General features: G+C 60.8%; 220 protein-coding genes, 2 tRNA genes and 1 pseudogene (1 of these 223 only partly in view). 84 read left to right on the top strand and 139 right to left on the bottom strand.

The window, feature by feature from the left end; translation table 11 throughout:
* The 4 genes from CAG02_RS09505 to pcaR all read right to left on the bottom strand — a co-directional run.
* On the bottom strand, positions 1-331 hold the beginning of the coding sequence (locus CAG02_RS09505; RefSeq protein ID WP_085712969.1) for a CoA-transferase subunit beta. Its footprint begins 449 nt before the window's first position; only the first 331 of its 780 coding nucleotides appear in the window; the start codon lies at positions 329-331; the stop codon falls past the left edge of the window.
* Positions 331-1,188 carry a CoA transferase subunit A gene (locus CAG02_RS09500; RefSeq protein ID WP_003222404.1) on the bottom strand — a complete coding sequence of 286 codons (858 nt, stop codon included), beginning with the start codon at positions 1,186-1,188 and terminating at the stop codon, positions 331-333. Before CAG02_RS09500 ends, CAG02_RS09505 begins: the two co-directional genes overlap by 1 nt.
* Positions 1,189-1,382: 194 nt before the next feature.
* On the bottom strand, positions 1,383-2,729 hold the full coding sequence (locus CAG02_RS09495; RefSeq protein WP_085712968.1) for an MFS transporter: 1,347 nt from the start codon (positions 2,727-2,729) through the stop codon (positions 1,383-1,385).
* 294 nt (positions 2,730-3,023) lie between these two features.
* Positions 3,024-3,866, bottom strand: a complete 843-nt coding sequence (pcaR, locus tag CAG02_RS09490) for a pca regulon transcriptional regulator PcaR (protein ID WP_007963153.1) — start codon at positions 3,864-3,866, stop codon at positions 3,024-3,026.
* 644 nt (positions 3,867-4,510) lie between these two features.
* On the opposite strand from pcaR, the gene CAG02_RS09485 reads away from it, so the two are divergent.
* Together CAG02_RS09485 and CAG02_RS09480 are read left to right on the top strand one after the other, a co-directional pair.
* Positions 4,511-4,711, top strand: coding sequence for a hypothetical protein (locus CAG02_RS09485; RefSeq protein WP_007957826.1), 201 nt, complete (start codon positions 4,511-4,513; stop codon positions 4,709-4,711).
* Between the two features lie 375 nt (positions 4,712-5,086).
* Entirely contained in the window at positions 5,087-6,562 is a 1,476-nt protein-coding gene (locus CAG02_RS09480) for an inorganic phosphate transporter (protein WP_085712967.1), read from the top strand.
* 571 nt (positions 6,563-7,133) lie between these two features.
* Here the strand turns inward: CAG02_RS09480 and ccoM are convergent.
* The 3 genes from ccoM to CAG02_RS09475 all read right to left on the bottom strand — a co-directional run bounded on the left by ccoM (position 7,134) and on the right by CAG02_RS09475 (position 8,041).
* Positions 7,134-7,250, bottom strand: coding sequence for a cytochrome c oxidase subunit CcoM (gene ccoM, locus CAG02_RS30130; RefSeq protein WP_007959205.1), 117 nt, complete (start codon positions 7,248-7,250; stop codon positions 7,134-7,136).
* A gap of 146 nt (positions 7,251-7,396) precedes the next feature.
* On the bottom strand, positions 7,397-7,558 hold the full coding sequence (locus tag CAG02_RS29800; RefSeq protein WP_167443762.1) for a hypothetical protein: 162 nt from the start codon (positions 7,556-7,558) through the stop codon (positions 7,397-7,399).
* Between the two features lie 141 nt (positions 7,559-7,699).
* Positions 7,700-8,041 carry an aspartate-semialdehyde dehydrogenase gene (locus CAG02_RS09475; protein WP_085712966.1) on the bottom strand — a complete coding sequence of 114 codons (342 nt, stop codon included), beginning with the start codon at positions 8,039-8,041 and terminating at the stop codon, positions 7,700-7,702.
* Between the two features lie 241 nt (positions 8,042-8,282).
* Between CAG02_RS09475 and rapA the strand changes: the two genes are divergently transcribed.
* The gene (gene rapA, locus CAG02_RS09470; RefSeq protein WP_085712965.1) at positions 8,283-11,129 is read left to right on the top strand and encodes an RNA polymerase-associated protein RapA; all 2,847 of its coding nucleotides are present in this window, start codon (positions 8,283-8,285) and stop codon (positions 11,127-11,129) included.
* A gap of 180 nt (positions 11,130-11,309) precedes the next feature.
* Here rapA and CAG02_RS09465 read toward each other — a convergent pair whose 3' ends face one another.
* On the bottom strand, positions 11,310-12,659 hold the full coding sequence (locus CAG02_RS09465; protein ID WP_085712964.1) for an MFS transporter: 1,350 nt from the start codon (positions 12,657-12,659) through the stop codon (positions 11,310-11,312).
* A 302-nt stretch (positions 12,660-12,961) separates the two neighbouring features.
* Between CAG02_RS09465 and CAG02_RS09460 the strand changes: the two genes are divergently transcribed.
* Positions 12,962-13,315 carry a YkgJ family cysteine cluster protein gene (locus tag CAG02_RS09460; RefSeq protein WP_085712963.1) on the top strand — a complete coding sequence of 118 codons (354 nt, stop codon included), beginning with the start codon at positions 12,962-12,964 and terminating at the stop codon, positions 13,313-13,315.
* Positions 13,316-13,463: 148 nt separating this feature from the next.
* On the top strand, positions 13,464-15,746 hold the full coding sequence (locus CAG02_RS09455) for a bifunctional diguanylate cyclase/phosphodiesterase (protein WP_085712962.1): 2,283 nt from the start codon (positions 13,464-13,466) through the stop codon (positions 15,744-15,746).
* Here the strand turns inward: CAG02_RS09455 and CAG02_RS09450 are convergent.
* Positions 15,637-16,533 carry an NAD(P)-dependent oxidoreductase gene (locus tag CAG02_RS09450; RefSeq protein ID WP_170931580.1) on the bottom strand — a complete coding sequence of 299 codons (897 nt, stop codon included), beginning with the start codon at positions 16,531-16,533 and terminating at the stop codon, positions 15,637-15,639. The two genes, CAG02_RS09455 and CAG02_RS09450, sit on opposite strands and share 110 nt — an antisense overlap.
* A 197-nt stretch (positions 16,534-16,730) precedes the next feature.
* Here CAG02_RS09450 and CAG02_RS09445 point away from each other — a divergent pair, with 197 nt between their 5' ends.
* A complete protein-coding gene (locus tag CAG02_RS09445; protein ID WP_085712961.1) occupies positions 16,731-18,932 on the top strand; it encodes a hypothetical protein in 2,202 nt (733 codons plus the stop codon).
* Positions 18,933-19,234: 302 nt separating this feature from the next.
* Here CAG02_RS09445 and CAG02_RS09440 read toward each other — a convergent pair whose 3' ends face one another.
* Positions 19,235-19,540 (bottom strand): DUF2288 domain-containing protein, encoded by a 306-nt coding sequence (locus CAG02_RS09440; protein WP_085712960.1) that lies wholly within the window; start codon positions 19,538-19,540, stop codon positions 19,235-19,237.
* Here CAG02_RS09440 and CAG02_RS29795 point away from each other — a divergent pair.
* The 10 genes from CAG02_RS29795 to CAG02_RS09385 all read left to right on the top strand — a co-directional run bounded on the left by CAG02_RS29795 (position 19,539) and on the right by CAG02_RS09385 (position 27,497).
* A complete protein-coding gene (locus CAG02_RS29795) occupies positions 19,539-19,880 on the top strand; it encodes a hypothetical protein (RefSeq protein ID WP_170931579.1) in 342 nt (113 codons plus the stop codon). The two genes, CAG02_RS09440 and CAG02_RS29795, sit on opposite strands and share 2 nt — an antisense overlap.
* A gap of 12 nt (positions 19,881-19,892) precedes the next feature.
* On the top strand, positions 19,893-21,020 hold the full coding sequence (locus CAG02_RS09430; protein ID WP_085712959.1) for a branched-chain amino acid ABC transporter substrate-binding protein: 1,128 nt from the start codon (positions 19,893-19,895) through the stop codon (positions 21,018-21,020).
* Between the two features lie 231 nt (positions 21,021-21,251).
* Positions 21,252-22,175: a high-affinity branched-chain amino acid ABC transporter permease LivH gene (livH, locus tag CAG02_RS09420; RefSeq protein WP_085712958.1), complete on the top strand. Its 924-nt coding sequence runs from the start codon at positions 21,252-21,254 to the stop codon at positions 22,173-22,175.
* Positions 22,172-23,428 carry a high-affinity branched-chain amino acid ABC transporter permease LivM gene (locus tag CAG02_RS09415; RefSeq protein ID WP_085712957.1) on the top strand — a complete coding sequence of 419 codons (1,257 nt, stop codon included), beginning with the start codon at positions 22,172-22,174 and terminating at the stop codon, positions 23,426-23,428. Before livH ends, CAG02_RS09415 begins: the two co-directional genes overlap by 4 nt.
* Positions 23,425-24,192, top strand: a complete 768-nt coding sequence (gene livG, locus CAG02_RS09410) for a high-affinity branched-chain amino acid ABC transporter ATP-binding protein LivG (protein ID WP_085712956.1) — start codon at positions 23,425-23,427, stop codon at positions 24,190-24,192. Before CAG02_RS09415 ends, livG begins: the two co-directional genes overlap by 4 nt.
* Positions 24,193-24,894 (top strand): ABC transporter ATP-binding protein, encoded by a 702-nt coding sequence (locus CAG02_RS09405; protein ID WP_003222380.1) that lies wholly within the window; start codon positions 24,193-24,195, stop codon positions 24,892-24,894.
* Between the two features lie 156 nt (positions 24,895-25,050).
* The gene (locus tag CAG02_RS09400) at positions 25,051-25,359 is read left to right on the top strand and encodes a DUF2282 domain-containing protein (RefSeq protein WP_085712955.1); all 309 of its coding nucleotides are present in this window, start codon (positions 25,051-25,053) and stop codon (positions 25,357-25,359) included.
* A 25-nt stretch (positions 25,360-25,384) separates the two neighbouring features.
* A complete protein-coding gene (locus tag CAG02_RS09395) occupies positions 25,385-26,272 on the top strand; it encodes a DUF692 domain-containing protein (protein WP_085712996.1) in 888 nt (295 codons plus the stop codon).
* Positions 26,269-27,027, top strand: a complete 759-nt coding sequence (locus tag CAG02_RS09390; RefSeq protein ID WP_085712954.1) for a DUF2063 domain-containing protein — start codon at positions 26,269-26,271, stop codon at positions 27,025-27,027. Before CAG02_RS09395 ends, CAG02_RS09390 begins: the two co-directional genes overlap by 4 nt.
* The gene (locus CAG02_RS09385) at positions 27,024-27,497 is read left to right on the top strand and encodes a DoxX family protein (protein WP_085712953.1); all 474 of its coding nucleotides are present in this window, start codon (positions 27,024-27,026) and stop codon (positions 27,495-27,497) included. The genes CAG02_RS09390 and CAG02_RS09385 overlap by 4 nt, the downstream gene beginning before the upstream one ends.
* On the opposite strand, the gene CAG02_RS09380 is transcribed toward CAG02_RS09385, so the two are convergent.
* Entirely contained in the window at positions 27,488-28,402 is a 915-nt protein-coding gene (locus tag CAG02_RS09380; RefSeq protein WP_085712952.1) for a LysR family transcriptional regulator, read from the bottom strand. The genes CAG02_RS09385 and CAG02_RS09380 overlap by 10 nt on opposite strands.
* Before the next feature lie 103 nt (positions 28,403-28,505).
* Between CAG02_RS09380 and CAG02_RS09375 the strand changes: the two genes are divergently transcribed.
* From CAG02_RS09375 to CAG02_RS09365, 3 genes are all read left to right on the top strand, one after another.
* Positions 28,506-29,105, top strand: coding sequence for a short chain dehydrogenase (locus CAG02_RS09375; protein ID WP_085712951.1), 600 nt, complete (start codon positions 28,506-28,508; stop codon positions 29,103-29,105).
* A gap of 59 nt (positions 29,106-29,164) precedes the next feature.
* Positions 29,165-29,818: a COG3650 family protein gene (locus CAG02_RS09370; RefSeq protein ID WP_085712950.1), complete on the top strand. Its 654-nt coding sequence runs from the start codon at positions 29,165-29,167 to the stop codon at positions 29,816-29,818.
* 95 nt (positions 29,819-29,913) lie between these two features.
* Positions 29,914-31,527 carry an NAD(P)/FAD-dependent oxidoreductase gene (locus tag CAG02_RS09365; RefSeq protein WP_085712949.1) on the top strand — a complete coding sequence of 538 codons (1,614 nt, stop codon included), beginning with the start codon at positions 29,914-29,916 and terminating at the stop codon, positions 31,525-31,527.
* Positions 31,528-31,593: 66 nt separating this feature from the next.
* On the opposite strand, the gene CAG02_RS09360 is transcribed toward CAG02_RS09365, so the two are convergent.
* Complete coding sequence (locus tag CAG02_RS09360) at positions 31,594-32,688, bottom strand: PLP-dependent cysteine synthase family protein (RefSeq protein WP_085712948.1); 1,095 nt, start codon at positions 32,686-32,688, stop codon at positions 31,594-31,596.
* A gap of 246 nt (positions 32,689-32,934) precedes the next feature.
* Here CAG02_RS09360 and nhaA point away from each other — a divergent pair, with 246 nt between their 5' ends.
* From nhaA to CAG02_RS09340, 4 genes are all read left to right on the top strand, one after another.
* Positions 32,935-34,122 (top strand): Na+/H+ antiporter NhaA, encoded by a 1,188-nt coding sequence (nhaA, locus tag CAG02_RS09355; RefSeq protein WP_085712947.1) that lies wholly within the window; start codon positions 32,935-32,937, stop codon positions 34,120-34,122.
* Between the two features lie 121 nt (positions 34,123-34,243).
* Positions 34,244-35,467 (top strand): S-type pyocin domain-containing protein, encoded by a 1,224-nt coding sequence (locus tag CAG02_RS09350; RefSeq protein ID WP_085712946.1) that lies wholly within the window; start codon positions 34,244-34,246, stop codon positions 35,465-35,467.
* A 7-nt stretch (positions 35,468-35,474) separates the two neighbouring features.
* On the top strand, positions 35,475-35,720 hold the full coding sequence (locus CAG02_RS09345) for a colicin E3-like toxin immunity protein (protein WP_085712945.1): 246 nt from the start codon (positions 35,475-35,477) through the stop codon (positions 35,718-35,720).
* A 27-nt stretch (positions 35,721-35,747) separates the two neighbouring features.
* A complete protein-coding gene (locus tag CAG02_RS09340) occupies positions 35,748-35,999 on the top strand; it encodes a pyocin S6 family toxin immunity protein (protein ID WP_085712944.1) in 252 nt (83 codons plus the stop codon).
* Between the two features lie 75 nt (positions 36,000-36,074).
* Here the strand turns inward: CAG02_RS09340 and CAG02_RS09335 are convergent, their stop codons facing one another.
* Complete coding sequence (locus CAG02_RS09335) at positions 36,075-36,539, bottom strand: glycine zipper 2TM domain-containing protein (protein WP_024776354.1); 465 nt, start codon at positions 36,537-36,539, stop codon at positions 36,075-36,077.
* A 168-nt stretch (positions 36,540-36,707) separates the two neighbouring features.
* Between CAG02_RS09335 and CAG02_RS09330 the strand changes: the two genes are divergently transcribed.
* Positions 36,708-36,944, top strand: a complete 237-nt coding sequence (locus CAG02_RS09330; protein WP_085712943.1) for a hypothetical protein — start codon at positions 36,708-36,710, stop codon at positions 36,942-36,944.
* Positions 36,945-36,949: 5 nt separating this feature from the next.
* Here CAG02_RS09330 and pdxH read toward each other — a convergent pair whose 3' ends face one another.
* From pdxH to dinG, 5 genes are all read right to left on the bottom strand, one after another.
* Positions 36,950-37,597: a pyridoxamine 5'-phosphate oxidase gene (pdxH, locus tag CAG02_RS09325; protein WP_085712942.1), complete on the bottom strand. Its 648-nt coding sequence runs from the start codon at positions 37,595-37,597 to the stop codon at positions 36,950-36,952.
* Positions 37,598-37,621: 24 nt separating this feature from the next.
* On the bottom strand, positions 37,622-38,719 hold the full coding sequence (locus CAG02_RS09320; protein WP_085712941.1) for an OmpA family protein: 1,098 nt from the start codon (positions 38,717-38,719) through the stop codon (positions 37,622-37,624).
* 113 nt (positions 38,720-38,832) lie between these two features.
* The gene (locus tag CAG02_RS09315) at positions 38,833-39,978 is read right to left on the bottom strand and encodes a serine hydrolase domain-containing protein (RefSeq protein WP_085712940.1); all 1,146 of its coding nucleotides are present in this window, start codon (positions 39,976-39,978) and stop codon (positions 38,833-38,835) included.
* Between the two features lie 94 nt (positions 39,979-40,072).
* Positions 40,073-42,430, bottom strand: coding sequence for a beta-galactosidase (locus CAG02_RS09310; RefSeq protein ID WP_085712939.1), 2,358 nt, complete (start codon positions 42,428-42,430; stop codon positions 40,073-40,075).
* Positions 42,431-42,525: 95 nt separating this feature from the next.
* Positions 42,526-44,670 (bottom strand): ATP-dependent DNA helicase DinG, encoded by a 2,145-nt coding sequence (dinG, locus tag CAG02_RS09305; RefSeq protein ID WP_085712938.1) that lies wholly within the window; start codon positions 44,668-44,670, stop codon positions 42,526-42,528.
* Positions 44,671-44,769: 99 nt separating this feature from the next.
* Here dinG and CAG02_RS09300 point away from each other — a divergent pair, with 99 nt between their 5' ends.
* Positions 44,770-45,234, top strand: a complete 465-nt coding sequence (locus CAG02_RS09300) for a CopD family protein (RefSeq protein WP_085712937.1) — start codon at positions 44,770-44,772, stop codon at positions 45,232-45,234.
* A 50-nt stretch (positions 45,235-45,284) separates the two neighbouring features.
* Here CAG02_RS09300 and CAG02_RS09295 read toward each other — a convergent pair whose 3' ends face one another.
* The 4 genes from CAG02_RS09295 to CAG02_RS09280 form a co-directional block, all read right to left on the bottom strand.
* Positions 45,285-46,043 carry a collagen pro alpha-chain precursor gene (locus CAG02_RS09295; RefSeq protein WP_085712936.1) on the bottom strand — a complete coding sequence of 253 codons (759 nt, stop codon included), beginning with the start codon at positions 46,041-46,043 and terminating at the stop codon, positions 45,285-45,287.
* Positions 46,036-46,314, bottom strand: coding sequence for a DUF1145 domain-containing protein (locus CAG02_RS09290; protein ID WP_085712935.1), 279 nt, complete (start codon positions 46,312-46,314; stop codon positions 46,036-46,038). The genes CAG02_RS09295 and CAG02_RS09290 overlap by 8 nt, the downstream gene beginning before the upstream one ends.
* A 163-nt stretch (positions 46,315-46,477) precedes the next feature.
* Positions 46,478-47,200, bottom strand: coding sequence for an OmpA family protein (locus CAG02_RS09285; protein ID WP_085712934.1), 723 nt, complete (start codon positions 47,198-47,200; stop codon positions 46,478-46,480).
* Between the two features lie 88 nt (positions 47,201-47,288).
* Complete coding sequence (locus tag CAG02_RS09280; RefSeq protein ID WP_085712933.1) at positions 47,289-47,984, bottom strand: OmpA family protein; 696 nt, start codon at positions 47,982-47,984, stop codon at positions 47,289-47,291.
* A gap of 199 nt (positions 47,985-48,183) precedes the next feature.
* Here CAG02_RS09280 and CAG02_RS09275 point away from each other — a divergent pair, with 199 nt between their 5' ends.
* The 4 genes from CAG02_RS09275 to CAG02_RS09260 are packed head-to-tail and all read left to right on the top strand — an operon-like array spanning position 48,184 to position 49,901.
* On the top strand, positions 48,184-48,681 hold the full coding sequence (locus CAG02_RS09275) for a DUF6231 family protein (protein ID WP_065261926.1): 498 nt from the start codon (positions 48,184-48,186) through the stop codon (positions 48,679-48,681).
* 4 nt (positions 48,682-48,685) lie between these two features.
* Positions 48,686-49,162, top strand: coding sequence for a YchJ family protein (locus CAG02_RS09270; RefSeq protein ID WP_085712932.1), 477 nt, complete (start codon positions 48,686-48,688; stop codon positions 49,160-49,162).
* A gap of 41 nt (positions 49,163-49,203) precedes the next feature.
* The gene (locus tag CAG02_RS09265; RefSeq protein ID WP_085712931.1) at positions 49,204-49,689 is read left to right on the top strand and encodes an LEA type 2 family protein; all 486 of its coding nucleotides are present in this window, start codon (positions 49,204-49,206) and stop codon (positions 49,687-49,689) included.
* Between the two features lie 5 nt (positions 49,690-49,694).
* Positions 49,695-49,901 carry an SEC-C metal-binding domain-containing protein gene (locus CAG02_RS09260; RefSeq protein ID WP_007955014.1) on the top strand — a complete coding sequence of 69 codons (207 nt, stop codon included), beginning with the start codon at positions 49,695-49,697 and terminating at the stop codon, positions 49,899-49,901.
* Positions 49,902-50,046: 145 nt separating this feature from the next.
* Here CAG02_RS09260 and CAG02_RS09255 read toward each other — a convergent pair whose 3' ends face one another.
* The gene (locus CAG02_RS09255; RefSeq protein WP_085712930.1) at positions 50,047-50,604 is read right to left on the bottom strand and encodes a cysteine hydrolase family protein; all 558 of its coding nucleotides are present in this window, start codon (positions 50,602-50,604) and stop codon (positions 50,047-50,049) included.
* 139 nt (positions 50,605-50,743) lie between these two features.
* Here CAG02_RS09255 and CAG02_RS09250 point away from each other — a divergent pair, with 139 nt between their 5' ends.
* The 11 genes from CAG02_RS09250 (at position 50,744) to pdeM (ending at position 64,463) form a co-directional block, all read left to right on the top strand.
* Positions 50,744-51,388 carry a glutathione binding-like protein gene (locus CAG02_RS09250; RefSeq protein ID WP_085712929.1) on the top strand — a complete coding sequence of 215 codons (645 nt, stop codon included), beginning with the start codon at positions 50,744-50,746 and terminating at the stop codon, positions 51,386-51,388.
* A gap of 144 nt (positions 51,389-51,532) precedes the next feature.
* Positions 51,533-53,983 (top strand): penicillin acylase family protein, encoded by a 2,451-nt coding sequence (locus tag CAG02_RS09245; protein WP_085712928.1) that lies wholly within the window; start codon positions 51,533-51,535, stop codon positions 53,981-53,983.
* Between the two features lie 126 nt (positions 53,984-54,109).
* Complete coding sequence (locus CAG02_RS09240; protein WP_085712927.1) at positions 54,110-55,144, top strand: ligase-associated DNA damage response exonuclease; 1,035 nt, start codon at positions 54,110-54,112, stop codon at positions 55,142-55,144.
* Complete coding sequence (locus tag CAG02_RS09235; protein ID WP_085712926.1) at positions 55,141-56,826, top strand: ATP-dependent DNA ligase; 1,686 nt, start codon at positions 55,141-55,143, stop codon at positions 56,824-56,826. Before CAG02_RS09240 ends, CAG02_RS09235 begins: the two co-directional genes overlap by 4 nt.
* Positions 56,827-57,076: 250 nt before the next feature.
* The gene (locus CAG02_RS09230) at positions 57,077-57,859 is read left to right on the top strand and encodes a transporter substrate-binding domain-containing protein (RefSeq protein ID WP_065259277.1); all 783 of its coding nucleotides are present in this window, start codon (positions 57,077-57,079) and stop codon (positions 57,857-57,859) included.
* A gap of 57 nt (positions 57,860-57,916) precedes the next feature.
* Positions 57,917-58,645, top strand: a complete 729-nt coding sequence (locus tag CAG02_RS09225) for an ABC transporter permease (RefSeq protein WP_065259276.1) — start codon at positions 57,917-57,919, stop codon at positions 58,643-58,645.
* Positions 58,642-59,352 carry an ABC transporter permease gene (locus CAG02_RS09220; protein WP_085712925.1) on the top strand — a complete coding sequence of 237 codons (711 nt, stop codon included), beginning with the start codon at positions 58,642-58,644 and terminating at the stop codon, positions 59,350-59,352. The genes CAG02_RS09225 and CAG02_RS09220 overlap by 4 nt, the downstream gene beginning before the upstream one ends.
* Before the next feature lie 12 nt (positions 59,353-59,364).
* The gene (locus CAG02_RS09215) at positions 59,365-60,483 is read left to right on the top strand and encodes a succinylglutamate desuccinylase/aspartoacylase family protein (RefSeq protein WP_085712924.1); all 1,119 of its coding nucleotides are present in this window, start codon (positions 59,365-59,367) and stop codon (positions 60,481-60,483) included.
* A 13-nt stretch (positions 60,484-60,496) separates the two neighbouring features.
* Positions 60,497-61,261: an ABC transporter ATP-binding protein gene (locus CAG02_RS09210; RefSeq protein WP_085712923.1), complete on the top strand. Its 765-nt coding sequence runs from the start codon at positions 60,497-60,499 to the stop codon at positions 61,259-61,261.
* Between the two features lie 59 nt (positions 61,262-61,320).
* On the top strand, positions 61,321-63,807 hold the full coding sequence (locus CAG02_RS09205; protein ID WP_085712922.1) for a ligase-associated DNA damage response DEXH box helicase: 2,487 nt from the start codon (positions 61,321-61,323) through the stop codon (positions 63,805-63,807).
* On the top strand, positions 63,807-64,463 hold the full coding sequence (gene pdeM, locus CAG02_RS09200) for a ligase-associated DNA damage response endonuclease PdeM (protein WP_085712921.1): 657 nt from the start codon (positions 63,807-63,809) through the stop codon (positions 64,461-64,463). Before CAG02_RS09205 ends, pdeM begins: the two co-directional genes overlap by 1 nt.
* Before the next feature lie 39 nt (positions 64,464-64,502).
* Here pdeM and CAG02_RS09195 read toward each other — a convergent pair whose 3' ends face one another.
* Both CAG02_RS09195 and dcd read right to left on the bottom strand, forming a co-directional pair.
* Complete coding sequence (locus CAG02_RS09195) at positions 64,503-64,712, bottom strand: hypothetical protein (protein ID WP_065259270.1); 210 nt, start codon at positions 64,710-64,712, stop codon at positions 64,503-64,505.
* A 106-nt stretch (positions 64,713-64,818) separates the two neighbouring features.
* Positions 64,819-65,385: a dCTP deaminase gene (gene dcd / locus CAG02_RS09190; RefSeq protein WP_007954988.1), complete on the bottom strand. Its 567-nt coding sequence runs from the start codon at positions 65,383-65,385 to the stop codon at positions 64,819-64,821.
* Positions 65,386-65,739: 354 nt separating this feature from the next.
* Here dcd and CAG02_RS09185 point away from each other — a divergent pair, with 354 nt between their 5' ends.
* Positions 65,740-65,949: a cold-shock protein gene (locus tag CAG02_RS09185; RefSeq protein WP_002554837.1), complete on the top strand. Its 210-nt coding sequence runs from the start codon at positions 65,740-65,742 to the stop codon at positions 65,947-65,949.
* Positions 65,950-66,068: 119 nt separating this feature from the next.
* On the opposite strand, the gene CAG02_RS09180 is transcribed toward CAG02_RS09185, so the two are convergent.
* Positions 66,069-67,076, bottom strand: a complete 1,008-nt coding sequence (locus CAG02_RS09180; RefSeq protein WP_085712920.1) for a DUF481 domain-containing protein — start codon at positions 67,074-67,076, stop codon at positions 66,069-66,071.
* A 136-nt stretch (positions 67,077-67,212) separates the two neighbouring features.
* Here CAG02_RS09180 and CAG02_RS09175 point away from each other — a divergent pair, with 136 nt between their 5' ends.
* The 4 genes from CAG02_RS09175 (at position 67,213) to CAG02_RS09160 (ending at position 72,001) form a co-directional block, all read left to right on the top strand.
* Positions 67,213-67,596 carry an MGMT family protein gene (locus CAG02_RS09175; RefSeq protein WP_162803463.1) on the top strand — a complete coding sequence of 128 codons (384 nt, stop codon included), beginning with the start codon at positions 67,213-67,215 and terminating at the stop codon, positions 67,594-67,596.
* A gap of 43 nt (positions 67,597-67,639) precedes the next feature.
* Entirely contained in the window at positions 67,640-69,199 is a 1,560-nt protein-coding gene (locus CAG02_RS09170) for an AmpG family muropeptide MFS transporter (protein WP_085712918.1), read from the top strand.
* A gap of 115 nt (positions 69,200-69,314) precedes the next feature.
* A complete protein-coding gene (locus CAG02_RS09165; RefSeq protein ID WP_085712917.1) occupies positions 69,315-71,030 on the top strand; it encodes a proline--tRNA ligase in 1,716 nt (571 codons plus the stop codon).
* Positions 71,031-71,047: 17 nt separating this feature from the next.
* Complete coding sequence (locus CAG02_RS09160; protein WP_085712916.1) at positions 71,048-72,001, top strand: hypothetical protein; 954 nt, start codon at positions 71,048-71,050, stop codon at positions 71,999-72,001.
* Positions 72,002-72,049: 48 nt separating this feature from the next.
* On the opposite strand, the gene dinB is transcribed toward CAG02_RS09160, so the two are convergent.
* Positions 72,050-73,111 (bottom strand): DNA polymerase IV, encoded by a 1,062-nt coding sequence (dinB, locus tag CAG02_RS09155; RefSeq protein ID WP_085712915.1) that lies wholly within the window; start codon positions 73,109-73,111, stop codon positions 72,050-72,052.
* A gap of 280 nt (positions 73,112-73,391) precedes the next feature.
* Between dinB and CAG02_RS09150 the strand changes: the two genes are divergently transcribed.
* From CAG02_RS09150 to CAG02_RS09130, 5 genes are all read left to right on the top strand, one after another.
* Positions 73,392-73,468 (top strand) — tRNA-Met (locus CAG02_RS09150).
* Positions 73,469-73,677: 209 nt separating this feature from the next.
* Positions 73,678-73,754: transfer RNA gene (locus CAG02_RS09145), tRNA-Met, on the top strand.
* Positions 73,755-74,033: 279 nt separating this feature from the next.
* Positions 74,034-76,673 (top strand): bifunctional lysylphosphatidylglycerol flippase/synthetase MprF, encoded by a 2,640-nt coding sequence (mprF, locus tag CAG02_RS09140; RefSeq protein ID WP_085712914.1) that lies wholly within the window; start codon positions 74,034-74,036, stop codon positions 76,671-76,673.
* A complete protein-coding gene (locus CAG02_RS09135; RefSeq protein WP_085712913.1) occupies positions 76,673-77,965 on the top strand; it encodes a virulence factor family protein in 1,293 nt (430 codons plus the stop codon). Before mprF ends, CAG02_RS09135 begins: the two co-directional genes overlap by 1 nt.
* A 735-nt stretch (positions 77,966-78,700) precedes the next feature.
* On the top strand, positions 78,701-79,033 hold the full coding sequence (locus CAG02_RS09130) for a DUF3077 domain-containing protein (RefSeq protein ID WP_085712912.1): 333 nt from the start codon (positions 78,701-78,703) through the stop codon (positions 79,031-79,033).
* Positions 79,034-79,100: 67 nt separating this feature from the next.
* Here the strand turns inward: CAG02_RS09130 and CAG02_RS09125 are convergent, their stop codons facing one another.
* Positions 79,101-80,942, bottom strand: a complete 1,842-nt coding sequence (locus CAG02_RS09125; protein WP_371321039.1) for a potassium transporter Kup — start codon at positions 80,940-80,942, stop codon at positions 79,101-79,103.
* A gap of 350 nt (positions 80,943-81,292) precedes the next feature.
* Here CAG02_RS09125 and rimO point away from each other — a divergent pair, with 350 nt between their 5' ends.
* From rimO to tsaA, 6 genes are all read left to right on the top strand, one after another.
* Positions 81,293-82,630: a 30S ribosomal protein S12 methylthiotransferase RimO gene (gene rimO, locus CAG02_RS09115; protein ID WP_085712910.1), complete on the top strand. Its 1,338-nt coding sequence runs from the start codon at positions 81,293-81,295 to the stop codon at positions 82,628-82,630.
* A gap of 111 nt (positions 82,631-82,741) precedes the next feature.
* Complete coding sequence (locus CAG02_RS09110) at positions 82,742-83,215, top strand: GNAT family N-acetyltransferase (protein WP_085702626.1); 474 nt, start codon at positions 82,742-82,744, stop codon at positions 83,213-83,215.
* Between the two features lie 83 nt (positions 83,216-83,298).
* Positions 83,299-84,009 carry an rRNA pseudouridine synthase gene (locus tag CAG02_RS09105; RefSeq protein ID WP_085712909.1) on the top strand — a complete coding sequence of 237 codons (711 nt, stop codon included), beginning with the start codon at positions 83,299-83,301 and terminating at the stop codon, positions 84,007-84,009.
* Between the two features lie 73 nt (positions 84,010-84,082).
* Positions 84,083-84,550, top strand: a complete 468-nt coding sequence (locus CAG02_RS09100) for a DUF1456 family protein (RefSeq protein ID WP_085712908.1) — start codon at positions 84,083-84,085, stop codon at positions 84,548-84,550.
* Between the two features lie 127 nt (positions 84,551-84,677).
* Positions 84,678-85,448 (top strand): SDR family oxidoreductase, encoded by a 771-nt coding sequence (locus tag CAG02_RS09095; RefSeq protein ID WP_085712907.1) that lies wholly within the window; start codon positions 84,678-84,680, stop codon positions 85,446-85,448.
* Between the two features lie 159 nt (positions 85,449-85,607).
* Entirely contained in the window at positions 85,608-86,306 is a 699-nt protein-coding gene (gene tsaA, locus CAG02_RS09090; RefSeq protein WP_085712906.1) for a tRNA (N6-threonylcarbamoyladenosine(37)-N6)-methyltransferase TrmO, read from the top strand.
* A 157-nt stretch (positions 86,307-86,463) separates the two neighbouring features.
* Here tsaA and fpr read toward each other — a convergent pair whose 3' ends face one another.
* Positions 86,464-87,243, bottom strand: a complete 780-nt coding sequence (gene fpr, locus CAG02_RS09085) for a ferredoxin-NADP reductase (protein ID WP_003222277.1) — start codon at positions 87,241-87,243, stop codon at positions 86,464-86,466.
* 144 nt (positions 87,244-87,387) lie between these two features.
* On the opposite strand from fpr, the gene CAG02_RS09080 reads away from it, so the two are divergent.
* Complete coding sequence (locus CAG02_RS09080) at positions 87,388-88,314, top strand: LysR family transcriptional regulator (protein WP_085712905.1); 927 nt, start codon at positions 87,388-87,390, stop codon at positions 88,312-88,314.
* On the opposite strand, the gene CAG02_RS09075 is transcribed toward CAG02_RS09080, so the two are convergent.
* The 3 genes from CAG02_RS09075 to CAG02_RS09065 form a co-directional block, all read right to left on the bottom strand.
* A complete protein-coding gene (locus CAG02_RS09075; RefSeq protein ID WP_003222276.1) occupies positions 88,311-88,673 on the bottom strand; it encodes a diacylglycerol kinase in 363 nt (120 codons plus the stop codon). The two genes, CAG02_RS09080 and CAG02_RS09075, sit on opposite strands and share 4 nt — an antisense overlap.
* A gap of 75 nt (positions 88,674-88,748) precedes the next feature.
* Complete coding sequence (erdR, locus tag CAG02_RS09070; protein WP_085712904.1) at positions 88,749-89,399, bottom strand: response regulator transcription factor ErdR; 651 nt, start codon at positions 89,397-89,399, stop codon at positions 88,749-88,751.
* A 228-nt stretch (positions 89,400-89,627) separates the two neighbouring features.
* Entirely contained in the window at positions 89,628-90,371 is a 744-nt protein-coding gene (locus CAG02_RS09065; RefSeq protein WP_085712903.1) for a tRNA-uridine aminocarboxypropyltransferase, read from the bottom strand.
* Between the two features lie 189 nt (positions 90,372-90,560).
* On the opposite strand from CAG02_RS09065, the gene CAG02_RS09060 reads away from it, so the two are divergent.
* The gene (locus CAG02_RS09060; RefSeq protein ID WP_085712902.1) at positions 90,561-90,986 is read left to right on the top strand and encodes a PA3611 family quorum-sensing-regulated virulence factor; all 426 of its coding nucleotides are present in this window, start codon (positions 90,561-90,563) and stop codon (positions 90,984-90,986) included.
* Here CAG02_RS09060 and CAG02_RS09055 read toward each other — a convergent pair whose 3' ends face one another.
* The gene (locus CAG02_RS09055; RefSeq protein WP_085712901.1) at positions 90,987-91,181 is read right to left on the bottom strand and encodes a hypothetical protein; all 195 of its coding nucleotides are present in this window, start codon (positions 91,179-91,181) and stop codon (positions 90,987-90,989) included.
* Positions 91,182-91,535: 354 nt separating this feature from the next.
* Here CAG02_RS09055 and CAG02_RS09050 point away from each other — a divergent pair, with 354 nt between their 5' ends.
* On the top strand, positions 91,536-92,654 hold the full coding sequence (locus CAG02_RS09050) for a TIGR00730 family Rossman fold protein (RefSeq protein ID WP_085712900.1): 1,119 nt from the start codon (positions 91,536-91,538) through the stop codon (positions 92,652-92,654).
* Positions 92,655-92,721: 67 nt separating this feature from the next.
* On the opposite strand, the gene recX is transcribed toward CAG02_RS09050, so the two are convergent.
* The 48 genes and pseudogenes from recX to CAG02_RS08815 form a co-directional block, all read right to left on the bottom strand.
* Positions 92,722-93,192: a recombination regulator RecX gene (gene recX, locus CAG02_RS09045; RefSeq protein WP_085712899.1), complete on the bottom strand. Its 471-nt coding sequence runs from the start codon at positions 93,190-93,192 to the stop codon at positions 92,722-92,724.
* Between the two features lie 8 nt (positions 93,193-93,200).
* A complete protein-coding gene (gene recA, locus CAG02_RS09040) occupies positions 93,201-94,259 on the bottom strand; it encodes a recombinase RecA (RefSeq protein WP_085712898.1) in 1,059 nt (352 codons plus the stop codon).
* 83 nt (positions 94,260-94,342) lie between these two features.
* The gene (locus CAG02_RS09035; RefSeq protein ID WP_085712897.1) at positions 94,343-94,843 is read right to left on the bottom strand and encodes a CinA family protein; all 501 of its coding nucleotides are present in this window, start codon (positions 94,841-94,843) and stop codon (positions 94,343-94,345) included.
* Between the two features lie 68 nt (positions 94,844-94,911).
* Positions 94,912-95,430 (bottom strand): lysis system i-spanin subunit Rz, encoded by a 519-nt coding sequence (locus CAG02_RS09030; protein WP_085712896.1) that lies wholly within the window; start codon positions 95,428-95,430, stop codon positions 94,912-94,914.
* Entirely contained in the window at positions 95,409-95,975 is a 567-nt protein-coding gene (locus CAG02_RS09025; protein WP_085712895.1) for a glycoside hydrolase family 19 protein, read from the bottom strand. Before CAG02_RS09025 ends, CAG02_RS09030 begins: the two co-directional genes overlap by 22 nt.
* A 34-nt stretch (positions 95,976-96,009) precedes the next feature.
* The gene (locus CAG02_RS09020) at positions 96,010-96,264 is read right to left on the bottom strand and encodes a hypothetical protein (RefSeq protein ID WP_085712894.1); all 255 of its coding nucleotides are present in this window, start codon (positions 96,262-96,264) and stop codon (positions 96,010-96,012) included.
* Entirely contained in the window at positions 96,264-97,433 is a 1,170-nt protein-coding gene (locus CAG02_RS09015) for a hypothetical protein (RefSeq protein ID WP_085712893.1), read from the bottom strand. The genes CAG02_RS09020 and CAG02_RS09015 overlap by 1 nt, the downstream gene beginning before the upstream one ends.
* An 18-nt stretch (positions 97,434-97,451) precedes the next feature.
* Entirely contained in the window at positions 97,452-97,898 is a 447-nt protein-coding gene (locus CAG02_RS09010) for a hypothetical protein (protein ID WP_085712892.1), read from the bottom strand.
* Positions 97,899-98,795: a phage tail protein gene (locus tag CAG02_RS09005; protein WP_085712891.1), complete on the bottom strand. Its 897-nt coding sequence runs from the start codon at positions 98,793-98,795 to the stop codon at positions 97,899-97,901. It lies immediately after the preceding gene.
* A gap of 41 nt (positions 98,796-98,836) precedes the next feature.
* On the bottom strand, positions 98,837-99,304 hold the full coding sequence (locus tag CAG02_RS09000) for a phage tail assembly chaperone (protein ID WP_085712890.1): 468 nt from the start codon (positions 99,302-99,304) through the stop codon (positions 98,837-98,839).
* Positions 99,304-100,230 carry a hypothetical protein gene (locus CAG02_RS08995; RefSeq protein ID WP_085712889.1) on the bottom strand — a complete coding sequence of 309 codons (927 nt, stop codon included), beginning with the start codon at positions 100,228-100,230 and terminating at the stop codon, positions 99,304-99,306. Before CAG02_RS08995 ends, CAG02_RS09000 begins: the two co-directional genes overlap by 1 nt.
* Positions 100,231-100,252: 22 nt before the next feature.
* Complete coding sequence (locus CAG02_RS08990; protein ID WP_085712888.1) at positions 100,253-100,819, bottom strand: tail fiber assembly protein; 567 nt, start codon at positions 100,817-100,819, stop codon at positions 100,253-100,255.
* A 7-nt stretch (positions 100,820-100,826) separates the two neighbouring features.
* Positions 100,827-101,921, bottom strand: a complete 1,095-nt coding sequence (locus CAG02_RS08985; RefSeq protein WP_085712887.1) for a phage tail protein — start codon at positions 101,919-101,921, stop codon at positions 100,827-100,829.
* Between the two features lie 128 nt (positions 101,922-102,049).
* Positions 102,050-102,565 (bottom strand): phage tail protein, encoded by a 516-nt coding sequence (locus CAG02_RS08980; protein WP_085712886.1) that lies wholly within the window; start codon positions 102,563-102,565, stop codon positions 102,050-102,052.
* Positions 102,562-103,713: a phage tail protein gene (locus CAG02_RS08975; protein WP_085712885.1), complete on the bottom strand. Its 1,152-nt coding sequence runs from the start codon at positions 103,711-103,713 to the stop codon at positions 102,562-102,564. The genes CAG02_RS08980 and CAG02_RS08975 overlap by 4 nt, the downstream gene beginning before the upstream one ends.
* A gap of 11 nt (positions 103,714-103,724) precedes the next feature.
* Positions 103,725-104,324 carry a YmfQ family protein gene (locus tag CAG02_RS08970; protein WP_085712884.1) on the bottom strand — a complete coding sequence of 200 codons (600 nt, stop codon included), beginning with the start codon at positions 104,322-104,324 and terminating at the stop codon, positions 103,725-103,727.
* On the bottom strand, positions 104,312-105,358 hold the full coding sequence (locus tag CAG02_RS08965; protein WP_085712883.1) for a baseplate J/gp47 family protein: 1,047 nt from the start codon (positions 105,356-105,358) through the stop codon (positions 104,312-104,314). The genes CAG02_RS08970 and CAG02_RS08965 overlap by 13 nt, the downstream gene beginning before the upstream one ends.
* A complete protein-coding gene (locus CAG02_RS08960; protein WP_085712882.1) occupies positions 105,348-105,746 on the bottom strand; it encodes a phage GP46 family protein in 399 nt (132 codons plus the stop codon). Before CAG02_RS08960 ends, CAG02_RS08965 begins: the two co-directional genes overlap by 11 nt.
* A complete protein-coding gene (locus tag CAG02_RS08955; protein ID WP_085712881.1) occupies positions 105,746-106,255 on the bottom strand; it encodes a phage baseplate assembly protein V in 510 nt (169 codons plus the stop codon). Before CAG02_RS08955 ends, CAG02_RS08960 begins: the two co-directional genes overlap by 1 nt.
* Positions 106,256-106,284: 29 nt before the next feature.
* Positions 106,285-107,328, bottom strand: a complete 1,044-nt coding sequence (locus tag CAG02_RS08950) for a phage baseplate assembly protein (RefSeq protein WP_085712880.1) — start codon at positions 107,326-107,328, stop codon at positions 106,285-106,287.
* 3 nt (positions 107,329-107,331) lie between these two features.
* Positions 107,332-108,567 carry a DNA circularization protein gene (locus CAG02_RS08945; protein WP_085712879.1) on the bottom strand — a complete coding sequence of 412 codons (1,236 nt, stop codon included), beginning with the start codon at positions 108,565-108,567 and terminating at the stop codon, positions 107,332-107,334.
* Positions 108,554-110,662 (bottom strand): hypothetical protein, encoded by a 2,109-nt coding sequence (locus tag CAG02_RS08940; RefSeq protein WP_085712878.1) that lies wholly within the window; start codon positions 110,660-110,662, stop codon positions 108,554-108,556. The genes CAG02_RS08945 and CAG02_RS08940 overlap by 14 nt, the downstream gene beginning before the upstream one ends.
* 130 nt (positions 110,663-110,792) lie before the next feature.
* On the bottom strand, positions 110,793-111,089 hold the full coding sequence (locus CAG02_RS08935; protein ID WP_003222226.1) for a phage tail assembly protein: 297 nt from the start codon (positions 111,087-111,089) through the stop codon (positions 110,793-110,795).
* Positions 111,086-111,433, bottom strand: a complete 348-nt coding sequence (locus tag CAG02_RS08930; RefSeq protein ID WP_007908779.1) for a phage tail tube protein — start codon at positions 111,431-111,433, stop codon at positions 111,086-111,088. Before CAG02_RS08930 ends, CAG02_RS08935 begins: the two co-directional genes overlap by 4 nt.
* Positions 111,434-111,500: 67 nt before the next feature.
* The gene (locus CAG02_RS08925; RefSeq protein WP_085712877.1) at positions 111,501-112,997 is read right to left on the bottom strand and encodes a phage tail sheath subtilisin-like domain-containing protein; all 1,497 of its coding nucleotides are present in this window, start codon (positions 112,995-112,997) and stop codon (positions 111,501-111,503) included.
* Positions 112,997-113,176: a DUF2635 domain-containing protein gene (locus CAG02_RS08920; protein WP_007954893.1), complete on the bottom strand. Its 180-nt coding sequence runs from the start codon at positions 113,174-113,176 to the stop codon at positions 112,997-112,999. Before CAG02_RS08920 ends, CAG02_RS08925 begins: the two co-directional genes overlap by 1 nt.
* Positions 113,173-113,757: a hypothetical protein gene (locus tag CAG02_RS08915; RefSeq protein WP_085712876.1), complete on the bottom strand. Its 585-nt coding sequence runs from the start codon at positions 113,755-113,757 to the stop codon at positions 113,173-113,175. Before CAG02_RS08915 ends, CAG02_RS08920 begins: the two co-directional genes overlap by 4 nt.
* Before the next feature lie 61 nt (positions 113,758-113,818).
* Complete coding sequence (locus CAG02_RS08910) at positions 113,819-114,847, bottom strand: phage tail protein (protein WP_085712875.1); 1,029 nt, start codon at positions 114,845-114,847, stop codon at positions 113,819-113,821.
* A gap of 9 nt (positions 114,848-114,856) precedes the next feature.
* On the bottom strand, positions 114,857-115,069 hold the full coding sequence (locus CAG02_RS08905; RefSeq protein WP_085712874.1) for a tail protein X: 213 nt from the start codon (positions 115,067-115,069) through the stop codon (positions 114,857-114,859).
* A complete protein-coding gene (locus CAG02_RS08900; protein WP_085712873.1) occupies positions 115,062-115,445 on the bottom strand; it encodes a phage tail protein in 384 nt (127 codons plus the stop codon). The genes CAG02_RS08905 and CAG02_RS08900 overlap by 8 nt, the downstream gene beginning before the upstream one ends.
* Positions 115,442-117,685, bottom strand: a complete 2,244-nt coding sequence (locus tag CAG02_RS08895) for a phage tail tape measure protein (RefSeq protein WP_139831912.1) — start codon at positions 117,683-117,685, stop codon at positions 115,442-115,444. Before CAG02_RS08895 ends, CAG02_RS08900 begins: the two co-directional genes overlap by 4 nt.
* A gap of 128 nt (positions 117,686-117,813) precedes the next feature.
* Positions 117,814-118,395, bottom strand: a complete 582-nt coding sequence (locus CAG02_RS08890; protein WP_085712872.1) for a phage tail assembly protein — start codon at positions 118,393-118,395, stop codon at positions 117,814-117,816.
* A gap of 152 nt (positions 118,396-118,547) precedes the next feature.
* Complete coding sequence (locus CAG02_RS08885; RefSeq protein WP_085712871.1) at positions 118,548-119,054, bottom strand: phage major tail tube protein; 507 nt, start codon at positions 119,052-119,054, stop codon at positions 118,548-118,550.
* Complete coding sequence (locus CAG02_RS08880) at positions 119,054-120,220, bottom strand: phage tail protein (RefSeq protein WP_085712870.1); 1,167 nt, start codon at positions 120,218-120,220, stop codon at positions 119,054-119,056. The genes CAG02_RS08885 and CAG02_RS08880 overlap by 1 nt, the downstream gene beginning before the upstream one ends.
* Positions 120,221-120,222: 2 nt before the next feature.
* Complete coding sequence (locus CAG02_RS08875) at positions 120,223-120,408, bottom strand: hypothetical protein (protein WP_039771239.1); 186 nt, start codon at positions 120,406-120,408, stop codon at positions 120,223-120,225.
* An 89-nt stretch (positions 120,409-120,497) separates the two neighbouring features.
* Positions 120,498-121,007, bottom strand: a complete 510-nt coding sequence (locus CAG02_RS08870; RefSeq protein ID WP_085712869.1) for a DUF4376 domain-containing protein — start codon at positions 121,005-121,007, stop codon at positions 120,498-120,500.
* A 10-nt stretch (positions 121,008-121,017) separates the two neighbouring features.
* Complete coding sequence (locus CAG02_RS30010) at positions 121,018-124,251, bottom strand: phage tail protein (RefSeq protein ID WP_256576943.1); 3,234 nt, start codon at positions 124,249-124,251, stop codon at positions 121,018-121,020.
* Positions 124,252-124,887, bottom strand: a complete 636-nt coding sequence (locus CAG02_RS08860; RefSeq protein WP_085712868.1) for a phage tail protein I — start codon at positions 124,885-124,887, stop codon at positions 124,252-124,254.
* Positions 124,884-125,879 carry a baseplate J/gp47 family protein gene (locus tag CAG02_RS08855; protein WP_085712867.1) on the bottom strand — a complete coding sequence of 332 codons (996 nt, stop codon included), beginning with the start codon at positions 125,877-125,879 and terminating at the stop codon, positions 124,884-124,886. Before CAG02_RS08855 ends, CAG02_RS08860 begins: the two co-directional genes overlap by 4 nt.
* Positions 125,876-126,208, bottom strand: a complete 333-nt coding sequence (locus CAG02_RS08850) for a phage baseplate protein (RefSeq protein ID WP_085712866.1) — start codon at positions 126,206-126,208, stop codon at positions 125,876-125,878. The genes CAG02_RS08855 and CAG02_RS08850 overlap by 4 nt, the downstream gene beginning before the upstream one ends.
* A gap of 14 nt (positions 126,209-126,222) precedes the next feature.
* Complete coding sequence (locus CAG02_RS08845; protein ID WP_085712865.1) at positions 126,223-126,831, bottom strand: phage baseplate assembly protein V; 609 nt, start codon at positions 126,829-126,831, stop codon at positions 126,223-126,225.
* Positions 126,832-126,834: 3 nt separating this feature from the next.
* A complete protein-coding gene (locus CAG02_RS08840) occupies positions 126,835-127,356 on the bottom strand; it encodes a hypothetical protein (protein WP_085712864.1) in 522 nt (173 codons plus the stop codon).
* 72 nt (positions 127,357-127,428) lie between these two features.
* On the bottom strand, positions 127,429-127,767 hold the full coding sequence (locus tag CAG02_RS08835) for a phage holin family protein (RefSeq protein ID WP_085712863.1): 339 nt from the start codon (positions 127,765-127,767) through the stop codon (positions 127,429-127,431).
* 94 nt (positions 127,768-127,861) lie between these two features.
* A complete protein-coding gene (locus tag CAG02_RS08830) occupies positions 127,862-128,443 on the bottom strand; it encodes a DUF642 domain-containing protein (RefSeq protein ID WP_085712862.1) in 582 nt (193 codons plus the stop codon).
* A gap of 53 nt (positions 128,444-128,496) precedes the next feature.
* Positions 128,497-128,622, bottom strand: a pseudogene (locus CAG02_RS08825) (Com family DNA-binding transcriptional regulator); the annotation flags it as partial.
* Positions 128,623-128,752: 130 nt separating this feature from the next.
* Positions 128,753-129,178 carry a tail fiber assembly protein gene (locus CAG02_RS08820; protein WP_256576942.1) on the bottom strand — a complete coding sequence of 142 codons (426 nt, stop codon included), beginning with the start codon at positions 129,176-129,178 and terminating at the stop codon, positions 128,753-128,755.
* Positions 129,179-129,528: 350 nt separating this feature from the next.
* Positions 129,529-129,717, bottom strand: coding sequence for a hypothetical protein (locus tag CAG02_RS29505; RefSeq protein WP_139831911.1), 189 nt, complete (start codon positions 129,715-129,717; stop codon positions 129,529-129,531).
* A gap of 148 nt (positions 129,718-129,865) precedes the next feature.
* Positions 129,866-130,600, bottom strand: coding sequence for an XRE family transcriptional regulator (locus CAG02_RS08815; RefSeq protein WP_085712860.1), 735 nt, complete (start codon positions 130,598-130,600; stop codon positions 129,866-129,868).
* A 210-nt stretch (positions 130,601-130,810) separates the two neighbouring features.
* On the opposite strand from CAG02_RS08815, the gene mutS reads away from it, so the two are divergent.
* Both mutS and fdxA read left to right on the top strand, forming a co-directional pair.
* Positions 130,811-133,393 carry a DNA mismatch repair protein MutS gene (mutS, locus tag CAG02_RS08810; RefSeq protein ID WP_085712859.1) on the top strand — a complete coding sequence of 861 codons (2,583 nt, stop codon included), beginning with the start codon at positions 130,811-130,813 and terminating at the stop codon, positions 133,391-133,393.
* 163 nt (positions 133,394-133,556) lie between these two features.
* Entirely contained in the window at positions 133,557-133,880 is a 324-nt protein-coding gene (gene fdxA / locus CAG02_RS08805) for a ferredoxin FdxA (protein WP_007908827.1), read from the top strand.
* Positions 133,881-134,392: 512 nt separating this feature from the next.
* On the opposite strand, the gene rpoS is transcribed toward fdxA, so the two are convergent.
* The 8 genes from rpoS to CAG02_RS08765 all read right to left on the bottom strand — a co-directional run bounded on the left by rpoS (position 134,393) and on the right by CAG02_RS08765 (position 141,599).
* Complete coding sequence (gene rpoS, locus CAG02_RS08800; protein WP_007954831.1) at positions 134,393-135,400, bottom strand: RNA polymerase sigma factor RpoS; 1,008 nt, start codon at positions 135,398-135,400, stop codon at positions 134,393-134,395.
* A gap of 106 nt (positions 135,401-135,506) precedes the next feature.
* Positions 135,507-136,388 carry a peptidoglycan DD-metalloendopeptidase family protein gene (locus tag CAG02_RS08795; protein WP_085712858.1) on the bottom strand — a complete coding sequence of 294 codons (882 nt, stop codon included), beginning with the start codon at positions 136,386-136,388 and terminating at the stop codon, positions 135,507-135,509.
* A gap of 211 nt (positions 136,389-136,599) precedes the next feature.
* Positions 136,600-137,235, bottom strand: a complete 636-nt coding sequence (locus CAG02_RS08790; RefSeq protein ID WP_169432601.1) for a protein-L-isoaspartate(D-aspartate) O-methyltransferase — start codon at positions 137,233-137,235, stop codon at positions 136,600-136,602.
* A gap of 41 nt (positions 137,236-137,276) precedes the next feature.
* Positions 137,277-138,026, bottom strand: a complete 750-nt coding sequence (gene surE, locus CAG02_RS08785; RefSeq protein WP_085712856.1) for a 5'/3'-nucleotidase SurE — start codon at positions 138,024-138,026, stop codon at positions 137,277-137,279.
* Positions 138,014-139,072, bottom strand: coding sequence for a tRNA pseudouridine(13) synthase TruD (truD, locus tag CAG02_RS08780; protein WP_085712855.1), 1,059 nt, complete (start codon positions 139,070-139,072; stop codon positions 138,014-138,016). Before truD ends, surE begins: the two co-directional genes overlap by 13 nt.
* Positions 139,069-139,542, bottom strand: a complete 474-nt coding sequence (gene ispF, locus CAG02_RS08775) for a 2-C-methyl-D-erythritol 2,4-cyclodiphosphate synthase (RefSeq protein WP_007954821.1) — start codon at positions 139,540-139,542, stop codon at positions 139,069-139,071. The genes truD and ispF overlap by 4 nt, the downstream gene beginning before the upstream one ends.
* A 43-nt stretch (positions 139,543-139,585) precedes the next feature.
* Complete coding sequence (fghA, locus tag CAG02_RS08770; protein ID WP_085712854.1) at positions 139,586-140,431, bottom strand: S-formylglutathione hydrolase; 846 nt, start codon at positions 140,429-140,431, stop codon at positions 139,586-139,588.
* 55 nt (positions 140,432-140,486) lie between these two features.
* A complete protein-coding gene (locus CAG02_RS08765) occupies positions 140,487-141,599 on the bottom strand; it encodes an S-(hydroxymethyl)glutathione dehydrogenase/class III alcohol dehydrogenase (protein WP_085712853.1) in 1,113 nt (370 codons plus the stop codon).
* Positions 141,600-141,715: 116 nt separating this feature from the next.
* Between CAG02_RS08765 and CAG02_RS08760 the strand changes: the two genes are divergently transcribed.
* Positions 141,716-142,612 (top strand): LysR substrate-binding domain-containing protein, encoded by an 897-nt coding sequence (locus CAG02_RS08760; RefSeq protein WP_085712852.1) that lies wholly within the window; start codon positions 141,716-141,718, stop codon positions 142,610-142,612.
* On the opposite strand, the gene ispD is transcribed toward CAG02_RS08760, so the two are convergent.
* The 23 genes from ispD to rpsB form a co-directional block, all read right to left on the bottom strand.
* Complete coding sequence (gene ispD, locus CAG02_RS08755; protein WP_085712851.1) at positions 142,609-143,316, bottom strand: 2-C-methyl-D-erythritol 4-phosphate cytidylyltransferase; 708 nt, start codon at positions 143,314-143,316, stop codon at positions 142,609-142,611. The genes CAG02_RS08760 and ispD overlap by 4 nt on opposite strands.
* Positions 143,313-143,591, bottom strand: a complete 279-nt coding sequence (gene ftsB, locus CAG02_RS08750; RefSeq protein WP_003222158.1) for a cell division protein FtsB — start codon at positions 143,589-143,591, stop codon at positions 143,313-143,315. Before ftsB ends, ispD begins: the two co-directional genes overlap by 4 nt.
* A gap of 171 nt (positions 143,592-143,762) precedes the next feature.
* Entirely contained in the window at positions 143,763-145,052 is a 1,290-nt protein-coding gene (gene eno, locus CAG02_RS08745) for a phosphopyruvate hydratase (protein WP_007954808.1), read from the bottom strand.
* Positions 145,053-145,208: 156 nt separating this feature from the next.
* On the bottom strand, positions 145,209-146,054 hold the full coding sequence (gene kdsA, locus CAG02_RS08740; protein ID WP_007954807.1) for a 3-deoxy-8-phosphooctulonate synthase: 846 nt from the start codon (positions 146,052-146,054) through the stop codon (positions 145,209-145,211).
* A gap of 5 nt (positions 146,055-146,059) precedes the next feature.
* The gene (locus tag CAG02_RS08735; RefSeq protein WP_011332696.1) at positions 146,060-147,691 is read right to left on the bottom strand and encodes a CTP synthase; all 1,632 of its coding nucleotides are present in this window, start codon (positions 147,689-147,691) and stop codon (positions 146,060-146,062) included.
* A gap of 274 nt (positions 147,692-147,965) precedes the next feature.
* On the bottom strand, positions 147,966-149,294 hold the full coding sequence (gene tilS, locus CAG02_RS08730; protein WP_085712850.1) for a tRNA lysidine(34) synthetase TilS: 1,329 nt from the start codon (positions 149,292-149,294) through the stop codon (positions 147,966-147,968).
* Between the two features lie 146 nt (positions 149,295-149,440).
* Positions 149,441-150,388 carry an acetyl-CoA carboxylase carboxyltransferase subunit alpha gene (locus CAG02_RS08725; RefSeq protein ID WP_085712849.1) on the bottom strand — a complete coding sequence of 316 codons (948 nt, stop codon included), beginning with the start codon at positions 150,386-150,388 and terminating at the stop codon, positions 149,441-149,443.
* A 140-nt stretch (positions 150,389-150,528) separates the two neighbouring features.
* Positions 150,529-154,050, bottom strand: a complete 3,522-nt coding sequence (dnaE, locus tag CAG02_RS08720; protein WP_085712848.1) for a DNA polymerase III subunit alpha — start codon at positions 154,048-154,050, stop codon at positions 150,529-150,531.
* Between the two features lie 76 nt (positions 154,051-154,126).
* Positions 154,127-154,753, bottom strand: coding sequence for a ribonuclease HII (gene rnhB, locus CAG02_RS08715; protein ID WP_085712847.1), 627 nt, complete (start codon positions 154,751-154,753; stop codon positions 154,127-154,129).
* Positions 154,754-154,764: 11 nt separating this feature from the next.
* Complete coding sequence (lpxB, locus tag CAG02_RS08710) at positions 154,765-155,895, bottom strand: lipid-A-disaccharide synthase (protein ID WP_085712846.1); 1,131 nt, start codon at positions 155,893-155,895, stop codon at positions 154,765-154,767.
* A 2-nt stretch (positions 155,896-155,897) separates the two neighbouring features.
* Positions 155,898-156,674, bottom strand: a complete 777-nt coding sequence (gene lpxA / locus CAG02_RS08705; protein ID WP_085712845.1) for an acyl-ACP--UDP-N-acetylglucosamine O-acyltransferase — start codon at positions 156,672-156,674, stop codon at positions 155,898-155,900.
* Positions 156,671-157,111, bottom strand: coding sequence for a 3-hydroxyacyl-ACP dehydratase FabZ (fabZ, locus tag CAG02_RS08700; protein WP_003222142.1), 441 nt, complete (start codon positions 157,109-157,111; stop codon positions 156,671-156,673). Before fabZ ends, lpxA begins: the two co-directional genes overlap by 4 nt.
* 106 nt (positions 157,112-157,217) lie before the next feature.
* A complete protein-coding gene (gene lpxD / locus CAG02_RS08695) occupies positions 157,218-158,273 on the bottom strand; it encodes a UDP-3-O-(3-hydroxymyristoyl)glucosamine N-acyltransferase (protein ID WP_085712844.1) in 1,056 nt (351 codons plus the stop codon).
* Positions 158,274-158,276: 3 nt separating this feature from the next.
* The gene (locus CAG02_RS08690; protein WP_003222140.1) at positions 158,277-158,780 is read right to left on the bottom strand and encodes an OmpH family outer membrane protein; all 504 of its coding nucleotides are present in this window, start codon (positions 158,778-158,780) and stop codon (positions 158,277-158,279) included.
* A 45-nt stretch (positions 158,781-158,825) separates the two neighbouring features.
* Positions 158,826-161,201, bottom strand: a complete 2,376-nt coding sequence (gene bamA, locus CAG02_RS08685; RefSeq protein WP_085712843.1) for an outer membrane protein assembly factor BamA — start codon at positions 161,199-161,201, stop codon at positions 158,826-158,828.
* Between the two features lie 74 nt (positions 161,202-161,275).
* On the bottom strand, positions 161,276-162,628 hold the full coding sequence (gene rseP / locus CAG02_RS08680; RefSeq protein ID WP_085712842.1) for a sigma E protease regulator RseP: 1,353 nt from the start codon (positions 162,626-162,628) through the stop codon (positions 161,276-161,278).
* 53 nt (positions 162,629-162,681) lie between these two features.
* Positions 162,682-163,872, bottom strand: a complete 1,191-nt coding sequence (gene ispC, locus CAG02_RS08675) for a 1-deoxy-D-xylulose-5-phosphate reductoisomerase (protein WP_085712841.1) — start codon at positions 163,870-163,872, stop codon at positions 162,682-162,684.
* Entirely contained in the window at positions 163,869-164,675 is an 807-nt protein-coding gene (locus tag CAG02_RS08670; RefSeq protein ID WP_085712840.1) for a phosphatidate cytidylyltransferase, read from the bottom strand. The genes ispC and CAG02_RS08670 overlap by 4 nt, the downstream gene beginning before the upstream one ends.
* The gene (gene uppS / locus CAG02_RS08665) at positions 164,675-165,430 is read right to left on the bottom strand and encodes a polyprenyl diphosphate synthase (protein ID WP_085712839.1); all 756 of its coding nucleotides are present in this window, start codon (positions 165,428-165,430) and stop codon (positions 164,675-164,677) included. The genes CAG02_RS08670 and uppS overlap by 1 nt, the downstream gene beginning before the upstream one ends.
* A gap of 14 nt (positions 165,431-165,444) precedes the next feature.
* Positions 165,445-166,002, bottom strand: a complete 558-nt coding sequence (gene frr, locus CAG02_RS08660) for a ribosome recycling factor (protein ID WP_085688727.1) — start codon at positions 166,000-166,002, stop codon at positions 165,445-165,447.
* Positions 165,999-166,742, bottom strand: a complete 744-nt coding sequence (gene pyrH / locus CAG02_RS08655; RefSeq protein ID WP_011332683.1) for a UMP kinase — start codon at positions 166,740-166,742, stop codon at positions 165,999-166,001. The genes frr and pyrH overlap by 4 nt, the downstream gene beginning before the upstream one ends.
* A gap of 209 nt (positions 166,743-166,951) precedes the next feature.
* The gene (tsf, locus tag CAG02_RS08650; RefSeq protein ID WP_085712838.1) at positions 166,952-167,815 is read right to left on the bottom strand and encodes a translation elongation factor Ts; all 864 of its coding nucleotides are present in this window, start codon (positions 167,813-167,815) and stop codon (positions 166,952-166,954) included.
* 203 nt (positions 167,816-168,018) lie between these two features.
* Positions 168,019-168,756, bottom strand: coding sequence for a 30S ribosomal protein S2 (gene rpsB, locus CAG02_RS08645; RefSeq protein ID WP_003222119.1), 738 nt, complete (start codon positions 168,754-168,756; stop codon positions 168,019-168,021).
* A 373-nt stretch (positions 168,757-169,129) separates the two neighbouring features.
* Between rpsB and map the strand changes: the two genes are divergently transcribed.
* The 5 genes from map (at position 169,130) to CAG02_RS08620 (ending at position 175,752) form a co-directional block, all read left to right on the top strand.
* A complete protein-coding gene (gene map, locus CAG02_RS08640) occupies positions 169,130-169,912 on the top strand; it encodes a type I methionyl aminopeptidase (RefSeq protein ID WP_039769663.1) in 783 nt (260 codons plus the stop codon).
* Between the two features lie 40 nt (positions 169,913-169,952).
* Positions 169,953-172,655: a [protein-PII] uridylyltransferase gene (locus CAG02_RS08635; protein WP_085712837.1), complete on the top strand. Its 2,703-nt coding sequence runs from the start codon at positions 169,953-169,955 to the stop codon at positions 172,653-172,655.
* Between the two features lie 43 nt (positions 172,656-172,698).
* Complete coding sequence (gene dapC / locus CAG02_RS08630) at positions 172,699-173,898, top strand: succinyldiaminopimelate transaminase (RefSeq protein ID WP_085712836.1); 1,200 nt, start codon at positions 172,699-172,701, stop codon at positions 173,896-173,898.
* A 167-nt stretch (positions 173,899-174,065) separates the two neighbouring features.
* On the top strand, positions 174,066-174,794 hold the full coding sequence (locus CAG02_RS08625) for a M12 family metallopeptidase (protein ID WP_085712835.1): 729 nt from the start codon (positions 174,066-174,068) through the stop codon (positions 174,792-174,794).
* Positions 174,795-174,999: 205 nt separating this feature from the next.
* Positions 175,000-175,752, top strand: a complete 753-nt coding sequence (locus tag CAG02_RS08620; RefSeq protein WP_085712834.1) for a M12 family metallopeptidase — start codon at positions 175,000-175,002, stop codon at positions 175,750-175,752.
* A gap of 42 nt (positions 175,753-175,794) precedes the next feature.
* On the opposite strand, the gene CAG02_RS08615 is transcribed toward CAG02_RS08620, so the two are convergent.
* Positions 175,795-177,426: a Na+/H+ antiporter gene (locus CAG02_RS08615; protein WP_085712833.1), complete on the bottom strand. Its 1,632-nt coding sequence runs from the start codon at positions 177,424-177,426 to the stop codon at positions 175,795-175,797.
* A gap of 260 nt (positions 177,427-177,686) precedes the next feature.
* On the opposite strand from CAG02_RS08615, the gene CAG02_RS08610 reads away from it, so the two are divergent.
* From CAG02_RS08610 to CAG02_RS08595, 4 genes are all read left to right on the top strand, one after another.
* On the top strand, positions 177,687-177,995 hold the full coding sequence (locus CAG02_RS08610) for an arsenate reductase (RefSeq protein WP_042607053.1): 309 nt from the start codon (positions 177,687-177,689) through the stop codon (positions 177,993-177,995).
* Between the two features lie 31 nt (positions 177,996-178,026).
* Positions 178,027-179,061 carry a 2,3,4,5-tetrahydropyridine-2,6-dicarboxylate N-succinyltransferase gene (gene dapD / locus CAG02_RS08605; protein ID WP_085712832.1) on the top strand — a complete coding sequence of 345 codons (1,035 nt, stop codon included), beginning with the start codon at positions 178,027-178,029 and terminating at the stop codon, positions 179,059-179,061.
* 108 nt (positions 179,062-179,169) lie between these two features.
* Entirely contained in the window at positions 179,170-180,375 is a 1,206-nt protein-coding gene (locus CAG02_RS08600; RefSeq protein ID WP_085712831.1) for an aminotransferase class V-fold PLP-dependent enzyme, read from the top strand.
* Complete coding sequence (locus tag CAG02_RS08595) at positions 180,372-180,776, top strand: SufE family protein (protein WP_085712830.1); 405 nt, start codon at positions 180,372-180,374, stop codon at positions 180,774-180,776. The genes CAG02_RS08600 and CAG02_RS08595 overlap by 4 nt, the downstream gene beginning before the upstream one ends.
* A gap of 88 nt (positions 180,777-180,864) precedes the next feature.
* On the opposite strand, the gene tcdA is transcribed toward CAG02_RS08595, so the two are convergent.
* Positions 180,865-181,683, bottom strand: a complete 819-nt coding sequence (gene tcdA / locus CAG02_RS08590; protein WP_085702578.1) for a tRNA cyclic N6-threonylcarbamoyladenosine(37) synthase TcdA — start codon at positions 181,681-181,683, stop codon at positions 180,865-180,867.
* A gap of 273 nt (positions 181,684-181,956) precedes the next feature.
* Here tcdA and CAG02_RS08585 point away from each other — a divergent pair, with 273 nt between their 5' ends.
* The 4 genes from CAG02_RS08585 to CAG02_RS08570 all read left to right on the top strand — a co-directional run bounded on the left by CAG02_RS08585 (position 181,957) and on the right by CAG02_RS08570 (position 187,174).
* Complete coding sequence (locus CAG02_RS08585; RefSeq protein WP_085712829.1) at positions 181,957-184,548, top strand: glycosyltransferase; 2,592 nt, start codon at positions 181,957-181,959, stop codon at positions 184,546-184,548.
* A 212-nt stretch (positions 184,549-184,760) separates the two neighbouring features.
* Complete coding sequence (gene dapE / locus CAG02_RS08580) at positions 184,761-185,912, top strand: succinyl-diaminopimelate desuccinylase (protein ID WP_085712828.1); 1,152 nt, start codon at positions 184,761-184,763, stop codon at positions 185,910-185,912.
* Positions 185,912-186,721 (top strand): putative RNA methyltransferase, encoded by an 810-nt coding sequence (locus tag CAG02_RS08575; RefSeq protein ID WP_085712827.1) that lies wholly within the window; start codon positions 185,912-185,914, stop codon positions 186,719-186,721. The genes dapE and CAG02_RS08575 overlap by 1 nt, the downstream gene beginning before the upstream one ends.
* Positions 186,722-186,796: 75 nt before the next feature.
* On the top strand, positions 186,797-187,174 hold the full coding sequence (locus CAG02_RS08570; protein ID WP_007954752.1) for a hypothetical protein: 378 nt from the start codon (positions 186,797-186,799) through the stop codon (positions 187,172-187,174).
* 135 nt (positions 187,175-187,309) lie between these two features.
* On the opposite strand, the gene CAG02_RS08565 is transcribed toward CAG02_RS08570, so the two are convergent.
* Entirely contained in the window at positions 187,310-187,519 is a 210-nt protein-coding gene (locus CAG02_RS08565; RefSeq protein WP_085712826.1) for a cold-shock protein, read from the bottom strand.
* A 237-nt stretch (positions 187,520-187,756) separates the two neighbouring features.
* On the opposite strand from CAG02_RS08565, the gene plsB reads away from it, so the two are divergent.
* The 4 genes from plsB (at position 187,757) to CAG02_RS08545 (ending at position 192,193) form a co-directional block, all read left to right on the top strand.
* On the top strand, positions 187,757-190,255 hold the full coding sequence (plsB, locus tag CAG02_RS08560) for a glycerol-3-phosphate 1-O-acyltransferase PlsB (protein WP_085712825.1): 2,499 nt from the start codon (positions 187,757-187,759) through the stop codon (positions 190,253-190,255).
* Between the two features lie 92 nt (positions 190,256-190,347).
* Complete coding sequence (locus CAG02_RS08555; RefSeq protein WP_085712824.1) at positions 190,348-191,034, top strand: hypothetical protein; 687 nt, start codon at positions 190,348-190,350, stop codon at positions 191,032-191,034.
* Between the two features lie 45 nt (positions 191,035-191,079).
* Entirely contained in the window at positions 191,080-191,478 is a 399-nt protein-coding gene (locus CAG02_RS08550; protein ID WP_085697316.1) for a YbaY family lipoprotein, read from the top strand.
* Between the two features lie 25 nt (positions 191,479-191,503).
* A complete protein-coding gene (locus tag CAG02_RS08545) occupies positions 191,504-192,193 on the top strand; it encodes a DUF4197 domain-containing protein (protein ID WP_085712823.1) in 690 nt (229 codons plus the stop codon).
* Here the strand turns inward: CAG02_RS08545 and CAG02_RS08540 are convergent.
* The 3 genes from CAG02_RS08540 to CAG02_RS08530 form a co-directional block, all read right to left on the bottom strand.
* Positions 192,190-193,581, bottom strand: coding sequence for a Fic family protein (locus CAG02_RS08540; protein WP_085712822.1), 1,392 nt, complete (start codon positions 193,579-193,581; stop codon positions 192,190-192,192). The genes CAG02_RS08545 and CAG02_RS08540 overlap by 4 nt on opposite strands.
* Positions 193,582-194,109: 528 nt before the next feature.
* The gene (locus CAG02_RS08535; protein WP_085712821.1) at positions 194,110-197,178 is read right to left on the bottom strand and encodes an efflux RND transporter permease subunit; all 3,069 of its coding nucleotides are present in this window, start codon (positions 197,176-197,178) and stop codon (positions 194,110-194,112) included.
* Positions 197,179-197,184: 6 nt separating this feature from the next.
* Positions 197,185-198,285 (bottom strand): efflux RND transporter periplasmic adaptor subunit, encoded by a 1,101-nt coding sequence (locus tag CAG02_RS08530; RefSeq protein ID WP_085712820.1) that lies wholly within the window; start codon positions 198,283-198,285, stop codon positions 197,185-197,187.
* A gap of 94 nt (positions 198,286-198,379) precedes the next feature.
* On the opposite strand from CAG02_RS08530, the gene CAG02_RS08525 reads away from it, so the two are divergent.
* Positions 198,380-199,015, top strand: coding sequence for a TetR/AcrR family transcriptional regulator (locus tag CAG02_RS08525; RefSeq protein ID WP_085712819.1), 636 nt, complete (start codon positions 198,380-198,382; stop codon positions 199,013-199,015).
* Between the two features lie 45 nt (positions 199,016-199,060).
* Here CAG02_RS08525 and CAG02_RS08520 read toward each other — a convergent pair whose 3' ends face one another.
* Positions 199,061-199,843 carry a class I SAM-dependent methyltransferase gene (locus tag CAG02_RS08520; protein WP_085712818.1) on the bottom strand — a complete coding sequence of 261 codons (783 nt, stop codon included), beginning with the start codon at positions 199,841-199,843 and terminating at the stop codon, positions 199,061-199,063.
* Positions 199,844-199,936: 93 nt separating this feature from the next.
* On the opposite strand from CAG02_RS08520, the gene CAG02_RS08515 reads away from it, so the two are divergent.
* Positions 199,937-200,551: an energy transducer TonB gene (locus tag CAG02_RS08515; RefSeq protein WP_085712817.1), complete on the top strand. Its 615-nt coding sequence runs from the start codon at positions 199,937-199,939 to the stop codon at positions 200,549-200,551.
* 12 nt (positions 200,552-200,563) lie between these two features.
* On the opposite strand, the gene CAG02_RS08510 is transcribed toward CAG02_RS08515, so the two are convergent.
* From CAG02_RS08510 to ppc, 6 genes are all read right to left on the bottom strand, one after another.
* Positions 200,564-201,400, bottom strand: a complete 837-nt coding sequence (locus CAG02_RS08510) for an oxaloacetate decarboxylase (protein WP_085712816.1) — start codon at positions 201,398-201,400, stop codon at positions 200,564-200,566.
* Between the two features lie 29 nt (positions 201,401-201,429).
* On the bottom strand, positions 201,430-202,290 hold the full coding sequence (locus CAG02_RS08505) for a DUF72 domain-containing protein (protein ID WP_085712815.1): 861 nt from the start codon (positions 202,288-202,290) through the stop codon (positions 201,430-201,432).
* Positions 202,290-202,598 (bottom strand): hypothetical protein, encoded by a 309-nt coding sequence (locus tag CAG02_RS08500; protein ID WP_085712814.1) that lies wholly within the window; start codon positions 202,596-202,598, stop codon positions 202,290-202,292. The genes CAG02_RS08505 and CAG02_RS08500 overlap by 1 nt, the downstream gene beginning before the upstream one ends.
* Positions 202,599-202,771: 173 nt before the next feature.
* Complete coding sequence (gene tsaB, locus CAG02_RS08495) at positions 202,772-203,446, bottom strand: tRNA (adenosine(37)-N6)-threonylcarbamoyltransferase complex dimerization subunit type 1 TsaB (RefSeq protein WP_085712813.1); 675 nt, start codon at positions 203,444-203,446, stop codon at positions 202,772-202,774.
* Positions 203,447-203,539: 93 nt separating this feature from the next.
* Positions 203,540-204,187 (bottom strand): adenylate kinase, encoded by a 648-nt coding sequence (gene adk / locus CAG02_RS08490; protein WP_085712812.1) that lies wholly within the window; start codon positions 204,185-204,187, stop codon positions 203,540-203,542.
* Positions 204,188-204,487: 300 nt separating this feature from the next.
* Positions 204,488-207,118: a phosphoenolpyruvate carboxylase gene (gene ppc, locus CAG02_RS08485; protein WP_085712993.1), complete on the bottom strand. Its 2,631-nt coding sequence runs from the start codon at positions 207,116-207,118 to the stop codon at positions 204,488-204,490.
* 213 nt (positions 207,119-207,331) lie between these two features.
* Here ppc and CAG02_RS08480 point away from each other — a divergent pair, with 213 nt between their 5' ends.
* The 3 genes from CAG02_RS08480 (at position 207,332) to CAG02_RS08470 (ending at position 209,292) form a co-directional block, all read left to right on the top strand.
* On the top strand, positions 207,332-207,676 hold the full coding sequence (locus CAG02_RS08480; RefSeq protein ID WP_085688799.1) for a pilin assembly protein: 345 nt from the start codon (positions 207,332-207,334) through the stop codon (positions 207,674-207,676).
* Positions 207,677-208,043: 367 nt separating this feature from the next.
* Positions 208,044-208,448, top strand: coding sequence for a DUF4398 domain-containing protein (locus CAG02_RS08475; protein ID WP_085697302.1), 405 nt, complete (start codon positions 208,044-208,046; stop codon positions 208,446-208,448).
* Positions 208,449-208,503: 55 nt separating this feature from the next.
* Positions 208,504-209,292 carry an OmpA family protein gene (locus tag CAG02_RS08470; RefSeq protein ID WP_085712811.1) on the top strand — a complete coding sequence of 263 codons (789 nt, stop codon included), beginning with the start codon at positions 208,504-208,506 and terminating at the stop codon, positions 209,290-209,292.
* A gap of 167 nt (positions 209,293-209,459) precedes the next feature.
* Here CAG02_RS08470 and CAG02_RS08465 read toward each other — a convergent pair whose 3' ends face one another.
* The 14 genes from CAG02_RS08465 to CAG02_RS08405 all read right to left on the bottom strand — a co-directional run bounded on the left by CAG02_RS08465 (position 209,460) and on the right by CAG02_RS08405 (position 224,972).
* Positions 209,460-209,789, bottom strand: coding sequence for a hypothetical protein (locus CAG02_RS08465; protein WP_085712810.1), 330 nt, complete (start codon positions 209,787-209,789; stop codon positions 209,460-209,462).
* Positions 209,786-210,691: an alpha/beta hydrolase gene (locus CAG02_RS08460; protein WP_085712809.1), complete on the bottom strand. Its 906-nt coding sequence runs from the start codon at positions 210,689-210,691 to the stop codon at positions 209,786-209,788. Before CAG02_RS08460 ends, CAG02_RS08465 begins: the two co-directional genes overlap by 4 nt.
* A gap of 58 nt (positions 210,692-210,749) precedes the next feature.
* Positions 210,750-212,027 carry a flavohemoglobin expression-modulating QEGLA motif protein gene (locus CAG02_RS08455; RefSeq protein WP_085712808.1) on the bottom strand — a complete coding sequence of 426 codons (1,278 nt, stop codon included), beginning with the start codon at positions 212,025-212,027 and terminating at the stop codon, positions 210,750-210,752.
* A 33-nt stretch (positions 212,028-212,060) separates the two neighbouring features.
* Complete coding sequence (locus CAG02_RS08450; protein WP_085712807.1) at positions 212,061-212,615, bottom strand: hypothetical protein; 555 nt, start codon at positions 212,613-212,615, stop codon at positions 212,061-212,063.
* Positions 212,616-212,784: 169 nt separating this feature from the next.
* Positions 212,785-213,489: a TetR/AcrR family transcriptional regulator gene (locus tag CAG02_RS08445; protein WP_011332647.1), complete on the bottom strand. Its 705-nt coding sequence runs from the start codon at positions 213,487-213,489 to the stop codon at positions 212,785-212,787.
* Between the two features lie 118 nt (positions 213,490-213,607).
* Positions 213,608-215,110 (bottom strand): lysine--tRNA ligase, encoded by a 1,503-nt coding sequence (gene lysS, locus CAG02_RS08440; RefSeq protein ID WP_085712806.1) that lies wholly within the window; start codon positions 215,108-215,110, stop codon positions 213,608-213,610.
* A 69-nt stretch (positions 215,111-215,179) separates the two neighbouring features.
* Positions 215,180-216,275 (bottom strand): peptide chain release factor 2 gene (prfB, locus tag CAG02_RS29490; RefSeq protein WP_114881547.1). Its coding sequence is split into 2 segments (ribosomal slippage): positions 215,180-216,202 and positions 216,204-216,275, totalling 1,095 coding nucleotides; the frame shifts between segments, so codons are not numbered across the junction.
* A 236-nt stretch (positions 216,276-216,511) separates the two neighbouring features.
* Entirely contained in the window at positions 216,512-217,513 is a 1,002-nt protein-coding gene (locus CAG02_RS08435; protein WP_085712805.1) for a PleD family two-component system response regulator, read from the bottom strand.
* Positions 217,514-217,561: 48 nt separating this feature from the next.
* The gene (locus CAG02_RS08430; RefSeq protein ID WP_085712804.1) at positions 217,562-218,572 is read right to left on the bottom strand and encodes a chemotaxis response regulator protein-glutamate methylesterase; all 1,011 of its coding nucleotides are present in this window, start codon (positions 218,570-218,572) and stop codon (positions 217,562-217,564) included.
* A complete protein-coding gene (locus tag CAG02_RS08425; RefSeq protein WP_085712803.1) occupies positions 218,569-220,863 on the bottom strand; it encodes a hybrid sensor histidine kinase/response regulator in 2,295 nt (764 codons plus the stop codon). The genes CAG02_RS08430 and CAG02_RS08425 overlap by 4 nt, the downstream gene beginning before the upstream one ends.
* Positions 220,860-221,543, bottom strand: a complete 684-nt coding sequence (locus CAG02_RS08420; RefSeq protein ID WP_085712802.1) for a chemotaxis protein CheW — start codon at positions 221,541-221,543, stop codon at positions 220,860-220,862. The genes CAG02_RS08425 and CAG02_RS08420 overlap by 4 nt, the downstream gene beginning before the upstream one ends.
* A complete protein-coding gene (locus tag CAG02_RS08415) occupies positions 221,540-222,817 on the bottom strand; it encodes a protein-glutamate O-methyltransferase CheR (protein WP_085712801.1) in 1,278 nt (425 codons plus the stop codon). Before CAG02_RS08415 ends, CAG02_RS08420 begins: the two co-directional genes overlap by 4 nt.
* Positions 222,814-223,350: a chemotaxis protein CheW gene (locus tag CAG02_RS08410; RefSeq protein WP_085712800.1), complete on the bottom strand. Its 537-nt coding sequence runs from the start codon at positions 223,348-223,350 to the stop codon at positions 222,814-222,816. Before CAG02_RS08410 ends, CAG02_RS08415 begins: the two co-directional genes overlap by 4 nt.
* Entirely contained in the window at positions 223,350-224,972 is a 1,623-nt protein-coding gene (locus CAG02_RS08405) for a methyl-accepting chemotaxis protein (protein WP_085712799.1), read from the bottom strand. Before CAG02_RS08405 ends, CAG02_RS08410 begins: the two co-directional genes overlap by 1 nt.
* Between the last annotated feature and the right edge of the window lie 565 nt (positions 224,973-225,537).

The following is a 225,537-nucleotide window of genomic DNA, read 5'->3' as shown; positions in this document are numbered from 1 at the left end:
TGTTGATGTTGCCGAAACGGTCGACCTGCGCCGCGCCGAGAAAACCGACGTCGATGCGCCCGCCCTGCAGCCAGTAGCGAAAAATCTCACCGGTCGGAACTACGGTGTCGGCGGTTTCCGCCAGCTCGCCGTCACCGATCGACAGTGGCAACACACTTGGCTTGGCGCCGATCGGGCCCGACTCGTAGATCAGCACCACGTCCGGTGACGAGGTCAGGCGCGCCAGGTTGGCGGCTTTCGACGGCAGGCCGATGCCGACGAAGCACACCGAGCCGTTCTTCAGGCGACGGGCCGCGGCGACGGTCATCATTTCATTGGTGGTGTAAGTCATTACTTGGCCTCCGAAGCAGCGGCCAACTTGGCCTGGAACTCGCTGAAGTCAGCGCAGCCATGGATGTATTCGTTGATCCACGCGGTAAACGTCTCACGGTCGCGGGCGATCGGATCCCACGCCTGATAGAAACGATTGTCACGCTCGGTGTAACCGTGGGCGTAGGACGGATGCGCGCCACCGGGTACATGGCAGACAGCGCTCAGGGCCCAGGTCGGCAGCACGCAGGCATTCATCGGCGCGTTGAGGTTGTCGACGATTTCTTCGACGGTGACGATGCAGCGCTTGGCCGCCAGTGCGGCTTCTTTCTGCACACCGAGGATGCCCCACAGCAGCACGTTGCCCTGACGGTCGGCCTTCTGGGCGTGGATCACGGTCACGTCCGGACGCACTGACGGCACCGCCGCCAACACTTCACCGGTGAACGGGCACGTCACGGACTTGATCAGCGGGTTGACCTTCGGCAGGTCGGAACCGGCGTAGGCCCGAAGCACCGCGAACGGCAGGCCGGAGGCGCCGGCGACGTAAGCGTTGGCCAGGTCGGCGTGGCTGTGTTCTTCGATTTCCAGCGCGTGGGGCCATTGTTTCTCGACTGCGTCACGCAGGCGGTGCAGCGACCCCACGCCAGGGTTGCCGCCCCAGGAGAAGATCAGCTTGCGTGCACAACCGGCGCCGATCAGTTGGTCGTAGATCAGGTCAGGCGTCATCCGCACCAGGGTCAGATCTTTCTTGCCCTGACGAATGATTTCATGACCCGCCGCCGTAGGGATCAGGTGAGTGAAGCCTTCGAGCGCGACGGTGTCGCCGTCGTTGACGAATTGCTTCACCGCGTCGTGCAGCGAAAGGATCTCAGCCATGGAGCGGGCTCCCGTTTTTGTAGTGGATCGCCAGTGATAAAAAGGCGCGAGGTTGTGCGCCGGAGTCACTGAAGATTAAGCCGCTGATTTTCGCCAAACAATCCGATAATCGACTGAGTGTTCGTTTATCGAACAGATTGTTATCTGCCTAATGATCACTCCCGCACCGCGTGCGGGAGTGAAGGAAGTGGATATCAGGTCGCGTCCGCGTGACTGACCAGGCCCTTGATCACCACCGCTGCCGTGGCCAGCCCCGCCGGGATCACCAGCGCCGTCAGCACCTGTTCGAAATTCCAGCCCAGGCCAAGCAGGGTCGCGCCCATCCACGCCCCGAGAATCGCGCCGAAGCGGCCGATCCCGAGCATCCACGACACCCCCGTCGCCCGGCCCTGAGTCGGATAAAACCGCGCCGCCAGCGACGGCATCGCCGATTGCGCGCCGTTGACGCACATGCCCGCCACCAGCACCAGCGTCGCCAGCAACGTGATGTTGCCCAGGCTCTGCCCGACCGCGTAGGCAAACACCCCGGCCAGCAGGTAGAAAATGCCGATGACCTTGTGCGGATTGAACCGGTCCATCGCCCAGCCTACGCCGACCGCGCTCAACACCCCGCCGAACTGGAACAACGCGCCGATGAAGGCCGCCTGCTCCATGCTCGCGCCACTGTCGCGCATCAGGGTCGGCAGCCAGCTGGTCAGCAGGTACACGATCACCAGGCCCATGAAGTAGGTCAGCCACAGCAGCAATGTGCCGACGCTATAGGTGCCGGAGAAAATCACTGCGAACACGTTGCGGGCTTTTACGGTTTTCTGCTCCGGCACGCTGAAACTTGCTGCCTGGGCGACGGTGGCCGGGTCGATTGGCGCGAGGGTCTTGCGCACTTTGTCGGTGCCGCGATTGCGCACCACCAGATAACGCGCCGATTCCGGCAGCCAGAGCAGCAACACCACGGCGAGGATCAGCGGCAGAATCCCGCCGATCAGCAACAGGCTGTGCCAGCCGAACGCCGGAATCAGCTTGGCCGAGATGAATCCGCCGCCGGCCATGCCGAGGTTGAAGCCGCAGAACATGCTGGTCACCAGCAGCGACTTCTTGCGCTCCGGGGTGTATTCCGACAGCAGCGTGGTGGCGTTCGGCATGCCGGCGCCCAACCCCAGACCGGTGAGGAAGCGCAGCACCAGCAATTGCTCGACGTTGGTGGCGTAGGCCGAGGCCAGGCTGAAAGCGCCGAACAGAAAGACCGCGCCGACCAGTACGACTTTTCGCCCGAAGCGGTCAGCCAACGGCCCGGAGCCCAGTGCGCCGAAGACCATGCCGATCAGCGCGGCGCTCATTACCGGGCCGAGGCTGGCGCGATCGATGCCCCAGTCCTGGGACAGGGCCGGCGCGATGAAACCCATGGCCGCCGTGTCGAGGCCATCGAGGAACACAATCAGGAAACACAGAATCACCACCCGCCACTGATAGCGCGAGATCGGTTGGGCATTGATGAAGGACTGCACGTCGAGGCAGTGACCCACAGCGGACTGAGGCTGGTTCATTATTTTTATTCCACGCAAAAAACGCAGTCGAACGGCGACCGGCCAAAGACTGGCACGGACACAAGCATATAAGGAGGGAATCAGGCGTTGCGCTAAAACCGGCAACAGGAACGGGAGCGGCGACAGTCGGGGAACGTGCGCATGGGAAGTTGCCTCTTGTCATTATTATGGGAGTCGACGATCCGGCGGGCTCATTCACAACAGCGCCGGATGACGCTGCCGCGACATTAATGATCCGGGGGTTTTAGCGTCAATTCGATAAACGCAACTCTGTGCGTTTATCGAACAGCTTCATCAGGCGAACAACTGCGCGCTGAGGTCGCGGCTGGCACTCAGCAGACCCGGCAGAAAGCGTTGTTCCAGTTCGGTACGGCTGACGCGACCGGCGTGGGTGCTGACGTTGAGCGCCGCCACCACCTGGCCGGAAGCGTCATACACCGGCACCGCAATCGAACGCAGGCCTTGTTCCAGTTCCTGATCGACGATGCACCAGCCCTGCTGCCGCACTTCCTGCAGACATTCGAGCAAGGACTCGGGGGTGTGCAGCGTGCGACTGGTCTTGGCCACCAGTTCGGCATGGTCGAGGTATTCACGCAGCGACGTGTCATCCAGTGCCGCCAGCAGGATCCGCCCCATGGACGTGCAATACGCCGGTAGCCGCCCGCCCACCGACAGGTCCACCGAAATCAGGCGCTGGGTGGTGGCCGAGCGCGCGATGTAAAGAATGTCGTCGCCTTCCAGGGTGGCCATGTTGCAGGCTTCGTGCAGTTGCTCGCTCATGCGGTCGAGGTACGGCTGGGCGGAGACCGCCAGCGGCGTCGAAGACAGATAGGCGTGACCGAGGGTCAGCACTTTGGGCAGCAACGAATAAGTACGGCCGTCGGTGGTGGCGTAGCCGAGTTTGATCAGCGTATGCAGGCAACGTCGCACGGCGGCGCGGGGGATTTCCGTACGGTGGCTGATCTGGGCGATGGTCAGGTGGCGCTTGCGCTCCTGAAACGCCTGGACCACGGCCAGGCCTCGGGCCAGGGAAGTCATGAAGTCCGGATCGCCGGTCAGGGCCTGGATGCGTTTGGCCGGCGAGGCGACGATCGGCGGCGCTACCGAGGTGAAGGAATTGCGCATTTGATCGTTCATGTCAGGTCCTTTTTTCTTGTTCGGATCAACGGCTATACAAGCGGCTCGCAGACAGATGCACAAGCGCCAGATCGCCAACACCGGGCGATTATCGAACCGTCGACCGATAATCGCAAACGCGCCCTCCGCCCCGGATGCAGCGACTCTGTAAAGTTTCCAACGCGATATCACTCATGCGCCCGGCCCCCTTAGTTGATCGACTAAATGACGCCAGAAACACAACACCCGGAAACAACGACGCAACTACCGGTAAAAGTTGCGAGTCACAAAACAATCACACATCCGGAACCGTTTTTAACTTGGCAAAGATAGTCAATCCCGAATCGGCCGCTATAATGCACCTCAATGGCGTCGCACTTTTATTGGCCGTCGACGTCATTCGCTGAGGTAATGTCCATTGCCTTCAGCCCCGGCCAGCGCCTGATGATCATCACCCATGCACCGCCAGCGCGCTCGCTGAAACAGGAAACTGATGCTGCGTCAGTTTTAATCTGGTGCCGTAGCCGCCTGTAACATGGAAGTCTTGACCGCCCTGCCGATAACACCGCTGCCTGTTCAGGCCGCGTCTTGTTGGCGAACCGGTTCAATCGATTCGTTGCAGTGCGTTTCACCAGACATTTATCTCAACTCATACAGGTAGCACTGTGACGAAAGACGAACTGCGCGCGGAACTTGAGCGCCAGGAACAACGTTACAAGGAAGTTTACGGCGGGGAAGTCACCACCTACGCCGCTCAACCGGAACCGGAACGCAAAGCCTGGCGTAAACGCCCCACCGTTCAGGATCAGGTCTTCCAGCAAGAACTGAAAAAAATGGAAGAGGAACTCAAAGCCGAAGAGCCTTGATGCCTTCCTTTGAGACTTTCGAGGGTCAGCGTACTCACCGGGTTACAAGCACGGTGGACTGACGACGCCTTGCGCGCCCGCTACCCGCGGGCAGCGGCCGACTCCCCTGTATTGCACAGGTTTGGAGCATGTCAGACACGTTTCTCAGATATTTCATACACGCTTCTGCCCCCTTCCGCCCCCCGGCCGATCCGCCGGCTATTCGCATTTTTATCAATCGAATCAAGGCCTTGCAAAACCCTGCAAAAAGCTCGGGCAATGCACCTTGATACAAATTAATTTGGCGAAGACGGTTACCGATGAGCAGGTAGGGGATCGATTTCCAGTCTTTTCTGGCATAATCGCGCCCCCTTATGACCGGGTCAGAAAACCTTCATGATCGATTTATTCAGCGGACTGGATGCCTGGGTGCTTGTGAGCCTCCTGCTCGCCCTGACATTTGTCCTCGCCTTCGAGTTCATCAATGGATTTCATGACACCGCTAACGCGGTAGCCACTGTTATCTACACCAAAGCGATGCCGCCTCACCTGGCGGTGTTCTTCTCGGGCGTGTTCAACTTCCTCGGCGTATTGCTGGGCGGCGTCGGCGTGGCGTATGCCATCGTCCACCTGCTGCCGGTAGAACTGTTGATCAACGTGAACACCGGCCATGGTCTGGCAATGGTGTTCTCGCTGCTCGCCGCCGCCATCGCCTGGAACCTGGGCACCTGGTACTTCGGTATCCCGGCCTCCAGCTCCCACACCCTGATCGGTTCGATCCTCGGTGTCGGCCTGGCCAACGCCCTGATCAACGACATTCCGCTGGGTGATGGCGTGAACTGGCAGAAAGCGATAGACATCGGTGCTTCGCTGGTGTTCTCGCCGATGGCTGGCTTCCTGGTGGCCGCACTGGTGCTGATCGGCCTCAAGTGGTGGCGCCCGCTGTCGAAAATGCACAAGACCCCGGAACAACGCCGCAAGATCGACGACAAGAAGCATCCACCTTTCTGGAATCGCCTGGTCCTGGTGATGTCCGCCATGGCCATGAGCTTCGTGCACGGCTCCAACGATGGTCAGAAAGGCATCGGCCTGATCATGCTGGTCCTGATCGGTATCGTGCCTGCGCAGTTCGTGCTCGACCTGAACAGCACCACCTATCAGATCGAACGCACCCGCGACGCAACCCTGCACCTGAGCCAGTTCTACCAGCGCAACGCCGCCACCCTTGGCGAATTCCTGGCCCTGGGCAAAAGCGTAGAAGGCGACCTGCCGGAGAAATTCCGCTGCAACCCGCAGCAGACCGAACCGACCATTTCCGCCCTGCTCCACACCCTCAAAGGTGTATCGGACTACCACTCGCTGCCGGCGGAAAGCCGCATCGAAGTGCGCCGCTACCTGCTCTGCCTGGACGACACCGCGAAGAAAGTCGCCAAGCTCCCGGGCCTGGAAGCGCGTGAAAAAGCCGACCTGGACAAACTGCGCAAAGACCTGACCACCACCACCGAATACGCCCCGTTCTGGGTGATTCTGGCGGTCGCCCTGGCCCTGGGCCTCGGCACCATGATCGGCTGGAAACGCGTGGTGCTGACCATCGGCGAGAAAATCGGCAAGCAAGGCATGACCTATGCCCAGGGCATGTCGGCACAGATCACCGCAGCGAGCATGATCGGCCTGGCCAACATCTTCAGCCTGCCGGTGTCCACCACCCACGTCCTGTCCTCGGGCGTGGCCGGCACCATGGTCGCCAACAAAAGCGGCCTGCAAGGCGGCACGGTAAAAACCATCCTGCTGGCCTGGGTCCTGACCCTGCCGGCCACCGTGGCCCTGTCGGCCGGCTTGTTCTGGCTGGCGTCGAAGGCGCTGGGCAGCTGATAGATCGTGGTAATGAAAAAGGCGTGATTCGAGAGGATCACGCCTTTTTTGTTGCCTTCAGAAATGGAACGCGGAGCGTCCCGGGCTGCATTCCCACGCGGAGCGTGGGAACGATCAAAAGCAAAAGCAGCCCCCATTCGCTTCCCGCTTCTCACCACTCAACACAATGAGCGTTAGCTCGAGTACCGCTTTTGACGTGCCGGCCCCATCGGCAGGCTGAGTGGAGGGATTTATCCGGGGGTGGGCGCGTAGCGCCGTTCGACGAAGTCGAACACATCGAGAGGAGGTGCAGCGAAGCAAACCGGAGGCGATGCCCCCGGATGAATCCCGGAACGAAGGAACGCCGAGCCTCAGCGAGGTGCCGAACGCCGGGGCCCAGCCTTTTGGTTCCTTTTTGGCGTCTGAAAAAGGGACTCGCCGTAAGGGCGAAACCGCCAGTGGCAACACCCAAAGAAACGGATATTCACAAAGAACACCCAAAGCATGGTCGGCCCAAAGGCCGCCAAGACACAAAAAAAAGGGCAACCGAAGTTGCCCAAAATGCCTTGCGTGCTCATCAAACCCGGAAGAACTAAGGCTTCTTGCGCTTATTCGCATCCTTCCAGATAAAAAATCCAAACCCTGCAAAAAACAGAACCATGAGCCCCACCGTCAGAACCCCGGCAAACACCACGTTATCGAAAAACATGACTGGCCTCCTGGCCCCTGCTTTGCTGCGATGGAGCTAAGTTAACCAATCAGGCAGGCGCAGGAATTGACCGGGATCAATACCGGTCAAGGTGCGGAGGAAAGGAAGGGAAATAACTGACCTGCATCAACGGATACAGGGGGAGATCAACGCTTTTTCGGTTTGTTTTTCGACTTTTTCTTCGGTTTTCCCAACGGCATGGCCTGTTCGAAGGCCTTGCGCACTTCATTCAGGCGTTTTTCGTTGAGGTCGTGAACCCGCTTGGCGCGTTCGGTGCTGAGGTCGATCAGTTTGTCGTCTTGGCTCATGGCGTTCGATGCATCGCTTGGACTGAATCACAACTGCCGGATCGCCGACAGGACTGCGCCAATAATGCGGCCTCACGCCGGCGCTGACCAGCCATCGACGTACAACAAATCGTGTATTCAAGACGCAGTGGTCGGGCAGCCTCAGATCTCGATGTCGACCCACAAGCCCTGACGCGGCTGGTCTTCCATCAGCGGCACCACTGGCACGGTGTTGTCGGCATTGAGTTCGGTGCCCGGCACGGCGAGGTGTTCTTCCGGATCTTCGTCGGCTTCGCGCTTGCGACGCTCACGCTCCTGCTGGCGCCGCTGCTCTTCGCGCAACAGATAACCGTCCTCTTCAGGATCGCGCTTTTGCAGGTCGATGGTGCTTTCGTTGGAGCTTTCCTGCACCGGCACCACCGGGGGAATGTCCGGCCGCTGGCGGATCGGGTCCTGCTGGGATGTGATCGGCACGGCGCTCAGGGGGAGCATCGGTGGCAGCATATGAAGGGTCTCCTGTCAGCAGGCTATCGGCTGCGGCATCGGGGCCTTGAGCCATCGGTCGAAAACTTGTGACCGGGTTGGCACTCAATCGTGCCGCCAGCGCTCCTGAAACCGACGCATGACCTAATCTTCCCTCAGTCGGCCGTCGGCATTTAATAGCCGTACGCGACGCCTAATCCTTTGGCCTCAGGGCCTCATTCCGTTAAGATAGCCCGCTTTTTCAAGGTGGGAGTCAGGCAGCATGGCGCAGCAGTATCAACCGGGGCAACGCTGGATCAGTGACAGCGAAGCAGAGCTTGGTTTAGGCACCGTTCTGGCACAGGACGGCCGCTTGTTGACCGTGCTTTACCCGGCCACTGGCGAAACCCGCCAGTACGCGCTAAGGAATGCGCCTTTGACCCGCGTGCGATTCTCGCCGGGCGACTCCATCACTCACTTCGAAGGCTGGAAGATGACCGTGCGCGAAGTCGAGGATGCCGATGGCCTGCTCGTCTATCACGGTCTGAACGCCGAGAACGAAGCCGTCACCCTGCCGGAAACCCAGCTGTCGAACTTCATCCAGTTCCGTCTGGCCAGCGACCGTCTGTTTGCCGGGCAGATCGACCCGCTGTCGTGGTTCTCCCTGCGCTACCACACCCTGGAACACACCAGCCGCCAGTTGCAGTCCTCGCTGTGGGGCCTGGGCGGCGTGCGTGCGCAGCCGATCGCGCACCAGTTGCACATTGCCCGTGAAGTCGCTGACCGCATCGCGCCACGGGTATTGCTGGCGGACGAAGTGGGCCTGGGCAAGACCATCGAAGCCGGTCTGGTGATCCATCGCCAACTGCTTTCCGGCCGCGCCAATCGCGTGCTGATCCTGGTACCGGAAAACCTCCAGCACCAATGGCTGGTGGAAATGCGCCGCCGCTTCAACCTGCAGGTCGCGCTGTTCGACGAAGAACGCTTCATCGAAAGCGATGCCTCCAACCCGTTCGAAGACACCCAGCTGGCCCTGGTGGCCCTGGAGTGGCTGGTCGAAGACGAAAAGGCCCAGGATGCGCTGTTCGCCGCCGGCTGGGACCTGATGGTGGTCGACGAAGCGCACCACCTGGTGTGGCACGAAGACAAGGTCAGCCCGGAATACTCCTTGGTCGAGCAGCTTGCCGAGACGATCCCGGGCGTGCTGCTGCTCACCGCCACCCCGGAACAACTCGGCCAGGACAGCCACTTCGCCCGTCTGCGCCTGCTCGACCCGAACCGTTTTCATGACCTGGCCGCCTTCCGTGCGGAAAGCGAGAACTATCGCCCGGTGGCCGAAGCCGTTCAGGAACTGCTGGACAAGGGCCGCCTCTCGGCCGAAGCGCACAAGACCATCCACGGTTTCCTCGGCAACGAAGGTGAAGCCCTGCTGACCGCCGTCAACGATGGCGACAGCGAAGCCAGCGCCCGCCTCGTGCGCGAACTGCTCGACCGCCACGGCACCGGCCGCGTGCTGTTTCGCAACACCCGCGCCGCCGTGCAGGGTTTCCCGGAGCGCAAGCTGCATCCGTACCCGCTGCCGTGCCCCGACGAATACCTCGAACTGCCACTGGGCGATCACGCCGAGCTGTACCCGGAAGTCAGCTTCCAGGCCCAGCCGGACGCCAGCGAAGAAGAACGCTGGTGGAAATTCGACCCGCGCGTCGAGTGGCTGATCGATCAGTTGAAAATGCTCAAGCGCACCAAAGTGCTGGTGATCTGCGCCCACGCCGAAACCGCGATGGACCTGGAAGACGCCCTGCGCGTGCGTTCCGGCATCCCGGCCACGGTGTTCCATGAAGGCATGAACATCCTCGAGCGTGACCGCGCCGCCGCCTACTTCGCCGACGAAGAGTTTGGTGCGCAGGTGCTGATCTGCTCGGAAATCGGCAGTGAAGGTCGCAACTTCCAGTTCGCTCACCACCTGGTGCTGTTCGATCTGCCGTCGCACCCGGACCTGCTGGAGCAGCGGATCGGTCGTCTGGACCGGATCGGCCAGAAACACATCATCGAACTGCACGTGCCGTACCTGGAAACCAGCCCGCAAGAGCGCCTGTTCCAGTGGTATCACGAAGCGCTGAACGCGTTCCTCAATACCTGCCCGACCGGCAACGCCTTGCAGCACCAGTTCGGCCCGCGCCTGCTGCCGCTGCTGGAAGAGGCTGACGACGGCGAGTGGCAAGCGCTGATCGACGAGGCGCGTAGCGAACGCGAGCGTCTGGAAGCCGAGCTGCACACCGGTCGCGACCGTCTGCTGGAACTGAACTCCGGCGGCGCCGGCGAAGGTGACGCGCTGGTCGAGGACATCCTCGAGCAAGACGATCAGTTCGCCCTGCCGATCTACATGGAAACCCTGTTCGACGCGTTCGGCATCGACAGCGAAGACCACTCGGAAAACGCCCTGATCCTCAAGCCGAGCGAGAAGATGCTCGACGCCAGTTTCCCGCTGGGCGACGACGAAGGCGTGACCATCACCTACGACCGCAATCAGGCGCTGTCGCGCGAAGACATGCAGTTCATCACCTGGGAACACCCGATGGTGCAGGGCGGCATGGATCTGGTGCTGTCCGGTTCGATGGGCAACACCGCCGTCGCGCTGATCAAGAACAAGGCGTTGAAGCCAGGCACCGTACTGCTGGAACTGCTCTACGTCAGCGAAGTGGTTGCGCCACGCTCGCTGCAACTGGGCCGTTACCTGCCGCCGGCCGCCCTGCGCTGCCTGCTCGATGCCAACGGCAACGACCTGTCGGCCCGTGTGGCGTTCGAAACCCTGAACGATCAGCTGGAAAGCGTGCCGCGCGCCAGCGCCAACAAGTTCATTCAGGCCCAGCGCGATCAGTTGACGCCACGGATCAACGCCGGTGAAGACAAGGTCACCCCGCGTCACGCCGAGCGCGTGGCCGAGGCCCGCCGTCGTCTGGCAGCCGATACCGACGAAGAACTGGCGCGCCTGACCGCGTTGCAGGCGGTCAACCCGACCGTACGCGACAGCGAACTGGTTGCCCTGCGCAAACAGCGCGAGCAAGGCCTGGCCATGCTCGACAAGGCTGCGCTGCGACTCGAAGCGATCCGGGTGCTGGTCGCAGGCTAAACCGCCCTGCTCCATCGCCAAAAACGAAAGGCCCGCAGCGATGCGGGCCTTTTTGTTTGTCTGATATTTATGCTGCGCGGCTGATTGCCTCTTCGCGGGCAAGCCCGCTCCCACAGTTGGCCGGGTTCCTTCAGGAGGAAATTCGGTCGAATGTGGGAGCGGGCTTGCTCGCGAAGGCGGTTATGCAGTCACCGCTGCGCCATCCGGCTCCACCACCGCCGACAACCCCTCCTTCATTCGCTTCGCATCCCGCACAAAACACCGCGACGCCAGAAACAGAAACACCATCGTAAAGAACAGCGCCACCGGGATCAGGTACATCGCGTCATGCAGGCCGACAGCCTTGAACGCTTCGGTCATCTGTTCGGCCCCCGCCGAAATCATGGCCGACTGGGCAAAGTGATCGGACAAGCCACCGACCACCACCGGCCCCAAGCCTCCGCCCAGCAAGTACAAACCGGCAAAGAACAGCGCCATCGCCGTGGCCCGCAGGCGCGGTTCGACCACGTCCTGGATCGCCGTGTACACGCAGGTGTAGAAGTTATAGGCAAACAGCCAGCCGACACTGAACACCGCGACAAACACACCGATCTCGATCCGTCCGGCATGCAGCGCCCAGGCGGTGCACACCGTCGAGATGATCAGACTGAACGCCGCAAACAAAAGCCGGCCGCTGGCCACGCGCTGGTGAATCTTGTCGGCGATCCAGCCGCCCAGGGTCAGGCCGATCAAGCCGGTCACCCCGACGATCATCCCGGTGGCCACCGCCGCCTCCTGCAACGGCATCAGGAAATAGCGCTGCAGCATCGGCACCAGAAACGAGTTGCAGGCATAGGTCGCAAAGTTGAAGCACAACCCGGCCAGCACCAGCCACAGGAACGTCGGCACCGCCAGCACCCGGCGGATCGGCTTGTCGACTTTCTCTTGCGACACTTGCACGGTTTCCGCCGCGCCGCGCTTGGGTTCCTTGATGAAGAACATGAACACCGCCAGCAGCAACCCCGGCACGGCAGCGATGAAGAACGGCGCACGCCAGCTGTCGAACGCCTTGACCATCGCACCGATGGTGAAGAACGCCAGCAGCAGCCCCAACGGCAGGCCCAGCATGAAAATCCCCATGGCCCGCGCCCGACGGTGGGCCGGGAACAGGTCACCGATCAACGAGTTGGCCGCCGGTGCGTAACTGGCCTCGCCGATGCCGATGCCCATGCGCACCAACAGGAAACTCCAGAAACTGCCGACCAGGCCGTTGACTGCCGTCAGTGCGCTCCAGGTCGCCAGCCCCCAGCCCATCAATTTGCTGCGCGAGCCGGTGTCGGCCATGCGCCCCAGCGGCAGGCCGGCGATGGCATAGACGATAGTGAACGCGGTTCCGACGATCCCCAGCTGAAAGTCGCTGAGGTGCCATTCCATGCGGATCGGCTCGATGATGATGGCCGGGATGGTGCGATCGAAGAAATTGAACAGGTTGGCGAGGAACAACAGGAACAGAATGCGCCAGGCATTCGCCGCTTGGGTCGAGTTCTGCATGGGTCCGTCTCTTTTATTGTTATAGGGCTTCACTGCCGACGCATCCGAGCCCGGAACCTGCAATCTAGTCACGGCCGTCGGGGCTGTCTGTGATCATTCGCCAGCCTGATAGGGAGCCATGGCACTGTAACGAAACGTAAGCCCTTGAAAAGGCTCGAATCCCCCGAAAACCGGGGGTTTTGCGGAAAAATCCGGCAATGAAAAAATACTTTCGCGCCCCCCTTCCCAACGCCGTGGCAAAGCCTAGAATGGCCGCCGGATCCGTCCGGATCCAGCCGATCAATCCCTTTGATGCCCCTCCCATGTCCGATGTCAGTCCGTGTCTGAATTGCGGTGCCTGCTGTTCCCATTTTCGTGTGTCATTTTTCTGGGGTGAATGCGCATCCTCCGGCGGAACCGTGCCTGATGAACTGGTCACCCAGATCACGCCCAGCCGGGTCGCCATGATCGGTACCGACCGCAAGGCGCCGCGCTGCACCGCGCTGGAAGGCGAGGTCGGAAAGGCCGTGAATTGCACGATCTACGACAAGCGCTCCAGCCCCTGCCGCGAGTTCGAGGCGTCGTGGGAAAACGGTGAACAGAACATTGACTGTGACAAGGCCCGTGCCCGCTTCGGCCTGCCACCGTTGCAACCGCACTGGAACGAGGTCGCCTGAGCCTTAGCGCCAATCGCTATGGCGCTCATGCCAAAATCATTAGAACCAATGTGCCACCACGGCTTGCGCCCCGAAATCGGCCTCTATACTGCATTCATTCGCCTGCGTTGATGACGCAGTAAGGAAGCACTCAGAGACGGGGCATGCTATGGAGTGGCTTGGTTTGCAGTTTGTTGCCGAGCTGCCGGAGAGCGGGCAGGTCATCCTCAATTGCACACACAACCCCTTGCTGGTGCTGGTCGCCTATCTGGTGGCGTGTGCCGCGAGTTTCGCCACCCTCGACATGGCGGAACGCGTCGGCCATGCCGAAGACCCCGGATCGCGCAGGCTCTGGCGCTGGATCGGGGCCACTTGCCTGGCCGGCGGCATCTGGGCCATGCATTTCATCAGCATGCTGGCGTTCCAGACACCGATCGACATCCAGTACGACCTGGCAATTACCCTGTTTTCCCTGGTGATCGCCGTGCTGGCCTCCTGGCTGGCGATGCACACCCTCAGCGAACCGCAGCCCAGTCTGCTGCAATACTTCAAGACCGCCATCGTCATCGGCCTGGGCATTGCCGGCATGCATTACGTCGGCATGGCCGCCATGCAGTCCGCCGCCACCGCTTACTACGAACCGACCCTGTTCGGCCTGTCGATCCTGATTGCCATCGGTGCCAGTTTCGCTGCGCTGTGGGTGGCCGGGAACTTGCGTGAAGGCAGCGGCCTGCACAACCAGATGCTCAAATACGTGGCCACCCTGATTCTCGGGGCCGGCATCATCAGCATGCATTTCACCGGCATGGCGGCGCTGCACCTAGTGCTGCCGGAGGGCAACATTCCCACCCTCAGGGCCGAAACCAGTCATCTGCAGCTGGGGCTCACCGTCGCCTTCATCACCCTGCTGATCCTCGGCAGCGCCATCAGCGCCGCACTCGCCGACAAGAAACTGCAGAACAAGGAGCAAGACCTGCGCCGGGTCAACATGTTGCTCAGCCAGCTCGATCAGGCGCGGATGTCGCTGCAACAGGCTGCCAATTACGACGCCCTGACCAACCTGATCAATCGTCGCGGCTTCAACCAGCTCTTTGCCGAAAAACTCAGCCAGAAATCCACCGAGGGCGGCATGCTCGCGGTGATGTTTCTCGACATCGACCACTTCAAGCGCATCAACGACAGCCTCGGTCATGACGCCGGTGACGAATTGCTCAAGGTCATCGCCCAACACATCAAAGGTTCGGTACGTGGCCATGAAGACGTGGTCGCGCGTTTCGGCGGCGATGAGTTCTGCATCCTCATCGGCCTGCGTGACCGCGAAGAAGCCCGCAACCTGGCCCAGCGCATCATGCTCAAAATGAAGGAGCCGATCGAACTGGCCGGGCGGCGCATGGTGATGACCACCAGCATCGGCATCAGCCTGTTTCCCGAAGACGGCACCACCTGCGATGAACTGCTCAAGCACGCGGACCTGGCGCTGTACCAATCCAAGGGTGCCGGGCGCAACGGCGTGCACTTTTTCGATTCCAATCTGAAAAACCGCGCCAGCCTGGAACTGCAACTGGAGGAAGAACTGCGCCATGCCCTGCGCGAAGAGAACGGGTTGATGCTGTATTACCAGCCGATCTTTGAACTGAAGACCGGCAAGGTCACCAAGCTCGAAGCACTGATTCGCTGGCAGCATCCGGTACATGGCCTGCTGACCCCGGATCGCTTTATCGCCATCGCCGAAAACAACGGTCTGATCGCCGAGCTCGACAACTGGGTGCTGCGCAAAGCCTGCGAAGACCTGGGTGAATTGTCGCGCCACGGCTGCGATGACCTGAAGATCGCCTGGAACTGCTCACCCCTGAACCTGGCCCGGGAAGAACTGGCCAATGAAATCGAACGCGCCTTGCGCAGCGCCGGCGTCGCCCCTGAACGCCTTGAGCTGGAGGTGACCGAGAACGCCCTGATGGGCAACATCGCCAATACGCTGGTGCTGTTGCGGCAGATCCGCGCCCTGGGCGTGTCGCTGTCGATCGATGACTTCGGCACCGGCTATTCGTCCCTGGCCTATCTCAAGCGTCTGCCGCTCAACACCTTGAAGGTCGACCGCTCGTTCATCCTCGACATTCCCAAGGCCACCGCCGACATGGAAATCGTCCAGGCGATCATCGTCATGGCCCACACCCTGCACTTGCAGGTGGTCACCGAAGGCGTGGAAAGCCTGGAGCAATACGAATTCCTCGAGCGTTCCGGCTGCGACTTCATTCAGGGATACCTGCTCAGCCGTCCGGTGCCGCTGCACGAACTGCGCCCGGTCCTCGAAGAGATCAATCAGCGCAAACACGCCCACCCGGTCAATCCGCTGACGCTGGCTCGCGGTACATTTTCACCAGTGTCGATGGATCTCTCTCCAAAAAGCCCTGCGCCCCATGCAGGCGCATCAGTTGTGCGGCCAATCCGCTGATCGGCGTGGCCGAGCCGACTTCTCGGGAAAATTTCACCGCCGTATCGAGATCCTTGAGCAGCGTGCGCACGTGCCATTTCACCGGTTCGAAACGGCTTTCGGCCATTTGTGGGGCGAGGATCTGCAGCGGCTTCGAATCGGCAAAACCACCGGCCAGCGCCTCGGCAATCAGGCTGGCGTCGACCCCGGACTGTTCGGCCAGCGCGACCACTTCGGCAATCACCAGCGCATTACAGGCAACGATCATTTGATTGCAGGCCTTGGTCACCTGGCCGGCGCCGATCCCGCCCATGTGCGTGACGCGCTGACCGAGGGTGAGCAGCACCGGGCGCACACGATCAAGATCTGCGGCATCACCACCGACCATGATCGCCAGGCTGCCGGCCTCCGCACCAACGACGCCGCCGGACACCGGTGAGTCGAGCCAGGCCATGCCGGTCTTTTGCGCCAGTTCTGCTGCCATCTCGCGGGTCGCCGTCGGCTCAAGGCTGGAAAAGTCCACCAGCAACTGACCGTTCTTTGCGCCTTCAGCAACACCCGCCGGACCAAACACCACCTCGCGGACCACTGCCGTATCGGCCAGGCAGAGCATCACCACGTCGGCCTGCCCGCACAGTTCGGCCGGGGTCGCGACTTGCCGGGCACCCGCCTCCACCAGCGGCGCGCACTTGGCCGGGTTGCGGTTCCACACGGTCAGCGGATAACCCGCCGCCAGCAGACGCCGGCACATCGGCAGCCCCATCAGTCCGATTCCGGCAAACCCCAACGAAGGTAGCGTTGACATCATTTAGCCTCCTTTTGATTAAAGATCGCCGAATAATGGCCGATCCATCATCAATCAGGAAAGGATTCCCCCGTGCGACACACAGGCAAAGACCCTGACGCACGGGCCAAATACGCGCAGCAAAAAGACGCGAGATTCCCATTCCGTGAGGCTCGACGACAGAGGTCGCCGAGCCAACCAGTCCAGGTAAATGGCGCACAATGACTTCTAAAAACAATCCGGCCACTGCGGTATCCGATCTGACCCTGAGCCCTGCGGCGAACAGCCCTGCCCCGATGAAGCCATTGCCTCCTTCGCGCCCTCTGGGCACCCAGCAATACCTGTACTTCACCGAAACCAACACTGACCGCATCCTCGACAACCTCGACGGCCTGCGTGACCTGGTGTTCCCGCGCCCGCCGCACCTGGAAGGCGACAACGAGCAGCACAACGACCAGGAATTCCCGTCGGTGTGCCTGATCGGCCTCGGTCGCTGCGGCTCCAACATCGCCCTCGACGTGGCGGAGCTGGTGTACAACGCGCGCAAGTTCTACCTCAACGAATTCAACAACGAAGACCGCGTGGCTGATCGCCGCCTGGCCTCCGACAAAGGCTACAGCCCGGCCCAGTGGATCAAGCAGAACCTGCGGATCGGCCCGAACAAGTCGACCAAACCGGTGTTCCTGGTCGAGCCGCTGGTGATGCTCGGCGACCTGGACAAGGACATTGCCGGACGCATCCGCTTCTCGCGCAAGGGCGAAAAGAGCGGCTTCCTGCGCGACTACAGCAAAATGAAGATCATGGACTTGTCCGAAGTCCACGCCGGTGGCGCCGGTAACGCGCCGATCCTCGGCCAGTACCTGGCGAAGATCATCCTGAACAAGGACACCCAGCGCTTCTCCAGCCCCGACTGGAAAATGATCCACTCGTACCTGATCGACAGCTGCGGCATCAAGGCCAACCAGTCGCGCCTGTACTTCTCGATCTTCAGTGCCGGCGGCGGTACCGGTTCGGGCATGGCCTCGGAATTCGGCCTGGCCCAGCAGCACTCGTACATGAACAAAACGTTCGACACCAAGCCGATGGACGAACATGACGGCAAGAGCGGTCATTCGTTTGTGTTCGAGCCGATCTTCACCAGCGGCATCTGCGTGCTGCCGAACATTTCCGACCACCGCAGCGAAATGTCCGAGGCGCTGCACATCAACGCCGGTCGCCTGCTGTGCAAATACCTGTCGGAGGAATGGGATTTCTCGTACAACTTCGCCAATGAAGACAGCAGCGAAGCCAGCGTCATGGGCCGTATCCGCCCATGGAACGCGATGATGCTGATCTCCAACGACATCATGCGTTACGCCGAAGAGAGCGATGACGGCAACATCCAGAACATTGATGTCAATGCGATGGAGAAGCACGCCAACCAGTACATCTCGCAGCAGATCTTCAACATTCTGACGGCCCAGGCCGTCACGACCGACTACGACCAGAACTATTTCCGTCGTGCCGGCATCGACATCGGCGAGACCATTCGCCTGGACGCCAACGACCTGTTCATGAGCCTGGCCGGCCCGGTGGCGATTGCCTACGCCGAATCCGTGGTGCCGGAAACCCCGCCGCCGAGCAGCGACAAGTTCAAGGTGTTCGACAAAGAGCCACAGCGCCTGAACATCGACGACCTGTTCTTCCGCTCGATCGACCTGCCGCACTTCAACAAGGTGACCCAGGCCATCGAAGGCATCAGCCTGCTGCCAATCGAATCCAAGCGTTATCGCGCCTCGCTTGAGCAGTACAAGAATTCCGGCTACGACGCCGCCGCGCTGCACGACCTGCACTTCTTCAAGAACTGCTCGTCGGTGGTCTCGATCGTTTCGCTGCCGAAAGACTACAAGCTGTCGTACATGGACCTGAACCGGTTGAAAACCCACCTCAACAGCCTGTTCCCCAACACCACGCTCAAGCGTTACGCGCTGGTGATCGGTGCTTCGGCCAACCTGTCGCTGACCACCCTGATCGCCAAGAGCCCGTGCCTGTCGGACGATTTCCTGACCCTGATCGTGGCGTTCATCAAGCGTTGCTTTGCGAAGAATCCGTACCGTTTCGACGAGACCCTCGACAACTCGATCCTCGACTTCATCATCAATGAAGAATTCGACGAGGAACGCATCGACGACCTGCTCAACGAGTTCGAGAACCCGGCGAAGATCCTCGATACCAACTGGTACGCGATCAAGCCGATGTACGAGAAGAAGTACCGCGAGCTGATCAACGACAAAGAGAAGTTTGTCTCGATCAACGACATTCGTCTGTCGCGTGATTGCGTGAAGAAGTCGATCAAGTACCTGCGCGAGATCTATCGCCACCGGATCGGCAAGACCAAGGTTATTTCGCTCAATAACCATACTGGCAAGACTTACTCGGTCTGATTCAAGACCGCGTCGCAGCCATTCGCGAGCAAGCTCGCTCCCACAGTGTTCGTGTCGAGCACAAAACCTGTGGGAGCGAGCTTGCTCGCGATGGGGCCGGTGAAAGCGCCACGCAACTCAGCCTTTCCAACATCCAGAAACAATTAAGCAGCCCGAAGGCTGCTCAATAAACTGTGCCCGTTACGTTTACGTCACCGTTATGCCACCCCCGCCTGTGGCATTTCTCTACGGCAACGTGCCATCACGCTACTCGGCTACACACTTTTTTCCGGCGGCCTGTCGCACCAACGAGGTGCAACCCCTCAGGCCGACGCCCTTTCCTGGACCAGAATCCACGGTCGGACCACCACCGCCCACATCTCGGGATCACGTTCGAAAATATCCAGCGCCCGCGTTTCAGACAGCTTGGCGACCTTGTCTTCGGCCAGCCAGGCAGCGACTTTCTCGCCCTGATCCGATGCCACGGCCTCGGCCACGGCGATCAAATCCAGGTCAGCGTCGACCCACAATAGGGCACCCTGGGCGTAGAAGCGCTCCAGCTCTTTCCAGGTAATAGATGCGGTTTCACCAAGCAGCTTGGCATAGAGGGTGCTAGGTTCTTGATTCATGGGACTGTCCGGAAAAGAAATCGGCGCGAATGATAACGTCGGTGGTCCGGCAGAAAAACCCGGTAGCAAAAGGCTGTACCGAACGAAAAGCGCAGGAAAGCCAAGGAATGCTGATGATTGGGGCATAAGCCCTCTGAAAGCCCCGCCGCAATTCTGTCTTTTTCTTTCATTAAAGCGACATCTCCAGAATTTGCCCCTGGGCGCCAGCTTCCCAGGCCAACAACCGGCGCTCTACACTGTACCGGTACAGTTGCCGGGGGCATTTCCGGACGATATCGCGAAGATATCCAGCCCGGTTCTGCTGCTACGGCGTCAGGACTCTAAAAAAATACAACAGTAAGAGTGGAGCACTATGACTAAGGCTACTAAGCAGATTTCCAAACTGTTTGCCGCTATGGTACTGGCCGGGGTTGCCAGCCATTCGTTCGCAGCTGACACCATCAAGATCGGTATCGCCGGCCCTAAAACCGGCCCGGTAGCCCAGTACGGCGACATGCAGTTCAGTGGCGCCAAAATGGCCATCGAACAGATCAACGCCAAGGGCGGCGTCGACGGCAAGAAGCTCGAAGCCGTTGAATACGATGACGCTTGCGATCCGAAACAAGCGGTAGCCGTTGCGAACAAGGTCGTCAACGACGGCGTCAAGTTCGTGGTCGGTCACCTGTGCTCCAGCTCCACCCAGCCTGCTTCGGACGTTTACGAAGACGAAGGCGTGATCATGATCACCCCGGCAGCCACCAGCCCGGACATCACCAGCCGTGGTTACAAAATGGTGTTCCGCACCATCGGTCTGGACAGCGCCCAGGGCCCTGCCGCCGGTAACTACATTGCCGATCACGTGAAACCGAAAATCGTTGCTGTCCTGCACGACAAGCAGCAATACGGTGAAGGCATCGCCACCGCCGTGAAGAAAACCCTGGAAGGCAAAGGCGTCAAGGTTGCCGTGTTCGAAGGCGTCAACGCCGGCGACAAAGACTTCTCCTCGATGATCTCCAAGCTCAAGCAAGCCAACGTCGACTTCGTCTACTACGGCGGCTACCACCCTGAGCTGGGCCTGATCCTGCGTCAGTCCCAGGAAAAAGGCCTGAAAGCCAAGTTCATGGGTCCGGAAGGCGTGGGTAACGACTCCATCTCGCAGATCGCCAAGGACGCGTCCGAAGGCCTGCTGGTGACTCTGCCGAAGTCCTTCGACCAGGATCCGGCCAACCAGAAACTGGCTGAAGACTTCAAGGCGAAGAAAGAAGACCCGAGCGGCCCGTTCGTGTTCCCGTCCTACTCGGCGGTTGAAGTGATTGCCCAGGGTATCACCGCTGCCAAATCCGAAGACCCTGCCAAAGTGGCGGCCGCCATCCACGCAGGCACCTTCAAGACCCCTACCGGCGACCTGAGCTTCGACGCCAAGGGCGACCTGAAGGACTTCAAATTCGTGGTCTACGAGTGGCACTTCGGCAAACCTAAAACCGAAGTTTCGCCTCAGTAAGGCGCTGCCTGACTGACTGCCAATAAAGCCCACGGCGTGCCGTGGGCTTTGTTTTACGAATGTATTGGGCCGCGCTGGCGTGATCCGCCAGTCTCCCCACCTGAAAATCTCAAAACCGTCATCAGCGGTTCGCTGGCAAAACCCGGATTCGAAGTGGATAAAGATCCACGGGGCCGGGCGGGAAAATGACTCCACCAGTGAAATGCGTATCAGGTTTTTAGGAGCGCTGTAATGCCTGACATCTATCACTTCTTCCAACAGCTGGTTAATGGCATGACCATTGGCAGCACGTATGCCCTGATCGCCATCGGCTATACGATGGTCTACGGCATCATTGGAATGATCAACTTCGCCCATGGCGAGGTGTACATGATCGGCTCCTACGTGGCATTCATCGCCATCGCCGGGCTGTCCATGATGGGACTCGACAGCGTTCCGCTGTTGATGACCGCCGCTTTTCTCGCAACCATCGTCGTGACCAGTGCCTACGGTTACAGCATCGAACGGGTCGCCTACCGCCCCTTGCGCGGCAGCAACCGTCTGATCCCGCTGATCTCCGCCATCGGTATGTCGATCTTCCTGCAGAACACGGTTCTGCTGGCGCAAGACTCCAAGGACAAATCCATCCCCAACCTGATCCCCGGCAACTTCTCCATCGGGCCAGGTGGCGCACATGAAGTGCTGATTTCCTACATGCAAATCGTGGTGTTCGTGGTGACCCTGGTCGCCATGCTCGGCCTGACCCTGTTCATCTCCCGCTCTCGCCTGGGCCGCGCCTGCCGCGCCTGTGCCGAAGACATCAAGATGGCCAACCTGCTGGGCATCAACACCAACAACATCATCGCCCTGACCTTCGTCATCGGTGCTGCGCTGGCGGCCGTCGCGGCCGTGCTGCTGAGCATGCAATACGGCGTGATCAACCCGAACGCCGGTTTCCTCGTCGGCCTCAAGGCTTTCACCGCCGCAGTACTGGGCGGCATCGGCAGCATCCCCGGCGCCATGCTCGGCGGGCTGGTGCTCGGTGTGGCGGAAGCCTTCGGTGCCGATATCTTCGGCGACCAGTACAAGGACGTCGTGGCGTTCGGCCTGCTGGTTCTGGTGCTGTTGTTCCGGCCAACCGGCCTGTTGGGTCGTCCGGAGGTTGAGAAAGTATGACTAGGAATCTTAAACAGGCGCTGTTCAGCGCCCTGCTGGTGTGGGCGGTGGCCTACCCGGTACTCGGTCTGAAGCTGACCATCGTCGGCATCAACCTCGAAGTGCATGGCACCAGTACCTCGACACTGATCACCATTGCCGTCTGCTCGGTGTTGATGTTCCTGCGCGTGCTGTTCGACCAGCAGATCGGCGCGGCGTGGAAATCCTCGCCGAGCCTGCCGAAGATGCCGGCCAAGGCCAGCAGCTTCCTGACCCTGCCGACCACCCAGCGCTGGATCATCATTGCGTTGATCATCGGGGCACTGGTCTGGCCGTTCTTCGGTTCTCGCGGCGCGGTGGATATCGCCACGCTGGTGCTGATCTACGTGATGCTCGGCCTCGGCCTGAACATCGTGGTCGGCCTGGCAGGCCTGCTCGACCTCGGTTACGTCGGCTTCTATGCCGTCGGCGCCTACAGTTATGCGCTGCTGTCGCACTACTACGGCCTGAGCTTCTGGATCTGTCTGCCGATTGCCGGACTGATGGCGGCCACCTTCGGCTTCCTGCTCGGTTTCCCGGTACTGCGTCTGCGTGGTGACTATCTGGCGATCGTGACGCTGGGCTTCGGTGAAATCATCCGTCTGTTCCTGCGTAACCTCACCGACATCACCGGCGGCCCGAACGGCATCAGCAACATCGAGAAGCCAACGTTCTTCGGTCTGACCTTCGAACGTAAAGCCGCCGAGGGTTTGCAGACGTTCCACGAATACTTCGGCCTGGAATACAACTCGATCAACAAGGTGATCTTCCTGTATCTGGTGGCGTTGTTCCTGGCGCTGTTCGCGCTGTTCGTCATCAACCGCTTGCTGCGCATGCCTCTGGGCCGTGCCTGGGAAGCGTTGCGCGAGGATGAGATCGCCTGCCGCGCATTGGGCCTGAACCCGACGCTCATCAAGCTTTCGGCATTCACTCTGGGCGCCTGCTTCGCCGGTTTCGCCGGCAGCTTCTTCGCCGCCCGTCAGGGTCTGGTGACGCCGGAGTCCTTCACTTTCATCGAGTCGGCGACCATTCTCGCCATCGTGGTGCTGGGCGGCATGGGCTCGCAGCTGGGCGTGGTACTGGCGGCGGTCGTGATGATCCTGTTGCCGGAAATGATGCGTGAGTTCAGTGAGTACCGCATGCTGATGTTCGGCGCCCTGATGGTGCTGATGATGATCTGGCGACCTCAAGGTCTGCTGCCCATGCAACGTCCTCACATGGAGCTGCGCAAATGAGCCGCGAGATCCTGAAAGTCGAAAATCTGAGCATGCGCTTCGGCGGCCTGCTGGCGGTCAACGGCGTGGCCCTGACCGTGAAAGAGAAACAAGTGGTGGCGCTGATCGGGCCTAACGGCGCGGGCAAGACCACCGTGTTCAACTGTCTGACCGGCTTCTACAAGCCGAGCGGCGGCAGCATCAAGCTCGATGGCGAGCCGATCGAAGGCCTGCCGGGTCACAAGATCGCCCTCAAGGGCGTGGTGCGCACCTTCCAGAACGTGCGATTGTTCAAGGACATGACGGCGGTCGAGAACCTGTTGATCGCCCAGCACCGCCACCTGAACACCAACTTCCTGGCCGGTCTGTTCAAGACCCCGGCGTTCCGCAAAAGCGAGCGCGAGGCCATGGAGTACGCCGAGTACTGGCTGGACAAGGTCAACCTCAAGGAATTCGCCAACCGTCCGGCCGGCACCCTGGCCTACGGTCAGCAGCGTCGTCTGGAAATCGCCCGCTGCATGATGACCCGTCCGCGGATCCTCATGCTCGACGAACCGGCCGCCGGTCTGAACCCGAAGGAAACCGAAGACCTGAAGGCGCTGATCAGCGTGCTGCGTGAAGAGCACAACGTCACCGTGCTGCTGATCGAACACGATATGAAACTGGTCATGAGCATTTCCGACCACATCGTCGTGATCAACCAGGGCACGCCTCTGGCCGACGGTACGCCGGAACAGATCCGCGACAATCCTGAAGTGATCAAAGCCTACCTGGGGGAAGCGTAAATGCTGCAGTTCGAAAACGTTTCCACCTTCTACGGCAAGATCCAGGCCCTGCACAGCGTCAACGTCGAAGTCCGCCAGGGCGAGATCGTGACGCTGATCGGTGCCAACGGTGCCGGCAAATCCACGCTGCTGATGACGCTCTGCGGTTCGCCGCAGGCCCATAGCGGCAGCATCCGTTACATGGGTGAGGAACTGGTCGGCCAGGACTCGTCGCAGATCATGCGCAAGAGCATTGCCGTGGTGCCGGAAGGCCGTCGGGTGTTTGCCCGACTGACCGTCGAAGAGAACCTGTCCATGGGCGGATTCTTCACCGACAAGGGCGACTATCAGGAACAGATGGACAAGGTTCTCGGACTTTTCCCGCGCCTGAAAGAACGCTTCAACCAGCGCGGCGGCACCATGTCCGGCGGCGAACAGCAAATGCTCGCCATCGGCCGGGCGCTGATGAGCAAGCCGAAATTGCTGCTGCTCGACGAGCCGTCGCTGGGCCTGGCACCGATCATCATCCAGCAGATCTTCGACATCATCGAACAGCTGCGCAAGGACGGTGTGACGGTGTTCCTGGTCGAGCAGAACGCCAACCAGGCGCTGAAAATCGCTGACCGTGCGTACGTTCTGGAGAACGGCCGGGTGGTGATGCAAGGCACCGGTGAAGCGCTGCTGACCGACCCGAAAGTACGCGAAGCGTACCTCGGCGGTTGATCGATTGCGTTAAACAGAAAACGGCCTTCGGGCCGTTTTTTTGTATTCGATAAATTATTTTGCCTTTCGCTGTAACGCATCGCCAGGTCGTTTCTCTAGTGGGGTAAGCAAGCGCACATCGCTTGTTCCAACCCAAGTTGAAACCGGAGAAACATCATGACTGCTACCACCCGCACCCTGTCCGCCACCGCCCTGGTTCTGGCCCTTGGCTCTGCCCTGAGCATGGCCGCCGTTTCGACCGTTCAGGCGGCCGACAACAGCAACATGGAAAAATGCTTCGGCGTGGCCATGAAAGGTCATAACGACTGCGCCGCCGGCGCCGGCACCACCTGCGCAGGCACGGCGAAAATGGATTACCAGGCCAACTCCTGGAAGTTCGTTCCGAAAGGCACCTGCACCACCACCGAAAGCAAAACCTCGCCGACCGGTTTCGGTCAGATGGAAGCCTTCAAGGCCAAGTCCTGATCCGGAGGCTGCCCGAGTGTCGATCATGATCACTTCCTGCGACCATGCCTCCCCCCGCACTCGGGCAGCCCTCACCGGGCTCCCGCCCCGTGCCGGGCTGGGGCTCAAGACCGGGCACTTTCGTGAAGTGCTCGGCTCTCTACCGGACATCGGTTTCTTCGAAGTCCACGCCGAAAACTACATGGTGGCCGGCGGCCCGTTTCATCATTTTCTGGGTTTGATTCGTGAAGCGTATCCGTTGTCGTTGCATGGTGTCGGCCTGTCCATCGGTGCCGAAGGCCCGCTGGATGTGCAACACCTCAAACACCTGAGTGCGCTGATCGAGCGCTATCAACACCACTCCTTTTCCGAACACCTGGCCTGGTCGACTCACGGCCCGGTGTTTCTCAATGATCTATTGCCTCTGGCCTACGACACGCCGACGCTGAACCGCGTCTGCGATCACATCGACCAGGTGCAGAACACCCTCAAGCGTCCGATGCTGCTGGAAAACCCGGCGACCTATCTGGCGTTCGAACGCTCGACGATCGACGAAGCGGAGTTCATCGGTGAAGTCATCCGCCGCAGCGGCTGTGGTCTGTTGCTGGACGTTAACAATGTCTACGTCTCGTGCATCAACCATCAGCGCGACCCTCTGGCCTACCTCGACGCACTGCCGCTGCACGCAGTTGGCGAGATTCATCTGGCGGGGTTTGCCGAAGATTCCGACAGCCTCGGTGATCGCTTGCTGATCGACGATCACGGCGCACCGATCGATCAGGCCGTATGGTCGCTATATCGCCAGGCGCTGGAGCGCGTCGGCCCGGTGGCGACGCTGATCGAACGGGACAATCAGGTGCCGGCCTTCGATGTGCTGCTGGCCGAGGCGCAACAGGCCGACGAGCTTCTGCTTTGCGCAGGAGGTCGGCCATGAGCACCCAAGCCGTGTTCAGCGCCGCACTGCTCGATGTCGGCCTGCCCTGCCCCGACGGATTGTGCAGCGCCAACGGGGCCGATCCGGCCAGTCGATTCGCGGTGTACCGCAACAACGTGCAGGGCTCGTTGAGCAATGCACTGGCCGACAGTTATCCCGTAGTGATGCAGTTGGTGGGTGAGGAATTCTTCCGCGCCATGGCCGGCGTTTTCATTCAAAACCACCCACCACACAGTGCGTTGATGAGCGATTACGGCAGTGATCTGGCGGACTTCATCAGCGGATTCGAACCGGCGTCGAGCGTGCCTTATCTGGCCGATGTCGCGCGACTGGAACGCCTGCGCACGCAGGCCTACCACTCCGCCGATATCGCGCCGCTCAGCCAGGACCGGATCGCTGCGGCCTTCGCGGATCAGGAAGGTCTGAGTCGCTTGCAAATCGGCCTGCATCCTTCGCTGCACGTGCTCGATTCAGCTTTTGCCGTGGTGGATATCTGGGCCGCGCACCAGCAAGACGTCACTTTGGCCGGCATCGATCTGGATCAGGCCCAGCACGCGCTGATCCTGCGCAACGGCCTGGAGGTCGAGGTGTTCGCCGTGGATCCCGGCGTCAACCCGTTCATTCGCCAGCTCAAGGCCGGCCTGTCACTGACCGAGGCGCTGGAATCCGCAGAAGCCTTCGATCTCAGCCAGACCCTCGCCCTGTTGATCAGTCGCCACGCCATCACCCACTTACATCACAAGGTTTCGCCATGAACAGCCTCATTGCCCGCGCCATCGCGCTGCTGGAAAAAATCCCGCACAGCCTGATTGCCTTCATCGCGCGTTTTTCCATCGCGGCGGTGTTCTGGAAATCCGGTCAGACCAAGGTCGAGGGACTGGCCATCGACCTGATCGACGGCACGTTCCAGATTGGCTGGCCACATCTGGCGGACTCGACGATTCCGCTGTTCCAGAGCGAATATCACGTGCCGCTGCTGTCACCGGAAATCGCCGCGCACATGGCGGCGTTCGCCGAACACTTTTTTCCGATCCTGATCCTCGTCGGCTTCGCCACTCGGTTTTCGGCGCTGGCGTTGCTGGGCATGACGCTGGTCATCGAGCTGTTCGTGTATCCCGACGCCTATCCGACCCACGGCACCTGGGCGGCAGTGTTGCTGTACCTGATGACCACCGGGCCGGGCAAATTGTCGATCGATCATCTGATCGCACGACGTTATCGCTGAAGCCGGTCCAGGGCCTCGCCGCTGCGCTTGAACCAGTCGATCAGGTAGTCCGCCAGCACCTGAGTGCGCTTCGGCAGCCCGCCCTGATACGGGTGCACCAGGTACATCGGCATGCGCCGGGTCTGAAAATCGCGAAGGAGCCAGCGCAATCGGCCGTCAGCCAATTCCGTCTGCAACAGATAGGACGGCAGGCGAGCGATGCCGGCGCCAGCGAGTGCGGCCTTTTTCAGCAAACTGTAGTGATTGCTGGCGAACGGCCCCGACACCCGCACCCGCAACAGCTCGTGCTGCTGGTGATAGAGCCACTCTTCGCGGCCGCCGTAGTGACTGTTGAGCAAACAACGATGTTCGGCCAGCGCCTGTGGCGTCGCCGGTTCGCCGAAACGTTCAAGGTAGGCCGGACTGGCGCAGGTCATTTCCTGCCAGGCCAGCAAAGGCTTGGCCACCAGACGCTCGTCGTTGGCGACGTCGGTGCGGATCGCCAGATCAAAGCCATCGCGGGAGAGATCGCGATAGCTGTTGTTCAGCTCCAGCTCGATCTGCACTTCGGGGTATTTCTGCGAAAACTCCAGCACCAGGCCGTCGAAGAAGGTTTCCCCCAGCGACACCGGCACCGTCATACGCACGGGGCCTGCCATATCGTCCTTCAAACGCGCCAATGCCTGACGCGCCCTTTCCACCTGGACGACAAGCGCCTGAGCCTGGGGCAACAGCGCCGCACCGGCCGCCGTCAGGCTCAGCCGACGTGTGGTGCGTTGCAGCAGCACCACGGAAAACTGCGCCTCCAGCTGACTGATGCGCTTGGACAGTTGCCCCTTGCTGCACCCCAGCTGCTGCGCCGCCAGGGTAAAACTGCCGGCCTCGATCAACACCGCGAACGCCGCCAGATCATCCATCTCGCTCATGGATTGTTTCCATTTGAAAACCAAAGGTTGCCCATTAGCGCGCTTATCAGCGGAAAAAACCACTCTAGACTGAAAGCTCGTTCAATCACTTGAGGCAAGCACGATGAAAATTCTGTTGATCGGCGCCGGCGGCACCATCGGTTCGGCGGTGGACAAAGAGCTGTCACAGCGTCACGAAGTCATTCGCATCGGCCGCAGCAGCGGCGATTTCCAAGTGGATATCAGCGACAGCGCATCGATCCGCAAGCTGTTCGAAAAGACCGGCAAGTTCGACGCCCTGGTCTGCGCCGCCGGCAACGTGACCTTCGCCCCGCTGGGCGACATGAACGAAGACAGCTTCGCCCTCGGCCTGAAAGACAAGCTGATGGGCCAGGTCAATCTGCTGCTGATCGGCCGTGAATTCGCCAACGACGGCGCATCGTTCACCTTCACCACCGGCGTCCTCAGCCACGACCCGATCCGCAGCGGTGCTTCGGCAGCACTGGTCAACGGCGCGCTGGACAGCTTCGTCCGTGCCGCCGCCATCGAACTGCCACGGGGCCTGCGCGTGAACTCGATCAGCCCCACCGTGCTGGTGGAAGCCATGGGCAGCTACGCCCCGTACTTCCGCGGCTACAAGCCGGTTCCTGCGGCGGATGTGGCGTTGGCCTACGCCAAAAGTGTCGAAGGCTTGCAGACAGGTCAGACATTTCACGTGGGCTAAACCCTTGTGATGAACGGTCAGCCTGCGTAACGTGGCGGCACTTGTCTGGAGAGCCGAAGATGCGTGTTGCCCGTTCCTTGATCGTTGTTGCCCTGCTCCCTCTGTTTGCCGCGTGCCAGTTATTCGACGGTGCGCGGACCAGCGCCTTCCACGTCGGTCAGACGCGGATGCAGGGGCAACTGACCGCTGCCGACGGCAAACTGGTGTTCCAGTCATGCGGCGAGCAGCGCCAGTACGTGGTCAACGACATCGGCGGCACCAGCATTCTGCAAGAGGCCGCCACCCTGGCCGACCAGCAGGGCAAGCTGTTCGCCGACGTGCGCGGCAAGATCGCCGGTGACCGTCTCGACCTGACCCAGCTCTATCGCGTCGAACGCTCCGGCACCGCTTGCGATGATCCGAATTTCAAGCAACTGATCCTGCGCGCCGCCGGCCATGGCCCGGAATGGAACGTCAAGGTCAGTGGCAAAGGCATGGTCATCGACCGCGAAGGCCAGCCACCGCTCGCTGTGCCCTACGTCGAAGAACAGTTGGGCGACGGTCGTTTCAACCTCAGCAGCGAAGCCAACAACCAGCGCATCGAGCTGTGGGTGGCGCCACAGCGATGTGTCGACAGCAACACCGGCAGCGTGCAACACATGAGCGCCGAGCTGCGCATCGACGGCAAGGTACAACGCGGTTGCGGGTATTTCGGCGGTTCGCGCAACGACTGATCGTTTTACCCTCACGGGATCCGGCCGTTGCGGCTTATAATCGCCGCCTTCAAACGCCCTGGCGCAGTTGTGCGCCCCGCGAACCGGATCCTGTCATGTTACGAATCACTGAACTCAAGCTGCCGATCGACCATCCCGACGAAGACCTGCGCGCTGCAATCGTGCAACGCCTGGGCATCGCCAGCGATGACCTGCTCGATTTCACCTTGTTCAAGCGCAGCTACGATGCGCGCAAAAAGTCTTCCGAACTGTGCTTCATCTACACCATCGACCTCGAAGTGCGCGACGAGGCCAAGGTGCTGGGCAAGTTCGCCGATGACCGCAACGTCAACGTGGCGCCGGATGTCAGCTACAAATTCGTCGGCCAGGCGCCAAGCGACCTGAGCCAGCGTCCGATCGTGGTCGGTTTCGGCCCGTGCGGGATCTTCGCCGGCCTGCTGCTGGCGCAGATGGGCTTCAAGCCGATCATCCTCGAACGCGGCACCGAAGTGCGCCAGCGCACCAAGGACACCTGGGGCCTGTGGCGCAAAAGCGTGCTCAACCCCGAGTCCAACGTGCAGTTCGGCGAAGGCGGGGCGGGCACGTTCTCTGACGGCAAGCTGTACAGCCAGATCAAGGATCCGAAATTCCTCGGCCGCAAAGTCCTGCACGAGTTCGTCAAGGCCGGCGCGCCGGAAGAAATCCTCTACGTCAGCAAGCCGCACATCGGCACGTTCCGTCTGACCGGCATGGTCGAAACCATGCGTGAAGAGATCCGCGCCCTGGGCGGCGAAGTGCGCTTCCAGGAACGCGTCACCGACGTGCTGATCGAAGACGGCCAACTGGTCGGCGTCGAGCTGGCCAGCGGCGAAACCCTGCATTCGAAACACGTGATTCTGGCACTGGGCCACAGCGCCCGCGACACCTTCCGCATGCTCCACAGCCGTGGCGTGTTCATGGAAGCCAAGCCGTTCTCGGTGGGTTTCCGCATCGAGCACCCGCAATCGCTGATCGACCGTGCGCGACTGGGCAAATACGCCGGTCACCCGAAACTCGGCGCTGCCGACTACAAACTGGTGCACCACGCCAAGAACGGCCGTTCGGTCTACAGCTTCTGCATGTGCCCGGGCGGCACCGTGGTGGCGGCGACCTCCGAGCCGAACCGCGTGGTCACCAACGGCATGAGCCAGTACTCGCGTAACGAGCGCAACGCCAACTCCGGCATCGTCGTCGGCATCACCCCGGAAGTCGATTATCCGGGCGGCCCGCTGGCCGGGATCGAGTTGCAGGAACGTCTGGAGTCCCACGCCTTCATCCTCGGCGGCAGCGACTACAAGGCCCCGGCGCAACTGGTCGGCGACTTCATCAACGGCACGCCGTCCACCGAGCTGGGCGAGGTTGAGCCTTCGTACAAACCGGGCGTGGCGCTGGGCGACCTGGCCCTGGCGCTGCCGGACTTTGCCATCGAAGCAATTCGCGAAGCGTTGCCGGCGTTCGAGAAGCAGATTCGCGGTTATTCGCTGCACGATGCAGTGCTGACCGGGATCGAGACGCGGACTTCGTCGCCGCTGCGGATCACGCGCAACGAGTCGCTGCAGAGCATGAACGTCAAAGGTCTGTTCCCGGCCGGTGAAGGCGCGGGTTATGCGGGCGGGATTCTGTCGGCGGGTGTTGACGGGATCCGGATTGCCGAAGCTGTAGCGCGTGACATTCTCGGTCTGAAAGACTGATCCGCGCGACCTGAAACACTGCAAAAAACTGTGGGAGCGAATTCGCTCCCACAGTCGTTTTCGGCGTCAGATATTGGCACGCAGAACCGAGGTCGGCAGCGCCTCACCCTTCTCGGCACTGGCTGCCACAGCCGCCATCAATCCTTCCAGCTCATAGCCCTGCGCCTTGAGCCACGCCTGATCGTAATAGGTGTCCGCGTAGCGCTCGCCGCCATCGCACAGGATCGCCACGATCGACCCCGACTCTCCCGCCGCTTTCATCTGCTGCGCCGCCATCAGCGCGCCGATCAGGTTTGTGCCGCTCGACCCTCCCACATGCCGGCCCAGACGCTGCGCCAGGTAATGCATGGCGGCCAGCGACAAGGCATCCGGCACCTTGACCATCGCATCGATCACCTTGGGCAGGAACGACGCCTCCACCCGAGGCCGGCCGATGCCTTCGATCCGCGAGCCGTGGTCCAGACGCAAACTCGCGTCACCGGTCTGGTAGTAGTCGAAAAACACCGAACGCTCGGCATCGGCGCACAGCACGCGGGTGCAGTGCTGGCGATAACGCACGTAACGCCCGAGCGTCGCGGTGGTGCCGCCGGTGCCAGGGCTGGAAATCAGCCACGCCGGGCACGGGTGCTGCTCGTAGCGCATCTGCTGGAAGATCGACTCGGCGATGTTGTTGTTCGCCCGCCAGTCGGTGGCGCGCTCGGCATAGGTAAACTGGTCGATGAAGTGCCCGTCGTGTTCCCGGGCCAGGCGTTCAGACTCGGCGTAGATCTGCGTCGGGTCGTCCACCAGATGGCTCTTGCCGCCATAGAAGGCGATCTGCGCAATCTTCTCCTTGGAGGTGGTTGCCGGCATCACTGCAATGAACGGCAGCCCGAGCATCCGCGCAAAGTACGCTTCGGAAATCGCCGTCGAACCGCTGGACGCCTCGATCACCGGCGCGCCGGGCTTGAGCCAGCCGTTACACAAGGCGTAGAGAAACAGCGAACGGGCCAGCCGATGCTTGAGGCTGCCAGTGGGATGGCTGGATTCGTCCTTGAAGTACAACTCGATGCCCGGAAACCCCGGCAGCGGCAAGGGGATCAGGTGGGTGTCGGCGCTGCGCTGGAAGTCCGCTTCGATGATCCGGATGGCTTCGCGGGCCCACTGTCGGTTGTCGCTCATGGCTGTCGTTCTCGTTGAATCGGGCAGAAGTGCCTTCACAGGCTTAGCCCCCAAGCTTAGGAAAAATCCCACCGCACTGACAGATACAGCTGAACTTCAATACCGTCGGCAACTGCTAGGCTCTGCTGCAGGTCTGGCATGCGCCTTGTAACCATATATAACAAAAAAGAATATAACTTTTGTTTTAACAACTAACAGTACGGGTTAGGGTGTCCCACCTTTTGACTTTATCGATGGAGAGCGACCTTGCCTCTGCGTAGCACTTTCACGCGTTTCTTTCAGTTGGAAGCTGCCAGCGGTCTGTTACTGATCGCCGCGGCCATCCTGGCTTTAATCATCAACAACTCGCCGCTGTCGTGGCTGTACACCGGCCTGCTCGACACGCCGGTGGTCGCGCAGATCGGCGCGTTGAAAATCGCCAAACCCCTGCTGCTGTGGATCAACGACGGCCTGATGGCGCTGTTCTTCCTGCTCATCGGCCTGGAAGTGAAGCGTGAAGTGCTCGACGGCCAGCTGTCGAAGCCGTCGCAGATCGTCCTGCCCGGCGCGGCGGCCATCGGCGGCATGCTGGTGCCGGCGCTGATCTACTGGTTCCTCAACCGCGACAACCCGGCCGCCCTCGATGGCTGGGCGATTCCCACCGCCACCGACATCGCCTTCGCCCTCGGCGTGCTGGCCTTGCTCGGCAAACGGGTGCCGGTGTCGCTGAAGCTGTTCCTGATGACCCTGGCGATCATCGACGACCTTGGCGCGATCGTGATCATCGCGATCTTCTATTCCGGCGAACTCTCGACCCTGTCGCTGGGCCTCGCGGCGGCGTGCATTGCGGCGCTGGTGGCGATGAACCGGCTCGGGGTGGTCAAGCTCGGGCCGTACATGATCATCGGCCTGATCCTGTGGGTCTGCGTGCTCAAGAGCGGTGTCCACGCGACGCTGGCCGGCGTGACTCTCGCATTCTGCATCCCGCTGCGCACGAAAAACGCCGAGCCTTCGCCGCTGCTGACCCTGGAACATGCGCTGCACCCGTGGGTGGCCTACGGCATCCTGCCGTTGTTCGCCTTTGCCAACGCCGGCCTGTCGCTGATCGGTGTGACCGCCGAAAGCTTCACTCACCACGTACCGATGGGCATCGCCGTCGGCCTGCTGCTGGGCAAGACCATCGGCGTGTTCGGCCTGACCTGGCTTGCCGTGAAAACCGGCATCGCCGCCCTGCCCCAGAACGCCAATTGGGGTCAGGTGCTGGGCGTGGCGATTCTCTGCGGGATCGGCTTCACCATGAGCCTGTTTGTCGGCTCGCTGGCCTTCGTGCCGGGTGCCAGTGAATACGCCGGAATGGACCGGATGGGCATTCTCACCGGCTCGGTGTTCGCCGCATTGATCGGTTATGCGGTGACCCTGGCGGCAAGCAGAAAGAACACCGCGCTGCCTTCCTGATGCTGTAGCGAACAATCCCCACGTCTTTAGAGACGCGTCCTACAGCCACGATTTTCCTGCTTCGTTAACGTCGTGCAGCCCCTTTCGAGGGGCTGCCGATGCATGAACGAAAGGAAAATCAGTGGCTGGTCAAAAGGACGTTCCCCGGGTTCCCAACCCACCGGCAGGCGACGGCCATCACGTCACCTACCGCTACCTGACGGCCACCGAGCTGGCCGATCAGGACGAGCGACAAAACAAGTACGACGCCATGCTGGCGCGGCAGGACGCCTTCGAACGCAGCCGTGAGGTCGCGTCGAACAAGCCTGAGCTGGTACGCGCCGGCTGCACGTTTGCCAAGTCCTGCAAGTTGCCGGACGCGATCATCGATTACGCGAATCCTTCGGGGATGGTGCCGACGGACAGCCTGAAGGATTACGGCGATCTGATCCTGCTCGGCGGACGTGAAGCCGATGACAGCGGCGGCGTTGCACTCAAAAAAATCAGCGGCACCGCCATTCCTGCTGGCCTGGGCACCTTTGCTCTCGCCGGTGAGGCGTTCAAGGCTTTGCCCGCGATGGCCTCCGCCGCCGTCGTGGCCCCGCTGGTCGGCCTGGTGGCGATGTTCATGCCATCGAACCTGGGCGACAGCGCCCTCTACACCGAAGACCAGTTGCTCGCCCTCAAACAGGCTCGAACCCGCGTGCGCTTGCACGTCGAACAGCAGGCCGACGGCAGCCTCAAGGGTTACGGCTTCTACACCGGCAAGAACCGCGACTGGGAAATGGTCGATGTCGTGCAGTTCACTGCACGCGGTAACCGATTTGTTGCAGACCTCGGCGAAGGCATCGAACTGATCTGGACGCCCGCCGTGGACGGCTCCGACATCCTCGGCATCCCCGCGCTGGAGGCCGCTCCGCAAGCACCGCATATCTGGGTGTATCCACCGACGAAAGCGGCGGAAGGGATTCTGGTGAATCCGGTTTATCCGCCGGAGTATCGGGATTTCATATTGGTGTTTCCGGCAAGTTCGGGGGTAAAACCGTTATACGTTGTACTGAACACATCACGCAAAGGCTTGGCACCCGCAGGCCATAGCTACCATAAACCGCCGAAGACCGACCAAATCACCGCATTTCCAGACCTGAAAAAAGTTAAAGACATGAATCCGGTTCAGGGTGGAGGAGGACTTCGTAAGCGCTGGACTGATGCTAAAGGAAAGACAATTTACGAATGGGACTCAAGACATGGAGAGTTAGAAATGTACCGAAGCGATGGAACTCACCTCGGAGCCTTCGATCCCTACACAGGTGAGCAGCGCGAAGGGCCTATAAAAAAAAGAAGCATCAAAAAAAGATATCTGTGAGGACGAGATGGGACTGGAACTAAGACTGGAGTGGTACGACACAGCAACCCAGCAATTCCAAGGCGAGGAGTCGTCGAAAGATCTGGGGGATGATGAATCAGTACTAAATGCCTTAGGCATTCCTGTGGAGGGCAACATCAATAATGGCAGCTTCAATGTCGTAGAAGAGTGGGTTGCGACCATTCAGCCGTACTTTCAACATCAAATCGCTCTAAGTGCCAACGACTATCAAATTTCGTTTGACTACAGTTAACACCGACAGACAGGCTGATTGACCTTAATGCGCTACCTTTCGATCACCGGTTTTTTCCCTGATGAAGTTCAAGACGACTCTTTGCAATTCGAGCTGGATATCACGGGTAGTGAGATGAATGAAAAAGTTGCCCAGCTCTCAGAATCCAAACCTCTTAGCGAGGTCGAGCCGGGCGAGTTGTTGTTGAATCAAGATCAGATAGCCGCGCTAGAAAATCTTTTAAACGTCAGTTTCACAAAGGACTTGGAGTACTTTGTGGGCACCCGTGCCGAATATTGATTCGTCAATTCGGAGGCATACAAAAAACCCCGACCAGTCACCTGATCGGGGTTTTTCTTTACCGCTCGTTCCCGCTTAGTGCGAAACGCGGCTGGTCCCGCCGACAGTCGAAATCCGTACGCGCTCACCGACGCGGAACACTTCGTTCTCCTGCACTTGCTGCACGTAGGCGCGCATGCTGCCGTCGTCTTCGCGCACGGTGATTTCAACACCTTGAGTACGGGTCAGGCCTTCTTCGGTGGCGGAACCGATCAGGCCGCCGGCCACGGCACCGATAACGGCTGCCACGATGCTGCCACGACCACCGCCGATGGCGCTGCCGCCGACACCGCCGACCACTGCACCGGCAGCGCCGCCGATCGGGGTCTTGGTGCCTTCGATTTTCACCGGACGCAGGGATTCGATGGTGCCCATGCGAATCGTCTGCACGCGACGCGCTTCGTCACGGGAGTAGGAGTCACCGGTCAGGCTCGATTGGCAGCCGGTGAGCAACATCGCCATCGTGGAAAAGGAAGCAACCAGCAGAACAGACTTACGCATAGGATCAACTCCAAAGGACAGGTATTCATTAAACTCCGCAGCTTGACGCCTGTCACGGCGCCGCCCGGATAAATTTGGTTTCATTCAGGCCCGGTACAGGGCCTCCACGAACTCACCCAACAGTAGCGCCAAAATACAGAGCTTGCGCCGCCGACCCCAAGGATTTTCATGGATTACTTCATCATTGTCGTCACAACCGTCGCCGGTTTGTACTTCCACTGGTGGTTGTACGTGCGGATCAAACGCTGGATGGACCGCGATCTGGCATTGTCGCTGGCCGGCAAGGATGAAGGCAAACGCGCCTACATGCTCGAACGGCTGGCGCAAGCCCGATCGCAGAAGATCAGGCGTCGGGACCTGCCGAAGTGGCTTGAGGCCGCTGCGGCAGGCTATCCCGCTCGGTAGACTGCTTAAGGTGCCAGACGTTCAAGAATCCAGTCGGCGCCCTGCAAACGATAGTTGAGGCGATCGTGCAGACGGCTCGCGCGGCCCTGCCAGAACTCGATGCGCTCCGGCAGCAAACGGTAACCGCCCCAGTGTTCCGGGCAATCGGGCTGGGTGTCGGTGAAGCGTTGTTCGGTAACCTTGAGCAAGTCTTCCAGTTCACCCCGGCCGTTGATCACCCGGCTCTGCGGTGAAGCCCAGGCGCCCAGTCGGCTGCCCAACGGACGCACCTGATAGTAGGCGTTGGATTCTTGCGGCGAGACCTTCACCACCCGCCCTTCGATACGCACCTGGCGCTCCAGGGTCGGCCAGAAGAACGTCATGGCCGCGAACGGATTCGCGGCCAGATGCTGGCCCTTGGCGCTTTCGTAGTTGGTGAAAAAGGTGAAGCCCTGCTCGTCCAGGCCCTTGAGCAGCAGAATGCGGCAGTGCGGACGCCCGTCCGCATCGACCGTGGCCAGGGTCATGGCGTTGGCCTCCACGGGCGCCTGCTCGGTTTTCACCGCGTCGGCAAACCACTGGTGGAACAGCGCAAAAGGCTCGGCCGGGGCTTGCGCCTCGGTCAGGCCGTCCCGGGTGTAATCACGACGCATATCTGCCAGAGCCTGGGTCATGGCGCATTCCTTTTCGTTAGCGGATTACTGTTTTGCCGCGTCGGTCGCCGCGACTTTCTTGTCGCTGGCGGCGGCTTTGGCTGGAGCGGTTTTCTTCGCTGGGGCCTTCTTCACGGGAGCCTTGGCTGCGGCCTTCTTGGCCGGTGCCTTTTTGGTGGCCGGGACAGCAGCTTTCTTCGCCGCAGGTGCCGGAGTCACAGGCTTGGCGACTGGCTTGACGTCCTGGGCCGCGACCATGGTCACCGGCTTCGGTGCCGGCATGTTGTACTTGCTCAGCAGCGCGACCATGGTGTTCTGCGGGGTCACCAGCAGTTCGACACGACGGTTCAGGGCACGGCCTTCAACGCTGTCGTTGGCCGCACGCGGGGCATCGGCGCCCATGCCGCGCAGCATCAGGCGATCACGCTGCAAGCCGCTGAGGCGGAAGATTGCCGCCACCGACTGGGCACGTTCCTGGCTCAGTTTGGTGTTGTCTGCCGCGACACCGGCGTTGTCGCTGTGGCCCAGCACCAGCACCGCGGTTTTCGGGTCGGCTTCGAGGATCTTGGCGATATTGGTGAACGGGCTCAGGGTCACCGGCAGCAGCATGGCCGGGCGTTTCGGGTTGAACGAGCCTTCAACCGGCGCGGTCACCACGAGTACGTTTTCACGGCGCTCGAATTGCAGGTTGCTGCCCTTGATCGCCTCACGCAGGCGCGGCTCGTAGTCGTCGAGCCAGGCCTGGGTGACTTTCGGGTCAGGCATCGGCACGGCTTTGGCGGTGTCCTGAGACTTGCCGCCGAACGGCCACCACCACTTGCTGCCGGTGTCGGCATCAGCCTTGGCGACAACGGCAGGCGCGGCTTGCGGTTTGACTTCGGGCTTCACGTCGGCCTTGGCCTTGTCGGCCGAATCGTCGGAGCCGAACGGCCAGTACCAGTGGCTGCTGCTCTCGGTCTTGGCGACAGGGGCTGTAGCGGCGGGTTTCACCGGTGCAGGTGCCGGAGCCGGCTCCTTGGCCGCAACCTTGTCGGAGGAGCCGAACGGCCACCAGCTGCCGCCATCGGCGTCATTCTTGGGAGTCTGAGCGCAACCGGTGATCGCGAAACACAGGGCCAGAGCGAGAGTTTGTTTGGACGACATTGGAAACCCACAAAAATTAGTAATGGACTATCAGAGGACTTTCGCCCGGATAAACAGACGCTTTGAATCGAAAAGCCGAATGAGGTTCCGGCCCTGGAACCTCCAGTAACGTTTTACAGACAAGTGGCAAGTACCCGCGCCAGCTTCTGCGCGCGCGGATCCATCAAGACGTACGGCCCCAGGGTATTTGTCACAAATCCGAAGGCCACATCGTGCTCCGGATCAGCAAAACCGATGGAACCACCCGCGCCTGGATGACCAAACGCCCGTGGGCCGAGGCCATAGGTGGCGTTCGGCACGTCAGGTTGATCGAGCATGCAACCGAGACCGAAACGGGTGCGGGTCAGCAAGGTCTTGTCCTCGCCGAGGCTGTGTTCCCGGGTCAGCTCGTCGAGCATTTCGCTTTCCAGCAGGCTGCCGTCGAGCAGACCGGCGTAGAACCCGGCCAGGCTGCGCGCATTGCCGTGGCCGTTGGCCGCCGGTTGCTGCATGCGCCGCCATTCCGGTTTGTTGGTGCTGGTGAGCACCGACGGCGGATTGGTGAAGGCACGGGTGGTCATGGCGGTGGGTTCACGCATGGTCACTTGCAGCAGGCGCTGGGCGGCGGCATCGCCGACATTGCCTTTGCCACGGGCGATATGCGCGACGCGGTAGAACTCTTCGTCGGCCAGGCCGACATGGAAATCCAGCCCCAACGGTTTGGCGACTCGCGCCACAATGGATTCACCCGGCCCACGACCGTCGGCCCGGCGCAGTAACTCGCCGATCAGCCAGCCGTAAGTGATCGCGGCATAACCGTGACCGGTGCCCGGCGTCCACCACGGCGCTTCCGCCGCGAGGGCGTCGACCATGGTTTGCCAGTCGTACAGGGCTTCGGGGGCCAACAGTTCGCGCAGCGCCGGCAGGCCGGCCTGATGGCAAAGCAATTGGCGCAGGGTCACGGATTCCTTGCCGGCGGCCGCGAATTCCGGCCAGTAACGGGCGACCGGGGCATCGAGTTGCAGCTTGCCTTCGGCCACCAGTTGCAGCGCGGTGACGGCGGTGAAGGTCTTGGTGCAGGAGAACAGGTTGGCGATGGTGTCGCTGTGCCAGGCTTCGCTGCCGTCCTTGTCGGCGGTGCCGGCCCAGAGGTCGAGGACGGTTTCCCCGCCGACCCGGATGCACAACGCGGCGCCACGTTCCTGGGGATCGTCGAACAGTGCCGCGAAGGCTTCGCGCACCGCTTCGAATTGAAGCTCGTAATGTCCCTGAATCTGCACCCGCAACTCCCCCGCGAAAACGCTCTACAAAGTGGCCCGCATTGTTCCAGCCCTTGAAGGTTTTGGGAACAGCGGCGGGCCGGGCGGTCCTGCCTTAATGACCGTTGCCGGAGTGCCCGCCGGTATGGCCGGCGCCCTGCCCCGGGCCTTTGCCGGCTTCGCCTTTGCGGCCGCCTTCGGTCTCGTGACCGGCCTTGTCTGCCGCCACAGCGGCTTTCTCGGCTTCTTTGCCGAGTTGATCAAGGGTCGCCAGATTGCTCTTGCGCACGGTTTCGACGAAACCCTGATACGGCACGTCAGTCACGCCCACCAGACCGAAGTGACCGTTTTCGCCATCGAGCAGACGCCCGGTCACCGGTTGATCGAGGTACTGGAACCAGTGCACGCCGACAATCGACGGCTCGCTCAGCGCCTGCTTGAGGAAGTTGGCGTAGGCCGGGCCACGATCTTCTTCCTTGTTCAACGGCGTCACGCCGCCCCAGAACGGGCCGCGATCGGTCGAGCCGAAATTGAACTCGGTAATCAGCACCGGTTTGTCGAGGCTGCGCAGCGCGGCGAAGTCATAACCGTCCTGCGGTTTCAGGGTGTACATGTTGAAGCTCAGCACGTCGCAATACTGCGCGCAGGAAGCCACGGCTTCCGGGGTGCTGATGGCGAAGCGACCACCCAGCAGCAGCTGGTTCGGCGCGTGCCATTTCAGCGAATCGGAAATGGTCTTGAAGTAAGTGTCGGCGAAGACCTTCTGGAAGTATTTGAAGTCAGCCTCGATTTCCGGGTGCTCCGGATTCGGCAGCGGTGCCTCGAACCCCGGGTCTTCCATCAATTCCCAGGCCGGCAGATCGATACCCCAGGCCTTCGACAGCCCCGCCTGATTGCGATACTTGTCGCGCAACTGCTTGAGAAACGCACGCTTGGCCGGTACGTCGGTGGTCATTTTCAACGTGCCGTAGGCCAGCGCGTAACGCGACTTCGGATCGTCACCGGGACCGGCCCAGGCCAGTTCGTTGTCGGCGAAGTAGCCGATCAGCCACGGATCATCGCGGTGATCACGGGCGGCAATCGCCACGGCGCGCTCGGTGGCCATGGCGAAACGTGGATCGAACGGGTCAGGCATGCCGCCCCACCAGTCGTTGCCGGTGCTGATGCTGGTGTAATCGCCAACGATCGACAACGGCAAGGTGTACGGCACGCGCTCGGCGTCACCCAGTTGCGGTGCGCTCCAGTTGCCGACAGTGTTGAAGCCCCACGCCTGCAGGCGGTCGAGGGTGTGGCTGGCCCACTTCTGCTCGTCGATGGCGGCCTTGCACGGGGTGGCAGGCGCTTTCTCGGTGGCCGCAGGAGTTGCGCAAGGTTCGCCATAGAGGCGTTGCAGGTTGGCACCATAGAAGTCATACCAGCGTCCGTTGCCGTAGCCACGGCCCTGATCGGCCCCGTTGCCGCCACGGTTGTCGCCTTCACCAAAGTGAATGGCCAGTGGCTCGTCGGGTTTCGGCAGAGACTCAAACATGTACTCGCGCCCGGCCACGTAGGTCTGGTTGACCTCGGGGCTGACGGTGTTCACGCCCAAGGAATAGAACGGATGACCCTCCGGCGTCACCAGATACCAGCGACCGTCGAGTTTTTCGGTGCGGAAGAAGCCACTGGCCTTGAACGTCGGGCCTTTGTTCAAGCCGCCGAACTTGTCCAGCGACGACTTCTCGCGCTCGGCCAGCCAGGTTTTCAGCTGTTGTTGTTCCCGGGTGGCGGCGGATTTCAGCTGTTCGTCGTTGGCGACTTTCTCCGGCCACTTGCTGCGGGTCGACTGACCGTAGGTATCCACCAGATTGCCGTAGGCGGCTTTGATCACCTCGCCCTCGTCCTGCACGCCGAAGCGCTCCAGCAACAGACTTTGCGCGGCTTTCGGCTGGTCCATCGACAGACTGACGGATACCACCTGGCTGCGATCCAGTTCACCGGAACTGCTGGCCAGCAGGATGCGCTGCCCGTCGATGGTCATCGGCATCAACGGCCCGGCCTTCATGCCCTGGCTCAGCGGCGAGGTTGCGGTCAACGGTACGAGCAAGGTCTGCGCCGGTCCGGCCGGCAGATCAACGCGGCTGACCAGGGTCTTGCCGTCGTTGCTCTGGATCTGTACGTAAACGGTCACCGCCCAGTTCATCGCGCTCTGGATGCGCAGGCTCATCATCCCGGACTGCGACCAGTCCCAGGCACCGGTCTGCGGGGTCAGGCGCAGGGTCGGACGCGCCACCGGGTTGAAAGTCACCCGGCGCAACACTTCGCCCTCGGGGGTCTGTTCGGCGTTGGCTTGTGGCAGGTCGGCGTTTTCGGTCGCCACTTTCACCACGTCGGCGGGGCGGACAAAGTTAAACAAGGTCTGCTGCCCGGCAGGTGCCGCCAGCAGAGGCGCAGCGAAAACCAGGGCAAAAAGGGCAGGCAACGAACGACGAATCATGAGAACGGATTTCTCCCTAACGACCAGCAATGGCCAATGGAAAAGCGATGGCGTAGAGATAGACAACGCGGCGGGCAAAACTGCCCACCGATGTCTCAGGATATTTCACGACGGAAAGGAGGCAACGCATTGAGGATCGCCTTGCCGTAGCGCTGGGTGACCAGCCGCCGGTCCAGCAAGGTGATGGTGCCGCGGTCTTCTTCGGTACGCAGCAGGCGGCCACAGGCCTGAACCAGCTTCAGCGAGGCGTCGGGCACCGAAATTTCCATGAACGGATTGCCGCCCCGGGCTTCGATCCATTCCGATAGCGCGGCTTCGACCGGATCGTCCGGCACCGAGAACGGAATCTTGGCGATCACCACGTGCTCGCAATAGGCCCCCGGCAAGTCCACCCCTTCGGCGAAACTGGCCAGACCGAACAGCACGCTGGAATCACCGCCATCGACCCGCGCCTTGTGTTTGTTCAGGGTTTCCTGCTTCGACAGGTTGCCTTGAATGAACACTTGCTTGCGCCAGTCGCGGTCGAGGCCGTCGAACACGTCCTGCATCTGTTTGCGCGAAGAGAACAGCACCAGACTGCCGCGCGAGCCTTCGACCAGCTCCGGCAGATCGCGGATGATCGCGGCGGTGTGGGCGGCGGCATCACGCGGGTCGGCTTTCAGGTCCGGCACCCGCAACACACCGGCATCGGCGTGATGGAACGGGCTCGGCACCACGGCGGTGACGGCTTTTTTCGGCAGCCCGGCACGCATGCGGAAACGGTCGAACGTACCGAGCGCAGTCAACGTCGCCGAGGTCACCAGACAGCCATAAGCCACGTTCCACAGACTGCGGCGCAAGGTTTCGGCGGCCAGGATCGGGCTGGCGTTGACCTCGATATCGAACAGCGAACCGCTTTCGGCCAGGGTCAGCCAGCGGGCCATCGGCGGGCTCTCTTCCGGGTCTTCGGCGGTGAACGCGGTCCACAGCTCCCAGTTGCCGGAGGCACGGGACAACAGGCTGCCGAACAGTGGATACCACTCTTCGGCCTGGTTGCTGGCGATGCCGATGTTGACCTCGCCGTCCATGCCTTCCTTGAGCAGGTCGGTCAGACGGGTAAACAGATCGTTGAGACGTGAGTAGCCTTTCTTCAGCTCGATGCCCATCTCGCGCATGTGCTCGGGAATCACCCCGCCGATGAATCGATGGCGCGGGCGCTCGCGGCCTTCGACATCTTCGCCGGGCTTGAAGTCGGCGATCTGCTCGCACGCAGTGAACATGAACTGCTGCTGGGTCTTGATCTCCCGCGCCAGCTCCGGCACCTGCTCGATCAGCTTGCCGAGATCCCCCGGCAGCGGATGCTGGGCCAGCAGTTTGGTGAGGTTCTTGGCGGTGGTTTCCAGCCAGTCGGCGGTGGAGCGCAGACGTGTGTAGTGGGCGAAGTGGCCGATGGCCTTGTCCGGCAGGTGATGGCCTTCGTCGAACACGTAAATGGTGTCGCGCGGATCGGGCAACACTGCCCCGCCGCCCAGCGCCAGGTCGGCCAGCACCATGTCGTGGTTGGTGACGATCACATCGACCTTGCCCATGCCTTCGCGGGCCTTGTAGAAAGCGCACTGGCCGAAGTTCGGGCAATGACGGTTGGTGCACTGGCTGTGATCGGTGGTCAGGCGCGCCCAGTCGGCGTCTTCCAGCGCGTTGGGCCAGCTGTCGCGGTCGCCGTCCCATTTATTGCCGGCGAGTTTCTCGATCATGCTGGTGAACAGCTTCTGGCTGGCCTCGTCGACCTCGATCTTGAAGCCTTCTTCTTCGAACAACTGCGCCGTGGCAGTCTGCGCGTGGCCTTCCTGCAGCAGCATGTCGAGCTTGGACAGGCACATGTAGCGGCCACGGCCCTTGGCCAGGGCGAAGCTGAAGTTCAGCCCGCTGTTGCGCATCAGGTCGGGCAAGTCCTTGTAGACGATCTGCTCTTGCAGGGCGACGGTGGCGGTGGCAATCACCAGGCGCTTGCCGGCCAGTTTCGCCGTGGGGATCGCGGCCAGGCTGTAGGCCACGGTCTTGCCGGTACCGGTGCCGGCTTCCACCGCGACAATCGCGGGGTCGCCACTGCGCCGGCCTTCGTCGTCGGTGTCGATATCCCCGAGGACCTTGGCGACTTCAGCGATCATCAGGCGCTGGCCGTAACGCGGCTTGAGGCTCTTGGCCTCTAGAAAACGCGAATAGGCGCCCTGGATCGTGGTTTTGAGTTCAGTGCTGATCATTGAGTGTCGGGCGCAAAAAACGCTGGATAAATTTTCAGTGGTTCGGATCGGCCGCTATCATACCCCGCTAATCAATCCTGCGCAGATCGGAGTACCCCAATGACACCTTTTAGCCTCGTTTACCCCCTTCATGTCCTCGCCGCCCTGGTGTGGGTCGGCGGCATGTTTTTCGCCTGGATGGTGCTGCGCCCCGCGGCGGTGAAGGCTCTGGACGGCCCCGGCAGACTGTCCCTGTGGGTGGAAGTGTTTCAAGGTTTTTTCCGCTGGGTGTGGGGCGCGGTGATTTTGCTGCCGGTGACCGGGGTGGGCATGTTGCATCTGCAGCACATCGGCTTCGAGACTGCACCGAAGTACGTGCAGGTGATGATGGGGTTGTACGTGGTGATGACCGCGCTGTTCATCCGGGTTCAGGGTTTGATGCTGCCGGAATTGCGCACGGCGGTTCAAGCGAAGGACTGGCCGACAGGTGCGGCGGTGCTGGGACGGATTCGTCGGGTGGTGGGGATCAATTTGCTGGTCGGCGTGCTGCTGGTGGCTATTGCGGCGGCGAGACCTTCGTTCTGACGTATTGCTGATCGTTCCCGCAGCGCGGGAACGATCAGACAGCGATTCGCTTACAGGCGCTGAACCGTAACCGAACCCGCCGCACCGGCCGGCCCCGGCTGACCGTCGGCCCCCGGCTTGCCGTTCTTGCCGCCATCGGCGCGATACACCAGGCAGCCCTTGGACTTGCCACCGGCGCCCGGTTTGCCACCTGGCCCCGCCGCCCCGCCGGCACCACCGGCCACATCGACCTTGATCAGCTCCGCCGGAAACTCCCGTGGCACTTCCAGCCGCACCAGCGCGCCCGGCGCACCAGGCTGGCCGTTACTGCCGTCACTGCCGTCGAAGCCGTGCCCGGCCTGGCCCCAGGTGCAGCCCGGTTCCTGACCGTTGGCCCCGTCGAGCCCGACAAAACCCGGCGCACCGGTGCCGCCACGGGCATCGACAATCAGCCGTGGAGCCTCCAGCGTCTTGAATTGCAGGTTCAGGTTACGCCCGGCGCGAGCCGCTTTTTCATAAGTGCCCGGTGCGCCGTGAGCCGTGATACGGCTCCCGTCGGCAAACCGGGCGCGGATGACTTTCATGTCCAGTGCCTGTTCGCCCGGCACGATGGCAATACGTGCCTCGTGGCCCAGCTGCAATTCGCCGACGCTCAGCTCGGTCACGTTCGAGGGCACCAGCAAGGTGCCGTAATCGGCGACCACCAGTTTTTCCAGCTGCAACGTGCTGGCCGTGTTGGGCAGTCGCATCAGGGAGTTGGCTTCGACACTGACCACCTGGGCACAGGCCAGTGGACTGATGAATGCAGCGAGCAGGCAGAGTTTACGCATGGGAAGCCTCCGGAGCGGCCGGGGCCGGGATGGTTTGCAGGTGGAAAACGCCGAACAGCAGGACCCGGCCACGATCGCGCCATGGGTGCGGCCGACCTTTGAGGCTGGCGTTGCACAGCATCACTTCAAGGAGGTGGATGGCCAGCAGCAGGACGCCAGCCAGATTGACCAGCAGATGCAACGGATGAACAAACGGCACCAGCTGATTGGCCAGTACCACGCAGCAGAACACCAGGGTCAACAATCGCCCCAGCCCACAGAACACCTTCATACGCTCCCCCGTGTTGCGAATTATTCTTTGGGCGCACAGTAACGGCTTCCGTACGGGATAAGCCAGAGGGGCAAATAAAAAAGTTCCGGGCACTCGTCGGATGGCTGCCGGTTCGACGATGATCGTCGACCGACAGCTCTAGCCTGCGGACTACAGAAGAGTCCTAGCGATTGATGTGCAACTCCACGCGACGGTTTTTCGCGCGCCCTTCTTCGGTCTCGTTGTCGGCGACCGGTTCACGCTCGCCACGCCCTTCACTGGTGAGTTTTTCCGGCGCCAGCCCCTGACTCAACAGATAGGCCGCCACGCTGCTCGCGCGACGTTCCGACAAAGCCTGGTTGTAGGCATCGGTGCCCTTGCTGTCGGTGTGGCCGATCACCTTGATGCTCACCACGTCGGCATTGCGCAACTTGTCCATCAGCGCATCGAGCTGGCTCTTCGCGGCCGGGGTCAGGTCGGACTTGTCGAACGCGAACAGCACGTTGCCGGCATCGCTCAGGGTGATGACTTCGGATTGCGGGGCCGGCTCGGCCGGTTTCTCGGTGACCGGGTATTGCGGCAGCGGACAGCCGCGATGATCGACCGGTGTGTTCGGTGGAGTGTCAGGGCAACGGTCGCGGCGGTCGAACACGCCATCGCCGTCTTCGTCGCCATCCTGGGCATAACAGATCAGCCCGCCGGTGAGGATACCCAGTGCCGCGCCGCCTGCGGCCCAGCCACCGTTTTCAATGGCGCCGAGACCGCCGCCGACCAGTCCGCCAATGACGCTGCAGATCGGCCAGGTACGTTGATTGAGGGGGGCAGTGCCATCGCTGTGGGTAGCGCAGCCGGTCAACAGGCTGCCTGCCAGCAGCACCGGTAAGACGGACCGTGAGAGAACACTCATATGAAAGCTCCTGTGTCACCGGCCCATACCGGTTACACAGGAGTAAAGACCCGCATCCACGACTGCACAAGCCGCGGATGCGAGGGCATCAACGCTCGATTTTGATTTCCGTGCGACGGTTCAGCGCACGGCCATCGGCGGTTTTGTTATCCGCCACTGGCTGGCTTTCACCGGCACCGGTCACCGAAACGAAGCTGGAACGTGGCACACCGTCATGGATCAGGTATTCCACCACCGAGTGCGCCCGACGATCCGACAGTTTCTTGTTGTAGGCATCACTGCCCACGCTGTCGGTATGACCGGTCACGGTCAGCCGCGCCGTGCTCGATTCCTGTTTCAGGCGCGTGGCGACCTTGTCGAGAACCAGCTTGTCGGAAGGCGTCAGGGTGGCCTTGTCGAACTGGAAGTGCACATCGCGGATGACGATGGTTTCTTCCTTGACCACTACAGCTTCTTCAACCACGGGTGCAGGGGCCGGGAATGGGCAGCCGTCTGCGTCGACCTTGGTGCCGCGAGGCGTGTGCGGGCACTTGTCGCGACTGTCCGGCACACCGTCGCCGTCTTCATCGCCATCACCGTGCACCCAGCAATAGGCTGCCGCCGTACCGCCAACGAGTAATGCGCCATAGCCTGCCCATGCAGAGCTTTCCGTCGCGCCAAGACCCGCACCGACGACACCGCCGACTGCCGCACAGGTCGGCCAGTCGGTTTTCTGCAAACCTGCGCAACCAGTCAACACACTGGTTAGCAGAACCAAGGGTAATGCTGTCCGAACTATGCTCATCTAGTTTTCTCCTGAGGGATCGGCTTAGAACCGATTCAGGGAGTAAAGACCGGAGTTTTAATCTCCGCCAGCAATAGGCCACTGCTGTTTGCGCGCGTGTTCACAGGACTTCGAGGCATTTGCCGCAAACCCGCAGAACAGAGATCTAGGCCTCGACGCTCGGGCAGGCTAGTCTTGGCGATCTGATTGAGGAGCTTCGATGAACGTCGCGATTTCTTCCCGCACGCCACAGCAGGCACTGGCCGCTCTGCTCGACCGCTACGCCCCGGCACGTCTGCTGCTGATCGGCGCCAGCGAATTTCCGGCACTGGCCGCTTTCAAGGATGCGCACCCGGACACTTGCGTTGCTCACGCCGCGCCCGGTGCCTTGCCCGCAGACCTCGCTGCACAGCGCTTCGATCTGGCGCTGGTGGTCGATTGCCTGGAGCATTTGCCCAAGCGTGATGGCCTGAATCTGCTCGGCGGGATCCGCAACCTCAACGCCAGCCGCATCGCCGTGCTGGCCGACCTGCCGGCCAGTGGCTGGCAGGAAACCGATTTCTATTCTCTGGCTCTGCAGGCCAGCGAACGCTTCGCCCGGGATGAGCAGGTGCTGACCCTGTTCACCTATGATCTGCTTGACTACAAACAAGTCCCCGACTGGCTCAACTCGCGGTTCTGGGCCAATCCGGAAAACTTCGGGAAATACTGGTGGTAATGCAATGAGTACAGCCATTTGCCCCTGCGGCAGCGGCAACCTGCTGGATGCCTGCTGCGGCCATTATCATGCGGGCCATCCGGCTCCGTGCGCCGAAGCCCTGATGCGTTCGCGCTACAGCGCCTACGTGCTGGGCCTGATCGATTATCTGGTGGCGACTACCCTGCCCGCCCAGCAAGCCGGACTTGATCGGCAGTCGATCAGCAACTGGAGCGCATCGAGCACCTGGCTCGGCCTCAACGTCGAGAGTTCGGAAGTCTTCGGCGGCCAGCCGGAACACGCCTTCGTCACCTTCACCGCGCGCTGGCATGACAGTCAGGGTGAGCACAGTCACCGCGAGCGGTCTTCGTTCGTACAGAACGGCGGGCGCTGGTACTTCATCGACCCGACCGTGCAGCTCAAGCTCGGGCGCAACGACAGCTGCCCTTGCGCCAGCGGGCAGAAGTTCAAGAAGTGTTGCGCGGGCTATTTCGGCGCGTGAGGTGAGTGACAACTAGACTGGGCGCAAAAGGGAGTTCTGCGATGGTCGGTCAATGGCACACATTCAAAGCCTTCACGCTGCTGCTGTTTCTGGGGCTCGGCGGCTGTGCCTCATGGTTTGCCGACGACACCCTCGACCCCGCCGTGCATCTGGTGAAAGTCGAAGTGGTGCGCGCCAAGTTGCTGGAGCAGAAATTCATCCTGCACTTTCGCATCGACAATCCCAATGACAGTGAGCTGACCGTGCGCGGCCTGGAATACCGCGTACATCTGGCGGACATGCTGCTGGCCGAGGGCGAGCATGAGCACTGGATCACCGTCGGGGCCAAAAGCAGTGCTTTCTATAAGGTGCCGATCCGCACCAACCTGTGGCCGAAGGTCAAGGACGTGGTGAAAATGCTGAAAAATCCGCACCAGCAGGTTCCCTACCGGCTGCAAGGCGAGATGGAAACCGGTTTATTCATCGCTCACTACGTGCACCTGGAACGCAATGGCGTGATAATCCCCGCCGATTTGATTACGGAGTGACCCCGATGACCCAGCAACCTCATGTCCATGGCCCAGACTGCAACCACGATCATGACCATCACCACCATGATCACGACCATGGCCATGTCCACGGCCCGAACTGCGGCCACGCCCACCAGGAACCGGTGCGCAACGCCCTGAAAGACGTCGGCCGCAACGACCCTTGCCCGTGCGGCAACGGCAAGAAATTCAAGAAGTGCCACGGCGCTTGATGTTTCAGGTAAATATTTTCTTCGCCTGATACACCGCCAATCGCGAGCAAGCTCGCTCCCACAGGGATCGCGTTCCGTCAGGAGCAACTCGGTCAAATGTGGGAGCTGGCCTGCCAGCGATGGCGGCGGCACATTCAGCAAAGCCCTATCGGGCCGCAAGAATCCCGGCACTACCAACCACCGTCGCATACTCCCCGTGCAGATTCCCCAGCGACATGGCATGCACCTCTTCCGCCGAACGCAGCGTGCCGAAGTAATCAGCCTTGTCGAAGGTAAAGCACGCATCCTCCGCCACCCACGCCTCGAACCCCAGATTGCCCGCCGTGCGCGCCGTGGACTCCACCGAGTTGTTGGTCGCCACACCGACGATGACCAATTGTCCGATCCCCGCGTCACGCAATTTCACTTCAAGCCCCGTCGCACAAAACGCATCCGGCACCTGTTTCTGGATCAGCCACTCGCCGTCCTGCGGCAGAAACCTGTCCTGAAATTCCACCCCGGACTGTTCTGGCCAGAACACCGAATCCGGTGAGCGCGACAGGTGCTGCACGTGAATCACCGGCCGCCCGCTGCGCCGCCAATAGTCCAGCAAATCGAGGATCCGTTGTTCGGCCAACGGATTATTCCGCCGCCCCAGACGCGGCTCCAGAATGCCCTTTTGCTGGTCGATGATGATCAGTGCAGCGTTGGCCTGAAGCTCCATGGCGATTTTTCTCACGCGCGGTCATTGAATTTCCCGTACTTGAGCATCACCTCCTGTCACTAAGCAAGCTATCGAACGCACACAGGACAACCTGAAGCCGGCGTTTGCTGTCCGTACCCATCCTGACTTGGAGCTTTCCATGATCGACCTGTACTACTGGACCACGCCCAACGGCCACAAGATTTCCCTGTTCCTCGAAGAGGCCGGCCTGCGCTACAACGTGCACCCGATCAACATCAGCCAGGGCGAGCAGTTCCAGCCACACTTCCTGAAGATCGCGCCGAACAATCGCATCCCTGCCATCGTCGATCATGAGCCGGCCGATGGCGGCGAGCCGTTATCGCTGTTCGAGTCCGGCGCGATCCTGCTATACCTCGCGGAGAAGACCGGGAAGTTCCTGCCCAAGGATCTGCGTGGCCGCCAGGTGGCGCTGCAATGGCTGTTCTGGCAGATGGGCGGGCTGGGGCCGATGGCCGGCCAGAACCATCATTTCAGCCAGTTCGCCCCGGAAAAAATCCCCTACGCGATCAAGCGCTACATCGATGAAACCGCACGTTTGTACGGCGTTCTGGACAAGCAACTGGCCGACAATGAATTCGTTGCCGGCAGCGAGTACAGCATCGCCGACATGGCGATCTACCCGTGGATCGTCTCCCACAAATGGCAGAGCCAGAACCTGGAAGACTTCCCGAACGTGCTGCGCTGGTTCAACCACATCAAGGATCGCCCGGCGACCGTGAAGGCCTACGCGCTGGTGCAGAAGATCAATCCGCCGAAGGCTTGAGTCACCCGGCCTGATCGTTCCCGTGCGGGGGAACGATCAACGGGAAGAAATAACCGCTCGCCCCGCTTGCGCGGCCCCCTCCTGCTCACTAACGTAGCGGCTTTATTGCGCCCCCAGCCTCTACACCCCCGCAGGAGCTTTGCCATGGCCTCGCCAGCCCTTTCACATTTTCTTCCCCGGTTCGGCGTTGCCGCAGCAGTGACCGGTGTCTTGAGCCTCTCCGGTTGCCAGACCTGGAACGCTCAGGATTCCCTCCCGCCGACCTCCGGTGTGCAGCCGCTCAAGGGCCTGGCGCAGAACGTTTCGGTACGCCGCAATGCCATGGGCATGCCGCTGATCGAAAGCAACAGCTTCCACGACGCCTTGTTCGCCCTCGGTTATGTGCACGCCAGCGACCGCATCAATCAGATGGTCACCCTGCGCCTGCTGGCCCAGGGGCGTCTGGCGGAAATGTCCGGGGCGTCGATGCTCGACGCCGACCGCTACATGCGCGCCGTCAACCTGAAGAAAAGCGCCGGCGAGCTGTACAAGGCCTCGTCGCCAAGGCTCAAGCGCTTCTTCGAAGTCTATGCGCGGGGCGTCAACGCCTACCTGTTCCGCTACGCCGACAAGTTGCCGGGGGATCTGGCCTCCAGCGGCTACAAGCCTGAATACTGGAAACCGGAAGATTCGGCGCTGATTTTCTGCCTGCTGAATTTCAGCCAGTCGGCCAACCTGCCGGAAGAAATCGCCTCGCTGGTGCTGGCGCAGACCGTCACCACCGACAAACTCGCCTGGCTGACCCCGTCCGCCCCCGACGAAAACCTGCCGGTGGCCGAAGCCGACAAGCTGCAAGGCATCAAGCTCAACGGGCAGATTCCGGGCCTGAGCGAACTGAGCAACGCCAGCGAACAACTGGCGGCGATGAACCTGCTCGGCGCCAGCACTTCGAACAACTGGGCGATTGCCCCGCAACGCAGCCGCAGCGGCAAGAGCCTGCTGGCCAGCGACAGCCATGGCCCGCTGGCCGCGCCGTCGCTGTGGAGTTTCGTGCAGATTCACGCGCCGAAATACCAGGCCGCCGGCGTGACCGTGGCCGGTCTGCCGATGGTGCTCGGTGGTTTCAACGGCAAAGTGGCGTGGAGCGCGACCAGCGTCTTCGGCGACAACCAGGACCTGTTCCTGGAAAAAATCCGACGCCAGGGCAGCAGCCTGACCTACGAGGTCAACGGCAAATGGCAGCCACTGGGCGTGCGCAACGAAACCTATTTCGTCAAAGGCCAGCGGCCGATTCGCGAAGCGGTGTACGAAACCCGCCATGGCGCGTTGCTCAACAGTGCTCAGGCTGGCACCCAGGGCGCCGGTTTCGGCCTGGCCTTGCAGACGCCGAGCTTCACCGACGACAAATCCCTCGATGCGTTTTTCGATCTGAGCCGCGCGCAAACTGCTGAACGCGCCTCGGACGCCAGCCGGGAAATCCGCGCCATCGCGCTGAACCTGGTGTTTGCCGATGCCAGCAACATCGGCTGGCAAGTCACCGGGCGCTTCCCGAACCGCCGCGAAGGCGAAGGCCTGCTGCCGTCGCCGGGCTGGGACGGTCGCTACGACTGGGACGGTTACGCCGACCCGATGCTACACCCGTACGATCAGGATCCGGCCCAAGGCTGGCTCGGCACCGCCAACCAGCGCGTCATCCCTCACGGCTACGGCATGCAGTTGTCCAACTCCTGGGCCGCGCCGGAGCGTGGCGAGCGCCTCGCGGAACTGGCCGGCAGCGGCAAACAGGACGGCCGCAGCATGATCGCCATGCAGTACGACCAGACCACCACCTTCGCCGCCAAGCTGAAGAAAATGTTCGAAGCCCCGGGCATGGCGCAGCCGCTGAAACAGGCGATCGACGCCCTGCCGGAAGCCGACCGCAGCAAGGCCCGCGAGGCCTACACCCGCTTGATGGCGTTCGACGGCAAGCTCAGTCCGACCTCCGCCGACGCGGCGATCTACGAGTTGTTCCTGCAGGAAAGCATGAAGCAGATCTTCCTCGACGAACTCGGCCCGCAGAACAGCCCGGCGTGGAAAGCGTTTATCGCCAACAGTGACTTGTCCTACTCGGCGCAGGCCGATCACTTGCTGGGCCGCGAGGACAGTCCGTTCTGGGACGACGCCCGCACCCCGCAGAAAGAAGACAAGCCGACGATCCTCGCCCGCAGCCTGGCGGCGGCGATCAGCGCCGGCGACAGTCAACTGGGCGGCGACCGCAAAGCCTGGCAGTGGGGCAAACTGCACCGCTACGAATGGAAGAACGCCAACGGCCAGATCGTTCGCGGTCCGATCGCTGCGGGCGGTGACCACACCACTCTGAACACGGCGGCGTTTGCCTGGGGACAGGACTTCAACACCACCCGGGCGCCGTCGATGCGTTTCATCGTCGACTTCAGCCAGAGCGAACCGCTGATGGGCCAGAACGGCACGGGGCAATCGGGTAATCCGGCCAGTCCGAACTACCTCAACGGCATCGATCCCTGGCTCAAGGGCCAGTACATCGGTTTGCCGATGCAGCCGCAGAACTTCGAGCGGGTGTATGGGAAGACGCGGTTGACGCTGACTCCAGGCAAGTAAATGCGATCCTCCGTGTGGGAGCCAGCCCGGCTCCCACACGGGTTTTGCAATGACCCGCAAAATCAATCGAACTTCTGACTTCGCCCAAACCTCATAGCTAACAAGTCCCTCCATTCCGGTAACGCCATGGACCTTGTTATCGCCCGCCCCGAAGGCCTGTACTGCCCCGCCGGGGACTTCTACATCGATCCGTGGCGCCCGGTCGAGCGCGCGGTGATCACCCATGCCCACGGCGATCACGCCCGCACCGGCAACGCGCATTATCTGGCGGCCAGCGCCGGCGAAGGCATTCTGCGTGCGCGTCTGGGTCAGGACATCAACCTGCAATCACTTGAGTACGGCCGGCGCCTGACCCACCACGGTGTCACCTTGAGTTTTCATCCTGCCGGACACGTTCTGGGCTCGGCTCAGGTACGACTCGAATACGGCGGCGAAGTCTGGGTCGCCTCCGGCGACTACAAGATCGAACCCGACGGCACCTGCGCGCCGTTCGAACCGGTGCGCTGCCACACCTTCATCACCGAATCGACCTTCGGCCTGCCGATCTACCGCTGGCAGCCGCAGGCGCAGGTGTTCGGGGAGATCAATCAGTGGTGGCAGGCCAACATTGCGGCGGGCAAAACCAGCGTGCTGTTCTGCTACTCCTTCGGCAAGGCCCAGCGGATCCTCCACGGTATCGACGAAACCCTCGGCCCGATCCTCAGCCACGGCGCGGTGGAACCGCTGAACCGGGTCTATCGCGAGGCCGGTGTATACCTGCCGCCGACGATCTACGCCGGCGACGTGAAGAAAAACGACCCGCTGATGCGTCAGGCGCTGGTCATCGCCCCGCCTTCGGCCGGCGGCAGCAGCTGGATGCGGCGTTTCGGCGACTACAGCGACAGCTTCGCCAGCGGCTGGATGCGCTTGCGTGGCACCCGTAGGCGGCGCGGCGTGGATCGCGGTTTCGTGCTTTCCGATCACGCCGACTGGCCCGGCCTGTTGTGGGCCATCGAACAGACTGGTGCCGAACGGGTGATGGTCACCCACGGCTCGATCGGCGTGCTGGTCCGCCACCTGCGCGAAAAAGGCCTGGATGCCCAAGGCTTCAACACCGAATACGGCGATGATGAACAGGACAGCCTCGCCGTCGAACCCGTCGTCGCCGAGGTGCAACCATGAAAGACTTCGCCGGGTTGTACGCCGAACTCGACGCCACCACCTCCAGCAACGCGAAACTGGCGGCCATGCAGGCCTACTTCGCCCAGGCGGAACCGCAAGATGCCGCGTGGGCGGTTTACTTTCTGTCCGGCGGACGCCCTCGGCAACTGGTGCCGGTACGGATCCTCCGCGAACTCGCCGTCGAAGTGTCCGGACTCACGCCATGGCTGTTCGAGGAAAGCTATCAGGCGGTCGGCGATCTGGCGGAAACCATTTCGCTGGTGCTCCCGGAAAACCCGCACACCTCCGAAGCCGGCCTCGCCGAATGGATCGAGCACAAGCTGTTGCCGCTGCGCGGTGAAACCCCGGAATACCTCGCTCGCCAGTTGCCAGCGCTGTGGGCGCAACTGGACCGGCCGAGCCTGATGCTGTGCATCAAACTGATCACCGGCAGCTTCCGCGTCGGCGTGTCCAAATTGCTGGTGACTCGCGCTCTGGCCTCGATGGCCGGGCTGGACAGCAAACGCGTGGCGCAACGGCTGGTGGGTTACACCGATTTGTCCAACCGGCCGGACGCCGCCAGCTATCTGAAACTGATCGCCCCCGAGTCCAGCGACGAACACGCCCAGCGTGGCGGCCAGCCGTATCCGTTCTTTCTCGCCCACGGTCTGTCGCAACCGGTCGAGCAGTTCGAAGACTTGCTCGGCCCGGCCAGCAACTGGCAGGTGGAATGGAAGTGGGATGGGATACGCGCGCAGGTGGTCAAACGTGACGGGCGGCTGTGGATCTGGTCCCGTGGCGAGGAACTGGTGACCGAACGCTTTCCCGAACTCGACTCGCTGGTTGAAGGCTTGCCTGACGGCACGGTGATCGACGGCGAAATCGTGGTCTGGAAAAACACCCGGCCTGACGCCGAAGCCTTTGATCCGGATTCGACGGCGCCACCGGCGGTGCAACCCTTCGCCCTGCTCCAGCAACGGATCGGTCGCAAGACCCTGGACAGGAAAATCCTCGAAGACGTACCGGTGGTGGTCCTAGCCTACGATCTTTTGGAGTGGCAGGGCGAAGACTGGCGCAACCAGCCGCAGATCAAACGGCGCGAACAGCTGGAACAGGTCATCACCCGGTGCAACAACCCGGTGCTGCTGCCCTCCCCGGTGCTGACCGGCAGCGACTGGTTCGACCTCGCCCGGCAGCGCGAAGCCTCCCGGCGACTGGGGGTCGAAGGCATGATGCTCAAGGCCCGCGACGCGATGTACGGCGTCGGCCGCACCAAGGACATGGGCGTGTGGTGGAAATGGAAGGTCGACCCGTTCAGTGTCGACGCGGTGCTGATTTACGCCCAGCGCGGCCACGGCCGACGTGCCAGCCTTTACAGCGATTACACGTTTGCGGTGTGGGACGGGCCGCCCGGTTCCAGCGCCCGCGCCCTGGTGCCATTCGCCAAGGCTTATTCCGGCCTGACCGACGAGGAAATGCGCGAGGTCGACAGCATCGTGCGCAAGACCACCGTGGAAAAATTCGGCCCGGTCAGCAGCGTGACACCGAGCCTGGTGTTCGAACTCGGTTTCGAAGGCATCGCCCTGTCGCGCCGGCACAAGAGCGGCATCGCCGTGCGCTTCCCGCGCATGCTGCGCTGGCGCCAGGACAAGACCGTGGAAGAAGCCGACAACCTGGCGACGTTGCAGAACCTGCTGGTCTGATCCCACCTCCCGATGCTCAATCTGATCACTCCCACGCAGAGCGTGGGAACGATCATGCTTATAAACAGTGCATCCGATTTTCCGTGCCCGTTTTCGGGCATTCCTCCCGCTGCACCCTCCCTTCCTACACCTTTTAAAACACTTGTTCGGGACTCTGGTTCGGAAATTGCTACTTTCTATAAGTCGTAAGCGTTCCAGTAACAATAATTCTGCGCCACAAGCGCTCATATTGGTTCTTAGGGATTGAATAATGAAAAAAGCATTGCTGACCCTTTCTGCACTGGCGTTGTGCATGGCCGCCGGCTCCGCGCTGGCCAAGGAATACAAAGAGCTGCGTTTTGGCGTCGATCCATCCTACGCACCGTTCGAGTCGAAAGCGGCCGACGGCAGCCTGGTGGGCTTTGACATCGATCTGGGCAACGCGATCTGCGCCGAGCTGAAGGTCAAGTGCAAGTGGGTCGAAAGCGACTTCGACGGCATGATTCCGGGCCTCAACGCCAATAAATTCGACGGTGTGATCTCGTCGATGACGGTAACACCGGCCCGTGAAAAGGCCATCGACTTCTCCAGCGAGCTGTTCTCCGGCCCGACGGCCTACGTATTCAAGAAGGGTTCCGGCCTGACCGATGACGTTGCTTCGCTCAAGGGCAAATCCGTCGGTTACGAGCAAGGCACCATCCAGGAAGCCTACGCCAAGGCCGTGCTGGAGAAGGCCGGGGTGAAAATCCAGGCTTACGCCAACCAGGATCAGGTCTACGCCGACCTGAAAAACGGCCGTCTCGACGCCTCGATCCAGGACATGCTGCAAGCCGAACTGGGCTTTTTGAAGTCGCCGGACGGTGCCGCCTACGAAGTCAGCAAGCCGGTTGACAGCGAATTGCTGCCAGCCAAAACCGCTGTCGGTATTAAGAAAGGTAACAAAGAGCTGAAGGCGCTTTTAGATAAAGGTATCAAAGCGTTACACGACGACGGCAAATACGCCGAGATTCAAAAGAAACACTTTGGCGATCTGAATCTGTACAGCGGCAAATAATGCACCGGCGCCCATCCTTCGATGGGCGCCTTTTTCATCCGCTCAGGTTGCTGATTTATGTTCGAAAACCTCTTACAAAATCTGGGGCTCTCCGCCTTCAGCCTCAAGGGCTTCGGTCCGTTGCTGTTGGAAGGCACCTGGATGACCATCAAATTGTCGGCGTTGTCGCTGCTGGTGGCCGTGTTGCTCGGCCTGCTGGGCGCCAGTGCCAAACTGTCCAAATCAAAACTGCTGCGCCTGCCCGCCCAGCTCTACACCACGCTGATTCGCGGGGTGCCGGACCTGGTGCTGATGCTGTTGATCTTCTACAGCCTGCAAACCTGGCTGACCGCGCTGACCGACGTCATGGAGTGGGATTACATTGAAATCGACTCCTTCACGGCCGGCGTGATCACCCTGGGCTTCATTTATGGCGCGTACTTCACCGAAACCTTCCGCGGCGCGATCCTCGCCGTGCCACGGGGTCAGGTTGAAGCCGCCACGGCCTATGGCCTCAAACGCGGCCAGCGCTTTCGCTTCGTGGTGTTTCCGCAAATGATGCGCTTCGCCCTGCCGGGCATCGGCAACAACTGGATGGTGATGCTCAAGGCCACCGCGCTGGTGTCGATTATCGGCCTGGCGGATCTGGTCAAGGCCGCCCAGGACGCCGGCAAAAGCTCCTATCAACTGTTCTACTTCCTGGTACTCGCCGCCTTGATCTATCTGCTGATCACCAGTGCCTCGAACGTCATCCTGCGCTGGCTCGAACGCCGTTACGCCGCCGGTGCCCGGGAGGCCGTACGATGATCGAACTCCTGCAGGAATACTGGAAACCCTTCCTTTATACCGACGGCAACAACATCACCGGGCTGGCCATGACCCTGTGGTTGCTCAGTGCGTCGATCTTCATCGGTTTCATCGTGTCGATCCCGCTGTCGATTGCCCGGGTTTCCCCGCACTTCTACATTCGCTGGCCGGTGCAGTTCTACACTTACCTGTTCCGGGGCACGCCGCTCTATATCCAGCTGCTGATCTGCTACACCGGGATCTACAGCCTGGCCGCCGTGCGCGCCCAGCCGATGCTCGATGCATTCTTTCGCGATGCGATGAACTGCACGATCCTCGCCTTCGCCCTCAACACCTGCGCCTACACCACGGAGATTTTCGCCGGGGCGATCCGCAGCATGAACCACGGCGAAGTCGAAGCGGCCAAGGCTTACGGTCTGACCGGCTGGAAGCTGTATGCCTACGTGATCATGCCGTCGGCACTGCGTCGCTCGCTGCCGTATTACAGCAACGAAGTGATCCTGATGCTGCACTCGACCACCGTGGCGTTCACCGCAACGATCCCGGACATCCTGAAAGTCGCACGGGACGCCAACTCGGCGACCTACCTGACCTTCCAGTCGTTCGGCATCGCCGCGCTGATCTACCTGACCATCACCTTCGCGCTGGTCGGCCTGTTCCGTCTTGCCGAACGCCGATGGCTGGCCTTCCTCGGGCCGACTCACTAGGACCTCTCTGCAATGCGCCACCAGATACATGACCTGCTGGCCCCGCTGCCGGGGACCGCACGACAGATCCACAGTTTTCACTTCGGCCCGGAAAAGGCCAAAGGCAAAATCTATATCCAGTCCTCGCTGCATGCCGACGAACTGCCCGGCATGCTGGTGGCCTGGCACCTCAAGCAGCGCCTGGCGGAGCTGGAAGCCGCCGGCCGCCTGATCAGCGAAATCGTGCTGGTGCCGGTGGCCAACCCGGTCGGCCTCGAACAAGTGCTGATGGACGTGCCGCTGGGCCGCTACGAGCTGGAGAGCGGGCAGAATTTCAACCGCTGGTTCGTCGACCTCAGCGAAGAGATCGGCAACGAAATCGAATCGCAACTGTGCGACGACCCGCAGCGCAACCTCGAACTGATTCGCACCAGCCTGCGCAACGCCCTCGCCCGCCATACCGCCACGACTCAGCTGCAATCCCAGCGCCTGACCCTGCAACGGCTGGCCTGTGACGCAGACATGGTGCTGGACCTGCACTGCGATTTCGAATCCGTGGTTCACCTCTACACCACGCCCGAGGCCTGGCCCCAGGTCGAGCCGCTGGCGCGCTACATCGAATCGAAGGCGAGCCTGCTGGCCACCGACTCCGGCGGTCAGTCGTTCGACGAATGCTTCACCCTGTTGTGGTGGCAATTGAAGGAACGCTTCGGCGAGCACTTCGAAATCCCCCTCGGCAGTTTCTCGGTGACGGTCGAGCTGCGCGGCCAGGGCGACGTCAGCCATCCCGTGGCCAGTCGTGACTGCCAGGCGCTGCTCGATTACCTGACTCACTTCGGTGCCATCGCAGGCGCCTCGAAACCGCTGCCGGAGCTGCCATTCCCGGCCACTCCGCTGGCAGGCGTCGAACCTGTCACCACGCCGGTCGGCGGCCTGCTGGTGTACACCGCCACGCCCGGGCAGCAGCTGGAAGCCGGGCAGCAAATCGCCGAAATCATCGACCCGATCAACGATCGGGTCACGCCAGTCCATTGCACCGCTTCCGGTCTGCTCTATGCCCGCTCGCTGCGGCGCATGGCCACGGCCGGCATGGTGATCGCCCACGTCGCGGGCGCCGAAGCCTATCGCAGCGGCTACTTACTTTCGCCTTGAGGATGCCTGTCCCATGTACAAACTGACCGTAGAAGGCCTGCACAAAAGCTATGGCGACCATCAAGTGCTCAAAGGCGTTTCGCTCAAAGCCAAAACCGGTGACGTGATCAGCCTGATCGGCGCCAGCGGCTCGGGCAAAAGTACCTTTTTGCGCTGCATCAACTTCCTCGAACAACCCAACGACGGCGCGATGAGCCTCGACGGCCAGGCGATCCGCATGGTCACCGACCGCCACGGCATGCACGTCGCCGACGCCGAGGAACTGCAACGCCTGCGTACTCGCCTCGCCATGGTGTTCCAGCATTTCAACCTGTGGAGCCACATGACCGTGCTGGAAAACATCACCATGGCCCCGCGCCGGGTGCTGGGTTGCAGCAAGGCCGAGGCCGATGATCGCGCCCGGCGTTATCTGGACAAGGTCGGTCTGCCGGCCCGGGTCGCCGATCAGTACCCGGCGTTTCTTTCCGGTGGCCAGCAACAACGGGTGGCCATCGCCCGGGCCCTGGCCATGGAGCCGGAAGTCATGCTGTTCGACGAACCGACCTCGGCGCTCGACCCGGAACTGGTCGGCGAAGTGCTCAAGGTGATTCAGGGCCTGGCCGAAGAAGGCCGGACCATGATCATGGTCACCCACGAAATGAGCTTTGCGCGCAAGGTGTCGAGTCAGGTGCTATTTCTGCACCAAGGGCTGGTGGAAGAAGAAGGTGCGCCGGAAGACGTGCTGGGCAATCCGAAAAGTGAACGCCTGAAGCAATTCCTCAGCGGCAATCTCAAGTAAAACTATTGCCCGGCCGGCGCGGTCACTGAAGGAACACCTTCAGAGCACACGACGCCGGCATGGGCACTTCCACCGACTTCGCCAGACACTGGTTCAGCGCCCGAGGCTGGAAGCCGTTCGCCTTTCAGAAGCAGGTTTGGGCGGCGGTCAAGCGTGGAGAGTCGGGACTGCTGCACGCCAGCACCGGTGCCGGTAAAACTTACGCGGTGTGGTTTGCCGCGCTCAATCGCTTTGCCCGCTCCGGGCCTGTTGCTGAAACCACCCGCAAACGCCCGCCACCTGCCGAACCGCTGACTGTCTTGTGGATCACGCCGATGAGGGCGCTGGCCGCCGACACCGCGCGTGCCCTGCAAACGCCGCTGGACGATCTGCACATTCCCTGGAGCGTCGGCCTGCGCACCGGTGACACCGGCAGCAGCGAACGCGCCCGACAGAACCGGCGCCTGCCGACCACGCTGATTACCACCCCGGAAAGCCTGACCCTGATGCTCGCCCGCGCCGACGCACAAACAGCGCTGTCGACCTTGCGCATGGTTGTGGTGGATGAGTGGCACGAACTGCTCGGCAACAAACGTGGCGTGCAATTGCAACTGGCCCTCGCCCGCCTGCGGCGCTGGCATCCGGGACTGATCGTCTGGGGTGTTTCCGCGACGCTTGGCAATCAATCCCACGCCGAACAGGTGTTGATCCCACAGGGCGGCGGCGTGAGTGTTCAGGGTCAAAGCGAAAAAACACTGCGGGTCGATACCCTGCTCCCTCCGCAGATCGAGCGTTTTCCCTGGGCCGGGCATATCGGTCTGAAGATGTTGCCGCAGGTGGTCGCCGAACTGGACGCCTGCGCCAGCAGCCTGGTGTTCACCAATACTCGGGCGCAATCGGAAATCTGGTATCAGGCCTTGCTGGAAGCACGACCGGACTGGGCCGGTCTGATTGCCTTGCACCACAGCTCGCTGTCCCGCGAGACCCGGGACTGGGTCGAGCAGGCGTTGAAGAATGGTCAACTCAAAGCCGTGGTCTGCACTTCGAGCCTGGATCTTGGAGTGGACTTTCTACCCGTCGAGCGGGTACTGCAGATCGGTTCAGCCAAAGGCGTGGCGCGTCTGATGCAGCGTGCCGGACGTTCAGGCCATGCGCCCGGTCGAACGTCGCGGGTCACCCTGGTGCCAACCCACAGTCTGGAGCTGATCGAAGCCGCTGCCGCACGCGATGCCGTGGCGCAGCGGCGGATCGAACCGCGTCTGTCGCCGCACAAACCGCTGGATGTGCTGGTACAGCATCTGGTCAGCATGGCCTTGGGCGGTGGCTTTTTAGCCGAGGAGTTGTACGAAGAAGTCCGTGGTGCCTGGGCTTATCACGACCTGACGCTGGCGGAATGGGCCTGGGCGCTGGCGTTCGTACGCCATGGTGGAATGTCGCTGACGGCGTACCCGGATTACCGCCGGGTCGAGCCGGATGAGCACGGAATCTGGCGCGTCCCCGATGCCCGGTTGGCCCGGCGGCACCGGATGAGCATCGGCACCATCGTCAGCGACGCCAGCATTCAGCTGAAATTCTGGAGCAAGGGCGGAGGCGGCAAGCAACTGGGCAGCGTCGAGGAAGGCTTCATCGCCCGCCTCAAACCCGGTGATGGATTCCTGTTCGCCGGACGCTTGCTGGAACTTGTGCGGGTGGAAAACATGACCGCCTACGTCAAACGCAGCACCGCGAAAAAAGCCGCCGTGCCGCGCTGGAATGGCGGACGCATGCCGCTGTCCAACGAACTGGCTGAAGCGGTGGTCGCTCGATTCAGCGCCGCAGCACACGGTGAGTTTGCCGGCCCGGAAATGCAGGCCTTGCGCCCGCTGCTGGAAACGCAGATGCGCTGGTCGGGTTTGCCGACAGTCAACAATCTGCTTACCGAAGTACTGAAATCCCGCGAAGGCTGGCACCTTTTCCTTTACCCGTTTGCCGGACGTCAGGTGCATCTGGGGCTGGCCAGTCTGCTGGCATGGCGGGTCAGCCAGCGCCTGCCTGTGACCTTTTCGATTGCGGTCAATGATTACGGACTGGAATTGCTCAGCGCCACGCCGGTTGACTGGTCTGTGCAACTGGATGGCGCTCTGCTCAGTCCCGAAAGTTTATTGAGAGACGTGCTGGCCAGTCTCAACGCGGGCGAACTGGCGCTGCGCAGTTTTCGCGAAATCGCGCGGATCGCGGGCCTGGTGTTCGCCGGTTACCCCGGCGCGCCCAAAAGTACCCGTCAGGTACAGGCCTCCAGCGGTCTCTTTTTCGAAGTGTTCAAGCAATACGACGCCAACAATCTGTTGCTGGCCCAGGCCGGGGAAGAAGTCTTACGGGACGAACTGGATATTCGCCGACTGGAACAGACGCTGGAGCGGGTCAACCGGATGAAACTGGACATGCACCTGATCAAACGTCCTACACCGCTCGGCTTCCCGCTGCTGGTGGAACGCATGCGCGAAAGCCTGAGTTCGGAAAAACTCGCCGACCGGATCCGACGCATGGTCGGCGATCTGGAGAAAACCGCCGACAAGGGTCAATCCTGATGGGCGCGCCCTACCCTGTGCGGCTGGCGGGTGAAGAACTCTGGCTGTTGCCGGAAAAGGCACTATATTGGCCAGCGCAACAGGCGCTGCTGATTGCCGACGTGCATTTCGGCAAGGCGGCCGCCTACCGGCGCCTGGGGCAGCCGGTGCCGCAGGGCACCACGGCGAACAATATCGCCGTGATCGAGCAGTTGCTGGCGAAACTGCCGTGTCGGCAACTGATTTTCCTCGGTGATTTTCTGCATGGGCCCGGCTCCCACGCCACTGGCACCTTGCAGGCACTGGCGCAATGGCGGGCGCGTCACGCCGATCTGCCGATAACGCTGATTCGCGGTAATCACGATAAACGTGCCGGTGATCCACCGCAGGCGCTGAATATTCGGGTGGTGCCGGAGCCCTTGCTGCTTGGGCCCTTCGCCTTGCAGCACGAACCCGATCCGCACGCGGAACGCCATGTTCTCGCGGGACACGTGCATCCGGTTTATCGATTGAACGGCAAGGGGCGTCAGCGTCTGCGGCTGGCGTGTTTCAGGCTGGGAGAACGCATCAGCCTGCTGCCGGCCTTCGGTGCCTTCACCGGCGGTTATCCGGTGGGGAAAGAAGACAGCTGTCGGATCTTTGTCATTGGCGACAACGAAATATGGCCCGTCGGCTGAAGTCCTGTTCAGGATTCAGTCGACGGGCCATACATTCAATCACGCGACGGGCGCAGGTGGCGGTTTGTCCGGGAGCGTAGGCTCGCCGGGCTCGGTCGGTTCTTCGTTGGGGGTGTCGGGATCAGGCTGGTGAGGAATTCCGCCAGCCAGGGTGACAGGCGGGTGTGCCAACAAGGACCAGGCCAATACGCCAACCTGATTGGGCTCGAGCCTTGCCAGTTCGGCAGTGATTTGCGGATCGATCTTCATGGAGCACTCCTCGGCGAAGGCCCGTCCCGCTGTTCGCGAAACGGGCAGTACACCCCATAGAGTGTCTACCCGCCGAAGAATTCCCGGTAACTGCCGGATGGACGGATCAGGTACGCGGCAGGGTCACGCCACGCTGGCCCTGGTACTTGCCCGCACGGTCCTTGTAGGAAACTTCACATTCCTCGTCGGACTCCAGGAACAGCATCTGCGCCACGCCTTCGTTGGCGTAGATCTTCGCCGGCAGGTTGGTGGTGTTGGAGAACTCCAGAGTTACCTGGCCTTCCCACTCAGGCTCGAGCGGCGTTACGTTGACGATGATGCCGCAACGGGCGTAAGTGCTTTTGCCCAGGCAGATAGTCAGGACATTGCGCGGAATACGGAAGTATTCAACGGTCGTGGCCAGGGCGAAGGAGTTCGGCGGGATGATGCAGACATCGCTGTGAACGTCGACGAAGCTGCCGGCGTCGAAGTTTTTCGGATCGACGATGGCCGAATTGATGTTGGTGAACACCTTGAAATGGTTGGTGCAACGCACATCGTAGCCGTAGCTCGACACACCGTAGGAGATCACCCGGCTGTCGTCGCTGCCGCGTACCTGGCGCTCGACGAACGGCTCGATCATGCCGTGTTCCTGCGCCATGCGGCGAATCCACTTGTCCGATTTGATGCTCATGGCGGGGTGTCCTGAATAGCGAGGTGGAAAAAATCTGTCCGGCATCTTACCGGGCGCGCCGCCGGGTTCAAAGTCCAGGGTGCAAATCTCGCCGAACATGCAGGAAATACGCGGCTTCGCGACGAACCGTCACACCGCCGATCCTTAAAACGGAGAAACCTTCGCAAGAAGCATTGGCACGTTCCGGAAAAAGGGTTAAGGTGGCGCCACTGTGCTGCTTGTGTCACTGAGAATCTCTACACGATATGTTGAATTTCGATCCAACCATCTACAAGAATTTTTCCTGCTCTTTGCACTCAGTCTCGGCCAGGGTTCTTCCTGAGTCGCAGTTATCTTTGTTCAAGGAGTTACACCATGTCTAATCGCCAAACCGGTACCGTTAAGTGGTTCAACGATGAAAAAGGCTTCGGCTTCATCACTCCACAATCCGGTGACGACCTGTTCGTTCACTTCAAAGCTATCCAGTCCGACGGCTTCAAAAGCCTGAAAGAAGGCCAACAGGTTTCTTTCATCGCTACCCGCGGTCAGAAAGGCATGCAAGCTGAAGAAGTACAAGTTATCTAACTTGTAGCTTCCCAGCTAAGAAGCCCCGCCCTTAAAAGCGGGGCTTTTTTGTGGATGTCTGTTTTGTACAGGCCAAAAAAAACGCAGCCCGACAAAGGCTGCGTTTTTTGTGTGCGGCGTTACCAGGCCACGCCAAACCCGGCGGTGTAACGGGTCTTGTTCAGATCCGCATCCTTGGTGCCACTGATGATGTCACGCTCGGCCTTGAGATTGAGCGAGGCCCAGTCCGTCACCTTGTAGCGCAGGCCCACTTCCGAATCCAGGGCATAGTTGGCGACGTCCGACAGCGGCTTGCCAATCTCGCCGGTGGTGAAGAACTGCACCTTCTTGCCAATCAGGTAACGGTTGTAGTCCCACTTCATGGCAACGGAATAGAAGTTGTCCTTGCCACCGTCGCTGTACTCGTAATCGGTGCGGTTGAGCAGCGAGCCGAGGGAGAATGCGCCCAGCTCGTCATCCCAGAACTGATAGCCCGGACCGGTACCGACCACCCGCTGGCGCGACAGCTCTTCGACATAATCGCGCTTGTAGTTCAACCGCCCCTGCCAGAACCACTTGTCGGTCAGGAAGCGGTCCAGGGCGTATTCGGCGCGCCAGTTGTTGGTGGTCACCACCTCATCCTGGACTTCACGGTTGTACTCGCCCTCGGCGGTATGACGCCAACGGCCATGGCGCGCCGAGGTCTTGAAGCCGATGTCGTAGTCATTGGTGTCTTTTTCGGCACGCTGATAATCCAGGGCCAGATCGACATTGCCCTTCCAGACCAGATCCTCGACCACCGGCTTGGGCTTGAGAATCTGCTGGATGCTCGCCAGCTCGACGGTTTTCGGCGCTTCGCCGTTGGCCAGAGTGACCTTGCCATCGTCGGCGGCGGTCAGCGACTTGGCTTTCTCGCCGCTGTAGGCGTCCTGCTTGACCAGCAGTTCCTGATCGCTCTCCAGCGTCTTCACCTGTTTCCAGTCGATGGTTACCGCGCCGGCGTACTGGGTCTGGACCAGCAACTTGCCGCCGTCGAACAGGGTGATTTTGCCGCTCAGCTTGTCACCGTTCTTCAACCAGACGGTATCGGCAAGCAAGGGCGTGGACGCACTGAAGACAGCAAGGCACAACAGGGTTCTGGACAACATAAGCGAATCGGAAACTCGGGTTTGCGAAAAAAGGGGTCGGCATTATCCGTAGGAATAATCCTCTGACAAGGAGTGACCCGGCTATTTCTGTTGAGTTCATTTCTCAATTGCCCGATCACGGATTACCCTTTAATCCATGAATCGACCCTGTTCAGGAACGGCGCACGTGACAGACCCGATACAAGCCTGCGAAAACGATCCGCAAATCCGACGCACGGCACTCTACTCGACACTTGCCCAGGTACCTGAGGGCAAGGTGGTCAGCTATGGTCAGTTGGCCGAACTGGCCGGGTTGGGGCGCGCCGCCCGCTGGGTCGGCCGCACCCTGAGCCAGTTGCCGGGCGACACCAAGCTGCCGTGGCACCGCGTACTCGGTGCCGGCGGTCGGATCAGCCTGCCGGCAGGCAGCCCTTCGGGTGATGAGCAGCGGGCACGATTGCGTATGGAGGGCGTTACGATCCTGAACAATCGTGTGGATATTCGGCGCCATGGCTGGCGTCCGGTAGAGCACAGCGGTTAGAGTGCGCGCTTTGTTTTCGCAATCTTGAGGCAGACTTCAGCCCATGCCCCGTAAAACCTGGCGCGCCGCGCTCGCCGCCTATGCCAGTCCTTCGACGCTCGTGCTGTTGTTGCTGGGTTTCGCCGCCGGCCTGCCGTACATGCTGGTGTTCTCGACACTTTCGGTCTGGCTGCGTGAAGCCGGTGTAGCCCGCGAGACGATCGGCTATGCCAGCCTGATCGGTCTGGCCTATGCCTTCAAATGGGTCTGGTCGCCGCTGCTCGACCAGTGGCGCCTGCCGTTGCTCGGCAAACTGGGCCGACGCCGTTCGTGGCTGGTGCTTGCGCAGTCGCTGGTGATCCTCGGCCTGATCGGCATGGGCTTCTGCGACCCGCAGAAACACTTGTCCTGGCTGATCGCCATTGCCGTGATCGTCGCCTTCGCTTCCGCCACCCAGGACATCGCCGTCGACGCCTATCGCCTGGAAATCGCAGAAGACAACCGCCAGGCTGCACTGGCCGCCAGTTACATGTCCGGTTATCGGGTCGCGGCCCTGCTGGCAACTGCCGGCGCACTGTTCTTCGCCGAAGGTTTCGGTTCCACCGGTTTCAACTACCAGCATTCCGCCTGGACCGGCACTTACGCGCTGTTCGGCGCCTTGATGGTGCCTGCCCTGATCACCACCCTGCTGATGCGCGAGCCTCCGGTGCCGCTGCGTACCCAGTTGCAGGCCGGGCGCTACACCTTCATGCATCAGCTGATGTCGGTGTTCGTGCTGATCGTCCTGCTGGTTTCCGTACCGGCCATGTTCACCCAACTCTACAACACCGATTTCGCCAGCGTGCTGTTTGGCACCATGAGTCCGCTGGACCTGCTGCTGGAAGACCGGGCATTCCTGCGCGCCATTCTCTATACCCTGCTGACCGGCCTGTGCCTGTCGACCATGGGTCGCCGTGGCCTGGCTCCGGTGCTGACGCCGGTCAACGATTTCATCCTGCGCTACCGCTGGCAGGCCCTGCTGCTGCTCGGTCTGATCGCCACCTATCGCATGTCGGACACGGTGATGGGGGTGATGGCCAACGTGTTCTACATCGACCAGGGCTTCACCAAGGACCAGATCGCCAGCGTCAGCAAGATCTTCGGGCTGATCATGACCCTGGTGGGCGCCGGCATGGGCGGCCTGCTGATCGTGCGTTTCGGGATTCTGCCAATCCTGTTCATCGGCGGTGCCACGTCGGCAGCCACCAACCTGTTGTTCGTGATGCTGGCGGACATGGGCCCGAACCTGCAGATGCTGGTGGTGACCATTTCCCTCGACAACTTCAGCTCGGGCATGGCCACTTCGGCGTTCGTCGCCTATCTGTCGAGCCTGACCAACCTGAAGTTCTCCGCGACCCAGTACGCCCTGCTCAGTTCGATCATGCTGTTGCTGCCACGCCTCATCGGCGGCTACTCCGGGGTCATGGTGGAGAAGTTCGGCTATCACAACTTCTTCATCATCACAGCGGCGCTCGGCGTGCCGACCCTGGTGCTGATCGCCCTGCACTGGTTCCAGGAGAGTCGCCGCGAAGGCCCGACACCGACACCGGAACCCGTGTCGACGCCCGTCGCCGAAGAGTCGTAAGACATCTCGCACCCGGCGGGAGGGTTTCCGCCGGGCCTGCACTTCTGTACGTCGGCAGCTCTCGCCGGTACACTGCTCCGTCATTTCCAGTCATAGCAACCGACAACGGCCAACCATGCGCACCAGTCAATTTTTGCTCGCCACACAGAAAGAAACGCCTTCCGACGCGGTCGTCATCAGCCATCAGCTGATGCTGCGCGCCGGCATGATCCGCAAACTCGCCTCGGGCCTGTACACCTGGCTGCCGATGGGCCTGCGGGTAATGCGCAAGGTGGAAGCCATCGTTCGCGAAGAGATGAACGCCGCCGGCTCTCTTGAAGTGTTGATGCCGAGCACCCAACCGGCCGAGCTGTGGCAGGAATCGGGGCGCTGGGAAGAATACGGCCCTGAGCTGCTGCGCATCAAAGACCGTCACGGTCGCGACTTCTGCGCGGGCCCGACCCACGAAGAAGTAATCACCGATCTGATGCGCAACGAGTTGAGCAGCTACAAGCAGCTGCCAATCAACCTGTACCAGATCCAGACCAAGTTCCGTGACGAAATCCGCCCACGCTTCGGCTTGATGCGCGGTCGTGAATTCATCATGAAGGACGCGTACTCGTTCCACGCCGACCAGGCGTCGCTGCAGGTCACCTATGACCGCATGCACGAGGCGTACTGCAACGTGTTCACCCGTCTGGGCCTGAAATTCCGTCCGGTCGAAGCCGACAACGGTTCCATCGGCGGTGCCGGCTCCCACGAATTCCACGTACTGGCCGAGTCCGGCGAAGACGATATCGTCTTCAGCAACGGCTCCGACTACGCCGCGAACATCGAGAAAGCCGAAGCCGTACCGCGTGAAACCTCCCGCGCTGCGCCGGCCGAAGAGCTGCGTCTGGTCGACACTCCGGACACCAAGACCATCGCGGCCCTGGTGGAGAAATTCGGTCTGCCGATCGAAAAGACCATCAAGACCCTGATCGTGCACGCCGAGGAAGAAGGCAAGCTGATCGCCCTGGTCATCCGTGGCGACCACGAGCTGAACGAAATCAAGGCTGCCCAGCAACCTGGCGTCGCCAGCCCGCTGGTCATGGCGTCCGACGCTGAACTGCGTGACGCCATCGGCGCCGGCGCCGGTTCCCTCGGCCCGCTGAACCTGCCGCTGCCAATCATCATCGACCGCTCGGTCGAGCTGATGAGCGACTTCGGCATCGGTGCAAACATCGACGACAAGCACTACTTCGGCGTGAACTGGGAGCGTGACCTGCCGGTTCCGACCGTGGCCGACCTGCGCAACGTCGTGGCCGGCGACCCGAGCCCGGACGGCAAGGGCACCCTGGAAATCAAGCGCGGCATCGAGGTCGGACACATCTTCCAGCTGGGCAACAAGTACAGCAAGGCGATGAAGTGCGAAGTGCTGGGCGAGAACGGCAAGCCTGTGACCCTGGAAATGGGTTGCTACGGCATCGGCGTGTCCCGCGTGGTGGCTGCGGCCATCGAGCAGAACAACGACGAGAACGGCATCATCTGGAGCGACGCCCTGGCGCCATTCCAGATCGCCCTGGTACCGCTGCGCTATGAAACCGAGCAGGTGCGCGAGGCCACCGACAAGCTGTACGCGGAACTGACCGCTGCCGGCTTCGAAGTGCTGCTGGACGATCGCGACAAGAAAACCAGCCCGGGCATCAAGTTCGCGGACATGGAGCTGATCGGCATTCCACACCGGATCGTGGTCAGCGACCGCGGCCTCGCCGAAGGCAACCTGGAATACAAGAGCCGTACCGAAGGCCAGGCGCAAGCGCTGCCGGTTGCCGACGTACTGTCCTTCCTGCAGGCCCGTATCCGCCGCTGAAACCAGATAGAGTCCTCATGTTCAAGCGAAACACCTTAGGCCTCGGTGGTGCCGCCCTGTGCGGCACCCTGCTGGTCAGCGGCTGTGCCAATCACATGTCACAGCGCAGCGAGCACGAAGAGCGGGTCGAGCGAAAGTTGCTCGATCACAGCCTGCAGATCGATGTCGGTGAGCCTAAGGTGCTTGAGCTGCCGCAGAGACGCGTAAAGATCAACGAGCAGAAAACCTTCGAAGTCACTGAATACGAAGTGACCCGTCGTTATGACCGCTACACGCCTTACCAGCCCTGGCGCGAAATCTACGAGATTCCGCTGGGTGCCGTGGCGGTGGTGGCCGGCGTCGGGGCCAACGTGGTCAACGTGTTCGCCTTCGGCACCCTGCCGGACAGCGTGACCAAGGACTGGCTGAGCTACGGGTTCGCCGGGCTCAACCCGTTCATGAACGTGCAGTCCCACGGTCGTGCACAGCAGAACCTGGCCGGTATCGATGAAGTCCAGCGCGACAAGCGCATGGAGTATTCGAGCCTGCCGTGGAGCGAGCGTCCGGTGCAGGTCAAGGCCGGCAAGCAGACCTTCGACATGACCACCGACCGCAACGGCGTGCTGCGCCTGAACCTGCTGGACAGTCCGTTCGCCGAAAACGATCTGAACCATGTCGGCAAACTGCAGATCAGTGTCGAGGACGCCAAGGATGACGTGCATTCCGACTCGTCCCTGACGATCAGCAGTCACCTGCGCGGCAAGCTGCTGGAAGCCCACGGTCTGATTTACGACGATCTGGAAGACGACGAAGTGAGCCAGTGGGTGCACCGGGTCAAACGCCTGTCGGAACTGGGTCTGGAAGAAGAAGCCAGCGAACTGGAACAGAGCCTGATCGAGCTGACACGCAACGATCCCGAGTTGCAGGCCGAGTTCCTCAAGTCGCTGACCAAGGATGCCGGGCGACTGGTGGCGGACCCCGGTCCGAACTGACAACGCTTATAGAAGAGCCCGAACCTGTTTCGGGCTTTTTTATGTGCGCTACCGCTCGAACAGCTCCATTTGTTCAAAACCGCCGCGCAAATCCTCCAGCCGCACACCCACCCCAAGCAGCCGCACCGGTTTGCCGCCGCGATTGAACGCCTGCGTCAGCATCAACTGATAACTGCCCAGATCCCGCCCTGCCCCGGCCTGCTCCAGCGTGGTCTGGGTAAAGTCATGGAATTTCACTTTGACGAACGGTTTGCCCGGCCGGTAGCTGCTGTCGATCCGCGCCATGCGGGTTTTCAGGGTGTCCAGCAATTCAGGCAGCTTGTCCAGGCAACTGCGCAGATCCGGCAGGTCGACGTCGTAGGTGTTTTCCACACTGATCGACTGACGGCGGCTGTCGTTATGCACCTGCCGTTCATCTATCCCACGGGCCAGGCTCCAGAGTCGCTCGCCAAAACTGCCGAATTCGCGCACCAGCGCCAACTTGTCCCACTCGCGCAGTTGCGAGCAGTCGTTGATTCCAAGTTTGCCCAGTTTGTCCGCAGTGACCTTGCCGACGCCGTGCAGCTTGCTCACCGGCAGACCACTGACAAAGTCTTCGACCTGATCCGGCGTGATGACGAACAAGCCGTTGGGCTTTTTCCAGTCGCTGGCGATCTTGGCCAGAAACTTGTTCGGCGCCACACCGGCCGAGACCGTGATGTGCAATTGATTGGAGACCCGGCGCCGGATGTCCTGGGCGATCCGCGTGGCGCTGCCACCGAAATGCGCACTGTCCGAGACATCCAGGTAAGCCTCGTCCAGCGACAGCGGTTCGATCAGGTCGGTGTAATCGCGAAAGATCGTGTGAATTTCCTTCGATGCCTCACGGTAGGCATCCATTCGCGGTTTGACGATGGTCAGGTCCGGGCACAGTTTCAGGGCATGCCCGGAAGACATCGCCGACCGCACGCCGTAAGCCCGCGCCTCATAGTTGCAGGTGGCGATCACCCCGCGCCGGTCTGCCGAACCACCCACCGCCAGCGGTTTGCCGGCCAGACGCGGGTCGTCACGCATCTCGATGGCGGCGTAGAAACAGTCACAGTCGATGTGGATGATTTTTCGCTGGGTCATGACAGAAAAGGAAACGTGGCAAGCCGGATGGGCAGTATCTCACTGACACCTGTATATAGCACCAGTGGTATGAAGGTTCTTTTCCAGCAGTAGGAAACGTCCGTTGAATTTATTTTCTCAATCGGAAATCGCTGACCAATAGAGCTGAAACCCGCGTCCTGCCTGACCTGCGGCCCCGCCAGCGACTTCGAAAAAGAGCTAACCAATTGAACCAGAACAGATTTTATCAGGATTCAAGGTTGACACCCCGGCGATCCTCTGTAGAATGCCGCCACACAGACGCGGGATGGAGCAGTCTGGTAGCTCGTCGGGCTCATAACCCGAAGGTCGTCGGTTCAAATCCGGCTCCCGCAACCAAACATCGAAAAAGGCCAATCGAAAGATTGGCCTTTTTTGTGCGCGTCTGTTTTTCATTGGGCAATCATCCGGGCCAAACAGGAATCCTTTGCAATTCCGAAACTTACAGCCCTCCTGCGACGGATTGACGCGATTTCACGCTTATTTGACCCTTCGCGGGATTAACGGTTGACACCCCGCCGTTCGCCTGTAGAATGCCGCCACACAGACGCGGGATGGAGCAGTCTGGTAGCTCGTCGGGCTCATAACCCGAAGGTCGTCGGTTCAAATCCGGCTCCCGCAACCAAACATCAAAAAAGGCTGCTCGAAAGAGTGGCCTTTTTTGTATCTGTGGAAAAAGTCCTTTCGCAACAATGATCTGTCACTGTGCAGTGAACCGCTCAGGATCTTCAGACCCGCCGAGTTGCGACTATGCTTGAGTCGCAGGCAAGAGGTCTGCAATCCGAGACCTGCCCTCGCCGATACCCGACGAGAGGCGTAGTATTTTGTGATTATTTTTTTCTACAGGGATTGGTAACTTGGCTGGATACCCCCATCCTGTCGCGCACAATCCAAGAGGTGATTGATGCGCGCCAACTCGTCTGATCCACAAGACACCCTCACCGTGAATCCATCGATCAAGCCTGAGCGCATGCGCTTGCTGGATCGAATCAGCAAATACCGGCAACCGATTGGTCTGGCGGTCACTTTGCTGTTGTTCGCTATTGCGCTGATTGCCTGTCGCCATCTGCTCAGCGAACTCGACCTCTATGCCTTGCACGACTCGATTCTCGACGTGCCGAAGCCGGCCCTGCTGGGCGCTTTCGGCGCGACCGTCGTCGGCTTCATCATTCTGCTGGGCTACGAATGGTCGGCCAGCCGCTATGCCGGCGTGACCATCCCGCCGCGCACGCTGGCGCTCGGTGGCTTTACGGCATTCGCGATCGGCAATGCCATCGGCCTGTCGATGCTGTCCGGCGGCTCGGTGCGTTACCGTTTATATGCACGGCTTGGCCTGGGCGCTTCGGAAGTCGCGCACATGACCCTGTTTGCCAGCCTGTCGCTGGGTTGCGCCCTGCCACCGCTGGCGGCGCTGGCCACCCTGAGTGACCTGCCGGCCGCTTCCCAGGCACTGGGCCTGTCCGAGGGGCTGCTGGCCACGATTGCCTCTGCCGTACTGCTGCTCGGCGCGATTCTGGCCATGGGCATTTATCGTCGGCGTCTGCCGGAACAGCCTTACCGCGACAATCTGCTGGTCAAAGTCGGCCGCCGCACCCTGCGCCTGCCGGGCCGCCGCCTGACATTCCTGCAACTGGTCATCACCGCCCTCGACGTCGCTGCTGCTGCCACCGTGCTGTACATGTTGCTGCCGGAAGCACCGCCATTCGGCGCATTCCTGCTGGTGTACCTGCTGGCCCTGGCGGCCGGCGTGCTCAGCCATGTACCGGGCGGTGTCGGGGTTTTCGAAGCGATTCTGCTGGCGGCCTTCGCCGACAAGCTCGGCGCAGCACCGCTGGCTGCCGCCCTGCTGCTCTATCGCATGATCTATGTGGTGCTGCCATTGCTGGTGGCCTGCGTACTGCTGCTGATCAACGAAGGCCAGCGGCTGTTCCAGACCCAGACCATGCGCGCCGCCTCCGGTTTGGCCGCACCGATCCTCGCGGTATTGGTGTTCCTGTCCGGCGTGGTGCTGCTGTTCTCCGGCGCCACCCCTGAAATCGACACGCGCCTGGAACACATCGCCTACTTGATTCCTCATCGCCTGGTCGATGCTTCGCACTTCGGCGCCAGCCTGATCGGCGTGCTGTGCCTGATGCTCGCCCAGGGCCTGCGTCGCCGGCTGTCGGCGGCGTGGATGCTGACCACCATTCTGCTGCTGGTGGGCGCCCTGCTCTCGCTGCTCAAGGGTTTCGACTGGGAAGAAGCCACGCTGATGACCCTCACCGCCGCGCTGCTGGGGGTCTTCCGTCGTTCGTTCTATCGCCCGAGCCGTCTGACCGAAGTGCCGTTCTCGCCGCTGTATCTGGTGGCGAGCCTGTGCGTACTTGGCGCTTCGACCTGGCTGCTGCTGTTCGCCTACCAGGACGTGCCGTACAGCCATCAGTTGTGGTGGCAGTTCACCCTCGACGCCGATGCCCCGCGCGGTCTGCGTTCGCTGCTCGGCGCTGCGGTGCTGTTGCTGGTGATCGCCCTGACCTGGCTGCTGCGCACCGCCCGCCCGGTGATTCATCTGCCGACCCCGGACGAGCTGGAGCGCGCCTCGAAGGTGCTGATGGCCTCCTCGCAACCGGACGGCGGCCTGGCCCTGACCGGTGACAAGGCGCTGCTGTTCCACCCCAACGACGAAGCCTTCCTGATGTACGCCCGTCGCGGCCGCAGTCTGGTGGCGCTGTACGACCCGATCGGCCCCGGCCAGCAACGGGCGGAAATGATCTGGCAGTTCCGCGACCTGTGCGACATCCACCACGCCCGCCCAGTGTTCTATCAAGTGCGCGCCGAGAACCTGCCGTACTACATGGACATCGGCCTGACCGCGATCAAGCTAGGCGAAGAAGCCCGGGTGGACCTGCATCGCTTTGACCTGGATGCCAAGGGCAAGGAGATGAAGGACCTGCGCTACACCTGGAACCGAGGTACCCGCGACGGTCTGTCGCTGGAGATCTTCGAGCCGGGCCAGGCGCCGATGGATGAGCTCAAGGTGATTTCCGATGCCTGGCTGACCGGCAAGAACGTACGCGAGAAAGGCTTCTCTCTCGGCCGTTTCAGCGACGATTACCTGAAGCATTTCCGCATCGCGGTGATTCGCTTCGAAGGCCGCCCGGTGGCGTTCGCCAACCTGCTCGAGACCTACAGCCATGACCTGGCCAGCCTCGACCTGATGCGCTCGCACCCGGACGCCCCCAAGCTGACCATGGAGTTTTTGATGGTCGGTCTGATTCAACATTATAAGAGTCACGGATACGCGCGTTTCAGCCTGGGCATGGTGCCGTTGTCGGGGTTGCAACCCCGTCGTGGTGCACCGCTGACCCAGCGTCTGGGCTCGATGGTTTTCCGCCGTGGTGAGCAGCTGTACAACTTCCAAGGCTTGCGCCGCTTCAAAGACAAATTCCAGCCTGACTGGGAACCCCGTTATATGGCAGTGCCCGCCGGACTCGATCCGCTGGTGGCACTGGCCGATACTGCTGCCCTGATCGCGGGCGGCTTGACTGGATTGGTGAAACGCTGATGATTCAACGCTCCCTGAAGTACATCCTGGCCGCACTGATCGTGCTGGCCGTGATTGCCGGCGGCGGTTACTGGTACCTCAAACGCCCGGCACCGGAACCGACCCTCGAACAGCTAAAACCGGCTGACGGCACCGTCATGACCCGGGTCATCCCCGGCACCAAGCCCAAGGCCCAGGTGCTGGTGGCGGTCGAGGACGACAAGAAACTCACCGACAATCAGCTGACCACCCTGAGCCGCAGCGCCTCGGCGCAGATCGTCCAGGTGATTCTGCCCAAGGACTGTCTGCTGCAAAGCCGCGCGCTGCAAAGCGGTCTGCGTGAACTGAACGGCCCGGCAACCCTGGTCAGCGGCATCGGCCCTGGCGCGGTACTGGCCTGGCGCTGGCTGTCGGAACAGAAGGACGACAAGGCCCAGGCCGTGTCGGTCGACCTGGCCCTGGAAAAAGGCGGCTGCACTCACCTGCTGCCAAAATCCGCCGCCCACGGCCACTGGCTGGTGGCCTGGAACGACAACCCGGACGACACCAGCGCCGGTTTCGTGCGCGATCAACCGAACGCCGAAACCAGCATCAGCGACTACGACATCAACCTGCCGCAAGTGCTGAACAACGAACTGCGCAAAATCCTCGTCGGTGGCGACAAAGCCAACGGCGGCCTGCAGATCCCGGTGGTGGAAGTCCCCGCCGGCCAGGCCAAGGACACCGTGACCCTGTTCCTGTCCGGTGACGGCGGCTGGCGAGATCTCGACCGCGACGTGGCCGGTGAAATGGCCAAGATCGGCTACCCGGTCGTCGGCATCGACACCCTGCGCTACTACTGGCAGCACAAGAGCCCGGAACAGAGCGCGCTGGACCTGACCGAACTGATGCAGCACTACCGCCAGAAATGGGGCACCAAACGCTTCATCCTGACCGGTTACTCGTTCGGCGCCGACGTCCTGCCGGCGATTTACAACCGCCTGCCAGAGACCGAGCAGCAACGCGTCGACGCAATCATCCTGCTGGCCTTCGCCCGCACCGGCAGCTTCGAAATCGAAGTCGAAGGCTGGCTCGGCAACGCCGGCAAAGAAGCCGCCACCGGCCCGGAAATGGCCAAACTGCCACCGGCCAAGGTCGTGTGCATCTACGGCGAAGAAGAGAAGGATGAAAGCGGCTGCACCGACAAGACTGCGGTGGGCGAAGCGGTGAAACTGCCTGGCGGCCACCACTTCGACGAGAACTACCCGGCGCTGGCCAAGCGGTTGGTGGATCTGATCGAGAAGCGTCAGAGCAAGGATCAGCCGGCAGAGTGATCTGAGGCGCTCCAACGAAAAGCCCCCGCAACCTCACGGTTGCGGGGGCTTTTTCATTCTCGGAGCTCCCACAGAGAGCCATACAGAACTCAGCTAACTGTCAGCGCTTCCTGGCCGTACCTCGCCCGCATGTCGTCATGGCTAATCGCTTGAGCCGGATTGAAATTGATCAATCGTGCCTCGGCTACCTCTTCAACCCGGAGATTCTCAAGTTCATCCAGCCTTTCTTGTTTCAAGCATTTCTTCATGAACACCCTTCTCCAAGAATGTCGCCTTTCACTCGAACTGCCCTCAGTCCTGGGACAAAGGACAGTTGCCAAGCGAATATAATTAAAGAATCAACACCTGCTTAGCGCATTGATTCTGTCCGACGCATAGTTTCGCTTACTTCCGGTGGCGCAATATCAGATGACGTCCGAGTACCTTGTAGGCAAACTCCTAATCTCGTGTTTGGGCACTTTGCCGCCCTGTTGCACTGTTTTTTGACGGGATACTCTCCGGAGGTCACTGACCCTTTCAGCGATCGGGTGTGGTAACCCGGATAAACCAGCGCAACAGCGCCCCATTCACAATCACAGGCACTTTCATGCCTGTGATTTCGATTTATGGCGGCTGTGCGTGGGACGCCTTCGGGCGTGCCGGTTTCCTTGGTTCCCGGTTTACCACCCTGCGTACAGCTGCCTCCCTTTCGTGTGGTAACGGAAGTTGCAGCTCCTCGAACCAAGGAGTAACACCATGACCGAAACGAAATCGTCTACACCCACAGACCTTACAACCATCGGCTTCACCTCCTTTCTCTACGGCTCTGGCTCCGATCAAGCGTTTTTCAACGTCCGCTCTGGCGTCCCCATCGTCGAAGCCCTGTCACAGGCTTCAGATCTGTTGTTCCTCGCCAAATCCTTCGCCGAGGATGCCGCCTACGACAAAGAAAACGACCGCCACGCCTGGGCTGCGCATTACCTGACAATCATGGGCAAGGCCTTGATGGATGATGTGACGAAATCCCTGATGCCACGAGCAGCGCGGACAAAAACCGAGTCTGAAGAAGATTTGCCAGAAACCATCTAAAGGCATAGAAACAAAAAAGCCCCCGCCAGCCGCAAGGCTGACGGGGGCTTTTCATTCAAGGCAGGACCTACATCTCCACCTGCGTCCCCAATTCAATCACCCGGTTCAGCGGCAGATTGAAGAACCGCAGGTTGCCGTTGGCGTTCTTCAACATGAACGCAAACAGCGCTTCACGCCAACGGGCCATGCCTTCGAGTTTCGAGGCGATGACCGTTTCGCGACTGAGGAAGTAGGTGGTGCGCATCGGGCTGAAGTCGAGGTCGTCCAGATGACACAGCTTCAGTGCCTGCGGCACGTCCGGCTCGTCGGTGAAGCCGAAGTGCAGGATCACCCGGAAGAAGCCTTCGCCGTGTGCCTCGACTTCGAAGCGGCGCGATGGCGGTACACGCGGGATGTCTTCGTAGACCACGGTCAGCAGCACAACTTGCTCGTGCAAGACCTGGTTGTGCAGCAGGTTGTGCAACAGCGCATGCGGCACCGCGTCGGAGCGGGCGGTGAGGAACACGGCAGTGCCCTGCACCCGGTGTGGCGGCTGCACGCGGATACTGCTGATGAAGATCGGCAGCGGCAGCGCGCCTTCGTCCAGGCGCTCGACCAGCAATTGCTTGCCGCGCTTCCAGGTGGTCATGAGGATGAACAAGGCGATACCGGCGACCACCGGGAACGCACCGCCCTGGACGATCTTCGGCACGTTGGCGGCGAAGTACAGACCGTCCACCAGCAGGAAGCCGATCAGCACCGGCACGGCCAGCACCGGCGGCCATTTCCACAGCAACAGCATGACCGCCGACACCAGAATGGTGGTCATCAGCATCGTCCCGGTCACCGCCACGCCGTAGGCCGAGGCCAGAGCGCCGGAGGACTCGAAACCCAGCACCAGCAGGACCACACCGACCATCAGCGTCCAGTTCACCGCACCGATGTAGATCTGCCCCTGCTCATCGCTGGAGGTGTGCTGGATGTACATGCGCGGAATGTAGCCAAGCTGGATCGCCTGACGGGTCAGGGAGAACGCGCCGGAAATCACCGCTTGCGAGGCGATCACCGTGGCCAGGGTCGACAGACCGACCAGCGGAATCAGCGCCCAGCTCGGCGCCAGCAAGTAGAACGGGTTGCGTGCCGCTTCCGGGTTGTCCAGCAGCAAGGCGCCCTGTCCGAAGTAGTTGAGCACCAGTGCCGGCAGCACCAGCAGGAACCACGCCCGGGCAATCGGCTTGCGCCCGAAGTGGCCCATGTCGGCGTACAGCGCTTCGGCACCGGTCAGCGCCAGCACCACGGCGCCGAGGATCGCTACGCCCATGCCGGCATGCACCATGAAGAAACGCACGGCCCAGATCGGGTTCAGCGCCTTCAGCACTTCCGGAGAATGGCTGATGCCGTACACGCCGAGGGCGCCGAGCACCAGGAACCAGGTAACCATGATCGGCCCGAAGAGAATGCCGATCCGCGCCGTACCGTGACGCTGGATCAGGAACAGGCCCACCAGCACCACCAGCGACAGCGGTACGACCCAGTGGTCGATCCCGTCAAACGCCAACCCCAGACCTTCAATGGCCGAGAGTACGGAGATCGCCGGGGTGATCATGCTGTCGCCGTAGAACAGCGCCGCACCAATCAGGCCGCAGACCACCAGCAGCGAACGCAACTTCCTGCGCTCCCCCGCCGCCCGCCGCGCCAGCGCGGTGAGCGCCATGATCCCGCCTTCGCCCTGGTTGTCGGCGCGCAGGACGAACATCATGTACTTGATCGACACGACCCAGATCAGCGACCAGAAGATCAGCGACAGAATGCCCAGCACTCCGTCGTGATTGACCGGTACGCCGTAACCGCCGGAAAACACTTCTTTGAGGGTGTACAACGGGCTCGTGCCGATGTCGCCGTAAACTACCCCGACTGCCGCGACCAGCATGCTCAGCGGTTTTGCAGCCGAATGCTCGGCGCCCGCCGCCTGACTACTTGCCTGACCCATCCAACACTCCTGATTTCCAGACCGGCTTCTTTGAACGAAGCACTATGCTTTTTGATGCAGCATGCGCTGTTTTACCTGTAGTTACAGTCGTTTTGTTGACTGTAAAAAATTGGTAAAGCCCAACGGCGCGAAGCATAGCGCAGCACTCGTCGTATTTCCCTGCATAAAGCTGGTCAAGTGCGCTGCTCATCGCTAGAATTGCGCACTTTTTGATCAGAGGCGCACTTCAAGCGCCCGTCCGTCGGCTTCCGCCATCAGGCAAGCGGCGTCACAAAATACCGAGGTTAGACATGTCCACCACTCCTGCGCCGGCCAATCCAAAGGTTGGCTTCGTATCTCTGGGTTGCCCGAAAGCACTGGTCGACTCCGAGCGCATCCTGACCCAGCTGCGCATGGAAGGCTATGACGTGGTGTCCACCTATCAGGACGCCGACGTGGTCGTGGTCAACACCTGTGGCTTCATCGACTCGGCCAAGGCCGAATCCCTGGAAGTCATCGGCGAAGCGATCAAGGAAAACGGCAAGGTCATCGTGACCGGCTGCATGGGTGTCGAAGAAGGCAACATCCGTGACGTGCACCCGAGCGTGCTGGCCGTCACCGGTCCGCAGCAGTACGAGCAAGTGGTCAACGCCGTGCACGAAGTCGTGCCGCCGAAACAGGATCACAACCCGCTGATCGACCTGGTGCCGCCGCAAGGCATCAAGCTGACCCCGCGTCACTACGCGTACCTGAAGATTTCCGAAGGCTGCAACCACAGCTGCAGCTTCTGCATCATCCCGTCGATGCGCGGCAAACTGGTCAGCCGTCCGGTCGGCGACGTGCTCGACGAAGCCCAGCGTCTGGTCAAATCCGGCGTGAAGGAGCTGCTGGTGATTTCCCAGGACACCAGCGCCTACGGCGTTGACGTCAAGTACCGTACGGGTTTCTGGAACGGCGCACCGGTGAAGACCCGCATGACCGAACTCTGCGAAGCGCTGAGCACCCTCGGCGTCTGGGTCCGTCTGCACTACGTTTACCCGTACCCGCACGTCGACGAACTGATCCCCCTGATGGCCGCCGGCAAGATCCTGCCGTACCTGGACATCCCGTTCCAGCACGCCAGCCCGAAAGTCCTGAAGTCGATGAAACGCCCGGCGTTCGAAGACAAGACCCTGGCACGGATCAAGAACTGGCGCGAAATCTGCCCGGACCTGATCATCCGCTCGACCTTCATCGTCGGCTTCCCCGGCGAAACCGAAGAAGACTTCCAGTACCTGCTGGACTGGCTGACCGAAGCCCAGCTCGACCGCGTCGGCTGCTTCCAGTACTCGCCGGTCGAAGGCGCACCGGCCAATGACCTGAACCTCGACATCGTCCCGGACGACGTCAAGCAGGATCGCTGGGAGCGCTTCATGGCGCACCAGCAGGAAATCAGCTCGGCGCGCCTGCAAATGCGCATCGGCCGTGAAATCGAAGTGCTGGTGGACGAAGTCGACGAGCAAGGCGCAGTCGGCCGCTGCTTCTTCGACGCCCCGGAAATCGACGGCAACGTGTTCATCGACAACGGCAGCAACCTCAAGCCGGGCGACAAGGTCTGGTGCAAGGTGACCGACGCCGACGAGTACGACCTCTGGGCCGAACAGATCTAAACGCGAAAAATACGAAAAGCCCCGCTCTCTTTTACGAGATGCGGGGCTTTTTTACGGCTATCGTTTGTGAGGGGAAGGACTCCCTCATTAATGACAAAGAGGCTATCGGGCATGCGCCACCATTCGGTCATCCACACGCCGAAACTCAGCGATTATCAGGAACTGACCCGGGTCTGGGAGGCCTCGGTTCGTGCCACACATGATTTTCTCCCGGACAGCTACATCGAGCTGCTGCGCAATCTGGTGCTGACCCGTTACCTCGACGCGGTGATGCTGATCTGTACCAGGGACAGCCATCAGCGCATCACCGGGTTTGCCGGCGTGGCGGCGGGCAAGATCGAAATGCTGTTCATCGACCCCGAGCATCGCGGCCAGGGCCTGGGCAAGAAGCTGCTGAGATACGCCATGGAGCATCTGAACGCCGATGAACTGGACGTCAACGAGCAGAACCCGCAGGCCCTGGGTTTTTACTTCAAGCAGGGCTTCGAGGTGATCGGCCGCTCGGAAGTCGACGGCATGGGCCAGCCGTATCCACTGCTGCACATGCGTCTGAAACAGCCGGAACAGCGCGCCGTACGCGGATAAAAAGCCACACGGTACAAATGCAATCGCGATTAACCGGCGCCAGGCAGGTACAATGCCCACCCCTTTTTTGTTACGGCCCTGTCATGACTGACCCGATTCGCCTCTCCAAACGCCTCATCGAACTGGTCGGTTGCTCCCGCCGGGAGGCCGAACTGTTCATCGAGGGCGGCTGGGTCACCGTGGACGGCGAGGTCATCGACGAGCCGCAGTTCAAGGTCGGCGACCAGAAAGTCGAGCTCGACAAGGACGCCAAGGCCACCGCGCCGGAGCCGGTGACCATCCTGCTCAACGTGCCGGCGGGCATGGATGTCGACACTGCGATGCAGTCGCTGAGCGCCGACACCCTCAGCGAAGAACACCGCTACGGCAAGCGTCCGCTGCGCGGGCACTTCCTGCGCCTGACCGCCAGCGCCGACCTGCAACCCAAGGCCAGCGGCCTGCTGGTGTTCACCCAGGACTGGAAGGTGCTGCGCAAGCTCACCGCCGACGCGGCCAAGATCGAGCAGGAATACATAGTCGAAGTCGAAGGCGAAATGGTCGCCCACGGCCTCAATCGCCTGCAGCACGGCCTCACCCACAAGGGCAAGGAGCTGCCGCCGGTCAAGGCCAGCTGGCAGAACGAAAACCGCCTGCGCTTCGCCATGAAGAACCCGCAGCCGGGGATCATCGCCCAGTTCTGCGAAGCGGTCGGGCTGAAGGTCGTCGGCATCCGCCGTATCCGCATCGGCGGCGTATCGATCGGCAAGGTGCCGGCCGGCCAATGGCGCTACCTGTCCGGCAAAGAGAAGTTCTAAGGCCTCCGTTGCCGCCACACATTCCGGCATCGCGCCTGCGCGGTGCCCACAGCGAACGATCAGGATTGCAAACATGGTTCATAACGACGTACTGCGCAGCGTGCGCTACATGCTCGACATCAGCGACAAGAAAGTCGTCGAAATCATCAAACTCGGTGGCATGGACGTGACCCTCGCCGACGTGGTGACCTGGCTCGACAAGAAGGAAGAAGACGAAGAAGGTTTCGTGCGTTGCCCGGATGAAGTCATCGCGCACTTCCTCGACGGTCTGGTGATCTTCAAGCGCGGCAAGGACGAAAGCCGTCCGCCGCAGCCGATCGAAGTGCCGGTGACCAACAACATCATTCTGAAAAAACTGCGCGTGGCCTTCGAACTGAAAGAAGACGACATGCACGCGATCCTCAAGGCTGCCGATTTCCCGGTGTCCAAGCCTGAGCTGAGCGCGCTGTTCCGCAAGGTCGGCCACACCAACTACCGCTCGTGCGGCGACCAGTTGCTGCGCAATTTCCTCAAAGGCCTGACGCTGCGCATTCGCGGCTGATCCTTGAAAAAACGGCGACTTCGGTCGCCGTTTTCATGCATGGCCCTTCATTCCCTCGAAAAATAGTGGCTCCGCTTTTCGCGGCCGGCGACTAGGGTGTACTGAACCCTAGCCCTCAGGATTCGCCATGCACCCGTATTTCTCCCTGCAAGGCCGCACCGCCCTGGTGACCGGCGGCACCCGTGGTATCGGCAAAATGATCGCCAAGGCATTTGTCGAGGCCGGCGCCCGTGTGTACGTCTGCTCCCGTGACGCTGAAGCCTGTCATCAGACCGCTGAAGAACTCGGAGCCCTGGGCACTTGCGAGGGCGTGGCGGCGAATCTGGCGACCGAAGAGGGCGTAAAAGAACTGGCGGCCCGGTTGGGCGAGCAGATCACTCATCTGGACATTCTGGTGAACAACGCCGGCACCACTTGGGGGGCGCCGCTGGAGAGCTACCCGGTCAAGGGCTGGGAGAAGGTCATGCAGCTCAACGTGACTTCGGTGTTCAGTTGCATCCAGCAGTTTCTGCCGCTGCTGCGCAAGGCCGGTTCGGCAGCGAATCCGGCGCGGATCATCAACATCGGCTCGGTGGCGGGGATTTCTTCCTTCGGTGAACAGGCCTATGCCTACGGGCCGAGCAAAGCGGCCCTGCATCAACTGTCGCGGATTCTCGCTCGGGAACTGGTGAGCCAGCACATCAACGTCAACGTCATCGCACCGGGCCGCTTTCCGAGCAAAATGACCCAGCACATCGGCAATGACCAGCAGGCATTGGCCGAAGACACCGCACTGATCCCGATGAAACGCTGGGGCCGTGAGGAAGAGATGGCGGCGCTGGCAATCAGCCTGGCGAGTACCGCCGGGGCCTACATGACCGGGAATATCATTCCGCTGGATGGCGGATTTAGCCTGTAGATCCGCGGCGCGGCCTTCGCGAGCAAGCTCGCTCCCACATTTGGAATGCGTTCCCCTGTGGGAGCGAGCTTGCTCGCGAAGAGGCCAGTTCTGTCAGCACCAGACTTGAAGCCTGCCGGGTTATCATGCCCGCCCTGTTTCCTGCCTTGACCCAAGACCATGACTTACAGCGTCTCCCCCATCGGCTTCGTCCGCTCCTGCTTCAAGGAGAAGTTCGCCATCCCGCGCCAGCCGCAACTGGCCCCCGCCGCCCGTGGCGTGCTGGAACTGGTGGCACCGTTCGACCAGGGCGATGCGGTGCAGGGGCTGGAGCAGGTCAGCCATGTCTGGCTGCTGTTCCTGTTCCATCAGGCGCTGGAAGACAAGCCGCGACTGAAAGTCCGCCCTCCGCGCCTGGGCGGCAACAAGTCCATGGGCGTGTTCGCCACCCGCGCCACTCACCGGCCAAACGGCATCGGTCAGTCGGTGGTGAAGCTGGACAAAGTCGAGACCAATCGCCTGTTCATTTCCGGCATCGACCTGCTGGACGGCACGCCGATTCTCGATATCAAACCCTACGTGCCTTACGCCGACATCATCCCCGAGGCCTCCAACAGCATCGCCAGTGCCGCGCCGCAACTGATCGACGTGCAGTGGACGGATGCGGCGCTGCAACAGGCCCACACCCACGCTCAGCGCCTGGCCGAGCCGCTGGTGGAGTTGATCGAGCAATGCCTGGCTCAGGATCCGCGTCCGGCCTATCAGACGCCCGCACCGGAGCGCGAATACGGCGCACAGTTCTGGGATCTGGACGTGCGCTGGCATTACCCGACACCGGAGCAGATCCGCGTCCTGGAAGTCATCCCCGCCGAAGCGTGATCCCCGGAAACGAAAAAGCCCGCGCTGCCATCTCAGGCAACGCGGGCTTTCTTGTGTGGGAGCGAGCTTGCTCGCGAAGGCGGCGTGTCAGTCAACATAACTGCTGAATGTTCTACCTTATTCGCGAGCAAGCTCGCTCCCACAGATTTGAATGTGCTTACTTCTCGACGAACGCACGCTCGATCAGGTAATCACCCGGCTCGCGCATACGGGCCGAGATCTTCAGGCCGAAGCTGTCGAGCACTTCGCTGGTCTCGTCGAGCATGCTCGGGCTGCCGCAGATCATCGCGCGGTCGTCCTGCGGGTTGATCGGTGGCAGACCGATGTCGCTGAACAGCTTGCCGCTGCGCATCAGGTCGGTCAGACGGCCCTGATTCTCGAACGGCTCGCGGGTCACGGTCGGGTAGTAGATCAGCTTGTCACGCAGCGCCTCGCCGAAGAATTCGTTCTGCGGCAGGTGCTCGGTGATGAACTCCCGGTAGGCGACTTCGTTGACGTAACGAACGCCGTGAACCAGGATCACTTTCTCGAAGCGCTCGTAGGTTTCCGGGTCCTGGATCACGCTCATGAACGGCGCCAGACCAGTGCCGGTGCTCAGCAGGTACAGGTGCTTGCCCGGGTTCAGGTCGTCCAGGACGAGGGTGCCGGTAGGCTTCTTCGAGATGATGATCTCGTCGCCTTCCTTCAGGTGCTGCAACTGGGAGGTCAGCGGACCATCAGGCACCTTGATGCTGAAGAACTCGAGATGCTCTTCCCAGTTCGGGCTGGCGATCGAGTAAGCGCGCATAAGCGGGCGGCCATTTGGCTGTTGCAGGCCGATCATCACGAACTGACCGTTCTCGAAGCGCAGGCCCGGATCGCGGGTGCACTTGAAGCTGAACAGAGTGTCGTTCCAGTGATGAACACTGAGGACACGCTCGTGGTTCATGTTGCTCATGTACGTGGGACTCCTGGAGATTGATCTGCGCTTGCCCGGCTCGCGTTGAAGGATGCCGACGGTGCGCAATTGCATCGCATTCTAATAGCGCCGACAATATCTGTTAACTGGATTATTAAGATAAGGGTTATCGGTTATATCGATATGCGATTTACTCTTCGTCAACTGCAAGTCTTCGTCGCCGTCGCCCAGCAGGAAAGCGTGTCCCGTGCTGCGGGTCTGCTCAACCTGTCGCAATCGGCCGCCAGCACCTCAATCACCGAACTGGAGCGTCAATCCAGCTGCCAGCTGTTCGATCGCGCCGGCAAACGCCTGAGCCTCAACGCCCTCGGCAAACAATTGTTGCCGCAAGCGGTGGCGATGCTCGATCAGGCCAAGGAAATCGAAGACCTGCTCAACGGCAAATCCGGTTTCGGTTCGCTGTCGGTGGGCGCGACCCTGACCATCGGCAATTACCTGGCCACCTTGCTGATCGGCGGTTTCATGCAGCGTCACCCGGAAAGCCAGGTGAAGCTGCACGTGCAGAACACTGCCAATATCGTGCAACAAGTGGCGCATTACGAAATTGATCTGGGTCTAATCGAAGGCGATTGCAGCCATCCGGACATCGAAGTGCAGAGCTGGGTCGAGGATGAACTGGTGGTGTTCTGCGCCCCACAGCATCCGTTGGCCAAACGCGGCAGCGCGACCATGGAAGAGTTGACCCACGAAGCGTGGATTCTGCGCGAACAAGGCTCCGGTACCCGCCTGACCTTCGATCAGGCCATGCGTCACCATCGCAGTGCGCTGAATATTCGTCTGGAGCTGGAACACACGGAAGCGATCAAGCGCGCCGTGGAATCGGGTCTGGGGATTGGCTGCATCTCGCGCCTGGCGCTGCGTGATGCATTCCGGCGCGGCAGCCTGGTGCCGGTGGAGACGCCGGATCTGGATCTGGCGCGGCAGTTCTATTTCATCTGGCACAAACAGAAGTACCAGACTTCCGCCATGCGCGAGTTTCTCGATCTGTGCCGCGCCTTCACCGCCGGGGTCCAGCGCAGCGACGAGATCGTCCTGCCGACAATCGCTTAAAGCAGAATCACCGCCCACACCAGGGCAATCATGCTCAGTGCCACGAATTGCGCGGCGCTGCCCATGTCCTTGGCATTCTTGGACAGCGGGTGCAATTCCAGGGAAATGCGGTCGATGGCCGCCTCCACCGCAGAGTTCAGCAACTCGACGATCAGCGCCAGCAGGCACACGGCAATCAGCAACGCCTGCTCGACACGGCTGACATTCAGGAAGAACGTCAGTGGAATCAGCACCACGTTAAGCAGCACCAGCTGACGGAACGCCGCTTCGCCGGTGAAGGCTGCGCGCAGACCGTCCAGCGAGTAACCGGAAGCGTTGAGGATGCGTTTCAGGCCCGTCTGGCCCTTGAAAGGTGACATAAAGTAAACAACCGACCAAAAAGAAGTGGGGAAGCTAGTTCAACGAAAGTCAAAAAAGCGTGAAGACGCCAGCCTTTACTGGCTTGGAATTGACTCAAGTTGTTGCAAGAGTAAAGCCGCCTGGGTACGAGTCCGCACGTTCAGCTTGCGAAAGATCGCCGTGACGTGGGCCTTGATGGTCGCTTCCGACACGTTCAACTCATAGGCAATCTGCTTGTTGAGCAGGCCTTCACAGACCATGGTCAACACCCGGAACTGCTGGGGTGTAAGGCTCGCAAGACCATCGCTGGCAGCCTTGGCCTCGTCGGAGACGCTAACGGCTTCGAACGCCTGTGGCGGCCAGAACACGTCACCGTCCAGCACTTTGCGCACTGCTTCCTGAATCACGCTCAAGTCGCTCGACTTGGGAATGAAACCGCTGGCACCGAACTCCCGCGACTTGACCATCACCGAAGCCTCTTCCTGCGCCGAGACCATCACCACCGGAATCTGCGGGTACTGACCGCGCAGCATCACCAGCCCGGAAAACCCAAAGGCGCCCGGCATATTCAGGTCAAGCAGCACCAGATCCCAGTCGGCCTTCTCGGTCAGGCGCGCCTCCAGCTCGGCGATGCTCGCCACCTCCACCATTCGTACATCCGGACCAAGGCCCATCGTCACCGCTTGATGCAGTGCGCTACGAAAAAGAGGGTGATCATCGGCAATCAGGATGTCGTATGTGGCCATTTTTCAAATGATCCTGTTTTTGATGGCAGACCCGATGCATTCGGGGCTCACCAAGGCAAATCAAGATGCCGGCGCTTGTGCAGCGGCATCCACAGGGGCACGTTCAACGCCAATCACGGACAAAACGGCGTTTCAAACCTTGGCCGCACCCCAATCGGCGCCAAGCATGCCCAGCGAAGCCGGGGTGGTCAAGCAACACGGCCACTGCTTTAGCAGTATGGGCCAGGATCAGGCCGGCACCGGTTGCGGGTTGGCTATAAAAGGCAGCAACTCGGCATGGGCCGGTGTCGACACATTCACCTCAAGCTGCTGCTTGGCGCCCAGGTAGTGCTGGCTGAACACATCGAAATAGGCGTCCAGCGCCGAGGCGGCATCCGTGTCGCCCGCCAGTTCCAGGCACAGCGCCGCGACTTCGGCGGTGCACAGGTGCTCGCTGCGGGTCGAACGGCGCAGGCGATAACGCGACAGCTTGTCGGGCAACAGACTGAGGATCGGCAGGCGATCGAAGTACGGGCTCTTGCGGAAGATCTTGCGCGCCTCGGTCCAGGTCGCGTCCAGCAGAATGAACAACGGACGCTTGCTGCTATCGAGATCCACGGTGTTGGTGACCCGCGAAGGCTCGACGTACTCGCCGGGAAACACCAGATACGGCTGCCATTGCGGGTCGTTCAGCAGCGCGAGCAATTGCTCGTCGGGTTCGGTCCGCGACCAGATGAAGGCGTGATTGTCCCGCACGATGTCGGCGATCAGCCAACCGGTGTTGCTCGGCTTGAACACTTCCTTGCCGGTCATGATCAGGCAGACACCGGAGCGGGTTTCCACGGTCGGGCGCCAGGCGCACAGGCAATGACTGATGATGACCCGGCAGTCGCGGCAACGCTCGGAGCGGAAACCACGGGCCTGAATCGGCTTGATGCCCTCGTCCTCGCGCTGATCGCGCAGGCGGGCCACGGCGTTGGGGGCATGGTTCATTGCGGGCGACGCCGACTGACAGGAAAACTCGACACGAACAACTCTCGGCAAGGCAATAAAGGCCGGCAGTTTATCAGAGCAACGGGCACAAGCCTGTACCCTCCCGACCGGCTCCCCTATAATTCGCCGCCACTGAACGCACAGCCCCGGGGCTGGTCGAACCACCAGTCACTGAATCAGGAGAGTTTCATGCTGCGCCTTATCGTTCCTACCGCGGCCATTGCACTGGCGTTGTCCTTCAGCGCACAGGCTGCGTCCCTGAAAGAGCAGAACCTGAACAAAGAGCTGCAAAACGTCGCCGCCCAAAGCAGCGTCGGTACACCACGGGCGATCAACGAAGACATCCTCGATCAGGGTTACACCGTCGAAGGCACCACGCTGATCAACCACCTGAGCGTCCAGGCAAGCCATGCCGAGAAGATGCGCGCCGATCCCAAAGCCGTGTATTTCCAGCTGGGAGCTTCGGTCTGCAACAACCCGTCGTACCGCAAGCTGATGGCCAAGGGCGCCGTGATGCGTTACGACTTCAGCGAAGTGAAGACCAATCGGGCGATCGGTTCGGCCAGCTATCAGGAATCGGACTGCCCGAAAGCAGGCCCGGCGAAGAAGAAGTAATCAACGAGAATTGGCGCGCCGCTGTTCATCCTCGGCGCGCAGTTCGGCCAGCAAGGCCTGCAGATAGCGCGAGCGGCGCTCCCCTCCCGAAAGACGTCGGCAGCACTCCTCTTCGAGACTGACATGATTGGTCTCGGCCGATGCTTTCAACATTCGATACAGCTGCGTATCGATCTCCAGAATGACTCTGGTCATGTGTCCCGCCTCCTTGCCACCCGCAAATCCTTGAATCGCTTGCACCTTGCGTACGCTCGCTGACGCAAAGTTGTCGTACGGCGCCTTTAACTTAGTAAATCAGAGCATTTTGCCCTCGGTGCGCCTTCGGACGAGCGGTGAAAGCACTTCGCAAAACGACAATAAGCAGTTGCCAGGCAAGACTTTGTGGCGCAATGCTCAATGAGCGAGAAATGCTTTGAGGGTCTAGATTCAAAGTATTCCCGATCATTTTATCAACGGCAGGAAAGGAGCTGCCGGACGTTTGTTTTTCTTGCAGCGCGGCACTGACGCCGCACGTCAGGGCCGAAGGCTCTGTGCAGAAGGAGAAGTTGCATGCCTTACCAACCGAATGACCTGCTCAGCCGTCATTTTCAGGAAAGCGGCCACGACCTCACCGGCAAGGTCGAAGAACAACTCAACCTGGTTTCCCCCAACAGCCCGAACATTCCCATCTACCGCGACATGATCCTGACCGTGCTGCGCATGGCCCAGGAAGATCACAACCGCTGGAACGCCAAGATCACCCTGCAAGCCCTGCGTGAACTGGAGCAGGCGTTTCGCACGCTCGAACAGTTCAAGGGCCGGCGCAAGGTCACCGTATTCGGCTCGGCGCGCACGCCCGTCGAGCATCCGCTGTACGCCATGGCCCGTGAACTGGGCGCAGCCCTGGCCAGATCAGACATGATGGTCATCACCGGTGCCGGTGGTGGAATCATGGCCGCCGCCCATGAAGGGGCCGGCCGCGACAACAGCCTGGGATTCAACATCACCCTGCCCTTCGAACAGCACGCCAACCCTACCGTGGACGGCACCGGAAACCTGCTGCCATTCCACTTTTTCTTTACGCGCAAACTGTTCTTCGTCAAAGAGGCCGACGCACTGGTGCTGTGCCCCGGTGGCTTCGGCACGCTGGACGAAGCGCTGGAAGTGCTGACCCTGATCCAGACCGGCAAAAGCCCGCTGGTGCCGGTGGTGCTGCTGGACGCGCCGGGCGGCACGTTCTGGCAAGGAGCACTGGACTTCATTCGTCAGCAACTGGAGGACAACCGTTACATCCTGCCAACCGACCTGAAACTGATGCGCCTGGTCTACAGCGTTGAAGAGGCGGTGGAACAGATCAATCAGTTCTATGGCAACTTCCACTCCAGCCGCTGGCTCAAACGGCAGTTCGTGATTCGCATGAACCACAGGCTCAGCGACCGGGCACTGGACCACATGCAGGAAGCCTTCGCCGATCTGTGTCTGAGCGACCGGTTCCATCAACACGCCTATAGCGCTGAGGAGCACGACGAGGCGCAATTCAGCCATCTGGCGCGACTGTCCTTCGCCTTCAACGCCCGGGACCATGGGCGCCTGCGGGAACTGGTGGACTTCATCAACCTGCCGGAAAACTGGGCCCAATCCAGACCACAAACGGCGCAACCCTCCAGAGAACCGTCAAAGGTAATCTGAAGGCAAAAAAAAAGCGGCCCGCTATCGAAATAGCGGGCCGCTTTTTTTGATTGAAACTGGAAGCGATTTAATCGTCCATCCCTCTGCCGCTGAACAAGCGGTTGATCATCTCCATCGAGAACCCCCGATACGCCAGAAACCGGCCTTGTCTGGCTCGTTCCTTGGCGTCAGCGGGAAGCTGTCCGGAGAATTTCCGTTGCCACGTGTCTGTCAATTGCTCCTGCCAGTTGATACCGCTCTCACGCAAGGCGAGTTCGATATCGGCACGCTGCAGGCCCCGCTGGCTCAGCTCTTCACGAATCCGTAACGGGCCATAACCTGAACGGGCGCGGTAAGAAACAAAGCTTTCCAGATAACGGGCTTCGGAAAGCAGCCCTTCTTCCGTCAATCGGTCGAGAGCTGTTTCGATCATTTCGGGTGGAGCGCCGCGCTGACGCAGTTTACGCGTCAGCTCGACTCGACCGTGCTCGCGGCGTGCGAGCAGATCCATTGCGGTTCGCCGCACCGCGACGAGGGTATCGAGTACGGCGGTTGTCATCGGTGCAATCAGATGTCAGCGTCAGCCAGGTCGTCTTCGGTCTCTGTGACCGCAGAAGCCTTGGAGTCAGCGATCACGGCTGGCGACAGCAGCTTGTCACGCAGTTGCTTCTCGAGCTTCGCCGCGACTTCCGGGTTGTCTGCCAGGAACTTGGCCGAGTTGGCCTTGCCCTGACCGATCTTGGTGCCTTCGTAGGCATACCAAGCGCCGGACTTCTCGACGAAACCGTGCAGAACGCCCAGATCGATCATCTCGCCGTTCAGGTAGATACCCTTGCCGTAGAGAATCTGGAACTCGGCCTGACGGAACGGCGAAGCCACCTTGTTCTTCACAACCTTGACGCGGGTTTCGCTGCCGACCACTTCGTCGCCTTCCTTCACCGCGCCGGTACGGCGGATGTCGAGACGAACCGAAGCGTAGAACTTCAGCGCGTTACCACCGGTGGTGGTTTCCGGGCTGCCGAACATCACGCCGATCTTCATGCGGATCTGGTTGATGAAGATCACCAGGCAGTTGGCGTTCTTGATGTTACCGGTGATTTTACGCAGCGCCTGGGACATCAGACGGGCTTGCAGGCCCACGTGCATGTCGCCCATTTCGCCTTCGATTTCAGCCTTCGGCACCAGTGCCGCCACGGAGTCGACGATGATCACGTCAACGGCGTTGGAGCGCACCAGCATGTCGGTGATTTCCAGGGCCTGTTCGCCGGTGTCCGGCTGGGAAACCAGCAGGTCGTCGACGTTGACACCCAGCTTGCCGGCGTACTCAGGATCGAGGGCGTGTTCGGCGTCGACGAATGCGCAGGTCGCGCCGGCCTTCTGGGCCTGGGCGATCACGGACAGCGTCAGTGTGGTTTTACCGGAAGATTCAGGACCGTAGATTTCAACAATACGGCCTTTTGGCAGACCGCCGATGCCGAGCGCGATGTCCAGACCCAGAGAGCCGGTGGAAATGGCCGGGATCGCCTGACGGTCCTGATCGCCCATACGCATTACGGCACCCTTGCCGAATTGACGTTCGATCTGACCCAGGGCCGCAGCCAAGGCTTTCTTCTTGTTGTCGTCCATTAAAGTCCTCACGTAATCAATAAGGCCTGACGGCCAACACCTGTATAAGTAGCCAGTATTATTCCACAGCGTTCGCGGATCGCCTACCCCTGATTTTCGATTTCTCGTGCCGCTAGTCGCAGGAGCCCCTCTAGCGCGGCCTTCACCGTTTGTCGGCGGACTTCGTCGCGGTTGCCGGGGAAGTGCTGCACCTCGCTGGAAACCGCATCGCCGACACCCCAGGCCAGCCACACCGTGCCCACCGGTTTGTTCGGTGAGCCGCCGTCCGGCCCGGCGATACCGCTGACCGCCACGGCGAACCGCGCACGGCTGTGTTTCTGCGCACCGCGCACCATCGCCTCGACCACCTCGCGACTGACTGCGCCCACCGTCCCGAACAGTTCGGCAGGCACGTTCAGTTGCTGGGTTTTCTGGCGGTTGGAGTAGGTCACATAACCGGCCTCGAACCAGGCGGAGCTCCCCGGGATCCGGGTAATCGCTTCAGCGATGCCGCCGCCGGTGCAGGACTCGGCCGTGGTGACGTGGGCATTGAGCAACTGCAGGCGTCGGCCAAGTTCGGCCGCCAGTTGGGTGAGGTCTTTCACGGCACTCTCCGGATCGGGTGGAATGCCTACCACCGTACACGAGCCGGTTGCGCTTTCAATACACAGACTCATTCAAAATGTGCAGGCGCCAGTGCTCTGATATAGGCCTGACAGGCCTGCAGGGCAATCAGTCCGCGATCGCCTTCGCCGGTGATGGCGACAATTCGTTGAGCATGCGCCGGGTCAAGTCGGGCGCGTACGGTTGCATGATCCACGCCGCCGGTGCCGGAGGCGGCTGGCACGCCGCAGCCTTGGGCAGCGTCGCCTGCGTCGATGAGGACTGACAGGCGCAGATCAGCAGTGGCAAGGCGGTCGCGCAGGCGATCCTGATCACGTTGGGCATCGCTGAGTGCTCGATAATGGGTTTGCTCACTGGCCGCGAGCCGTTGCTCCAGGGCCAGACGCTTGTCCTGCTCGGCCTGTTGCGCCGTGGCAGCAGCCTGAGTCAGTTGGTTGAGGGTTTCGGCATGCTGTCGGGCCTGCTCGGCCATTTGGCGGCCGTAGCGCCAGTCCTGGAATTGCCAGGCCAGCGCGGCAGCCCCCAGAACCAGCAATAAAACACCGGTTACACGCCAGGAGATGGACATAACACCGCCCTCGCCCGCGCCCAGATATCCAGGCGATCCTGCAAGCCGTTCAACCCGCCGTTGATTCGACGGGTGATGGTGTTGAACTGATCGCGGTCCGCCAGTTCGTTCAAACCGTTCTGCTCCCAGAACCACGCGGCGGACTCCGCCGCCCACTGCGGTTGCTCGAGCAATTCGGGCAACGACAACAGACGCTCATCGCCAAACAGCCCGAGACTGCACTGGCGATAGTTGGTGCGGCCGGTGATCTGGATCAGACCGCGACCGCGATACTTCTGCCCGTCACCATCGGCTTCCGGCGTATTGCCCAGTCGCAGGGCCAGCGTCCCCGTGTCGTACTTGCTCAAATACTGGTTGTCGCCCAGTTCGCGCACGTAGCGCAACTGCCCGGACTCATGGCCGACCTGAGCGAGAAACGCAGCGACGCGCTTGGGCGTATCGATGCGATGACGCGCCATGGCGTCGTTGAGCGGTGAAACAAAAACGCCCGCTTGGGAGCGGGCGTTGGGCATGATGTTGCTGAGGTTGTTTTCAGTGATTTGCATAATGCTTGATCCTCCCTGGATTGCGCCGATTGAATCACGGCTGGCGACCGAATCCGGTCAGCCATTTCTTTGCCAGGGTTTTCAGGGCGCCATCAGGGGCAACGTCTTCTTGCGACGAAAACACCCAGCCAAGGGTGCCGAAGTTCGCCGACCAGTCGATTTGTGGTGCTGGAGTGATCTCGGAGATATCGACCCAAAGCAGATCCGGGTGAAACATCTCGACCATGTTTCCGTCGGTCGAGAACAGTTCGACCACCGTGTTTTCAACAACGCGTGCGTAGGTTTTCATCAGGCGTACTCGTAAATGATCACGACACCAGGGGCACCTGATGTTCCTGATTTGCCAGCCAGATTGGGGCCGATTGCGACCCCGCCGCCACCGGATCCATATCCCGTGCCGGGGAAGCCAGGGAAGCTGGTAATGACGGTGGTGCCGAACCCGAAGCCACCACTGCCCAATGGAGAGCTGCCACCATGCCCCGCCAGCGTCGAACTATTGACCGAGATGCCCGGTGATCCCGGGGCCCCGGCTGAGTTGACGATGTTCCCGCCAGACGCAGTTTCACCGGGATACCCGCCCACACAAAGTCCTGCCGACGATCCTGAAACAACACCGACCCAGAGGGAACCCTGACCTCCCGGTGCCGATACCAGCGAACCCAGCGAGCTGGTTCCTCCGACGCCGCCGTTCGCCTGTGCAGCTCCGGCAGCCCCACCGGCACCGATCGTGACGATCTGGCTCGCACCGATCCTGTCGCTCGGCAACCGGGTCTCGGCGTAACTGCCGGAAGCACCACCACCGGAGACGGCATATTGATTCGCACCGGTCGCTGCAATTCCCGCACTCCCGCCACCACCGCCCACGACTTTGACCAATACGGATCGCATCCCCACGGTCGGTGTATAAACACCGCTGACAGCAAATGTCTTCACATTCAACAAACGACCACCCCCGGCATTGCCGCCACTGGCATACACCAGCAACCAACAGTCCAGCGCGGCGCTATACACCACCGAACACACACTGCCGCCGACAATTTCGGCTGGCCGTAATGCACTCTGTGCCAGACTCAAAAGCGGTTTGGGCAGAAGACCATTCGGCGCAAATGTACTCGCTCCGGTATTGGCATTACCTGCCGTGAAGCGCAGTGCCAGCCCGTCCTTCAACGCAGTGATGGTCGGCACATAATTGGCCATGTAGAGGTTGGCAGCGCCGATATCCGCTGCGTGTTTATCTTCACCGCTCTGGCTGATTTTCCTGATCGCCAGCAACAACTGCGTCGCATCGCTTTCGCTCGGTTCAAGGCCCGCAGACTTGACGACATTCAGCAGCTCATCGGTGATGCCATTGCCCCAGGTCGCGGGGATCAGCGATCCCGGCGACCCGCCGACCACGTCTTCATTGACGAACTTGCCGTTCACCAGCCCGATGCCGGGAACGCTTTTCGGATAATCCATTTCAGTTTCCCTGATCCATTAGAGTGCCGTTGCCAACCAGCGCGGCGCCACCGGACGACGCTCGCTGAACGGGAAAAACGAAGCCTGAGGCCAGTCCCGCAGCGCGCGCCGAAACGCTTGCAGTTCGGCATATTGCTCGGTGGTCAGCGTGGTGCCGCCGCCGTCCTCCAGCTCATCGCGGTCGCGGGCCACCAGACCATCGGTGGCTGCCAGTTGTGCGGTTCGCCAGCGACGCTCGATATCCGCCGCTTCATCCGCCGTTGGAGGTGGCGGATCGACCAGCACCGGAAAACCGTTATCCGCCCGCACGCCAATCACTTTTGCAGAGACCGACAGTTGCTTCAGCAGCGAGGCCCAGTAGGCTTGGGGAATCTCGATGACATCGTTGGGAATGTCCGACGAGTTGATACCCGGTACATAAACGCCCCGAGTGCTGGCGCTGAACAAAACATTGAAAGCGTTCATTCAATACCCCTTCGCAAAATAGTTCACGCTCCAGCCAGCAGAAGACTGGCCCAAGTAATTCCGTACTCTCAAGCGACAACCTTGTTTGGTCGCACTCCCCCCGTACAGGAGCACCATCGCTCCGTCACCACCGACATGTGTCGCCACCAGTGACGAAAATGCCACCGGAAACGAAATCGGAAACGTCACATAGACATCCCCATTGGCATCAGTTGATCCGTAACCCCACTGCTCGATATTGCCGCTCGCGAACCGCTGATAGCCGGCATCGCCGAAGGCACCGGAGTGAGCCGACGCATATCGGTCACTGACGGATCCACCATAAAGTCGCCAGTCAGTGCCAACCCGGATCAGTTGCGCCGAGTCGCCAATACCGAGCAGCAGCGACCCCACCGTGTTGTTGCTGCTGATGATGCGCTCGTTCGCTGCCGGGTTGATCGTCAGCACACCGGTGCCGAGATTGATGACGTGCAGCGTACTTGCATTACCGGCGACGCCGAGAACGGGCATGGTGGCGGTGACCGGTGCCGCGCTGTAGAAACTGACCATTCCGCCCACATGGGCCGCAGTCAGAACCGTACTGGTCGCAAAGGACGTGAGCCCCGAAAACTGCACGCCGCTACGAGCGACAAAACCTGTAGTGGCGACGGTCTGGCTGTTGTCGAACTGCGACGCCGTGGCGAACAACCGGCTACCGCGTAATGCTGTCAGCAATTGATCAACCTTGGCCTCCGACGCCGTGAGGCCGGCCGCCTGAATGACATTGATCAATTCCTGCGTGACACCGTTGCCCCAACTGGCCGGGATCAACGATCCCGGCTTGCCCGTAATCAGGTCTTCATCGACAAACCGACCGTTGACCAGGCCGGCACTGGGAACACTATTGGGATAGTCCAAGGTTTATCTCCTTATCTGAAAACATGGGTAGCGTGACGGCTTCAGCCAATCGGGCCGGCCAGCCACTGCGGCGCTGATGGCCGAGTAACGGATGACGGGAATGCGCCGGAATCGGGCCAGTCGCGCAATGCCTGGCGGTACTCGAGCAGCTCCAGGTATTGCTGGGCCTTGAGCGTTGTCCCACGCCCCAGCTCCTGCTCGTCGCGGTGGCGGGTGACCAGCCATTCGGTGGCCGCCAGCGTCGACTGGCGCCAGGCGCGCGCAGCCGCCAAAGGCTCGTTGTCCTCGACGGCTGCGACCTGAGCGATTTCAGGACCTAGCGGTTCGCGCAGAGGCTCGACAGCGGGCGTCAACTCAGACATCGGCGCGCCGATTTCAACATCAACACCTTCGGGCACCTGCACCATCGCAGCGACAAAAGCCGCCGCGAACAGTTGCTCGATGGCGTAGTCACCGGTGTCGATCACTTCGATCGCGACACCGTTCTCAATGCGTGCATAACGGGCCATTACTCGTACTCCCAGATTTCACAGAAGGCATTGCCACCGGCACCGCTGACGACTGATGCAGAAGCGTTGGTCGAGCATGAACCGCTTCCCCCCGAGCCGCGAACACCGGCAATGCCAGTGCCATTGACGCCCATCAGGGGAGCACCACCATCAAACGGGCTCGGCCCCCCGCCCCCGCAGAGCACACCCCAATTGGCGTTGTACATCGCATAGGTGCCGGGGATGCCCCGAGCGCTGCAGAGATTGCCGCCCGTAACGACCTGCCCACCCGCGCCGCCCTGTACAAATCCGGACGCCGTTGCGGACGTCAGGACTGTTATCGTCTGCCCGCCCATGCCGCCCGAAACACTCAAGTAAGAACCGAAAGACGCACCGCCACCCGCCTGACCAATCGCGTTACGTGCGGTACCGCCAGCGCCCAAAGTGACCGGAACACCGGCCAGCATTTCCGGCGTGACGTCATACAGGCTCTCCCCGTAAGCACCCGCTCCGCCACCGCCGCCAATCCCTTGATAAGTAGCCGGGATCGGCGCACATCCGCCCCCCGAACCACCCGCCCCGACCAGCCGCACACGAATCCGCTTCGCCCTCGGGTTCGGCTTGTAAACCGTGATCCCGACCGTCTCGATCTGCCGCACAGCCAGCAACCGTCCCACGGCATCGGTGATGCCATAGCCCGCCAGCGTGGTCGGGGTGTTCTTCAGTTTGGTGAAGTCGACCAGGGCGCCAATGGCCGTTGCCAACTGGTTGGTCTTGCTCTCATCCGGGGTGAGTCCTGCAGCCTTGATGGCGTTGAGAATTTCTTGCGTGACACTGTTGCCCCAGGCGGCGGGGATCAACGAACCGGGTGTGCCGGAAACAGGGTTTTCATCGATAAAACCACCGTCGACCAGACCGACGCCGGGGATGCTTTTTGGATAGTCCATTGCACTGTTCCCTGTGCTTCTGTCAGATGGTTACGGTTGCGCCGGGCACTGCCGGCCAGGTGATCTGTTCCGGGAAACCGGCCTGCTTTTCGATGCGGTTCAGCTCCACGCAGTAGAGCTTCCATTCGAGCAGTTGCAGTTGCTCTTCGTGGCTGGCATCACCGATGTCTTCGGCGTATTGCAGGGGGGCAATGCGCAAGACCGCGTCGCGCAGCAGCGCGTCGCGCTTCTCCAGAACCTGCTGGCTGATGCTGGCCAACCTGACTTGTTCATCCAGTTGCCAGGCGTTGTCGCGCCACACATGGAACTCTCCGGGCCAGGGTTGCGCCGTCAGGGTGTCCGGCAACTCGCCCAACTCATTCCAGATCTGTTGCGCGCCACCGTCCTTGCGATAGACCAGGCCACGTCGGTCAATCACCTCTCGCGGTACTCCATTGATCAACGCCCAGGCGTGACCGCTTTCCAGTTCAGGCAATTCGAACGATAACTGGACCGCGTTACTGGGCAGTTGAATACCGATACCTGGCGTCACGAAAAACTCGACAGGTCCGGACAAGGCGCCCGAGCCATCAAACAGATAATTGAACATAGGTACCTCAGATGAGTTTGATACGGCCGGGATAGGCGATGTTGCGCGGGCGGGATTTGAAAGCGAACAGCAGCGCGTTGGCGGTATCGCGCTGGTAAGACGTGTTGACGGGGAAGGTCGGGCCACCATTGACCAGTCCGGACACGTACTGCGGCTCTTCACGGGTATCGGCGCCAAAACTGGTCAGGCTGTCCGACCACCACGCACCCACCGCACCGGCACCATTGGCACCCATTGCATACGAATGCGTCGAGCCCACCTGAAAGGAACCCATGGCACGTGCCGCATCCACGCCCCGGCCCTCGTCCAGCACTCGCAGAAACTCGCCTCGCCCTTCCGGGCCACGGAAGGTCGCCGCGCCGTCGCCCGAGGTCCATTTACCTTCGTTGCCTGCACGCGCCGCTTCAGTGCCCAGCATTCCGGAGAGCTGGGCGTGATCCCACAGCCACGGCCACTCGGTACGCTTCATGACTGCGCCGTTGAGCGCACCGTAACCACCGGGGCTGAGCGACATGGTCGTCTCGAAAAACGGCCGGCCAAGAGGGGTGTTGTCGAAGCGACCGACTGGCCACCAACTGCCAGCGCCGTCGCTGCGCAAATGCCACCAGTCACCGCCGCCCATCAGCACCAGAAACGGGTAACCGCTCGCAGACAAATGCGTGTGAAATCGGATCCGGTCGGTTCCGGATGCCTGCACCACCATTCGATTGCCGCCGTTGTCGACACGACGAACAATCACGTCACGCACACCCAGCCCGACAGTGGCGCCGGGCAAGGTGATCGTCGTGGCACCGGGGCTGCCATCGATCAATACCAGACCGAGTTCCTGATCACTCAATGCCTTCGAAGCGGCAAGCCGTGTCACCACCGAACGCATTGGGCTGGCGGCACCGATGATCGATTGAATGGCTTTGAACAACTGGCCGGTATCCGCCTCGTTGGCCGTCATTCCAGCGCCCGTGATCACGTTGAGAATTTCTTGTGTAACGCTGTTGCCCCACACCGCCGGAATCAAAGAACCCGGCGTGCCTGCCACCGGGTTTTCATCGACGAAGCGGCCGTCGACCAGGCCGACGCTGGGGACGCTTTTTGGATAATCCATGGGATGTTCGTTCCTCTGTCATGACAAATGAAACGTGGCGGCGCGAAGACGTTCGCAACGGCGCAAACATTTCTGTTTCTGAAAATAAAAAGCCCACATGAAGTGGGCTTGAGTAAGGCGGACTGCGATTACGGGGCTGGAGGCGCCACCAGTTCGCGAATGGCCTGCAGCGCCTCATCGGCGGCAGCGCGAGCCTGATCCATCTGGCTTTTGCTAGCGTACGCACGGATCTGGGTCTTGGCTTTCAGGCGCACGGTTCGCAGGGTCAGCAGGTTCTCGCTGAGCTGGGCAGCCTTGTCGAGGATCTGTTCGGCCGACTGTTTGGCCGACCGGCCCTTGGCAACCCAGGCAGCAACGGACAACGGCACGTCCTTTTTCGGGTAGCCGGCATCCTGATAGGCCTGAGCGTCAATAGCTGCCTGGGCGTACTCCAAAGCCTTGAGCGGATCACCTGCCAACACGCTGCGCGCACTGTCGGCGACAGCATCGACTCGGGAACAAAGGCTTTCGGCCTCTTGTTGTTCGAGTGCAGCCAGTTTCAAAGGGTTCGACACCCACTGTTGACCGTCCCACTCGTGGTCGGGCGCAGGTTGTGGCGTACGCAACTCGTCACCGAACTGATGAAGGTCCTGAATCACTTTCATCGGAGCAACTCCCACACAATATGAACATTGACGGCATTGCTGAAATTCACCCCGATACCCGAGGTGTAATCGGTGACAGGATGATTTTTGATGCCGATGCCATGCAACGCCTCGTCTTTCAATGCGCTCGTGGAGCCAAGGCCATGCTGGGACTGAAATGTCTGCCACAACGAGCGGAGCTGCGAATGATCGAAGCTGGCAGTCAATGTCGATACTGTGACATCCCCTACCTCATTGTTGGTGGTAATGACGGTTGGATATTTGCCAGTCCATCCTGCCGGATTGCCCGAGATCGCCTGCGTGCCAGGCGAAAGAAAGGTGTAACTGGACCCCACCCAGCCGACCTCCGAGAACCCTATGTTCGTTACCAACGCGGCTGACGGCGTTGGATTGCCGACCGTCAGTCGTGCCGCTCGTGCATGCGGATCCAGAGGCAGATAAATCACGCCGGTCCCATTGACCGTCTGGCTCCAGGTGAGCCGTGCCCGGTTATAGATCGTCAGAACCGAAGGCAAGGTTCCAACGGTTCCGGTCAGAATCCAGGCAACGCACATATCCAGACTGGTAGACGGAAAACCGCCGCCCCCCACCCCATCTGCGGTGCCTTTGAGAGAGGCAGGCACTGCGTCAGTCGGCGTACCTCGCTGCACATAAAACGTCAGTGCACCGGCGATCACCTGAGCACGCAAAAAATACCCCGTGTTAGGTAAAAGATCTGCACTGGTCCAGCTTTGCGTGGTGAAAGTACGCGACCTGCCCAACTGACCGTCCACAACCTCCTGGCCCAGACTGACCGGCACACCGAGGGGAACCGTGACCTTGCCGCCACTGGTAGCCGCCGCGCTGACGGTCACGGAAAGTCGACCCTCTGCACTGGCGATCGTCGGCAACGGCAACGAGCCAATCGGCAGTGCCGAATCCAGCGTCCAGCCCTTGCTCGAAACGCTGCGAATCGCCTGCAACAACTGATCGTATTTCTTCTCGTCCGGAGTCAGGTCCCCGGCCGTGATCACGTTAAGAATTTCCTGCGTGACACCGTTGCCCCAGTTCGCCGGGATCAACGATCCCGGTGTCCCGGTCAGCGGGTTTTCATCGATAAATTTCCCATCCACCAGACCGGCGCTGGGCACACTCTTCGGATAATCCATTGCGTTATTCCCTAGTCATAGTTGATGTGCACCTTGGTATGCGCCGGCGCCGCCCGATGGATCAGGCATTCAAGCGCCGAGCCCGGATTCACGCCGAAGCGTTCGCCCCAGTAACTCGCGCCGAAACGCCGGCCGAGCAGCAGCCGTCCACCGGTGTTGAGCGTCCACATGAACTGCGCTTCCCAGGTGCCCCAATGCGCCGCACCGAAACGCGAACGGCCCATGCGCGGGGCTTCGAGTTCGGTGATGGTGGCGTTGGGGTAACCCTGGCTTTTGGCGATTTCCAGGTAGTAGCCGACGGCCTGGCTGCCGACTGCGAGCAAGCGGCGGCGCACGGCGAGACGGCGGTCGTCGAACAGCGGTGTGGCGCCGAGGCACGGATCGGGCAGGTTCATCACCTGCTCCCAGTCCGGCACCAGTTCGCTGACGCCGGCCGGGTCCATCTCGTTGAGCAGATCGGCGGCGCGGGCGTCGAGGCGCGCCAGCTCGACGGCAACGCCTTGCAGCACTTCATCGAGTTCCGGCACTCGCTCCGGGTCCCACGCCGGGCCGCTGGGCAGCAGTGCGCGAAGCTGCGCCTGATATTGCGCAGCGGTTCTTATGCCCCCCATACGCAACCTCCGAAGGTGAGCAGTTCGCTTTGACCGGCAGGCACGTCAGCGGCCGGCGCGGTCAAGGTGTGATCGTACTCACCGCCGGCGCTGCTAATGGCTTCGCGGATATGGCTGATCAGCAACGGCACGCCGAGATCGGCTTCACGGTTGTGCAGGTCGCGCAACTGCGCTTCGACGGCGGCGCGCACGGCGGTGGTGTCCGGGTTGACGCTCTTGAAGCGGTACACCACCGGCACTTGAATCGGTCGCTGCACATGCACTTCCGCCGTCACCGGTCGCAGCGGTTCGATGTAGTCCTGGACTTCCGCCAGTTGCTCGTCGTTGGGCACCGGTTGCGGATCTTCATCACGCATGATGAACACCGTCACCGTGCCCGGCCCGAGCAGGCCACCACGGCACCAGGCGCGAGTTACGCCAGGCACTTCCAGTGCCCAGGTTTCGTAGTCACTGGCCGAGCCGCCGTGAGGGATAACGCGATAGGAGCGAATCACGCGCGAACGCAGCGACTCCAGACTCTCCCGCGCCACGCCGCCACTGAGGCCCGGCGCCAGCACGACAAAACTGTTGCCGACCACGCCGGTAACCGGCTGCACCGGAGTCAACGCCAGTCCGGCGTCGGCGTTGCCGAAGCTGCCGGCCTCCAGCGCCGCGATGGTGGTGGTGTTGTTGCCATTGACTGTGGTGCGCGCGGTGGTGACTTTGTAGGTACGACCATCGCTCGATTGCAGCAGCGTATCAACATCCAGTACCGCGCCCGCGGTTGCGGTAAAACTGACGCTGCCAGTGGCGACTTGCGCCGGTTTGCGCGGCTGGTTCAGGCGCAGCGCGGCGATGCGTTCCAGGGTCGATTCGTCGGCGGTGTCGGGCAGGATCTGCTCGGCAATCCAGTCAAGGTAGCCATACAGACCGTAAGCGGCACCACCGACGGTGCGGGCCAGGACTTGCGCATCGGACTGGCGCAGCGAATCGCCGGCCAGGTCGCTTTGGGTGCGCTTGATCAGCACCGGCAGCGAAGGGGTTTCAAACGGCATAGATCACCTGCCAACTGTTATCGGGGTTGATGTCCAGGCGTTCGCCGTCGGCCAGGGTCAGGACCGTACGCAGGTTCAGGCGCTGGGCGTCGAGGCGTTCGCTGATGATGTCGATGGCGCTGCAGTGGCCGTCGTCGATCAGCCATTGCAAGGCTTCGCGGGCATAGAACTCGGCGTCCATCTGGGTCTGCCGGGTCAGCTTGACCCGACGCAGCAGCCACAGCCGCGAGCCGATGCGGTCGTCGGCCACGGTGGGAAAGGTGTCGCCCCACCAGCCGTAACGCTCCTCGTCGTCGAGGGCATCGTCGTCGGCGGCGCGGCGCCAAGTGAACAGGCTGATCAGCACCGAGCGGGTCAGCGCGGCGTGGAGGTTTTGACTGAAGAGCATCACTGACCTCCCGCCGGCACACCGGTCTGACCGCTGCCGCCCTGCACGCCGCCATGCACGTGCTTGATCTGGCTGATGCCGCCGGCCAGCTGATCACCTTTGGAAACGATCTTGCCGGTCTGGTTGATCACCGGTGTGTCGAAGTTCACCGCGGTGCTGGCGCGGATGTTGAGCGTGGCGGTTTCGATATCGATGATCCGTCCGCGCTTGAAGTGGATCCTGTCGCCTTCGTCGGTGTAGATCGCCACTTCGCCGGCCGCCAGCGATTGCAGGCGATAACGGCGGTCGGCGACCACCAGCGCGATGGCGTGGGAACGGTCGCCACCGAGAAAGGTGACGACGCCTTCGGCACCGGCCAGCGGATGGCTGGTAAAGCCGTAGGGCTCGAAGTGCTCCATGTCGTCGTTCACTTCACCGGCGGTGAGGCGCATTTGCAGCGATTGCAGCTTGGAGGCCGAACTGGCGAGCACGACAGTGCCGCGCGCCAGCAGGCGTGTCAGTAGGCTCATAGGGTTTTCCTTGGAGGGCGGTGTCGGGCTCAGGTCTTTTTCGGGGGAGTCGGGTTCGCGTCGAAGGTATGCGGCGGCGCCACTTGCAGGGTGGTCACCGAACCTTGCGCCGACAGCGAATACGTCACCTTGGAAATCAGCATGTCTTCATCGAACCCGAGCACCGGATCCTTGACCCGCACCAAGGTGTTGTGACGCCACAAATCGCCATTGGACTGACGCCAGCCCTGCACCTGATAGGTAGTGGTCAGTGCCCGGCCCATGCGCGTCGCGCTCTCCCATTGCGCCCGTTGCTGGGCCAGTTCGAAGGTCAGTTGCGAGCCTTCGTTGATGATCGTGGTACGCCGGCGTTTGAAACTCAGGTCGGCCGCCGTCGATTCCACTTCGCTGGCCGCCGCCCCGCTCTTCTTGTCGTTGCCCTTCTGCTGGCCGATCACCCGGTATTCGGAAAACACCTGGCTGAAATCCATCGGTGCATTGGCCGAGAGAATGTTCTTGCCCAGTTCCAGCGCGTCACTGGCGCGGCCAGCGCTGCCGGGTTTGGCGAGTACCAGCCTGCCTTCGGCGTCATCGGTGGAAAACACCCGGTACAGCGAGAGCAGACGATCGATCGACTGAAACACCGTTTCACCCGGCACGATCGTGTGTTTGCTCAGACGTGCAGTTTCGGGAATCTCGTTGACCACAAACTGCGAGTATTCCCCGGCCAGGGCCTGGACGATGTTCAACAGCGATTGATCCTGCCATTGGCCGGGGATGTTTCGCGCCGCACAATCCACCAGATCCTGGGTCTTGGAACTGCCTTCGATGCTCAGGCTGATCTGCCGCCCGTCATAATTGATCGGGGCCTTGAACACATAACCGGTGAGCACCAGATCCTGGCCGATCCGCACTTCGCACGGGTCGCCGGCCTTGATCCGCTGATCCACGGTCTGCCCCGGCCATTGCCAGGTGATATCGAGTTTGAAGGTGCGGAACTGGCGCTCCAGGTCCGCGGTGATTTCCACGCTTTTCCAACCGCCGTATTCCATGCTGTTGACGGTCAGCGTCACGCGGTTGTCAGTCTCGTTCATGACTCACTCCCTGGAAACCTTGACTTCGTTGGGTGAGAAGCTCGGATGAAACAGACCGTTGCGCTGAATGACCTCGGTCACCCGAGTGGCATCGCCAAACTGCTTGTAGGCCACGACCAGCGCCGGAAAGGTTTCCTGGAAGGTTTTGCTCACCAGCCGCACACCGGACGAAGCCACAGCCTTGAGGTGCGCGATCAGCGCTTCCTTCACATCGGCGATGGCCTGGTAGTGCGCGGGATCGGCCTTGTCCTGGGCCTTTTGCAGCGCTTCGATCAGCTCTTTTTGCAACGCTTGCAGGTCATCGGTGACCGGCACTTCCTGACGGCTGACCGGCTGTTTCGACTGCTGATCCAGCGAAGGCGTCGACGACAGTTTCACCGGCGTCGAGGCCACCGGCATCGAGGCTACCCATTGCGCCGCTTTGACGATCAGGGTGTCCTGCACCAGATTGGCCAGGGCCTGCGCCGCAGCGGTGGTGTCCTTGCCGGTGGTGATTTTCGGGGCGTCGGCCTTGCGGATGGCTTCGATCTGTTGGGACACGTCGGCAATCACGCCACGGTAACCCTCCTTCGCGAATGCCTTCAGCTCTTTGATATCGCCGAGCAAGCCCTTGAACTCCGCAGCCACTTCCTTGGGCAGTTCCTTGACGGCCCTGACCAGTTCGGTGATCTGCTTGTACTGCGCGATCAGCGGCTTGAGCTGCTCCTTGATCATGTCATACACGCCGGTGAGGCTGTTGCGCAGATTGGCGATGCCGATCCGCGCCGCCTTGATCAGGGTCATCGCCTGTTCGAAGCGCGCCACCGCCGACCCGAGCAAACCGTCGGCCTTGATCAGCAGGACTTTCTGCGTGCTGACCGTCGCCGTCGGAAACGGCAGCGGCCGGTCCGGGTAGAACTTCAAGGAGAAGGTCACCATCCCGCCGTCCTGGCGGGTGTGGGTCATGTCGCACTCGCCGACCTTGACCTGCAAGCGGCCCAGCCACGGATGCACCAGTTCGCCGCTGCCCTGCTCCAGCGCCTGGAGCAGCTTGTCGCGCTGCTCCAGGCAATCGGCACCGATGATGAACGCCGTCAGGTCGTGGGTCTTGGCCTGCTGGCCGAGATCCTCGAAAAACGGCAGATCCCGTTGCGGATACTCATGCAACTGCCCCTTGCGACCGACCGGGGTTTTCGCCTGGTCGATCCAGAAGCCGACACCGCGAAAGGATGCCGGCAACAAACGGTCACGCCAGTTCATTGGAACCTCCTGCCGATAGCGAGCGATAGCCGATGCGCGAACTGAGCGCCAGCCCCGGTTGATTGGTTTGCGGTTGATCGGTGCGCAGCCCCGCCGGCGCGTTTTCGAAGCGCACCGTCAGGCCGCCTTCGAGTTGCGTGCGGTTGTTGGCGGCGCTTTGCTGGATCAGGGCGCTGGAGGATTGCGGCAACGGACTGGCCATTGCTGACGAGCCGGAAGCGGCCGCCGGGGATTGCCCGGTGATCGTCGCCACAACGCCGGAAAGATTGCCATTGAGCAATTCCCGGATCGGTGCGACGACACTCTGCAGTTTTGCCCACAGTTCGCTGAACCAGCCGAGAATCGGCTCCCAGGCTTGCTTGATCGACTCCATCGGCGACTGACTGAACAATGTGCCGAAGGCGTTCGCAACCGATAGTGCATCCGTGGTCAACGATGCCCACAAACCGGAAAAGTAACCCTTCAAACCATCCCACTGCGCTATCGCCGATTCCATCGGCGAGAAGTTGAACAGGTTCTGGAACTCGCTTTTCAGCGTCAGCGCACTCGCCCGCAACACATCCCAGAGCGCGGAAAAGACCTCGCCCAGCGGTTGCCAGTTGCTTTGAATCAGGGCAAACGGCGACCAGGAGAACGTTGACTTCAGTTGCTCCCACCCGGCTGAAGCGGTGGCTTTCAGGTTGTCCAGCACACCGGTAAACATCCCCAGAGCCGAACCCCACACGCCGGAAAATCTCTCTGCCAGCGAGCCATCGAACGTTGCCTTGAGCATGGCCCAACCGGCGGTCGCGCTGGTGGCTGCACGGTTCCAGAATCCGCTGAACACTGTTTGCGTGGAGTCCCAGACTTCGGCCAGTTTCGCCTTCGGCGAGGTGTACAGATTGGCTTTCAGCGCTTCCATGCCAGTCGCGGCTTTTGCTGCCGCGCTGTCCCAGAATTCGCTGAACACCGTTTGAGTCGAACCCCAGACCTCAGCCAGTTTCGCCTTCGGCGAGGTGTACAGATTGGCTTTCAGCGCTTCCATGCCAGTCGCGGCTTTTGCTGCCGCGCTGTCCCAGAACTCACCGAATACCGTTTGAGTCGCACCCCAGACCTCGGCCAGTTTCGCCTTGGGCGAGGTGTACAGATTGGCCTTCAGCGCTTCCAGACCGGCAACGCTACCGGCGACTGCGTCGTTCCAGTAATCCTTGATGACAGCGCCAGCGGAATCCCACAGCTCGCCCATCTTCGCCCCGAAGGCATCCAGGCGTGCAGACGCGCCCTCTGCAAGACGACTGGCACCGGCAACGGCGTCAGCCTTCATTTCTTCCCACTTTTGTTTGGCCGAGGCTTGCATCGAGTCGAATTTCAGCTTCGCACCCGTTGCCATTTCGTCCCAGCCTTTCTGAACCTTGTCGATACCGCGATGGGTTGCATCGCTGACCGACTGCCAGGTCTCGCTGAAGAATCCGCTGATCGACGCCCAATTGTCGGTAATCAGCCGCGCGCCAATCACGATCAGCGCCACCGCCGCCGCAATGGCCGCAGCAATCAGGCCGATCGGTGACGTCAGGATCCCCAACACCGCGACCAGCCCCATCGCCCCGACCGTCACCACCGTGAACGCCACCGCCGCTGCCGCCAGTCCCTCGACGAGGTACGGGTTGTTCGCGACGAACTGGCCAACCGAGGTAATCACGGGTGTCAACGCCGTGACGATGCCGTTGACGGCCGGCAGCAGCGCCTGACCGATATTCAGCGAAATCTTGTCCAGCGCCTCGTTGAATTTCTTGAGGTTGGCGGAGGTTTCGCCCTGAACGACCTTGGGGACTTTCAGCCCCTTGTTCGCCCGGACTTTTTTCGCCAGTGCATCCTGCGCTTCGATGGCCTTTTTGATGCCGTCCTGGAACGGCTTGAGCAGGCCACCTTCGGCGATGAAACCGGCGACGTCCAGCGGCTCGAGGCCGCTGTCTTCCATGCTTTTTTTGAATGCTGCGACCTTGCCGCGCAGCCCCTTCATCTCGGCCTCCATTTTCTCGGCGCCCTTGAGCACCACGAGCATGTTGACCGTGACGGGGAAGTTCTGCGGGATCAGGCTCAATTGTGTATTAGCCATCACTGCACCTGCTGCATCGCATTGATCCGTTGCGCGTGCTCCAGCGATTCGCGAAGCACATCCAGTGGCCTGGCCATCATCTGTTCGGGGTCAACCTTCCAGAACCAGGCCAGGTCATAGGCGACCGAAATCAGGTCGGTGATGGCTCCGACGCCGCACTCATGAAAAAACTCGCAACGGCCCAGCTCAGCGCGTTGAGGTCAGCCAGGTCCAGCTGGTTGACCGACGACGGCGGAATGCCGGCGCACACGGCGATGTATTTGGCCGCCACGTCCATGTCGAGGCTGACTTCTTCGCTCTTGTCGATCTTGTACGGCAGCGCCTTGATCGCTCGCACTTCCTGCACCGTCGGACGGCGCAGGACGAGTTCGGTCAGGGGCTCGCCGTGAGCTTCGATCGCAACTTGAAGCTTCACGGCGCCGCTCATTGCCAGGTCCCCTTGATGCCTTCGAATTTCAGTTCGATGGTGGCGTCATCGCCCTTGGAGACTGGCTCTTCGACCAGGTAGGCACCGGCCAGTACGTAGACTTTGCCGTTGCTGAATTCGCAGGTGACGGTGATGTCGGTGCCTTCGATCAGCTTCTTCAGCGGGAAGTCGGCGGTGTGCAGCGCGGTCACCTTGAACGATGGCGCGATGTCGGTTTCCTTGTAGAAACCCGGCACGACGGTTTCGCGTTTGACGGCCATCAGCGGGGCTTCGCAGCCGCCATTGATGGTCAGTTGTGCACCGTCGACCTTGACGTAGCAGGTGCCTGCAATCAGTTGACCCATGGTGTTACTCCCTTCAAATAAAAAGCCCACGCAAGGTGGGCTGGATTCACAGATTCAAACGGGCCGATCAGGCGACGTCGTCGTACTGCAGACGGAACTGGTTGAGCAGTGCGAACACGCGCAGACCGTTGATGTAATCCGGCGGGAACAGCACGTTCACGCGGCTCGGGTCCTGCACGTCGCGCTCGACGATCAGGTGCTCGGCGAACAGCTCGGCGTTTTCCACGTGGCCTTCCAGTTCGAGCTTGGCGTACTGGGCAATCAGCTCACCGCGAATGGTCGCCGGGGTGACGATCGGCTGACCGGCGCCGAAGCGGGTGCCGTCGGAGGCCAGTTTGTGGCGACCGTATTTGCTGGTGATCACGCTTTGCAGACGACGCACGATGAACGCCGACTGGTGCATGGTTTCGCTGTCCAGGTACGAGTTGTCAGCCTGGCCGTAGGCGTTTTTCTGGTAGGTGGTGATCGAGCGCTGGATGCGCACGTAGCCGCCTTCGTAGTAAGCGGTGGCGATGCCGTAGTTGAGCAGCGACTGACGCTCGGTCAGGGTGAAGCGCTCGCTGGCCGGAGCCGGATCTACGCCTGGCAGGCTGCCGCTCTGGGTCGGACGGCTGGCATCGGCGGAGATGAACACCGAAGTACGTGCAGCCAGTGCAGCGGCTTGTACCCACACCGGTTGCGGAACGCCCGGCTCCAGCGCCTGAATGGTCATGTGCTGGTCGTTACGCGCCTGACCCGCCGCCACCAGAGTGCCGACGGTGCCGCGCTTGGCGCTGTAGACGTGACCGAACAGTTGCTTGGCCCAGGACCAGCGACCGGTGCTGTCGTCCATCACCGCTTGCCAGGTGTTAAGGGTGGCCAGGTCGGACCAAGGCAGCGCGATGAATTCGAACGGCTCGTCACCCAGTGCTGCAACGGCCGCCACTTGATCCGGTACACCGACGCCGCCGGTCATGGCAGTGACGGCAGTGGTCAGGCCGGCCGGGGTTTCTTCGCCGTTGCTCTTGCCCAGGCGATTGAATTGCAGGCTGATGTCGTTGCCGCTCTCGCCGGTCCATTTGGCGTTCAGAGTGACGACGCCTTCGGCAGCCGCAGCGCTCACCGGCAGATCGGCGGTGGCGTTGATTTTCTGTGCCAGGGCGGTGGCCGCCTGAGCAGCGGTGGCACCGTTGACCACGGTGGCCTGGACGCGGACGCCGCCGACGTACAGGTTGAGAATGCCAGCCTGAGTCGCGGTGCCGGTCAGGGTCAGCACGCCTTTGGCGATGGCGCCGGTGGCGTTGTGCAGCGGCAGGCACCAGATCTCACCGATCGGGTCGGCCTTGCGGAAGGTCTCGTACATCGAGGCCAGCATCGAGCCCTGGCCGCCAATGCTCTTGGCCAGTGCCACGCTGGAAACCAGCACCAGTTTGCCGACTTCGCTCGGGGCGATGTTGTCGTTGACCTGCGCCACGATCAGGCGGCGCATGGACGAGGACGCGCTATTGGCGGCCGAGTTGTCCATTTCGGCATAGAACAGCGGTACACGAATGTCCGCAGGAATGTTGCTGAATCCGATCGCCATTATTTGGCTCCCTTTTGTTTAGCTGTTGCGGTTTTGAGGGTGATATCGCCGTCGGCCAGACGCCGGCGCCACCAGGCGCTGTCCAGCACTTCACGGCCTTCCAGTGGCAGCAGGTCGCCTGCTTCCGGGTCCGGCACGGCACGGCCGGCGGCCGGCACTACGGTGATGCGGTTGCTCATGGGGTTACGTCTCCAGAGAAAGTCATTTCCACGCGCCCGTCAGGGCCCGGGTGTTTCAGGTTGGGGTCGGCCGGGTCGATCGCATCGACCCGCACGGTGACCCCGGTAAAGGACGACAAACCGTCCAGTTCGCGTTCGTGCCAACTCTCCGCAGGCTGACTTGGCAGATTGCGGCCCAGCTGGAACTCGGCAAAAAAGCGCAGCCGGTAGAACGCGCGGCTGCTGTTGATCGAGACCGTTTCGCCGCCGTCATAAACGATGGCGCTGTAGTCGGAACCGGGTTTGAAACCCACCAGCGCACGCCACAGTTCGGCGCGCAGGTCGTGCAACAGATCCAGCGCTTTTGTGGCGTCCGTGGCATCAAGTGCCAGGATGATTTCGAAGCGGTCGCGGATCGGCTGGCTGGCGGAGTTCTGTGCGGTGCTGGCGCTGGCCAGGTCGGCCAGGGGTAAAACATGAGCCGACGGGGTCGGCAGATTCGGGTTGCCTTGCAGCAGCGCCAGGTCGACACCTGTCGCGATATGGCCGGCAAGGCTTGGGCATTGCGCACGCAGCTGCGTGAGGATCGGGGTGATCTTCATGGGGAGCGTTCCAGGATGTGTGAGTGGCCACAGTGATGCGTGTGGTGGTGAGACCGGAGGATCAGTCTTTGGCTTTTGCTTCGGGATCCCGGCCGTTTGCTTCGATCAAGCAGCGATAGCTTTCTTCGGGCTTGCCGCTGGCAGTCACCTTCTCGATCGACCAGCGCCCGCGCATGAAGTCGGGCCAAGTGTCATCGAGCACCAGCAGACCTTCGGCCACCAGCAGCGGATCACCCGGGCAAGTAACTTTCAGCGTGTATTTCTCGCGCAGCATCTTGCGCACTTCGGCTTCGCCGATGGCTTTGGCTTCTTCCACACTGGCCTGTTTCTGACGAACGATCTTGAAGGGCGCCTTGCCGGTTTTCACCTCCACCTGCTTGCCGGCATTGGTGTCCCAACAGCAGACTTTGCAACCCTGATTCTGGGTGCGGGCGGTCTCTTCCAGCGTGGCGCTGATGAAAGCGTGATCGCCCGGCCGATTGTTGTGGGTCACCGACAGCCTGACGTTCGGAATCACCTGACCCGACAGGGTTTTGAGCTGCGCCCGTTTCGCCAGCACGTAGAGGTCGTTGAACGGTTTGGCCACCGCGTCGTACTTTTTCGCCAGTCGCGTGATGAAACCCATGTCGGTTTCGTTCGACTGGTCGACATGAGCGATCCTGATCAGCGCCAGTTCTGGATCGACGCGCGGCGAGAATCCGTGCGGCTCGACCAGTTTGCGAAACAGCCCGCCAAGCGTCGTGGGGCCATGACTGGCCGTGCGCCGTTCCTTGAATCGGGTTTCGTCCTTGCCGCTGAAAGGCGCGGCGGTCGCGACCAGCGTCAGGCGCAGCGGGAACAGCGTCGGTGTCAGTCGAGTGATCCTGAACTGGCCTTTGTCGACCAGCCTGGATTCCAGATAGCCCACCCGCAATCCAATTTTCCCGCCGAGGGTCGGCAAGCCTTCAAGGCCTTCCAGGTCGAGCACCAGCGTCAATTGATCGGACTCCATCCCGGCAGCATCGATGTGTTCCCAACTGATCAGCCGCTGGTTCAGCAGGTCCTTGTTGGCGCCATAGATTTCGATCGCAGGCGTAAATCCCTGTGCCATGCAGCCTCCTTAATCCCAAGCCAGAACCGGTTTGATCGCGGCCGGTCTGCTATCGAGTTCCGGGAGTGTCACCCAGACACCCGCCGACAGAATCGGGCCGTGTTCGGCCAGGGTCGGGTTGAGTGTCCACAGGGCTTCTTCGGCGCTGTCATCGCTGCGACCGGTTTCGCGGTACAGCAGCAGATTGACCGAATCACCGGCTACGCTTCGTACCTTACGCATTGTTGAACTCCGTCAATACGATGACCCACTTGATCACCATCGCGGTGCCGTCATCGATGACCTCGCTCTGGTTTTCGTCGATGCTGGTGATCCGCCACAAACCCCAGTTGCGACCAATGCCGTCAATCAGCGGCAGCGGCACTCTCAGTGCTTGCAGCGCGCGCAGCTCATCGAGCCGGTCCATCGCCACGGCGTACATCGAGGTGCCACCGATGGTCAGGGTTTCGGGTTTCTGTCCTGTCTGGTGGGATCTGGGTTTGCTGTTGAGGATCTGCAGCTCGGTCCAGCCGCCCTCGGATTTTCGCGACAGCGTGCTGTACGCAAAATCCCGGGACAGGCCGAAGATGAAACTGCCCAGTGCCATTTGTTGTTTCATGTACCGGCTCCGTCAGTCAGGGCTGCATCACGACGCGTCCCGAGTGGGTTAGCGCCCATCAGCAGCGGCATGAATTGGCCATGGAATTGACCGGAAATCTGTTGCTCGATAATCGACTGAATCTGTTGGGCAGTGTCGGGGGCAGGACAGGTGACCTGGATCAGAGGAGAGAACGAAACGCTCTGGTTTTGTGTCTGCGCACTGGACAGACTTTTGGCAACGTCTGCGGGTGGGGCAAGCTTGTCCTTTTCTGATTCGGGGGCAAGTTTTTCACCGAGCCACGAACCGCCCACGCTGCCCGCGGTGCTGCCGATGATGCCGCCCACCAAGCCGCCGATCGCGGTGCCGATAATGGGAACGAAGCTGCCGATCATCGCGCCCGCCACGGCGCCGGCATAACCGCCCGCCAGGCTGCCGCCCGCCGAGCCTATTGCTCCGCCGACCGCTTTGTTGTCGCCATCCTGGATGCCTTTGAGCACGTCGGGAACCGCGGTGACCACTGTCAAAAGTGCGTTGGACTTGGTGAATCCTTTGGCTGCACTGTTCGCGTCCTTAAAGCGACTGCCCCATGTCTGGGGCGATGCATCCACATTCGCAGCCAACTTCATTTCCGCCTTCGCCCCGGCCTTTGCCTTCTCTCCCTTCTTCGGCTTTTTCGGCTTTTGCTCAGACGAATTGGCGGAGGCGCTATCGGTAGATCCGGCAGCAACAGGTTTACCGTCGGGGCCAACGCCGGCTGCGCGATCCACGATTTCGATGAGGGGCCCCGCTCCCGCCGTCACCAACAGCTTCGTTGCTGCATTACGCAAGGCCGAAGCCATCGCAACCTTGATTTGCGCCCCCCGGGAAACAGCGATCACCCCTACCAGTGCGAGCAGGGCTGCTGTGGCCTTTGGTTGCTCCTCGGCAAAGCTGCTTATCCCGCTGACCACACTGTCCAGCGTAACGACCAGACCATCAACCAGATTGGTCAGTGAACTACCCAGAGCCGTGGACAATCGGGTCGCACTGGCGTCGAGCGCATTCCATCGTCCTTGCGAGGTTTCACCCAGCTCCGTGGCCGTTCTGGCCACAGAACCGACGTACGCGGGTTTCGATTCCGACTTCGGGTCTTGGCCAGGAACCAGAGAAAACGCCTTCTGCACGTCCTCAGGCTTCTTCAGCAATTTAACGATCGCATCATCGTTACCGAAGAGAGCCTTCGTCAGTGACTCTCGCTCTTTCTCATCTGACTTACCCTTGAGCGCTTCCAGTAACTTATTGATAGTGGCGGGGGCGTCCGTGCGCATTCCGCTGGCCACGGTTTCAGGGGTCAGATCTTTAACGCCCAGTTTCGTCCAGGCAGCGCGCTGCTCTTGCGTCGCAGCCTCGCCCTTGGCCAGTACCGCGGTGAACGCATTCAACCCGGCGCCGGCACTGGCCTTGTCTGCACCACTGTTTAGAAAAGCGGCGGCCAACGCAGCAATCTGCTCAGGCTTGAGCCCCGTGGCCATCGCTTTTTCGCCGGAGTTCTGAACGACTGAACCGATGTCGGCGGCTTTGGCATCCAGCCCGCTGTGACCCAGGTAGTTGCTGGCATCAGCCAGTCGCTGGCTTTGCGTGCGATCAAGCTTCATCGCCGACTGCCACGCCAGCATCATTTCGCCAGCCGTTTTTACATCAACACCGAATGCCGAGGCATTGATGGCGGCGTCACGAGCAAAACCCGTCAGTGCATCCGCTTTCTGCTTGCCCTCAAGACCGTCGCCAACGCCGGACCTGGCCGCTGCCAGTTGAACCTTCAGCAGATCCACAGCGGTCGCCCCGCTCGGAGCGACCTGTTTGTCGCTGGTCATCTTCTGGGTGTCTTGCGAAAGTGCCCGAAGTTGATCCTTGTCCAGCTTCACGATCTGATTGAGTTCAAGCAGGGCCATTTGGTTGGCCATTGAGGCTTGCATGAACTTCAGCGGTGAACGTTGTTCTACCTCGGCCTTGAGTTTCGACTTCGGTTCGCTCGCCGCAGGTGCAGCAACGCCAGTCTTGAACAACGACTGTTGGGCGGCAAATACCTCCCGCAGCTTGACCTGTTCCTGGGTCAGTAAACGAATATCCGCACTAGCCATGGCCAGTGCCAGACTCAAATCCACCAGCGGTGTGCCGAGACTGTCGGGCGCTATTGATCCACCCGCCAGTCTGACGTTGCCGAACGCCATGCTTCCAATCTCGCTGGCGAGCATCGGCGCATACTTCGTATCTGCCATGCCGCTCTACTCCTGTTTCACGCCAAGGCGAGTGATCGCTATGTCGTAGCGGCGCAACGCCTTTTCGGCGTCCCACTCCAGAATTTCCGCCTCACTTACCGGGTAAATGAGCGGCACGATATCGAGGATTACTTCGATGTCGCGTTCTGAAAGAAGGCCGCCGGCTGGTTTAAAAAATCGTCGATGCGCACCTGCAATTGCGTCCAGTCCGGGACGCTCATCAGGGCCAGATCGGGGATCATCAGGCCGGTGCAATGGGCGGTGATGAACTCGGCGCGTTCCTTGGCCGTTTTCAGTTTCTTCATCACTTTGGTGGCCCGCAGCGCCGGCATTTCCAGGCTCAGCGAGGTCACGGTGCGGCCGGTCACGGCGAGCGGTTGCAGCAGTTGCACCTGGTCGGGATCGTCGGACTTTTCCGCGTCTTCGACCTGATCGAGAAAGTACGACGCCGGACGGGTCGACATCTCGTGCACGTACTGCGCGATGCTCACGTAGTCCGGGCGCTTGAGCTGGTCGAGTTCCTTGACCGACAACCCGGTGGCCAGCAGAGCCAGTTCGAAGAACTGATCGTCTTCATCGTCGCCGGCGCGTTCCAGCGCTTCTTTCTGGGCGGCGTAGAACAGTGGCTTGAGCTGGATCGATTCGATCTGCGAGCCGTCGTCGCCGGTGATCGGCGACAGCAGGTCATGCTTGGGTGGCATCCACGACATGAATGAATTCCTTGGTGATTCTTGGGTACAACCTGTAGGAGCCAGCCTGCTGGCGATGGCGGCGGGTCAGTCAGCATTGATTTTGAATGTGATGGCCTCATCGCGAGCAAGCTCGCTCCCACAGGGTCGGGTGTTGCTTTTCTGGCCGAGGCTTACGGCATCAGCACCGCACGACGGGCATCACCAAGGATGTCGACGCCGTTGAGTACGAACTTCTGGGTGCGCACGTCGATGTCGATCACCGGGATGCCGTTCTCCAGGCGGGTGTAGGTGCGGCAGGAGAGCTCCAGGGTGGTCTTGGGTTTCTCGCCCATTTTGATCGTGCCCTCATCGAGGATCTTCAGCTTGCCGCCCACGGTGTGGTAGGTGAACCAGGTGTTGCCGTCCTGATCCTGACCGGCCTCGCGCACGTTCAGCAGGATGTCTTCGCCCAGCTTCACACCCAGTGCAAGCATGATTTCCGGGCCGGTGCCCTGCAGGATCAGCTTGGCGCCAAGAGCCTTGGCGCTCTTGGCCATTTCCTCGACGATGAAGCGGCCGCCGGTCATGTTTTCCACGTCGAATTCGATCTTCGGCGGGGTGAATTCCTCCACGGTCGCCGACAGCGGCAGGCCTTGCAGGGTGGCCGCGATGGCCTGTCGATTGCGGTTGGTAAACATTAGAGAACGTCCTCCAGGAACTGCTCGATGATTTCATCGCGGGCGTTGAGTTGATAAACCATGTGTTCGTTCGGCGCGTAGCGGCCGTAGTCGATGACCACGTACCAGGTGCCGTTCTTGTACTTCTCGACGCTGTTGAGTTCCGGGTGCAGATACACACTGCCGCCGGGAATGGTTTCGTCGGCGACCAGGGTCTGCAGCCAGTCGTTGATGCGTTTGACTTCCTGATCCATGAACGACTTGGTCAGGTTCTTGGCCATGGCTTTCTGACCGGCCTTCACCAGCTTGCGGCTGATGGCATCTTCCAGGCCGACGTAGCTGATGAACTTGCCGGTGATCGAGCGGTTGCCCAGCAGCGAGAAGCCGCCAAGGATGGTGCGGGCGTAGTAGCTGACGCCGTAGCGGTTGAGCAGATCGCCTTCGGTGGAGGTGTCGAGGATGTTGTACTCAACGACCCGGGACACGTCTTCGGCGTAGGTCACCTGGTTGCCCGGGCTTTCCCACTGTTTGACCTTGGCCAGTGCGGCAATCGCCAGGCTCGACGGTGCGAGGAAGACGTTTTTCTTCGCTGCTTTCGAGTACACGGCGGGCATGTTGTGCACCACCAGGCAACGGTCGAAACCGAGGTCGGCGCCGCCCAATTCCTGGCTGTAAGTCACCTGGTCGGCGACCGAAGCGTCCTTGCCGTCCAGCACCACACGGGCCTTGATGCGCTTGCCGAACGAGGCGAACTCGCTGGCCACCGCTTTGGTGCCGGTGAAGCCCGGCGCGCCGATGATGGTCAGGTCTTCAGGGACGCTGCCCAGTGCCGCCAGACCGAGTTTGCGACCGGTCACTGGCTCGATGCCGCCGATCACTGCGTTGACGGTGTCGGCCGGGGTCGCGCCCGCTTCGACGATCACCACGTACACCGGCACCTTGACCACTTTGAGGATCTGGTAGACCGCGTGGTACAGGGTGCCTTCTTCCGCACCGGTCGGATCGAGCAGCGCGTGGGTGGTGAAGCTGTTGATGCGAAACGGTGCGTTGCGCGGAATCAGCGGATCGGCTTTCGGCGCAGTGCCGACCAGACCGATGACGTTGTCACCCAGGCCACCCATGGCCTCGGGGGATTCGGTGGCATTGACGGTAATGCCGTTGTGCTCGAAGTTCAGAACCTCAGCCATATTCAGTCAGCCTTCTTGGCAGCGGCCTTCACGGCCTTGGTGGTAGGTGTTTTCAGCTCCAGTCGACCGGCGCTGTGCAGGGCACTGGCCTCGACATCGAGCAGATCGAGTTCCTGGCCGACGCTCGACCAGTGCCCACCGCCGGTGGGGAATGGAACGAGCACGGTGTAGGTTTGGCGGGTTGCCATTTTTCGTTTCTCCATAAACGGGAAAGCCCCTCGTAGGGAGGGGCTTGGCGGGTGTTGGTTAGCAAGTAAACGCCCTGGATTGCAGGGGGTTATTGAAGGTTTTTCGGTGGTGTTTCAGGCGAGGAATCTGGCCATCCTTCGGTCAGCATTTCTCTGCTATACGTGCCTGCTTGAGCAGATTCGTACAACGTTTTTTCCCGATCGAAGCAAGCCTGAACATGAGAGCGCACAGCCTGCGCAATTTGCAGGATCTGCTGAGAGGTAATATCGATAAATCCTTCGATAGCCTTGTAGCTACAGTGGTACTCAGGATCGAGCATCGCAGAAACTGCCATACCGGCGATCAGTGACTGACTGTCACGGGACGTATCGATAGCGACACCCGCGACCACGATGCCCGAACCCTCTCTACGGAATCGTTCTTCTGCAATCTGTTCCCATTGGCGCTTTACAACCAGCTCGCCGTTCGCGAACCCAAATGCGTCCTCCAGTTCCTGGACGGTGGGTTCATGGTCAAACAGTACTTCACCGTCAGATAGCGGCCAGTCCGGGGCGACACAACGAAAGGCCGTCCCTGAATTTGAGTAGGCTCTCAACATAGAGGACTCCTTAGAAAGTGTATTGGGAGATGTGGACATCGTTTGCTCGGGAAACCGACGCATAAAGGCGGTAATAGATGGTCTGTGGAGTCGTCATGACCAGATCCGAAAACGGGCTGAGAACACCCAACCCGACGATTCCACCGATGCCGCATGCTTTCAGCCCCACTTCGGTGACATCCGGCGAAAGCCCCAGAGAGCCACCACCCGGGAAATCAGTGCTTCCAATGTAATGAATGTAACCACCGACACTTTTCGCATTCTTCGGAACGACAGAGGCCAGCGAGATCGGTGTCGATGACATCGATAATCCGTTTTCCAGCACCATCGTCTGAATGATGGAAATTGAACGCTGATGTTGAATGCCGGCATTCATCAATCGATTGGCATCGGTTTGCCACACACTGACCAGCGCACTGGCGCTATAACCGACGGGCATGTTGGTGCCAGTGTAAATTTCCGGAACAGAAGTCGATGTCGCGTTGACGCCCAGCAGCTTTGCAACCTTCAACTCAGGGTTGTAAATAACGTAAATGCCGACGCTACCGCTTGCAGGCGCAACGCCGATATCCATCCCGCCAGCACCAGCAGTGGCCAGGTTTATGGAGAGATTGACGTTCGACAACTTGTACTGGCCAACACCCGGCTGCTCGACAATCAGTTGGTCGGCCGTAAGCGTTGCAACCGATGCAGCAGCGGGTAGCGACACTCTCAGATTACGCGCGGCACCGACTTCTGCACCGTTGAGTCGAGCCGACCTGGCATCTGCAGCCAATGCTGCGACATCAATGCTTCCCTGATTGACCGGTGCGTTCCAGGCTTTGATGCACCACATGACCGCTAGGTTGCGTGGGCGAACCGTTTTCCAGAACGAGTTGGAAAAGTTCTGCACGACGACATTGGTGGAGGTGTAGTAAATATCGCCACTGAAGCCAGGAGCAGGATCTGCATCAATCAGATTGGAGTTGCCGATACCTTGAACAGCCGGCGCCGTGCCGTCATCGCCCTGAGTTTTCGTACCCGACTGATAACTGCCGACACTACGACCGATATCAATACCTCGCCCATGATCCCAGCCGCGCAGGAATTCACCGCGAGATTCCGGCAAGCGGAAATTCCCGGCACCTTCATCGCCCTTGTTGAACGTCGTACCGAGATACGCCGCCAGATCCGGATAGGTCGCAATGCTCTGCACACTGCCGTCCAGCTCCAGATAACCGGCAGGAACGACACCCGTTGGAAACGACAGAACAGCACCCACCGGAACAGACGATTTCAGTTGCGAGACTTCCTTCGCCAGTGCAGCTACATCGATGCTTCCCTGATTGATCGGCGCGTTCCAGGCCTTGATGCACCACATGACTGCCAGGTTACGAGGACGTGTTTCAACGCCTCCTGTTGCCTGGATGGTCGGTGGCGTGCCGCCATCGGTATACCCGGGTGCAGTCCCGGAGCCGTTTGCGGTGGATGCAGGAAAGGAGTTGCGCATTGCGTTTATCGGGGTGTGCGTGTGGGATTTGATCATGTCCGCCTGAGGCGATCCAACATCCCGACCAGCATCCACCCCGCGCCCATGATCCCAGCCCCGCAGGAACTCACCACGAGACTCCGGCAACCGGAAATTCCCGGTCCCCTCATCACCCTTGTTGAATTTCGTTCCGAGATTCGCCGCCAGATCCGGATAAGTCGCAATGCTCTGCACACTGCCATCCAGCTCAAGAAAACCGGGCGGCACAATCCCCGTCGGGAACGCCATGACAGCGCCCACCGGAACGGCAGATCCCAACCGAGAGACTTCCTTGACCAGTGCTGCTACATCAATGTTTCCCTGATTGATCGGGGCGTTCCAGGCTTTGATGCACCACATGACAGTGATGTTGCGGGGGCGGGTCTCTGCGCCTCCGGTCGATTTCGTACGCACGTCATCTGTCGAGCCATAGGATTGAACAAAGTTTCGTACAACGGACCCGGCAGCAAACAAATCGGTGACGAGCTCATAATCAGTCGCGTGAGCATGCGCTTTTAGTTCATCTGCCTGCGAAGTACCAAGACCGCGTCCGGTATCAACTCCCCGCCCATGATCCCAACCCCGCAAGAACTCCCCGCGCGCTTCCGGCAACCGGAAATTCCCGACACCCTCATCACCCTTGTTGAACTTGCCGCCCAGATAAGCGCTCAAGTCCGGGTAAGTCGCGCTGCTCCTGACGCTGTTGTCCAGCTCCAGAAAACCCGGCGGCGGTGTATCAACCGGGAACGCCACAATCGATCCCACCGGCAACGCCGAGGCCTTGGCAATCAGTGCTTCGACTTCAGCCTTGGTGTAGGAGTCCTTGATGCCGAAGCCGGCCAGCGTGTCAGGATTCGAGCCGGCCGTCGCGCGGCCATATTCGTCGACGCTCAGACTCTTGTAAGTCCCGGCAGCAATCCCGGTGCGCCCCGCGAGCATCTTGAAAGTCAGCGCTGTGGTGCCAAGGGTGATCGGGGCGTTGGTGGTCAGGTGCCACAGCGAATCGCCGTTGAGCGTGCCCTCTTCCACCATCACCGTCAGACCCGGTGTGACCTTGGCGCTGACGTTGGCATCGTTGGCCCGAACCCAGTCACCGTTGGCGACGATCCACAGACCGTTGTCTTTTGCCTGAGTCTGGTTCGGCAGCAATACGCGGTCGCCGGCAATCACCGCCACACCGTCGATCTGCTGCGCACCGTTCAACGCCACGTTGGCGGTGGCGGCGACGCGCACCGATTGTTTGCCATCGAGTTTGCCGAGTTCTTCGGCGAGGTAGCTCATGACCCAGGCACGGGTGGCCTTGACCACGGTGTCGTCGATCAGCAGCGTCACCAGCGAGGCATTGCTGGTCTCGAAAATCGAGCGGATATAGAACTCTTTGCCCGAGCCGGAGGTGGCCAGCACCGGTTTGAACGACTCCGGGTATTTGACGATGGCGTAGAGAATGCCGGTGTCGGTCCACAAACCGGCTTCACGCACGTACCAGCCACCGACGTCCGGCGGGATGGTGACTTCGGCGAGCAGCCAGCTCGGATTTTTCTCGTCCTGGAACAGCGCGTTAAGCGGTCCGCGCCAGACTTCACGCTTGAGCGCGGTAGCTGTCGCGGCCGGGTTGTAGACCGCGCCGCCGCCGTCGCCGACGGAAATCTGCGTCAGCTTGATCGGCACGCCCGCTGCCTTGCAGGCGGTTTCGTAGGCAATCCCTGCGTTGGTGAGCAGGGTGTAATAGTCAGCCATTCAGGCCCCCTGAGGATAAATAGTGGATGTTTCGACGGTGTAGAGACCGGCCGCCATGAAGGCTTCACCGGAGGTTTCGAGGCCTTCGAGGAACACCGGATAGACCGTGGTCAGTTCACCGCAGAAGGTCGCGGCACCGATCACATGAGAGCCGAAGGCGCTGAGGCCGACCGACACCGACAGCACGTCCCGTTCGCTCTTGGCATCGGCCAGGCGTCGGTCGAGACGGGCATCGATTTCTTCGCTGTAGGGTTGTTCGCTGAAGGCCCGCACAGAAAAACTGTAGGGTTCGCCGGGCGGTGTCTGTTCGTACCAGGCGCGGACTTCAGGCCTCAGTTGCAATCCCTTGGCGGCGTTTTCCAGTGCTTTGCGGGTACCGGCCTGACGCGCGGTGGGCCAGGCCAGTTCGACGGTCAGGCGCTTTTCCGCTTCCGGTGCGTCGGTGCTCCATTCGGCCACGCCGCGATCTGCCGCGAGATACGGCAGGAACGCGACCGGTGTTTCGCTCGGGTTCATCAGTTCGGGAAACGGCGGCACGATGCGGTCAAGCAAGGTGCCGAAGCCGATATCGAGCGCCCGTTCCAGCGCCGAGCTGTTGGCCGGCAGCAGGGTCGGACGCGGTGTCTGGTCCGTCATAGCGTCTGCACCTCGACCTCGACCGCCGTGCAATACGGCGCTTGAAACGCGGAGCACACGATGGGTGTCAGCGGTTCAAGAATCTGCAACTGCACGGCGCCGGCGCTGTGCAGCGTGTAGTCGATCCAGCTCGGGTCGACCCGGCCTTCCAGACGATGGCAACTGTCGGCGTAGGCTTGCAGATGTTGCTCGGCGGCGACTTTGGTCAGGCCCGAATCCGGGCCGGAATTGATCTTCGCCACGACACGGATCTTGTAGCGCTGAATCTCGGCGCCCTTGACCGTGACCTTGTCAGTTTCCGGGCAGACATCGGGCCGGGCGAAGTGTTGGCGCACGCCATCCAGCAGTGCTGCGGACGGTGTGCCGTCGGCGTCGCGGGACAGCACAGTCACCTGCACTTCACCGGGTGCGGTGCGGCGGCCATTGCCATCCTTGACCTGTGCGGCGAGACCATCCGGGGCAAAGGTGTAGGTGACGTCGACGACACCGGCATCGGTGGATTCGACTTTCACTGACGGCCGCTCGCCGAGGGTGAACACCTCGCGGCGGTATTGCATTCGCGAACCCGCCGCCGGGGCATGGGGCGCCAGGTAGTAGCGCAACCGGGCGTCATCGTCGCTTTCGTAAATCGCCGGCACCGGCGGGAATGCCGCCGGGTCGCCCGGGTCGAGCAACTGTCGCTCCAGGCCCATGTCCGCCAGCCGTGCATCGAGGTTGCTGCCGGTGGCCCACCACGCCAGCATCTGCTTGATCCGGGCGTTGTATTTGCGTTCGTGGGTCTGCAGGCGAACGCAAAACGCTTCGAGCGCCATCGTCAGCAGTTCGCTTTCGTTTTCCAGGCTGGTCTTGAGTTTCGCAGCACTCTGCGGCGAGCGGGATCCGACGTATTCCAGGACGAAGGTCTTGAACTCGGCCAGCAAATCCTCGAAGGCCTCGACCTTGATCAGCGAAGGTTCGGCCAGTTGGTTCTGGCCAGGGATCAGCATGCTCATGTCACGACCTCGAAAGTCTGTTGGCGGTTTTTCCAGGTACCGGCGAAACGCAGCAGCAAGCCGGCGCCCTGACGCGTGGCGACGATCACGCCAGGCTGGAAATCGCCGATGCCGTTCTGCGGGTTGTAGAACGCCTGCGCAGCATGGCTCTGGGCCAGAAGCAGAACGTCATCGCCGAGGTTTTGCCCCAGCAGCGTGGGGATCAACGAACCATAAAGGGGCCTTTTTTGCCGGGTGCCCAGCGGCGTGGTCAGGGCTCGTGTCGCGCGCTGCACGAATTGCAGCCAGTCGTCGACCGTGGCCCCGGTGTCTCTATCGATTCCGATCATGGGAGGCTCTTGATTCAGGGGCTGATGACGCGACCCTGGTGATCCACCAACGGGCCGCTGAAGTGCACGCCCGAGGCGTCGATGGTCAGGCCGGTGGCGCCCAGTTGCAGGTTGATCGCTTGCGGCGTCATCGCCAGCCGCGCGGGGCCGATGCTCAGCTCAAGGGATTCGCGAGAACCGCTGAAAGCCGCAGGACCGTTTTGCCAGTGCAAGGTGTGCGAGCCGTCGTCATAGCCGCTTTCGCTGCCATCGGCATGCACCCGTCGCGTCAGCGTGGGAATGGTTGCAACGGGTGGAAAGCGGTCACTGTTCAAGCCGAACAACGCCACGCTTTGTGCGCCACTCTCTCCGCTGCCGTAGTTGAGCAGCAGACACTGTTCACCCACGCTGGGAATCCGCGATTCGCTCTGGGCGCCGGCGCTCGGGTTGAAGAACTTGATCGCCGGGGTGAGCAACCCACCGTGGCTGACCTTGCAGGTGTTGCTCGCCGCATCGACTTCCTGACAAATACCGATGCGGCAATAGCTTTCGGCGCGTCGGTGCAGGTCTTCGATCTCTGCTTCCATCTCGGCCAGGCGCTCGATGATCGGGCCCAGTTGCATACGCAGTAATGCGTCGAACATCGGTCAGGCCTCCAGCGAGGTGTATTGGTCGGGGTCGTCGATGTCGCTGACTTCCCAGGTACGGGCGAATTTCGCAGTGCCGAGCGGGTCGTCGAGCAAGGTCGGGCCCAGGTAGAGGGTCTGGTTGAATGTCAGGGTCCACGCCTTGTTGGGCTGATCGGCGCGAATCGCCAGCGAAGGCAAACCATCGAGATTCATCGGCAGATCGCACTGATCGCCGGGCAGGCCCCAGCGGTTGTCGGTGATCAGGTTTTTCAATGCGGCGATCAAGTCACAGGCGGCAAACGCCGTAGTGGATATCGCCGGGATGACTTGCAGCGACAGCGTCAGCACATGGGCAATGCGCCCGTTGGCGGCGCGTTCTCCCGGTGCATTTCGTTCGATGTCGATCAACACCCAGGCCTTGTCGCCGGGGGCCGTGAAGTCATCGTGAGTGCCGACCTGCACGTTCAGGTCGGCGTTGTTGCGCAAGGCTGTCGCCATCGCCGTGAACAGCTGAGACGGCTGTTGGATCGGTGCGGGCATGCATGACCTCCTTTTCGATTGTCCACGCGCAGCCCCGCCGCAGGTGTGCAGCGAGACAGGGAAGTGAAAGGGTTATTGCGGGTCGCGCGGAGGAACTTCGCTGACGCCGATGCGCTTGGCGGCCCAGCGTTCGTACAGACCGATGGCCACGTCGGCGCCGGCCATTGCAGTGAGGCAACCGAAGGCACCGGCGGCCCAGATCGACATGCCGGCGGCGTACAGCAGCATGATTGCCGAGACGCCGCAGATCATGCAGGCGCCGGAGCGCAGGGCCAGCCGTCGAAGCAGCGGCCAGCCGCGGGCGCCGTCCTTGTCGGCGCGCCACATTTCGCCGGACACCCCGCCCGCCACGGCAAGGAGGATGACCAGCCAGATTGGCATGTCTGCCAACGCTTGTTGCTCGGTTGTCATGTCACGCCTCCAGGGAAGATTGGTGTGTGATGTGTTTTAGTTTCAAACGCTGTCTCTGAAAGCGGGCACTGCAGGAGCGCCCGTCGGTAATGCCTTAAAGAGGTACTACGCTGACCTTGTCGATGAACGCGAAATGAGCATTCGGATTCTGCTCGTTCCAGAAGCTCAGGGTCGTTTGCGAAGTGGTGGCAGTGAAATCCAGCGTTCTGGTTTCCCATACTGTTGCATCACCTGTCGCCACAGGGGTGTCGAAGCTGGTGGTTTTTCCGGCCACCTTGACGTTGATGACACCGTTGCCAGTGCGATTCACATACTTCGAGTTACCGGCGCTGAAAGTCAGGCGATACTTCGCGCCCACGACGGTATTGATGTTTTGCTGAATCCCGCCGCCGTTTTCGTAAACATAGTTGGCAAGATCAACGGCCATGGCACCGTCGGCAGCAACCGAACTGCCGATGGCCGCGCGGACGTTCATGTACTCCACGCCGGACAGGAACGTTGTCCAGCCGTTGATGAAGTCAGCCTGAGCGGGGGTGTTCAAAATGCAGTCGTTGCCGCAACCGGGAGTTTCAAAGCTTCCATTGACGACCAGTTCGGCTGCCGACGCGGAACCGCTGGTAGCCAGCAGCGTCAAGGACAACAGCATCGAACCCAGATGAGTTTTGATCGATTTCATTTTTTACCTGTAGAGTCGGATTGTCTTGGTCGCTCACAGGCGATCACTAGGGGCTCGGGGCTCTTGGCCCTCACATGATTCAATGTTCCGCAGCGGGAGCATTTGATCTGGAGTTCTGTGTACTCACCCACCCGGGCGAGCAGTCGTTTGCAGTTGCCACAGCGGCACTCTTTCAACATCGGCAAATCCTTTTGATTCCCTGCCAGGCCTTGTTCATGCCGCGAAACTTTGTTGAAACGCCTGCCTCAGGCCGGTATTTCAGAAAGCCCGACACAGTGACCGGGCTTTTCAGCAGTACGCTCTCGTGCCTTACGGCAACTCAGGCCAGACGATGGTCACCGGAAAACCCGGCTGCTTATTGACCTGAGTGAAGGCCACGCAGTACTCCTTGAACGCGGCCAGGTACACCTGCTCCGCCGTAGTGGCAATGCCCAGATCGACTTTGTATTGCAGACCGGCGGAGGCGACACGAGTGACTAGGTTGTCGAGCCGACGCGTTTTTTCATTGCGCAGTTGTTCGCCCAACACCGATTGGCCCCAAGGGAACTCGGGGGCAAAAGTCCAGACGCCGTCGGTGTTGACTGCGTTATGGCTGTAATCGACCTGGCCAGCTGAGGTGGCGGTAACGTCGACCCACACTTGATCGCCGGGAAATTCTTCGGTGATCGGATTGGCCGTTTCGAAAATGTTGTCGACTTTGCCATTCACTACGCGTGCATATTTTTTCAAGCTCATTGCTCACATCCTTATTTGATCGCCGATTTCTCGGCATACGTTGATCTGCCTGCACCAGACAGGCATTCCAAAAAGCCCGGCAATTCGCCGGGCTTTTCAGTAATGCGCTTTCACAGGGTGTGAATCAGAAGGGAGCAACCGGCCAGTTCAGCACCGGGAACACGGATTGTTTGTTCACTTCGCTTACGGATTGCTTTATTGCAGAGAGGTGCAGCGATGAGTTCGGCAGGCATTCCAAAAAGCCCGGCAATGCACCGGGCTTTTCAGTAATGCACTCCTTTGCCTTCCTTCAATCCTGTGTACGTGAAGGAAGCTGACTTTTCGGCGCTACTGGCGCGGTACGAGTCCATTCAAATTGTTTTTCCGACCGCGGTCCCTGCCCGCCGGATAACTGCTTCTGGTGCTTTACGCTGCACACCCGGGTCAGTTGCCAACCCTCTGAACCGTTGAGGCCGGTTCATCGCTGCCTGTTCTTGTGGAACTAAAGAGCTGTTGTTGCCAGCCGCTTTGTCGAGCGGCTTGGCGGCAAGAATATGCATGTATGCATATCCAGTCAATGCGTAAATGCATTTATTTGTGCACAAGAATTGCGCGGATGCATGGAAGCCCCGCCAATCAAGGGTTGTCCGGTTTTCTACAGGCGAAAAAAAACCCGCCGTGGGCGGGTTTTATCTGAGAGAGGGATCGTTACCGGGCGTACATGCCCCACCAGAAGACGTGACCGAGGATGACAATCTGCTCTTCCTGCATGTCCTGGAAGCTGTAATCCTCGTCCGGATGCTCATCGCGATTGAAGCTGCGCAGGCGAATACCGGTTGGCAGGCGGTAGAGCTGTTTCACCCGCAATTGACCGTTGTGGTTGATCGCATAAAGGTCGCCATCGATGATGTCGCCGATCCCGCACTTGCCCGCGTTCACACCAACGGTGGCGCCGTCGCGCAGCACCGGCAACATGCTGTTGCCCCGTACGGTCACGCATTTGGCCTGGTCGAACTGCACACCGTTATGGCGCAGGCTGCGCTTGCCGAAGCGCAGACTAGAGCGTTCGCTCTCTTCGATGACGAATCTTCCTGATCCAGCAGCCAATTCAACCTCGCGAAGGAAGGGCACCGACACCTCGTCGTCATCGACGGGCGTGTCATCGTCCCACAGGCTTATGTCCTTGAGTTCGGAATGCAACTCCTCGCGCCCGCCGCCGGCGACCGGCGCAACATCCGCGCGCCCGCGCAACTGATCGGTACTCACGGCGAAGTACTCGGCAATCTTCGAGATGTGTTTATCCGAAGGATCGACGATCTTCCCGCTGAGAATCCGCGAGAGAGTGGATTGAGGCACGCCGGTGCGACGATGGAGCTCCGTAGGGGAGATCCCGTGCTGATCGAGCAGTGCTCTTAAGACGGAGGATACGTTGCGTTTTTGCATAACGCGCATAGTGCTTGAAGTTTTTCGGGAAGACAAATGCTGATTTGCATAAATAATGCATAATCGACCTTTTTGCGCCATATAGCTGTCACCCGGCCGCGATGCCTGCGTCCGACAGACTGCCCATGGTAACCTTGCGCCCATCGCGGAAAAGCCCGGCGACCGCCCCGCTTTTGCCCCACATCTTCCAACGAGTTACCTGACAATCCGATGAATAAAGCCGTCTCCGACCTGTCCTCCCACACTCCGATGATGCAGCAGTACTGGCGCCTGAAGAATCAGCACCCGGACCAGCTGATGTTCTACCGCATGGGCGACTTCTACGAGATCTTCTACGAAGACGCGAAGAAGGCGGCCAAGTTGCTGGACATCACCCTGACCGCTCGCGGGCAGTCGGCGGGTCAGGCGATTCCGATGTGCGGGATTCCTTATCACGCGGCGGAAGGTTATCTGGCGAAACTGGTCAAGCTCGGCGAGTCGGTCGTGATCTGCGAGCAGGTCGGCGACCCGGCCACCAGCAAAGGCCCGGTAGAGCGTCAGGTGGTGCGGATCATTACCCCGGGCACGGTCAGCGACGAGGCACTGCTGGATGAGCGTCGCGACAACCTGATCGCGGCGGTGCTGGGGGATGAGCGTTTGTTCGGCCTGGCGGTGCTGGACATCACCAGCGGCAACTTCACCGTGCTCGAGATCAAGGGCTGGGAGAACCTGTTGGCGGAGCTTGAGCGGGTCAACCCGGTCGAGCTGCTGATCCCGGATGACTGGCCAAAGGACCTGCCGGCGGAAAAACGCCGTGGCGTTCGTCGCCGTGCGCCGTGGGATTTCGAGCGCGACTCGGCGCTGAAAAGTCTTTGCCAGCAGTTTTCGACCCAGGACCTCAAAGGCTTCGGCTGCGAAACGTTGACCCTGGCCATCGGCGCTGCCGGTTGCCTGCTGGCCTACGCCAAGGAAACCCAGCGTACCGCCCTGCCCCACCTGCGCAGCCTGCGCCACGAACGTCTGGACGATACCGTGGTGCTGGACGGCGCCAGCCGCCGCAACCTGGAACTCGACACCAACCTGGCCGGTGGCCGCGACAACACCCTGCAATCGGTAGTCGACCGTTGCCAGACCGCCATGGGCAGCCGCTTGCTGACCCGCTGGCTCAATCGCCCGCTGCGCGATCTGACCGTGCTGCTGGCTCGCCAGAGTTCGATCACTTGCCTGCTCGATCGCTATCGCTTTGAAAGCCTGCAACCGCAGCTCAAGGAAATCGGTGACATCGAGCGGATTCTGGCGCGGATCGGTCTGCGCAATGCCCGCCCTCGCGACCTCGCTCGCCTGCGTGATGCACTCGGCGCCCTGCCTGAACTGCAAGTGGCGATGACCGACCTGGAAGCGCCACACCTGCAACGCCTGGCCACCATCACCAGCACTTACCCGGAACTGGCGGCGCTGCTGGAAAAAGCCATTATCGACAACCCGCCGGCAGTGATCCGTGACGGCGGCGTGCTGAAAACCGGTTATGACAGCGAACTCGACGAACTGCAATCGCTGAGCGAAAACGCCGGTCAGTTCCTGATCGATCTGGAAACACGGGAAAAGGCCCGTACCGGCCTGGCCAACCTGAAAGTCGGCTACAACCGTATCCACGGCTACTTCATCGAACTGCCGAGCAAGCAGGCCGAATCGGCACCGGCAGACTACATTCGTCGTCAGACTCTCAAAGGGGCCGAGCGCTTTATCACCCCTGAGCTGAAAGAATTCGAAGACAAGGCGCTGTCAGCCAAGAGCCGTGCCCTCGCTCGCGAGAAGATGCTTTACGAAGCGCTGCTGGAAGATCTGATCAGCCAGTTGCCGCCCTTGCAGGACACCGCTGGCGCACTGGCTGAGCTGGACGTGTTGAGCAACCTCGCCGAGCGTGCTCTGAATCTCGATCTGAATTGCCCGACCTTCGTCAGCGAACCCTGCATGCGCATCACCCAGGGCCGTCACCCGGTGGTCGAGCAAGTGCTGACCACGCCGTTCGTGGCCAACGACCTGAGCCTGGACGACAACACCCGGATGCTGGTGATCACCGGCCCGAACATGGGCGGTAAATCCACCTATATGCGCCAGACTGCATTGATCGTGCTGCTGGCTCACATCGGCAGCTTCGTGCCGGCAGCCAGCTGCGAGCTGTCGCTGGTAGACCGGATTTTCACCCGGATCGGCTCCAGCGACGACCTGGCCGGCGGGCGCTCGACCTTCATGGTGGAAATGAGCGAAACCGCCAACATCCTGCACAACGCCACCGAGCGCAGCCTGGTGCTGATGGACGAAGTCGGCCGTGGCACCAGCACTTTCGACGGTTTGTCGCTGGCATGGGCAGCGGCCGAGCGACTGGCACATTTGCGTGCCTATACTCTATTTGCAACGCACTATTTCGAACTGACCGTATTGCCGGAAGCCGAGCCTCTGGTGGCCAACGTGCACCTCAACGCCACCGAGCACAACGAACGCATCGTGTTCCTGCACCATGTGTTGCCGGGGCCGGCCAGCCAAAGTTATGGCCTGGCGGTGGCACAACTGGCCGGTGTTCCGAGCGAAGTCATCGTGCGCGCACGCGAGCATCTGAGCCGACTGGAAGACACCGCACTGCCCCATGAGGCGCCAAAGCCTGCCGTCAAAGGCAAACCGGCGACGCCGCAGCAAAGCGACATGTTCGCCAGCCTGCCGCACCCGGTACTGGACGAACTGGCCAAGCTGGATCTCGATGACGTGACGCCGCGTCGGGCACTCGAAATGTTATATGCACTTAAGAACCGGATCTAAGCACCGAAGAACCGGATATAACGCAAACGGCTTCAAGCTGTTAGAATCTCGCGCGGTTCGGGATGCTGCTGGCTATTAGCCTGGCTGGCAGACATCGCTCCCGAACCTGGCGACCCCAACCGTGAAGGGGCAACGCTGCCGCCGCCTGAGGAGAAAATTAGAAATGACCTTCGTCGTCACCGACAACTGCATCAAGTGCAAGTACACCGACTGCGTAGAAGTCTGTCCGGTGGACTGCTTTTACGAAGGCCCGAACTTCCTGGTGATTCACCCGGATGAGTGCATCGACTGCGCCCTGTGCGAACCGGAATGCCCGGCCGTCGCCATTTTCTCCGAGGATGAAGTCCCGGAAGAAATGCAGGAATTCATTCAGCTGAACGTTGAGCTGGCCGAGATCTGGCCGAACATCACCGAGAAGAAAGAATCGCTGCCGGATGCCGAAGAGTGGGATGGCGTCAAAGGCAAGATCAAAGACCTCGAACGCTGATCTGTCCCGCGTTTGAAGAAAAGGCCCCTTGCGGGCCTTTTTGTTTTTTCGGGTTTTGCTTTTCTTCAGGCAAAAAAAAGGGGCGGTTTGACCCGCCCACATTTTTTCCCTATTCCCTGTGTTCCTTTTCATCGTCCTGATGAATCGCGTCCTGCGATGTCCATTCCCTTCCTCCTTGAAGGGCGTGTCTATCCGTCGACACAACCCAGATACTAAAGAGTTCCCCGGTTCGGGCAACCGGCCCGTTCCGGTAAAACCTCCTGTCATAAGCATTTAATATTTATAAATATTCATATAAATCAATTAGTTATCAGAAACCCTACAGCCCGATGGATGTCTTCCGCAGTGTAAAAATAACGAACACTTACGAAAGAGTAAGCCAGGGCTTACACCGCGAGACTACAAACCCGGGAAACGACGACCGGTCGTCAGGTTCCAGGCCGCTCGCCAGAGCCAGGCAACAAAAAGCCCCGAACCAGTCGGGGCTTTTTGTTGGCGGTCATGCAGGACGCTTACTGAAACAGCGACTCGCTCGACAGGCCGTTTTTCTCGAGAATCTCACGCAGGCGCTTGAGGCCTTCCACCTGGATCTGTCTCACCCGTTCCCGGGTCAGGCCGATCTCCAGGCCTACATCTTCCAGCGTGCTGCTCTCGTGACCGCGCAGGCCGAAGCGGCGGACCACCACTTCACGTTGCTTGTCGGTCAGCTCCGAAAGCCATTGATCGATGCTCTGCGACAGATCGTCGTCCTGCAGCAGTTCGCATGGATCGGTCGGACGGTCATCCGTGAGGGTGTCCAGCAGGGTTTTATCCGAGTCCGGACCCAGCGAGACGTCGACCGAAGAAACCCGCTCGTTCAGGCCCAGCATGCGCTTGACCTCGCCCACCGGTTTTTCCAGCAGGTTGGCGATTTCTTCGGGTGAAGGTTCGTGATCGAGCTTTTGCGTCAGCTCCCGTGCGGCCCGCAGGTACACGTTGAGCTCCTTGACCACATGGATCGGCAGCCGGATGGTCCGGGTCTGATTCATGATCGCGCGCTCGATGGTCTGACGGATCCACCAGGTTGCGTAGGTCGAGAAGCGGAAGCCGCGCTCGGGATCGAACTTTTCCACCGCGCGGATCAGCCCGAGGTTGCCCTCTTCGATCAGATCCAGCAGCGACAGCCCCCGATTGACGTAACGCCGGGCGATTTTGACCACCAGCCGCAGGTTACTTTCAATCATGCGCTTGCGCCCGGCGGGATCGCCACTTTGCGACAGACGCGCAAAATGAACTTCTTCTTCCGGGGAGAGCAATGGGGAAAAGCCGATTTCGTTGAGGTACAGCTGCGTGGCATCGAGTGCCCGGGTGTAGTCGATGTACTTGTGTTGCTTAAGTGAAGCGGAGTGTTTGGATTTGGCACGAACGGAAGGTGGAGCAGCCCCTTCATCATTCGACATCGAATCCGAATCGATGCCGGTCTCCATCAGGAGAACCTCATCGTCGATGTCAAACTCCGGCACTTCTTTACTGAGAGCCATTGTTATAGTCCTTTGGTGAGTTCGACCCCAAGCTCAAGCGACGCCTTTATCCTTGGCAACGCTGGAGCCTGTCCCCTCTACGCGACGGAACAGGCTGGTCTGCAAATCAACGTCTTGGCAGGAACTGCAGCGGATCTACAGGTTTACCTTGTCGGCGAATCTCAAAATGCAGTTTCACCCGGTCTGTACCCGTTGACCCCATTTCGGCAATTGTCTGTCCGACTTTGACCTGCTGCCCCTCCCGTACCAACAGCCGACGGTTGTGTCCGTAAGCACTGACGTAGGTTTCGCTGTGTTTGATGATGACCAATTCGCCGTAGCCCCTTAAGCCACTCCCGGCGTAAACCACCGTCCCATCAGACGCAGCTAAAACAGGCTGTCCCAAATCCCCGGCGATATCAATTCCTTTATTCAAACTACCGTTTGAAGAGAATTTTCCAATCAGAATGCCATTAGATGGCCATCCCCAGCCGGTCGGGGCCGGGCCGGGTGGAGGCAATGGAGCCGGTGCCGGCTTGTTGGCGACGGACGGTACAACGGTCGTGGCAGCCGCCCCGGAACCCGTGGTTGTGGTGGTCGTCGTGCCATTCGCCTGGCGCCGGATTATCGTGGTTTTGCTCGACGAGGACGGTGCCGAACCACTGCTGCTGGCCACGGCAGTCGACGTTGAACCCGGGCGCCCATCAAAGCGAATCGTCTGACCCGGGTGGATCGTGTACGGCGTAGGAATATTGTTCCGGGCAGCGAGGGCTTTGTAGTCCCAGCCGTAGCGAAACGCGATGGAAAACATCGTGTCACCCGGACGGACTACATACTGTCCGGTCGTCACTGTAGGACGCTGGGCGACCGCATTGTTGCGATCGACCACCCGAACGTTGTTAGATTTGGTGCTAGAGCAACCGACCAGCAAGGTGCTCAAGACAAGGCCAGTCACCAGGCGCTGAAAGCTCGTGTTACCCATACGCTGCGCAATGACTGTGAGACTCACCCGCCGCTCCCTTTGTGGTGGCTGAAAAATGTGGAATGCCGATTTCGGCGTGTAGCTTCGCAAGTATAACGGGCGAATCCGGCTTTACCTTTAATGAAGCGTTATCGCTCGGCGCACACGTTTGCTCATGGACGATGAATTCTGTTTAAACAATCGGTGCCGCTGTAAGACAGGTGCACTCGCAAGGAATTCAGCGCCGAAAAACAAATGCTCAGGCCAGCGGCCCGTTAAGCAATGGCACGAAACGCACCGCCCCGAGAACGTGCCGGGAGAAGCCGTTTTCTTCGCGCACGATCAACATCAATTGCTGAACTTCGCCTGAGCCGACCGGGATGACCATCCGCCCGCCCGGTGCCAGCTGATCGAGCAGCGCCTGGGGGACATCGGTCGCTACGGCCGTGACGATGATGCCGTTGTACGGCGCCAGTGCCGGCCAGCCTTCCCAGCCATCGCCCCAGCGGAACACCACGTTGCGCAGGTTGAGCTCGACCAGGCGTTCCTTGGCCCGGTCCTGCAGCACCTTGATCCGCTCGACAGAGAACACCCGCTCAACCAGTTGCGACAACACTGCGGTCTGGTAACCGGAACCGGTGCCGATCTCCAGCACCTTGTCCAGCGGCCCCGCCTCGAGCAGCAACTCGCTCATGCGCGCGACCATATAAGGCTGGGAGATGGTCTGGTTGTGGCCGATCGGCAGCGCGGTGTCTTCATAGGCACGGTGCGCCAGCGCTTCGTCGACGAAGAGATGGCGCGGGGTGCGGCGGATCACTTCCAGCACGTTCGCGTTGGACAGCCCTTCTTCATACAGACGCTGAATCAGGCGTTCACGGGTGCGCTGGGAGGTCATCCCGATGCCGCTGCGCAACCGGTCGTCTTGTTCACGAGCCATCAGTTGAGCCCCTCCAGCCAGCCGTCGAGACTTCTGAAAGCATCATTGAAGGTGCGATCGAGCTGCAACGGAGTGATGGAAACGTAGCCCTGCATCACCGCATGGAAATCGGTGCCCGGCCCGCCGTCCTCTGCATCGCCGGCGGCAGCGATCCAGTAACCGGCCTTGCCACGGGGATCGACCACTTTCATCGGCGCTGCCGCACGGGCGCGATGGCCCAGGCGCGTCAGCTGAATGCCGCGAATGTGATCGAGAGGCAGATTGGGGATGTTCACGTTCAGTACCGTGCGCGGTGGCAGATCGAGCCCGGCGTGAGCCTCGACCAGTTTGCGCGCAAAGTAGGCAGCGGTGGGCAGATTGTCTACCTGCCGGGAGGCCAGCGAGAAGGCAAACGATGGGCGTTCGAGAAAACGGCCTTCAAGGGCTGCCGCCACTGTCCCGGAATACAACACGTCGTCGCCCAGGTTGGCGCCGAGGTTGATGCCCGAAACCACCATGTCCGGTTCGCGCTCCAGCAAACCGTTGAGCCCCAGGTGCACGCAGTCGGTCGGAGTGCCGTTGAGACTGATGAAACCGTTGGCCAGGTATTGCGGGTGCAGCGGACGATCCAGTGTCAGCGAACTGCTGGCACCGCTTTTGTCCTGTTCCGGGGCGATAACCACGCATTCGGTGTAATCCGCCAGCGCAGCATAGAGCGCGGCAAGACCGGGCGCAGTCACCCCATCGTCGTTAGAAATCAGAATACGCATGGGCTGTCCGTCTGCCCCACCGGCACCAGATCAACGAGTTCGCGCACCAATACGGTGGCGAAGCATCCGGCCGGGAGGACGAATTCCAGTTGCAGAATGTCAGGCTCGGGATAATGCCACGTCAACCCGCCAATGGGCAGCCGCAGGATACGACGTTCGTGGCTCATACCGGCATTAATCAACCAATCGCGCAGATCCGCCTCGCGTGCGGCGATTGCCTGCTCCAGATCATGGACAGCGCCGGCGGCCGGTGAGTCACCTTCGCCCCACTGCGGGCCGGTCGGATGCAGATCGAGAATCGCCAGGCGCGGATCGCTGCACTCGGCAACACCGGCCGGGAAAAAGCTGCGGCTGTCGGTGAACGCCAGCAGATCGCCGACCTGGGCGCGTTGCCAGGTGCCATCGGCAACACGTGCCGCCAGCACCTGATTGAACAGAAAACTGCGTGCGGTCGACAGCAGGCGCGAACGCACATTGCGCTGCTCCGGCAGAGCCTTGCGCGCCGCCCATGAACGGGCATCGACGACGTTGCCACCGTCATGGCCGAAACGCTGGGCGCCGAAGTAGTTCGGGATGCCTTGTTTGGCAATCAGTTGCAGACGCTCGTCGATGGCGGCCTTGTCGCCATTGAACTGAGTCAGGCGCAAGGTAAAACCGTTGGCCGAATGCGCGCCGCGTTGCAGCTTGCGCTTGTGGCGGGTGGTCTTGAGGATCTTCAGCGTGTCGTTTTCCGCCGCCGACAGGTCCGGGTCAGCCTTGCCCGGCAGTTGCACGCTGAACCACTGGCGGGTCAGCGCCTGACGGTCTTTCAGGCCGGCATAGCTGACCGTGCGCAATGGCACGCCGGCCGCCTTGGCGATGCGGCGTGCCGCTTCTTCGGTGTTCAGACCGCGCTTTTCCACCCAGATCCACAGGTGCTCGCCATCACCGCTGAACGGAATGTCGAGGACTTCATCGACCTGGAAATCTTCAGCGATGGCTTTCAGTACCGCGGTGCCGAGGGCGTCGCCATAGGCCCGCGGGCCAAGCAGTTGCAGTTCGTTCATGCGCGCAGCAACAAGGCAACGGAATGCACGGCGATGCCTTCTTCGCGACCGACGAAGCCGAGCTTCTCGGTGGTGGTGGCTTTCACGTTCACTTGATCCAGTTCTACTTGCAGATCCGCGGCAATCAGCGCGCGCATCGATTCGATATGAGGGGCCATTTTCGGGGCCTGGGCAACGATGGTGTTGTCGACGTTGCCGACTTTCCAGCCTTTGGCGTGGATCAGGCTGACCACATGACGCAACAGCACACGGCTGTCGGCGCCCTTGAATTGCGGGTCGGTGTCCGGGAAATGCTTGCCGATATCCCCCAGCGCCGCCGCGCCGAGCAAGGCATCGCTCAAGGCATGCAGCAGGACGTCACCGTCGGAGTGAGCGAGCAGCCCGAAGCCGTGTGCGATTCGCACGCCGCCCAGAGTAATGAAATCGCCTTCAGCGAAACGGTGCACATCATAGCCGTGGCCAATACGCATAAAAAAACGCCCCGAATTTTGTCAGGGCGTGATTCTACCTGCATTAGCCCTTTAGAGCGCGTGCGTGATGTTGCAAGTGGTCGTCTATGAAGCTCGCGATGAAGAAATAGCTGTGGTCGTAGCCCGGCTGCAGGCGCAACGTCAGCGGATGCCCCGCCTGTTTTGCCGCTTGTTGCAGCGCTTCCGGCTTGAGTTGGGTGGCAAGGAAATCGTCGCGGTCACCCTGATCGACCAGCAATGGCAGTTTCTCGTCGACCTCGGCGATCAGCGCACAGGCATCCCACTCGCGCCATTTCGAACGATCTTCGCCCAGATAACGGGAGAACGCCTTCTGACCCCACGGGCAATCCATCGGATTGTTGATCGGCGAGAACGCCGACACCGAAAGATAGCGCCCCGGATTGCGCAATGCACAGACCAGCGCACCGTGACCGCCCATGGAGTGACCGCTGATGCCGCGCTTGTCCGACGCCGGGAAATGCGCTTCAACCAGTGAAGGCAATTCCTGCACGACATAGTCATGCATCCGATAGTGCCGCGACCATGGTTCCTGCGTGGCATTCAGGTAGAACCCGGCACCGAGGCCGAAATCCCACGCGCCATCAGGGTCACCCGGTACATCGGCGCCACGGGGGCTGGTGTCCGGCGCCACGATGATCAACCCCAGTTCGGCTGCCATGCGCATGGCGCCGGCCTTCTGCATGAAGTTCTCGTCCGTGCAGGTCAGGCCCGACAGCCAGTACAGCACCGGCAGCTTGCCGCCCTGCTCTGCCTGTGGCGGCAGATACACGGCGAACACCATGTCGCAACCCAGTACTTCGGAGCGATGGCGATAGCGCTTGTGCCAGCCGCCGAAACTCTTCTGACAGGAGATGTTTTCCAGACTCATGTAGGACTCCTACGCAACCACGGCTGCGCATTGGCAGCCGTGGCATCGCGATTGATCAGAAATGAATGACGGTACGGATGCTCTTGCCTTCGTGCATCAGATCGAAGGCCTTGTTGATGTCTTCCAGACCCATGGTGTGAGTGATGAAGGTATCCAGCGGGATTTCGCCGGTCTGAGCCATGTCGACGTAGCTTGGCAATTCGCTACGACCACGCACGCCACCGAACGCCGAACCGCGCCAGACGCGACCGGTCACCAGCTGGAACGGACGGGTGGCGATTTCCTGGCCGGCACCGGCAACACCGATGATCACCGACTCGCCCCAGCCTTTATGGCAGCACTCGAGGGCTGCGCGCATCAGTTGCACGTTGCCGATGCATTCGAAGGAGAAGTCGACGCCGCCATCGGTCATGTCGACGATCACTTCCTGGATCGGACGATCGAAGTCTTTCGGGTTCACGCAGTCGGTGGCGCCCAGTTGCCTGGCGATTTCGAACTTGGCCGGGTTGATGTCGATGGCGATGATGCGCGAGGCCTTGGCCTTCACCGCGCCAATCACCGCCGACAGACCGATGCCGCCAAGACCGAAGATGGCCACGGTGTCACCCGGTTTGACCTTGGCGGTGTTGATCACCGCACCAATCCCGGTGGTCACGCCGCAACCGAGCAGGCAGACCTTTTCCAGCGGTGCATCCTTGGAGATCTTGGCCACGGAGATTTCCGGCAGCACGGTGTACTCGGAGAAGGTCGAGGTACCCATGTAGTGGAAAATCGTTTGGCCCTTGTAGGAAAAACGCGAAGTGCCGTCCGGCATCAGGCCCTTGCCCTGAGTGGCGCGAATCGCCTGGCACAGGTTGGTCTTGCCCGACTTGCAGAATTTGCACTGACCGCATTCCGGGGTGTACAGCGGGATCACGTGGTCGCCAACAGCCACCGAGGTCACGCCCTCGCCGATCGCTTCAACGATGGCACCACCTTCGTGACCGAGGATCGACGGGAAGATACCTTCCGGGTCAGCGCCGGACAGAGTGTAGGCGTCGGTATGGCAAACCCCGGAAGCCACCACGCGCAGCAACACTTCACCGGCCTTCGGCATGGCGACATCGACTTCTACGATTTCCAGCGGCTTCTTGGCCTCGAAGGCAACGGCGGCGCGCGACTTGATCATGCTGACTCTCCAGTGAATCCATTGAATAAAAAAACAGACTGGCAGTGTAGTCCAGCGCCGATTGATGAATAATCCGGACAAAAGCAAAACATTATTGCCATACAGGGATAATCCCGATGTCCGAAAACCGTTGGGAAGGCATCGACGAGTTCGTTGCCGTTGCCGAATGCAGCCAGTTCACCGCGGCTGCCGAACGCCTGGGCGTTTCTTCCTCGCACATCAGTCGACAAATCGTACGGCTGGAAGAGCGTTTGCAGACACGACTGCTCTACCGCAGTACCCGGCGCGTCACCCTTACCGAAGCAGGCCAGACGTTCCTGCAACATTGCCAACGCCTGCAGGATGGTCGTGAAGAAGCGTTGCGTGCGGTTGGTGATCTGACCAGCGAACCCAAAGGCATGCTGCGCATGACCTGTGCCGTGGCGTATGGCGAGCGCTTCATCGTGCCGCTGGTGACCCGGTTCATGGGGCACTACCCGCAACTGCGCATCGATATCGAACTGACCAACCGGCAACTCGATCTGGTGCATGAAGGCCTGGATCTGGCGATCCGTCTCGGGCGTCTTCAGGATTCCCGGCTGGTGGCGACTCGTCTGGCCCCACGGCGCATGTACCTCTGCGCATCGCCGTCCTACCTCGAACGGTACGGTCGGCCACATAGTTTGTCGGAACTGAGCCGGCACAATTGCCTGATCGGCAGCTCGGATATCTGGCAGCTGGAACAGAACGGGCGGGAATTTTCCCAACGGGTACAGGGAAACTGGCGCTGCAACAGTGGGCAAGCGGTGCTGGATGCGGCGTTGCAAGGCGTGGGTTTGTGTCAGTTGCCGGACTATTACGTGCTGGAGCACCTGCACAGCGGTGCGTTGATCTCTTTGCTGGAAGCGCATCAACCGCCGAATACGGCGGTGTGGGCACTGTATCCACAGCAAAGGCACCTTTCGCCGAAGGTGCGCAAACTGGTGGATTTTCTCAAGGAAGGTTTGGCCGAACGGCCGGAGTACCGGATTTAACGACGGTTGGCCCAGCGCTGGCGCAACCATTCGAGGTCTTCCGGGCGGGTGACTTTCAGGTTATCCGCACGGCCTTCGATCAGACGCGGCGCCAGGCCGGCCCACTCCATCGCCGAGGCTTCATCGGTGATCAGCGCATCGGCCACCAGACTGTCCGCCAGCGCGCGGTGCAAGGCACCGAGGCGAAACATCTGCGGCGTGTAGGCCTGCCAGATCACGCTGCGATCCACGGTTTCGACCACACGACCGTGCCTGTCGACCCGCTTGAGAGTGTCGCGCGCTGGCACGGCCAGCAGGCCGCCCACTGAATCGTCGGCAAGTTCTGAAAGTAACTTATCGAGATCGTCACGGCTCAGATTGGGCCGTGCTGCATCGTGCACCAGCACCCAATCCTCATCGTCGGCACCTTGCGCATGCAAATGCAGCAAGGCGTTGAGCACCGAACCGGAACGCTCGGCGCCGCCATCGACCCGTTGAATTCGCGGATCGCTGGCGCTGGCGAGGCTCGGCCAATAAGGATCATCGACAGCAAGACTGACCACCAGGCCCTTGAGGCTCGGGTGATCGAGGAAACAGCCGAGGCTGTGTTCGAGAATTGTGCGCCCGCCCAATTGCAGGTATTGCTTGGGACGGTCCGCGGCCATACGGGCACCGACGCCCGCGGCAGGAATCACGGCCCAGAAGGCCGGCAGGGAATCGATCATTGGGCCAACTGGTAAAGGGTTTCGCCGTCCTTGACCATGCCCAGTTCGTGACGAGCCCGCTCTTCAACGGTCTCCATGCCTTTCTTCAACTCGCTGACTTCAGCGTCCATCACCCGGTTGCGCTCCAGCAGGGCTTCGTTCTCGGCGTGTTGATCAGCGATCTGCTGATTCAGTTCGGCAACTTGCGCCAGACTGCCATTGCCCACCCACAGGCGGTACTGCAGACCGGCCAGCAGCAAGAGCAAGACGAGAAACAACCAGTAAGGACTGCGCATCGAATATCAGGTATCCAGTGAAAAAAGACAGCCACGCAAAAACTTTGAAGCATCTGATAGCACGAAGCCTGGAATATCCAGGCTTGTGCATATAAGGCATCAGATTAGTGGCAAATCCATCGCTGTCACGACTTTTCCGACACAATCCGGTGTCTTTTTAACATGTAGCGATCAGCCGCGGAACTCGGAGCGACCGTTGTACTTGGCTTTGCCATTCAACTGCTCTTCGATACGCAGCAGTTGGTTGTACTTGGAAACGCGGTCGGAACGGCACAGCGAGCCGGTCTTGATCTGGCCAGCCGAAGTACCCACGGCCAGATCGGCAATGGTCGAATCTTCGGTTTCGCCCGAACGGTGCGAGATCACGGCGGTGTAACCGGCAGCCTTGGCCATCTGGATGGCTTCCAGGGTTTCGGTCAGGGTGCCGATCTGGTTGAACTTGATCAGGATCGAGTTGGCGATCTTCTTGTCGATGCCTTCTTTCAGGATCTTGGTGTTGGTCACGAACAGGTCGTCGCCGACCAGCTGGGTCTTCTCGCCGATCTTGTCCGTGAGGATCTTCCAGCCAGCCCAGTCGGACTCGTCCAGACCGTCTTCGATCGAGATGATCGGGTAACGCTCGGTCAGGCCTTTCAGGTAGTCGGCGAAACCTTCAGCGGTGAACACCTGGCCTTCGCCGGACAGGTTGTACTTGCCGTCTTCGAAGAATTCGCTGGCCGCGCAGTCCAGAGCCAGGGTCACGTCGGTGCCCAGCTTGTAACCGGCGTTGGCAACGGCTTCGGAGATCACTTTCAGTGCGTCTTCGTTGGACGCCAGGTTTGGAGCGAAACCGCCTTCGTCACCGACAGCAGTGCTCAGGCCACGGGCCTTCAGAACAGCTTTCAGGTGATGGAAAATCTCGGTGCCCATGCGCAGACCTTCCGAGAAAGACTTGGCGCCAACCGGCTGAACCATGAATTCCTGGATGTCGACGTTGTTGTCGGCGTGTTCGCCACCGTTGATGATGTTCATCATCGGAACCGGCATCGAGTACACACCCGGGGTGCCGTTCAGGTTGGCGATGTGTGCGTACAGCGGCAGGTCCTGATCCTGTGCTGCCGCCTTGGCCGCAGCCAGGGAAACGGCGAGGATGGCGTTGGCGCCCAGGGTTGCCTTGTTTTCGGTACCGTCGAGCTTGATCATCGCGTGATCCAGGGCTTTCTGATCGCTCGGGTCGGTGCCCAGCAGCAGATCGCGGATCGGACCGTTGATGTTGGCTACCGCCTTGAGCACGCCCTTGCCCAGGTAACGGCTCTTGTCGCCATCACGCAGCTCGAGCGCTTCACGCGAGCCAGTGGATGCACCGGACGGCGCGCAAGCGCTGCCGATGATGCCGTTGTCGAGAAGCACGTCCGCTTCCACGGTGGGATTGCCACGGGAGTCGAGAACTTCACGACCTTTGATGTCGACGATTTTTGCCATTGTTGTAAACACTCCAAAGTTGACGAAAACGACGCAGCTAGAGGAAATCTTTTGACCGTCGGCAAGTGGTGTACAGCGGGCAGCTTGCAGACGACAACGCTCATACCCGAGGGCATGAGCGACAAATCGTGCGGTACTTTACCGGAGAATTGAGGTTTACGCGGTTTCTACCGTCGGAAAACTCTTCACCAGTTCGTCCAGGGCTTTGAGCTGGGCCAGGAATGGCTCCAGTTTGTCCAGACGCAAGGCACAAGGGCCGTCGCATTTGGCGTTGTCCGGATCCGGGTGCGCTTCGAGGAACAGGCCCGCCAGCGACTGGCTCATGCCCGCCTTGGCCAGGTCGGTGACCTGGGCGCGGCGACCGCCGGCGGAGTCGGAACGACCGCCAGGCATTTGCAGCGAATGGGTCACGTCGAAGAATACCGGGTACTCGAACTGCTTCATGATGCCGAAGCCGAGCATGTCCACCACGAGGTTGTTGTAGCCGAAGCTCGAACCACGCTCGCAGAGGATCAATTGATCGTTACCCGCTTCCACGCACTTGTTCAGGATGTGTTTCATTTCCTGAGGCGCGAGGAACTGGGCTTTCTTGATGTTGATGACGGCATTGGTCTTGGCCATCGCGACGACCAGATCGGTCTGGCGCGACAGGAAGGCCGGCAGCTGGATGATGTCGCAGACCTCAGCGACGACCGCGGCCTGGTCAGGCTCGTGGACGTCGGTGATGATCGGCACGCCGAAGGCTTGTTTGATGTCCTGGAAGATGCGCATGCCCTCTTCCAGGCCAGGACCGCGATAGGAGGTCACAGAAGAACGGTTGGCCTTGTCGAAGCTGGCCTTGAACACGTAAGGGATGCCGAGCTTTTCGGTGACCTTCACGTACTCTTCGCAAACCTGCATGGCCATGTCACGGCTTTCCAGCACGTTCATGCCGCCGAACAGCACCATGGGTTTGTCGTTGGCAATCTCGATGTCGCCGACGCGGATGATCTTCTGTGCCATCGGGGTTACGCCTTCTTCTGGTGTTGAGCCAACGCTGCTTTCACGAAACCGCTGAACAGCGGGTGACCGTCACGCGGAGTCGAGGTGAATTCCGGGTGGAACTGGCAAGCGACGAACCATGGATGATCCGGTGCTTCGACCACTTCGACCAGCGCAGCATCGGAAGAACGACCGGAAATCTTCAGGCCGGCCTCGATGATTTGCGGCAGCAGGTTGTTGTTCACTTCGTAACGGTGACGGTGACGCTCGACAATCACATCCTTGCCGTAGCAGTCGTGCACCTTGGAGCCGGCTTCGAGCAGGCATTCCTGAGCGCCGAGGCGCATGGTGCCGCCCAGGTCGGACGCTTCGGTACGCACTTCAACGGCGCCGGTGGCGTCTTCCCACTCGGTGATCAGACCGACAACCGGATGGCCGCTGGCACGATCGAACTCGGTGGAGTTGGCGTCTTTCCAGCCCAGTACGTTACGGGCGAACTCGATGACCGCCACTTGCATGCCCAGGCAGATACCCAGGTACGGAACCTTGTTTTCGCGAGCGTATTGAACGGCAGTGATCTTGCCTTCCACGCCACGCAGACCGAAACCGCCCGGTACGAGGATCGCGTCGACGCCTTCCAGCAGCGCAGTGCCCTGGTTCTCGATGTCTTCGGAATCGATGTAGCGCAGGTTGACCTTGGTGCGGTTGGTGATGCCGGCGTGACTCATCGCTTCGATCAGCGACTTGTAGGCGTCCAGCAGTTCCATGTACTTGCCGACCATCGCGATGGTGACTTCGTGCTCAGGGTTCAGCTTGGCATCGACGACCTTTTCCCACTCGGACAGGTCGGCGCCATTGCATTGCAGGCCGAAACGCTCGACGACGAAATCGTCCAGACCCTGGGCGTGCAGCACGGCCGGGATCTTGTAGATGGTGTCGACGTCTTCCAGGGAGATCACCGCACGCTCTTCAACGTTGGTGAACAGCGCGATCTTGCGACGCGACGACACATCCACCGGATGGTCGGAGCGGCAGATCAGCACGTCTGGCTGCAGGCCGATCGAACGCAGCTCTTTTACGGAGTGCTGAGTCGGCTTGGTCTTGGTCTCGCCAGCAGTGGCGATGTACGGAACCAGGGTCAGGTGCATCAGCATCGCGCGCTTGGAACCGACTTCCACACGCAGCTGGCGGATGGCTTCGAGGAACGGTTGCGATTCGATGTCGCCAACGGTACCGCCGATTTCCACCAGGGCCACGTCGGCATCGCCGGCGCCCTTGATGATGCGACGCTTGATTTCGTCGGTGATGTGCGGAATCACCTGGATGGTTGCACCCAGGTAGTCACCACGGCGCTCTTTGCGCAGCACGTGCTCGTAGACACGGCCGGTGGTGAAGTTGTTGTTCTGGGTCATGGTCGTGCGGATGAACCGCTCGTAGTGGCCCAGGTCCAGGTCGGTCTCGGCGCCGTCGTGGGTGACGAACACTTCACCGTGCTGGAACGGGCTCATGGTGCCCGGGTCGACGTTGATGTACGGATCCAGCTTCAGCATGGTGACCTTAAGCCCCCGCGCCTCCAGGATGGCCGCCAATGAAGCCGATGCAATGCCTTTCCCCAAAGAAGAAACAACACCGCCCGTGACGAATATGTAGCGCGTCATGAAAAACCCTAGAAGTCTGCGTTAAAGCGGTCCGAGCCGCCGGGGAAAGCGAAGGAAGGCCGAAGCCCCCGATCACCTGCATTAATCACAGTGCACCTTTCAAAAAAACCGCCGCGTTGGGACAGACCGGAAGTGAAAACACCGGTACGTTGCTCGCTACACATTTTTTGGAATCGCCCAGCAAAGACTGCTTGGTAATCGGCAACTCCTGCAATTCAGGCGAATCCACAGAAGTTGTATCAAGAAGGGAGCGTAGTCTACCGGAATGCCCCCTTCATCTCAAACCTTGATCTTCGTCAGAAGGCTGCCAATGCAATCGCCAGCCTTCCGGTGCATTGCTGTCGAGCCCCGGCAGGTTCGCCACGGCGAGCAATTCTTCACCGCGAAACAGCAGCGGCAATCTGCCACGCACGAAGGCCGGCACCGCGCGCTCATTGAGCAGGCGCTTGAGATCGCGATGTCCGCGATCCGCCAGATGCATCACCTCGCCACCCTGCCGATAGCGGATCTGCAGCGGCCCCGCGGGATTCTGACCGCTGAACATGACACGCCCGTTATCGGGCAAGCGTAGCGCCGCCGACGTCTCGCGCCAGTCGCCGCTGACCACCGGCGTGCGCAACCAATGACCGCTGAGCCACCACAGGCGACCGGCGCTGCGGTGCAACTCGCCATCCGCCAGACGCCAGACCGGAGCGGCGTAGTGACCGGCATCGCGCAGATCGATCCAACCCGACCAATGGTCGGTATCCGGCAGTCGGGTGAGCGGTTCAAGCCAGTGACTGAGTGCATTGCGTTGGCGCGCATCGGACAACCCGGCGATGGCCGCGAACTCCAGCGATGGCAATCCCGACCATTCGAACTCACCGGGCAAGCTCGCTTGAGCCAGATCGATCTGCGCCAGCTCATCGAGCAACCCCTGCGCCTCACGCAAATGCGCCGCGCTGCGGGCCATGCTGGCGTGAGCCTGTGGCCAGCGACCGGTCAGCAACGGCATGACCTGATGGCGCAGATAGTTGCGCGAGAACTGTCGATCCTGATTCGACGGATCCTCCACCCAATGCAGATCATGATCCCGCGCATAGGCTTCCAGTTCGGCACGCGTGACGTCGAGCAAGGGCCGAACCAGACTGCCCTGCCCCAACGCTCGTTGCGCCGGCATGCCGGACAGGCCGCGCACCCCGGCGCCTCGCAGCAACCGGAACAACAGGGTTTCTGCCTGGTCGTCGCGGTGCTGGCCCGTCATCAACACATCATTGATCCGGGTCGCTGAAGTGAATGCCACGTAACGCGCATCCCGCGCCACACGCTCAAGGCTGGCGCCCTTTTGCACGGTCACGTGAACAATCTGCAATGGAATGCCCAAGGCGTCACAGACAGCCTGGCAATGCGCCGGCCACGCGTCGGCCGCGGCTTGAAGGCCGTGATGGACATGGATGGCGCTTAGCGCCGGAAGGGATTCGGATTTGGCGAGCGTTGCCAGAAGGTGCAGCAGGACGGTGGAGTCGAGGCCACCCGAGAAAGCGATACGCCAATGGGCCGCATCGAGCCAGGGCTTGAGATTACGCAGAAGCCTGGAAGGCAAATCAATCGAGGGCTGACCCATTTTTCTACCTTTTCACAAACCAAATGTGGGAGCGGGCTTGCTCGCGAAAGCTATGAAACAGCCAACACAGTTGTTGAATGTTACATCGCATTCGCGGGCAAGCCCGCTCCCACAGTGTTTTGCATCGCTGGCCGAAACGGCTCGACTTAGAGACCGTAGCTCATCAGACGATCGTAACGACGCTTGAGCAGCGCTTCGTTGTCGAGCTTCTTCAGCATCGCCAGTTGCGAGCTCAGCTCGGCACGGATCGAAGCAGCAGCCGCCGCCGGATCGCGGTGGGCGCCGCCCAGAGGCTCGCCGATCACTTTGTCGACGATGCCCAGGCCTTTCAGACGCTCGGCGGTGATGCCCATTGCTTCAGCGGCATCCGGCGCCTTTTCTGCGGTTTTCCACAGAATCGAAGCGCAACCTTCCGGTGAAATTACCGCGTAAGTCGAGTACTGCAGCATGTTCAGCTGATCGCAGACACCGATCGCCAGTGCGCCGCCGGAACCACCTTCACCGATCACGGTGGCGATGATCGGGGTTTTCAGGCGAGCCATGACGCGCAGGTTCCAGGCGATCGCTTCGCTCTGGTTGCGCTCTTCGGCGTCGATGCCTGGGTAGGCGCCCGGGGTGTCAATGAACGTCAGGATCGGCATCTTGAAGCGTTCGGCCATTTCCATCAGGCGGCAAGCCTTGCGGTAGCCTTCCGGGCGCGGCATGCCGAAGTTGCGGCGTACCTTTTCGCGCACTTCACGGCCCTTCTGGTGACCGATCACCATCACTGGCTGGTCTTCCAGACGTGCCACGCCACCTACAATGGCCGCGTCGTCGGAGAAGTGACGGTCACCGTGCAGTTCGTCGAACTCGGTGAAGATGTGCTCGATGTAGTCCAGGGTGTATGGACGTTTCGGGTGACGTGCCAGACGTGCGATCTGCCAGCTGGTCAGCTTGCCGAAGATGTCTTCGGTGAGCGTCTTGCTCTTGTCCTGCAGGCGGGAGATCTCATCGCCGATATTCAGCGAATTGTCATTACCGACCAAGCGCAACTCTTCGATCTTGGCTTGCAGGTCGGCGATCGGCTGTTCGAAATCCAGGAAATTCGGGTTCATAGGCGTCCGTCTTGGGTCGTGTCCCAAGTGAGCTTGGGGCCGGCCGGTTGTCTATTCGCGCCCTACCTTAAGGGAGAGGCGCGCTGAGGTCGAGATTAAAAATTCAGGTTGTGGGCAGGCGGTTCGGTCTCACCTGCCGGTCAACGGTATTGGAGGAAGACGTTGTCTCGCCCGAACTGGTCACGCAGGGCTTGAATCAAGGCATCCGCCGGGTCGATCCGCCAGGTCTCGCCAAACTGCAGCAAGGTCTTCGCATCCGGGCTGGTGTATTCCATGGTGATCGGGCATGCCCCGCGATGACGCTTGAGCAAATCCCCCAACCAGCGTAGCTGATCGCCTTTCAGGTCCTGGGTCTGCAGCTTCAGGCGCAGACTCTCGGCCAGGTTGGTGCGCGCATCTTCCATGCTCATCACCCGTTTGACCCGCAGGCGCAGGCCGCCGGAGAAGTCATCGTTGCTGACCTCGCCTTCGACCACCACCATCGCATCGGTCTGCAACAGCGACTGCGCGGAGTGGAACGCATCGGCAAACAGCGACGCCTCGATCCGTCCGGAGCGGTCGTCGAGGGTGATGAAACCCATCTTGTCGCCCTTTTTGTTCTTCATCACCCGCAGGGCAATGATCATCCCCGCCACGGTCTGGGTATCCCGGGCCGGCTTCAGGTCGATGATGCGCTGGCGGGCGAAACGGCGGATTTCGCCTTCGTATTCGTCGATCGGGTGGCCGGTCAGGTACAGGCCGAGGGTGTCTTTTTCCCCCTTCAGGCGTTCCTTGAGCGTCAGTTCCTTGGCCTTGCGATGCAGCGCGTAAACGTCTGCGTCTTCCTCGACGAACAGCCCGCCGAACAGGTCGGCGTGACCACTGTCGCGGGTGCGTGCAGTCTGTTCGGCCGACTTGATCGCCTCTTCCATCGCCGCCAGCAGCACCGCGCGGTTGCGGTCGATGTTGGCCTGATAAGCCTTTTGCTCGTCATGGAAGTACGGGCCGAGACGATCCAGCGCGCCGCTGCGGATCAGGCCGTCCAGCGTACGCTTGTTGATGCGCTTGAGGTCGACCCGGGCGCAGAAGTCAAACAGATCCTTGAACGGACCGGCCTGACGCGCTTCGGTAATCGCCTCCACCGGGCCTTCGCCGACGCCTTTGATCGCGCCCAGGCCGTACACGATGCGGCCCTCGTCGTTCACCGTGAACTTGAACTCCGACGTGTTCACGTCCGGCGCGTCGAGGCGCAGCTTCATCGTGCGCACTTCCTCGATCAAGGTCACGACCTTGTCGGTGTTGTGCATATCCGCCGACAGTACCGCAGCCATGAACGGCGCCGGGTAGTGAGCCTTCAGCCAGGCGGTCTGGTACGACACCAGGCCGTAGGCGGCAGAGTGGGATTTGTTGAAACCGTAACCGGCGAATTTTTCCACCAGGTCGAAAATGTTACCGGCAAGGTCCGCGTCGATATTGTTCGACGCACAACCCTCAATGAAACCGCCGCGCTGCTTGGCCATTTCCTCGGGCTTTTTCTTACCCATCGCCCGACGCAGCATGTCCGCACCACCGAGGGTGTAACCGGCCATGACCTGGGCGATCTGCATCACCTGTTCCTGATACAGGATGATGCCGTAGGTCGGTGCCAGTACCGGCTGCAAGCCTTCGTACTGGTAATCCGGGTGCGGATACGCCAGTTCCGCGCGACCGTGCTTGCGGTTGATGAAGTCATCCACCATGCCGGACTGCAACGGGCCCGGACGGAACAGGGCCACCAGTGCGATAAGGTCTTCGAGGCAGTCGGGCTTGAGCTTTTTGATCAGCTCTTTCATGCCGCGGGATTCAAGCTGGAACACCGCAGTGGTTTCAGCTTTTTGCAGAAGTTGATAGGTCGGCTTGTCATCCAGCGGGATGAACGCGATGTCCAGCGGCGGCTCGTTGACCTTGGCGCGGTCGCGATTGATGGTTTTCAGCGCCCAGTCGATGATCGTCAGGGTCCGCAGGCCGAGGAAGTCGAACTTCACCAGACCGGCCGCTTCCACGTCATCCTTGTCGAACTGGGTTACCAGACCATCGCCAGCCTCGTCGCAATAGATCGGCGAGAAGTCGGTCAGCTTGGTCGGCGCGATCACCACACCACCGGCGTGTTTACCGACGTTACGAACCACGCCTTCGAGTTTGCGCGCCATCTCCCAGATTTCCGCCGCTTCTTCATCGACCTTGATGAAGTCGCGCAGGATTTCTTCCTGCTCGTAGGCTTTTTCCAGGGTCATGCCGACTTCGAACGGAATCATCTTCGACAGACGATCCGCCAGGCCGAACGACTTGCCCTGGGCCCGCGCCACGTCCCGCACCACAGCCTTTGCCGCCATGGAACCGAAGGTGATGATCTGGCTCACGGCGTTACGGCCGTACTTTTCGGCCACGTAGTCGATTACCCGGTCGCGGCCGTCCATGCAGAAGTCGACGTCGAAGTCGGGCATGGATACCCGTTCCGGGTTGAGGAAACGTTCGAACAGCAGGTCGTATTCCAGCGGATCAAGGTCGGTGATCTTCTGCACATAGGCCACCAGCGATCCGGCACCCGACCCCCGGCCCGGGCCCACCGGCACGCCGTTGTTCTTGGCCCACTGGATAAAGTCCATCACGATCAGGAAGTAACCGGGGAATCCCATCTGGATGATGATATCCAGCTCGAAATTCAGCCGGTCGACATAGACCTGACGCTTGGCCTCGTAATCTTCGGTGGTGTCCTTGGGCAGCAGCACGCTGAGGCGCTCGTCCAGACCATCGAATGACACCTTGCGGAAATACTCGTCGATGGTCATGCCATCGGGAATCGGATAGTCCGGCAGGAAGTGCTTGCCCAGTTTCACGTCGATGTTGCAGCGCTTGGCGATCTCGACGGTGTTTTCCACGGCATCCGGCAGGTCGCTGAACAGCTCGGCCATTTCCTCGGCGCTTTTCAGGTACTGCTGATCGCTGTAATTCTTCGAACGACGCGGATCGTCGAGGGCCCGGCCCTCACCGATGCAGACGCGGGTTTCGTGGGCGGCGAAGTCTTCCTGCTTGATGAAGCGCACATCGTTGGTGGCGACCAGCGGTGCGCCGAGTTTCTCGGCCAGGGCCACGGCGCCGTGCAATTGTTCTTCGTCGTTCGGGCGGTTGGTGCGCTGGATTTCCAGATAGAAACGATCCGGGAATACCGACATCCACTCACGGGTCAGGACTTCGGCCTCGGCGGGGTTGCCGCCGATCATCGCCATGCCGATCTCACCTTCTTTCGCGGCGGACAGCATGATCAGGCCTTCGTTGGCCTCGGCCACCCACTCGCGCTCGATGATGATCATGCCGTTGCGCTGACCGTCGATGAAGCCACGGGAAATCAGTTCGGTGAGGTTGCGATAGCCCAGGGCATTCATGACCAGCAGGCTGATCCGGCTCAGCGGGCCATCCGGGTCCTTGTTCGACAGCCACAGGTCCGCGCCGCAGATCGGCTTGATCCCCGCGCCCATGGTGTTTTTATAGAACTTGACCAGCGAACACATGTTGTTCTGGTCGGTAACCGCAACGGCCGGCATGCCCATGCCGGTCAGGGCCTTGACCAGCGGCTTGATCCGCACCAGCCCGTCGACCAGGGAGTATTCAGTGTGCAGGCGTAGATGAACGAATGAAGCCGGCATAGTGATCCTGTCCAGTTACATAGAGACAACAAGGCCCGGATTGTACCGGGCCCCGAATAAAACATCAGCCTCGCCGCTAAACCTGCGTGAGACCTTCAAGCGCCTCGTAAGCCTGTCGCACCGGGGCGAACGAACGCCGGTGAATCGGCGTCGGCCCGAGGCGCACCAGCGCTTCCAGATGAACGGGCGTCGGATAGCCTTTATGACCGCCGATGCCGTAACCCGGGTAGATCAATTCGAACGCCGCCATCTCGCGGTCGCGGCTGACCTTGGCCAGAATCGACGCGGCGGCGATGGCCGGGACCTTGCTGTCGCCCTTGACCACCGCTTCGGAACGCATCGGCAGTTTCGGGCAACGGTTACCATCGATCATCGCCAGTTTCGGCTGGATATGCAGACCCGCGACGGCGCGCTGCATCGCCAGCATGGTGGCGTGCAGGATGTTCAGCTCGTCGATTTCTTCGACTTCGGCACGGGCAATGCACCAGCTCAACGCCTTTTCGCAGATTTCGTCGTAGAGCTTTTCACGCTTGGCTTCGGTGAGTTTCTTCGAGTCATTGAGACCCAGAATCGGCCGGTTCGGATCGAGGATCACCGCCGCCGTGACGACCGCACCGCACAACGGGCCGCGACCGACCTCATCAACGCCGGCCACCAATTCTTCGACTTCGGCGACCAGGGTGAAATCCAGGCCCATCTGCATGCTTGTCTTGCTCATCGAGTTTGACCGATCAGGTTCAGAACGGCGTCAGCCGCCTGATTGGAGGCGTCCAGGCGCAGGGTGCGGTGGATTTCATCGAAGCCGCGAGTCTGTTCTTCACCGCCGTCGATCAGCGGCGACAGGGTCTGGGCCAGCGCCTCGACCGTCGCATCATCCTGCAACAATTCCGGTACCAGCAGACGCTGGGCCAGCAGGTTCGGCAGGGAGACGTACGGGCTCTTGACCATGCGCTTGAGAATCCAGAACGTCAGCGGCGCAAGACGGTAGGCCACCACCATCGGGCGCTTGTAGAGCAGCGCTTCAAGGGTCGCCGTGCCCGACGCAATCAGGACCGCATTGCACGCTGCCAGCGCCAGATGGGACTTGCCGTCGAGCAGGGTCACCGGCAGATCACGGCCGGCCAGCAGCTCTTCAAGCTGGGCTCGACGCTCTGGATTGGCACATGGAATGACGAAGCGCAAACCCGGACGCATGGCGCGCAGGCGTTCGGCGGTATCGAGAAACAGCGCGCCCAGACGACTGACTTCGCCGCCCCGGCTGCCGGGCATCAAAGCCACCAGCGGACCGTCAGGCAGACCCAGCTCGGCTCGCGCAGCGGCGCGATCGGCTTCCAGTGGAATGGTATCGGCCAGCGTATGGCCGACGAACCGCACCGGTACGCCCTTCTCTTCGTAAAACTTTGCTTCGAACGGCAGCAGCGTGAGCATCAGGTCGCAGCCTTCGCGGATCTTCAGCACCCGCTTCTGCCGCCACGCCCACACCGAAGGGCTGACGTAGTGCACGGTCTTGATCCCGGCCTGACGCAGCTTGAGTTCGATATTGAGGTTGAAATCCGGCGCATCGATGCCGATGAACACATCCGGCTTCTGGGCGATCAGGGTGGCGATCAGGTCCTTGCGGCGCTTGAGGAGCTCACGCAGCCGACCGAGGACTTCAACCAACCCCATGACCGACAACCGCTCCATGGGGAAGTAGGAATTCAGGCCCTCGGCCTGCATCAGGGGGCCGCCGACACCGATGAACTCGACCGCCGGATGCTGTGCCTTGAGGGCTCGCATCAGACCGGCGCCCAGAATATCGCCGGAAGCCTCACCCGCCACCAGCGCAATACGCAGATTGGCCATGATCAGCGAGTGATGCCGCGAGACGACGACTGGATGGAGTCACGGAACACCGCGACTTCCGGGAACTGGGCGGCAGGCTCGGCCAGTTCGGCCAGCGCTTGCTCGACAGTCAGCCCCTGGCGATAAACGGTTTTGTAGGCACGACGCAGAGCGTGAATCGCATCCTCGCTGAAACCGCGACGGCGCATGCCTTCAAAGTTCATGCTGCGCGCTTCAGCCGGGTTGCCGAACACCGTGACGAAAGCCGGGACGTCCTTGCCAATGGCCGTTCCCATGCCGGAAAAGCTGTGGGCGCCGATGTGGCAATACTGATGCACCAGCGTGAAGCCGGACAGGATCGCCCAGTCCTCGACATGCACGTGGCCGGCCAGTGCCGTGTTGTTGACCAGGATGCAATGGTTGCCGATGACACTGTCGTGACCGATGTGGGCGTAAGCCATGATCAGGTTGTGATCACCCAGGGTGGTTTCCGAGCGATCCTGAACCGTGCCACGGTGAATCGTCACGCCTTCACGGATAACGTTGTGGTCACCGATCACCAGACGGGTCTCTTCACCCTTGTACTTGAGGTCCGGCGTGTCTTCGCCTACCGAGGAAAACTGGTAGATGCGATTGTGCTTGCCGATTCGGGTCGGACCTTTGAGGATCACGTGTGGCCCGATCACTGTTCCCTCGCCGATTTCCACACCTGCGCCGATGATCGACCACGGGCCGACCTCGACACCTTCGGCCAGTACGGCCGAAGGATCGATGATTGCGCGAGGGTCAATCAAACTCATAGCTTGCGTTCCGCACAGATGATTTCAGCGGAGCAGACCGGCTTGCCATCGACCGAAGCCTGGCATTCGAACTTCCAGATCTGACGCTTGCAGCTGATGAACTTGGCTTCGAGGATCAACTGGTCACCCGGCAGCACTGGCTGACGGAAACGCAGTTTGTCGGAACCGACGAAATAGTAGAGGGTGCCATCGGCCGGTTTCACATCGAGCATCTTGAAACCGAGGATCCCGGCAGCCTGAGCCATCGCTTCGATGATCAACACGCCCGGCATGATCGGGTGCGCAGGGAAGTGGCCATTGAAGAACGGTTCGTTGATGCTGACATTCTTGTAGGCGCGAATGCGCTTGCCTTCCGTATCCAGTTCCACCACCCGGTCCACCAGCAGGAACGGGTAACGGTGAGGCAGGTATTCGCGAATCTCGTTGATGTCCATCATTTCGGGGGGAAGCCTATGTAAAGATTGGGAGCGCGACTGACGCGCACTCCTCTAGCAAATCAAGGAGGCAGTCCAGAGGCTGTGCACACTTGATATGGAAATGGTATCAGCCTTCAGATGAAGCGTTACCGCCAGGGGTCACTTCCCCTGCCTGCTTTTCCAGCTGTCGCAAGCGTCGCGCGATGTCATCGAGCTGACGGATGCGTGCCGCGCTTTTGCGCCACTCGGCAGCCGGCTGCATGGCCGTACCGGAAGAATAGGCACCCGGCTCGGTAATCGAGTGGGTCACCATGGTCATCCCGGTCAGGAATACGTTGTCGCAAATATCGATGTGCCCTACCAGGCCGACACCACCGGCGAGCATGCAGTGCTTGCCGATTTTGGTGCTACCGGAAATCCCCACGCACGCAGCCATGGCAGTGTGATCACCGACCTGAACGTTGTGGGCGATCTGAATCTGGTTGTCGAGCTTGACGCCGTTACCGATCACGGTATCGGCCAACGCACCGCGGTCGATGGCGGTATTCACGCCGATCTCCACATCGTCGCCGATGGTCACGCCACCGATCTGGGCGATTTTCTGCCAGATGCCTTTCTCGTTGGCAAAGCCGAAGCCCTCACCGCCAAGCACTGCACCTGACTGAATCACCACCCGCTTGCCGATGCGCACGTCGTGATACAGCGTGACACGCGGAGCCAGCCAGCCGCCCTCGCCGACTTCGCTGCGGGCACCGACAACGCAATGCGCGCCAAGCGTCACGCCCGCCCCGATCCGTGCACCCGACTCGATCACCACAAAGGGACCGATGCTGGCAGTCGGATCGACCACGGCATCCGGAGCGATCACTGCCGACGGATGGATACCGGCTGCAGCTTTCGGCTTCGGATCGAACAGGTGAGAAATGCGTGCGTAAGCCAGATAAGGATCCGGCACCACCAACGCATTCCCGGCATAACCTTCGGCATCAGCCGCCTTGAGCAGCAATGCTGCCGCTTGCGAGCCAGCCAGGTATTTGCGGTATTGAGGGTTTGCCAGAAAGCTCAACTGAGCTGGGCCAGCCTCCTGCAAGGTGGCTAGCCCAGTAATTTGCTTCTCGGGATCGCCACTCAGGGTGGCACCGAGGAACTCGGCCAACTGGCCGAGTTTGATAGTCACGGTCATGGGTTACTTCAGCTGATTCATGCGCTCGATAACCTGGCGCGTGATGTCGTACTGAGGTTTGACATCGATCACTGCGCCACGCTCGAACACCAGGTCAAAACCACCTTTCTTGATGACTTCTTCCACTGCGCTATCCAGTTTCGGCTTGAGCTGCTTGAGCATTTCACGGTCAGCAACAGCCTTGGCTTCGTTCAGTTCCTTGGACTGGAACTGGAAGTCACGGGCCTTTTGCTTGAATTCCAGTTCCAGGCGCTCACGCTCGCCCTGCTGCATCTTGTCGCCGCCAGCCATCAGACGATCCTGGATACCCTTGGCGCTGCTTTCCAGCGTCTTGAGTTTGGTCAGTTGAGGACCGAACTTCTTCTCGGCATCCACGGCGTACTTCTTGGCCGCATCGGACTCCAGCAGAGCCATCTGATAGTTCAGAACAGCGATTTTCATGTCGGCAAATGCCGGGCCTGCCACCAGTACGGAGGCCAGGAGAACCAATTGAGTCAACTTACGCACGATGCACTCCTACAAAATCCATTGTCGTTATCTTGGGTCAGACGCTTAGAACGTCTGGCCGAGGGAGAATTGGAACACTTGAGTTTCAGCGTTATCCGGTTTCTTGATCGGTGTGGCCAACGCGAAGCTCAAAGGACCCAGTGCGGTAACCCAGGTCACGCCGACACCGACGGAACTGGCCATGTTGCTCAGGCTGATGTCGTTGCACTTGGTGCTGGACTTCGAGCCATCGGCGTTCACAGTATCCTTGCACTGCGAGTCAAACACGTTACCCACATCCCAGAATACCGAGGTACGCAGGGAACGCTGATCCTTGACGAATGGCAGCGGGAACAGGACTTCAACACCGCCCTGAATCAGGACGTTACCACCGAACGGAAGCGGATCCTGGTCCGGGTCTGCCAGGGTGCCAGGGTTAGTACCCTTACTTGGCGTACTGCGTGGACCGAGGGTGCTGTCCTTGAAGCCACGAACCGAGTTGAAACCACCAGCATAGTAGTTTTCATAGAACGGCAAGCCATCCGTCGAACCATAACCATCGCCGTAACCCAGTTCGGTATGCAGGCGCAGGGTATAGTTCTCGGTAATCGGCTGGAACAGCTGACCACGATAATCAAGCTTGTAGAACGACAGGTCGCTGCCAGGAATGGTGGATTCCAGGGTCACGCTCTGGGAACGGCCACGAGTTGGCAACACGCCCTTGTTCAGAGTGGACTCGGACCAGCCGGCCGACGCCTTGAAGTTCAGGTACTGATCGCCTTCGCGCTTAACGAAGTCGAAAATCTCGTCAACGGTGTAGGTACCGGTCTTGATCTTGTCCTGCTGAGCCGACAGACCGAAGGTCAGACGCGAAGTCTCGCTGATCGGGTAACCGACGTTCACACCGGCGCCCAGGCTGTCTACCGCATAGCTTGCTACGTCGACGTCGAGGTCTTTGTAGTCGGTGGTGCGATAGAACGCGTTGTAACCCAGGCTCACGCCATCGGCGGTCCAGTAGGGGTCAACGTAGCCGAAGTTGTAACGGCTCTGGTATTCGCTTCGGGTCAGGCCGACGCTGACGCGGTTACCGGTACCCAGGAAGTTGTTCTGGGTGATCGAGCCACCGAGGATCAGACCGGCACTCTGGGCAAAACCGACGCTGGCGGTGATGGAACCGGAAGCCTGCTCTTCAACCGCATAGTTCACGTCAACCTGGTCGTCGACACCCGGAACAGCCGGAGTCTCGACGTTCACTTCCTTGAAGAAGCCCAGACGCTCAAGACGAGTCTTGGACTGGTCGATCAGGTACGTCGAAGCCCAGCCACCTTCCATCTGACGCATTTCGCGGCGCAGCACTTCGTCTTCGGACTTGGTGTTGCCACGGAAATTGATGCGGTTGACGTAAGCACGCTTGCCCGGATCGACAGCGAACAGGATGTCGACGGTGTGATCGTCATCGTGCGGCTGCGGAACGCCATTGACGTTGGCGAAGGTGTAGCCTTCGTTACCCAGACGACGGGTGATCAGTTCCGAGGTGGTGGTCATCAGCTTGCGCGAGAACACTTGGCCCTTTTGCACCAGCAGCAGCGACTTGACCTGGTCTTCAGGGACTTTCAGATCACCGCTGAGCTTGACGTCACGAACGGTGTACTTCTCGCCTTCGTTGACGTTGACAGTGATATAGACGTGCTTCTTGTCCGGGGTGATGGAAACCTGGGTCGAAGCGATATCCATGTTGATATAGCCGCGGTCCAGGTAGTAGGAACGCAGACGCTCCAGGTCACCGGAAAGCTTTTCACGGGCGTACTTGTCATCGTTCTTGAAGAACGACAACCAGTTGGTGGTCTTCAGTTCGAACAGGTCGGTCAGGTCTTCCTCAGGGAAAACCGTGTTGCCCACCACGTTAATGTGCTGAATGGCAGCGACGGTGCCTTCGTTGATCTTCACTTTCAGGCCGACACGGTTACGCGGCTGCGATACCACTTCGGTATCGACGGTGGCCGAATAACGACCTTGCGCAACGTACTGGCGTTGCAGTTCGTTACGCACGCCTTCGAGGGTCGCACGCTGGAAGATCTCGCCTTCGGCCAGACCGGATTGCTTGAGGCCCTTCATCAGGTCTTCGGTGGAGATCGCCTTGTTGCCTTCGATCTCGATGCTCGCGACCGATGGACGTTCAACGACCGTGATCACCAGAACGTTGCCTTCGCGGCCCAGCTGGATATCTTGAAAGAAACCGGTTTTGAACAACGCACGAGTGGATTCCACCAGGCGACGATCATCCGCCTGCTCGCCGACGTTCAACGGCAAGGCACCAAAGACGCTACCCGCGGAGACCCGCTGGAGGCCATTGACGCGAATATCAGAGATAGTGAAGGACTCGGCGTGAACTTCGGCGATCATCAATACGGTGAGAACCGCAGTTAGCAGCAGACGTTTCATGAAGTCCTTTCTTATTCCAACTGGCAATAAACAAACTGCCGCAAAATGCGGCAGATTCGCAATTCAGCGAAGCGTTACAGTCGACCCAGATCGTTGACCAGAGCAAGCAACATCACCCCGACCACCAAACTGATACCGATCTGTATCCCCCAACCTTGCACCCGATCCGACAAGGGACGACCACGCGCCCACTCGATCAGATAAAACAACAAATGCCCCCCATCCAGTACAGGAATAGGCAGCAAATTCAGAACCCCCAGGCTAATACTCAGATAAGCAAGGAAATTCAGGAAATCAGCAACGCCCGACTGGGCAGAAGCGCCCGCCACTTTAGCAATGGTTATCGGTCCACTCAAGTTTTTTACCGAGAGCTCGCCGAACAGCATTTTCTTCAGTGAATCCAGCGTCAGCACGCTCATGGTCCAGGTACGACGGGCACCCTCGCCAATCGCGGCCAAAGGACCATAACTGACCTCGCGGATCATCTCCGGTGGCCAGTCGACAGCTTTCACTCCCGCCCCCAGATAACCACTTGGCGACTTGCTTTCACCGCGCGCGGCCAACGTCACGGGGACGTCGATTTGAGCACCGTCGCGCTCAACGTGCAGCATGATTTTGGTATCAGGACGCGTACGAACGGTGTCGACCACTTGCTGCCAGTCATCCAGCACCTTGCCGTCCAGTGCCAGCAGACGATCACCGGTCTTCAACCCGGCTGCCTGGGCCGGGCCTTTCGGATCGAGCTCAGCGAGAATCGGTGGCAACGCCGGACGCCATGGACGAATACCCAGAGAGCGAATCGGATCCGGTTCGTCAGCACCCTTGAGCCAGTGATCCAGCGCAAGCTCACGCGGAGAATCGGCCGTAGAGCCCTGCTCACGCACCAGCACCTGCAGGGAACCGCTTTCCCCCAGGCGACGTACCAGTTGCAGATTGACCGCCGCCCAGCCCGAAGTCGGCTCACCGTCGATGGCGACGATTTCCTGACCTGCATTCAGACCGGCTTTCGCAGCAATACTGCCGGACTCGACAGCACCGATGACCGGACGCACCTGCTCGCTGCCGAGCATGGCCAGTACCCAGAAAAACACCATGGCCAGCAGGAAGTTGGCGACGGGGCCGGCAGCGACGATAGCAATACGCTGGCGAACGGACTTGCGATTGAAAGACAAATGAAGCTGATCAGCGAGCACTTCACCTTCACGCTCATCGAGCATCTTGACGTAGCCACCCAACGGGATGGCTGCGACAACAAACTCGGTCCCCTGCTTGTCATGCCAGCGCAGCAACGGCATGCCGAAGCCCACGGAAAAGCGCAGAACCTTGACGCCACAGCGACGCGCGACCCAGAAGTGGCCGAATTCGTGAAAGGTGACCAGCACACCCAGGGCGATCAGGGTGCCGGCAATCATATAGAGCGCGCTCATCTACTTTCTCCGCAATCCTGTTCTATGCCGCGTGAAGCCTTGTACCGCAGGGTCTATCGACCGTGACGGGTCAGCCATTGCCCGGCGAGCGTACGTGCTGCCGCGTCCGCTGTGAACACCGCATCGAGATCATTCAGCGCAACCACCGGCTCGAGATTCAACACTTCCTCGATGATACTCGCGATTTCGAGATAGCGAACCCGCCCGTCGAGAAACGCCGCCACCGCAACTTCATTCGCGGCATTAAGCATGGCAGGTGCGCTGTTGCCGGCCTCGGCAGCCTGACGGGCAAGCCGCAGGCACGGGAAGCGCTCCTCATCGGGCGCCTCGAAGTCCAGGCGGGCGACGGCAAACAGGTCCAGTGGCGCCACGCCCGAATCAATGCGTTCAGGCCAGGCCAGCGCATTGGCGATAGGCGTACGCATGTCGGGATTACCCAGCTGCGCCAGTACCGAGCCATCTACGTAGTCGACCAGAGAGTGAATCACGCTCTGCGGATGGATCACCACTTCGACTTGCGACGGCCGGGCATCGAACAGCCAGCAGGCCTCGATCAGCTCGAGTCCCTTGTTCATCATGCTGGCCGAATCCACGGAAATCTTGCGCCCCATGGACCAGTTAGGATGAGCACAGGCCTGATCGGGAGAAACATGCGCCAGTTCGGCCATCGGCGTCTGCCGGAAAGGACCACCCGAGGCCGTCAGCAAAATCCGACGCACACCGACATTGCTCAATCCACGAGCGAAATCCTGCGGCATACACTGGAAAATCGCGTTGTGCTCACTGTCGATGGGCAGCAGGACCGAACCGCTCTTGCGCACGGCCTCCATGAACAAGGCGCCGGACATTACCAGCGCTTCCTTGTTGGCCAGGAGAATTTTCTTGCCCGCCTCGACAGCGGCGAGGGTCGGGCGCAGACCCGCAGCGCCGACGATGGCTGCCATCACGGCATCCACCTCAGGGGCTGCCGCGACCTGACACAGCCCTTCCTCACCTACCAGCACCCGGGTCGACAGGCCGGCGGCACGCAAATCATCCTGCAAACCACGGGCTGCCGCGACTTCCGGCACCACAGCGAACTGCGGCACATGGCGTACGCACAGGGAAAACAGCTCGCTCAGACGCGTAAAGCCACTGAGCGCAAACACCTGATAACGGTCAGGGTGACGAGCGATGACATCCAGAGTGCTCAGACCGATCGAGCCGGTTGCCCCCAGAACAGTGACCTGTTGTGGGCGGCTCACGGTGCAGCCATCCACAACAGCACGGCGAATACCGGGATCGCGGCCGTCAGGCTGTCAATGCGGTCCAGTATGCCGCCATGGCCCGGCAGCAGATTGCTGCTGTCCTTGATACCGGACTGACGCTTGAACATGCTTTCAGTCAAATCGCCCACCACCGAGATGAACACGATCAGCGCAGCGCCAATCAGGCCTTTGAACAGTTGCGCCACTGTCCAGTCACGAAATAGAGCGACCAGCGTGGTGATGACAAGGCTCAGCGCCAGGCCGCCATACACGCCTTCCCAGCTTTTGCCCGGGCTGACTTGCGGGGCCAGCTTGCGCTTGCCGAATGCACGACCGGAAAAGTAGGCACCGATATCGGCGCCCCAGACCAGCACCATCACCGCCATGATCAGCCAGTTACCCAAAGGGTATTGCTTGATCTGAACCAGGCCTTGCCAGGCTGGCAGGAGAATCAGCAAACCAATCACCAGCTTGCTGGCGGCACTGGCCCAGCGCTCGCTGGAGCGCGGATAGGTCAGCACCAGCCAGGTTGCTACCGCCCACCAGATCACCGAAGCACCGAGCACCCAGGGCGCCAGCCCCGGCAGGATGTACATGACGAACAGCATCAGCGCGACGACTGCCGCATACCCAACGCGAAACGATTGCGCGGTGAAACCGGCCAGGCGCGCCCACTCCCAGGCACCCAGACTGACCACCAGGCCGATGAACAGCGCAAAACCGGAACCCTCGAGCAGGAAAAACCCGCCCAGTGCGATCGGCAGCAGGATCAGCGCAGTGATGATTCGTTGTTTAAGCATTAAACCCGGGCTCCAGCTTCGATCTGCTCGCTCGTTTTACCGAAACGACGCTGACGCGAAGCGAAATCGGCCAGTGCATTACGCATGGCATCGTGTTTGAAGTCCGGCCAGAACAGGTCGGAGAAGTACAACTCGGCATAGGCCAGTTGCCACAGCAGGAAGTTGCTGATGCGGTGCTCACCGCCCGTACGGATGCACAGGTCCGGCAATGGCAGGTCACCGGTCGCCAGACAGGTTTGCAGCAGATCCGGAGTGATGTCTTCCGGCCGCAGGTGCCCGGCCTGAACCTCGCGAGCCAGGCGCTGCGCAGCTTGCGCGATATCCCACTGACCGCCGTAGTTGGCAGCAATTTGCAGGATGAAGCGATTGGCGCCCGCAGTCATCGCTTCAGCTTCACGCATGGCCGCCTGAAGCTCGGGATGGAAACGCGAACGGTCACCGATGATGCGCAGGCTGATGTTGTTGTCATTGAGGCGCTTGGCCTCACGACGCAATGCCTTGAAGAACAGATCCATCAAGGCACTGACCTCATCGGCCGGGCGCTGCCAGTTTTCACTGGAGAAGGCGAACAGGGTCAGCACCTCGACCCCGGCCTCGGCACACACCTCGATCACCGCCCGCACAGCATCTACACCCGCTTTATGCCCGGCGACACCCGGCATAAAGCGTTTTTTCGCCCAGCGATTGTTGCCATCCATGATGATCGCGACATGGCGCGGCACCGCGGACGGCGCAGTCTGCTTGGTCTTTTCCATTTAAAGCTCGACCCTTATACGGCCATCAGATCCGCTTCTTTTTCCTTGGTAGCTGCGTCGATATCAGCTTCAGCCTTGTCGGTCAGCTTCTGGATATCAGCCGCCGCACGGCGCTCTTCGTCTTCGCTGATTTCCTTGTCCTTGACCAGCTTCTTCAGATCACCCAGTGCATCGCGGCGAATGTTGCGCACGGCAACGCGAGCATCTTCAGCCGCTGCGCGCGCCTGCTTGGTGAAGCCCTTACGGGTTTCTTCGGTCAGGGCCGGCATGGAAACCAGCAGCAGTTCGCCAAGGTTGGTCGGATTGAGGTTCAGACCGGCGTTCATGATCGCCTTGTCGACCGCCGTGAGCATGTTGCGCTCGAACGGCACGACCTGCAGGGTCCGGGAGTCTTTTACCGTAACGTTCGCAACACCGCTCAAAGGGGTATCGGCACCATAGTAAGGCACCATCACGCTACCCAGAATGCTCGGGTGAGCCTTGCCGGTACGAATCTGGCCGAATGCATGACTCAGCGACTCGATCGACTTCTTCATGCGCTCTTGGGCGTCTTTCTTGATTTCGTTGATCATTGTTGAACTTCCTCGATCAGGGTTCCTTCAGCGCCGCCGTGTACGATGTTCAGCAGGGCGCCGGGCTTGTTCATGTTGAATACGCGCAATGGCATCTTGTGGTCGCGGCACAGGCAGATGGCCGTCAGATCCATTACGCCCAGCTTGCGATCCAGTACTTCATCGTAAGTCAGATGATCGAACTTCTCGGCATGCGGGTCTTTGAACGGGTCGGCGGTGTAGACGCCATCGACCTTGGTTGCCTTGAGCACGACGTCCGCATCGATCTCGATGGCACGCAGGCAGGCTGCCGAATCCGTGGTAAAGAACGGATTGCCGGTACCGGCCGCGAAAATCACCACGTCCTTGGAGTTCAGGTGGCGCATGGCCTTGCGACGATCATAGTGATCGGTCACACCGACCATGGAAATGGCCGACATCACGATGGCCGAGATATTGGCACGTTCCAGCGCATCGCGCATGGCCAGGGCGTTCATCACAGTGGCCAGCATGCCCATGTGGTCGCCAGTGACCCGATCCATGCCGGCCTTGCTCAGCGCTTCACCGCGGAACAGGTTGCCGCCGCCGATCACCAGACCGACCTGAACGCCGATGCCGACCAACTGGCCGACTTCCAGCGCCATGCGATCCAGCACTTTCGGATCGATCCCGAACTCTTCCGAGCCCATCAGGGCCTCGCCGCTAAGCTTGAGTAGAATGCGTTTATAGCGAGCCTGATAACCACTGCCCTGCTGAGCCATTGCGAATCTCTCCTGCGGCGTATTTAAAAATTCTTTGCGAGCTGTTTGCAGCTGCGTTCACTCTAGCGTGGCGCTGCTTCAGCGCCATCGGAACATGGCTTTGTAAGTCAGTTCCAAGGGGAAACCAATTAAAAATTGGTAACCCTATCTGAAAAGAGGCTGCGCGCGTGAGCGGGCAGCCTCTTTCGGGCGACAGTTGAAAAACCGTCTTACTGCTTGGCGGCAGCCACTTGAGCGGCAACTTCGGCAGCGAAGTCATCAACTGGCTTCTCGATGCCTTCGCCTACTTTGAAGTAGGTGAAGGAAACGATTTCGGCACCGGCTTTCTTGGCCAGCTCGCCAACCTTGACTTCAGGGTTCATGACGAAGGCTTGCTCTTTCAGCGAGGCTTCGGCTTTGAACTTGGTGATACGACCGTTGATCATGTTCTCAACGATGTTTTCCGGCTTGCCAGCGATCTTGTCGGCATTCAGCTGCAGGAATACGTTCTTCTCGCGCTCGATGGCCTCGGCGGAAATTTCCGACGCGTCCAGGAACTCCGGGTTCGAAGCTGCAACGTGCATGGCGATGTTCTTGGCCAGGTCGACGTCGCCGCCTTTCAGAACAACCACTGCACCAATCTTGTTGCCGTGCAGGTAAGCGCCTACAACGTCACCCTCAACACGCGCCAGACGACGGATGTTGACGTTTTCGCCGCACTTGGCAACCAGGGCTTCACGAGCAGCTTCACGCGAAGCGATCAGCGGAGCCGCGTCGGTCAGCTTCTGAGCGAAGGCTTCTTCGAGGCTTTCGCTGACGAAGTTCTTGAAGTCGTCCTGCAGGGCCAGGAAGTCGGTCTGCGAGTTCACTTCCAGCAGAACGGCAGACTTGCCGTCAGCCTTGACAGCGATAGCGCCTTCAGCGGCAACGTTGCCGGCTTTCTTGGCAGCCTTGATCGCGCCCGAAGCACGCATGTCATCAATGGCTTTTTCGATGTCGCCGCCAGCCTTTTCCAGGGCCTTCTTGCAATCCATCATGCCTTCGCCGGTACGCTCGCGCAGTTCTTTGACCAACGCTGCAGTAATTGCTGCCATTTTCAAATTCCTCTTGGATAGGTTTTCAACCATTCCACCCGATCGAACGGGCGTTCAATTCTTCCCGAACCACCTTGTAGCCGCTGCACGTTACAGATACAGGGCGAGCGCTGCCACAAGTGGGCGCCGACAGATGGTTTTCGAGGTGGCAAAAAGGGGGCCAAGCCCCCTTTTTGCTTACTGAGTCAACGCCAGGGCGTCAATTACTCAGCTGCAGCCTGAGTTTCTTCAGCTGCGAATTCAACAGTACCGCCAGCAACATTGTTGCGACCACGGATAACTGCGTCAGCCATCGAACCCATGTACAGCTGGATAGCGCGGATTGCGTCATCGTTGCCTGGGATGATGTAGTCAACGCCTTCCGGGCTGCTGTTGGTATCGACAACGCCGATGACCGGGATGCCCAGCTTGTTGGCTTCGGTGATCGCGATGCGCTCGTGGTCAACGTCGATCACGAACAGTGCGTCTGGCAGACCGCCCATGTCCTTGATGCCGCCCAGGGAGCGATCCAGCTTCTCAAGATCACGGGAGCGCATCAGCGCTTCTTTCTTGGTCAGCTTGGCGAAAGTACCGTCTTCGGCTTGTACTTCAAGGTCACGCAGACGCTTGATGGAAGCACGGATGGTCTTGAAGTTGGTCAGCATGCCGCCCAACCAGCGGTGATCGACGTACGGCGAACCGCAACGTGCTGCTTCTTCAGCAACGATCTTGCCAGCGGAACGCTTGGTGCCGACGAACAGAATCTTGTTTTTGCCCTGGGCCAGACGCTCTACAAAAGTCAGAGCTTCGTTGAACATTGGCAGGGTTTTTTCAAGGTTGATGATGTGAATCTTGTTACGCGCGCCGAAAATGTACTTGCCCATTTTCGGATTCCAGTAACGGGTTTGGTGACCGAAGTGCACACCGGCCTTCAGCATATCGCGCATATTGACTTGGGACATGATAGTTCCTTGATAAGTCGGGTTGGGCCTCCACGTATCCCAATGACCAACCCCTGATCCGAGGATCAAAGGCACCCAGGTCATCGTGTCGACACGTGTGTGGGTTAATGCTCCCGGGGCTATCCCCGGAAAGCGGCGCATTTTATACCACAGCAAGGCCGCAAACGGAACCCGGAATCTTTAATCCCGTCAGGGACATGGATGCCGGCCCCTTGGAATCGGCCTTGCGCGCACTATTGTATAGAGAGAAGCGATGCACGCCGGCGCGGATTTGCGCCTTTGGTCTGTTAGAATCGCGTTTTTCAGGGCGATCTGGCGAAAACCGCCGCCCTGTCCGTATCAGCAAGCGCCGCCGAGCGCAGAGAGAGCCTGTATGACCGTCACCCTCAAAACTCCCGAGGACATCGCTGGCATGCGTGTCGCCGGCAAACTGGCCGCCGATGTGCTGGAAATGATTGCCGAGCACGTCAAGCCGGGCGTGACCACCGATGAACTGAACCAGATCTGCCACGATTATATCGTCAACGTGCAGCAGGCCATCCCTGCCCCGCTCAACTACAAGGGCTACCCGAAGTCGATCTGCACCTCGATCAACCACGTGGTCTGCCACGGCATCCCGAACGACAAGCCGCTGAAAAACGGCGACACCCTGAACATCGATGTCACGGTGATCAAGGACGGCTACCACGGCGACACCAGCCGCATGTTCCACGTCGGCACCGTGCCGGTCTGGGCCGAGCGCCTGTCCCAGGTCACCCAGGAATGCATGTACAAGGCGATCGAGATCGTCAAACCCGGCTGCCGTCTCGGCGACATCGGCGAGATCATCCAGAAGCACGCTGAAAAGAACGGTTTCTCCGTGGTGCGCGAATTCTGCGGTCACGGCATCGGCAAGGTGTTCCACGAAGAGCCGCAGATCCTGCACTACGGTCGCGCGGGCACCGGCATGGAACTGAAGGCCGGCATGACCTTCACCATCGAACCGATGATCAACCAGGGCAAGGCCGACACCAAGGTGCTGGGCGACGGCTGGACCGCGATCACCAAGGATCGCAAGTTGTCGGCACAGTGGGAACACACTTTGCTTGTCACTGACACCGGCTACGAGATCTTCACCCTGCGCAGCGACGACACCATCCCGCGCATCTCGGCCTGATCCAGACACCGTTCCCAGCCTATAGAAGGAAAGCCAATCGATGCCGCAGGTGGATCCCGAACTCTTCGACCGCGGGCAGTTCCAGGCTGAACTGGCCCTGAAAGCGAGTCCCATCGCGGCGTTCAAGAAGGCGATCCGCCAGGCCCGCGAAGTGCTCGATGCACGCTTTCGCAGCGGCCGCGACATCCGGCGACTGATCGAGGATCGCGCCTGGTTCGTCGACAACATCCTGCAAAAGGCCTGGGACCAGTTCAACTGGAGCGAAGACGCCGACATTGCGCTGGTCGCGGTCGGCGGCTACGGTCGCGGCGAATTGCACCCCTATTCCGACATCGACCTGCTGATTCTGCTGGACAGCGCCGACCACGAAATCTTCCGTGATTCCATCGAGCGCTTTCTGACGCTGTTGTGGGACATCGGCCTGGAAGTCGGTCAGAGCGTTCGCTCGGTGGATGAATGCGCCGAAGAGGCCCGCGCCGACCTGACGGTGGTTACCAACCTGATGGAAAGCCGTACCATCTGCGGCCCCGAGCGTCTGCGCCAGCGCATGCTCGATGTCACCAGCACCGCCCACATGTGGCCGAGCAAGGAATTCTTCCTGGCCAAACGCTCCGAGCAGAAGGCACGCCACCACAAGTACAACGACACCGAATACAACCTGGAACCCAACGTCAAAGGCTCGCCCGGCGGACTACGGGATATCCAGACGATTCTGTGGGTCGCCCGTCGCCAGTACGGCACCCTGAATCTGCGCGCCCTGGCCGGCGAAGGCTTCCTGGTCGAGAGTGAAAACGCCCTGTTGGCGTCGTCCCAGGAATTCCTCTGGAAAGTGCGCTACGCGCTGCACATGCTGGCTGGCCGCTCCGAAGACCGCCTGCTGTTCGATCACCAGCGCACCATTGCGGGGCTGCTGGGATTTGAAGGCGACGACGCCAAGCAGGCCGTCGAAAACTTCATGCAGCAGTACTTCCGCGTGGTGATGAGCATCGCCCAGCTCAGCGACCTGATCATCCAGCACTTCGAGGAAGTCATCCTCGCCCCGGAAGACGAAGCGCCGCCGCAGCCGATCAATTCGCGCTTTCAGCTGCACGACGGTTACATCGAGGCACGCAACGACAACGTGTTCCGCCGCACGCCGTTCGCCATGCTCGAGATCTTCGTGCTGATGGCCCAGCAGCCGGAAATCAAGGGTGTACGCGCCGACACCATTCGCCTGCTGCGGGAAAACCGTCACCTGATCGACGACAATTTCCGCAACGACATCCGCAACACCAGCCTGTTCATCGAACTGTTCAAGTGCAAGATCGGCATCCACCGCAACCTGCGACGGATGAACCGCTACGGCATTCTCGGGCGCTATCTGCCGGAATTCGGTTTCATCGTCGGACAGATGCAGCACGACCTGTTCCACATCTATACGGTCGATGCCCACACGCTGAACCTGATCAAACACCTGCGCAAATTGCAGTACTCACAGGTGTCGGAAAAATTCCCGCTGGCCGCCAAGCTCATGGCCAAACTGCCGAAACCCGAACTGATCTACATGGCGGGCCTGTATCACGACATCGGCAAGGGCCGGCACGGCGACCACTCGGATATCGGCGCGGTGGATGCCGAGGCGTTCTGCCAGCGCCATCAGCTGCCGGTGTGGGACAGCCGCCTGATCGTGTGGCTGGTGCAGAACCATCTGGTGATGTCGACCACCGCCCAGCGCAAGGACTTGTCCGACCCGCAGGTGATCCATGACTTCGCCCAGATCGTCGGCGACGAAACCCGCCTCGACTACCTGTACGTGCTGACCGTGGCCGACATCAACGCGACCAACCCGACCCTGTGGAACTCCTGGCGTGCCAGCCTGCTGCGCCAGCTCTACACCGAGACCAAACGCGCCCTGCGTCGCGGCCTGGAAAACCCGGTGGATCGCGAAGAACAGATCCGCCAGACCCAGAGCGCAGCGCTGGATATTCTGGTGCGCGGTGGTACCGATCCGGACGACGTCGAGCAATTGTGGGCGCAACTGGGCGACGACTATTTCCTGCGTCACACCGCCGGCGACGTGGCCTGGCACAGCGATGCGATTCTCCAGCAGCCGGCCGACGGCGGCCCGCTGGTGCTGATCAAGGAAACCACCCAGCGCGAATTCGAGGGCGGTACGCAGATCTTCATCTATGCCCCGGACCAGCATGATTTCTTCGCCGTGACCGTGGCCGCGATGGACCAGCTCAACCTGAACATTCACGACGCCCGGGTCATCACGTCCAGCAGTCAGTTCACCCTCGACACCTATATCGTGCTCGACACCGATGGCGATTCGATCGGCGACAATCCGCTGCGGATCAAGCAGATCCGCGACGGTCTGACCGAAGCCCTGCGCAATCCTGACGATTACCCGACCATCATCCAGCGTCGGGTGCCGCGCCAGCTCAAACACTTTGCGTTCGCACCACAAGTGACGATCCACAACGACGCTCAGCGTCCGGTGACGGTGCTGGAACTCACCGCACCCGACCGCCCGGGTTTGCTGGCACGGATCGGCGGGATTTTCCTGGAGTTCGATCTGTCGCTGCAGAACGCCAAGATCGCCACCCTGGGCGAGCGGGTGGAAGACGTGTTCTTCATCACCGACGCCCACAATCAGCCGCTGTCCGATCCGCTGCTGTGCAGCCGCTTGCAGGATGCCATTGTCGAGCAGCTCAGCGTCAATCAGGAACCCGATATCAAACTGTCGCGCATCAGCATTTGATTGCGCGCCCGGATTCAATCGCTTTGCACGAGACCCCGCACCGATGAACAACGCTCTGACCCAGTTGCAGCCCTACCCGTTCGAAAAGCTACGCGCCCTGCTCGGCAGCGTCACGCCGAACCCGGACAAGCGCCCGATCGCGCTGTCCATCGGCGAGCCGAAACACCGATCGCCAAGCTTTGTCGCCGAAGCCCTGGCCAACAACCTGGATCAGATGGCGGTGTACCCGACCACCCTCGGCATTCCGGCTTTGCGCGAAGCCATCGCCGCCTGGTGCGAGCGTCGTTTCAATGTGCCGAGCGGCTGGATCGACCCGGCGCGCAACGTGCTGCCGGTCAACGGCACCCGTGAAGCGCTGTTCGCGTTTACCCAGACCGTGGTCAACCGTGGCGACGACGCGCTGGTGGTCAGCCCGAACCCGTTCTATCAGATCTACGAAGGCGCGGCGTTCCTCGCCGGCGCCAAACCGCACTACCTGCCATGCCTGGACGAGAACGGCTTCAACCCGGACTTCGACGCGGTATCGCCGGACATCTGGAAACGCTGCCAGATTCTGTTCCTGTGCTCGCCGGGTAACCCGACCGGCGCGCTGATTCCGGTCGACGTGCTGAAAAAACTGATCGCCCTGGCCGACGAATACGACTTCGTGATCGCCGCCGACGAGTGCTACAGCGAACTGTACTTCGACGAACAGACGCCACCGCCAGGCCTGCTCAGCGCCTGCGCCGAACTGGGTCGCAAGGACTTCAAACGCTGTGTGGTCTTCCACAGCCTGTCCAAGCGTTCGAACCTGCCTGGCCTGCGCTCGGGCTTTGTAGCCGGTGATGCAGACATCCTCAAGGGTTTCCTGCTGTACCGCACCTACCACGGCTGCGCGATGCCGGTTCAGACCCAACTGGCCAGCGTTGCTGCGTGGAATGATGAAGTGCATGTACGCGCCAACCGTGCGCTGTATCGCGAGAAGTTCGACGCCGTACTGGCGATCCTCAGCCCCGTGATGGATGTGCAGCGTCCGGATGGCAGCTTCTACCTCTGGCCGAACGTTCAAGGTGATGACGCCGCGTTCTGCCGGGATCTGTTTGCCGAAGAGCACGTGACCGTGGTGCCGGGTTCGTATCTGTCCCGGGATGTCGACGGGGTCAACCCGGGTGCCGGCCGCGTGCGCATGGCACTGGTTGCGCCGCTGGCTGAATGCGTCGAAGCGGCCGAACGCATCCGCGATTTCGTCCTGCGCCACAAGTAACGCCTGAACGCCCGTGCCGGGCAATCCGGCACGGGCGCCTCATATATCGGGTTACAGATCCTTCAACTATTTATCTCACTTGCCCTCCGGCCAGACGTTAGTCTTGAGCCGCGCCTGTCCCTGCGCACAAACAAACTCAAAACTTTAACTTCAAGGAAGAAGTGCAAATGAACGATCTGCTGGATTGCCAACTCATTCAATGGCCAGATGATCAAGCCGCTTATACGGCAGCCATCAATGAAAACCCCGCCAATGCCGGTAAAAGTTCCGGCACTCGACGTAAACGCTCCATCGTTCACTATTCAAAACTCTGGGCCAACGGCCGCACCCTGAAAGTTGCCTTCATGGATTCACCCGATACCGATCACAAGAACAGGATTATCGCGGCGGCCAGGCAATGGTTGCCGTACATCAACCTGAAGTTCGAATTTGTCGACGATTTGAAAGGCGACATCCGGATCGCGACAAAGAACAATGACAACAGCTCGATGCTGGGCACCGATGCGCTGTTGATCCACCCCGACCATCCCACCATGAATCTGGGGGTCAAACCGGAACATGAAGACTTCGAGGTGATCGTGATCCACGAATTCGGCCACGCATTGGGTGCAATGCACGAACATCAGCACCCCAAGGCCAATATTCCGTGGGATAAGCCTAAGGTGTACGAGTTCTACAAAAATCGGGAAATGAACCCGCTCACCGAGGAGCAGGTCGACAGAAACCTGTTCGCGTCCTTCGACACTCTGGACGCGATCTACACCTCCTACGACCGGAAATCGATCATGCACCACCCGGTGGCAAACACATTGACGGTGGGCGACTGGGAGGTGCCGATCAACCGCCGGATCAGTAGAAAAGACAAGCGACTGATGCGATTGCTTTATCCAAAATAAACAACCGATATCGACACAAAAAGTTCGCCTGGTGCAACACCTCGCGAACTTTCAATATCACGCAACACAAGCTGACTTCGCTCGGCCCGCACTTTCCTTTAGCTTTTACCCGCCCGCACTCTGCGGTCCGCAAGACTAAACCATTCAACCACCCCCCCGTTTAAATTGCCCCAAACCATCCAGACTCTTATAGGGAAATTTAGTAATGAACTGCCATAACCTATGCAAAACCTTTCAAGCGGCTGATCCCTTGCTTTCTTACAAGACCGCCATCTCGGAACGTCCTGAAAACTCACGAGCAGACAGCCACTCCATACACTCGGTCGGGCTCTACTCAAAACTCTGGAAAAACTTCCGAACGCTTTCCGTCTGCTTTCTGGATGACTTAAGCGAAGATGACAAAACCGCCTTTAAAAAAGTCATCTGGAAATGGGCAAGGTTGACGAACCTGAATATCGTTTTCGTCAGTTCCCTTACTGCAACGATCAGAATCAAGACAAATACCCAGGATAACCTTTCTACGATCGGCACAGATGCTCTATTGGCAGCCCCCGGTGAACCGACGACCTGGATCGCAGAAAAACCCGGTTCCAAGCTTTTCGAAGCGACAGTACTTCACGAATTTGGTCACGTACTCGGCCTCCACCACGAGCACTTGCACCCTGAGGCGAATATCCCCTGGAACAAATCCAAAGTCCGTGACCACTACGCCGCATTCGGCTGGAGTCGCGAAGAGATCGACCGAAATTTTTTCGATCCTATCGACGAGATACACCCGGTGCTTACGGACTACGACAGACTGTCGATCATGCATTACCCGGTTGATAAAGCATTCACCGACGGCCTCTTGGAGGTCGGCATGAACATGATGCTCAGCGAAGAAGACATTCGTCTGGTCAGAGCGGTCTACCCGGAGACGCCTTCCGAATCCCCTGACGATCCTTCGTACCGCCCATGATTTCGCTCACCGGTTCATTGATCAAACAGGCGCACCCGCAACTCACTTGACTTGCCCCAGATTCGCCTCACTCAGATCCAGCTCGCCCAACACTTCACGCAACACGTCATCACCGATCTGGTGCTGACGGCTCAGGCTGTACAACTCAAGGCGTTGCGCGCGCAGCGCCTTGAGACGCAGGCGGCGTTCAAGCAGATCCATCTGGAATGCCAGCGCCTGGGCTTCCGCCGAATCGTTGAACACCTCCAGTTGATGACGATACTCGGACATGATCCGCGCCTTGAGCTCGGCCGACAGTGCCGCTTGCGCTGCATCCTGCGGATTGACCTCTTCGATCTCCAGCGCATGGATCGCCGCTTCGGCGGTCTTGCGCCAGGCATCGCGGACTTCCTGGCGGCGTTTATCGTCGGGGCTTTTCTGGATCCCGCGCAGCAGCAACGGCAAGGCGATGCAGGCTGCCACCAGTGACATCAGGATCACCCCGGCGGCGATGAAGATCAGCAGATCACGTTCGGGAAAGGCCTCGTTGCCCATCAGCATCGGCACCGACATCACGCCCGCCAGCGTCACCGCACCGCGCACCCCGCCGACCGTCAACAGCCAGCAGGAACGAGCGGTCGGCACTTGTGTCAGGTCGCCCTTGCCGCGCAAGCGACGCAGCAGGACCGACAGACGCCAGATGCTTTGCACCCAGATGAAACGCAACAACACCAGTGCCAGGAAAATCGCCACCACGTCGAGGCAGCGATAGAACAGGGTCGGCCACAATGAGGTTTCGTGGCTGACGACAGCCTTGATGATGTCCGGCAGTTGCAGACCGAGCAGCAGGAAGATCAAACCGTTGAAAGCAAACTCCAGCAACGACCAGACGCTGCGATTGAGCAAACGGGTGCTGGTCTGGCGCGGCAGCAGATCGAGCCAGCTCTGCATCATCCCCGCCGCCACCGCCGAGAGAATGCCCGAGGCGCCGAGCCGTTCGGCCAACACATAAGCGGCAAACGGCAGGAGCAACATGAACACCACATGGGTCGCCGGATCGTCCCACCCCCGGGCGATCATCCATGCGCGCAAGCGGCCCACCAGCCAGCTCAGCGCAACACCGACCGCCAGCCCGCCCACCGCCACCAGCACAAACGTCAGACTGGCGTTGGCCAAAGAAAACGCACCAGTGACTGCCGCCACCAGGGCGAACTTGAAGGTCACCAGACCCGAGGCATCGTTCATCAACGCTTCGCCTTGCAGCATGTGCATCAGCGGCGTCGGCAAGCGGTTCTGCGAAATCGCCGACACCGCCACGGCGTCGGTGGGCGACAGCACCGCCGCCAGCGCGAAGGCCACCGGCAACGGAATAGTCGGTAGCAGCCAGTGAATGAAGTAGCCGGCCCCCACCACGGTAAACAGCACCAACCCGACGGCCAGCGTCAGCACCGGCCCGCGCAGACGCCACAATTCGCGTTTGGGCATGCGCCAGCCATCGGAGAACAACAGCGGCGGCAGGAACAAAAACAGGAACAGCTCGGGATCCAGAGCCACATGCAGGCCAAGTGTTGGCCAGGCCAGCAAGGCCCCGGCGGCAATCTGCACCAGTGGCAGCGGCAACGGGATGACCCGTCCGACCAGACGCGAGACGCTGACCAGCATCAGCAGGATCAGGACGGTATAAGCGGTTTGCATAAAGCGGAAATCCCGGACAATCGACAGCGTTGAACTGCCATATTAGCCGCTTAGGCTGTGGCTGACCGTTGCACCTATGTCGCACATCGGTGGACGGCGGCCAGTGACAATGGGACAAACCCCGGCCAGCGGCGACGCCGAAACCGTCCGGTCGTGGCATAATCCGTCACCTTTTCTTTCCGGCAACCTGTAAAGGGGGCGATTCCTTGACCGTTTCAAGCAAAACGTTGCACCTTTTCGGCATCAAAGCCTGCGACACCATGAAGAAGGCGCGCACCTGGCTCGATGAACACGCTGTCAGCTACGACTTCCACGACTACAAAACCGCCGGCATCGACCGTGAACACCTGACCCAATGGTGTGACGAACACGGCTGGCAAACGGTGTTGAACCGCGCAGGCACGACCTTTCGCAAGCTCGACGACGAACGCAAAGCCGATCTCGACCAGTCGAAAGCCATCGAACTGATGCTCGCTCAACCCTCGATGATCAAGCGCCCGGTGCTCGATCTCGGTGACCGAACCCTGATTGGCTTCAAGCCAGATATCTACGCGGCCGCGCTCAAGTAAGCAGCCCGTCACTTTTTGTAGAGGTATTTACATGTCCAACTCTCTGTTCAGTATCGCTTTCGGCGTCGGCACCCAGAACCGTCAAGGCGCATGGCTGGAAGTGTTCTACGCCCAGCCGCTGCTCAACCCTTCCGCCGAACTGGTCGCTGCCGTTGCACCGATCCTCGGCTACACCGAAGGCAACCAGGCCATCAGTTTCACCACCGCACAGGCCGCACAACTGGCTGAAGCCGTGAAAGGCATCGACGCCGTCCAGGGCAAGCTGCTGACCCGTCTGGCCGAAAGCCACAAGCCGCTGGTCGCTACCCTGCTGGCTGAAGATGCTCAGCTGACTTCGACCCCTGAGGCTTACCTGAAGCTGCACCTGCTGTCCCATCGTCTGGTCAAGCCGCACGGCGTGAGCCTGGCCGGGATCTTCCCGCTGCTGCCGAACGTGGCCTGGACCAGCCAGGGCGCTATCGACCTGAGCGAACTGGCCGAGCTGCAACTCGAAGCCCGCCTGCGCGGCGAGCTGCTGGAAGTGTTCTCGGTGGACAAGTTCCCGAAAATGACCGACTACGTGGTACCGGCCGGCGTGCGTATCGCTGACGCTGCACGTCTGCGTCTGGGCGCCTACGTGGGCGAAGGCACCACCGTGATGCACGAAGGTTTCATCAACTTCAACGCCGGCACCGAAGGCCCGGGCATGATCGAAGGCCGCGTCTCCGCTGGCGTATTCGTCGGCAAGGGTTCGGACCTGGGCGGCGGCTGCTCGACCATGGGCACCCTGTCGGGCGGCGGCAACATCGTGATCAAGGTCGGCGAAGGCTGCCTGATCGGCGCCAACGCCGGTATCGGTATTCCGTTGGGCGACCGCAACACCGTCGAGTCGGGCCTGTACGTGACCGCCGGCACCAAGGTGGCGCTGCTGGACGAGCACAACAACCTGGTCAAAGTGGTCAAGGCCCGTGAACTGGCCGGCCAGACCGACCTGCTGTTCCGTCGCAATTCGGAAACCGGTGCAGTGGAGTGCAAGACCCACAAATCGGCGATCGAACTGAACGAAGCGCTGCACGCTCACAACTAAGCAGCACATTGATAACCTGTGGGAGCGAGCTTGCTCGCGAAGCCTTTTGGCGTCCTCAAGGACGCCTTCGCGAGCAAGCTCGCTCCCACAGGGTCAGGCGTATACCACATGATGATTCCCTCCCCCTGGCGTGCCGATTTCCCGGCCATCGCCGCCCTGCAACGGCAAGACCAGACCTATCTGGACAATGCCGCCACCACGCAAAAACCCCAGGCCCTGCTCGACGCGCTGGCGCATTACTACGCCAACGGCGCGGCCAACGTGCACCGTGCCCAGCACTTGCCCGGCGCCCATGCCACGCAGGCGTTCGAGGACAGTCGCCTGAAGGTCGCCCAGTGGCTGAATGCCGGTGACAGCGGGCAGATCATCTTCACCCACGGCGCCACCAGTGCGCTGAATCTCCTGGCTTATGGCCTGGAACATCTTTTCCATCCGGGCGATGAAATTGTCATCAGCGCCCTGGAGCATCACGCCAACCTGCTGCCATGGCAGCAACTGGCACAACGTCGCGACCTGAAACTGGTGATCCTGCCGCTGGACCATGACGGTGTGATCGACCTCGCCTCCGCCGTTCACCTGATCGGTCCGCGCACCCGTCTGCTGGCGGTCAGCCAGTTGTCCAATGTGCTCGGCGCCTGGCAACCCTTGCCAGCCCTGCTGGCGATGGCCAAGGCGCAAAACGCGCTGACGGTGGTTGATGGCGCCCAAGGCGTGGTCCACGGCCGGCATGACGTGCAGGTTCTGGGGTGCGACTTTTATGTGTTTTCCAGCCACAAGCTGTACGGCCCCGATGGCCTCGGCGTGCTGTTCGGGCGCAACGAAGCGCTCGAGCAACTGCGGCCGTGGCAGTTCGGCGGCGAAATGGTGCTGGAAGCCAATTATCACGAATCCCGTTTCCGCCCTGCTCCGCTGGGCTTCGAAGCCGGAACGCCGCCGATTGCCAGTGTGATCGGCCTCGGTGCGACCCTCGACTACCTCGCGGGGCTGGATCTGGACGCCGTGTCCGCCCACGAAGCCGCGCTGCACGATTACCTGTTGCGTGGCCTCGCCGCTCGCAATGGCATTCGCCTGCTGGGCAAGCCGCAACTGGCGCTGGCCAGTTTTGTCGTCGAAGACGTGCACAACGCCGATCTCGCACACTTGCTGACCGAACAAGGCATCGCCGTGCGTGCCGGTCACCACTGCGCGATGCCGTTGCTCAAGCGTTTCGAACTGGCCGGAGCGATTCGTGTGTCGCTGGCGCTATACAACGACTCCGAAGATCTGGAGCGTTTCTTTGAAGCGCTGGATCAGGCGCTGGAGTTGTTGCGATGAGCCTGCCGGTCGAGGCCGCCGAAGCCCTGCAAACCTTTCAGAACGCCGCCGGCTGGGAACAACGGGCGCGGTTGCTGATGCAGTTTGGTGATCGCCTGCCGTCGTTGAGCGATGCGGACAAGTGCGAGGCCAACCGGGTGCATGGCTGTGAAAGTCAGGTGTGGCTGGTCGGCGAGTTGCGCGATGGCCACTGGCAGTTCGCGGCGAGCAGCGATGCGCGGATGATTCGCGGGTTGGTGGCGTTGTTGCTGTTGCGGGTCAACGGCTTGAATGCCGAAGAATTGCAGCAGGTGGATCTGCCGGACTGGTTCAATCAACTGGGGTTGTCGCGACAGCTGTCGCCATCGCGCAGCAATGGCTTGAATGCCGTGCTCAAGCGGATGAATGAGTTGGCTGGTTAATCGCTTTCGCGAGCAAGCTCGCTCCCACATGTGAATGCATTCCAATGTGGGAGCGAGCCTGCTCGCGAAGAGGCCTTAAGGCGCCACATCAAGCCTGAGGCTTGACCCGATCCGCCGGACGCCGGACGCCCGCGACAATCTTGTCCACCGCCTTGGTCGCCGCAACCATGCCGAACGTCGCCGTTACCATCATCACCGCGCCAAACCCGCCGGCGCAGTCCAGCTTCACACCGTCGCCGACAAAACTCTTCTGCAGGCAAATGCTGCCGTCCGGTTTCGGATAGCGCAGCTGTTCGGTGGAGAACACGCACGGCACGCTGTAGTGACGGGTCACGGTGCGCGAAAAGCCATAGTCGCGGCGCAATGTCGAGCGCACTTTCGAAGCCAGTGGATCGTTGAAGGTGCGGTTGAGGTCGCAGACCTGAATCAACGTCGGATCGATCTGCCCGCCGGCACCGCCGGTGGTGATGATCTGGATCTTGCGGCGCTTGCACCAGGCGATCAGTGCGGCCTTGGCGTTGACCGCATCGATGCAGTCGATCACGCAGTCGATGTTCGGTGTGATGTATTCGGCCATGGTGTCGCGGGTGACGAAGTCCGCCACGGCGTGCACTTTGCAGTCCGGGTTGATACCGCGCAGACGCTCCGCCATCACTTCGACCTTGGGTTTGCCGACGGTGCTGTCCAACGCGTGCAACTGGCGGTTGGCGTTGCTGACGCAGACATCGTCGAGGTCGAACAGGGAAATCTCGCCCACCCCGCAACGGGCCATGGCTTCCGCCGCCCAGGAACCGACGCCGCCAACGCCGACAATCGCCACGTGGGCGGCGCGCAGACGCTCCATCCCTTCAATGCCATACAAACGGGCGATGCCTGCAAACCGCGGATCTTCTGTACTCATGACCATTACCCCAAAAACCGGCGCGCATTATAGGGCCGTCGGCGGCCAAGAGCACCTTTGCGCTATGAACGGCGAACCTGCCTGCTTTAATTAAAGCTGCACGTAACAAAGTTTTGCCTTACATGCTGAAACGAAAGAACTTAAGTCGGGTTGGATTGCCCAACGTCCGGCATTTCCCTGTCTGTTGTAGGACTCGGCGAACTGCCGGTGTAGGATGCGCGCCCTCAGGCGTCAACCAACCGACCCTTCGTTCCACAGACCTTGGAACCCGACACAGCTATGTCATCGCGTAAATTTGGACTCAACCTGGTGGTGGTTCTGGCAATCGCCGCCCTGTTCACCGGTTTCTGGGCGCTGATCAACCGCCCCGTCTCCGCGCCGAACTGGCCGGAGCAGATCTCCGGTTTCTCCTATTCACCGTTCCAGCAAGGACAGTTCCCGCAGAAGGATCAGTATCCGACTGACGACGAAATGCGCCGCGACCTGGAGATCATGAGCAAGCTGACGGACAACATCCGCATCTACTCGGTCGACGGTTCCCTGCAAGACATCCCGAAACTGGCTGAAGAGTTCGGCCTGCGCGTGACCCTGGGGATCTGGATCAGCCCCGACCAGGAACGCAACGAGCGGGAGATCGCTAAAGCTATCGAGTTGGCCAATTCCTCGCGCAGTGTGGTTCGCGTGGTAGTTGGCAACGAAGCATTGTTCCGGGAGGAAATCACGCCTGAGGCACTGATCGTCCTGCTGGATCGTGTCCGTGCTGCGGTGAAGGTGCCGGTCACCACCTCCGAACAATGGCACATCTGGGAGAAATACCCGCAACTGGCCAAGCACGTCGATCTGATCGCCGCACACATCCTGCCTTACTGGGAATTCATTCCGGTGGACAAGGCCGGGCAGTTCGTTTTCGACCGTGCCCGTGACCTGAAAAAGATGTTCCCGAAAAAGCCGCTGCTGCTGTCCGAAGTGGGCTGGCCGAGCAACGGCCGCATGCGCGGTGGCGCCGATGCGTCGCCGGCGGATCAGGCAATCTACCTGCGCACGCTGGTCAACAAACTCAACCGCCAGGGCTTCAACTACTTCGTGATCGAAGCGTTTGACCAGCCGTGGAAGGCCAGCGACGAAGGTTCGGTCGGCGCCTACTGGGGCGTGTTCAACGCCGCGCGCCAACAGAAATTCAACTTCGAAGGCCCGGTGGTGGCGATCCCGCAATGGCGCGTGCTGGCCATCGGTTCGGTGGTGCTGGCGCTATTGTCGCTGACCCTGCTGATGATCGACGGCTCGGCCCTACGCCAGCGTGGCCGTACCTTCCTGACCTTTATCGCGTTCCTGTGCGGTTCGGTACTGGTGTGGATCGGTTACGACTACAGTCAGCAATACAGCACGTGGTTCAGCCTGACGGTGGGCTTCCTGCTGGCGCTCGGTGCGCTCGGGGTGTTCATCGTGCTGCTGACCGAGGCCCACGAACTGGCCGAAGCGGTGTGGATTCACAAGCGTCGCCGTGAATTCCTGCCGGTGGTCGGCGATTCGGACTATCGCCCGAAAGTCTCGATCCACGTGCCCTGCTACAACGAGCCGCCGGAGATGGTCAAACAGACCCTCAACGCCCTGGCCAACCTCGACTATCCGGACTTCGAAGTCCTGATCATCGACAACAACACCAAGGACCCGGCGGTCTGGGAGCCGGTGCGCGACTACTGCGAAACCCTCGGCCCGCGTTTCAAGTTCTTCCACGTTTCGCCCCTGGCCGGCTTCAAGGGCGGTGCGCTGAACTACCTGATCCCGCACACCGCCAAGGACGCCGAAGTGATCGCGGTGATCGACTCCGACTACTGCGTGCACCCGAACTGGCTCAAGCACATGGTGCCGCACTTCGCCGATCCGAAAATCGCCGTGGTGCAGTCGCCGCAGGACTACCGCGACCAGAACGAAAGCACCTTCAAGAAGCTCTGCTACGCCGAATACAAAGGCTTCTTCCACATCGGCATGGTCACCCGCAACGACCGCGACGCGATCATCCAGCACGGCACCATGACCATGACCCGGCGTTCGGTTCTGGAAGAGCTGGGCTGGGCCGACTGGTGCATCTGTGAAGACGCCGAACTCGGTCTGCGTGTATTCGAGAAAGGCCTGTCGGCGGCGTATTACCACGACAGTTACGGCAAGGGTCTGATGCCGGACACCTTTATCGACTTCAAAAAGCAGCGTTTCCGCTGGGCCTACGGCGCGATCCAGATCATCAAGCGTCACACCCGCAGCCTGCTGCGCGGCAAGGACACCGAGCTGACTCGCGGCCAGCGTTACCACTTCCTCGCGGGCTGGCTGCCGTGGGTGGCGGACGGCATGAACATCTTCTTCACTGTCGGCGCGTTGCTGTGGTCGGCGGCGATGATCATCGTGCCGCAACGGGTCGACCCGCCGTTGCTGATTTTCGCAATCCCGCCGCTGGCGCTGTTCGTGTTCAAGGTCGGCAAGATCATCTTCCTCTACCGTCGCGCCGTGGGCGTGAACCTCAAGGATGCGTTCTGCGCGGCACTGGCCGGCCTGGCGTTGTCGCACACCATCGCCAAAGCGGTGCTTTACGGCTTCTTCACCAGTAGCATTCCGTTCTTCCGCACCCCGAAAAACGCCGACAACCACGGCTTTTGGGTGGCGATTTCCGAGGCCCGGGAAGAGCTGTTCATCATGTTGCTGTTGTGGGGCGCGGCGCTGGGGATTTACCTGGTGCAGGGCATTCCGAGCAACGACATGCGTTTCTGGGTGGCGATGCTGCTGGTGCAGTCGCTGCCGTACGTGGCGGCGCTGATCATGGCGTTCCTGTCGTCGCTGCCGAAACCTTCGGCGGCGCCTGAACCGGCACCTGTCGTCTAATTCCTCGACGAAGCACTAAACGGCGGCCAATGGTCGCCGTTTTGCTTTAAGATAACCGCCATTTTGCAGGGCCAAGGCCCCGATGGCCTGCCACCAGACCTGTGGGAGCGAGCTTGCTCGCGATGAGTCCGTCACATTCAACATTTATGTTGAACAGGACATCGTCATCGCGAGCAAGCTCGCTCCCACATTTACAGCATCCGGAGTTTTCCATGACGGCCCACGCCGACCTTTCGCCGACCCTCCAACTCGCCATCGACCTGATCCGCCGTCCGTCCGTGACGCCGGTCGACGCCGATTGCCAGAAGCAGATGATGCAGCGCCTGGGCGATGCCGGCTTCACCCTCGAGCCGATGCGCATCGAAGATGTGGATAATTTCTGGGCGACTCACGGCAAGAACGACGGCCCGGTGCTGTGCTTCGCCGGTCACACCGATGTGGTGCCGACCGGCCCGGTGACTGCCTGGCAGATCGACCCGTTCAACGCGGTGATCGACGAACACGGCATGCTCTGCGGCCGTGGCGCGGCGGACATGAAAGGCAGTCTGGCTTCGATGACTGTGGCAGCCGCGCGCTTCGTCGCCGACTACCCGGATCACAAGGGCAAGGTCGCGTTCCTGATCACCAGCGACGAAGAAGGCCCGGCCCATCACGGCACCAAGGCTGTGGTCGAGCGTCTGGCAGCCCGTAACGAGCGTCTGGACTGGTGCATCGTCGGTGAACCGTCGAGCACCACGCTGGTGGGCGACGTGGTGAAGAACGGTCGTCGCGGCTCCCTCGGCGCCAAACTGACCGTGCGCGGTGTGCAGGGCCACGTGGCTTATCCGCACCTGGCGAAGAACCCGATCCACCTCGCCGCTCCGGCCTTGGCCGAGCTGGCCGCCGAGCACTGGGATCACGGCAACGACTTCTTCCCGCCGACCAGTTTCCAGATTTCCAACGTCAATTCCGGCACCGGCGCCACCAACGTGATTCCGGGCGATCTGGTGGCGTTGTTCAACTTCCGTTTCTCCACCGAATCGACCGTCGAAGGCCTGCAGAAGCGCGTCGCCGACATCCTCGACAAGCACGGTCTGGACTGGCACATCGACTGGGCGCTGTCCGGTCTGCCGTTCCTCACCGAGCCGGGCGCGCTGCTCGACGCGGTGTCGTCGAGCATCAAGCAGATCACCGGCCGCGAGACCAAGGCGTCCACCAGCGGCGGTACTTCCGATGGCCGTTTCATCGCCACCATGGGTACGCAGGTTGTTGAACTGGGCCCGGTCAACGCGACCATCCACCAGGTCAACGAGCGCGTGCTGGCGGCCGATCTCGACGTGCTGACCGAGATCTACTACCAGACCTTGATCAAGTTGCTCGCCTGATGCTCGCGTGCCCGATCTGCAGTGAACCGCTGAACGCGGTGGACAACGGCGTGGTCTGCCCCGCCGGCCACCGCTTCGACCGTGCGCGTCAGGGTTACCTGAACCTGTTGCCGGTGCAGCACAAGAACAGCCGCGATCCCGGCGACAATCAGGCGATGGTCGAGGCCCGCCGCGACTTTCTGAATGCCGGGCATTACGCGCCGGTGGCCAAACGTCTGGCGGAGCTGGCGGCCAGTTATGCGCCGGCCCGTTGGGTCGATATCGGTTGTGGCGAGGGTTATTACACCGCACAGATCGCCGAGGCCTTGCCGGATGCCGACGGTTACGCGCTGGACATCTCGAAGGAAGCGGTCAAACGCGCCTGCAAACGCAATCCTTCGCTGACGTGGTTGATTGCGAGCATGGCCCGGGTGCCATTGGCCTCCGGCAGCTGCCAGTTTCTGGCCAGTGTCTTCAGTCCGCTGGACTGGGAAGAAGCCAAGCGTCTGCTCAGCGTTGGCGGCGGCCTGATGAAAGTCGGCCCGACCAGCGGCCATTTGATGGAACTGCGCGAACGCCTGTACGACGAAGTGCGCGAATACACCGACGACAAGCATCTGGCCCTGGTGCCGGAAGGCATGACGCTGGCGCACAGTGAAACCCTGGAATTCAAGCTGACGCTGGACAAGCCCGAGGATCGCGCCAACCTGCTGGCGATGACACCCCACGGCTGGCGCGCCAGTGCCGAGCGCCGCGCGGCGGTCATCGAACAGCCTGAGCCGTTCGTGACCACTGTCTCGATGCGCTACGATTATTTCGTTCTTCAATAACTTTTGGTCTCGGGCAACGACCCGGGGCCGGCTAAATCCGCGAATGGATTTTTCAGACCCGCAGTGAGGACATCCATGCGCCAACCGGACATCGAGATTTACCTGAAAGACGCCGACGTCGACCACAAGGCCATTTCCGCCTGGCTGGGCGCCGCCCTTGGCCCGTGCAGCGACTGGGTACAGAAAGGCCAGACTTACAAGTGCAAGGCCGGCAACATCCCGGTGACCTGGCTGCCGAAAGCCGTGGGCAAGTGGAACAGCCTGTACCTGGAAAGCGACCAGACGCCATGGGACGACGACATCGCCTGCGCCCGCGCAGCCTTTGCCGCGCTGAACGTTGAGGTGCGCTGCGCGCCGGGGACGTGGGTCGAGGAAGAAGGTGAGGAAACGGCGGATCGCTGGATTCGCATCAGCGCCGATGGTGAAGAAGAAATCACCTGGAAAACTGCGTAACAGACAATGCACAAAGCCTGTGGGAGCGAGCTTGCTCGCGATTGCGGTCGGACATTCAACATCAATGTTGACTGAAAGGGCCCCATCGCGAGCAAGCTCGCTCCCACAGTGTTTTTGGTGTTCTGAAGATTTGCGTTACAGGCCTACAACATCCTCGGCCTGCAACCCCTTCTGCCCTTCCACCACCGCGTATTCAACCTGCTGACCTTCGTTCAGCGAACGGTGGCCTTCGCCGCGGATCGCGCGGTAGTGCACGAACACGTCCACCCCGTCTTCGCGCTGAATGAAGCCGTAGCCCTTGGCATCGTTGAACCACTTCACGTTGCCGGTTTCACGTGTTGCCATCTGTTCATACTCCTTTTTTATTATTGAACAGGCTTTTCGCAGGAAAGCCTTTGCGGAACGTCAGCCTGCGTCCGACGTCCATAAAAGGGCCCCGGCGACAGACCGCCGAGTATATGACAGGCGGCAAAACTCTCAACAGGAGTTTACTTCGCCGCTTTTTTGCCGATTTTCGAGTAATCCGGCAAACTGTCGACCGCCCGAGCAAACGCTCGGTTTATCCACTCACGCAGAAGCCGTATGACCCGTTCCCCGTTCCGCCGTCTTGTGTTTGGCACCTTGCGCCGACTGTTGTATCTCTGGGTTCGCTCCGAGACGATCAACCAGTCGTCGTTCACCCTCAACCTCGACCGCAGTCGTCCGGTGTTCTACGTCCTGCAAAACCCATCGCTGACTGATCTGGCGGTGGTCGACACCGAGTGCACCAAGGCCGGTCTGCCGCGCCCGGTGCTGCCGGTGTCCGTGGGTTCGCTGATCGAACCGGCGGCGTTCTTCTACCTGACGCCGGACCCGGACTGGCTCGGCCGCCAGGACAAACGCGGCGCACCGCCGACCCTGACCCGACTGGTCAGCGCCCTCACCCAGAACGCCGCAGAAGATGCGCAGATCATTCCAGTCAGCGTGTTCTGGGGCCAGTCGCCGGACAGCGAAAACAGTCCGTGGAAACTGCTGTTCGCCGACAGCTGGGCCGTCACCGGGCGTCTGCGTCGGCTGCTGAGCATCATGATTCTGGGGCGCAAGACCCGCGTGCAGTTCTCCGCGCCGATCCACCTGCGCGAGCTGATCGAGCACAACAAGGGTCACGAGCGTACCGTGCGCATGGCCCAGCGGATCCTGCGGGTGCACTTTCGCAACCTCAAGGCTGCAGTGATCGGCCCGGACATCTCCCACCGCCGTAACCTGGTCAAAGGCCTGCTCAACCAGCCGCTGGTCAAGCAAGCGATCCTCGACGAAGCCGAACGCGAAAACATTTCCCCGGAAAAAGCCAAGGCCCAGGCCCTGCGCTACGGCAACGAGATCGCCTCGGACTACACCTACACCGCGATCCGTTTTCTGGAAGTGGTGCTGAGCTGGTTCTGGAACAAGATCTACGACGGGATCAAGGTCAACCACATCGAAGGCGTGCAGAAGGTCGCCCAGGGTCACGAAGTGATCTACGTGCCGTGCCACCGCAGCCACATCGACTATCTGCTGCTGTCGTACTTGCTGTTCCGCAACGGCCTGACCCCGCCGCACATCGCCGCCGGGATCAACCTCAACATGCCGGTGATCGGCAGCCTGCTGCGTCGTGGCGGTGCGTTCTTCATGCGCCGCACGTTCAAGGGCAATCCGCTCTATACGTCGGTGTTCAACGAATACCTGCATACCCTGTTCACCAAAGGCTTCCCGGTCGAATACTTCGTCGAAGGCGGCCGCTCGCGTACCGGGCGCATGCTGCAACCGAAAACCGGGATGCTGGCGATCACCATGCGCAGCTTTCTGCGGTCCTCGCGGATGCCGATCGTGTTCGTGCCGGTGTACATCGGCTACGAGCGCGTGCTTGAAGGGCGGACTTACCTCGGCGAACTGCGTGGCGCGAGCAAGAAGAAAGAATCGATCTTCGACATCTTCAAAGTCATCGGCGCGCTCAAGCAGCGTTTCGGCCAGGTGGCGGTGAACTTCGGTGAACCGATCAAACTGGCGGAATTCCTCGACAGCGAACAACCAGGCTGGCGCCAGCAGGAGCTGGGCCCGCAGTTCAAGCCGGCGTGGCTTAACGAAACCACCAATCGCCTTGGCGAGAAAGTCGCGCAGCACCTGAACGAAGCGGCGGCGATCAACCCGGTCAACCTGGTGGCGCTGGCGCTGCTGTCCACCACCCGCCTGGCACTGGATGACCGGGCCATGGCGCGGGTGCTGGATCTGTATCTGGCGCTGTTGCGCAAGGTTCCGTACTCGCCGCACACCACCCTGCCGGAAGGCGATGGCCGGGCGTTGATCGAACACGTGAAGGACATGGATCTGCTGTCCGAGCAGAACGATGCGCTGGGCAAGATTCTCTATCTGGACGAGCAGAACGCCGTCCTGATGACCTATTACCGCAACAACGTGCTGCACATCTTCGCCCTGCCGGCGTTGCTGGCAAGTTTCTTCCAGAGCACTTCGCGCATGAGCCGCGAGCAGATCCTGCGCTATACCCGAGCGCTGTATCCGTACCTGCAATCGGAGCTGTTCATCCGTTGGACCCTGGACGAACTAGATGCGGTGATCGACCAGTGGCTGGAGGCGTTCGTCGAACAAGGCCTGCTGCGCTTCGAGAAAGACGTGTATCTGCGCCCGGCACCGAGCTCGCGGCATTTCGTGCTGCTGACCCTGCTGTCGAAGAGCATCGCCCAGACCCTGCAACGCTTCTACATGACCGTGTCGTTGTTGCTCAACGCCGGCCAGAACACCATCAGCGCCGAAGAACTGGAAGACCTGTGCACGGTCATGGCCCAGCGCCTGTCGATCCTGCATGGCCTGAACGCACCGGAGTTCTTCGACAAGAGCCTGTTCCGCCACTTCATCCAGACGATGCTCGATCTTGACGTGCTGCGTCGCGACGAAGCGGGCAAGTTGAGTTATCACGAACTGCTTGGAGAACTGGCCGAAGGCGCGGCGAAACGGGTACTGCCGGCGGAGATTCGATTGTCGATCCGTCAGGTGGCGCTACATCGCAGTGAGGATGCGGCGGAAACTGCAACCTCGCCGACTTCCTGAAACTTGAGGACAACTAACCGGAAGACTGGATCGTTTTCCGGTTAGTTGTTTTATGAATTAATGGGCTCTTTTCAATCGATAAGGAAATCGATATGAGCCAGTTGAATGAATCACCCCAGACCATCAATGTAACGTTCAGCCTTCCACCCGAGTTCATCGCCCCTCTCGACGGAAACAATGAAACCGTCGTCGATGTTCAACTGATCAGTACCGTGCAAACGACAAGCGTCAAACACTGGCGACATCCCTCCATCGTCGACGGCCAGTGGAACTTCCGGTTCCCGCACCGACACAGTGAAGTCAGCGTCAAATACCGCGTCACCATCCAGTTGTTTCACAATGGACAACCCTTGCTGCTGGAGCAGGAACATTTCGTCATTGTTCATCAGGCGCCCCATCGCCAGACGCTGCATCTGAGTCCGATCGGTTACTTGTACGTTGAAGTGCAGGAACCCGAAATGATTCCCCCCGAACAGGCAATCACCATCAGCCTGCATGAAAACGAAAGTCCCGATGTCGAACTGGCGCGCGTTTCCCACGATGAGGAAACTGCCACTTCGTTTTATCTTGAATATGATCCGGAGCATGTGGTGCCGGGCAAACGCTATGCACTTACCGGCATAGAAAACAGATACCACCAACGGCTTTCCGTATTTCCTGAAGCTATCGAACTTGTACCTGTGACACGTCCGGCCCGATCGCGCCTGTTGCGGGTCATCGATCAGTGGCTGAATGCACCGTTACGTTTGTTCACTGACTCACCTTCCAAAATCCGCTAGATTTCTCTGGGCGCCCCTCTGGCGCCCAAGTCTTTTGAGGTCCCCATGAAAAAACTTTCTCTTCTCGCCGCCGCCACCTTGTTGAGCGCTTGCCAGTCCACCACACCGAGCGGTAAAGCGAGCCTGGACGGCGAAGTGTTCTACCTGCAACGCATCGCCCTGCCGCCCAGCGCGACCTTGAGTGTGAGCCTGCAGGACGTTTCGCTGGCCGATGCGCCGGCTGTCGTGCTCGACGAACAGAAAGGCCCGATCAAGGGACAAGTGCCGCTGCCGTTCCATTTGAGCTACGATCCGGCCCAGGTCAAACCCGGCCACCGCTACTCGGTCAGCGCACGCATCGAAGTCAACGGCGAGTTGATGTTCATCACCACCGAAAACCATGCCGTGCAGCTTGATGGCAAGGATCCGCAGCCGCTGAAGATCCGCGTCGACGCCGCCCGCTAACGCTCTTATGAACAAGGAAGCCTTGATGCTCCGCCCTACCCTTCGCTTCGCCGGCCTGTGTGCGGGCCTGATGATCTCCGCCAGCGCCATGGCCCTGTCCCTCAGCGACCTGTCGCAAGGCGACGCCACCGGCGGTCTCAAGGATGCCCTGACCCAGGGCGCGCAACTGGCCGTCAAACAACTCGGCACGCCGGGTGGTTTCAGCAACAACCCGGACGTAAAAATCGAACTGCCGGGCAAACTCGGCAAAGTCGCCGGCAAGATGAAAGCGTTCGGCATGGGCGCCCAGGTCGATGAACTGGAAACCGCCATGAACAAGGCGGCAGAAACCGCCGTGACACAGGCCCAGCCGATCCTGGTCGACGCCGTGAAGAAAATGAGCGTGGCCGACGCCAAAGGCATCCTCAGCGGTGGCAACGACTCCGCCACCCAATACCTGGACAAATCCAGCCGCGAACAGATCCGCGCCAAGTTCCTGCCGATCGTCAAACAGGCGACCGACAAGGTAGGCGTGGCGCAGAAGTACAACTCCTTCGCCGGCCAGGCTGCGACACTGGGCGTGGTGGACGCGAAGAGCGCGAACATCGAAAGCTACGTGACCGAACAAGCGCTGAACGGCCTGTTCGAGATGATCGGCAAACAGGAAGAAACCATCCGCAAGAACCCGGCCGCTGCTGCGACGAGTCTGGCAAAGAAGGTGTTCGGCAGCCTCTAGGCCAACGCTGCACGGGAGCGAGACAACTCGCTCCCGTCCTTCAACACACTGGCTGGACTGCGTAAAAAGAACACCCACTCGCTGCCCATTTTCCTTTTCTCGAAGACCTGCAATTCGACCAGTCCATTCAGGGCTGACATCGCGGTGCTGCAACAGCAACCCAAGTGTTCCCTCACGTTGCTCGCCGTAAACTCCTTCGCCACTCCGCTCTTGGCCACCTGATACAGCGCCCGCTGCCTTGGCGTCAGCCGCTCGAAAAAACCCGACGCCATCAGCCAGCGCTCAAAGTCTTCCGTGTACGCCAGGCTTTTGCGGTAGACATCCGTGAAGCGACTGACTGCACGCTGAATCACCGAACACTGAAACTCGATGAAATACGTCAGATCCAGCTCATCGGCCTCGCTATGCAAATACGACCGCCCGTACTTCACCGGCGCATTGCGCAGCAAAGGACTGATCGCAATGTAGCGAAAGGCCGAAAACTCGTGCTTGAACATGAACCAGTAGAACAACGCCCTCGCAACCCGTCCGTTGCCATCGCGAAACGGATGTTCGTAGCCCAGAGAAAAATGCAGCGTGATCGCCTTGATCAACGGGTGCAGATAGTCTTTTCCTTGAGGTGAACCGAGTGGCTGATTGATCCAGCGCACGAGCCTCTGCAACCGCATCACCAGCCCGACAGCGGGCGGCGGTGTATGCACCGTGTTGCCCTCGCCATCCTGTACCACCACTTCATCGTTCGTCCTGAAAAAACCGGGACTGTATTGCGCATCATCGATCCCCTCGACGCCCACCCGATGCATTGCCGCAATCAAGTCGACGCTCAAAGGTTGGTAACGGTTTTCCCAGGCGAAATTCATCATCCTGTAATTGCCCATGACCATGCGCTCATCCGGCGTGCGCGGCTGCCGTTGATACTTGAGCATGTCCTTGGCAACTCGCGTGGTGGTGGCCGCACCTTCCAACTGGCTGCTGGCGATCACTTCGTCTTCGATCAGATCATTGAGCAAATAACTGAAATGCGCCCGCTCGCCGATCTGCCCGGTCATGCATTCCAGCGAGGCACAAATCGTCTGCTGATCGACGACCGAAAGGGTTTTCCGTGCCGATGGCGTCAGCAAATACTTGCCCCACTGCGACGGCTCGCCCAACGGCAAGAGATTGATGTACTGCGCAGCCCTCGCCTTCTTCACCAACGCCCAACACAAACGAGCGTCCAGCCCCGGCGCCCAGCGATAGCGCAAATCCTCAAAAGGCAAATAACGCCCCCGATCATCGAGAGGCTTGAGCAGCGCCAGATAGTCCACCAGATGCTGCTTGTGCGGCGCCCGCGCCAACAAGTCGAACACCGGATCGGACCGTCCTTTCAATACTGGCGGCTTCTTCATGAAAAACCTCTCGATCACTCATAAAAACAGAGAACCGAGTACAACACCCAGACCGAACCGCCTCAATATCAGAGATTTCTGAAAAAGCTGTAGGAGACACCGCAGCCCATAGCCCATAGCCCATAGCCCATAGCCCATAGCCCATAGCCCATAGCCCATAGCCACTCAAACACGATGAGCGTTAGCTCGAGTACCGCTTTTGACGTGCCGGCCCCATCGGCAGGCTGAGTGGAGGGATTTATCCGGGGGGAGGCGCGAAGCGCCGTTCGACGAAGTCGAACACATCGAGAGGAGGTGCAGCGAAGCAAACCGGAGGCGATGCCCCCGGATAAATCCCGGAGCGAAGGAACCCCGAGCCCCAGCGAGGGGCCGAACGCCGGGGCCCAGACCTTTGCTTACTTTGGGGCGTTTGCCAAAGTGAGCCGCTGTAAGAGCGGAACCGCCAGCGGCAACACCCGAAGAAACGGATATTCACCCAAAACCCCAGAGCCTGGCCGGCCCAAAGGCCGCCACGCTCACCAAACCAAATCAAGCCTCCTTGCGAACCCTGAACCAAGCCGCATACAACGCCGGCAAAAACAAAAGCGTCAAAGCCGTAGCAACAATCAACCCCCCCATGATCGCCACCGCCATCGGCCCGAAAAACACACTGCGTGAAAGCGGAATCATCGCCAGCACCGCCGCCAACGCCGTCAACACAATCGGCCGGAACCGCCGCACGGTCGCTTCGATGATCGCCTGCCAGGGCTTGAGCCCCGCCGCGATATCCTGCTCGATCTGATCCACCAGAATCACCGAGTTGCGCATGATCATCCCCGACAGTGCAATCGTCCCGAGCATCGCCACAAACCCGAACGGCTGACGGAACACCAACAGAAACAGCGTCACCCCGATCAGCCCCAGCGGCGCCGTCAGAAACACCATCGCCGTGCGCGAGAAACTGCGCAGCTGCACCATCAGCAACGTCAGCACCACGACAATGAACATCGGCACACCGGCATTCACCGACTTCTGCCCGCGCTCGGAGTCTTCGACGGTGCCGCCGACATCCAGCAGATAACCGTCAGGCAATTCGGCACGGATCGGATCGAGGGTCGGCTGGATCTGTTTCACCAGCGTCGCCGGTTGCTCCTTGCCATAGATATCGGCCCGCACCGTCACGGTCGGCAGTCGATTGCGATGCCAGATGATGCCTTCCTCAAAGCCGTATTCCAGCGTGGCGATCTGCGACAGCGCAACGCTGCGACCGTTGTCGGTCGGCACCGCCAGGCTCGGCAGCAGCGACAGCTCGGTACGCTCATGCACGGTACCGCGCAGGAGGATTTCGATCAGTTCGTTGTCTTCGCGATACTGGCTGACACTGGAACCGGTCAGCGAACTCTGAAGGAATTTCGCCAGATTCGCCGTACTCACCCCAAGCGCCCGGGCGCGGTCCTGATCGATGTTCAGGTACACGACCTTGCTCGGTTCTTCCCAGTCCAGGTGCACGTTCACCACATGCGGATTCTCGCGCACCTTGGCCGCGACTTTCCGGGCCAGCGCACGGACTTCCTCGATGTGCTCGCCCGTGACGCGGAACTGCACCGGATAGCCAACCGGCGGGCCGTTCTCCAGTCGCGTGACCCGCGAGCGCAGGGCCGGGAATTGTTCGTTGAGGGTATCGATCAGCCAGGTGCGCAGGGCTTCGCGTTCCTCGATGGTTTTCGCCAACACGACGAACTGGGCGAAGCTCGCTGCCGGCAGTTGCTGATCCAGCGGCAGATAGAAACGCGGCGAGCCGGTGCCGACGTAGGCCACGTAATTGTCGATGCCGGCGTGATCCTTGAGCATCACCTCCAGTCGCTTGACCTCGGCGGTGGTGTTGGCCAGCGACGCGCCTTCCGCCAGTTTCAGATCGACCATCAGTTCCAGCCGGTTGGAGGCCGGGAAGAACTGCTGCGGGACGAACTTGAACAGCATCACCGAGGCGACGAACAGCCCCACCGTCAGCACGATCACTGTCTTGCGCCGACGCACGCACCACTCCACCAGACGTCGAACCCGCTGATAAAACGGTGTGGCATAAGGGTCCGGATGTCCGTCCCCCGAGCCGTGTTTGGCGGCGTGAATTTTCGCCAGGTCCGGCAGGAGTTTTTCCCCGAGGTACGGCACAAACATCACCGCCGCCACCCATGAAGCGAGCAACGCGATGGTGACGACCTGGAAGATCGAGCGGGTGTATTCACCGGTGCCGGACTGCGCAGTAGCGATCGGCAGGAAACCTGCGGCGGTGATCAACGTGCCGGTGAGCATCGGGAACGCGGTGCTGGTCCAGGCGTAACTCGCGGCCTTGATCCGGTCGAAGCCCTGCTCCATTTTGATCGCCATCATTTCCACGGCGATGATCGCGTCGTCCACCAGCAAGCCCAGCGCCAGCACCAGCGCACCGAGGGAAATCTTGTGCAGGCCGATGCCGAGGTAATACATGCAGGCGAAGGTCATCGCCAGCACCAGCGGAATGGTCAGCGCCACCACCATGCCGGTGCGCACACCGAGGGAGAAGAAGCTGACCAGCAACACGATGGCCAACGCTTCGACCAACACCTGGACGAACTCGCCGACGCCACTTTTCACCGCCGCCGGCTGATCGGAAACCTTGCGTAACTGCATGCCGGCCGGGAGGTTTTTCTGGAGGCGGGAGAATTCGGTTTCCAGGGCCTTGCCCAGCACCAGAATGTCGCCGCCGTCCTTCATCGCCACCGCAAGTCCGATCGCGTCTTCGCCCATGAAGCGCATGCGCGGCGCCGGCGGGTCGTTGAAACCACGCCGCACGTCAGCGACATCGGAGATGCGGAACGTACGATCACCGACCCGGATCGGGAAGTTTCTGATCTCGTCGACTGTCTGAAAATTCCCCGAGACCCGTAGCTGCAATCGTTCACTGCCGGTTTCGAAGAAGCCGGCGGTGGATACCGCGTTCTGCTCTTCCAGCGCCTGCTGGACTGCCGCCAGCGGCAAGCCGAGGGTGGCGAGTTTGACGTTGGACAGCTCGACCCAGATCTTCTCGTCCTGCAGCCCGAGCAAGTCGACCTTGCCCACGTCCTTGACCCGTTGCAGCTGGATCTGGATGCGGTCGGCGTAATCCTTGAGCACGGCGTAGTCGAAGCCGTCGCCGGTCAGGGCGTAGATATTGCCGAACGTGGTGCCGAATTCATCGTTGATGAATGGGCCCTGAATGCCCGGTGGCAGGGTCTGGCGGATATCGCCGACCTTCTTGCGCACCTGGTACCAGAGGTCCGGGATCTCCACCGAATGCATCGAATCGCGGGCGATGAAGGTGACCTGTGATTCGCCGGGACGGGAGAACGAAACGATGCGTTCGTACTCGCCGGTTTCCATCAGTTTCTTTTCGATGCGTTCGGTGACCTGGCGCGAGACTTCCTGCGCCGTGGCGCCAGGCCAGCGGGTCTGGATGACCATGGCCTTGAAGGTGAACGGCGGGTCTTCACTCTGGCCGAGCTTGGTGTAGGACAAGGCGCCGACGATGGCCAGCAGAAGCATCAGGAACAGTACGATCTGGCGATTACGCAACGCCCATTCGGAAAGGTTGAAGCGCATCGGGACTTACTCCTTGTCCGCCAGATTGACCACACGGTTGGAGCGATCCACGGGACGCACCTGCTGCCCTTCCAGCAGCACATGCACGCCGGCGGCCACGACCCAGTCGCTGGCGTTGAGGCCTTCGAGCACCGGCACGGTTTTCTCGCCGAACGGGCCGATGCGCACGGGCGTCTTTTTCAAGGTGTTGTTGGCGCTGACGACCCAGACGTAGGTCGCACCGTTTTCGGCGGTCAGGGCCGAGAGCGGCACCGACAGCGGGATCACGTCGGCGGTCTGCACGAACACCCGGGCGCTCTGGCCGAGCTCGACAGGCACGTTGCCGGCGGTGAATGCGATGCGGGCGGCGAAGGTCCGGGATTTCGGGTCGGCGGCCGGGGACAACTCGCGGATCTTCCCGGCGAAGCGCTGGTTCGGTTGCGTCCACAGCTCAACGGACACAGGCTGGCCGACCTTGAAGCGTCCGAAACTCTGCTCCGGCAAGCTGATCGACACCTCACGTTCGCCATCGGTGGCGAGGGTGAAAACGGTCTGCCCGGCGGCGACCACTTGCCCGACTTCCACCGAGCGTTTGGCGACCACACCGTCCTGAGGCGCACGCAACACAGCGTAACTGGCCTGGTTGGTCGAGACGTTGAATTCGGCTTTGATCTGCTTGAGACGCGCCTCTCCGGAGCGGTAGAGGTTTTCGGCATTGTCGTAGGCCGAGCGGCTGACCATCTGCCGTTCCATCAGGGTCTTGTAGCGGTCACGCTCGGCGCGCACCAGATTCAGATTGGCTTCGGCGGCGGTGACCTGGGCGCGAGTGGCTTCCAGTTGCAGGCGTACGTCCTGCGGATCGAGTTCTGCCAGGGGTTGATCGGCTTTCACGCGCTGGCCCTCCTCGACCAGTCGTCGGCTGACTTTGCCGCCAATGCGGAACGCCAGATCGGGCTCGTAGCGGGCGCGAACCTCGCCCGGATAACTTTCCATCGCCTGCGCCGAAGGCTCTGGCTGCACCACCATGGCCGGTCGCACGCTGACTGGCGTCACCTCTTCCTTGCCACATGCCGACAATAAAAACGCCAGAGTGACTGGCACCGCAAAGGACAACGCATGGCGGAACATGGTGAAGGACCTTTCGCTAAGGAGGCTTGGAATAATTATACTGGCCGGTATGTTATTAATAGCAAACTCACCAGTCCAGTATTAAAAGCGAAGAATGTCGAACAATCTTTCAGCTCCAAACGGCCCCGGCCGCCCGAAGGATCCGGCCAAGCGCCAGGCGATTCTCGAAGCGGCGAAAATCCTGTTCCTCAGTCACGGCTATGCCAACACCAGCATGGACGCAGTGGCCGCCGAGGCTGGCGTGTCGAAGCTGACGGTCTACAGCCATTTCAATGACAAGGAAACGCTGTTCTCCGCCGCTGTCGTTGCCAAATGCGAGGAGCAATTGCCGCCGCTGTTCTTCGAATTGCCGGACGGCATCGCGGTGGAAAATGTGTTGCTGAACATTGCCAGAGGCTTTCATCACCTGATCAACAGTGATGAGTCGGTGAACCTGCATCGCCTGATCATGGCGCTGGGCAGTCAGGATCCGAAGCTGTCGCTGATCTTCTTCGAGGCCGGCCCCCAGCGCATGGTGCAAGGCATGGAGCGGCTTTTGCGGCGGATCGATGAGACTGGCGCGCTGCGTATCGCCAACCCGCACAACGCCGCCGAACACTTCTTCTGCCTGATCAAGGGCGCGGGGAATTTCCGGTTGCTGTACGGCTGCGGTGAACCACTGACCGGCGAGGCGGCGGAAAGCCATGTGCAGGAAGTGGTCGAGTTGTTTATGCGCGCCTATCGACCCTGAAAACAAAAATCCCACGCCATGCGTGGGATTTTCTTATGCGACGGCTCAGGCCTTGAGCGCTTTCTTCGGGTAGATGTCGTAGCGACTGGATTTGCCATCCAGCGCATGGCTCGGCTTCGGCCCTTCGATGCACGGCGCCTTGCGCGGGCGCTTGACCACCACCCGGTGCGTGGCCAGCGCCAACGCTGCTTCCAGCAAGGCCGGCGCATCCGGATCATCGCCCACCAGCGGACGGAACAGGCGCATTTCCTTCTTCACCAGTGCGGTTTTCTCACGGTGCGGGAACATCGGGTCGAGGTAGATCACCTGCGGCGGCTCGCCTTCCCAGTTGCGCATCACGTCGATGGAGTTGCCCTTGAGCAGTGTCATCCGCGCCACGATCGGCGCCACGTCGAAATCTTCCGCCGCGCGGGCCAGACCATCCTCCAGCAACGCGCCGATCAGCGGCTGACGCTCGATCAGGCTCATCTCGCAGCCCAGGCTCGCCAGCACGAACGCATCTTTCCCGAGCCCCGCCGTGGCATCCAGCACTCGCGGACGCACGCCTTGGGCGATACCGACCGCCTTGGCGATCATCTGCCCGCTGCCACCGCCGTACAACCGACGATGGGCCGCACCGCCCTCGACGAAGTCGACCCGCACCGGGCCCGGCGCATCCGGCCCCAGCTGTTGCAGCTGCAAGCCCTGCTCGCCGACCTGCAAGGCAAACTCGCCGTCGGCCACCTGCAACGGCAGATTCAGGCGCTGCGCCCACTGCTCGGCCTGCGCTTCGAACGTCGGGCCGAGGGCTTCGACATGGATGCGGCAGGCCGCAGGTTGCTCAATCATGGAAAACACGCTCAAAAAAGTTAAGGATCGGCAAAAACCGCCGATAACCCAATCAACGCGCATTTTGCCAGAGCTGAGCGTCGACCGAAAAAAATGTCAGGCATTCTTCCCACATCGATTGGCTACATTTCGCCTACAGGCGATTTCAGCCGTCATAACACTCAAGCATTGGGCGGCGTCAGCCACCTGTGGCAGGATTTCTTTGCCCAGGCACTGGCCGAACAATCGAGTGATGTGGTGCCGGCCTGTGGCACTTTCCCACCGGTCGATCTGGAAAGTCCTGAAGAACCGACTATCGGCAGCGAGCTGCACGCCCACATCATCGACCAGCGCGAATGCGATGTAGTGGAAACCCAGGTACGCCCGCCTGAGCCGCTGTTCCTGCCGATTGCCGAAATCGATATGAACCTGGCCGAGCCGTACCCTCCGTTCCCGCCGGAAGACATCAAGACTCAGCAAAAGCAGCAGGATTTCGACAGCAGCTGGGTTCGTCCGGTCGTGATCAACAACGGCCAGCCGATTCCGGAACCGGGCCCTGCCCCGCAGAAAAAGCCGCTGTACCTGCCGATTGCCGAGTTCGACCTGGATCTGCTGCAGCCTTACCCGCCGTTCCCGCCGGAAGAGATCGTCGAGCAGCAGAAAGCCCTGGACTTCGATAACGGCTGGGTACGCCCGATCGTTCAGCAGAACCTGCGTATCGCCGCCTGATTGCGCCCTGCTTCAGCCCTTGAAAAACTGATTGGCCTTCGCGTACGGCATTGAACGCGAAGTGAAGCCGAACGTGCCCGATTGCTGAATTTCCTCGGCAGCCCTGAAGAACTCGCCAAACGCCGCCAGCGCCAGCGCAGAACCGGTGCTGATGCGTTTCACACCCATTTCCTCCAGTTGCTGCACGGTCAGTTTCAGGCCACCGGACATCAACACGTTGACCGGTTTCGGCGCCACCGCTCGCACCACCGCCAACACTTCTTCAGCCGTCCTCAGACCAGGAGCATAGAGCACGTCGGCCCCCGCTTCGGCGAACGCCTGCAGGCGGCGAATGGTGTCGTTGATATCCGGATTGCCGTGCAGGTAGTTTTCCGCGCGGGCCGTCAGGGTGAAGGGAAACGGTAAGGTTCGAACAGCGGCAACCGCGGCTTCGATCCGCGCCACGGCGTGTTCGAAACAGTAAATCGGTGTGTCCGGGCGCCCGGTGGCATCTTCGATCGAGCCGCCCACGGCGCCCGCTTCGGCGGCGCGCAGCAGACTTTGCGCCGACTCGGCCGGAGCGTCGGCAAAACCGTTTTCCAGATCCACCGCCACCGGCAAGTCCGTGGCTGCAGCAATTGCCCGAACATTGTTCAGGGTTTCTTCGAGACCAAACGCGCCATCGGGCTTGCCCTGGGAAAACGCATAACCGGCACTGGTGGTCGCCAGCGCCTGATAACCCAGACTGGCAAGCATCTTCGCGGAACCGGCATCCCACGGATTGGGAATCACGAAAATCCCGGGACGTTCATGCAAGGCTTTGAAGGCTTCGGCTTTACGGACTTGTTCTTTGCGGGCTTGGGCGTCCATCGGCAGGCTCCTGGGCAGAAAAAAACGCCTCAGAGCAGGCCAAGTTGCTCGGCGGCGGGTTCTCTGTATAGCTCAGGCAGCGATGGCAGGCCAGGCAAACGTTGCATCAGCTGTGCATGGAATCGCTGCGCGAGTTTGGCCGCCAGGATGTTATCGGCGGTGTGCAGGAAGATGTACGGCGTGCGGCCCTCTTCGATCCACTCGGCAATCTTCGCCACCCACGGCACCAGAAACGGATCGTTGGCCTCAAGCTCGGGATGGCCGATGAAACGCACCTGCGGAAATTGGGTGAACGCTGCCGGCCGGGTTGGCACGCGGGGCTTTTTCGATTGGGCGTGGATCACCGAAGACTCGGTGGACAGGCAACTGAATAACGCTCGCGGATCGAGACAGATGCGCTCCACACCGCGATCCAGCAACAAGCGATTGAGCAGGCGTTCACTCTCGCCCTTGGCGAAGAACTGCTCATGGCGCACTTCCACCGCCAGCGGTCGATCAAACGCGTCGATGAAGGCTGCGAGCTCTGGCAAGCGTTGCGGAGTGAAGCTTTTCGACAGTTGCAGCCACAGTGGCGATACGCGTTCGCCGAGCGGGCTGAGCAACTGGATGAAGGTTTCGGCGGCGGTCAGTTGATCGCGCAGGTCACCGCCGTGGCTGATGTCGCCGGGGAATTTGGCGGTGAATCGAAAGTGCTCGGGCATGACCTCGGCCCAACGCTGCACGGTGGCCGGCGACGGGCTGGCGTAGAAAGTCGTGTTGCCTTCCACGGCGTTGAACACTTGCGAATACAGACCGAGGAAATCGGAGGTCTTGGCGTCTACCGGATACAGATACTCGCGCCAGGCGTTTTCACTCCAGGACGGGCAACCGAGGTAGTAAGGCAGATCCATCAGATGTACAGGTCGAGGCCCAGCACGTCTGCGTCCCAATCGACAAAACCGGCGGTACTCAGGTAGCTGGCCAGGGCCATGGCCACGCTTTTCTTCATCGCACGGTGATAAATCATGTCTTGTTGGCGGGCGGGCAGATTGCTCAGGCGTTGCGCAGAGGCCTTGGCGGCGCGGGCAGCCAGTTGCGCTTCGGTGGGGAATTCCAGCTCGCCTTCAATATCCTCGACGGATTCATCCAGCGCCGGATTGCCTTTGCGAGGCTTGCGCTTGATGGGGTAGGAATGAGTGGAAACGCCGTCTATACGCATAAAGTCATGCTCGGTATCGATGATGGCAATTTAGCGGCACCTGACCGACTTAGCAAATCGCCGAGTGATAACTAGAACACATAAAAGACAAAAGGTTTAAAGCGCGGGGTTGGAAACGGACGATTGGCAGGCTTTGGCATGACCCTGCGGCGATTGCCACAGGGTCGAAGTCCTCAGCGGGCTTTCGGCGTGGCGACTTTATCGCGCAGGTAAACCGGCTGGGCATCGTCGGCCGGAATCGACTCGCCACGTTCCCAGGCGAATCGTGCCAGCGTCAGCAGGTCTTCGGCGTGGGGCAGTATGCCCGCGTCGAAACCGCTCAGGTTGACAGCGATGCGCTCGCCGTACCCCCAACCCGTGCCAGCACCGAACCAGTCGCCCGCCGCATCGTCCGGCAGTGCAGCGACTTCTGGCGGCAGCACCGCTTCGGTGCCGACCAGACGCATCTCCCCGGCCGTCTCGCGGTAGCAGCCCCAATACACTTCATCCATGCGCGCATCGATGGCCGCCGCGACCTGGCTCACGCCTTGTTCGCGATAAGCGCGTTGCGCCAGTACCGCCAGGTTCGACACCGGCAACACCGGACGATCCAGCGCGAACGCCAGACCTTGCACCACACCGATGGCGATCCGCACACCGGTGAACGCGCCCGGGCCGCGACCGAAGGCAATCGCGTCCACCGCTTGCAGCGTGGTGCCGGCGTCGGCCAGCAGTTGCTGGATCATCGGCAGCAGTTTCTGCGCGTGCAGGCGTGGGATCACCTCGTAATGGCTCGTGACCTTGCCGTCATGCAGCAAGGCAACGGAGCAAGCTTCAGTCGCGGTGTCCAGGGCCAGCAAGGTGCTCATCGATGTGTCCGTAAATCAGGTGGGGAAAAGTGCGCCAGTATAAACAACTACGGCCCGCAAGCGGGCCGTGGATGATGCAGCGGATCAGGTTTTTCAGCTCAGTGCTTCAAGAACCTTGGCGGTGATCGCTTCAACCGAACCGACACCCGGGATGTGGCTGTACTTTGGCTTGCCGTTGGCGGCCGACAGCTTCTGGTAGAAATCCACCAGCGGCTTGGTCTGCGAGTGGTAGACCGACAGGCGATGACGCACGGTTTCTTCGGTGTCGTCCTTGCGCTGCACCAGCTCTTCACCGGTGATGTCGTCTTTGCCGGCAATCTTCGGCGGGTTGTAGACGATGTGGTACACGCGGCCGCTGGCCTCGTGAACGCGACGGCCGGCGATACGCTGAACGATTTCTTCGTCTTCAACGGCGATTTCAACCACGGCATCCAGCTCGACACCGGCAGTCACCAGCGCTTCAGCCTGAGGAATGGTGCGCGGGAAACCGTCGAACAGGAAACCGTTGGCGCAGTCAGCCTGAGCGATGCGGTCTTTTACCAGTGCGATGATCAGGTCATCCGACACCAGGCCGCCGGCATCCATGATGCTCTTGGCCTTGATGCCCAGTTCGGTGCCGGCCTTGACCGCAGCACGCAGCATGTCGCCGGTGGAGATTTGCGGAATGCCGAATTTCTCGGTGATGAACTTAGCCTGAGTACCTTTACCGGCCCCGGGAGCTCCCAGCAGAATGACGCGCATTAGATGTGCTCCTCAATTTTTTTATAAAAAGCTTTTGCAAAACAACGGATTCGCCTCATGGGGCGAAATCCTGGAAATAGGGTCGTGACCGCCCAAACGGCCAGAGGCTGACCAAGATACACAGCAGGCTGCGCCCACACAAGACGCCAAAAGTCGGAGAAACCGGCGCCTGCCGCGACCTTGCGACGCGGTTCCCCAAGTCGCAACCCCATCATTAACTGTCGCTTGCCCGCATTTTTCCCACGCTCGATAAACGGCACCCGACGTTTGCCCCGGGTGCCCCGCCCCACGCAGAAAACCTTAGCCGGTATTTCGCAAACCGGCGGCAATCCCCGCCACAGACACCAGCAACGCCTGTTCTACCGGGCTGTCCTGCTCGACGTTCGGCTGTCGCGAACGCGCCAGCAGTTCGGCCTGCAATAGATGCAGCGGGTCGAGATAGGTGTTGCGCAGGCGGATGAATTCCAGAGTGTCCGGGCTATGTGCCAGCAGTTGCGACTGACCGGTCAGGCCGAGCACCACGGAACATGCCTGCGACAATAGGTCGCGTAAGTGCACACCCAAAGGTAACAAGTCCGACTCAACCAGTCGCTCGTCGTAGGACAGCGCAATGTCGGCGTCGGCCTTGGCCAGGACCATTTCCAGCATGTCGATGCGAGTTCGGAAAAACGGCCACTGCTCGCGCATCTGCCCCAGCAGCTCGCCTTCGCCGCGCTCCAGCGCCTTGCTCAGTGCGGTTTCCCAACCGAGCCACGCTGGCAGCATCAAACGCGTCTGGGTCCAGCCGAAGATCCACGGAATCGCCCGCAGGCTCTCGATGCCGCCGGCGCGACGCTTGGCCGGACGGCTACCCAACGGCAGACGTCCCAACTCCTGCTCGGGTGTCGACTGGCGGAAATACTCGACGAATTGCGGATTTTCCCGCACCACGGCGCGGTAAGCAGCCACACCGTCGGCGGCCAATTCGTCCATCAGATGCCGCCACTCCGGCGTCGGTGGCGGCGGTGGCAGCAAGGTCGCTTCGAGCACCGCAGCCAGATAGAGATTGAGATTCTGCTCGGCGATGTCCGGCAGGCCGAATTTGAATCGAATCATTTCCCCCTGCTCGGTGGTGCGGAAGCGTCCGGCCACCGAACCCGGCGGCTGCGACAGAATCGCCGCGTGAGCCGGGCCGCCGCCACGGCCCACGGTGCCACCGCGACCGTGGAACAGCAGCAGTTCGACTTGCTGCTCGCGGCAGATTTCCACCAGCCGCTCCTGAGCCCGGTATTGCGCCCAGGCCGCCGCCGTGGTGCCGGCGTCCTTGGCCGAGTCGGAATAACCGATCATCACTTCCTGCGGGCCTTGCAGACGTGCGCGGTAACCCGGCAACAGCAACAGACGTTCGATCACCGGGCCGGCGTTGTCGAGGTCGGCCAGGGTTTCGAACAGCGGCACTACGCGCATCGGCCGCAGCACACCAGATTCCTTCAACAGCAGTTGCACCGCGAGCACATCCGAGGCGGCACCAGCCATGGAGATCACATAGGAACCCAGCGAAGCCCCCGGTGCGGCGGCGATTTCCTTACAGGTGGCGAGCACTTCGGCGGTGTCCGCCGAAGGTTTGAAATGCGCCGGCAGCAGCGGTCGACGGTTTTGCAGTTCGCGGGTCAGGAAGCTGATGCGCTGTTCTTCATCCCAGTCTTCATAGCGACCGAGGCCAAGGTAATCGGTGATTTCGGTCATGGCGGCGGTGTGCCGCGACGAGTCCTGACGCACATCGAGGCGCACCAGGAACAGGCCGAAGGTCACGGCGCGGCGCAGGCAATCGAGCAACGGCCCGTCGGCGATCACGCCCATGCCGCACTCATGCAGCGAGTGGTAGCACAGCTCCAGCGGATCAAGCAGCTCGCGATTGTTGTGCAGCACATCGGCCGGTGCCGGGGTGGTTGCGGTCAGCGATGCATGGGCCCAGTTGCGCGTGGCGCGCAGGCGCTCGCGCAATTGCTTGAGCACCGCGCGATAGGGTTCGGCGCTGTCGCCGGCCTTGGCCTTGAGCGCCTCGCTGGCTTGCTGCATCGACAGTTCGGCGGCCAAGTGATCGACATCCCGCAGGTAAAGATCCGCCGCCATCCAGCGCGCCAGCAACAGCACTTCGCGGGTCACTGCGGCGGTCACGTTCGGGTTGCCATCGCGGTCGCCGCCCATCCACGAAGCGAAGCGGATCGGCGCGGCTTCCAGCGGCAATCGCAGGCCTGTGGCCGCAAACAGCGCCTGATCGGCCTTGCGCATATGGTTGGGAATCGCCTGCCACAGCGAATGCTCGATCACCGCAAAACCCCACTTGGCTTCGTCCACCGGGGTCGGTCGGGTGCGGCGGATTTCTTCAGTGTGCCAGGCTTCGGCGATCAAGCGTTGCAGAGTGTTGTGGATCTGCTCGCGCTCGGCGCTGGTCAGGTCGCGATGATCCTGGGCCGCCAGTTGTGCGGCAATCGCGTCGTACTTCTGGATCAGCGTGCGCCGGGCCACTTCGGTCGGGTGTGCGGTCAGCACCAGTTCGATTTCCAGTCGCGATAACTGCCGGGCAAGGGAGTCGGCGCGGTGCCCTTCCTCGCGCAGACGGGCGAGCAATTCCGGCAGCACCCGGGACTCAAACGGTGCGGCTTGCGACTCTTCGCGGCGATGGATGAGCTGGTACTGTTCGGCGATGTTCGCCAGGTTGAGAAACTGGTTGAACGCCCGTGCCACCGGCAGCAGTTCGTCTTCGCTCAACTGATTGAGGCTGGCGCTGAGTTCGGCGTCCATCGAGCCGCGCCGGTCAGCCTTGGCGCCCTTGCGAATCTGCTCGATCTTGTCGAGAAACGCCTCGCCGTACTGGTCACGGATGGTGTTGCCCAACAGCTCGCCGAGCAGGTGAACGTCTTCGCGCAAGCGTGCATCAATATCGGTCATCAGCATCTCTCCAGCAGTAATCGGTGACGGATCGCAAGTGAGTGGATGAACAGAGAGTGCCGCTCTGCAACGCTTCTTACAAGCAGACGACGAAGGGACTTTAAACCTTGCGCCCTGAAGCTAGTCTCAACAGTAAGCCCCACAAAGGCTGCCGCCGCCTGACGGCGGACACTCACCCAGACCTGCCACGAGCAGGTACGACATGAGGTCATCATGAAAATCCGTGAACTCGCCCAGCATTGGGAAGAAACCGCCAAGGGTCGCCTGACCGATACCGGCTACACGATTCATCTGGATGTGGAGGCCGCCGCACGGCTGGCGGCGATTGCCGAGATGTACCCCAAACGCCATGCCGAAGAACTGCTCGGCGAACTGATCGGTGCGGCGCTTGAAGAGTTTGAGGCGAGCCTGCCGTATGTGAAAGGCTCGACCGTGGTTGCCACCGATGAAGAAGGCGATCCGCTGTATGAAGACGTTGGTCCTACGCCGCGTTTTCTCGCGTTGTCGCGGCGTCATCTACACGATTTGTCGACCGCAGCCGGCAAGCAAAAACACTGACACAACATAAATCGAAACGTGGGAGCGAGCTTGCTCGCGAAAGCAGTTTGTCAGGCACTGTAGTGGTGACTGATCCGACGCTATCGCGAGCAAGCTCGCTCCCACGTTGAATGTATTCAAATTCAAAAATCACACGCCTTTTTTCGCCCGCGCGTACCACTCTCCCCCGCCAAAGTTCCCGGTTTAGAGCCCTGTCCATTCGGTCAGAATATTTTTTGGCGATGAGCCATCTTTTCTGAACTTTTAAAAAAAGCCTTCGGTCGGAACAGGTAACCACGCCTGGAACGAGCGTTTCAAAACGCACTTGCACATGACGGTTGCGGCTCCGCTACCAGGATGGATTTCGAAGCTTCCAAGGAGTTAACCAATGGAGTTGAAGACCATGAAGACCCAAACCTCGTTCTCCCACCTGCGCGGTCTGAAACTGGCCGCCCTGGCCATCGGCACCAGCTTCGTGCTGGCCGGTTGTGCCGGCAATCCACCGACCGAGCAATACGCGGTGACTCAATCGGCCGTCAACAGCGCGGTCAGCGCCGGCGGTACCGAGTTCGCCGCCGTGGAAATGAAGCAGGCGCAGGACAAGCTCAAACAAGCCGAAATCGCCATGCACGACAAGAAGTATGACGAGGCTCGCACGCTCGCCGAGCAAGCCGAGTGGGACGCCCGCGTTGCCGAACGCAAGGCTCAGGCGATGAAAGCCGAACAGGCTGTGAAGGATTCCCAGAAAGGTGTTCAGGAACTGCGTCAGGAAAGTCAGCGCACCGTGCAGTAAGCGCGCATCCCGACTGCAAGGCTGAATCTCTTATCGATAGAAAGGACGAACGATTATGCGTAAACAACTGATGATCCCCGCTCTCCTGGCCGCAAGCGTTGCCCTGGCTGCCTGCTCGACGCCGCCGAACCCGAACCTGGAACAGGCGCGCACCAACTACGCCGGCCTGCAGGCCAACCCGCAGGCGAGCAAAGTGGCGGCACTGGAAACCAAGGACGCCAGCGATTACCTGGACAAGGCTGACAAGGCCTATCTGGACAAGGAAAACGCGGCGAAGGTCGACCAACTGGCCTACCTGACCAACCAGCGCGTGGAAGTGGCCAAGCAGACCATCGCCCTGCGCACCGCTGAAAACAACCTGAAGAACGCTGCTGCCCAACGTGCCCAGGCCCGTCTGGATGCCCGCGATCAGCAGATCAAACAGCTGCAGGACAGCCTCAACGCCAAGCAGACCGATCGCGGTACGCTGGTGACCTTCGGTGACGTGCTGTTCGCCACCAACAAGGCCGACCTGAAATCCAGCGGTCTGGTGAACATCAACAAACTGGCGCAATTCCTCCAGGAAAACCCGGATCGCAAGGTGATCGTCGAGGGCTACACCGACAGCACAGGCGCCGCTTCGTACAACCAGTCGCTGTCCGAGCGTCGTGCGACTTCGGTGCAGGTTGCGCTGATCAAGATGGGCGTCGATCCTTCGCGCATCGTGGTGCAGGGCTACGGCAAGGAATACCCGGTCGCGGATAACGGCAGCGTCTCGGGCCGTGCGATGAACCGTCGGGTGGAAGTGACTATTTCCAACGACAACCAGCCGGTGATGCCACGTTCGGCTGTCAGCTCGAACTAAGCGTCGCGCCGCAACGAAAAAGCCCCGCCTGAGTTGATCAGGCGGGGCTTTTCATTTACCGGAACTCTGTGGGAGCGAGCTTGCTCGCGATAGCGTCCTTTCAGTCAGCAATTGTTTGACTGACCCACCGCCATCGCGAGCAAGCTCGCTCCCACATGAAAACTGAGTTACTGCTGGAGTTGCTGCGGTGTCTCCTGCCCCATGCAGCGCACAGCCTTTTTCTGTGCGTTGATCAGCACCCCGGTCAGGCCTTTCTGTTCGGTGTCGAACAGCACCAGCACGCCATCGATGCACTGCGCCACCTGCGGCGCCGGGTCCAGGGAGACCTTGTAGTCTTCGCCGGGAATGGTCTTGAGCATGGTGAATTCGTTGAGCAGCAACGCATCCTCGGGTTTGGCGAAGTGCAGGTAGCCGTAGTACCACAGGGCACCGACGGTGCCGAGGATGCTGCAGATACCGGTGATGATCAGCGGGATGGCGTTGCGTTCTTCACTCATTGCGGACTCTCGTTTTCGGAATTCGGAGGTTGCGGGTAATTCGGGACTTCGCCGAGGCGGCGCAGACCATTGAAATGCTCGGGATCGTCGAGGTAACGCAGCATGACCTGACGCCACACCGGATCACCGAAGGTCTGCACATGGCCGCCACGGGTCAGTTGCAGTACGCGCGGTGGCGGCGCAGCTTGATACAGACGGATACCATTGGAAAGTGGCACCAGCGGATCGTCGATGCTGTGAAAGATCAGTTTCGGCACGCCTTTGAGTTGCGGCATCGAATTGATCGCACTGTCGCTATCCGGCACCAGCCACGACAGCGGCACCTGGAACGGCCAGGTCATCCACGATGTGCTGAGGGCATATTGGCCGACGCTGCGGTAACTGGCGGGAACCCCGTCGAGCACAAAAGCCTTGAGCTGTTTTTGTCGTTCCGGATGCTGCACCAGCCAATGCACTGCCATCGAGCCGCCGAGACTCTGACCGAGCAGGATCAACGGCTTGCCTTTGACTTCCGGCGCGTTGTCCAGCCAGGCAAATGCGGCGTCGATGTCCTGATAGATCGCCGGCAGGCTCGGCTTGCCTTCGGACAGTCCGTAACCGCGATAGTCCACCAACAGCACCTGATAGCCGTTTTTCGGCAACCACCAGCTCCCGCCCAGGTGCATCGGCAGATTGCCGCCGTTGCCGTGCAGGTGCAGCACCGTGCCCTTGACCTCGACGCCGGGTTTCGCCGGCAGCCACCAGGCGTTCAGCTTGAGGCCGTCGGCGGTGGTCAGGGTGACGGTGCGGTATTCAAGTTTGGCCTTTTCCGGGGTGAAGATCTGACCCGGCTCGGGGTAGAACAGCAAAGAGCTGCAGCCACCGAGGGTCAGGAGCAGGCAGAGGATGCCGAGGATTCTCATCCGGTGAAACCTCGCAAGGTTCGGATTCCCGCGCTCAGCGCGGGAATGATCAATGGGCCTACAGGATGTTGGAGTAATCGGCCTCGATCCGGTCCAGGCTCAAGTGGTTGAGGAAGTTGGAGAAGCACATCCACGCCGACAACGCATTCATGTCACGGAACTGATCCGGCAGATACTTGGGCGGCACCACCAGGCCTTCATCCACCAGTTGCCGCAGGGTTCGCATGTCCTCCAGCGTGGTCTTGCCGCAGAACAGCAGCGGAACCTGCTCGAGCTTGCCCTTGCGCACGGCCAACTGAATGTAGTTGTAAACCATGATGAAGCCCTTGAGGTAGGACAAGTCTTTGGTGAATGGCAGACCGGTCGGCGTCGATCCACGGAAAACCCGACTGGCGTTGCCGTAGCTTTCCGCCATTTCGAAGCCCTGCTCGCGGAAGAACTCGAAAATCTGCAGGAAGTCCGCGCCCTCCTCCACCATATGAATGGCGCGGGTGCGGTTGGTCAGTTTGCGCAGGCGGCTCGGGTAGGAGGCGAAGGTGATGATTTCCATCAGGATCGCCAGACCTTCCTGAGTCACCGTCGACGAGGGCGGGCCCTTGGACAGGAAGGTGCAGATTGGCTGGTTCAAGCCGTTGAGCGTGGTGCCGACGTGCACCAGGCCTTCGTGGACTTCCAGCGCGCGCACGTCGCGGTCGTTGAACATCGCGTCGGTGCGGATCTTGATGTAGTCGGCGCCTGCCGCCGCGTCGGCGACGATGCCGTCGGACTCGAACACGCGGATGGTTTCCTCGGCCTCGCCGAACACCTTGTTCAGGCGGGTTTGCAGCAAGTGCACGGCGTCCTTCGCGGTGAGGATCTTCGGTTCGTCCTTCAGGTCGCCACGGCCGTCGATATTGTTCAGGTAGTCCGACATCATCAGGCCGAGGTCGGCCAGGGTCGGGTCACCGGCGTGGAACGCATCGGACGCAGCGCCATACAGTTCCTGGGAAATCAGGCCGAAATCTTCGGTGCCGCGCGCTTCGAGCATGCGCACCACCATCCGGTATTCCTTGCACATGCGCCGCATGATCTGGCCGACCGGGTTGAACTGGCCGAGCTGGCGGGTGATGTCCCGTTCGATGTTCTGGAATTCCAGCTTGACCTTGCTTGAGTCAAAAGACAGTGGCCGGTTGAGGTAGTAATCGCGATCCACCGCCGGCAATTCCTTGCCCTTGGCCTTGAGAAACCCCTTGCGGATGTTCTCGTCCCACTTGACTGCGTCAAGGACGCGAATCGGCGTCTGCGCCAGCACAATGCGATCGGACAGCGTGCGTATCGTCTGCTGGTAATCGTCCACCCGAAACTCCTGTAGAAAACGTGACGAACTGAATTATTTGGCCTTGGCCTGATGCTGGTAGCGCGCCGCTTCGACGAAAACGTCCGAGTTGGCCGGGTCGTCGAGGTAAGCAAAGACCTTTTCCAGCGGACTGTCGACCTGCACGCCCTGACCGTCATCGGTCTGGAAGCCCTGGCCGTCGAGGCTTTTCTGGGCGATGGCCTGGTTGATCTGTTCGAGATCGAGGTTGTAGATCACCAGTTCATGCTTGTCGGTGATCTCGAAACCGGCGATGGTGAAGTACCCGCCATATTGCGCCGGCACCTTCGCCGACAGATACCAGCGGTTGCCATGACGCGACACAGTGAACGGATAAGCTTCCCGCTCATGGGGACGGGCCTTGAACCAGGTGACCGCCTGATAGCGGTCATTGCCCAGGCGCGTGAGTTCCAGGTTCATCGGCTCGCCCCAGGCATTGGTGCTCGCCCATTCGCCGAGCAGGCCTCTGGGCGCCGGCTCACGGGCGGGCAGCGGATCCTTGAAGGTCACCAGACAACCGCTGAGCAGCAGGAACGACAGCGCGATCAACGCGCCACGCCAGGCTTTCATTCAACACTCCCTAGAACCTGAAACACCTTCCCCTGTGGGAGCGGGCTTGCTCCGGGCGGCGATCCGACGAAAGCGGTTTCACATTCAACACTTCAGTTGACTGACCCACCGTATTCGTCGGATCGCCGCCCGGAGCAAGCCCGCTCCCACAAGGGACCTCCATCGGCTATCAGACCGACGCAAGCACCAGATGCATATAGCGCGTCAGAATGCCGAGCATGTCCTCTTCGGCCAAAGGCTCGGCGTCGTTGAGCAGGCCCTGATATTCCATCCGTCCGATAATCGCCGTCAACACCTTGGCATCCTGCTGCGGCTCGCGCGAGCCCAGCACCTGGAACAACTGGCAGGTGCCCTGCAACAGAATCTGCTGATGGGAACGTACCAGTTCCGCCAGACGCGGGTTGAGCAGCGCTTCCTGACGGAACGCCTGTTCGGCCATCAAATGCTCGCGGCGGTTGACCAGTTGCCGGTGCACGTAGTCGGCCATCAACCGGGCGATGTCGTCAGCCAGTTGCGAGCGCGACTCCGGGCTGCCGTCGCCGCTGACCACCATTTCGCGCAGCAGGCCTTCGTTGTTGATCCACAGCTTGGCCATGTAGGCCGCGCTGCGTTCGACGTATTGGGCGAAGGTATCGGTGAGCAGGTCATCGATGTCCTTGAAGTAATAGGTGGTGGCCGACAGCGGCACACCGGCCTCGGCCGCCACCGCACGGTGGCGCACGGCGCGCACGCCGTCGCGCACGACAATGCGCATCGCCGCATCGAGAATGTCCTGCCGACGCTGCTCGCTGCCCTGTCGGCTGGCCTTGCGGCCCTGGTACTGAACACTTTCAGCGACCGCAGTGGCGATACCCGCTGCACCCTCTTGAGCCATTGCACCGATCACGACAGGACTTCCTCTATTGTTTTTTTCAAAAGTAACCATTTGATACGTTTGTACCAGACAGGCAATAAAAAGCCGCCCATTTCAGGCGGCTTTTTTATTGAAACACTTACGCTTGCGGCCGCATGTGCGGGAACAGGATCACGTCGCGGATCGACGGCGAGTTGGTCAGCAACATCACCAGACGGTCGATACCGATACCTTCACCGGCCGTTGGCGGCATGCCGTACTCCAGCGCGCGAACGAAGTCGGCGTCGTAGTGCATGGCTTCGTCATCGCCGGCGTCCTTGTCGGCCACCTGCGCCATGAAGCGCTCGGCCTGGTCTTCCGCGTCGTTCAGCTCGGAGTAGGCGTTGGCGATTTCACGGCCGCCGATGAACAGCTCGAAGCGATCGGTGACGTTCGGGTTGTCGTCGTTGCGCCGGGCCAGCGGCGACACTTCGAACGGGTACTGGGTAATGAAGTGCGGCTGTTCCAGCTTGTGCTCGACCAGCTCTTCGAAAATCATCACCTGCAGCTTGCCCAGACCTTCGAAGCCCAGCACCTTGGCGCCGGCCTTCTTGGCGATGTCGCGCGCCTTGTCGATGTCGTTCAGGTCATCGGCGGTCAGCTCAGGGTTGTACTTGAGGATCGAGTCGAACACCGACAGGCGCACGAACGGCTCGCCGAAGTGGAACACCTTATCGCCGTACGGCACGTCGGTGCTGCCCAGAACCAGCTGCGCCAGTTCACGGAACAGCTCTTCGGTCAGGTCCATGTTGTCTTCGTAGTCGGCGTAAGCCTGGTAGAACTCCAACATGGTGAATTCAGGGTTGTGACGAGTCGAAACGCCTTCGTTACGGAAGTTGCGGTTGATCTCGAACACTTTCTCGAAACCGCCAACCACCAGACGCTTCAGGTACAGCTCTGGCGCGATACGCAGGAACATTTCCATGTCCAGCGCGTTGTGGTGGGTTTCGAACGGCTTGGCCGCGGCGCCGCCAGGAATGGTCTGCAGCATCGGCGTTTCGACTTCGAGGAAGTCGCGCTTCATCAGGAAGCTGCGGATGTGCGCGATCACTTGCGAACGCACGCGGAAGGTCTGGCGCACGTCTTCGTTGACGATCAGGTCAACGTAACGCTGACGGTAGCGCTGTTCGGTGTCGGTCAGGCCGTGGTGCTTGTCCGGCAGCGGGCGCAGGGATTTGGTCAGCAGACGCACGCTGGTCATCTCGACGTACAGGTCGCCCTTGCCGGAACGGGCCAGGGTGCCTTCGGCGGCGATGATGTCGCCCATGTCCCAGGTTTTCACCGCGGCCAGGGTTTCTTCGGACAGGGTCTTGCGGTTGACGTAGACCTGGATGCGACCGGTCATGTCCTGGATCACCATGAACGAGCCACGGTTGAGCATGATGCGACCTGCAACCTTGACCGGGATCGCAGCCTCTGCCAGCTCTTCCTTGGTCTTGTCCGCGTACTGTTTCTGCAGTGCTTCGCAGTAGTTGTCGCGGCGGAAGTCGTTCGGGAAGGCATTGCCCTTGGCGCGCTCGGCAGCAAGCTTTTCCTTGCGCAGGGCGATCAGGGAGTTTTCTTCCTGTTGCAGGGCTTGCGGGTCGAGTTGTTGGTCGCTCATGTCTTTAAATATTCCATCACAGGTTCGTTGCCCCCGCCGATGGCGGGGGACTTGAGGTCGGGTGAAAGCTTACAGCCCCGATTTCAGGCTGGCTTCCAGGTATTCGTCGATGTCGCCGTCGAGCACCTTGTCGCAGTCGCTGCGTTCGATGTTGGTACGCAGATCCTTGATCCGCGAGGCATCGAGCACGTACGAACGGATCTGGTGACCCCAGCCGATGTCCGACTTGGTGTCTTCCAGCGCCTGGGACGCCGCGTTGCGCTTCTGCATTTCCTGCTCGTACAACTTGGCCCGCAGCATTTTCATGGCGGTGTCCTTGTTGGCGTGCTGGGAACGTTCGTTCTGGCAGCTGACCACGGTGTTGGTCGGTACGTGGGTGATACGTACGGCCGAGTCGGTGGTGTTTACGTGCTGACCACCGGCACCGGAGGAACGATAGGTGTCGATCCGCAGGTCTGCCGGGTTGATTTCGATTTCCACCTTGTCGTCGATCTCTGGCGAGACGAAAACAGCGGAGAACGAGGTGTGGCGACGGTTGCCGGAGTCGAACGGGCTCTTGCGCACCAGACGGTGCACGCCGATCTCGGTGCGCAGCCAGCCGAAGGCGTATTCGCCCTTGATGTGCACGGTGGCACCCTTGATCCCGGCGACTTCACCGGCCGACAGCTCCATGATGGTCGCGTCGAAACCGCGTTTGTCGGCCCAGCGCAGGTACATGCGCAGCAGGATGTTGGCCCAGTCCTGGGCTTCGGTGCCGCCGGAACCGGCCTGGATGTCCAGGTAGGCGTTGTTCGGGTCCATCTCGCCGCTGAACATGCGACGGAATTCCAGCTTGGCCAGGGACTCTTCGAGACCTTGAAGGACTTCGACGACGTCGTTCACGGCGCCTTCATCGTTCTCTTCGACGGCCATGTCGAGCAGCTCGCGGGAATCGGCCAGGCCGGTGGCCAGCTCGTCCAGGGTGTCGACGATCTGCGCCAGCGCCGAGCGCTCGCGGCCCAGTTCCTGGGCGTATTCAGGTTTGTTCCAGACTGCAGGATCTTCAAGCTCGCGATTGACTTCGATCAGACGCTCATGCTTTTGATCGTAGTCAAAGATACCCCCGAATAGATTCGGAGCGCTCGGACAGGTCCTTGATGGTGTTCAGGATCGGGTTGATTTCCATGACGGGCAGCACTCGTTGGCGAACTTTTGAAAGCCGGCGAGTATAACGTAATCAAGCTGTCACGGCAGCCCGTCTGGCGGCTTCGGAGACGAATCACTTGACATTGGCTCGACGCATTTCAAATGTGGGAGCGAGCTTGCTCGCGAAGTCGGCGTGTCAGGCAACATCAATGTCGACTGGACGGCCGCTTTCGCGAGCAAGCTCGCTCCCACAGGGAACTTGCCTGGCCAGGGAATCTACTCGATGCCGACCTGGTTGCGCCCGTTATTCTTGGCCAGGTAGAGGCCACGGTCCGCCGCCGAGATCAGCAACCGGCAGTCGCTGCCCGCCTCCGGCACCATGGTTGCCAGGCCGATGCTGATGGTCAGGCTCGCCCCTTCGGCCGGAGCATTGTGCGGAATCTTCAGCGCCGCCACGGTCTGGCGCAGCTTCTCCGCCACCAGCCGCGCCCCGCCCGGCGAGGTGTTGGGCAGCACCAGCGCAAATTCTTCGCCGCCATAACGCGCCGGCAGGTCGGACGGTCGGGCGCTGGCCTCGCGGATCGCCGTGGCGACCTTGCGCAAGGCTTCATCGCCCTCGACGTGGCCAAAGGTGTCGTTGTAGGACTTGAAGTAATCGACATCGATCATCAGCAACGACAACTGACTCTGGTCACGCAGCGAGCGGCGCCATTCCAGCTCCAGGTACTCGTCGAAATGCCGGCGGTTGGACAGCCCGGTCAGGCCGTCGGAGTTCATCAGCCGCTGTAAGACGAGGTTGGTGTCGAGCAATTGCTGCTGGCTGACCCGCAACGCGCGGTAGGCCGCGTCCCGTTGCAGCAGGGTCATGTAGGAGCGCGAGTGATAACGGATGCGCGCCACCAGTTCGATGTTGTCCGGCAGTTTCACCAGGTAATCGTTGGCCCCGGCGGAGAACGCCGCGCTCTTGATCAGCGGGTCTTCCTTGGTCGACAGGACGATGATCGGAATGTCCTTGGTCGCGGGGTGATTGCGGTATTCGCGCACCAGGCTCAGGCCGTCGAGGCCGGGCATCACCAGATCCTGCAGGATCACGGTCGGCTTGATCCGCACGGCGTGGGCCACGGCCTGATGCGGGTCGGAGCAGAAGTGAAAGTCGATGTTCTCTTCATTCGACAGCCCGCGGCGCACGGCTTCGCCGATCATCGCCTGATCGTCCACCAACAACACCATGGCGGCGTTCTCGTCGGTTTTGATGTCATCGATCTGTAAGTCATTCATGGGCGGTCACCTGAGTGCTGCGGGGGCCTGGATTGCGGAGTAATGCGTTCATTTGGGGAAAATCTCCAGCAATCGTGGCGCTATCTTTTCCAGTGGACGGATTTCTACGGCTGCATCGATGGCCGCGGCGGCCTTGGGCATGCCGTACACCGCACTGCTTTGCTGATCCTGCGCGATGGTCAGGTAACCCTGTTGGCGCATGAGCTTAAGCCCTTGAGCCCCGTCGCGTCCCATCCCGGTCAATAAAACCCCTACTGCATCACCGTTCCAGTAATTGGCGACGCTTTCAAAAAACACGTCGATCGAGGGGCGGTAGATCTCGTTGACCGGCTCGGCGGTGTAGGCCAGCGTGCCGTTCTTGAGCAATCGAATGTGATGATTGGTGCCGGCCAGCAACACCGCGCCGGCCTGCGGCGGTTCGCCTTCCCGGGCCAGCCGCACATCGAGGCCGCTGGCGCTGGCCAGCCATTCGGCCATGCCGGCGGCGAACACCTGATCGACATGCTGCACCAGCACGATGGCCGCAGAAAAGTTGCGCGGCAGACCTTTGAGCAAAACCTCCAGCGCCGCTGGCCCGCCCGCTGACGAGCCGATCGCCACCAGCCGCTGGCACGACCCGGAACTGCGCGGCGTTGTCTGTGCCGGGCGGGCGCGAGCAGTTTTCTCGCCGATCAGCCAGCCGATATTCAGAATCTTGCGCAACAGTGGCGCGGCCGCCTGCTGGGCATTGCCGGCGCCAAGGGCCGGGGTGTCGACAACGTCCAGCGCGCCGTGACCCATGGCTTCGAACACCCGGTGCACGTTCTGCTGGCGGTCGACCGTGACGATGACGATGGCGCAGGGGCTCTCGGCCATGATTCGGCGGGTGGCCTCGACGCCATCCATCACCGGCATGATCAGGTCCATCAGGATCAGGTCCGGGGTGTTCTCCGCGCACAGGCGCACCGCTTCGGCGCCGTTGTTGGCGACCCACACCACCTGATGCGCCGGCTCGAAGGCCAGCGCCCGGCGCAGGGCCTCCACCGCCAGGGGCATGTCGTTGACGATTGCGATCTTCATGCCCGCGCTCCTCCGATGAGCTCAACCACTGCGTCGAGCAGGGCATCGTCATGAAAACTGGCCTTGGCCAGATAATAGTCCGCCCCGGCGTCCAGTCCACGGCGGCGGTCTTCTTCGCGATCCTTGTAGGACACCACCATCACCGGCAGCGATTGCAGGCGATTGTCGCGACGCAGCAGCGTCACCAGTTCGATACCGTCCATGCGCGGCATGTCGATGTCGGTGATCAACAGATCGAAATCCTCGGAGCGCAGGGCGTTCCAGCCGTCCATGCCGTCCACCGCGACGGCCACGTCGTAGCCGCGATTGAGCAGCAGCTTGCGTTGCAACTCGCGCACGGTGAGCGAGTCGTCGACCACCAAAATCCGTTTGCGCGCGGCTTCTGCGGCCTGATTGCCATGGCGGGCGATGCGTTCCAGACGCCCGGTGTTCAGCAACTTGTCCACCGAGCGCAGCATGTCTTCGACGTCGACGATCAACACCACCGAACCGTCGTCGAGCAAGGCCCCGGCAGAAATGTCCTGCACCTTGCCCAGCCGCTCGTCCAGCGGCAGCACCACCAGCGTGCGCTCGCCGATGAAGCGTTCGACCGCCACGCCGTAGATCGCATCGCGTTCGCGGATCACCACGACCTTCAGCGTGTCGCCGCTGTTCTGGCTCGCCGGACGCTGCAGCAGCTGGCTGGCCGCAACCAGACCGACATGCCGGCCCTCGTGCCAGAAATGCTGGCGGCCTTCGACCTGCACGATGTCGTCCGGCGCCAGATCACACATGCGCTCGATATGCGCCAGCGGGAAGGCGTAGGCCTCGTCGCCGACTTCCACCACCAGACTGCGCACCACCGACAAGGTCAGCGGCACTTCGAGATGGAAGCGGCTGCCCTCGCCCGCCGTCTGCTCCAGCACCACCGCGCCGCGCAACTGGCGGACCATGTGCTGAACGGCATCGAGGCCGACGCCCCGACCGGACACCTCGGTAACCTTGTCCCGCAGACTGAATCCCGGCAGGAACAGGAACGTCAGCAGCTCTTCTTCACTCAGCTGAGCGGCAGTTTCCGCCGGCGACAGCTGGCGCTCGACGATGCTGCGACGGACCTTTTCCAGATCCACGCCATTGCCGTCATCGCTCAACTCCAGCACCAGCAGGCCGGCCTGGTGCGAGGCACGCAGTCGGATCAGCCCTTCCTCGGGCTTGCCTTTGAGCAGGCGTTCTTCCGGTGTTTCGATGCCGTGATCGACCGCGTTGCGCAGCAGGTGTGTCAGCGGCGCTTCGAGTTTTTCCAGCACATCGCGATCGACCTGGGTTTTCTCGCCCTCGACCTCCAGCCGTACCTGCTTGCCGAGGCTGCGACCCAGATCGCGCACCATCCGCACCTGGCCCGACAGCACGTCGGCGAACGGCCGCATGCGGCAGGCCAGCGCGGTGTCGTAGAGCACTTGCGCGCGCTGACTCGCTTGCCAGGCAAACTCGTCAAGCTCGGCGTTTTTCTCCGCCAGCAATTGCTGGGACTCAGCGAGCAGGCGCCGCGCATCTTCCAGTGCCTCTTGAGCTTCAAGACTCAGGGCATGCTCCTTGAGATGCACGTTGAGACTTTCCAGCGCCCGCAGGCCGTTGTTCTGCATGCGTTTGAGGCGCTGCATGGTGGCCAGGTGCGGTTTGAGGCGCTGGGTTTCCACCAGGGATTTGCTCGACAGATCGAGCAGGCTGTTCAGCCGTTCGGCAGTGACCCGCAGCACCCGTTCGCCACCTTCGGTGGTGCGTTTGCTCTTGCGCGGCGCAGGCTCTGGCTCGGCCACCTCGACGGGGATTTCAACGGGTGCCGGTTCAACCACTGGCGGTGGCTGAAGCTGCAACTCGGCCATCGGTGGTGCGCTCGGAGCGGCGGCCACCACGGCCGGCGCCGCCGGATCGAGCAAACCACCCATCAACGCCACGTAAGCCTCGATGTCCGCCGGTTGCGGGCCATTGGCCGGGGTGGCGATGCGCATCAGCAAATCGGTGCCCTGCAACAGCGCATCGATATGCTCCGGGCGCAGGAACAGCCGCCCTTCCTGCGCACTGACCAGACAATCTTCCATCACGTGGGCAACGCTGACGCCGCTGTCGATGCCGACGATCCGCGCCGCGCCTTTCAGCGAGTGTGCCGCCCGCATGCACGACTCAAGCTGATCGGCCTGGGTCGGATTGCGTTCCAGCGCCAGCAGCCCGGCACTCAGGACCTGGGTCTGGGCTTCGGCTTCAAGGCTGAACAGCTCCAGCAGGGAGGCGTCGCGCATTTGCTCGGGGGTCATGTGAGGCTCCGGGAGACGGCGGACAACAGCTGTTCTTCATCCAGCCAACGCAGGCTGCGACCTTTGAAAGGCAACACGCCTCGGGTGTATTTGGCACTGGCCTGCGCCCCGGAACGCGACGCGGCATCGAGAATTCGTTCGTCGATGGCGTGAATCCCGTCGACTTCGTCCACCGGCACCACCACCGGCCCACCCTGGGCGGCGATGATCAGCATGCGCGGCATGATCCGCGCGCCGGTCGCCGGGGCGGCGCTACCGTCGAGATCGAGCAGTTCGACCAGCGACAGGCACGCCACCAGCGCTCCGCGCACGTTCGCTACACCGAGCAAGGCCCGGGAACGCTGGTGCGGCAAGGAGTGAATCGCCTGCAACGGTGCGACCTCCACCAGGCTGCGGGTGGCCAGGCCGAGCCATTCTTCGCCAAGACGGAACATCAGCAGCGAACGGGTTTTCAGCTCGGTTTCAACCTGGCTCGCCACCGGGTCGCGTTCGTCCTGCTGCAACGCATAACGGTCGAGCAGGCGCGTGGCTGCGGCGGAATACACCGAACAGTTGCGGCAATGGATGTGTTCTTCCAGCAGAGGGCAAGACTTGTCGCCGTGGATGCCGATGCGGTTCCAGCAATCGTCGATGGCCCGGGCGTCTTCGTGGGTGACGTTCAAGGTGTCGGACGGGATCATCGTTTACGCTCACTGTCGGCGGTGCGGCCGCTGCGGGCGGCGCGCTCCTGCAATCGTCTGGCACCGGCCGTGTCACCCTGGGCCTGCAGCAGCGCGGCCAGGTGCATCAAGGCTTCGGGGTGTTGCGGTTCGAGGTACAAGGCTTTGCGATAGTAGCTCTGGGCTTCGAGGGCGCTGCCAGCGACGTCGCTGAGCAGCCCGAGCCAGTAGAACACCTGAGCCACCGGTTCATGACTGCGCAAATACTGTTCGCACGCGGCACGGGCCTCGGCGCTTTTGCCTTCGTTGGCCAGAGCGGCAATGTTGGCCAGCAGAGTCGCCGCGTCGGGATTCGGGCTTTTGGCGGTGGCGGGCAACGGCGTCACAGCGGCAAACGGGCGATTGCGCACCGGCGGCGGTGGCGTGCCGCGTACCGGTTGGCGCACGGGCAACGGGGTCGGGAGAGCGACCGGCATCGGCAGCGGTTCGGGCTGCGGCTCGCTGTGGCGACTGAACGCGAAAGACTGCGGAATCCCGATCGAACGCATGCCCAGCCTTCCGAGCAGACTGCCCTCGGCCGGGCCGATGAACAGCACACCATCGACATGGGTCAGGCGCTTGAGCACGGCAAATACCTGCTGCTGGGTCGGCTGATCGAAATAGATCAACAGGTTGCGGCAGAACACGAAATCGAACGGCGGTTCGCTGACCAGCAATGAGGGTTCGAGCACGTTGCCCACTTGCAGACGCACCTGCTCGCGGACGATTTCATTCACCCGATAGCCCTCGTTCTCGGCGAAAAAATGCCGCTCGCGAAAGTCCAGTTCCTGACCGCGAAACGAGTTCTTGCCGTACAACGCCCGCCGCGCCTTGTCCACCGAGAGCGGGCTGACGTCCATGCCGTCGACCTTGAACTGATGGGGCTTGAGGCCCGCATCGAGCAACGCCATGGCAATCGAATAGGGTTCTTCACCGGTGGAACACGGCAGGCTGAGAATGCGCAGCGCCCGCATGTTGTTCAGCTCGGCCAGGCGTTTGCGCGCCAGTTTGCCCAGGGTGGCGAAGGATTCCGGGTAACGGAAAAACCAGGTTTCGGGGACGATCACCGCCTCGATCAGCGCCTGCTGTTCGTCCCGCGAGCCTTGCAGCGTCTGCCAATACTCATCGGCCGTGACCATCTGCGCCAGGATGATCCGCTGGCGCACCGCCCGCTCGATGATTGCCGGTCCTACCGAAGCGACGTCGAGACCGATGCGTTCCTTGAGGAAATCGAAGAAGCGCTGGTCGCTGCTCATGGCAGATCCTCAAGCCGTGCCGGATCCAGCGGCGGCGTCGGGAACAGCAGCGGGCGTACCGACTCGTCCAGCAAATCGTTGACCCGCACCCATTGCACCAGCCCCCGGGCGTCTTCACGCACCGGACCGAGGTACGGCGCCTGACGATTGTCGAGGCCGTAGGGCTGGAATTCATACGGGTTGCAACGCAGGGTGTCGGTGGCCTGTTCGAGGATCAGCCCGAGCCATTGCGAGGGTTGCGAATCGTCGGCGCGGTAATGCACCAGCACCAGTCGTGTGCTGGTGCGCGCTTCGGCAGGCTGGCCGAACGTCAGGGCACTGAGGTCGATCACCGGCACCACCGAACCGCGATAGGCGAACACTCCCGCCACCCAGTGCGGCGCCCGGGCAATCGGTTTCAGCGGCAGGCGCGGCAGCACTTCCGCCACTTCCGTGGCGCGCAGAGCGTAGCGTTCGTTGCCGATGCGAAACAGCAGGAACAACGCCTGCTTCGCCACCGGTGCAGCGCTGCGTTTGGCGATGATTTCGCTCATCAGACTTTGAATCGCGAAACGCCGCTGCGCAGGCCCACGGCCACCTGGCTCAGTTCGTCGATGGCGAAACTGGCCTGACGCAACGACTCGACGGTCTGGCTGCTGGCATCACCCAGTTGCACCAGCGCGTGGTTGATCTGCTCGGCACCGGTGGCCTGGGCCTGCATGCCTTCGTTGACCATCAACACTCGCGGCGCCAGCGCCTGCACCTGATGGATGATCTGCGACAGCTGCTCGCCGACCTGTTGCACTTCGGCCATGCCGCGACGCACTTCTTCGGAGAACTTGTCCATGCCCATCACCCCGGCGGACACCGCCGACTGGATCTCGCGGACCATCTGTTCGATGTCGTAAGTCGCAACAGCCGTCTGATCCGCCAGACGCCGCACTTCGGTGGCGACCACGGCAAAACCGCGACCGTATTCGCCGGCCTTCTCCGCTTCGATCGCGGCGTTCAGGGACAGCAGGTTGGTCTGGTCGGCGACCTTGACGATGGTCACGACGACCTGATTGATGTTGCCGGCCTTCTCGTTGAGGATCGCCAGTTTGGCGTTGACCAGATCCGCCGCGCCCATCACCGAGTGCATGGTGTCTTCCATGCGCGCCAGGCCTTGTTGGCCGGAACCGGCGAGCACCGAGGCCTGATCGGCGGCAGTGGAGACTTCGGTCATGGTGCGTACGAGGTCGCGGGAGGTCGCCGCGATCTCGCGGGACGTCGCGCCGATTTCAGTGGTGGTGGCGGCAGTTTCGGTGGCGGTGGCCTGCTGCTGTTTGGAGGTGGCGGCAATCTCGGTCACCGACGTGGTGACCTGCACCGACGAGCGCTGGGCCTGGGACACCAGCGAGGTGAGCTCGGTCATCATGTCGTTGAAGCCGGTTTCCACGGCGTTGAATTCGTCCTTGCGGCCCAGGTTCAGGCGCGAACTCAGATCGCCGGTGCGCATGGTGTCGAGAATCCGCACGAGCAGGTTCATCGGGGCCATGATCGCGCGCATCAGCAAAAGACCGCACAGACCGGCGGCCAGCACGGCCACCAGCAGGGAGATGCCCATGCTGACTTTCGCCGCCGCGACCGCGTCGTCGATGTTGTTCATGGCTTCATCGGCAACGGCCTTGTTCTCGCGAATGATGTCGTTGAGCTTCATGCGGCCGGCGGTCCAGGCCGGGGTCAGTTGTTCATTGAACAACTTCGCGGCCGCGTCCTCCTGGTTGCGCACATGCAGGTCGAGCACCTGCGCCTGAATCTTGTTGTAGTTGAGTACGTCCTGCTTGAACACGGTGTACTCGGCCCGGTCTTCAGCAGTGGTGACGGTGCTTTCGTAGTTGCCCATCTGCTCATTGAGACGCGCCTCGAAAGACTTGAAGTCCGCAGCGTCTTCGGCACTGATGCCCTGGCCTTTTTTCAGGCCCAGCAACTCTTGGGTCTGCAGATAGCTGTCGACCCAGGCACTGCGAATCATCGAGCTGAAATACACCCCCGGCACCGCGTCCTGACGCACGCTCTGCTCGCCGGCTTCGATCTTCAACAACCGTGAATACGAGACGACCACCATCAACAGCATGATGGCGATAATCACCGCAAAGCTCGCCAAAATGCGTTGGCGCAACGTCCAGTTCTTCACAGTCAGTCCTCGGGGCCAGATCGAAATTGCGGGGGAGTATAGCTGAGGGCGGTGTTTCATTTATAAGACGGTTTGCCGCGCTCGCGCCGCCCGAGCGTAAACAGGACGGGCTCTGGATAAGGACTTTCAAGGAATCGCGGGGCAACGTGCCAGTGGCGCAATGGCAAAAAGGGGCGATGGATTGGCCATTTCTGCAACGGAGAGGTCTGGCACCGACATAGCCATGTGCCATGGTGCGCAACTTCTTGCGCACTTGTTTCGCAAAATCGCCGCCTGATTCCGCTACAGCCCCCGGGTTCCGTCGCCTGTAGCCAAGTGCGCAACTTCTTGCACACCACTGCGCAAGAAGTTGCGCACTTTTGGCCTTAAATTGGCATGAAACATCTTGAAACATGCACTAAATAGCAGCTTCACCCCCATATCACGGGGACTTTGGAAAGCCTGGCACGGTCCTTGATATAGCTTTGGCACCCACCGGGCGATTTCGCCTCCCGGGCACCCTAACTTTATCCGCAAGGAGCACCTCCCATGGCAACACCAGCGTACATGTCGGTTACCGGCGAAA

It is taken from the genome of Pseudomonas sp. R43(2017) (assembly GCF_002112345.1).
GTDB classification, from domain to species: Bacteria; Pseudomonadota; Gammaproteobacteria; order Pseudomonadales; family Pseudomonadaceae; genus Aquipseudomonas; species Aquipseudomonas kribbensis.
The sequence above is the reverse complement of the archived record's forward strand: the minus strand, read 5'-3'. Positions and strand labels throughout refer to the sequence as shown.

Bases quoted from the DNA above. Each gene is read 5' to 3' on its own strand.
- CAG02_RS08555 (WP_085712824.1), top strand. From the start codon at position 190,348: ATGAGCCAGTTGAATGAATCACCCCAGACCATCAATGTAACGTTCAGC.
- CAG02_RS09440 (WP_085712960.1), bottom strand. From the start codon at position 19,540: ATGAATCAAGAACCTAGCACCCTCTATGCCAAGCTGCTTGGTGAAACC.
- CAG02_RS09320 (WP_085712941.1), bottom strand. From the start codon at position 38,719: ATGTCGTCCAAACAAACTCTCGCTCTGGCCCTGTGTTTCGCGATCACC.
- CAG02_RS09135 (WP_085712913.1), top strand. From the start codon at position 76,673: ATGATTCAACGCTCCCTGAAGTACATCCTGGCCGCACTGATCGTGCTG.
- CAG02_RS08445 (WP_011332647.1), bottom strand. From the start codon at position 213,489: ATGGCTCAAGAGGGTGCAGCGGGTATCGCCACTGCGGTCGCTGAAAGT.
- CAG02_RS09020 (WP_085712894.1), bottom strand. From the start codon at position 96,264: ATGAAAACCTACGCACGCGTTGTTGAAAACACGGTGGTCGAACTGTTC.
- CAG02_RS08430 (WP_085712804.1), bottom strand. From the start codon at position 218,572: ATGAAGATCGCAATCGTCAACGACATGCCCCTGGCGGTGGAGGCCCTG.
- CAG02_RS09095 (WP_085712907.1), top strand. From the start codon at position 84,678: ATGCACCCGTATTTCTCCCTGCAAGGCCGCACCGCCCTGGTGACCGGC.
- CAG02_RS08585 (WP_085712829.1), top strand. From the start codon at position 181,957: ATGTCATCGCGTAAATTTGGACTCAACCTGGTGGTGGTTCTGGCAATC.
- CAG02_RS08990 (WP_085712888.1), bottom strand. From the start codon at position 100,819: ATGTTCAATTATCTGTTTGATGGCTCGGGCGCCTTGTCCGGACCTGTC.
- frr (WP_085688727.1), bottom strand. From the start codon at position 166,002: ATGATCAACGAAATCAAGAAAGACGCCCAAGAGCGCATGAAGAAGTCG.
- CAG02_RS09050 (WP_085712900.1), top strand. From the start codon at position 91,536: ATGCCTTACCAACCGAATGACCTGCTCAGCCGTCATTTTCAGGAAAGC.
- CAG02_RS08980 (WP_085712886.1), bottom strand. From the start codon at position 102,565: ATGAAAGTGATTCAGGACCTTCATCAGTTCGGTGACGAGTTGCGTACG.
- CAG02_RS08525 (WP_085712819.1), top strand. From the start codon at position 198,380: ATGTCGAACAATCTTTCAGCTCCAAACGGCCCCGGCCGCCCGAAGGAT.
- CAG02_RS08425 (WP_085712803.1), bottom strand. From the start codon at position 220,863: ATGACCCCCGAGCAAATGCGCGACGCCTCCCTGCTGGAGCTGTTCAGC.
- lpxB (WP_085712846.1), bottom strand. From the start codon at position 155,895: ATGGCCAATCTGCGTATTGCGCTGGTGGCGGGTGAGGCTTCCGGCGAT.
- CAG02_RS08550 (WP_085697316.1), top strand. From the start codon at position 191,080: ATGAAAAAACTTTCTCTTCTCGCCGCCGCCACCTTGTTGAGCGCTTGC.
- CAG02_RS08535 (WP_085712821.1), bottom strand. From the start codon at position 197,178: ATGCGCTTCAACCTTTCCGAATGGGCGTTGCGTAATCGCCAGATCGTA.
- CAG02_RS09465 (WP_085712964.1), bottom strand. From the start codon at position 12,659: ATGCAGAACTCGACCCAAGCGGCGAATGCCTGGCGCATTCTGTTCCTG.
- CAG02_RS09000 (WP_085712890.1), bottom strand. From the start codon at position 99,304: ATGGCCCGTTATGCACGCATTGAGAACGGTGTCGCGATCGAAGTGATC.
- CAG02_RS09230 (WP_065259277.1), top strand. From the start codon at position 57,077: ATGAAAAAAGCATTGCTGACCCTTTCTGCACTGGCGTTGTGCATGGCC.
- CAG02_RS08890 (WP_085712872.1), bottom strand. From the start codon at position 118,395: ATGTCGTGGATGCCACCCAAGCATGACCTGCTGTCGCCGATCACCGGC.
- CAG02_RS09275 (WP_065261926.1), top strand. From the start codon at position 48,184: ATGAACGTCGCGATTTCTTCCCGCACGCCACAGCAGGCACTGGCCGCT.
- CAG02_RS09185 (WP_002554837.1), top strand. From the start codon at position 65,740: ATGTCTAATCGCCAAACCGGTACCGTTAAGTGGTTCAACGATGAAAAA.
- CAG02_RS09405 (WP_003222380.1), top strand. From the start codon at position 24,193: ATGCTGCAGTTCGAAAACGTTTCCACCTTCTACGGCAAGATCCAGGCC.
- fdxA (WP_007908827.1), top strand. From the start codon at position 133,557: ATGACCTTCGTCGTCACCGACAACTGCATCAAGTGCAAGTACACCGAC.
- CAG02_RS09265 (WP_085712931.1), top strand. From the start codon at position 49,204: ATGGTCGGTCAATGGCACACATTCAAAGCCTTCACGCTGCTGCTGTTT.
- CAG02_RS08410 (WP_085712800.1), bottom strand. From the start codon at position 223,350: ATGAGCGAAATCATCGCCAAACGCAGCGCTGCACCGGTGGCGAAGCAG.
- CAG02_RS08820 (WP_256576942.1), bottom strand. From the start codon at position 129,178: ATGAGCTTGAAAAAATATGCACGCGTAGTGAATGGCAAAGTCGACAAC.
- rnhB (WP_085712847.1), bottom strand. From the start codon at position 154,753: ATGCAGATGGGCCTGGATTTCACCCTGGTCGCCGAAGTCGAAGAATTG.
- CAG02_RS08515 (WP_085712817.1), top strand. From the start codon at position 199,937: ATGTCAGGCATTCTTCCCACATCGATTGGCTACATTTCGCCTACAGGC.
- CAG02_RS08470 (WP_085712811.1), top strand. From the start codon at position 208,504: ATGCGTAAACAACTGATGATCCCCGCTCTCCTGGCCGCAAGCGTTGCC.
- rimO (WP_085712910.1), top strand. From the start codon at position 81,293: ATGTCCACCACTCCTGCGCCGGCCAATCCAAAGGTTGGCTTCGTATCT.
- CAG02_RS08945 (WP_085712879.1), bottom strand. From the start codon at position 108,567: ATGAACTGGCGTGACCGTTTGTTGCCGGCATCCTTTCGCGGTGTCGGC.
- CAG02_RS08765 (WP_085712853.1), bottom strand. From the start codon at position 141,599: ATGATCAAGTCGCGCGCCGCCGTTGCCTTCGAGGCCAAGAAGCCGCTG.
- CAG02_RS09270 (WP_085712932.1), top strand. From the start codon at position 48,686: ATGAGTACAGCCATTTGCCCCTGCGGCAGCGGCAACCTGCTGGATGCC.
- CAG02_RS08635 (WP_085712837.1), top strand. From the start codon at position 169,953: ATGCCGCAGGTGGATCCCGAACTCTTCGACCGCGGGCAGTTCCAGGCT.
- fabZ (WP_003222142.1), bottom strand. From the start codon at position 157,111: ATGATGGACATCAACGAGATTCGCGAATACCTGCCTCACCGTTACCCG.
- CAG02_RS08540 (WP_085712822.1), bottom strand. From the start codon at position 193,581: ATGAAGAAGCCGCCAGTATTGAAAGGACGGTCCGATCCGGTGTTCGAC.
- CAG02_RS08725 (WP_085712849.1), bottom strand. From the start codon at position 150,388: ATGAACCCGAATTTCCTGGATTTCGAACAGCCGATCGCCGACCTGCAA.
- CAG02_RS08975 (WP_085712885.1), bottom strand. From the start codon at position 103,713: ATGGATTATCCGAAGAGTGTGCCCAGCGCCGGTCTGGTGGATGGGAAA.
- ftsB (WP_003222158.1), bottom strand. From the start codon at position 143,591: ATGCGCAGTCCTTACTGGTTGTTTCTCGTCTTGCTCTTGCTGCTGGCC.
- recX (WP_085712899.1), bottom strand. From the start codon at position 93,192: ATGACAACCGCCGTACTCGATACCCTCGTCGCGGTGCGGCGAACCGCA.
- ccoM (WP_007959205.1), bottom strand. From the start codon at position 7,250: ATGTTTTTCGATAACGTGGTGTTTGCCGGGGTTCTGACGGTGGGGCTC.
- CAG02_RS08460 (WP_085712809.1), bottom strand. From the start codon at position 210,691: ATGAGAATCCTCGGCATCCTCTGCCTGCTCCTGACCCTCGGTGGCTGC.
- CAG02_RS09170 (WP_085712918.1), top strand. From the start codon at position 67,640: ATGCCCCGTAAAACCTGGCGCGCCGCGCTCGCCGCCTATGCCAGTCCT.
- CAG02_RS08850 (WP_085712866.1), bottom strand. From the start codon at position 126,208: ATGATCGGAATCGATAGAGACACCGGGGCCACGGTCGACGACTGGCTG.
- CAG02_RS08915 (WP_085712876.1), bottom strand. From the start codon at position 113,757: ATGAAGATCACCCCGATCCTCACGCAGCTGCGTGCGCAATGCCCAAGC.
- CAG02_RS09250 (WP_085712929.1), top strand. From the start codon at position 50,744: ATGATCGACCTGTACTACTGGACCACGCCCAACGGCCACAAGATTTCC.
- fghA (WP_085712854.1), bottom strand. From the start codon at position 140,431: ATGAGTCTGGAAAACATCTCCTGTCAGAAGAGTTTCGGCGGCTGGCAC.
- recA (WP_085712898.1), bottom strand. From the start codon at position 94,259: ATGGACGACAACAAGAAGAAAGCCTTGGCTGCGGCCCTGGGTCAGATC.
- CAG02_RS08830 (WP_085712862.1), bottom strand. From the start codon at position 128,443: ATGAAATCGATCAAAACTCATCTGGGTTCGATGCTGTTGTCCTTGACG.
- CAG02_RS08465 (WP_085712810.1), bottom strand. From the start codon at position 209,789: ATGAGTGAAGAACGCAACGCCATCCCGCTGATCATCACCGGTATCTGC.
- CAG02_RS09495 (WP_085712968.1), bottom strand. From the start codon at position 2,729: ATGAACCAGCCTCAGTCCGCTGTGGGTCACTGCCTCGACGTGCAGTCC.
- CAG02_RS09075 (WP_003222276.1), bottom strand. From the start codon at position 88,673: ATGTCACCTTTCAAGGGCCAGACGGGCCTGAAACGCATCCTCAACGCT.
- CAG02_RS09370 (WP_085712950.1), top strand. From the start codon at position 29,165: ATGCGTGTTGCCCGTTCCTTGATCGTTGTTGCCCTGCTCCCTCTGTTT.
- CAG02_RS09400 (WP_085712955.1), top strand. From the start codon at position 25,051: ATGACTGCTACCACCCGCACCCTGTCCGCCACCGCCCTGGTTCTGGCC.
- CAG02_RS09285 (WP_085712934.1), bottom strand. From the start codon at position 47,200: ATGAGTGTTCTCTCACGGTCCGTCTTACCGGTGCTGCTGGCAGGCAGC.
- livH (WP_085712958.1), top strand. From the start codon at position 21,252: ATGCCTGACATCTATCACTTCTTCCAACAGCTGGTTAATGGCATGACC.
- dapE (WP_085712828.1), top strand. From the start codon at position 184,761: ATGACGGCCCACGCCGACCTTTCGCCGACCCTCCAACTCGCCATCGAC.
- CAG02_RS30010 (WP_256576943.1), bottom strand. From the start codon at position 124,251: ATGGCTGACTATTACACCCTGCTCACCAACGCAGGGATTGCCTACGAA.
- CAG02_RS08530 (WP_085712820.1), bottom strand. From the start codon at position 198,285: ATGTTCCGCCATGCGTTGTCCTTTGCGGTGCCAGTCACTCTGGCGTTT.
- CAG02_RS08895 (WP_139831912.1), bottom strand. From the start codon at position 117,685: ATGGCAGATACGAAGTATGCGCCGATGCTCGCCAGCGAGATTGGAAGC.
- CAG02_RS08620 (WP_085712834.1), top strand. From the start codon at position 175,000: ATGAACTGCCATAACCTATGCAAAACCTTTCAAGCGGCTGATCCCTTG.
- CAG02_RS09475 (WP_085712966.1), bottom strand. From the start codon at position 8,041: ATGCTGCCACCGATGCTCCCCCTGAGCGCCGTGCCGATCACATCCCAG.
- eno (WP_007954808.1), bottom strand. From the start codon at position 145,052: ATGGCAAAAATCGTCGACATCAAAGGTCGTGAAGTTCTCGACTCCCGT.
- pdxH (WP_085712942.1), bottom strand. From the start codon at position 37,597: ATGACCCAGGCTCTGGCAGATATGCGTCGTGATTACACCCGGGACGGC.
- tsaA (WP_085712906.1), top strand. From the start codon at position 85,608: ATGACTTACAGCGTCTCCCCCATCGGCTTCGTCCGCTCCTGCTTCAAG.
- CAG02_RS08435 (WP_085712805.1), bottom strand. From the start codon at position 217,513: ATGAATGACTTACAGATCGATGACATCAAAACCGACGAGAACGCCGCC.
- CAG02_RS09235 (WP_085712926.1), top strand. From the start codon at position 55,141: ATGAAAGACTTCGCCGGGTTGTACGCCGAACTCGACGCCACCACCTCC.
- dapD (WP_085712832.1), top strand. From the start codon at position 178,027: ATGTCCAACTCTCTGTTCAGTATCGCTTTCGGCGTCGGCACCCAGAAC.
- dinG (WP_085712938.1), bottom strand. From the start codon at position 44,670: ATGATCAGCACTGAACTCAAAACCACGATCCAGGGCGCCTATTCGCGT.
- erdR (WP_085712904.1), bottom strand. From the start codon at position 89,399: ATGGCCACATACGACATCCTGATTGCCGATGATCACCCTCTTTTTCGT.
- map (WP_039769663.1), top strand. From the start codon at position 169,130: ATGACCGTCACCCTCAAAACTCCCGAGGACATCGCTGGCATGCGTGTC.
- CAG02_RS09025 (WP_085712895.1), bottom strand. From the start codon at position 95,975: ATGCAAATCACTGAAAACAACCTCAGCAACATCATGCCCAACGCCCGC.
- CAG02_RS08900 (WP_085712873.1), bottom strand. From the start codon at position 115,445: ATGAAACAACAAATGGCACTGGGCAGTTTCATCTTCGGCCTGTCCCGG.
- CAG02_RS08760 (WP_085712852.1), top strand. From the start codon at position 141,716: ATGTCCGAAAACCGTTGGGAAGGCATCGACGAGTTCGTTGCCGTTGCC.
- CAG02_RS08510 (WP_085712816.1), bottom strand. From the start codon at position 201,400: ATGGACGCCCAAGCCCGCAAAGAACAAGTCCGTAAAGCCGAAGCCTTC.
- CAG02_RS08735 (WP_011332696.1), bottom strand. From the start codon at position 147,691: ATGACGCGCTACATATTCGTCACGGGCGGTGTTGTTTCTTCTTTGGGG.
- CAG02_RS09380 (WP_085712952.1), bottom strand. From the start codon at position 28,402: ATGAGCGAGATGGATGATCTGGCGGCGTTCGCGGTGTTGATCGAGGCC.
- rpoS (WP_007954831.1), bottom strand. From the start codon at position 135,400: ATGGCTCTCAGTAAAGAAGTGCCGGAGTTTGACATCGACGATGAGGTT.
- CAG02_RS08840 (WP_085712864.1), bottom strand. From the start codon at position 127,356: ATGCCCGCACCGATCCAACAGCCGTCTCAGCTGTTCACGGCGATGGCG.
- CAG02_RS09195 (WP_065259270.1), bottom strand. From the start codon at position 64,712: ATGAAGATCGATCCGCAAATCACTGCCGAACTGGCAAGGCTCGAGCCC.
- CAG02_RS08450 (WP_085712807.1), bottom strand. From the start codon at position 212,615: ATGAAAGCCTGGCGTGGCGCGTTGATCGCGCTGTCGTTCCTGCTGCTC.
- CAG02_RS09130 (WP_085712912.1), top strand. From the start codon at position 78,701: ATGACCGAAACGAAATCGTCTACACCCACAGACCTTACAACCATCGGC.
- CAG02_RS09220 (WP_085712925.1), top strand. From the start codon at position 58,642: ATGATCGAACTCCTGCAGGAATACTGGAAACCCTTCCTTTATACCGAC.
- dnaE (WP_085712848.1), bottom strand. From the start codon at position 154,050: ATGCCGGCTTCATTCGTTCATCTACGCCTGCACACTGAATACTCCCTG.
- CAG02_RS09260 (WP_007955014.1), top strand. From the start codon at position 49,695: ATGACCCAGCAACCTCATGTCCATGGCCCAGACTGCAACCACGATCAT.
- CAG02_RS09160 (WP_085712916.1), top strand. From the start codon at position 71,048: ATGTTCAAGCGAAACACCTTAGGCCTCGGTGGTGCCGCCCTGTGCGGC.
- tilS (WP_085712850.1), bottom strand. From the start codon at position 149,294: ATGGGTCAGCCCTCGATTGATTTGCCTTCCAGGCTTCTGCGTAATCTC.
- CAG02_RS08600 (WP_085712831.1), top strand. From the start codon at position 179,170: ATGATGATTCCCTCCCCCTGGCGTGCCGATTTCCCGGCCATCGCCGCC.
- CAG02_RS09110 (WP_085702626.1), top strand. From the start codon at position 82,742: ATGCGCCACCATTCGGTCATCCACACGCCGAAACTCAGCGATTATCAG.
- CAG02_RS09055 (WP_085712901.1), bottom strand. From the start codon at position 91,181: ATGACCAGAGTCATTCTGGAGATCGATACGCAGCTGTATCGAATGTTG.
- CAG02_RS08575 (WP_085712827.1), top strand. From the start codon at position 185,912: ATGCTCGCGTGCCCGATCTGCAGTGAACCGCTGAACGCGGTGGACAAC.
- CAG02_RS08955 (WP_085712881.1), bottom strand. From the start codon at position 106,255: ATGAGCCTACTGACACGCCTGCTGGCGCGCGGCACTGTCGTGCTCGCC.
- CAG02_RS09460 (WP_085712963.1), top strand. From the start codon at position 12,962: ATGTCCGATGTCAGTCCGTGTCTGAATTGCGGTGCCTGCTGTTCCCAT.
- CAG02_RS08860 (WP_085712868.1), bottom strand. From the start codon at position 124,887: ATGACGGACCAGACACCGCGTCCGACCCTGCTGCCGGCCAACAGCTCG.
- CAG02_RS09290 (WP_085712935.1), bottom strand. From the start codon at position 46,314: ATGAAGGTGTTCTGTGGGCTGGGGCGATTGTTGACCCTGGTGTTCTGC.
- CAG02_RS08845 (WP_085712865.1), bottom strand. From the start codon at position 126,831: ATGTTCGACGCATTACTGCGTATGCAACTGGGCCCGATCATCGAGCGC.
- pyrH (WP_011332683.1), bottom strand. From the start codon at position 166,742: ATGGCTCAGCAGGGCAGTGGTTATCAGGCTCGCTATAAACGCATTCTA.
- CAG02_RS08910 (WP_085712875.1), bottom strand. From the start codon at position 114,847: ATGGCACAGGGATTTACGCCTGCGATCGAAATCTATGGCGCCAACAAG.
- CAG02_RS08870 (WP_085712869.1), bottom strand. From the start codon at position 121,007: ATGTTGAGAGCCTACTCAAATTCAGGGACGGCCTTTCGTTGTGTCGCC.
- CAG02_RS09205 (WP_085712922.1), top strand. From the start codon at position 61,321: ATGGGCACTTCCACCGACTTCGCCAGACACTGGTTCAGCGCCCGAGGC.
- lpxD (WP_085712844.1), bottom strand. From the start codon at position 158,273: ATGACCGTGACTATCAAACTCGGCCAGTTGGCCGAGTTCCTCGGTGCC.
- CAG02_RS08880 (WP_085712870.1), bottom strand. From the start codon at position 120,220: ATGGCTGAGGTTCTGAACTTCGAGCACAACGGCATTACCGTCAATGCC.
- CAG02_RS08920 (WP_007954893.1), bottom strand. From the start codon at position 113,176: ATGAGCAACCGCATCACCGTAGTGCCGGCCGCCGGCCGTGCCGTGCCG.
- CAG02_RS09385 (WP_085712953.1), top strand. From the start codon at position 27,024: ATGAACAGCCTCATTGCCCGCGCCATCGCGCTGCTGGAAAAAATCCCG.
- CAG02_RS09395 (WP_085712996.1), top strand. From the start codon at position 25,385: ATGATCACTTCCTGCGACCATGCCTCCCCCCGCACTCGGGCAGCCCTC.
- CAG02_RS09100 (WP_085712908.1), top strand. From the start codon at position 84,083: ATGGTTCATAACGACGTACTGCGCAGCGTGCGCTACATGCTCGACATC.
- CAG02_RS09030 (WP_085712896.1), bottom strand. From the start codon at position 95,430: ATGTCCATCTCCTGGCGTGTAACCGGTGTTTTATTGCTGGTTCTGGGG.
- CAG02_RS08875 (WP_039771239.1), bottom strand. From the start codon at position 120,408: ATGGCAACCCGCCAAACCTACACCGTGCTCGTTCCATTCCCCACCGGC.
- CAG02_RS09415 (WP_085712957.1), top strand. From the start codon at position 22,172: ATGACTAGGAATCTTAAACAGGCGCTGTTCAGCGCCCTGCTGGTGTGG.
- CAG02_RS09310 (WP_085712939.1), bottom strand. From the start codon at position 42,430: ATGATTCGTCGTTCGTTGCCTGCCCTTTTTGCCCTGGTTTTCGCTGCG.
- CAG02_RS09225 (WP_065259276.1), top strand. From the start codon at position 57,917: ATGTTCGAAAACCTCTTACAAAATCTGGGGCTCTCCGCCTTCAGCCTC.
- tcdA (WP_085702578.1), bottom strand. From the start codon at position 181,683: ATGGTCATGAGTACAGAAGATCCGCGGTTTGCAGGCATCGCCCGTTTG.
- CAG02_RS09105 (WP_085712909.1), top strand. From the start codon at position 83,299: ATGACTGACCCGATTCGCCTCTCCAAACGCCTCATCGAACTGGTCGGT.
- CAG02_RS08965 (WP_085712883.1), bottom strand. From the start codon at position 105,358: ATGCCGTTTGAAACCCCTTCGCTGCCGGTGCTGATCAAGCGCACCCAA.
- CAG02_RS08790 (WP_169432601.1), bottom strand. From the start codon at position 137,235: ATGACCTCCCAGCGCACCCGTGAACGCCTGATTCAGCGTCTGTATGAA.
- CAG02_RS09330 (WP_085712943.1), top strand. From the start codon at position 36,708: ATGGATTACTTCATCATTGTCGTCACAACCGTCGCCGGTTTGTACTTC.
- livG (WP_085712956.1), top strand. From the start codon at position 23,425: ATGAGCCGCGAGATCCTGAAAGTCGAAAATCTGAGCATGCGCTTCGGC.
- CAG02_RS08595 (WP_085712830.1), top strand. From the start codon at position 180,372: ATGAGCCTGCCGGTCGAGGCCGCCGAAGCCCTGCAAACCTTTCAGAAC.
- CAG02_RS09015 (WP_085712893.1), bottom strand. From the start codon at position 97,433: ATGGATTATCCGAAAAGCGTTCCCGGCATCGGGCTGGTGAACGGCAAG.
- CAG02_RS08615 (WP_085712833.1), bottom strand. From the start codon at position 177,426: ATGCAAACCGCTTATACCGTCCTGATCCTGCTGATGCTGGTCAGCGTC.
- CAG02_RS09300 (WP_085712937.1), top strand. From the start codon at position 44,770: ATGACACCTTTTAGCCTCGTTTACCCCCTTCATGTCCTCGCCGCCCTG.
- CAG02_RS09215 (WP_085712924.1), top strand. From the start codon at position 59,365: ATGCGCCACCAGATACATGACCTGCTGGCCCCGCTGCCGGGGACCGCA.
- kdsA (WP_007954807.1), bottom strand. From the start codon at position 146,054: ATGGCACAGAAGATCATCCGCGTCGGCGACATCGAGATTGCCAACGAC.
- CAG02_RS09390 (WP_085712954.1), top strand. From the start codon at position 26,269: ATGAGCACCCAAGCCGTGTTCAGCGCCGCACTGCTCGATGTCGGCCTG.
- CAG02_RS09240 (WP_085712927.1), top strand. From the start codon at position 54,110: ATGGACCTTGTTATCGCCCGCCCCGAAGGCCTGTACTGCCCCGCCGGG.
- mprF (WP_085712914.1), top strand. From the start codon at position 74,034: ATGCGCGCCAACTCGTCTGATCCACAAGACACCCTCACCGTGAATCCA.
- CAG02_RS08935 (WP_003222226.1), bottom strand. From the start codon at position 111,089: ATGAGCGGCGCCGTGAAGCTTCAAGTTGCGATCGAAGCTCACGGCGAG.
- CAG02_RS29505 (WP_139831911.1), bottom strand. From the start codon at position 129,717: ATGCATATTCTTGCCGCCAAGCCGCTCGACAAAGCGGCTGGCAACAAC.
- uppS (WP_085712839.1), bottom strand. From the start codon at position 165,430: ATGGAAAAGACCAAGCAGACTGCGCCGTCCGCGGTGCCGCGCCATGTC.
- CAG02_RS09375 (WP_085712951.1), top strand. From the start codon at position 28,506: ATGAAAATTCTGTTGATCGGCGCCGGCGGCACCATCGGTTCGGCGGTG.
- CAG02_RS09450 (WP_170931580.1), bottom strand. From the start codon at position 16,533: ATGATGTCAACGCTACCTTCGTTGGGGTTTGCCGGAATCGGACTGATG.
- CAG02_RS09245 (WP_085712928.1), top strand. From the start codon at position 51,533: ATGGCCTCGCCAGCCCTTTCACATTTTCTTCCCCGGTTCGGCGTTGCC.
- CAG02_RS09345 (WP_085712945.1), top strand. From the start codon at position 35,475: ATGGGACTGGAACTAAGACTGGAGTGGTACGACACAGCAACCCAGCAA.
- CAG02_RS09480 (WP_085712967.1), top strand. From the start codon at position 5,087: ATGATCGATTTATTCAGCGGACTGGATGCCTGGGTGCTTGTGAGCCTC.
- CAG02_RS08930 (WP_007908779.1), bottom strand. From the start codon at position 111,433: ATGGGTCAACTGATTGCAGGCACCTGCTACGTCAAGGTCGACGGTGCA.
- adk (WP_085712812.1), bottom strand. From the start codon at position 204,187: ATGCGCGTCATTCTGCTGGGAGCTCCCGGGGCCGGTAAAGGTACTCAG.
- CAG02_RS08940 (WP_085712878.1), bottom strand. From the start codon at position 110,662: ATGGCTAATACACAATTGAGCCTGATCCCGCAGAACTTCCCCGTCACG.
- CAG02_RS08925 (WP_085712877.1), bottom strand. From the start codon at position 112,997: ATGGCGATCGGATTCAGCAACATTCCTGCGGACATTCGTGTACCGCTG.
- CAG02_RS08950 (WP_085712880.1), bottom strand. From the start codon at position 107,328: ATGAACGAGACTGACAACCGCGTGACGCTGACCGTCAACAGCATGGAA.
- CAG02_RS09180 (WP_085712920.1), bottom strand. From the start codon at position 67,076: ATGTTGTCCAGAACCCTGTTGTGCCTTGCTGTCTTCAGTGCGTCCACG.
- CAG02_RS08420 (WP_085712802.1), bottom strand. From the start codon at position 221,543: ATGATCCCGTCCGACACCTTGAACGTCACCCACGAAGACGCCCGGGCC.
- CAG02_RS09210 (WP_085712923.1), top strand. From the start codon at position 60,497: ATGTACAAACTGACCGTAGAAGGCCTGCACAAAAGCTATGGCGACCAT.
- rseP (WP_085712842.1), bottom strand. From the start codon at position 162,628: ATGAGCGCGCTCTATATGATTGCCGGCACCCTGATCGCCCTGGGTGTG.
- CAG02_RS29800 (WP_167443762.1), bottom strand. From the start codon at position 7,558: ATGAGCCAAGACGACAAACTGATCGACCTCAGCACCGAACGCGCCAAG.
- CAG02_RS09165 (WP_085712917.1), top strand. From the start codon at position 69,315: ATGCGCACCAGTCAATTTTTGCTCGCCACACAGAAAGAAACGCCTTCC.
- CAG02_RS09295 (WP_085712936.1), bottom strand. From the start codon at position 46,043: ATGCGTAAACTCTGCCTGCTCGCTGCATTCATCAGTCCACTGGCCTGT.
- plsB (WP_085712825.1), top strand. From the start codon at position 187,757: ATGACCCGTTCCCCGTTCCGCCGTCTTGTGTTTGGCACCTTGCGCCGA.
- bamA (WP_085712843.1), bottom strand. From the start codon at position 161,201: ATGAAACGTCTGCTGCTAACTGCGGTTCTCACCGTATTGATGATCGCC.
- surE (WP_085712856.1), bottom strand. From the start codon at position 138,026: ATGCGTATTCTGATTTCTAACGACGATGGGGTGACTGCGCCCGGTCTT.
- CAG02_RS08670 (WP_085712840.1), bottom strand. From the start codon at position 164,675: ATGCTTAAACAACGAATCATCACTGCGCTGATCCTGCTGCCGATCGCA.
- CAG02_RS09065 (WP_085712903.1), bottom strand. From the start codon at position 90,371: ATGAACCATGCCCCCAACGCCGTGGCCCGCCTGCGCGATCAGCGCGAG.
- rapA (WP_085712965.1), top strand. From the start codon at position 8,283: ATGGCGCAGCAGTATCAACCGGGGCAACGCTGGATCAGTGACAGCGAA.
- CAG02_RS09445 (WP_085712961.1), top strand. From the start codon at position 16,731: ATGACTTCTAAAAACAATCCGGCCACTGCGGTATCCGATCTGACCCTG.
- CAG02_RS08475 (WP_085697302.1), top strand. From the start codon at position 208,044: ATGGAGTTGAAGACCATGAAGACCCAAACCTCGTTCTCCCACCTGCGC.
- CAG02_RS08565 (WP_085712826.1), bottom strand. From the start codon at position 187,519: ATGGCAACACGTGAAACCGGCAACGTGAAGTGGTTCAACGATGCCAAG.
- CAG02_RS08905 (WP_085712874.1), bottom strand. From the start codon at position 115,069: ATGCGTAAGGTACGAAGCGTAGCCGGTGATTCGGTCAATCTGCTGCTG.
- CAG02_RS09455 (WP_085712962.1), top strand. From the start codon at position 13,464: ATGGAGTGGCTTGGTTTGCAGTTTGTTGCCGAGCTGCCGGAGAGCGGG.
- CAG02_RS09010 (WP_085712892.1), bottom strand. From the start codon at position 97,898: ATGAACGCTTTCAATGTTTTGTTCAGCGCCAGCACTCGGGGCGTTTAT.
- CAG02_RS09500 (WP_003222404.1), bottom strand. From the start codon at position 1,188: ATGGCTGAGATCCTTTCGCTGCACGACGCGGTGAAGCAATTCGTCAAC.
- pdeM (WP_085712921.1), top strand. From the start codon at position 63,807: ATGGGCGCGCCCTACCCTGTGCGGCTGGCGGGTGAAGAACTCTGGCTG.
- CAG02_RS09335 (WP_024776354.1), bottom strand. From the start codon at position 36,539: ATGCGTAAGTCTGTTCTGCTGGTTGCTTCCTTTTCCACGATGGCGATG.
- dinB (WP_085712915.1), bottom strand. From the start codon at position 73,111: ATGACCCAGCGAAAAATCATCCACATCGACTGTGACTGTTTCTACGCC.
- CAG02_RS09340 (WP_085712944.1), top strand. From the start codon at position 35,748: ATGCGCTACCTTTCGATCACCGGTTTTTTCCCTGATGAAGTTCAAGAC.
- CAG02_RS08855 (WP_085712867.1), bottom strand. From the start codon at position 125,879: ATGAGCATGCTGATCCCTGGCCAGAACCAACTGGCCGAACCTTCGCTG.
- CAG02_RS08625 (WP_085712835.1), top strand. From the start codon at position 174,066: ATGAACGATCTGCTGGATTGCCAACTCATTCAATGGCCAGATGATCAA.
- CAG02_RS08995 (WP_085712889.1), bottom strand. From the start codon at position 100,230: ATGGACTATCCAAAAAGCATCCCCGGCGTCGGTCTGGTCGACGGTGGT.
- ispF (WP_007954821.1), bottom strand. From the start codon at position 139,542: ATGCGTATTGGCCACGGCTATGATGTGCACCGTTTCGCTGAAGGCGAT.
- CAG02_RS09365 (WP_085712949.1), top strand. From the start codon at position 29,914: ATGTTACGAATCACTGAACTCAAGCTGCCGATCGACCATCCCGACGAA.
- rpsB (WP_003222119.1), bottom strand. From the start codon at position 168,756: ATGTCCCAAGTCAATATGCGCGATATGCTGAAGGCCGGTGTGCACTTC.
- fpr (WP_003222277.1), bottom strand. From the start codon at position 87,243: ATGAGCAACATGAACCACGAGCGTGTCCTCAGTGTTCATCACTGGAAC.
- CAG02_RS08985 (WP_085712887.1), bottom strand. From the start codon at position 101,921: ATGGATTATCCAAAAAGCGTCCCCAGCGTCGGCCTGGTCGACGGCCGC.
- tsf (WP_085712838.1), bottom strand. From the start codon at position 167,815: ATGGCAGCAATTACTGCAGCGTTGGTCAAAGAACTGCGCGAGCGTACC.
- CAG02_RS08545 (WP_085712823.1), top strand. From the start codon at position 191,504: ATGCTCCGCCCTACCCTTCGCTTCGCCGGCCTGTGTGCGGGCCTGATG.
- CAG02_RS09125 (WP_371321039.1), bottom strand. From the start codon at position 80,942: ATGCTGGTCGCGGCAGTCGGGGTAGTTTACGGCGACATCGGCACGAGC.
- CAG02_RS09360 (WP_085712948.1), bottom strand. From the start codon at position 32,688: ATGAGCGACAACCGACAGTGGGCCCGCGAAGCCATCCGGATCATCGAA.
- CAG02_RS09430 (WP_085712959.1), top strand. From the start codon at position 19,893: ATGACTAAGGCTACTAAGCAGATTTCCAAACTGTTTGCCGCTATGGTA.
- mutS (WP_085712859.1), top strand. From the start codon at position 130,811: ATGAATAAAGCCGTCTCCGACCTGTCCTCCCACACTCCGATGATGCAG.
- CAG02_RS08970 (WP_085712884.1), bottom strand. From the start codon at position 104,324: ATGGGGGGCATAAGAACCGCTGCGCAATATCAGGCGCAGCTTCGCGCA.
- pcaR (WP_007963153.1), bottom strand. From the start codon at position 3,866: ATGAACGATCAAATGCGCAATTCCTTCACCTCGGTAGCGCCGCCGATC.
- CAG02_RS08570 (WP_007954752.1), top strand. From the start codon at position 186,797: ATGCGCCAACCGGACATCGAGATTTACCTGAAAGACGCCGACGTCGAC.
- CAG02_RS08815 (WP_085712860.1), bottom strand. From the start codon at position 130,600: ATGCAAAAACGCAACGTATCCTCCGTCTTAAGAGCACTGCTCGATCAG.
- CAG02_RS09080 (WP_085712905.1), top strand. From the start codon at position 87,388: ATGCGATTTACTCTTCGTCAACTGCAAGTCTTCGTCGCCGTCGCCCAG.
- ppc (WP_085712993.1), bottom strand. From the start codon at position 207,118: ATGACCGATATTGATGCACGCTTGCGCGAAGACGTTCACCTGCTCGGC.
- truD (WP_085712855.1), bottom strand. From the start codon at position 139,072: ATGAACGAACTGCAACTGCTTGGCCCGCGGGCCTATGGCGACGCCCTC.
- CAG02_RS08505 (WP_085712815.1), bottom strand. From the start codon at position 202,290: ATGGATCTGCCTTACTACCTCGGTTGCCCGTCCTGGAGTGAAAACGCC.
- CAG02_RS09060 (WP_085712902.1), top strand. From the start codon at position 90,561: ATGCTGCGCCTTATCGTTCCTACCGCGGCCATTGCACTGGCGTTGTCC.
- CAG02_RS08610 (WP_042607053.1), top strand. From the start codon at position 177,687: ATGAAGAAGGCGCGCACCTGGCTCGATGAACACGCTGTCAGCTACGAC.
- CAG02_RS08520 (WP_085712818.1), bottom strand. From the start codon at position 199,843: ATGATTGAGCAACCTGCGGCCTGCCGCATCCATGTCGAAGCCCTCGGC.
- tsaB (WP_085712813.1), bottom strand. From the start codon at position 203,446: ATGAGCACCTTGCTGGCCCTGGACACCGCGACTGAAGCTTGCTCCGTT.
- CAG02_RS09175 (WP_162803463.1), top strand. From the start codon at position 67,213: ATGAATCGACCCTGTTCAGGAACGGCGCACGTGACAGACCCGATACAA.
- CAG02_RS08500 (WP_085712814.1), bottom strand. From the start codon at position 202,598: ATGCGTATAGACGGCGTTTCCACTCATTCCTACCCCATCAAGCGCAAG.
- lysS (WP_085712806.1), bottom strand. From the start codon at position 215,110: ATGAGCGACCAACAACTCGACCCGCAAGCCCTGCAACAGGAAGAAAAC.
- CAG02_RS08415 (WP_085712801.1), bottom strand. From the start codon at position 222,817: ATGAGCAGCGACCAGCGCTTCTTCGATTTCCTCAAGGAACGCATCGGT.
- CAG02_RS09255 (WP_085712930.1), bottom strand. From the start codon at position 50,604: ATGGAGCTTCAGGCCAACGCTGCACTGATCATCATCGACCAGCAAAAG.
- CAG02_RS09280 (WP_085712933.1), bottom strand. From the start codon at position 47,984: ATGAGCATAGTTCGGACAGCATTACCCTTGGTTCTGCTAACCAGTGTG.
- CAG02_RS29795 (WP_170931579.1), top strand. From the start codon at position 19,539: ATGGGACTGTCCGGAAAAGAAATCGGCGCGAATGATAACGTCGGTGGT.
- lpxA (WP_085712845.1), bottom strand. From the start codon at position 156,674: ATGAGTTTGATTGACCCTCGCGCAATCATCGATCCTTCGGCCGTACTG.
- CAG02_RS08960 (WP_085712882.1), bottom strand. From the start codon at position 105,746: ATGCTCTTCAGTCAAAACCTCCACGCCGCGCTGACCCGCTCGGTGCTG.
- dcd (WP_007954988.1), bottom strand. From the start codon at position 65,385: ATGAGCATCAAATCGGACAAGTGGATTCGCCGCATGGCGCAGGAACAC.
- dapC (WP_085712836.1), top strand. From the start codon at position 172,699: ATGAACAACGCTCTGACCCAGTTGCAGCCCTACCCGTTCGAAAAGCTA.
- CAG02_RS08480 (WP_085688799.1), top strand. From the start codon at position 207,332: ATGAAAATCCGTGAACTCGCCCAGCATTGGGAAGAAACCGCCAAGGGT.
- CAG02_RS08835 (WP_085712863.1), bottom strand. From the start codon at position 127,767: ATGACAACCGAGCAACAAGCGTTGGCAGACATGCCAATCTGGCTGGTC.
- CAG02_RS08885 (WP_085712871.1), bottom strand. From the start codon at position 119,054: ATGTTTACCAACCGCAATCGACAGGCCATCGCGGCCACCCTGCAAGGC.
- ispD (WP_085712851.1), bottom strand. From the start codon at position 143,316: ATGATCGATTCCCTGCCGGCCTTCTGGGCCGTGATTCCTGCCGCGGGC.